At 63.3% G+C, this 230686-nt stretch carries 188 protein-coding genes, 15 tRNA genes and 1 pseudogene (2 of these 204 running past the window's edge); 93 read left to right on the forward strand and 111 right to left on the reverse strand.

Translation table 11 applies throughout. The features are described 5' to 3' along the window. The 10 genes from ACPJXG_RS17795 to ACPJXG_RS17840 all read left to right on the forward strand — a co-directional run. Positions 1-556, forward strand: the 3' end of a protein-coding gene (locus tag ACPJXG_RS17795; protein WP_425251865.1) for a maltoporin. The gene continues 665 nt to the left of window position 1, outside the view; the window shows 556 of its 1221 coding nt (coding positions 666-1221); its start codon lies off the left edge, out of view; its stop codon occupies positions 554-556. A 291-nt stretch (positions 557-847) separates the two neighbouring features. Continuing rightward, complete coding sequence (locus tag ACPJXG_RS17800; RefSeq protein WP_278318512.1) at positions 848-1861, forward strand: substrate-binding domain-containing protein; 1014 nt, start codon at positions 848-850, stop codon at positions 1859-1861. A 283-nt stretch (positions 1862-2144) separates the two neighbouring features. Then, positions 2145-3782, forward strand: coding sequence for an alpha-amylase family glycosyl hydrolase (locus ACPJXG_RS17805; RefSeq protein WP_425251866.1), 1638 nt, complete (start codon positions 2145-2147; stop codon positions 3780-3782). Between the two features lie 84 nt (positions 3783-3866). Continuing rightward, positions 3867-4952 (forward strand): ABC transporter ATP-binding protein, encoded by a 1086-nt coding sequence (locus ACPJXG_RS17810; RefSeq protein WP_225240784.1) that lies wholly within the window; start codon positions 3867-3869, stop codon positions 4950-4952. Positions 4953-5061: 109 nt separating this feature from the next. After that, positions 5062-6282, forward strand: a complete 1221-nt coding sequence (malE, locus tag ACPJXG_RS17815; protein WP_051991836.1) for a maltose/maltodextrin ABC transporter substrate-binding protein MalE — start codon at positions 5062-5064, stop codon at positions 6280-6282. Positions 6283-6410: 128 nt separating this feature from the next. Beyond that, positions 6411-7922: a maltose ABC transporter permease MalF gene (gene malF, locus ACPJXG_RS17820; RefSeq protein ID WP_099402470.1), complete on the forward strand. Its 1512-nt coding sequence runs from the start codon at positions 6411-6413 to the stop codon at positions 7920-7922. 9 nt (positions 7923-7931) lie between these two features. Beyond that, the gene (gene malG, locus ACPJXG_RS17825; RefSeq protein ID WP_034757081.1) at positions 7932-8822 is read left to right on the forward strand and encodes a maltose ABC transporter permease MalG; all 891 of its coding nucleotides are present in this window, start codon (positions 7932-7934) and stop codon (positions 8820-8822) included. Continuing rightward, entirely contained in the window at positions 8780-10459 is a 1680-nt protein-coding gene (locus ACPJXG_RS17830; RefSeq protein WP_425251867.1) for an alpha-amylase family glycosyl hydrolase, read from the forward strand. The genes malG and ACPJXG_RS17830 overlap by 43 nt, the downstream gene beginning before the upstream one ends. Beyond that, positions 10456-11367, forward strand: a complete 912-nt coding sequence (locus tag ACPJXG_RS17835) for a carbohydrate kinase family protein (RefSeq protein WP_425251868.1) — start codon at positions 10456-10458, stop codon at positions 11365-11367. Before ACPJXG_RS17830 ends, ACPJXG_RS17835 begins: the two co-directional genes overlap by 4 nt. Before the next feature lie 93 nt (positions 11368-11460). After that, positions 11461-12747: an O-acetylhomoserine aminocarboxypropyltransferase/cysteine synthase family protein gene (locus ACPJXG_RS17840; protein ID WP_035817551.1), complete on the forward strand. Its 1287-nt coding sequence runs from the start codon at positions 11461-11463 to the stop codon at positions 12745-12747. Here ACPJXG_RS17840 and ACPJXG_RS17845 read toward each other — a convergent pair. Next, positions 12744-13553: an SDR family NAD(P)-dependent oxidoreductase gene (locus ACPJXG_RS17845; protein WP_099402532.1), complete on the reverse strand. Its 810-nt coding sequence runs from the start codon at positions 13551-13553 to the stop codon at positions 12744-12746. The genes ACPJXG_RS17840 and ACPJXG_RS17845 overlap by 4 nt on opposite strands. Positions 13554-13716: 163 nt before the next feature. Here ACPJXG_RS17845 and ACPJXG_RS17850 point away from each other — a divergent pair, with 163 nt between their 5' ends. Then, on the forward strand, positions 13717-14274 hold the full coding sequence (locus ACPJXG_RS17850; RefSeq protein ID WP_099402474.1) for a TetR/AcrR family transcriptional regulator: 558 nt from the start codon (positions 13717-13719) through the stop codon (positions 14272-14274). 66 nt (positions 14275-14340) lie between these two features. Here the strand turns inward: ACPJXG_RS17850 and ACPJXG_RS17855 are convergent, their stop codons facing one another. The 15 genes from ACPJXG_RS17855 to aspT (ACPJXG_RS17925) all read right to left on the reverse strand — a co-directional run bounded on the left by ACPJXG_RS17855 (position 14341) and on the right by aspT (ACPJXG_RS17925) (position 32909). Further along, the gene (locus ACPJXG_RS17855) at positions 14341-15381 is read right to left on the reverse strand and encodes an AAA family ATPase (RefSeq protein ID WP_425251869.1); all 1041 of its coding nucleotides are present in this window, start codon (positions 15379-15381) and stop codon (positions 14341-14343) included. Then, positions 15378-16757 (reverse strand): capsule biosynthesis protein CapK, encoded by a 1380-nt coding sequence (locus ACPJXG_RS17860; RefSeq protein ID WP_425251870.1) that lies wholly within the window; start codon positions 16755-16757, stop codon positions 15378-15380. Before ACPJXG_RS17860 ends, ACPJXG_RS17855 begins: the two co-directional genes overlap by 4 nt. After that, on the reverse strand, positions 16754-17347 hold the full coding sequence (locus ACPJXG_RS17865) for a hypothetical protein (protein WP_425251871.1): 594 nt from the start codon (positions 17345-17347) through the stop codon (positions 16754-16756). The genes ACPJXG_RS17860 and ACPJXG_RS17865 overlap by 4 nt, the downstream gene beginning before the upstream one ends. 1 nt (position 17348) lies before the next feature. Next, positions 17349-19112: a vWA domain-containing protein gene (locus ACPJXG_RS17870; RefSeq protein ID WP_425251872.1), complete on the reverse strand. Its 1764-nt coding sequence runs from the start codon at positions 19110-19112 to the stop codon at positions 17349-17351. After that, positions 19109-20080 carry a hypothetical protein gene (locus tag ACPJXG_RS17875; RefSeq protein WP_425251873.1) on the reverse strand — a complete coding sequence of 324 codons (972 nt, stop codon included), beginning with the start codon at positions 20078-20080 and terminating at the stop codon, positions 19109-19111. The genes ACPJXG_RS17870 and ACPJXG_RS17875 overlap by 4 nt, the downstream gene beginning before the upstream one ends. 9 nt (positions 20081-20089) lie before the next feature. Continuing rightward, positions 20090-20557 (reverse strand): hypothetical protein, encoded by a 468-nt coding sequence (locus ACPJXG_RS17880; protein WP_425251874.1) that lies wholly within the window; start codon positions 20555-20557, stop codon positions 20090-20092. Next, complete coding sequence (locus ACPJXG_RS17885; RefSeq protein WP_402720882.1) at positions 20554-22131, reverse strand: AAA family ATPase; 1578 nt, start codon at positions 22129-22131, stop codon at positions 20554-20556. Before ACPJXG_RS17885 ends, ACPJXG_RS17880 begins: the two co-directional genes overlap by 4 nt. A 281-nt stretch (positions 22132-22412) precedes the next feature. Next, positions 22413-22931, reverse strand: a complete 519-nt coding sequence (locus ACPJXG_RS17890; protein WP_425251875.1) for a hypothetical protein — start codon at positions 22929-22931, stop codon at positions 22413-22415. A gap of 2 nt (positions 22932-22933) precedes the next feature. Beyond that, positions 22934-24082: an ABC transporter permease gene (locus tag ACPJXG_RS17895; RefSeq protein WP_425251876.1), complete on the reverse strand. Its 1149-nt coding sequence runs from the start codon at positions 24080-24082 to the stop codon at positions 22934-22936. Further along, positions 24079-25260, reverse strand: coding sequence for an ABC transporter permease (locus ACPJXG_RS17900; protein ID WP_425251877.1), 1182 nt, complete (start codon positions 25258-25260; stop codon positions 24079-24081). Before ACPJXG_RS17900 ends, ACPJXG_RS17895 begins: the two co-directional genes overlap by 4 nt. Before the next feature lie 6 nt (positions 25261-25266). Next, the gene (locus ACPJXG_RS17905) at positions 25267-26241 is read right to left on the reverse strand and encodes an HlyD family secretion protein (RefSeq protein ID WP_425251878.1); all 975 of its coding nucleotides are present in this window, start codon (positions 26239-26241) and stop codon (positions 25267-25269) included. Positions 26242-26243: 2 nt separating this feature from the next. Next, on the reverse strand, positions 26244-27653 hold the full coding sequence (locus ACPJXG_RS17910; RefSeq protein WP_425251879.1) for a TolC family protein: 1410 nt from the start codon (positions 27651-27653) through the stop codon (positions 26244-26246). Positions 27654-27830: 177 nt separating this feature from the next. Further along, positions 27831-29435, reverse strand: coding sequence for a bifunctional aspartate transaminase/aspartate 4-decarboxylase (locus ACPJXG_RS17915; RefSeq protein ID WP_425251880.1), 1605 nt, complete (start codon positions 29433-29435; stop codon positions 27831-27833). A 46-nt stretch (positions 29436-29481) separates the two neighbouring features. Beyond that, entirely contained in the window at positions 29482-31170 is a 1689-nt protein-coding gene (aspT, locus tag ACPJXG_RS17920; RefSeq protein ID WP_425251881.1) for an aspartate-alanine antiporter, read from the reverse strand. A 56-nt stretch (positions 31171-31226) separates the two neighbouring features. After that, positions 31227-32909 carry an aspartate-alanine antiporter gene (gene aspT / locus ACPJXG_RS17925; protein WP_425251882.1) on the reverse strand — a complete coding sequence of 561 codons (1683 nt, stop codon included), beginning with the start codon at positions 32907-32909 and terminating at the stop codon, positions 31227-31229. Between the two features lie 506 nt (positions 32910-33415). Between aspT (ACPJXG_RS17925) and ACPJXG_RS17930 the strand changes: the two genes are divergently transcribed. Further along, positions 33416-33679 carry a heavy-metal-associated domain-containing protein gene (locus ACPJXG_RS17930; RefSeq protein ID WP_425251883.1) on the forward strand — a complete coding sequence of 88 codons (264 nt, stop codon included), beginning with the start codon at positions 33416-33418 and terminating at the stop codon, positions 33677-33679. A 19-nt stretch (positions 33680-33698) separates the two neighbouring features. On the opposite strand, the gene ubiT is transcribed toward ACPJXG_RS17930, so the two are convergent. From ubiT to ubiU, 3 genes are read right to left on the reverse strand one after another with little or no spacing between them, the layout of a single operon-like run. Further along, positions 33699-34226, reverse strand: a complete 528-nt coding sequence (gene ubiT / locus ACPJXG_RS17935) for a ubiquinone anaerobic biosynthesis accessory factor UbiT (RefSeq protein WP_425251884.1) — start codon at positions 34224-34226, stop codon at positions 33699-33701. 20 nt (positions 34227-34246) lie between these two features. Further along, positions 34247-35143: a ubiquinone anaerobic biosynthesis protein UbiV gene (ubiV, locus tag ACPJXG_RS17940; RefSeq protein ID WP_099388543.1), complete on the reverse strand. Its 897-nt coding sequence runs from the start codon at positions 35141-35143 to the stop codon at positions 34247-34249. A gap of 9 nt (positions 35144-35152) precedes the next feature. Further along, entirely contained in the window at positions 35153-36190 is a 1038-nt protein-coding gene (ubiU, locus tag ACPJXG_RS17945; protein WP_425251885.1) for a ubiquinone anaerobic biosynthesis protein UbiU, read from the reverse strand. A 162-nt stretch (positions 36191-36352) separates the two neighbouring features. On the opposite strand from ubiU, the gene ACPJXG_RS17950 reads away from it, so the two are divergent. From ACPJXG_RS17950 to ACPJXG_RS17980, 7 genes are all read left to right on the forward strand, one after another. After that, entirely contained in the window at positions 36353-36769 is a 417-nt protein-coding gene (locus ACPJXG_RS17950; protein ID WP_425251887.1) for a hypothetical protein, read from the forward strand. A gap of 118 nt (positions 36770-36887) precedes the next feature. Then, on the forward strand, positions 36888-38636 hold the full coding sequence (locus ACPJXG_RS17955) for a ribonucleoside triphosphate reductase (protein ID WP_425251888.1): 1749 nt from the start codon (positions 36888-36890) through the stop codon (positions 38634-38636). Continuing rightward, positions 38633-38830, forward strand: a complete 198-nt coding sequence (nrdD, locus tag ACPJXG_RS17960) for an anaerobic ribonucleoside-triphosphate reductase (protein WP_035817515.1) — start codon at positions 38633-38635, stop codon at positions 38828-38830. The genes ACPJXG_RS17955 and nrdD overlap by 4 nt, the downstream gene beginning before the upstream one ends. Continuing rightward, entirely contained in the window at positions 38823-39527 is a 705-nt protein-coding gene (locus ACPJXG_RS17965) for an anaerobic ribonucleoside-triphosphate reductase activating protein (protein ID WP_425251889.1), read from the forward strand. The genes nrdD and ACPJXG_RS17965 overlap by 8 nt, the downstream gene beginning before the upstream one ends. Before the next feature lie 148 nt (positions 39528-39675). After that, entirely contained in the window at positions 39676-43731 is a 4056-nt protein-coding gene (locus ACPJXG_RS17970) for a Pls/PosA family non-ribosomal peptide synthetase (RefSeq protein ID WP_425251890.1), read from the forward strand. Then, complete coding sequence (locus tag ACPJXG_RS17975; protein WP_425251891.1) at positions 43731-44258, forward strand: 4'-phosphopantetheinyl transferase family protein; 528 nt, start codon at positions 43731-43733, stop codon at positions 44256-44258. Before ACPJXG_RS17970 ends, ACPJXG_RS17975 begins: the two co-directional genes overlap by 1 nt. Positions 44259-44462: 204 nt before the next feature. After that, the gene (locus tag ACPJXG_RS17980; RefSeq protein WP_425251892.1) at positions 44463-45359 is read left to right on the forward strand and encodes a LysR family transcriptional regulator; all 897 of its coding nucleotides are present in this window, start codon (positions 44463-44465) and stop codon (positions 45357-45359) included. Here the strand turns inward: ACPJXG_RS17980 and ACPJXG_RS17985 are convergent. After that, positions 45356-46033 carry a phosphoribosylanthranilate isomerase gene (locus tag ACPJXG_RS17985; RefSeq protein WP_425251893.1) on the reverse strand — a complete coding sequence of 226 codons (678 nt, stop codon included), beginning with the start codon at positions 46031-46033 and terminating at the stop codon, positions 45356-45358. The two genes, ACPJXG_RS17980 and ACPJXG_RS17985, sit on opposite strands and share 4 nt — an antisense overlap. A 221-nt stretch (positions 46034-46254) precedes the next feature. On the opposite strand from ACPJXG_RS17985, the gene ACPJXG_RS17990 reads away from it, so the two are divergent. Further along, on the forward strand, positions 46255-46659 hold the full coding sequence (locus ACPJXG_RS17990) for a hypothetical protein (RefSeq protein WP_425251894.1): 405 nt from the start codon (positions 46255-46257) through the stop codon (positions 46657-46659). A gap of 89 nt (positions 46660-46748) precedes the next feature. Here the strand turns inward: ACPJXG_RS17990 and ACPJXG_RS17995 are convergent, their stop codons facing one another. From ACPJXG_RS17995 to ACPJXG_RS18025, 7 genes are all read right to left on the reverse strand, one after another. Beyond that, the gene (locus ACPJXG_RS17995) at positions 46749-47783 is read right to left on the reverse strand and encodes an RNA methyltransferase (protein ID WP_425251895.1); all 1035 of its coding nucleotides are present in this window, start codon (positions 47781-47783) and stop codon (positions 46749-46751) included. A 63-nt stretch (positions 47784-47846) separates the two neighbouring features. Further along, entirely contained in the window at positions 47847-48188 is a 342-nt protein-coding gene (locus tag ACPJXG_RS18000; RefSeq protein ID WP_034756972.1) for a zinc ribbon domain-containing protein YjdM, read from the reverse strand. A gap of 91 nt (positions 48189-48279) precedes the next feature. Then, positions 48280-49251, reverse strand: coding sequence for a CDF family Co(II)/Ni(II) efflux transporter DmeF (dmeF, locus tag ACPJXG_RS18005; RefSeq protein ID WP_425251896.1), 972 nt, complete (start codon positions 49249-49251; stop codon positions 48280-48282). A 10-nt stretch (positions 49252-49261) separates the two neighbouring features. After that, positions 49262-49537, reverse strand: a complete 276-nt coding sequence (locus tag ACPJXG_RS18010; RefSeq protein WP_034756961.1) for a metal/formaldehyde-sensitive transcriptional repressor — start codon at positions 49535-49537, stop codon at positions 49262-49264. Positions 49538-49595: 58 nt separating this feature from the next. After that, positions 49596-50420, reverse strand: coding sequence for a redoxin family protein (locus ACPJXG_RS18015; RefSeq protein ID WP_425251897.1), 825 nt, complete (start codon positions 50418-50420; stop codon positions 49596-49598). Between the two features lie 74 nt (positions 50421-50494). Continuing rightward, entirely contained in the window at positions 50495-51031 is a 537-nt protein-coding gene (locus tag ACPJXG_RS18020; RefSeq protein WP_425254764.1) for a DUF2325 domain-containing protein, read from the reverse strand. A gap of 274 nt (positions 51032-51305) precedes the next feature. Next, a complete protein-coding gene (locus ACPJXG_RS18025) occupies positions 51306-51911 on the reverse strand; it encodes a hypothetical protein (protein ID WP_425251898.1) in 606 nt (201 codons plus the stop codon). 222 nt (positions 51912-52133) lie between these two features. Between ACPJXG_RS18025 and ACPJXG_RS18030 the strand changes: the two genes are divergently transcribed. From ACPJXG_RS18030 to ACPJXG_RS18095, 14 genes and pseudogenes are all read left to right on the forward strand, one after another. Beyond that, positions 52134-55481, forward strand: a complete 3348-nt coding sequence (locus ACPJXG_RS18030; protein WP_425251899.1) for a type VI secretion system Vgr family protein — start codon at positions 52134-52136, stop codon at positions 55479-55481. Further along, entirely contained in the window at positions 55478-57019 is a 1542-nt protein-coding gene (locus ACPJXG_RS18035) for a hypothetical protein (RefSeq protein ID WP_035817485.1), read from the forward strand. The genes ACPJXG_RS18030 and ACPJXG_RS18035 overlap by 4 nt, the downstream gene beginning before the upstream one ends. Positions 57020-57021: 2 nt before the next feature. Continuing rightward, positions 57022-58032, forward strand: a complete 1011-nt coding sequence (locus ACPJXG_RS18040; protein WP_081922354.1) for a PoNe immunity protein domain-containing protein — start codon at positions 57022-57024, stop codon at positions 58030-58032. Positions 58033-58118: 86 nt separating this feature from the next. Next, positions 58119-58538, forward strand: a complete 420-nt coding sequence (locus ACPJXG_RS18045) for a PoNe immunity protein domain-containing protein (RefSeq protein WP_425251900.1) — start codon at positions 58119-58121, stop codon at positions 58536-58538. Positions 58539-58645: 107 nt separating this feature from the next. Beyond that, positions 58646-59671 carry a PoNe immunity protein domain-containing protein gene (locus ACPJXG_RS18050; RefSeq protein WP_425251901.1) on the forward strand — a complete coding sequence of 342 codons (1026 nt, stop codon included), beginning with the start codon at positions 58646-58648 and terminating at the stop codon, positions 59669-59671. Continuing rightward, entirely contained in the window at positions 59658-60776 is a 1119-nt protein-coding gene (locus ACPJXG_RS18055) for a PoNe immunity protein domain-containing protein (RefSeq protein WP_425251902.1), read from the forward strand. The genes ACPJXG_RS18050 and ACPJXG_RS18055 overlap by 14 nt, the downstream gene beginning before the upstream one ends. Positions 60777-61009: 233 nt before the next feature. Then, complete coding sequence (locus ACPJXG_RS18060) at positions 61010-62086, forward strand: type VI immunity family protein (protein WP_099404140.1); 1077 nt, start codon at positions 61010-61012, stop codon at positions 62084-62086. Continuing rightward, a complete protein-coding gene (locus ACPJXG_RS18065) occupies positions 62083-63108 on the forward strand; it encodes a PoNe immunity protein domain-containing protein (RefSeq protein WP_425251903.1) in 1026 nt (341 codons plus the stop codon). Before ACPJXG_RS18060 ends, ACPJXG_RS18065 begins: the two co-directional genes overlap by 4 nt. Continuing rightward, positions 63108-63596, forward strand: a complete 489-nt coding sequence (locus ACPJXG_RS18070; RefSeq protein ID WP_425251904.1) for a hypothetical protein — start codon at positions 63108-63110, stop codon at positions 63594-63596. Before ACPJXG_RS18065 ends, ACPJXG_RS18070 begins: the two co-directional genes overlap by 1 nt. Further along, the gene (locus tag ACPJXG_RS18075) at positions 63514-64185 is read left to right on the forward strand and encodes a type VI immunity family protein (protein ID WP_425251905.1); all 672 of its coding nucleotides are present in this window, start codon (positions 63514-63516) and stop codon (positions 64183-64185) included. The genes ACPJXG_RS18070 and ACPJXG_RS18075 overlap by 83 nt, the downstream gene beginning before the upstream one ends. After that, positions 64182-65063, forward strand: coding sequence for a PoNe immunity protein domain-containing protein (locus tag ACPJXG_RS18080; protein ID WP_425251906.1), 882 nt, complete (start codon positions 64182-64184; stop codon positions 65061-65063). Before ACPJXG_RS18075 ends, ACPJXG_RS18080 begins: the two co-directional genes overlap by 4 nt. A gap of 1 nt (position 65064) precedes the next feature. Next, on the forward strand, positions 65065-65982 hold the full coding sequence (locus tag ACPJXG_RS18085; protein ID WP_425251907.1) for a PoNe immunity protein domain-containing protein: 918 nt from the start codon (positions 65065-65067) through the stop codon (positions 65980-65982). Positions 65983-66015: 33 nt separating this feature from the next. Beyond that, a pseudogene (locus ACPJXG_RS18090) lies at positions 66016-66368 on the forward strand (PoNe immunity protein domain-containing protein). Then, the gene (locus ACPJXG_RS18095; RefSeq protein WP_425251908.1) at positions 66365-67468 is read left to right on the forward strand and encodes a hypothetical protein; all 1104 of its coding nucleotides are present in this window, start codon (positions 66365-66367) and stop codon (positions 67466-67468) included. The pseudogene ACPJXG_RS18090 and the gene ACPJXG_RS18095 overlap by 4 nt, the downstream one beginning before the upstream one ends. Positions 67469-67486: 18 nt before the next feature. Here ACPJXG_RS18095 and ACPJXG_RS18100 read toward each other — a convergent pair whose 3' ends face one another. The 5 genes from ACPJXG_RS18100 to ACPJXG_RS18120 are packed head-to-tail and all read right to left on the reverse strand — an operon-like array spanning position 67487 to position 74398. Beyond that, positions 67487-69130: a T6SS phospholipase effector Tle1-like catalytic domain-containing protein gene (locus tag ACPJXG_RS18100; RefSeq protein WP_176390242.1), complete on the reverse strand. Its 1644-nt coding sequence runs from the start codon at positions 69128-69130 to the stop codon at positions 67487-67489. 3 nt (positions 69131-69133) lie between these two features. Continuing rightward, positions 69134-69796 (reverse strand): hypothetical protein, encoded by a 663-nt coding sequence (locus ACPJXG_RS18105; protein WP_176390243.1) that lies wholly within the window; start codon positions 69794-69796, stop codon positions 69134-69136. Next, positions 69793-70728: a DUF4123 domain-containing protein gene (locus ACPJXG_RS18110; RefSeq protein WP_425251909.1), complete on the reverse strand. Its 936-nt coding sequence runs from the start codon at positions 70726-70728 to the stop codon at positions 69793-69795. Before ACPJXG_RS18110 ends, ACPJXG_RS18105 begins: the two co-directional genes overlap by 4 nt. A gap of 2 nt (positions 70729-70730) precedes the next feature. Next, positions 70731-73628: a type VI secretion system Vgr family protein gene (locus ACPJXG_RS18115; RefSeq protein WP_425251910.1), complete on the reverse strand. Its 2898-nt coding sequence runs from the start codon at positions 73626-73628 to the stop codon at positions 70731-70733. Continuing rightward, positions 73625-74398: a hypothetical protein gene (locus ACPJXG_RS18120; protein WP_425251911.1), complete on the reverse strand. Its 774-nt coding sequence runs from the start codon at positions 74396-74398 to the stop codon at positions 73625-73627. Before ACPJXG_RS18120 ends, ACPJXG_RS18115 begins: the two co-directional genes overlap by 4 nt. 220 nt (positions 74399-74618) lie before the next feature. Between ACPJXG_RS18120 and ACPJXG_RS18125 the strand changes: the two genes are divergently transcribed. The 7 genes from ACPJXG_RS18125 to tssA are packed head-to-tail and all read left to right on the forward strand — an operon-like array spanning position 74619 to position 83914. Then, positions 74619-75461, forward strand: a complete 843-nt coding sequence (locus tag ACPJXG_RS18125) for a M15 family metallopeptidase (RefSeq protein ID WP_425251912.1) — start codon at positions 74619-74621, stop codon at positions 75459-75461. 11 nt (positions 75462-75472) lie between these two features. Further along, complete coding sequence (locus ACPJXG_RS18130) at positions 75473-75742, forward strand: PAAR domain-containing protein (RefSeq protein ID WP_035817470.1); 270 nt, start codon at positions 75473-75475, stop codon at positions 75740-75742. Between the two features lie 31 nt (positions 75743-75773). Then, on the forward strand, positions 75774-77213 hold the full coding sequence (locus tag ACPJXG_RS18135; RefSeq protein ID WP_425251913.1) for a hypothetical protein: 1440 nt from the start codon (positions 75774-75776) through the stop codon (positions 77211-77213). Between the two features lie 55 nt (positions 77214-77268). Further along, positions 77269-81033 (forward strand): type VI secretion system membrane subunit TssM, encoded by a 3765-nt coding sequence (tssM, locus tag ACPJXG_RS18140; RefSeq protein WP_425254765.1) that lies wholly within the window; start codon positions 77269-77271, stop codon positions 81031-81033. Then, the gene (tagF, locus tag ACPJXG_RS18145; protein WP_035817466.1) at positions 81030-82013 is read left to right on the forward strand and encodes a type VI secretion system-associated protein TagF; all 984 of its coding nucleotides are present in this window, start codon (positions 81030-81032) and stop codon (positions 82011-82013) included. Before tssM ends, tagF begins: the two co-directional genes overlap by 4 nt. A gap of 2 nt (positions 82014-82015) precedes the next feature. After that, positions 82016-82828 (forward strand): OmpA family protein, encoded by an 813-nt coding sequence (locus ACPJXG_RS18150; RefSeq protein WP_425251914.1) that lies wholly within the window; start codon positions 82016-82018, stop codon positions 82826-82828. 48 nt (positions 82829-82876) lie between these two features. Further along, entirely contained in the window at positions 82877-83914 is a 1038-nt protein-coding gene (gene tssA / locus ACPJXG_RS18155; protein WP_425251915.1) for a type VI secretion system protein TssA, read from the forward strand. Between the two features lie 13 nt (positions 83915-83927). Here tssA and tssH read toward each other — a convergent pair whose 3' ends face one another. From tssH to ACPJXG_RS18195, 8 genes are all read right to left on the reverse strand, one after another. After that, positions 83928-86585: a type VI secretion system ATPase TssH gene (gene tssH / locus ACPJXG_RS18160; protein WP_425251916.1), complete on the reverse strand. Its 2658-nt coding sequence runs from the start codon at positions 86583-86585 to the stop codon at positions 83928-83930. Between the two features lie 55 nt (positions 86586-86640). After that, positions 86641-87726 (reverse strand): type VI secretion system baseplate subunit TssG, encoded by a 1086-nt coding sequence (tssG, locus tag ACPJXG_RS18165; RefSeq protein ID WP_425251917.1) that lies wholly within the window; start codon positions 87724-87726, stop codon positions 86641-86643. Continuing rightward, positions 87690-89534 carry a type VI secretion system baseplate subunit TssF gene (gene tssF, locus ACPJXG_RS18170; RefSeq protein WP_035817455.1) on the reverse strand — a complete coding sequence of 615 codons (1845 nt, stop codon included), beginning with the start codon at positions 89532-89534 and terminating at the stop codon, positions 87690-87692. The genes tssG and tssF overlap by 37 nt, the downstream gene beginning before the upstream one ends. Positions 89535-89536: 2 nt before the next feature. Beyond that, entirely contained in the window at positions 89537-90028 is a 492-nt protein-coding gene (tssE, locus tag ACPJXG_RS18175) for a type VI secretion system baseplate subunit TssE (RefSeq protein WP_035817453.1), read from the reverse strand. A 95-nt stretch (positions 90029-90123) separates the two neighbouring features. Next, positions 90124-90615: an Hcp family type VI secretion system effector gene (locus tag ACPJXG_RS18180; protein ID WP_035817450.1), complete on the reverse strand. Its 492-nt coding sequence runs from the start codon at positions 90613-90615 to the stop codon at positions 90124-90126. A gap of 33 nt (positions 90616-90648) precedes the next feature. Continuing rightward, a complete protein-coding gene (tssC, locus tag ACPJXG_RS18185) occupies positions 90649-92133 on the reverse strand; it encodes a type VI secretion system contractile sheath large subunit (RefSeq protein ID WP_035817448.1) in 1485 nt (494 codons plus the stop codon). A 1-nt stretch (position 92134) separates the two neighbouring features. Continuing rightward, positions 92135-92644 carry a type VI secretion system contractile sheath small subunit gene (tssB, locus tag ACPJXG_RS18190; RefSeq protein ID WP_035817446.1) on the reverse strand — a complete coding sequence of 170 codons (510 nt, stop codon included), beginning with the start codon at positions 92642-92644 and terminating at the stop codon, positions 92135-92137. Positions 92645-92716: 72 nt separating this feature from the next. Further along, positions 92717-93292, reverse strand: coding sequence for a hypothetical protein (locus tag ACPJXG_RS18195; RefSeq protein WP_035817444.1), 576 nt, complete (start codon positions 93290-93292; stop codon positions 92717-92719). Positions 93293-93579: 287 nt separating this feature from the next. Between ACPJXG_RS18195 and tssK the strand changes: the two genes are divergently transcribed. The 4 genes from tssK to ACPJXG_RS18215 are packed head-to-tail and all read left to right on the forward strand — an operon-like array spanning position 93580 to position 100039. Next, positions 93580-94926, forward strand: a complete 1347-nt coding sequence (gene tssK / locus ACPJXG_RS18200; RefSeq protein WP_035817442.1) for a type VI secretion system baseplate subunit TssK — start codon at positions 93580-93582, stop codon at positions 94924-94926. A 9-nt stretch (positions 94927-94935) separates the two neighbouring features. Continuing rightward, on the forward strand, positions 94936-95718 hold the full coding sequence (gene icmH / locus ACPJXG_RS18205) for a type IVB secretion system protein IcmH/DotU (protein ID WP_425251918.1): 783 nt from the start codon (positions 94936-94938) through the stop codon (positions 95716-95718). Beyond that, positions 95718-99527 (forward strand): type VI secretion system tip protein TssI/VgrG, encoded by a 3810-nt coding sequence (gene tssI / locus ACPJXG_RS18210; protein WP_425251919.1) that lies wholly within the window; start codon positions 95718-95720, stop codon positions 99525-99527. The genes icmH and tssI overlap by 1 nt, the downstream gene beginning before the upstream one ends. Positions 99528-99568: 41 nt before the next feature. Continuing rightward, positions 99569-100039, forward strand: coding sequence for a hypothetical protein (locus tag ACPJXG_RS18215; protein WP_099402773.1), 471 nt, complete (start codon positions 99569-99571; stop codon positions 100037-100039). Between the two features lie 189 nt (positions 100040-100228). On the opposite strand, the gene ACPJXG_RS18220 is transcribed toward ACPJXG_RS18215, so the two are convergent. The 6 genes from ACPJXG_RS18220 to cysS (ACPJXG_RS18245) form a co-directional block, all read right to left on the reverse strand. After that, positions 100229-100321 (reverse strand) — tRNA-Ser (locus ACPJXG_RS18220). A 110-nt stretch (positions 100322-100431) separates the two neighbouring features. Continuing rightward, positions 100432-101679: an aspartate kinase gene (locus ACPJXG_RS18225; protein ID WP_035817435.1), complete on the reverse strand. Its 1248-nt coding sequence runs from the start codon at positions 101677-101679 to the stop codon at positions 100432-100434. Positions 101680-101875: 196 nt separating this feature from the next. Next, the gene (gene tilS, locus ACPJXG_RS18230; RefSeq protein WP_425251920.1) at positions 101876-103294 is read right to left on the reverse strand and encodes a tRNA lysidine(34) synthetase TilS; all 1419 of its coding nucleotides are present in this window, start codon (positions 103292-103294) and stop codon (positions 101876-101878) included. A 151-nt stretch (positions 103295-103445) separates the two neighbouring features. Beyond that, positions 103446-104420 carry an acetyl-CoA carboxylase carboxyltransferase subunit alpha gene (locus ACPJXG_RS18235; protein WP_034756951.1) on the reverse strand — a complete coding sequence of 325 codons (975 nt, stop codon included), beginning with the start codon at positions 104418-104420 and terminating at the stop codon, positions 103446-103448. 54 nt (positions 104421-104474) lie between these two features. Further along, positions 104475-105194 (reverse strand): DNA-3-methyladenine glycosylase family protein, encoded by a 720-nt coding sequence (locus ACPJXG_RS18240; protein WP_425254766.1) that lies wholly within the window; start codon positions 105192-105194, stop codon positions 104475-104477. Then, positions 105194-106591: a cysteine--tRNA ligase gene (cysS, locus tag ACPJXG_RS18245; RefSeq protein WP_425251921.1), complete on the reverse strand. Its 1398-nt coding sequence runs from the start codon at positions 106589-106591 to the stop codon at positions 105194-105196. The genes ACPJXG_RS18240 and cysS (ACPJXG_RS18245) overlap by 1 nt, the downstream gene beginning before the upstream one ends. 278 nt (positions 106592-106869) lie before the next feature. Between cysS (ACPJXG_RS18245) and ACPJXG_RS18250 the strand changes: the two genes are divergently transcribed. The 4 genes from ACPJXG_RS18250 (at position 106870) to ACPJXG_RS18265 (ending at position 109725) form a co-directional block, all read left to right on the forward strand. After that, positions 106870-107499 (forward strand): peptidylprolyl isomerase, encoded by a 630-nt coding sequence (locus ACPJXG_RS18250; RefSeq protein ID WP_425251922.1) that lies wholly within the window; start codon positions 106870-106872, stop codon positions 107497-107499. Between the two features lie 73 nt (positions 107500-107572). Then, positions 107573-108064, forward strand: coding sequence for a peptidylprolyl isomerase (locus ACPJXG_RS18255; RefSeq protein ID WP_332859076.1), 492 nt, complete (start codon positions 107573-107575; stop codon positions 108062-108064). An 86-nt stretch (positions 108065-108150) separates the two neighbouring features. After that, positions 108151-108906, forward strand: coding sequence for a UDP-2,3-diacylglucosamine diphosphatase (locus ACPJXG_RS18260; protein WP_425251923.1), 756 nt, complete (start codon positions 108151-108153; stop codon positions 108904-108906). 69 nt (positions 108907-108975) lie between these two features. Further along, on the forward strand, positions 108976-109725 hold the full coding sequence (locus ACPJXG_RS18265) for a DUF72 domain-containing protein (RefSeq protein WP_425251924.1): 750 nt from the start codon (positions 108976-108978) through the stop codon (positions 109723-109725). On the opposite strand, the gene ACPJXG_RS18270 is transcribed toward ACPJXG_RS18265, so the two are convergent. After that, positions 109722-111998 carry a hypothetical protein gene (locus ACPJXG_RS18270; protein ID WP_425251925.1) on the reverse strand — a complete coding sequence of 759 codons (2277 nt, stop codon included), beginning with the start codon at positions 111996-111998 and terminating at the stop codon, positions 109722-109724. The two genes, ACPJXG_RS18265 and ACPJXG_RS18270, sit on opposite strands and share 4 nt — an antisense overlap. Positions 111999-112223: 225 nt before the next feature. Here ACPJXG_RS18270 and ACPJXG_RS18275 point away from each other — a divergent pair, with 225 nt between their 5' ends. From ACPJXG_RS18275 to ACPJXG_RS18305, 7 genes are all read left to right on the forward strand, one after another. Next, a complete protein-coding gene (locus ACPJXG_RS18275) occupies positions 112224-112604 on the forward strand; it encodes a GntR family transcriptional regulator (protein WP_425251926.1) in 381 nt (126 codons plus the stop codon). Beyond that, positions 112601-113473 (forward strand): ABC transporter ATP-binding protein, encoded by an 873-nt coding sequence (locus ACPJXG_RS18280; RefSeq protein ID WP_425251927.1) that lies wholly within the window; start codon positions 112601-112603, stop codon positions 113471-113473. The genes ACPJXG_RS18275 and ACPJXG_RS18280 overlap by 4 nt, the downstream gene beginning before the upstream one ends. Then, positions 113470-114471, forward strand: a complete 1002-nt coding sequence (locus ACPJXG_RS18285) for a hypothetical protein (RefSeq protein WP_035817410.1) — start codon at positions 113470-113472, stop codon at positions 114469-114471. The genes ACPJXG_RS18280 and ACPJXG_RS18285 overlap by 4 nt, the downstream gene beginning before the upstream one ends. 759 nt (positions 114472-115230) lie before the next feature. Further along, positions 115231-122259, forward strand: a complete 7029-nt coding sequence (locus tag ACPJXG_RS18290; RefSeq protein ID WP_425251928.1) for a hypothetical protein — start codon at positions 115231-115233, stop codon at positions 122257-122259. Positions 122260-122399: 140 nt separating this feature from the next. Then, entirely contained in the window at positions 122400-123671 is a 1272-nt protein-coding gene (locus tag ACPJXG_RS18295; protein ID WP_425251929.1) for a TolC family protein, read from the forward strand. Between the two features lie 28 nt (positions 123672-123699). After that, positions 123700-125832: an ATP-binding cassette domain-containing protein gene (locus ACPJXG_RS18300; protein WP_425251930.1), complete on the forward strand. Its 2133-nt coding sequence runs from the start codon at positions 123700-123702 to the stop codon at positions 125830-125832. Continuing rightward, positions 125829-126998 (forward strand): HlyD family type I secretion periplasmic adaptor subunit, encoded by a 1170-nt coding sequence (locus ACPJXG_RS18305; RefSeq protein ID WP_425251931.1) that lies wholly within the window; start codon positions 125829-125831, stop codon positions 126996-126998. Before ACPJXG_RS18300 ends, ACPJXG_RS18305 begins: the two co-directional genes overlap by 4 nt. Before the next feature lie 12 nt (positions 126999-127010). Here ACPJXG_RS18305 and udk read toward each other — a convergent pair whose 3' ends face one another. The 6 genes from udk to rnr form a co-directional block, all read right to left on the reverse strand. Beyond that, positions 127011-127655, reverse strand: coding sequence for a uridine kinase (gene udk, locus ACPJXG_RS18310; protein WP_034756921.1), 645 nt, complete (start codon positions 127653-127655; stop codon positions 127011-127013). Positions 127656-127714: 59 nt separating this feature from the next. Next, entirely contained in the window at positions 127715-128218 is a 504-nt protein-coding gene (locus ACPJXG_RS18315) for a DUF2199 domain-containing protein (protein ID WP_425251932.1), read from the reverse strand. 13 nt (positions 128219-128231) lie between these two features. Next, on the reverse strand, positions 128232-128942 hold the full coding sequence (locus ACPJXG_RS18320) for a YceH family protein (protein WP_051958258.1): 711 nt from the start codon (positions 128940-128942) through the stop codon (positions 128232-128234). Between the two features lie 10 nt (positions 128943-128952). Then, complete coding sequence (gene cysE, locus ACPJXG_RS18325; protein ID WP_035817403.1) at positions 128953-129702, reverse strand: serine O-acetyltransferase; 750 nt, start codon at positions 129700-129702, stop codon at positions 128953-128955. Between the two features lie 132 nt (positions 129703-129834). Further along, positions 129835-130578 (reverse strand): 23S rRNA (guanosine(2251)-2'-O)-methyltransferase RlmB, encoded by a 744-nt coding sequence (gene rlmB, locus ACPJXG_RS18330; RefSeq protein WP_058048541.1) that lies wholly within the window; start codon positions 130576-130578, stop codon positions 129835-129837. Positions 130579-130593: 15 nt separating this feature from the next. Then, positions 130594-133128: a ribonuclease R gene (gene rnr / locus ACPJXG_RS18335; RefSeq protein ID WP_425251933.1), complete on the reverse strand. Its 2535-nt coding sequence runs from the start codon at positions 133126-133128 to the stop codon at positions 130594-130596. Between the two features lie 388 nt (positions 133129-133516). Between rnr and ACPJXG_RS18340 the strand changes: the two genes are divergently transcribed. Further along, positions 133517-133601 (forward strand) — tRNA-Leu (locus ACPJXG_RS18340). A gap of 30 nt (positions 133602-133631) precedes the next feature. Here the strand turns inward: ACPJXG_RS18340 and ACPJXG_RS18345 are convergent. Continuing rightward, positions 133632-133796, reverse strand: coding sequence for a hypothetical protein (locus tag ACPJXG_RS18345; protein WP_219313196.1), 165 nt, complete (start codon positions 133794-133796; stop codon positions 133632-133634). Between the two features lie 107 nt (positions 133797-133903). Here ACPJXG_RS18345 and ACPJXG_RS18350 point away from each other — a divergent pair. The 3 genes from ACPJXG_RS18350 (at position 133904) to ACPJXG_RS18360 (ending at position 134295) form a co-directional block, all read left to right on the forward strand. Then, positions 133904-133988: transfer RNA gene (locus ACPJXG_RS18350), tRNA-Leu, on the forward strand. Between the two features lie 69 nt (positions 133989-134057). Further along, positions 134058-134142, forward strand: a tRNA-Leu gene (locus tag ACPJXG_RS18355). A gap of 68 nt (positions 134143-134210) precedes the next feature. After that, positions 134211-134295: transfer RNA gene (locus ACPJXG_RS18360), tRNA-Leu, on the forward strand. A gap of 87 nt (positions 134296-134382) precedes the next feature. On the opposite strand, the gene ACPJXG_RS18365 is transcribed toward ACPJXG_RS18360, so the two are convergent. Next, entirely contained in the window at positions 134383-135234 is an 852-nt protein-coding gene (locus tag ACPJXG_RS18365) for an SDR family oxidoreductase (RefSeq protein WP_425251934.1), read from the reverse strand. A gap of 116 nt (positions 135235-135350) precedes the next feature. On the opposite strand from ACPJXG_RS18365, the gene ACPJXG_RS18370 reads away from it, so the two are divergent. From ACPJXG_RS18370 to phaP, 4 genes are all read left to right on the forward strand, one after another. Continuing rightward, positions 135351-135776: a winged helix-turn-helix transcriptional regulator gene (locus tag ACPJXG_RS18370; protein WP_035817393.1), complete on the forward strand. Its 426-nt coding sequence runs from the start codon at positions 135351-135353 to the stop codon at positions 135774-135776. A gap of 102 nt (positions 135777-135878) precedes the next feature. Then, the gene (locus tag ACPJXG_RS18375; protein WP_425251935.1) at positions 135879-138119 is read left to right on the forward strand and encodes an ATP-binding protein; all 2241 of its coding nucleotides are present in this window, start codon (positions 135879-135881) and stop codon (positions 138117-138119) included. A gap of 47 nt (positions 138120-138166) precedes the next feature. Next, complete coding sequence (locus tag ACPJXG_RS18380; RefSeq protein ID WP_099380120.1) at positions 138167-138361, forward strand: hypothetical protein; 195 nt, start codon at positions 138167-138169, stop codon at positions 138359-138361. A gap of 107 nt (positions 138362-138468) precedes the next feature. Beyond that, positions 138469-139068 (forward strand): TIGR01841 family phasin, encoded by a 600-nt coding sequence (phaP, locus tag ACPJXG_RS18385; RefSeq protein ID WP_425251936.1) that lies wholly within the window; start codon positions 138469-138471, stop codon positions 139066-139068. A 173-nt stretch (positions 139069-139241) separates the two neighbouring features. Here phaP and ACPJXG_RS18390 read toward each other — a convergent pair whose 3' ends face one another. Continuing rightward, positions 139242-140471: an MFS transporter gene (locus ACPJXG_RS18390; protein ID WP_425251937.1), complete on the reverse strand. Its 1230-nt coding sequence runs from the start codon at positions 140469-140471 to the stop codon at positions 139242-139244. A gap of 165 nt (positions 140472-140636) precedes the next feature. Between ACPJXG_RS18390 and ACPJXG_RS18395 the strand changes: the two genes are divergently transcribed. The 3 genes from ACPJXG_RS18395 to ACPJXG_RS18405 all read left to right on the forward strand — a co-directional run bounded on the left by ACPJXG_RS18395 (position 140637) and on the right by ACPJXG_RS18405 (position 145346). Next, positions 140637-141341: an SMI1/KNR4 family protein gene (locus ACPJXG_RS18395; protein ID WP_425251938.1), complete on the forward strand. Its 705-nt coding sequence runs from the start codon at positions 140637-140639 to the stop codon at positions 141339-141341. Between the two features lie 94 nt (positions 141342-141435). Continuing rightward, positions 141436-143088, forward strand: a complete 1653-nt coding sequence (locus tag ACPJXG_RS18400; protein WP_425251939.1) for a VRR-NUC domain-containing protein — start codon at positions 141436-141438, stop codon at positions 143086-143088. After that, positions 143085-145346 carry a helicase C-terminal domain-containing protein gene (locus tag ACPJXG_RS18405; RefSeq protein WP_425251940.1) on the forward strand — a complete coding sequence of 754 codons (2262 nt, stop codon included), beginning with the start codon at positions 143085-143087 and terminating at the stop codon, positions 145344-145346. The genes ACPJXG_RS18400 and ACPJXG_RS18405 overlap by 4 nt, the downstream gene beginning before the upstream one ends. Here the strand turns inward: ACPJXG_RS18405 and ACPJXG_RS18410 are convergent. The 14 genes from ACPJXG_RS18410 to pstS all read right to left on the reverse strand — a co-directional run bounded on the left by ACPJXG_RS18410 (position 145335) and on the right by pstS (position 159743). Further along, a complete protein-coding gene (locus ACPJXG_RS18410) occupies positions 145335-146072 on the reverse strand; it encodes a LytR/AlgR family response regulator transcription factor (RefSeq protein ID WP_425254767.1) in 738 nt (245 codons plus the stop codon). The genes ACPJXG_RS18405 and ACPJXG_RS18410 overlap by 12 nt on opposite strands. 11 nt (positions 146073-146083) lie before the next feature. After that, positions 146084-147160, reverse strand: a complete 1077-nt coding sequence (locus tag ACPJXG_RS18415) for a sensor histidine kinase (RefSeq protein ID WP_425251941.1) — start codon at positions 147158-147160, stop codon at positions 146084-146086. A gap of 6 nt (positions 147161-147166) precedes the next feature. Continuing rightward, positions 147167-147982 carry a LiaI-LiaF-like domain-containing protein gene (locus ACPJXG_RS18420; RefSeq protein ID WP_099402748.1) on the reverse strand — a complete coding sequence of 272 codons (816 nt, stop codon included), beginning with the start codon at positions 147980-147982 and terminating at the stop codon, positions 147167-147169. Then, positions 147972-148355, reverse strand: coding sequence for a LiaF transmembrane domain-containing protein (locus ACPJXG_RS18425; protein ID WP_278318439.1), 384 nt, complete (start codon positions 148353-148355; stop codon positions 147972-147974). The genes ACPJXG_RS18420 and ACPJXG_RS18425 overlap by 11 nt, the downstream gene beginning before the upstream one ends. A gap of 393 nt (positions 148356-148748) precedes the next feature. Beyond that, positions 148749-149663: an NAD-dependent epimerase/dehydratase family protein gene (locus ACPJXG_RS18430; protein WP_425251942.1), complete on the reverse strand. Its 915-nt coding sequence runs from the start codon at positions 149661-149663 to the stop codon at positions 148749-148751. Between the two features lie 95 nt (positions 149664-149758). After that, positions 149759-151705: a UvrD-helicase domain-containing protein gene (locus ACPJXG_RS18435; protein ID WP_425251943.1), complete on the reverse strand. Its 1947-nt coding sequence runs from the start codon at positions 151703-151705 to the stop codon at positions 149759-149761. A 33-nt stretch (positions 151706-151738) separates the two neighbouring features. Next, positions 151739-152935 (reverse strand): selenoneine synthase SenA, encoded by a 1197-nt coding sequence (gene senA / locus ACPJXG_RS18440; RefSeq protein ID WP_257626506.1) that lies wholly within the window; start codon positions 152933-152935, stop codon positions 151739-151741. A 76-nt stretch (positions 152936-153011) separates the two neighbouring features. Continuing rightward, positions 153012-154328 carry a phosphate regulon sensor histidine kinase PhoR gene (gene phoR / locus ACPJXG_RS18445; protein ID WP_425251944.1) on the reverse strand — a complete coding sequence of 439 codons (1317 nt, stop codon included), beginning with the start codon at positions 154326-154328 and terminating at the stop codon, positions 153012-153014. A gap of 11 nt (positions 154329-154339) precedes the next feature. Further along, entirely contained in the window at positions 154340-155029 is a 690-nt protein-coding gene (locus tag ACPJXG_RS18450; protein WP_034755074.1) for a response regulator, read from the reverse strand. A 5-nt stretch (positions 155030-155034) separates the two neighbouring features. After that, a complete protein-coding gene (gene phoU, locus ACPJXG_RS18455) occupies positions 155035-155745 on the reverse strand; it encodes a phosphate signaling complex protein PhoU (RefSeq protein WP_034755071.1) in 711 nt (236 codons plus the stop codon). 50 nt (positions 155746-155795) lie between these two features. Then, positions 155796-156578 carry a phosphate ABC transporter ATP-binding protein PstB gene (gene pstB / locus ACPJXG_RS18460; RefSeq protein WP_010396817.1) on the reverse strand — a complete coding sequence of 261 codons (783 nt, stop codon included), beginning with the start codon at positions 156576-156578 and terminating at the stop codon, positions 155796-155798. 38 nt (positions 156579-156616) lie between these two features. After that, positions 156617-157504: a phosphate ABC transporter permease PstA gene (gene pstA / locus ACPJXG_RS18465; RefSeq protein ID WP_099402744.1), complete on the reverse strand. Its 888-nt coding sequence runs from the start codon at positions 157502-157504 to the stop codon at positions 156617-156619. Continuing rightward, entirely contained in the window at positions 157501-158472 is a 972-nt protein-coding gene (gene pstC, locus ACPJXG_RS18470) for a phosphate ABC transporter permease subunit PstC (protein ID WP_225240714.1), read from the reverse strand. The genes pstA and pstC overlap by 4 nt, the downstream gene beginning before the upstream one ends. 221 nt (positions 158473-158693) lie before the next feature. Beyond that, positions 158694-159743 (reverse strand): phosphate ABC transporter substrate-binding protein PstS, encoded by a 1050-nt coding sequence (gene pstS / locus ACPJXG_RS18475; protein WP_035817350.1) that lies wholly within the window; start codon positions 159741-159743, stop codon positions 158694-158696. Positions 159744-160025: 282 nt separating this feature from the next. Here pstS and ppk1 point away from each other — a divergent pair, with 282 nt between their 5' ends. The 3 genes from ppk1 (at position 160026) to ACPJXG_RS18490 (ending at position 162901) form a co-directional block, all read left to right on the forward strand. Beyond that, positions 160026-162119, forward strand: a complete 2094-nt coding sequence (gene ppk1, locus ACPJXG_RS18480) for a polyphosphate kinase 1 (RefSeq protein ID WP_099402743.1) — start codon at positions 160026-160028, stop codon at positions 162117-162119. Positions 162120-162144: 25 nt separating this feature from the next. Continuing rightward, positions 162145-162603: a phosphohistidine phosphatase SixA gene (gene sixA, locus ACPJXG_RS18485; protein WP_035817346.1), complete on the forward strand. Its 459-nt coding sequence runs from the start codon at positions 162145-162147 to the stop codon at positions 162601-162603. A 172-nt stretch (positions 162604-162775) separates the two neighbouring features. Further along, positions 162776-162901 carry a hypothetical protein gene (locus tag ACPJXG_RS18490; RefSeq protein ID WP_255206302.1) on the forward strand — a complete coding sequence of 42 codons (126 nt, stop codon included), beginning with the start codon at positions 162776-162778 and terminating at the stop codon, positions 162899-162901. An 81-nt stretch (positions 162902-162982) separates the two neighbouring features. Here the strand turns inward: ACPJXG_RS18490 and ACPJXG_RS18495 are convergent, their stop codons facing one another. The 9 genes from ACPJXG_RS18495 to ACPJXG_RS18535 form a co-directional block, all read right to left on the reverse strand. Then, positions 162983-164104 (reverse strand): polyamine ABC transporter substrate-binding protein, encoded by a 1122-nt coding sequence (locus ACPJXG_RS18495; RefSeq protein ID WP_099402742.1) that lies wholly within the window; start codon positions 164102-164104, stop codon positions 162983-162985. Positions 164105-164274: 170 nt separating this feature from the next. Further along, positions 164275-166881 carry an ATP-dependent chaperone ClpB gene (gene clpB / locus ACPJXG_RS18500; protein WP_425251945.1) on the reverse strand — a complete coding sequence of 869 codons (2607 nt, stop codon included), beginning with the start codon at positions 166879-166881 and terminating at the stop codon, positions 164275-164277. Between the two features lie 121 nt (positions 166882-167002). Further along, positions 167003-167476 carry a molybdopterin synthase catalytic subunit MoaE gene (moaE, locus tag ACPJXG_RS18505; protein ID WP_425251946.1) on the reverse strand — a complete coding sequence of 158 codons (474 nt, stop codon included), beginning with the start codon at positions 167474-167476 and terminating at the stop codon, positions 167003-167005. Further along, positions 167473-170058: a DUF349 domain-containing protein gene (locus tag ACPJXG_RS18510; protein WP_425251947.1), complete on the reverse strand. Its 2586-nt coding sequence runs from the start codon at positions 170056-170058 to the stop codon at positions 167473-167475. Before ACPJXG_RS18510 ends, moaE begins: the two co-directional genes overlap by 4 nt. Positions 170059-170250: 192 nt before the next feature. Continuing rightward, the gene (locus ACPJXG_RS18515) at positions 170251-170919 is read right to left on the reverse strand and encodes a hypothetical protein (protein WP_158300184.1); all 669 of its coding nucleotides are present in this window, start codon (positions 170917-170919) and stop codon (positions 170251-170253) included. A gap of 116 nt (positions 170920-171035) precedes the next feature. Then, positions 171036-173702 (reverse strand): bifunctional acetate--CoA ligase family protein/GNAT family N-acetyltransferase, encoded by a 2667-nt coding sequence (locus tag ACPJXG_RS18520; protein ID WP_425251948.1) that lies wholly within the window; start codon positions 173700-173702, stop codon positions 171036-171038. 110 nt (positions 173703-173812) lie between these two features. Next, a complete protein-coding gene (locus ACPJXG_RS18525) occupies positions 173813-174805 on the reverse strand; it encodes a DUF2804 domain-containing protein (RefSeq protein ID WP_425251949.1) in 993 nt (330 codons plus the stop codon). After that, positions 174802-176085 (reverse strand): winged helix-turn-helix domain-containing protein, encoded by a 1284-nt coding sequence (locus tag ACPJXG_RS18530; RefSeq protein ID WP_425251950.1) that lies wholly within the window; start codon positions 176083-176085, stop codon positions 174802-174804. The genes ACPJXG_RS18525 and ACPJXG_RS18530 overlap by 4 nt, the downstream gene beginning before the upstream one ends. Before the next feature lie 73 nt (positions 176086-176158). Continuing rightward, a complete protein-coding gene (locus tag ACPJXG_RS18535) occupies positions 176159-177511 on the reverse strand; it encodes an ATP-binding protein (protein ID WP_425251951.1) in 1353 nt (450 codons plus the stop codon). A 170-nt stretch (positions 177512-177681) separates the two neighbouring features. Between ACPJXG_RS18535 and ACPJXG_RS18540 the strand changes: the two genes are divergently transcribed. Then, positions 177682-179835: a TonB-dependent receptor domain-containing protein gene (locus ACPJXG_RS18540; RefSeq protein WP_425251952.1), complete on the forward strand. Its 2154-nt coding sequence runs from the start codon at positions 177682-177684 to the stop codon at positions 179833-179835. 63 nt (positions 179836-179898) lie between these two features. Here the strand turns inward: ACPJXG_RS18540 and ACPJXG_RS18545 are convergent, their stop codons facing one another. Beyond that, positions 179899-180567, reverse strand: coding sequence for a response regulator (locus ACPJXG_RS18545; RefSeq protein WP_278318423.1), 669 nt, complete (start codon positions 180565-180567; stop codon positions 179899-179901). Positions 180568-180588: 21 nt separating this feature from the next. Then, positions 180589-180960, reverse strand: coding sequence for a YajD family HNH nuclease (locus ACPJXG_RS18550; protein WP_425251953.1), 372 nt, complete (start codon positions 180958-180960; stop codon positions 180589-180591). Positions 180961-181242: 282 nt separating this feature from the next. Between ACPJXG_RS18550 and ACPJXG_RS18555 the strand changes: the two genes are divergently transcribed. The 3 genes from ACPJXG_RS18555 (at position 181243) to ACPJXG_RS18565 (ending at position 189332) form a co-directional block, all read left to right on the forward strand. After that, entirely contained in the window at positions 181243-184263 is a 3021-nt protein-coding gene (locus tag ACPJXG_RS18555) for a PAS domain-containing protein (protein ID WP_425251954.1), read from the forward strand. A 67-nt stretch (positions 184264-184330) separates the two neighbouring features. Further along, positions 184331-185557, forward strand: coding sequence for an exonuclease SbcCD subunit D C-terminal domain-containing protein (locus ACPJXG_RS18560; RefSeq protein WP_425251955.1), 1227 nt, complete (start codon positions 184331-184333; stop codon positions 185555-185557). Between the two features lie 16 nt (positions 185558-185573). Further along, entirely contained in the window at positions 185574-189332 is a 3759-nt protein-coding gene (locus ACPJXG_RS18565; RefSeq protein WP_425251956.1) for an AAA family ATPase, read from the forward strand. A gap of 4 nt (positions 189333-189336) precedes the next feature. On the opposite strand, the gene ACPJXG_RS18570 is transcribed toward ACPJXG_RS18565, so the two are convergent. Further along, positions 189337-189504 carry a hypothetical protein gene (locus ACPJXG_RS18570; protein ID WP_166449232.1) on the reverse strand — a complete coding sequence of 56 codons (168 nt, stop codon included), beginning with the start codon at positions 189502-189504 and terminating at the stop codon, positions 189337-189339. A 178-nt stretch (positions 189505-189682) separates the two neighbouring features. On the opposite strand from ACPJXG_RS18570, the gene ACPJXG_RS18575 reads away from it, so the two are divergent. From ACPJXG_RS18575 to ACPJXG_RS18595, 5 genes are all read left to right on the forward strand, one after another. Continuing rightward, a complete protein-coding gene (locus ACPJXG_RS18575) occupies positions 189683-189892 on the forward strand; it encodes a hypothetical protein (protein ID WP_425251957.1) in 210 nt (69 codons plus the stop codon). Positions 189893-189953: 61 nt separating this feature from the next. After that, positions 189954-190796, forward strand: a complete 843-nt coding sequence (locus ACPJXG_RS18580) for a hypothetical protein (RefSeq protein ID WP_425251958.1) — start codon at positions 189954-189956, stop codon at positions 190794-190796. A gap of 58 nt (positions 190797-190854) precedes the next feature. After that, complete coding sequence (locus ACPJXG_RS18585; protein WP_425251959.1) at positions 190855-192033, forward strand: methyltransferase; 1179 nt, start codon at positions 190855-190857, stop codon at positions 192031-192033. A gap of 46 nt (positions 192034-192079) precedes the next feature. Next, a tRNA-Met gene (locus tag ACPJXG_RS18590) sits at positions 192080-192156 on the forward strand. Positions 192157-192300: 144 nt separating this feature from the next. Beyond that, positions 192301-192377 (forward strand) — tRNA-Met (locus ACPJXG_RS18595). Positions 192378-192454: 77 nt separating this feature from the next. Here ACPJXG_RS18595 and ACPJXG_RS18600 read toward each other — a convergent pair. After that, positions 192455-193063, reverse strand: coding sequence for a hypothetical protein (locus ACPJXG_RS18600; RefSeq protein WP_425251960.1), 609 nt, complete (start codon positions 193061-193063; stop codon positions 192455-192457). 275 nt (positions 193064-193338) lie between these two features. Here ACPJXG_RS18600 and ACPJXG_RS18605 point away from each other — a divergent pair, with 275 nt between their 5' ends. The 6 genes from ACPJXG_RS18605 to dbpA all read left to right on the forward strand — a co-directional run bounded on the left by ACPJXG_RS18605 (position 193339) and on the right by dbpA (position 201235). Beyond that, positions 193339-193857 carry a sigma-70 family RNA polymerase sigma factor gene (locus ACPJXG_RS18605; protein ID WP_099402728.1) on the forward strand — a complete coding sequence of 173 codons (519 nt, stop codon included), beginning with the start codon at positions 193339-193341 and terminating at the stop codon, positions 193855-193857. A gap of 1 nt (position 193858) precedes the next feature. Next, positions 193859-194869, forward strand: coding sequence for a FecR domain-containing protein (locus ACPJXG_RS18610; RefSeq protein ID WP_425251961.1), 1011 nt, complete (start codon positions 193859-193861; stop codon positions 194867-194869). Positions 194870-194970: 101 nt separating this feature from the next. Next, entirely contained in the window at positions 194971-197466 is a 2496-nt protein-coding gene (locus tag ACPJXG_RS18615; RefSeq protein WP_425251962.1) for a TonB-dependent siderophore receptor, read from the forward strand. Positions 197467-197582: 116 nt separating this feature from the next. Then, positions 197583-199247 (forward strand): acid phosphatase, encoded by a 1665-nt coding sequence (locus ACPJXG_RS18620; protein WP_425251963.1) that lies wholly within the window; start codon positions 197583-197585, stop codon positions 199245-199247. A gap of 217 nt (positions 199248-199464) precedes the next feature. After that, positions 199465-199701, forward strand: coding sequence for a hypothetical protein (locus ACPJXG_RS18625; protein ID WP_402720806.1), 237 nt, complete (start codon positions 199465-199467; stop codon positions 199699-199701). 109 nt (positions 199702-199810) lie between these two features. Further along, complete coding sequence (gene dbpA / locus ACPJXG_RS18630) at positions 199811-201235, forward strand: ATP-dependent RNA helicase DbpA (RefSeq protein WP_425251964.1); 1425 nt, start codon at positions 199811-199813, stop codon at positions 201233-201235. Here dbpA and ACPJXG_RS18635 read toward each other — a convergent pair. From ACPJXG_RS18635 to ACPJXG_RS18650, 4 genes are all read right to left on the reverse strand, one after another. Then, positions 201222-201764 (reverse strand): hypothetical protein, encoded by a 543-nt coding sequence (locus tag ACPJXG_RS18635; RefSeq protein ID WP_425251965.1) that lies wholly within the window; start codon positions 201762-201764, stop codon positions 201222-201224. The two genes, dbpA and ACPJXG_RS18635, sit on opposite strands and share 14 nt — an antisense overlap. Further along, complete coding sequence (locus tag ACPJXG_RS18640; RefSeq protein ID WP_425251966.1) at positions 201757-202326, reverse strand: hypothetical protein; 570 nt, start codon at positions 202324-202326, stop codon at positions 201757-201759. The genes ACPJXG_RS18635 and ACPJXG_RS18640 overlap by 8 nt, the downstream gene beginning before the upstream one ends. A gap of 42 nt (positions 202327-202368) precedes the next feature. Then, the gene (gene cysS / locus ACPJXG_RS18645; RefSeq protein ID WP_425251967.1) at positions 202369-203751 is read right to left on the reverse strand and encodes a cysteine--tRNA ligase; all 1383 of its coding nucleotides are present in this window, start codon (positions 203749-203751) and stop codon (positions 202369-202371) included. A 237-nt stretch (positions 203752-203988) separates the two neighbouring features. Further along, complete coding sequence (locus ACPJXG_RS18650) at positions 203989-205230, reverse strand: MFS transporter (protein ID WP_425251968.1); 1242 nt, start codon at positions 205228-205230, stop codon at positions 203989-203991. 127 nt (positions 205231-205357) lie between these two features. Between ACPJXG_RS18650 and ACPJXG_RS18655 the strand changes: the two genes are divergently transcribed. Beyond that, positions 205358-206188, forward strand: coding sequence for an AraC family transcriptional regulator (locus ACPJXG_RS18655; protein ID WP_425251969.1), 831 nt, complete (start codon positions 205358-205360; stop codon positions 206186-206188). Positions 206189-206398: 210 nt separating this feature from the next. On the opposite strand, the gene aqpZ is transcribed toward ACPJXG_RS18655, so the two are convergent. From aqpZ to ACPJXG_RS18740, 17 genes are all read right to left on the reverse strand, one after another. Continuing rightward, complete coding sequence (gene aqpZ / locus ACPJXG_RS18660) at positions 206399-207088, reverse strand: aquaporin Z (protein WP_035817302.1); 690 nt, start codon at positions 207086-207088, stop codon at positions 206399-206401. A gap of 228 nt (positions 207089-207316) precedes the next feature. Next, the gene (locus ACPJXG_RS18665; RefSeq protein ID WP_425251970.1) at positions 207317-207727 is read right to left on the reverse strand and encodes a GNAT family N-acetyltransferase; all 411 of its coding nucleotides are present in this window, start codon (positions 207725-207727) and stop codon (positions 207317-207319) included. Next, positions 207727-208185, reverse strand: a complete 459-nt coding sequence (locus ACPJXG_RS18670; protein WP_425251971.1) for an Ivy family c-type lysozyme inhibitor — start codon at positions 208183-208185, stop codon at positions 207727-207729. Before ACPJXG_RS18670 ends, ACPJXG_RS18665 begins: the two co-directional genes overlap by 1 nt. Before the next feature lie 65 nt (positions 208186-208250). Then, complete coding sequence (locus ACPJXG_RS18675) at positions 208251-208661, reverse strand: hypothetical protein (protein ID WP_035817293.1); 411 nt, start codon at positions 208659-208661, stop codon at positions 208251-208253. Between the two features lie 29 nt (positions 208662-208690). Further along, positions 208691-209827, reverse strand: a complete 1137-nt coding sequence (locus ACPJXG_RS18680) for an amidase family protein (protein WP_051958244.1) — start codon at positions 209825-209827, stop codon at positions 208691-208693. Positions 209828-209986: 159 nt separating this feature from the next. Further along, positions 209987-210562, reverse strand: coding sequence for an elongation factor P (locus ACPJXG_RS18685; protein ID WP_034758247.1), 576 nt, complete (start codon positions 210560-210562; stop codon positions 209987-209989). Positions 210563-210697: 135 nt separating this feature from the next. Then, entirely contained in the window at positions 210698-211867 is a 1170-nt protein-coding gene (gene earP / locus ACPJXG_RS18690; protein WP_425251972.1) for an elongation factor P maturation arginine rhamnosyltransferase EarP, read from the reverse strand. Positions 211868-211962: 95 nt separating this feature from the next. Next, a tRNA-Glu gene (locus tag ACPJXG_RS18695) sits at positions 211963-212038 on the reverse strand. Positions 212039-212094: 56 nt separating this feature from the next. After that, positions 212095-212170: transfer RNA gene (locus tag ACPJXG_RS18700), tRNA-Glu, on the reverse strand. A 124-nt stretch (positions 212171-212294) separates the two neighbouring features. Beyond that, positions 212295-212370, reverse strand: a tRNA-Glu gene (locus ACPJXG_RS18705). Between the two features lie 548 nt (positions 212371-212918). After that, positions 212919-212994, reverse strand: a tRNA-Ala gene (locus tag ACPJXG_RS18710). 47 nt (positions 212995-213041) lie between these two features. Continuing rightward, positions 213042-213117: transfer RNA gene (locus tag ACPJXG_RS18715), tRNA-Glu, on the reverse strand. Positions 213118-213154: 37 nt separating this feature from the next. After that, a tRNA-Ala gene (locus ACPJXG_RS18720) sits at positions 213155-213230 on the reverse strand. 134 nt (positions 213231-213364) lie between these two features. After that, positions 213365-213440 (reverse strand) — tRNA-Glu (locus ACPJXG_RS18725). 54 nt (positions 213441-213494) lie between these two features. Continuing rightward, positions 213495-213570 (reverse strand) — tRNA-Ala (locus ACPJXG_RS18730). A gap of 124 nt (positions 213571-213694) precedes the next feature. Further along, entirely contained in the window at positions 213695-215101 is a 1407-nt protein-coding gene (gltX, locus tag ACPJXG_RS18735) for a glutamate--tRNA ligase (RefSeq protein ID WP_425251973.1), read from the reverse strand. A 127-nt stretch (positions 215102-215228) separates the two neighbouring features. After that, the gene (locus ACPJXG_RS18740; protein ID WP_425251974.1) at positions 215229-216140 is read right to left on the reverse strand and encodes a LysR family transcriptional regulator; all 912 of its coding nucleotides are present in this window, start codon (positions 216138-216140) and stop codon (positions 215229-215231) included. A gap of 159 nt (positions 216141-216299) precedes the next feature. Here ACPJXG_RS18740 and lysA point away from each other — a divergent pair, with 159 nt between their 5' ends. Next, the gene (gene lysA, locus ACPJXG_RS18745; protein ID WP_425251975.1) at positions 216300-217538 is read left to right on the forward strand and encodes a diaminopimelate decarboxylase; all 1239 of its coding nucleotides are present in this window, start codon (positions 216300-216302) and stop codon (positions 217536-217538) included. Positions 217539-217600: 62 nt separating this feature from the next. Beyond that, entirely contained in the window at positions 217601-219172 is a 1572-nt protein-coding gene (locus ACPJXG_RS18750) for a phospholipase D family protein (RefSeq protein WP_425251976.1), read from the forward strand. Between the two features lie 139 nt (positions 219173-219311). On the opposite strand, the gene ACPJXG_RS18755 is transcribed toward ACPJXG_RS18750, so the two are convergent. From ACPJXG_RS18755 to apbC, 3 genes are all read right to left on the reverse strand, one after another. Then, positions 219312-220988, reverse strand: coding sequence for an alkaline phosphatase family protein (locus tag ACPJXG_RS18755; RefSeq protein WP_425251977.1), 1677 nt, complete (start codon positions 220986-220988; stop codon positions 219312-219314). 139 nt (positions 220989-221127) lie between these two features. Beyond that, positions 221128-221535 carry a DUF4399 domain-containing protein gene (locus ACPJXG_RS18760; protein WP_099402712.1) on the reverse strand — a complete coding sequence of 136 codons (408 nt, stop codon included), beginning with the start codon at positions 221533-221535 and terminating at the stop codon, positions 221128-221130. A 148-nt stretch (positions 221536-221683) separates the two neighbouring features. Next, positions 221684-222772 carry an iron-sulfur cluster carrier protein ApbC gene (gene apbC / locus ACPJXG_RS18765; RefSeq protein WP_278318404.1) on the reverse strand — a complete coding sequence of 363 codons (1089 nt, stop codon included), beginning with the start codon at positions 222770-222772 and terminating at the stop codon, positions 221684-221686. A 160-nt stretch (positions 222773-222932) separates the two neighbouring features. On the opposite strand from apbC, the gene metG reads away from it, so the two are divergent. The 5 genes from metG to panC all read left to right on the forward strand — a co-directional run bounded on the left by metG (position 222933) and on the right by panC (position 227752). Beyond that, the gene (gene metG, locus ACPJXG_RS18770; RefSeq protein WP_099402711.1) at positions 222933-225092 is read left to right on the forward strand and encodes a methionine--tRNA ligase; all 2160 of its coding nucleotides are present in this window, start codon (positions 222933-222935) and stop codon (positions 225090-225092) included. Positions 225093-225111: 19 nt separating this feature from the next. Continuing rightward, positions 225112-225591 (forward strand): GNAT family N-acetyltransferase, encoded by a 480-nt coding sequence (locus ACPJXG_RS18775; RefSeq protein WP_034778216.1) that lies wholly within the window; start codon positions 225112-225114, stop codon positions 225589-225591. A gap of 107 nt (positions 225592-225698) precedes the next feature. Beyond that, positions 225699-225908: a DUF3460 family protein gene (locus ACPJXG_RS18780; protein WP_034778041.1), complete on the forward strand. Its 210-nt coding sequence runs from the start codon at positions 225699-225701 to the stop codon at positions 225906-225908. A 17-nt stretch (positions 225909-225925) separates the two neighbouring features. Continuing rightward, positions 225926-226858, forward strand: coding sequence for a segregation and condensation protein A (locus ACPJXG_RS18785; RefSeq protein ID WP_099402710.1), 933 nt, complete (start codon positions 225926-225928; stop codon positions 226856-226858). 54 nt (positions 226859-226912) lie between these two features. Then, the gene (gene panC / locus ACPJXG_RS18790) at positions 226913-227752 is read left to right on the forward strand and encodes a pantoate--beta-alanine ligase (protein WP_035826607.1); all 840 of its coding nucleotides are present in this window, start codon (positions 226913-226915) and stop codon (positions 227750-227752) included. Positions 227753-227792: 40 nt separating this feature from the next. On the opposite strand, the gene ACPJXG_RS18795 is transcribed toward panC, so the two are convergent. From ACPJXG_RS18795 to ACPJXG_RS18810, 4 genes are all read right to left on the reverse strand, one after another. After that, the gene (locus ACPJXG_RS18795; protein WP_099402806.1) at positions 227793-228761 is read right to left on the reverse strand and encodes an IS1595 family transposase; all 969 of its coding nucleotides are present in this window, start codon (positions 228759-228761) and stop codon (positions 227793-227795) included. A gap of 97 nt (positions 228762-228858) precedes the next feature. Continuing rightward, positions 228859-229251 (reverse strand): hypothetical protein, encoded by a 393-nt coding sequence (locus ACPJXG_RS18800; protein ID WP_425251978.1) that lies wholly within the window; start codon positions 229249-229251, stop codon positions 228859-228861. A gap of 257 nt (positions 229252-229508) precedes the next feature. Beyond that, positions 229509-229907: a chemotaxis response regulator CheY gene (gene cheY / locus ACPJXG_RS18805; RefSeq protein ID WP_026132837.1), complete on the reverse strand. Its 399-nt coding sequence runs from the start codon at positions 229905-229907 to the stop codon at positions 229509-229511. Positions 229908-230054: 147 nt separating this feature from the next. Next, positions 230055-230686, reverse strand: the 3' portion of a protein-coding gene (locus tag ACPJXG_RS18810; protein ID WP_035826603.1) for a protein-glutamate methylesterase/protein-glutamine glutaminase. Its footprint extends 439 nt past the window's final position; the window shows 632 of its 1071 coding nt (coding positions 440-1071); its start codon lies beyond the right edge, outside the window; its stop codon occupies positions 230055-230057.

Consider the following 230686-nt stretch of genomic DNA (forward strand, 5'->3'; position numbering starts at 1 on the left):
CAGCGGCCACTTGCTGACCATCATGCATACGCAAGGCAATCTGCTGGGCGGCTTCAACAAGGTGGCATTGCAGTACGGCAAAGGTAGCGCCGCCAACACGGGCGGCTTTAGCCTGGGCGCCGGCAAGGATGACAAGGTCGTGCGCCTGACGGAACAGATCATGATCCAGCCCAAAGGCGCCTGGTCGGGCATGGGCACCTTCGTCTATGAAGACAAGGAAACGGCGGGCGTCAGCAGCAAGTGGACATCGATCGGCGCGCGCCCCGTCTACCACTTCACGGACAACTACAGCCTGGCCGTGGAACTGGGCCACGACATCGTCAAGCCGGAAGGCGGCGAGAGCCGCAACCTGACCAAGCTGACGATTGCCCCGCAACTGTCGGCCGGCAACAGCTTCTGGTCGCGCCCCGTGCTGCGCGCCTTCTACACCTACGCCAAATGGAACAAGGCAGCCCAGTCGGCCGCCGCGGCGGAAACCGCGCTGTCGTCGACGGGCGTGTTTGGTGGCAAGACCAACGGCAGCTCGGTTGGTTTCCAAGTGGAAAGCTGGTGGTAATCGCAGGCATCTAAAACATTGGCAAGCATCCGTAGATGCTTGCCACTGGCAGCAACACCGCCCGCCTTCCTGGGGGCATGCTTTAACCGGACCCACCATTTCGCCGCTGCACGCGATGGCCGGCAGCTTCAATGTAGTGATTCAGCAGTATCCTCTTTTAGCGCGGGCGCCCCTGGGTTTGCCCGCGTATTTTTTTGGGCGCTGCCGCCGCCGGTCATCCCCCTGATCATTCCGGCATTTATCAGATAAACTACTCTGCATCGCTCCCGATCCACCCCAGACGCAGCATCCATGAACCTCAAAAATCTCGCCAAAACGCTAGGAATATCCGAAACCACCGTCAGCCGCGCCTTGAATGGCTATCCGGAAGTGAGCGAACGCACTCGCGAGCGGGTGCTGGCCGCCGCGCAGGCGGCTGGCTACCGTCCCAATCCCATGGCGCGCAGTCTGGCCGTCGGGCGCACGAATATCGTCGGCATCATCTACCCGCTGATGCCGAACGACCTGGCCGACCCCATGTTCATCGAGATCGTCGGCGGCATGTCGGAAGCGCTGGAAGCGCAGCAGATGGACATGATGATCGCGCCCGCTTCCGCCACCAATGAATTCCACACGTATGAACGCATGGTCAAGGGCCGCCGCATCGATGGCCTGATCGTCGGCCGTACAAAGCCGTTCGACGAGCGCATCGCCTACCTGGCGCAACAGGGCATGCCGTTTGTCGCGCACGGCCGCACGCAGCTGAACCAGCCGCACGCGTGGTTCGACTATGACAACGAGGCCGGCATGCGCCTGGCCGTCGAGCGCCTGGCGCAGCTGGGCCACCAGCGCATTGGCCTCATCAGCGCCACGCCGGACCTGAACTTCGTGCGCCAGCGCGTCGACAGTTTCCAGCACGCCATGCAGGCGGGCGGACTGCCCGTCGACCCGGACAACCTGGTCGACAACGCCCATGACCGCCGCGCCGGCTACCAGGCCATGCAGCGCCTGCTGGCCCGCTCGCCCCGTCCCACTGCCGTCATCGTCGACAATCACATGTCGGGCGTGGGCGCCGTGCGCGCCCTGCTCGACGCGGGCATCGCCATCGGCAGCGAGATGTCGCTGATTGTCTGGGGCGTGATGGAAGATTCCCTGGCCGGCCACAACGTCACCACCGTCGTCCAGCCCGACCCGCGCGGCGCCGGCGCGAAGATGATCCATATGCTGCTGGCCCTGATGGACGGCACGCCCGTCACCGACCTGCAGGAACTGTGGCCGTGCGAACTGTTGCCGGGGGAGTCGGCGGGACCGGTAATACGCGCCTGATTTACCCCTAGAGCAAACTACTGGGGTCGGACCCTCAGGGTCCGACCCCAGCCTCCGCTTGGGGTTTCGTAAAACGCCCTCTTCCGCTCTGTTTTGCCCTCCTGAATCACCCTCATAAAAAAATCGTATGTCTGGCGCGTGTATCGCTTTACTTTTCAAAGCGCTTTGAACTATACTCATTTCATACCCAAAGCGCTTTGAATTTTAAAATAAGACGTTCGCCTACCAACCAGCAGCGCCGCCCTGATAGCCAAGGCTACAGGCAACTTTTAAGAAATCATTCATGCCGACCATCCAGAACAATCTCGCCCACCTGCCCGCCGACTGGTGGCGCAGCGCCGTCATCTACCAGGTGTATCCACGCAGCTTCCTCGACAGCAATGGCGACGGCATCGGCGACTTGCCCGGCATTACCTCCAAGCTCGCATACATCGCCGCCCTGGGCGCCGACATCGTGTGGATCTCGCCCTTCTTCACGTCGCCGATGAAAGACTTCGGCTATGACGTGGCCGATTTCTGCGACGTCGATCCCATGTTTGGTACTTTGGCCGACTTCGACCGCCTGGTGGCGCGCGCCCATGAACTGGGCTTGAAAGTAATGATCGACCAGGTGCTGTCGCACTCGTCCGACGTCCACCCATGGTTCGTGGAAAGCCGCTCCAGCCGCGACAATCCCAAGGCCGACTGGTATGTGTGGGCCGACCAGAAACCGGACGGCACGGCGCCAAACAACTGGCTGTCCGTGTTCGGCGGTTCGGCCTGGCAATGGGAGCCGCGCCGAGGCCAGTACTACCTGCATGATTTCCTCGTCAGCCAGCCCGACCTGAATTTCCACAATCCGGCCGTGCAGCAGGCGCAGCTGGACAATCTGCGTTTCTGGCTGGAACGCGGCGTCGACGGTTTCCGCTTCGATTCCTGCAACTTCCCGTATCACGATCAATTGCTGCGCGACAATCCGCCAGCCGCGCAACGCGATGCGAGCAGCGTGTCGGCCATCAACCCGTATGGCATGCAGGCCCACGTGTACGACAAGACGCAGCCGGAAAACATCGCCTACCTGCAGCGCGTGCGCGCCGTGCTCGATGAATACCAGGCCATTTCCATCGGCGAAGTGGGCGACGACAATGCGCTGGCCACCATGGCGGCCTACACGGGCGCCGACAAGCTGCACATGGCTTACAGTTTCAACTTGCTGACGGCAGAGTTTTCCGCCGCGCACATCCGCACGCAAGTGGAAGAATTCGAAGCGCAAGTGGCCGACGGCTGGGCTTCCTGGTCCGTGGGCAACCACGACAGCGTGCGCGTCATGACGCGCTGGGGCGGCGAAAACCCGTCGCCGTCGCTGGCCAAGGTGGTGCTGGCCGTGCAGGCCGCGCTGAAAGGCACGCCGTGCCTGTACCAGGGCGACGAGCTGGCCCTGACGGAAGCGGACATTCCTTTCGAAGCGCTGCAAGACCCGTACGGCATTCCGTTCTGGCCCCAGTTCAAGGGCCGCGACGGCTGCCGCACGCCGATGCCATGGGTATCTGACGCGCCGCACGGCGGCTTCAGTTCGGCAAAACCCTGGTTGCCCGTGGCGCCCGAGCATCTGGCGCGCGCTGTCGACGTGGAAGAACACGACAGTGCCTCGGCGCTGCGCTTTGCGCAGAACATCCTCGCCTGGCGCCGCACCCTGCCGCAATTGCTGCGCGGCGACATCAGTTTCTTCCATGCGCCCGAACCCGTGCTGGCCCTGCGCCGCGACCTGCCCGGCCAACCGTCCGTCCTGGCTGCCTTCAACCTGGGCACGCAAGCCGTCACCTTCGCCTGGCCAGACGCGGCGCCGGCGGCCGACCTGGCCGGTCACGGCTTGCCAGGTAGCAAAGATGGCCAGCAGATCACCCTGCCCGCGCATGGCGGCTGGTTCGGCACCCTGGCGTAAATCGCAGGCTTTGGCGGCCATGCCGCCAATTACAATAACGAGCCCCGCGCATCAGCGGGGCCAAATTGAGATGATGAGGACGACATGGCTGGACTGAAGTTAACAGGCCTGAAGAAGGCATATGGCGACGTGCAAACCTTGCACGGCATCGACCTGGAGATCGCCGACGGCGAATTCATGGTCTTCGTGGGCCCGTCGGGTTGCGGCAAATCTACCTTGCTGCGCAGCATCTGCGGCCTGGAAGAAATCAGCGGCGGCGACTTGTATATTGGCAAGACGCGCATGAACGACGTGCCGCCCGCCAAGCGGGGCATCGCCATGGTCTTCCAGAGCTACGCCCTGTACCCGCACATGAGCGTGGCGCAGAACATGGCCTTCGGCCTGAAACTGGCCGGCATGAACAAGGTGCAGATCGCCGACGCCGTGCAGCGCGCCGCGCAAATCCTGCGCATCGAACCTTTGCTGGAACGCAAACCAAAAGACTTGTCGGGCGGCCAGCGCCAGCGCGTGGCCATCGGCCGCGCCATCGTGCGCAAACCCGACGTTTTCCTGTTCGACGAACCGCTGTCCAACCTGGACGCCTCGCTGCGCGTGCAGATGCGCATCGAACTGGCGAATTTGCACCGCGAATTGCGCTCGACCATGATTTACGTCACGCATGACCAGGTCGAAGCGATGACCCTGGCCGACCGCATCGTCGTGCTCAACGCGGGCCGCATCGAACAGGTGGGTGCGCCGCTCGAGCTGTACCACCATCCGGCCAACCTGTTCGTGGCCGGCTTCCTTGGTTCGCCCCGCATGAACTTCCTTAAAGGCAAGATCCACAGCTATGCCGACGGCGTGGCCACCATCGCCACCAACGCGGGCGGCATGCTGCAGGCCGTGTTGACGCAGCCATTGGCCAGCGGTACCCCCGTCACCGTCGGCGCGCGTCCCGAGCATGTGCAAGCGTGCGCGCCCGGCGCCACAGCCGCCATCACGGCCACCGTGCAGGCGGTGGAAAAACTGGGCGACATCAGCTATCTGTATGTGCAGGTAGCAGGCGGCGACGAACCGCTGGTGGTGCGCGCCGATGCGGAAACGGACTGGGCAATTGGCCAGTCCGTGGCGCTGCAAGTGGCGCCCGCCCGCGTCCACGTGTTCGACGAGCACGGCCAGACCCGTACCTGATTCCAAATTTAAGGGGCCAGGCGCTACAGGCGCCGCCTGGCCTGGTTGCATCATTTCAGCCTAGATACTCAACATAAACTTAGCATAAAAAAAGATACTGGAGATTGACATGTCCTTCACGCACCCGAAACGCAGCTTCATCAAAACCACCCTGATCGCCGCCGCCCTGGCCGGCATCGGCAACCTGGCCGCCGTCAGCATGGCGAACGCGGCCGAAGCAGGCACCCTGCTGATCTGGATCAATGGCGACAAAGGCTACAAGGGCCTGGCCAAGGTCGGCGAAGAATTTACCAAGAAGACGGGCATCAAGGTCGTCGTCGAGCATCCTGAAGATGCGCCAAACAAATTCCAGCAAGCAGCGGCCGCAGGCAAGGGCCCGGACATCTGGATCTGGCCGCATGACCGCATCGGCACCTGGATTGACGCCGGCTTGCTGCAACCATTGACACCAAGCAAAGAAGCGCGCGCCGCCATCCTGCCGCTGGCCTGGAACGCCTTTACGGTGAGCGGCAAGACCTGGGGCTACCCGATCTCCATCGAAGCCGTCGCCCTCGTCTACAACAAGGACCTGGTGCCGACGCCGCCAAAAACCTTCGAGGAAATCGCCGCGCTGGACAAGAAACTGTCCGCGCAAGGCAAGAAAGCCATCCTGTGGGATTACACGAACACCTATTTCACGTGGCCATTGCTGGGCGCGGGCGGCGGCTTCCCGTTTGAAGTCAAGTCCGACGGCCGCTACGATGCAGCGAAAACGGGCGTAAACAATGCCGGCTCGCAGGCGGGCGTGAATGCGCTGATGACCCTGATCAACAGCGGCGCCATGCCGAAAGGCGCCGGCTACGCGGAAATGGAAGCTGGCTTCAACCAGGGCAAGATCGCCATGATGATCAACGGCCCATGGTCGTGGGACAACGCGCGCAAGTCGAAGATCAACTTCGGCGTGGCAACGATTCCTACCGTGGCAGGCAAGACGGCCACCCCATTCGTGGGCGTGCTGGGCGCGATGATTTCGAAAGCCAGCCCGAACAAGGACCTGGCGACGGAATTCCTGGAAAACCAGATGCTGCAGCTCAATGGCCTGAAAACCATCAACGCCGATGTCCCGCTGGGCACGCCAGCTAATAAAGTGCTGTTCGCGGAATTGAAAGCCAATCCGAACATCCAGGCGACGATGGAAAGCGCGCAAGCTGGCCGTCCAATGCCGAACAACCCGGAAATGGGCCGCTTCTGGTCGTCGATGCAATCGGCGCTTGAAAACATCACGCAAGGCCGCCAGACGACCAAGGATGGCCTGGATGCGGCGGCGAAGCGGATTACGACCGCCAATTAAGCCATATTTTGTTTGAGCGTAGGTCGGATTAGCGTGTAGCGCGTAATCCGACATGTGCCGCCAACAATGTTGTCGGATTACGGCCCTTTGGGCCTAATCCGACCTACGTATCATTACAGGTATCCATCGTGCGCAAGTTTATCGGCCCTACGGTATTGACCATCAGCATGGCGCTGGGTCTGTATCTGCTCTTCATGTTGTACATTTCCGGCCAGACCATGCTGGCCGCCGTCTTCCTCGGCTTGCTGACCCTGACGACGTTCGTCTTCACGTCGCCGCGCGCCTATGCCTACCGTTATCTGTTTCCCGGCATCACGGCGGTGATCGTCTTCGTGCTGCTGCCGATGGTGTACACGGTGTCGATCGGCTTTACCAATTTCAGTTCGCGCAACCTGCTCACCTATGAACGGGCCACGCAATATTTGCTGGACGAGACGCAGCGGGTGGAAAGCGCCGGCTATGCCATGACCGTGCATGCCGACAATAAAGAATACCGCTTGCGCCTGGAAAGCCCGGACACGGGCGAAGTGCTCTTGACGCAGCCGCTGGCCCTCAAGCGCGCCGTGCCCCTGAACGTGGAAGTGGCGCCGATCGATCCCGTGCAGGCGCCCGTGCTGGCCGCGCCGCTGGGCATCAAGGACATCATCGCCCTGCAAAAAGATTTGAAACTGCTCACCCTCGTGCTGCCGAACAAGATCGAGCTGCGCATGGTGGGCTTGCGCGAATTCGGTCCCGTCGCGCACGTCTACAAGCAACTGCCGGACAAGACCCTGAAGAAGATCGCCACGGGCGAACTGGTCACGCCGAACTTCAAGACGGGCTTTTATGAAATGCCGGACGGCACTAAACTGGAACCGGGCTTCAAGGTCAACGTCGGCTTCGCCAACTTCGTCAAGATTTTCTCCGATGAAGCGTTCCGCGGCCCCTTCCTGCGCATTTTCGTGTGGACCATCGTTTTCGCCCTGATCAGCGTGGCCACCACGACGGGCTTGGGCATGGTATTGGCTGTTCTGTTGAACTGGGATGCGCTGCGCTTCCGCGGCCTGTACCGTACCCTGCTGTTCCTGCCGTACGCCGTGCCGGGCTTCATTTCCATCCTCGTCTTCAAGGGCTTGTTCAACAATAACTTTGGCGAAATCAACCTCGTGCTAGACGCCCTGTTCGGCATCAAACCCGCCTGGTTCTCGGACACCACCCTGGCCAAGGCCATGATTTTGATCGTCAACACCTGGCTCGGCTACCCCTACATGATGGTGGTGTGCATGGGCTTGATCAAGGCTATCCCGTCAGACCTGTATGAAGCGTCGGCCCTGGCCGGCGCGGGACCGCTGACGAATTTCTTCAAGATCACCCTGCCCCTGATCATCAAGCCACTCACGCCGCTGATGGTAGCCAGCCTGGGTTTCAATTTCAACAATTTCGTGCTGATCAGCTTGCTGACGGGCGGGCGTCCCGATTTCCTCGACACCACCCTGCCGGCCGGCACGACGGACTTGCTTGTGTCCTACACCTACCGCATCGCGTTCGAGGATTCCGGCCAGAACTTTGGCCTGGCCGCCGCCATCTCGACCCTGATCTTCTTCCTCGTGGCCGCGATTTCGCTGGTCAACATGCGCCTGACGCGCATGAACAAAGCATAAAGGACAGCCATGGCTATCGTTGTCGACCGTTCCAACCGCTGGCGCATCCTGGCGGCCCACGTCGCCGTGATCGCGCTGATCGCGCTGGTGATGTTCCCCTTCCTGATGATCTTGTCGATCTCGCTGCGGCCCGGCAACTTCGCCTCGGGCAGTCTGATACCGCCCGAGATCAGCTTCGAGCACTGGCGTTTGGCGCTGGGCATGTCCTACCAGGCGCCCAACGGCGCCCTGGTCGAACCGGATTTCCCCGTGCTGCTGTGGCTATGGAATTCCATCAAGGTGGCCAGCATGAGCGCCACCGTCACCGTGCTGCTGTCGACCACCTGCGCCTATGCGTTCGCGCGCATGCAGTTCCGCTTCAAGTCGCAGACCCTGTCCGCACTGATGCTGCTGCAGATGTTCCCCGCCGTGCTGGCCCTGGTGGCCATCTACGCCATCTTCGACGTACTGGGCAGCTACGTGCCATGGCTGGGTATCGACCACCACGGCAGCCTGGTGCTGGCCTACACGGGCGGCATCGCCCTGCATATCTGGACCATCAAGGGCTACTATCAAACCATCCCCATCGAGATCGAGGAAGCGGCCAAGGTCGACGGCGCCACGCAATGGCAGGCCTTCGTCTACGTGCTGCTGCCGATGACGGTGCCCATCCTGATGGTGGTGTTTTTGTTGTCCTTCATCGGCGCCATCATCGAGTACCCGATCGCTTCCGTGCTGCTGCATGAACAGAACAACCTGACCCTGGCCGTCGGCTCCAAGCTGTTCCTGTACGAGCAAAAATACCTGTGGGGCGACTTCGCCGCGGCAGCCATCTTGTCCGGCTTGCCCATCACGGCCGTGTTCCTGCTGGCGCAAAAATGGATGATCTCCGGCCTGACGGCTGGCGGCGTGAAAGGCTGACCATGCGGCGCACCCTGACTACGCTGGCCGCCCTGCTGTTGTGCGCTTCGGCGCAGGCAGGGAGCTTTGCCGAGAATCCGATTGTCTACTTCGCCGTGACGGACCGTTTCGCCAACGGCAATCCCGGCAACGACCACAGTTATGGCCGCGCCGCCGACCCGCAAGGCGGCGATGTCGGCAGCTTTCACGGCGGCGACATCGCCGGCATCACGCAGCAACTGAAAGCCGGCTATTTTCAAGACCTGGGCGTCAACGCCCTGTGGATCACGGCGCCGTACGAGCAGATCCACGGCTGGGTAGTGGGCGGCAAGCAGCAATTCCAGCACTACGCCTACCACGGCTACTGGGCGCTCGACTACACGACGATGGACGCCAACATGGGCACGCGCGAAGAATTGCGCGAGATGATCAACACGGCCCACGCGCAAGGCATCCGCGTGCTGTTCGACGTGGTGCTCAATCACCCCGGCTACGCGGACGTGCGCACCCTGGCCGAGTACAAGGTGCCCGTGCTGTGGCCCGGCCATGAAAAGGCCAACCTGCGCGATTATCACAGCTTTATCGACTACAACAACTTCGCATTCGCGCAGTGGTGGGGCCCGGAGTGGGTGCGCGCGGGCTTGCCCGGCTACCCGGACGGCGGCAAGGACGATTTCACGATGCAGCTGGCCTACCTGCCCGACTTCCGCACGGAAAGCGGCAAGGCCGTGGGCTTGCCGCCCATCCTGCAACACAAAGCCGACACGCGCGCCGTGGCCCTGCCCGACACCACCGTGCGCGGCTACCTGGTGCACTGGCTGGCAGACTGGGTGCGCGAATTCGGCGTCGACGGTTTCAGGGCCGACACCGTCAAGCACGTGGAGCCTGCCAGCTGGCTGGCCCTGCGCGCGGCGGCCACCGATGCCTTGAAAGATTGGAAAACGCGTCATCCAGAACAGAAAATCGACGACGCACCGTTCTGGATGACGGGCGAAGCGTGGGGCCATGGCCCCGAGCGCAGCAGCTGGCATGACGCGGGCTTCGACTCGATGATCAATTTCGATTTCCAGCATCGCGCTGGCGGCGACTGGAAAAGCATCGATGGCGTGTACCGCCAGTACGCGGGCTTGCTGGGCAAGGGCCCGGGCCCCCGCTACGACATCCTGTCGTATATCTCGTCGCACGACACCAGCCTGTTCCCGCGCGAGCAACTGAAGCATGGCTTGTCCGCCCTGCTGCTGGCGCCGGGCGGCGTGCAGCTGTTTTATGGCGATGAAAGCGCGCGCCAGCCTGGCGCGGCGCCCGTCGGCGACGAACAGCAGGCGACGCGCTCCGACATGAACTGGAACACGCTCGATGCGGCCACCCTGGCCCATGCACGCAAGCTGGGCCAGTTCCGGCTGCGCCACCCTGCCCTGGCGCGCGGCGAACACCGGTTCATCAACGACAAGCCGTATGCGTTCGCCCGCGTGATGGATGGCGACGCCGTCATCGCCGTGCCCGAGGCGCAAGGCACACTCGAACTGAAAGTTCACGGTGTTTTCGCCGACGGCACCCTGCTACGCGACGCCTATACCAATCAAACCTGTATCGTCAAAGATGGTGCCGTCGCGGTGAACGCGGCCGGCACCGTCCTGTTAGAAAAGGCTGCACCATGAGTACCTATGACATCTTAGTGGTCGGCGGCGCCGGCATCGACACGATCGTGCGCGTCCCCGACCTGCAACTGCCCGTCGCCGATTCGCTGCACGTGCCGCCCATCCGCGACTACGTGGCGCACACGGGCAATGGCGTGGCGCTCGGTTGCCACGCGCTGGGCTTGCGCTGCAAGTTCATCGACTTCATCGGCGACGACGCGCAAGGCGCAGCCATCCTGCAGCGCTACAAGGAAGCCAGGCTCGATTTTTCGCACATCGTCGAACCCTCGGGCACGCGGCGCAGCGTCAACCTGGTCGACCCGCAAGGGCGCCGGCTGTCGTTGTACGACGGCCGTCATCCGGAAGACGTGCGCATGCCGGCCGCCTTCTATCTACCCTACCTGGGTCCGGCGCGCCACGCGCACTTTTCCATCATGGGCTGGGTGGCCGAACTGTTCGACGATGCGCTGGTGTGCGGCACGACGGTGTCGACCGATTTGCACGACTGGGATGGCGTCAACCCGCACCACAAGGTCTTTGCGCTGCGCGCCGACCTGGTGTTTCTCAGCACGGCGGCACTGGGCGAGCGCCGGGACGACGTCATGCGCGCGATTATCGCGGAAGGCCGCGCGCAAGCCGTCATCGCCATGGCGGGCGCGCACGGCGCCTACCTACTGGAACGGGACGGCGCGTCCGTGCATCACTATCCGACGGCAGGCTTGACGCTGCCCGTGGTGGATACGAACGGTGCCGGCGATTCCTTCGTGGCGGCGTTTTTGCGCGCCTGGCTCGATGGTTCGGGCATCGACGCGGCCATGCGCCGTGGCGCCATCGGCGGCGCGTTTGCCTGCGCGCAGAACGGCACGCATGAACGCTTCATCGGGCTGGCAGATCTGAATGACTTATATCAAGACCGCACTAGTTTATGACTTAATATTCTATCAAGCGTAGCATCGAGCTAAGGGGCGCATGGCACAATGGCTGCGGATTTCACCACGCAGACTATTGAAACCGGAGACCTCATGAGAATCGAAACCCTGGCCGTGCACGCCGGCTACACCCCCGACCCGACCACCAAGGCCGCCGCCGTCCCCATTTACCAGACGGTGGCCTACGCCTTCGACAATGCCCAGCATGGCGCCGACCTGTTCGACCTCAAGGTGGCAGGCAATATCTATACGCGCATCATGAACCCCACGCAGGACGTGCTGGAAAAGCGCGTCGCGGCGCTGGAAGGCGGCGTGGCCGCGCTGGCCGTGGCCTCGGGCATGGCGGCCATCACCTATGCGATCCAGACGATTGCCGAAGCGGGCGACAACTTCATCTCCGCCAGCCAGCTATATGGCGGCACCTACAACCTGTTTGCACACACCCTGCCGCAGATCGGCATCGAAGTGCGCTTCGCCGACGCGCGCCAGCCCGAGACCTTCGCAGCCCTGATCGATGCGCGCACCAAGGCCATCTTCTGCGAATCGATCGGCAACCCGCTGGGCAATGTCACCGATGTGGCGAAACTGGCCGAGATCGCGCATGCGCACGGCATCCCGCTGATCGTCGACAACACGGTACCCAGCCCCTATCTGTTCCGCCCGATCGAGCATGGCGCCGATATCGTCGTCCATTCGCTGACCAAATACCTGGGCGGCCACGGCACCACCGTGGGCGGCGCCATCGTCGACAGCGGCAAATTTCCGTGGTTTGATCACAAGGAGCGCTTCAAGCGCCTGAACGAACCGGACGTGTCGTATCACGGCGTCGTCTACACGGAAGCGTTCGGCCCCGCCGCCTTCATCGGCCGCGCGCGCGTCGTCCCGCTGCGCAACATGGGTGCGGCGATTTCGCCCCTCTCCGCCTTCCAGCTGATCCAGGGCATCGAGACCTTGGCCCTGCGCATGGACCGCATCTGCGACAACACGCTGGCCCTGGCAAAGCACCTGAAACAGCATCCGAAAGTCGCGTGGGTCAATTACGCGGGCCTGGAAGACCACCCGGACCACGCGCTGGTGAAAAAATACATGGGTGGCCGCGCCTCGGGCATCCTGTCCTTCGGCCTGAAGCTGGCGGCCGGCGAGGATCCGCGCGCGGCTGGCGCCCGCGTGCTCGACGCCTTGCAGCTGTTTACGCGCCTCGTCAACATCGGCGACGCCAAGTCGCTGGCCACGCATCCCGCGTCCACCACGCACCGCCAGCTCAATCCCGAGGAACTGGCCAAGGCGGGCGTGTCCGAAGACATGCTGCGCCTGTCCGTCGGCATCGAGCATATCGACGACTTGCGCGAAGACCTGGAACAGGCGCTCAACGCCGCTTAAGCGCTGGCTTTGACCCCATAGCGCGATGCCGGCTTGCCGCGCATCGCGCCCGCGAACAGGGCCAGGCGGGCCGCATCGAACTGCTCCCACAAGGCCTGGTCTTCCACCGAAGGCAAGGTCACCAGCTCGCCCTGGTCCAGGCCCGCCAGCGCCGCATCGACGCAATCTTCCGCGCGCATGATGGTGGCCTGGTCCAGCTGTGCCAGCGGCACGCCGCTCAATTCCCAGATCTCCGTCGCCGTCGACGCGGGCAGCACCAGCTGCACCGTGATGCCCGTGCCGGCCAGTTCCTGCTGCAAGCCCCGCGTGAAATTCATCACATAGCCCTTGGTGGCGCTGTAGATCGTGCTGACAGGCAGGATATGGAAGGACAGCACGGAACCGATGTTAATGATGGTGCCGCTGTTGCGCTGCTTGAATTGCGGCAGCACGGCGTACGTCAGTTGTGCCAGCGCCGCCACGTTGACCTGGTCCATCGCCGCAATGCCCTCGCGCGGCGCGTCCACGACGACGCCCAGGGTCGAGACACCCGCGTTATTGACCAGCATGGTGATGGCAGGGTTGCCGGCCAGTTCTTCGGCCACGCGCTGCAGATCGGCCGGTGCGGCCAGATCGGCCGCCATGGCGCGCACGGCCACGCCATATTTTTCCGCCAGCGAGGCAGCCAGGGTGCCCAGGCGCTCGACCCGGCGCGCCACGAGGATCAAATCGAAGCCGCGCGCGGCCAGGCGGTCCGCATACACGGCGCCCAGGCCGGACGAGGCACCGGTGATGAGGGCCGTGCCTTGGGTAGTAACTGCATTCATGATCATTCCTTCTTCAGTATGGGGTGGTTGAGGCCATCAAACATGACAGCCATCATGCTTCAACACATTAAATATGACGGTCATCATGTTTAATGTGTTGAAACATGACGAACATCATGTATGATGTCAACCATTATTTTTACACCGCGATCAAGAGCCTGTCATGCGTTATCCCGCCGAAGAAACCGCCGAAAAGCACCAGCGCATCCTGAAGCAGGCGGCGCGGCTGTTCCGTGAAAAAGGTTACGACGGCGTCAGCGTGGGGCAGATCATGCAGGCGACGGGACTCACGCACGGCCCCTTCTACAACCATTTCGCCTCGAAGGAAGCGCTGATGGCGGAAAGCACCCTGCACGGCTCGGAACATTCGCGCGTGGCGCTCGATGCGGCGACCATCAGCCCGGAAACGATGCGCCAGTACGTGCGCGATTACGTGAGCACGGCCCACCGTGATGCGCCGGGCGATGGCTGTCTGCTGGCGGCGCTGGCCGGCGACGCGCGCAAGCAACCGGCCGTGCGCCCTGCCTTCACCTTCCACCTGAAAGCCATCATCGGCAAGCTGGCAGTGCATTTTCCGTGGCAGAAAAAGCGCAACGCGCGCCAGGACGCCATCGTCATGCTATCGGCCATGGTGGGCGCCGTGGCGCTGGCGCGCGCCGTCGACGATGAAGCGTTTTCGGATGAGATTCTGGCAGCGGTTAAGACCGCATTCGCGGCGTAGGTCGGATTAGCGCGCGAGCGCGTAATCCGACATGGCACGCCAACAATGATGTCGGATTACGCTCCGCTAATCCGACCTACGCGCCAACAACTGGGCAACTTGTCCGACCCTGTCTGCAACCGTGCCTGACACATTGACATAGGCAATGCCCCGCCGCGCCAGCTCGTCCTGATACCACGCATGCTGGCGCGCGCGGAAATCCTCGTCCCGGCGCGTGCCATCCTGGATGAACGGGAAGTCGGGGGCGCACAGCAGCACCAGGTCGTAGCCGTGTTCGGCCAGCCGCGCCAGTTCCTGCTCGGCCTTGCCGAACATCTCGACGCAGTAAAAATACGTGGTCATGGGCGAGGTGTCGCAAAACAGCCAGCGCCGCGCCGCCAACAGCGCCTGCGCTTCGCGGCGCAGCTGCTCCCGGCCGATCTTGAGCAGATCGTCATAAACCAAAATCCCATCCTGGCTTTCCCACAGTTCGCGCCCATATTCAGCCACCCAGGCCGTCTCGAAATGCGCCGCCAGCGCGGCCGCCAGGGTCGTCTTGCCGCTCGATTCGCCGCCGAGCACGCACACGCGCGCGACAAAATCGGCGCGCACGATGGGCGACAGGAAGGCGCCGTGCGCATGCGGGTCTTGCCGCGCCACGGTACCGGACACGGGCACCAACGTTCTCGCCTGGTCCACACTCACGTGCGCCACCGGCCCGCTCGCATAGTGCCGTTCCAGCACCTGCGCAAAGCCGGGGCCATAGTCTTCGCTGGTAAAGACGGCATCGACGGGCCGCTCCAGCACCGTCCAGCACAGCCAGCCCATGAAGTGGCGATGCAGCTCGCCATCGTCGTCGTTGTGCGGCAGCGCGCGCGCCGGCACGCCGCGCGCGGCGCACAGGGCGGCCAGGCGCGCATCGTCCAGCACCACGATCTGCGCCTGCGGGAACTGCGCGCGCAGCCAGCGTTCACGGCGCGCCGACTCGCAGCCGGGAAATTCAGGCTTGGTGTAGCTAACCACCAGCAGTTCTTCGCTGGCGTCTTGCGCACGGTTGATCAACAGTTCGTGGCCCTGGTGCAGCGGGCAAAATTTGCCGACCACGAGACCGCGTTTATATAGGTTCATGCCACTGCTTCCTGCAAATCCGAGGTGTATTGAATGATCTTGTCTTCCGCCAGCAAAGTCTCGACCGTGATGGCGCCGAAAAAAGGCGCGAGCAAGGCGCGCGCCTGGTCGGCCTGCGGCATGGCGCCCGGCGCCAGACGCAGCGCGATGGCGCCGTCGCCGTGCTGGTGCACGCCGAACAGGGCGATGGCCAGCGGTTTCAGGGCGTGCGTGATGTCGATATTGTTGATCCACTCGCCCTTGACCGTGCGATAGCGCAAGGGGCTGCGGCCGGCCAGCCCCACCAGCACGGGACCATGCGGGCCATGCGCCAGCGAGGCGTAATCGCCCGTGCGGTAGCGCACCAGGGGCAGGCAGAAATTGAAGCCGCCCGTCACGGTGATCTCGCCGCGCGCGCCATCGGGCACGGGCTGGCCCGCGCCATCGAGAATTTCCACATACAGACGGTGCTGCAGCAGCACGTGGCCGCCCGCCCGTTCATCGTAGACGGCAACGGGCCCCACTTCATTGAGCGAATAGATGTCGAGCACGGGGCAACCGAAGCGCGCTTCGAGGCGCGCGCGCATGCCCGGCAACAGCATCATCGAGACGGACATCAGCGCGGCCGGCTTGTGCGCCATGGGCAAGGTCAGCAACTCGGCAAACGAGATGGGGTCGCCCGCGATCAGCTCGGGCGCCATGGCATCCAGGTAGCGCGCGCGGTCCTCCGGGTCGCGCCAGTCGTCCAGGTGCAGGTTGATCTTGGCCAGACCCGATTCATGCATCGTCGGCGTGACGGAGACATAGGTGAAGCAGCGGCGCTGGTGCCCCAGCAGCATCACGCCCACCTGGCCCGCGCCATGGCGCAGAGTCACGCCGAAACGGCGCAGCGCGCGCTTGTGGAAGGCCAGGTAACGGCCCGCCACCAGCGGGTGCGAGGCGATCAGCAGCGGGTGTCCCGTGGTGCCCGTCGTCTGGAAATTGATCATGCGGTCCAGGTCCGCATCATCGGGCACGAAGGCGGCGATGTCGTGCGCCAGTTCGGCGCGGCTGATAGGCGCCACGTCCTGCAAGCGCGCTGGCGGCGAGCCGCAGGCGCGGTAATGCGGCACCGTGGCGTAGGCCGTCCTGAGAAAACCGGTCAGCCAGGGCGGCGGCGCGTCTGTGCTCCAGCCTATCTCCGCCTGCATGACTTCCTGCTCGTAGGCGCGCAGCGCTTCCACTTCCGCGGCCAGCAGCTTGTTGCCGCTGCGGTTGCGGTAGACGGGCGCCGCCGGATGGCTGCGCAGTTTTTCCAGCATGCGCGCACCCGCCTGTGTCAGGGTGGGACAGTACTCGTGGTCCGATTCCCAGGCGCCACCCGGCAGATTGACGTCAGGTTTGCCAGCGAGCGTCATTCGCGCGACCACTTGTCGGCCGATTCCTCGGCCGCCTTTTTTGCCAGCGCCTCGCGGATTTCACGCGCGCGCTGCTCGGCCAAGCGGCTCGCTTCGAGCAGGCGGCGGCGTTCCGTGCCGCTGATGGCGGACAAGCGGTCCGTGGCCTGCGCCACGCTTTCGTCGCGGGGCCGAAAGCCCAGGCGCGCCAGCACGATGCGCGCCAGTTCCTCGCGCCGTTCGGGGTCTTGCGTGAACTGGTGGGCCGGCGTGGCAGCGGCCAGTTCGCGCGCCGCCTCGCCCAGCAACTGCAACAAATCGTGCTGCGGCAACTGCTGCCCGATGAACCACTCGTCGGCCAGCAGCCAGCACACGATCATGGCCAGAGCCAGCCGGTTGCGGTCCGCCTTCACCTGCGCGCCGATAAAACCCTGCAGGGACGCGGCCGGCGCGCGGGCGCAGTGCAGCAGCAAAATATCGCTGACGAGCGCGGCAACGGCCACGGCCTGCGCATTGGCGACGCCGGCGATGCGGGGCTCGGCGAGGAATTCGACAGGCGTGTCGGCCAGGCGGTGGGTCAGGGTTTCGAGGTGGGGACCGTGAGTATGCATGTCATTGTTGTATATAGTGGCGCCGGCTGAACGCCCGCGCAAAGTCCAGCAAGTCCTCGTAGCGCTCGACGGCGTGGATATCCCAGCCCTGCTCGCGGCGCGCGCGCTTCAAATCGTCGTAGGTTTTCTGCAGCCATGTGTGGCTGGCCGCGCCCTCCCAGTCGCGCTCCAGGTTCAGGGCCATGGTGCCACCCGCGCCCCCCTGCGCCAGCGCCTTGGCGGAAATATCCCAGCCGCTGTTGCCCAGTTCATCCTTGTCGAACATGGTGGTGATGCCATCATCGGAAATCATCAAAATGTGCGCGGGCCGCTCGCGCCTGGCCGCATAGGTCTGGCGCAGGCGGTGGATGGGGAAACAGGTGCCGCCGCCGAAAAATTCCGTCAGCACACCCAGGATCAGGTCTTCATCGCGCACGAAACCGGGCGTTTGCATCACTTCGTTCTTGCCGCTCCACAGGGTCACCTGCACTTTCGCGCCAGCGCGCAAGGCCGATAGCGCGATGACGGCGCCAGCCAGTGTCAAAAACGAGGTGTGCGCCTGCGGGTTCGGCATGGAACCGGAACTGTCCACGTACATGTCGAGGTCCACGGGCACGGCGTCGATGGCGCGCGCCGGTTCGCGGCCATACACGCGGCGCACGGTGGTCACACCAGGCACGGGGCGCGGCGATTGCATCACGGATTGCAGCCAGTCGATGTCTTCCAGCGGGTCGCCGATTTCCCACGGCTCCAGCCCTTCCATCTGCGGCTCCTGCGACTCGGGTGCGGGACGGCTGGGAAATGCGACCAGGTGCGGCAAGGCCCGCTCGCGGTAATAGCGGATGGCGATTTCATGGTCGCTCAGGTCCACGCCCGACGCCTTTAAAATATCGCCCAGCTCGAACGGTTCGCGCAGCTGGCCGCCGCCCTGCCTGGTCGCCGGCTCTGCAGGCGCTTCGTCCCCGTCTAGGCCCGAGATGCGCTTGTCGTGCACGGGATGGATGGCGCCGTCCTCCTCGTCATCCTCGATCTGCTGCGCGCCATACGTCTGGCAGCCACGGGCCGCATCGCGCGTGTCGAGCAGATAGCGGCTCGGGCTCAACGCGTCCGTGTCTTCCACCAGATAGGGCAGCAGCAAGGTGGCGAAGCGGCCCGCCGCCAGCATCCAGTCGTTCGCATAGACGCGGATCAGGCGCGCACCCAGCCAGGCATCCGTGTCCAGACGTTCGTCGGCCTGGCCGCCTCCCAATTCGCCCTTTTCCAGCTGCCACAGGTTTTCATAGATGCGCATGTACAGGGTCCATACGCCGCCGCTGGACTTGGCTTCCACAGAGCGTCCCTGTTCCAGCTTTCGGTAGATGTCGGCCATGCGCAGGTTCGCCTGGCGCTGCAGGCGGTCGTTGATGAACAGGTCCGTGTACAGGTTGGCCACCATGGGCGCATGCTGCTCCAGGGTGGGCAAGGCGCGGCGCATGCGGGCCAGCAGGCGGAACTGGTCGCTGGCGCTGCCCGGCGCGAGGATATGGTGGCCGATTTCATGGGCAAGCACTTCCAGCGCATAGTCGTCCAGGCCCAGCTCAGTCACCAGCGGCAAATCCACCACCACGCTCTGGTCCAGCAAGCGGATCATGGCAAAGCTGCCGGACAGTCCCTGCTTGCTGGCCTCGACGCGGCTGGCGCACAGGCTCGGGTCGCGCAGGCGCGTAAACTTGCTCCACACGGCCAGGGCCTCGGGCCAGGCGGCGCGCCAGGCGTCGATCAGCGCGGTGTCGGCGGTCGTCTTCATGCGAGCGGCAGCAGGCGGATCGCGTGCGTCCATGGCGACGTGATGGCCAGCGTATGCGCATTCGCGGCGATGGCGATGTCGCCGGCCGGCAGGTCGAGCGCGATGCTGCGCGCGCCGACGTGCACGGTGGCACCATCGAGGCGCACGGACGGCGGCATGCCGGTATTGGCCTGCTCGTACTCCTGCGCCGTGGCGCTGTGCAGCACGGCGCCATAGGCGTCGGCCACCAGCAGGTAGTGGCGCTCGGCGCTGCGCACGACAAAACCATCGTTTGTCGCGCGCACTTGCGGCGGCGTGCCGAAAGCGCCACCGAGGCCGCTGAAGCTGCCGAACTCCCGGCCATCGGCATTGCCGCGCCATGGATTCGCCATGAGCTGCGCATGCACCTGCGGCCATTGCGCACCCGGCTCGTCAAAGGCGGCCAGCGCCAGCGCGGGCGGCAAGGTGTCGGCGGCGGCCAGCGCGCCCAGGCGGAAATGCGCGACGCCGGCGCGCCACGCCAATACCTGGCCCACGGCGCGCAGCTGCACGACGCTGCCCACTTGCGGCGCCACGGCAGCCATCCCGGCCTGCCACTGCGCGGGCCGCGCTCCGGCCACGCTCCCCAGGTGTATGGCCGCGTTGCTGAGCATGCCCAATACATCCACGGGCGCCGTCGCCAGCAGCGGTGCAAACTGCGGCGCCAGTTCGCGCCACACGGTATTCAAGAACGGATTTTTCGCGGCCGGTCCGGCCAGGCCATGGCCCACCAGTTCCAGGGCCATGTCGTAGGCGGCCAGGGTCACGCCGCCCACGCGCTCGGGTGCGGCGGCGGCCACGGCCTGCACCAGCGGATCGACGCCGTCGTGCAAGAAGGCGCCAAAGGCGGCCATGTCGAGCGAGGCGAAACGCCGGCGCGCTTCCACAGCGCGCGCATTGAACTGGGCGCGGCCGCTGGCAAGTATCGAGGCGAAGGCAGGAGAAATCATCGCAGCCTTTCAGTCGCTGTGCGAAAAGTGCAGCAGATAGCGTTCGCCATCACGCTCGAACGCGATCTCGTCCCAGTGGATCGCGTACCACATTGGTGGCGTCATCGTCACGGCGTGCAGGGAAAATCCACCGAGCGCGTCGTCGAGCGACTCGAGGAAGGCGGCCACCAGCTGTGCGCGGAAGTGCCCCGGTGGCGCCGCCTGCATGTGCTGCGACGAGAAAAACCAGCGCTGGCATACCTGCTCCAGGTGCGCGCGCCCGCACGGCGCCACCTTGATGTGCCACAGCGGCGCCGGCAAGTCGCGCGCGGGTGCGATGACGTTCAAGGCGTAATCTTCCACGCGCAAGCCCAGCGCCGTGGTCAAATCGGGCGCAGCGGGCAAGCGCTGCAACTCGTAGCTCGCGCACAGATCGCTCGCTTCGCCATTGAGCAGGGCCAGCGCTTCCAGGAAGCCTTGACAGCGAAGGACGCTCATTGCGAACGCAGCCAGCTGCGGTAATTCGTATAGCGCTGGTGCAGGTACTTGAGTTTCAACAGGTCGTCGTACAGGGGACCGTACAGTTTTCTACCCTTCGTGCGTTCGCCGATCAGCTTTTCGATGCGGTTCAAACGCGCCAGGGTTTCGCGCTCGCTGACGCCATCGAGGCCCAGGTCGAATTCGGCCGACAGCACGCCGACAGGGTCATCGCGGTCCAGGTCCAGGCGGTTGAATTCATCGTTCGACAAATCGAACAAACGGCGCAACCAGCCCAGTCTGTCGCTGCGGTAGGCGGCGTTTTCCGGCAGCGCGAAAAATGGCGCGTCCGGGTCCGGCTGCAGCTTGTTATGCAGGACGAATGGCAGCACCTGGCGCAAGTCTTCCAGCTCCACCTCGCCATTGCCGCGGAAATACGCCATGGCCTTGGCGTAGATCATCAGCGCCATCAGGGTGCGCACGGAGATGCCGTTCAGGGTCTGGCAGCCCAGATCCTTCAGGCGGTCGCGCCCATTGTCGGCCGCCTGCGCCTGCCCCCGGTCGGCGCCGGCCAGGCGGGCCGTATCCTTGGTCATGTATTCGAACTGTCCGCCGGCCGTCTCGAACAGCTCGAACTGGCTGGCGAAGAATTCCAGGCGCCGGCGCACGGCGTCGGGGATACCCACCTGGCGGATCGCTTCGCCGATCTGGTCCACTTCCGCTTCCGTGAAGATGATATCGGGCGGTACCAGCTCTTCGGGGCGCACGTTTTCTTCCACGCGCAGCAGCAACTCGTTCAGAAAGCGCGGGTTGAAGGCCAGCGCCTGCACCGTCACGTCGACCCGGTCGCGCAGCGCTTCGATCACCTGGTAGGTGCCGCCGCCCTGGTCGTCGTTGGCCGTCAGATACCAAGCCGCTTCCGGGCATTCGTAAATATGGTTCAGCACTTCCGCGTAATTGTCGCCCATGACGGTGAGCAGCGCGCTTTGCGTGCGCGTGGGGATGCGGTTGTATTCATCGACGATCTTCACGCGCATGCCCAGCCAGGCGCGCCAGGCGATGCGGATATCGTCCATGCTTTGCGCGTTCACCAGATCGGCGGGCAGCGGATTGCCAAGCAAATCGGCCACCGTCATCTGCGGGTGGCCATGCTGCATGGCGCGTTTGACTTCCTTGACGGTGGAACCGGCCAGCACGCCCATCAGCAAGGCGCTGGCCGTCTTGCCCCGCCCCGGTCCGCCGACGAACAGACATTTGCGGCGCGTGGCGAACGTCAGCAGCGGCAGCAAAATGAAGCTCGAATAGCTTTGCGCCGACGGCAGATTCAGGGTGCGGCGGCTGTCGCCCACCGAATACGTCTGCGACGGGCCATCGTTGTATTCGATATCGTAATGGGGACTGATGATGGCGTGGTTGACGATCCAGAAATACGCCTGGCGCAGCTTTTCATCGAAAGGCCGCGCCTGCGTCTCGCCTTCCGCTCCCAGCGCGATGGGGCCCTGGTACAGGTCGGCCACGTCGAACTGCCGCGCAACGGGCGCGGACTTGGGTTTGGTGGGGGCCTGGGACAGGCGCTGGAAGAGGTTGAAAGCCATGGACAATTTTCAGAAAATCAGTAATTTCGAACCCAGCCATTTGCCGGGTTCACCTAAGTAAAATTATTACATAAAGTACCAGCTAGCATTGTTCAGTTCGCCAGCCGCGCGCGCCAGTGACAAGCTGCCCGATCCCGTGCGTGACGGTTTTTACCGGCTGCTGCTGGCAGCATTGCAGAAAAAGAACCAAGCGACCATGAGCCTGCCTTGCCCCACCACGACAGCACGCCACCGCCCTGGTGTGCCAAGCTTGCATGGTGTACACATGATGGATACCGTCGCTAGCGTTGCGGCCAGAGTGCATCAACCTTCTCTTCGTCGGTCAACCACAAGCGCTTTCCGTCCTTGTCCTTGTGCGCACCGAATATTTTCTTGTAGTTATAGCTCTTGCAGTGCAGCTTCAACCAGGCGTGGTAGTAGTCATCAAGAAAAGCGCTGAATATCTGCTGGAAGCCTGGTTCGCTTGCGTCTTTTTCGGACAGCTCGAAGCGGCCTATCCTGGCAACGATGTGTGCGATGTCCATCCTGCTGACATCGTCAAGTTTCACGGGGTCGGGCAAGGCGATCCTGAACGCCAGCACTTCCGCGCCCTCCTCTTCCCACCACTCGCGCAAATTGAAGCGGGAGATATCTTTTCCCGTTAGCGTCTGCAATTGATCCGCGAGTCTGTCGTATTCGGCATTGTCGTCGTCGCCATGTGCGTCACAGAACTGCGCAAAAGCCTGGATCGATGCCAAAATCATGGCATATCTTTCTTCCGCCACGGCCAGCTGGGGCTCCAACGCTTTCTCTGGTGTCATGTTCATCCTTGTTTGATGACGGGCGCTGGCGTCTCGGCGCGCCAGCGCCACCAGCCCAGCGCCACGCACGCTACCAGCAGGGCCAGCAAGCCCGCCACTTCATGGCGGATTTCATACAGCGAAGCGCCCATCTGGTTGAGCGCGACAAAGCCCTGGATGCCGGCCGTCGATGGCAGCAGCCAGCGCAGCCATTGCAGCACGACGGGCATGGACGACACGGGCCAGGTCAGGCCCGCGAGGAACAGCACGGGCATCGAGGTGGCGATCATCAGCTGCGTACCCCGTTCGCGCGTGCGGAACAGCATGCCCAGCAACATGCCGAAGGCCGCTTCCGCCAGCGAAAACAGCACCAGCAGCAAGAGCATGCCGCCGAAGTTGCCGCCACGCGGGTAATCCTGGAACCAGAAGACGAAGCCGAAGAAATAGCAGCAGTTGAGGAACGCCACGCAGGCAAACGCCAGCAGCATGCCGATGTAACCACCCGCCGTGCGCTTGCCGGCCACAGGGAAACTCTTGCGCTGGTACCAGGTGCCGAACAGCATGGTCATGCCGATCAGCAAGGTCTGCTGCACGATCAAGGTCGCCACGCCGGGCACGACATAGGCGCCATAGCCTTCCTTGACGTTAAACAGGGGCACGGCGTCGAAGGCGATGGGCGAGCGCTGCTGGTTGGCCTGCACGGTCGATGGCGTACCCGCCCCCAGACGTTTCAATTCGATACCGGCCGACACCGTGCCCACCACTTCGGCCAGGCCATTCAGGGCCACCTTGTTGAGCATCAGATACAAGCCATTGCCTGCCACCTGCGCGTGGGCAGCGCGTCCGGCCAGCACGTCCGTCTGCAAGCCGTCGGGAATGATCAAGACGCCCATGACTTCGTCGCGCCACAGCAGGTCCTGCGCGACGGGCAAGTCCGGCGTGACGGCGATCACTTGCAGCGATGGATGGGCCATGGCAAAGCGCGTCAACTGGCGCGACATGGCGCTGCGGTCCTGGTCGACGACGGCCACGGGCACGCGCTGGACGATTTCCGTCGAGTACGGCAGCGGATAAAAGAAGGAATAGATGATGCCGCCGATGAACAGCAAGGTCAGCGCGCCCTTGTCCGTCAGCATGGCGCGCCAGGTGGCGAGAAATGCCGGCCACATCATGCGCGTCCCCAGGCGGCAGGCGCATTCGCGCGGCGCGCCAGCAGGAGTATGCCCACGGCGCCGCAGCCGATGGCGATACCGGCCAGTATCAGCATTTCCTGTACGCCATAACGCCACGGCGCGCCGGCCAGCCAGTATTTCGTTTGCAGCTGCAGATAATGCGTGAGCGGCAAGGCTTGCGCCCAAGCGCGGGCCGGCGCCGGCATGGCCATCAGGGGAAAGGCCTGGCCCGCAAACGCGAAGGCCGGCGCCGTGATGAAGGCCGCGCCCGACAGGGCCAGCCGCAGGGAAAGAGTGGCGGCGATCAGCAAGGTGGCCAGGCCGCAATACGCGAGCACCAGCAGCAGCATGCTCAACAGCAAGGCCGGCAAGCTGCCCGCCACGGCCCAGCCTCGCGCCAGGCTGAAGAACAGCAAGTACAACAGCGCCAGCGCGCAATAGGCGACGAGGGGGAACAGCAGCTTGGCGCCGACGGCGCGCAGCCAGCTGCCATGGGCCGAGGCCAGCCATTGCGGCACCGTTCCGTCGCGCAACTCGCGTCCGATGGACGTGACGACGGCGACGACGATGAAGATCTGCAGCATGGCCGGCATCAGGGCCAACGTCAAGAACGCTTCATAGCTGATGTTTTCATTGTATAGACTGTTCAGTGTCGTGCGTATCGGTTCGAACTGGGCCGCCGCCTGCACGCCCGACATGCCTTTTTTCACGCGCGCCGTCATCTCGATGCCGGCCGACAAGGTCGTGCTGACCGTGCGCACGTCGCGCAGCAAGGCGCCCGCGTGCGAGGAAAACTGCGCGTTGTACAGCCATTGCACGGTGGCTTGGCGTCCGCCCAGCAGTTTCTGCTCGAAATCGTCGGGGATCAGCAGGTAGCCGAATGCCGTGCGTTCGCGCAAGCGATGCAAGGCTGCGTCGCTGGACGCCACTTTCGCCGCCACCTTGATGCCGGGCGACGCGTCGAGCCAGCGCGTCAGCTGGCGCGACAGGGTGGAGTTGTCGTTATCGATGACGACGATGGGCAAGTCGCGCGCGATGCCGGCGGAAAACACCAGCCACAACATGCCGCACAGCACAACCGGAATCCAGCTGAGCATGCCAAAGTCCCAGAAGTCGCCGCGCAAGCGCCGCCACTCGCGTGCCAGCGCCGAAACCAGCTCTTTATCCGCTTCGTTCATCTCGTATCAGAGCGGTGGAAACACGACCGACATGCCCGGGCGCAAGCCCTCGACCTTGATGGCGGGACGCAAGCGGATTTCAAACGTGCGCAAATCCGTGCCGCCCGGACGGGCCGCGCGCCACGTGGCGAAGTCCGGCAGCACGGCGACCGAACTGACCTTGAAGCTCAGCTGCTGTTTCAGCGCCGGCACATTGGCCGTATGCGTGCTGCCCATGGCAAACGCGGCCATTTCATCTTCGCGCACCTGCAGCACGGCCCAGGCGTCATCGAGGTTCACCAAGGTGATTACGGGAAAGCCTTGCGGCGCCAGTTCACCGGGCTGTATCTGGATCTTGCTGACCTGGCCCGCCACGGGCGCGGCGATCTTCGTTTCCGCCAGAGCGATCTGCGCTTCCGTCAGCACGGCCCCCACCTGGCGCGCCTGGGCGGCGGCGGCCGTCTTGTCTTCCTGACGAGCGCCCTTTTGCGCCATGTCATATTGCGCGCGGGCCGCCTGCGCCAGCTGGTCGGCGGCGCGCCATTGCGCTTGCACCTCGTCGCGTTTCTGCTGGGCGATCACGCCTTGTTCGTACATATTGTTGACGCGGGTGTACGTGGTTTTGGCGATGGTGGCGCCCGTTTGCGCCCGCTCCCAGTTGGCTTTGGCGGCGGCGACTTCTTCCGGACGCGCTCCCGCTTGCGCCTTTTGCGCCACGGCCTCGGCCGCTTGCGTGGCGGCCGTCGCCTGCGCGATCTTCGCATCCACTTCCGGACTCGTCAGCTGGAACAGCAGCTCACCTTTCGGCACCGTCTGGCCCAGTTTGACGTACAGCTCGCCCACCCGACCCGGCACTTTCGACGAGACATTGACTTCCTGCGCATCCATCTGCCCCTGCAAAGGCAGACGCTGCGGCTGGAACGCCTGGTACAGGCCCCAGCCGACGAAGGCCAGCACGATGACAGCGGCGACTATGGCCAACGGTTTTTTGGAGGTACTCATTATTATTTGTCCACAGGCAATTGGATATCGGCCGCGGCGGCCAGGCTGCCCAGGCGCTGCGTTTCGCCCGTCGCTTCCAGCAATTGCGCCAGCCCCATCACATAGTTATAGGCCGTCTGCGCCCGCTGGGTCTCGACCTTGGCCAGGTTCAGACGCGCGTCGACCACTTCCAGCGACGTCACTTGCCCTTGCTGGAAAGCCACCGTTTGCAAGCGGATATTTTCGCGCGCCAGCTCCACCGACGACGCCGTGGACAGGTACTGGATGCGGGCGTTTTCCAGCGCGCGCCAGTTCTTTTCGATCAGGGTGGGAATGTCGCGCTCGGCCTGGCGCGCCACCACTTCCACCCGCTCCTGGTCCAGCTTGGCGGCGGCGATCATCTTGCCCGTATTGATGCGGTGCACGAGCGGTACGGACACGACCAGGCCGATGGCCCAGTTCGAGCGCACGAGCTTTTCATTGCCGCGGTTCAAATTGTAATTACCGATGGCAAAGACGGTGGGCGCGTATTCCTTGCCGTGCAGCTTCAAGGCTTGCTCGGCCTGCACACGCTTGCTGTCGATCTTTTTCCAGTTCGCGTTTTCGCGCATGCCCGTGCTGATGAACGATTGCAAAGTACCGACCGGCAAGCTGTTGACGAACAGCGGCGTGCTGGGCAGCACTTGCGTGTTGACGGCAAGCAAGCGATCAAGCGCCACCTGGGCGATTTCCTCGTCGCTGCGCGCCTGCGCCTCGTCGCTGCGGGCGCTGTCCAGGGCCACGTCGGCGCGCAGGCGTTCCGCGCGCGAAATCAGGCCGCCCTTTTCCAGCCTGGCCGCGTCGCGCTGGTGCTGCGTCACGCCGGCCGTCACTTCGGACCGCACGGCCACCACTCTTTTGGCCAGCAGCAACTGGAAGTAGCGCTGCGCCACCAGGGTGGCCAGCTGCTCTTCCGCTTCCGTGCGCTCGGCTTGCGCGGCCAGAGTCAGGCTCGATGCGAGTCCCTTGACGGCATCCAGGCGCCCGCCCGTGTAGATGGGCCACATGCCCAGCAAGCCGAACGACGTCAAATCCGTCACCACTTCGCGGTTCAGGGAATTGGGAATGTGCGGCGTGGGCAAGCCGGGAATCGCCGGCAGCGCGGATTCGATGCCGCCCACCACGCCGGCCAGGCCGCTCGTATCGATACTCAAATCCGTCGACAACCGGCCGCGAAACGCCGTCAAGTCCACGGAAGGACCATCGATATTCGACAAGGCTTCGGCCTTCAGTGTTTTGGCCCGCACGTCGAGCGCGGCGCCCTGCACGGCGCCCGAAGCCCTGGCCGCTTGCTGCAGCGCTTCGTTAAAGGTCAGCGGTTCCGCCTGGGCGGGCATGGCCGCGCCCAGCGCGCCCGCCAGCAATAATGATAAGTGTCCTTGCAATCTGCCCATGTAGCGTCCAGTCAATGAATGAGGGGAAAGCACGGGGTTGCCATGTTTATACTTTCGCAATAGCAATTATATCCACGGATGTCCATTCCAGCCTGCACTATTGGTTACTGGAACTAAAACAAAAAAACGGGCGCCTCTTGCGGGGCGCCCGTTGCGGTCAAACCTCTGCCAAGCCAGTTATTTCTTGGCCTTCTTGCCGCCCTTCTCCTTTTCAAACACGGCAAAGAACTCGGACGCCATGTTGCGGATGGCGCGGCCGATGTTGGCGTAGTCGTATTCGTTCAGGTTGGCCAGCGACACGCGGCCGGACGGGTGCGTGGTGCCGAAGCCGCGGCCCGGCAACAGGATGACGCCCGTCTCCTCGGCCAGGCGGAACAGGGCTTCGTTCGGTTTCAGCTTTTTCAGCAGCCACTGCGAAAACTCCACGCCATGCATCTGCGCGGCCAGCGATTCCATGTCCAGCAAATGGTAGTAGCGCACGGAATTGGCGTCGTGCACCATTGGCAAGCCCAGTTCGCGATACAGCGCTTCCTTGCGGCGCAGCACGATGCGCTTCATCGACTGCTTGTACTTTTGCTCTTCATCCATCAGCGAGAACAGGGAGAACAAGGTCATCTGCGCCTGCACGGGGGTGGACAAGCCGGCCGTGTGGTTCAGCGCCACCGTGCGGCTGTCGGCCACCAGGCGGTCGATGAATTTCAGCTCGCGCGGCTCCGTCGTGATCGAGTGGTAGCGCGCATCGAGCTGCTTCTTGATGGTTTCCGGCAACTTGGCAATCTTGGCGTCAAGCACATTGTCTTCATGCGTGGCCACCACGCCCATGCGCCAGCCCGTCGCGCCGAAATATTTCGAGAACGAGTACACGAGGATGGTATTGAACGGGCAAATGGCGAACAGCGAAACGAAATTGTCGGCAAAAGTGCCATACACGTCATCGGTCAAAATGATCAGGTCCGGGCGCTTCTTGATGATCTTGGCGATGTATTCCAGGGTTTCGTCATCGATCTTGACGGATGGCGGATTGCTGGGGTTGACGAGGAAGAAAGCTTTGACTTTGGGGTCGAGCAGCTTGTCCAGCTCCTTCTTGGTGAATTGCCAGTTGTTCGATTGCGGCGCATCGATGTGCACGGTGTTCAGCTTGTAATCGTTCAGCTGGGGAATTTCAATGTAGGGCGTGAAGATCGGCATGCCCAGGGCGATCGTGTCGCCTTCCTGGATGATGTGGTTCGATTTCAGGCTGGCAAACAGATACGTCATGGCGGCAGTGCCGCCTTCGACGGCGTACATGTCGAAGTTGCCGACGAACGGGTGCTTGCCGATCATTTCGCGGTGGATATACTGGCCGACGATTTTCTCGGACAGGCGCAGCATGCGGTCCGGCACGGGATAGTTGCAGCCAAGGATGGCTTCGCACATCTCGTAGAGGAAATCGCCCGCGCTCAAGCCCAGCTGGTCGCGCACGTACGACACGGCCGCCTCGATGAAATGCACGCCGGGGTTGCCTTCGTGTTTACGCACGAAGATTTCAAAGCGCGCCTCGATGCCGTCGCGCGTGGGGAAACCACCCACGTCGTCCATGTACACATAGGAACGTTCCGCTTCCGTCATGGCGAACTGGCCGAACTGGAAGAAACCGTGGCGCGGCGTGGTCGCCAAGAAATTCGGGTTGCCGCGGCCCGCATTGAGCATCAAACGGTTGCTTTGTTTGGCCGTCTGGATCAGCGCATCCTTCAATTCGAAGGGGCTCAACAGGGCGAGTTTGCTTGGGTTACTGAAATCCATTTTTGCTACTCCTTATAGACAGACAATGTGCAGGGTTCTTGCAGACTCAGACGAAGGCCACGATCAGCGGCCCCAGCAAGGTCAGGAAAACGTTGGCCAAGGCATACGTGATGGCAAACGGTACGGTGGGAATCGAGTTTTGCGCCGCGTTCAACACTTCGCCGAACGCGGGATTGGCGCTGCGCGAGCCGGACAAGGCGCCCGCAAACACGGCCACGTTGTCATAACGCAAGATGTAACGGCCGATCAGCATGGTCAAAATCATCGGCAGAATGGTCACCACCACGCCCACGCCAAACAGGGTCAGGCCGTGTTCGCGCACGGTTTGCACGGCTTGCAGGCCGGACGTGAGGCCGACGACGGCAACGAAGCCGGCCAGGCCCAGGTCTTTCAAGATTTGCACGGCGCCGCTAGGCATGTAGCCGAAGGTCTGGCGCTTGGCCCGGAACCAGCCGAATACCAGACCCGACAGCAGAACGCCGCCGCCGCTGCCCAGGGTCAGCGGAATCGAGCCGATGCGCGCCACCAGCAAGCCCACCAGCAAACCGACGACGAGGCCGGCGCCCATGTAAACAAAATCCGTCTTGGCGCTTGGCACGATCATGTAGCCCACTTCGGCCGCCACGCGCTTGACGTCCTGCTCGGCGCCGTAGATGGTCACCACGTCGCCCGTCTGCACGATGGTTTCCGCCTGCATCGGCAGGATCTTGCCCATGCTGCTCAGTTGCACGACAAAGATGCCGTGACGCACGCCCGGCGCCGTGGCGCTGCGGATCTCGCCCACCGTCTTGTTGTGGTAAGCCTTGTTGGTCAGCACCATATCGCGGCGCTGCATCACCAGTTCCATGCCTTCGACGGCCAGCAATTCCTTGCCCAGCTGGGAAGACACGCTGAGCATGGCTTCGCGCCGGCCCACCAGCAGCACGATATCGTCGGCCGCCAGCACCAGGTCGGGGCTGACGTCGATGATCTGGCCATTGCGTTTCACGCGCTCGATGGTAATCGCCGTGTTCGGATGCGCGCTTTCGATCTCCTCCACGGAGCGTCCTGCGCCCGGGCCCACATCGTAGATGCGGCCGATCAGGTCGGGCGCGGCCGGCGTCTGGCCCGGCCCCAGCACCTGCACGCCTGCCTGCAGCGCCGTTTCCGCCTTGATCGCGTCTTCGCGGATGGTGCGTCCCATGAGCTTTGGCAAGATGTTGACGCAGACGATGATGGCGCCAAACGAGCCGAACACATACGTGACGGCATAGCCGACGGCCACGTTGCCCTGCAGGCGCGCCACTTCCTCGGCCGCCAGGCCCAGCTTGGTGATCGCGTCGCCGGCCGTGCCGATGATGGCCGACTGCGTCAAGCCGCCCGCCGCCACGCCGGCCGCCAGGCCCTTGTCCAGGCCAAAGAGCCTGGCCAGGATGACCACCGTCAGCAGCGACGTCACGGCCAGCACGACGGCCAGGATGATTTCGCGCACCGACTGGCGCCCCAGGGAATTGAAGAATTGCGGCCCGCTTTCATAGCCGACCGCGTAAATGAACAGGGCGAACAGCACCGACTTGACGCCAGGATCGATGGCGACGCCTACCTGGCTGACGAGTACCGCCACCAGCAGTGAACCGGCTACCCCGCCCAGCTGAAACGAGCCGAACTTGATCTTGCCGATGTAATAACCCGCTGCCAGGGAGAGAAACAAGGCAATTTCAGGCGACTTCTTGAATAACTCATGCAACCATTCCATGCGGACCGCCTTTCGTGTTGAAGGAATTCTTTACTACTTGTGCTCTTGCTGATTACTTATGCGTGCACCGACCCGGCCAGGGCCACGATGAGCGGCCCCAGCAGGGGCAGCACCACGTTCGAGATCGCATACGTGATCGTGTAGCCCAGCAAGGGCGTGGAGTTGCCGGCCGCGTTCTGCACGGCGGACAGGGCCGGCGTGCTGCACTGCTGCCCGGCGATGGCGCCCAGCAGCACGGGCGCTTCCAGCTTGAGGAAAAAGTGCCCCACCACCAGGGACAGCGAGGCGGGGACGACGGCGATCAACACGCCCATCAGCGGCAGCGACAGACCGTACTGGCGGATCAGATCGATCGCCTGCGGCCCCGACGCCAGGCCCACGCAGGCGATGAAGGTGGCCAGGCCGATATCTTTCATCATGTCGAGCGCGCTCGGGTGGATGCCCGGCATGCCCGGTTTTCTCGCCTGGTACCAGCCGAACACGAGGCCCGTCAGCAAAGCGCCGCCACCCGTGCCCAGCGAAAACGGGATGCCGCCCAGCTTGGCACTGAAGCCGCCGATATACACGCCCAGCACGATGCCGATGCTGGCGTAGACGATATTGCTGCGGTCGCCCGTGGGCACGCGCTTGCCGATGGCGGCCAGCGCCGTGTTCAGCTCGCGCCCTTCCGTCGTGCCGTACAGGCGCAGCACGTCGTCGCGCTGCAGTGTCAGGTCAGGCAGCGGCGGCATGCTGTGCTCGCCACGGACGACGGCCGCCACGTGCACGCCCGAAGGCAAGGCCAGCTGGCGCAAGGGCTGGCCCACCAGCGAAGCTTGTTGCAGCACCACTTCGACGGCCGAGACGGCCATGTTCAAGCCCGTCGTGTCGGCAAATTCCTCTCCCAGGATGGCTTCGGCCGCCACCAGCGCGGGACGGTGGCCGATGACCAGCACTTCGTCGTTGTTGCGCAGGCGCAGTTCCGGTTCCAAAGGCAATACCTTGCCGTGCCGGCGCACACGCGTGATGCTGGCGCGGCCCGCAAAAATATGCTGCAAGGCGTCGAGACGGCGTCCCGCGCCGCGGCTGATGCGGTAGGCGCGGCCCACCATGTCCGGCGTCGCCTGCACGCCATCGCCATCGGTCTGCGCGCCGCCCATCTTTTCCCACAACTTGTCGGCTTCCTCGCGCAGGTTGACGCGCAGCAGGAGCGGAAAAATCTGGCTGGTGGCGATGACGATGGCGATCAGGCCGAAGATATACGTGATGGAATACGCGGTGACCACGTTGGCTTGCAATTCGGCGATGCGGGCGGCCGGCAGCGCCAGCTTCGAGATGGCGTCCGTGGCTGTGCCGACGACGGCCGATTCCGTCGCCGCGCCCGCCATCATGCCGGCCGCCGTGCCCTGGTCCAGGCCGAGGAAACGCGTGGCCAGCAGCACCAGCGCCAGCACCACCACCACTTCGATCAGGCACAGCAAACCCAGGCGCAAGCCCTTGGCGTTGAGGTTGGCAAAGAACTGGGGACCGCCCGCATAGCCGAGGGCAAAGATGAACAGCATGAAGAAGACGTTCTTGACGCTGGCGTCCAGGGTGATGCCCAACTGGCCGATCAGCAGCGCGGCGATCAGGGTGCCACACACGCCGCCCAGCTGGATGGGGCCGAAGCGTATCTGCCCTACCGCATAGCCCAGCGCCAGCGCCAAAAACAGGGCCAGTTCCGGCACTTGATGCAATACCGACGTGATCGAATCGAACATGGGCAAACCTTCGAAAAGATAACGGATGGTTACAAGGGGACAGAGCGTTCGGCGGCTGGCGGCGGCTGGCTTTCGAACGGGCGCACGGGTCCCGCACGACACCTGCGGTAAACGCTTGTGCTGGGAGAGTCTTGCAAAATGTTGCAACGTGGAATTATGTTCGGTGAAAATTTTATAAGTGTCAACAGGTGTTCTGTTGAACTCGTCTTGCGTTTTATCAAACATCGTGCGCACGATTGAAGCGTCTGTTTGACACTGATCAATAAAACCATTAGTAATGTTTTGGACGATACCAAAGCGCCTGGCGCGCCAGCGGCGTTGCCTCCGGCAAACGGAAATAAGGCAGCCATGGATGGGGCAACAGCACTTCCAGGCTGGCCAGCAGGGTTGGGAATTAATCCAGATCAATAAAACCGCAAATACAAAATAAATCTTGCGTGCTGCTCTGGACGGCATGCGCGCCCCTCGCCTACGCTGTTTTTTTATTTGAAAAACAAGAGGAACCCATGCAGACAGCGCGCTTGAATATTATTGGAATGGATCACGAAGGCTGCGCCGACAGGCTGACGGGGGCGCTCGAAGCCGTCACGGGCGTGGCCACCGTGTGCGTCTCGCTGGCGCGCCACGGCGCAACGGTGCAATTCGACGAACGTCTGGCCACGCAGGAACGCCTGCTGGCCGCCGTCAACGACGCCGGCTTCATGGGCGAAGCCTCCAACGCAGAGCAACTGCCGTCGTGCAGCGGCGCCTGCGGCCACTGCCGCCACTGAACGCAGCCAACTCCCCCGCTCAGCCTTCCCGCGCGCCCCGGTCGCGCAAATGCGCCAGCACGCGGCGCGGTCCCAGCGCCTGCAAGTCGAACGGCGGCAATTCGATGGCGTCGAGCGTATTCTTGAACAACAAGCCCAGTTCCGTGTCGCCTTCCAGGCTCAAACGGCGGCTGAAGAACAGGGTATCCGGATCTTCCTGGCGCCGCGCCAGCAGCATCAGATCATGCACGCTGGCGGCGATGCACAGGTCCGGCACATCGACATAGCGCTCGGCCACGAACACCGTGCCCTGCCACTCGAAATCGAAGGCGATGCCCGCGTCCAGCAGGCGCAAGCGCAGGCTGCGCCCTTCCAGGCTGCGCCGCACATCGTCGGGCAATTGCGGCGCCAGCAGGCGGTTCAAGCCTTGCACGAACAGCCAGGAGGCGGGATACGGCGGCAGCTTGGACAGCAATTCGGCCAGCGGTTCGGGCAGACGGTATGACGCGGCGGGCTTGCTCATGGGTGGCTTGGCCGGGACGGGCAATCTTTCCAGTTGATCTTGCATGGTGCTTCCTTTCAATGCGTTCAATGGGCGGCGTGCTGTTCCATGCCGGGCTGGCCGTGCCAGTAACCGTCACAGGCGCCGGCCGGCTGGCAGGCCGCCAGCTGGGCCTGGGCGCCGATGCCGCTGACCTGGCCGCGGCGGGCGCGGTCAAAGATGGCGATCACCTGTTCCGTGTGCATGGCCTGCGGGCTGATACGCGCCACCGCCACGCCCATGTCGCGCATGGCGTCGAGTTCACGCACCAGGTTGTAGACCAGTGCCGACTGCGTCTGCGTGCCGTTCAACACGAGGAACGGCACTTCGTCGCGCGTGCGCAGCAGCAGGCCGTCCGGTTCTTCCAGGCAGCTGTAGCCGCAATCGTCCTTCGGCAGGTTGCGGTTGCGCGCCGTGAAGCAGCGCGCGGAAAACGCCAGAGGCATGCGACCGTAGGCGAACACTTCCGTCTCCAGCCCTTCCGGTTTCTGGCGCTGCATCTCGGCCAGCGCCGTCTGTCCCATTTCCAGCGGCATCACCCAGCGCCGCGCACCGAGGCGCGCCAGCAACTGCAAGCTGGGGCCATTGAACAGGTTCAAATGGGGACCGGCGACGAAGGGCGTACCCTTTTCCATGCAATGCACGGCGCCCATGTCGTTGGCCTCGACGCCGTAGCGGCCATTGCCCGTGATGCGGCGCAGGGTCGCCAGTTCCGCGCCCGCCTCGATCAGCGCCTGCGTCGACAGCACCACTTCCTTGCCGGCGGCGGCCAGCATGTCGGCGATATCGAGCCAGTCGGCCAGGCGCACTTCATGCCGGCGCGAACACACGGTTTCACCCAGGTAGACGATATCGACGGCCGTGCCGGCGATCTGCTGGTAAAACTCGAAAACGGTGGCGCGCGGCCAGTAGTACAGCAAGGGGCCCAAAGAAAGCTTCAGCATGTTCATCCTTTATTTCCAAGATCTATGGTAAGCGCCGAGGGTGTGCTGCTGGCCCTCGGCCAGCTTGTCCATGGCCGCCATCCAGCCCGGCTTGACGGCGTAGCGCGCATTGCCTTCGCGGCAGGCGTCGATCGCTTCGCGCCACACGCGCGTCACCTGGGCCACGTAGGCGGGGCTGCGCTGGCGTCCTTCGATTTTCACGGCGCGCACGCCCATGGCGATCAGCTGCGGCAGCAGCGCCAGCGTGTTCAGGCTGGCCGGCTCCTCGATGGCGTAATACTCTTCGTCGTTGACTTCGAAACGCCCCTTGCACAGGGTGGGATAGCTGGCGTTTTCGCCCGGTGCATAGCGGTCGATCAGCACGCCGTTCAGGCGCGATTCGAGGCCGTTCGGCGTTTCCAGCCAGCGCACGGATTTCGCCGGCGAGCACACGCCGTGCGTGTTCGGCGCCTCGCCCGTCGCATACGACGACAGCGCGCAGCGCCCTTCGACCATCACGCACAGGCTGCCGAAACCGAAGACTTCGATCTCGACTTCCGTCTTGCTGATCAACTGTTCCACCTGCGCCATCGACAACACGCGCGGCAGCACGGCGCGGGCGATGCCAAAGTGCTCATGGTAAAAATTGATGGCTTCGTAGTTGGTGGCCGAGCCTTGCACGGACAGGTGCAAACGCAGCTGCGGGTGGTGCTGGGCCGCATACGCCATCAGGCCCGGATCGGCCACGATCATGGCGTCGATGCCGGCTTGCGCGGCGCGGTCGATGGCGCTGCGCCACACGGCCCAGTTGTGCGGCTGCGGATAGGTATTCAGCGCCAGCAGCACCTTGCGTCCATATTGATGGGCGTAGCGCACGCCCTCGGCGATGGCCTTCTCGTCGAAATTAAGGCCGGCGAAATTGCGCGCATTGGTGGCGTCGCGAAAACCCAGGTAGACCGTGTCGGCGCCATTGTCGATGGCCGCTTTCAGGGCAGGCAGGCTGCCGGCGGGGCAGACCAGTTCCAGCGGTCCGGCCACGCGGGTGGCGGTGGTTGAATCAAGCATCATGATATTCACAGTCCTGTATCGGCTCAGGGTGCAGACTATAGCCCCGCCCATGCCGCCCAGTCCTTGACGCAGGTGAAGGAATGCATGCATGGCTGGCGCGCGTTCAACTTGCTTGACCTGGCTGTAAAATGCCCCATTTTTCACCCTCGTCGATTGACCGCCATGACCCGCAAACCGCTGCTGATTTTCCTGCTTACCTTGTTCCTCACCGCGCTGCAAGTGCAGTGGGCCGGCCCGGCCGATGGCTATGACGCAGGGACCATCTCCGTGCTGTCGCCGGAAGTGCTGGGCGCGTATCCGGGCGTGCTGCTGCTGTTCCTGCTGGCCGTGTTCGCGCGCCGCCAACTGCCGCTGCTGCGTCAGGCCGCCATCTGCACGGGCCTGCTGGCCGTCTACTGGCTGCTGGCGAACTACGTCACGTTCGACGCACGCGTGGCCAGCTGGAGCACCTACTCGCCGCTGGAAATCTGGGCGCATGTGCTGCCCGCCTCCGTCGCCAGCATCGCCGCCTGCGGCGTCGCATTCTTTTGCGCGAGCTGGCTGATCCTGCGCGAAACGCGCTGGAACAAAACCGGCTGAGGTGGTTTTTTCACCTGCATCAAGGATTCGTCACGCAACTGCACGCACCCTTTGACGCCACTATATTTAGTGATTAATCTCCATAAAAACACCGCATGTTGTGTTTATTGGAGGTTTCATGACGACAAATGCAGTTTCCCCCACACGCGGCCAGGTCGATGTCGCCGCGTCCATCAATGAATACCTGGACCGGCGCGACTGGCGTGTCAACGCCAACGCCAACCAGGGCTACTCGCTGGGCGGCCTGATACTCAACGTGTCGGGCAAGGTCATCGCCAACTACTGGCTGGACCAGGTGTATCCGCCGGAAGTGGGCGCGGCGCACCGCGAAGCGGCGCTGCACATCCACGACCTCGACATGCTGGCCGGCTATTGCGCCGGCTGGTCGCTGCGCACCTTGCTGCACGAAGGCTTGAATGGCGTGCCGGGCAAGATCGAATCGGGCCCGCCGAAGCACATGTCGAGCGCCATCGGCCAGATCGTCAACTTCCTCGGCACCCTGCAAAACGAGTGGGCCGGCGCGCAGGCGTTCAGCTCCTTCGACACCTACATGGCGCCCTACATCCGCAAGGACAGCCTGCGCTACGAAGACGTGCGCCAGTACATGCAGGAGCTGATCTTCAACCTCAACGTGCCATCACGCTGGGGCACGCAAACGCCGTTCACCAACCTCACGTTCGACTGGGTCTGCCCGGACGACTTGCGCGAGCAGATTCCCGTCATCGCCGGCCAAGAGATGGACTTCAGCTATGGCGAGCTGCAGGCCGAGATGGACATGATCAACCGCGCCTACATCGAGATCATGATGGCGGGCGACGCCAAGGGCCGGGTCTTCACCTTCCCCATCCCCACCTACAACATCACCGAGGATTTCGACTGGCATAGCGAAAACGCGGAACGCCTGTTCGAAATGACGGCCCGCTACGGCCTGCCCTACTTCCAGAACTTCATCAATTCGGAACTCAAGCCGAACATGATACGTTCCATGTGCTGCCGCTTGCAGCTGGACTTGCGCGAACTGCTCAAAAGGGGCAATGGCCTGTTCGGTTCCGCCGAGCAGACCGGTTCCCTGGGCGTGGTGACGATCAACTGCGCGCGCCTGGGCCACCTGTGGCGCGGCGACGAAGCGGCGCTGATGGCCGACCTGGACCGCCTGCTGGAGCTGGGCAAGACCAGTCTGGAAATCAAGCGCCGCACCATCGAGGAACTGATGCAGCAAGGCCTGTTCCCGTACACGAAACGCTACCTGGGCACCCTGCGCAATCACTTCTCCACCTTGGGCGTGAACGGCATCAACGAGATGATCCGCAATTTCAGCGGCGACGCTTACGACATCACGTCCGCCGAGGGCCATGCGCTGGCGATACGCCTGCTCGACCACGTGCGCGCCCGCATGGTGCAATTCCAGGAAGAGACGGGCCATATGTACAACCTGGAAGCGACGCCGGCCGAAGGCACGACGTACCGCTTCGCCCGCGAAGACCGCAAGCGCTATCCCGCCATCCTGCAGGCGGGAACAAGCGACAATCCGTATTACACGAATTCGTCGCAGCTGCCCGTGGGTCACACGGACGATCCGTTCGAGGCGCTGGAATTGCAGGACGCGCTGCAACGCAAGTACACGGGCGGCACGGTGCTGCACCTGTACATGACGGAAGCGCTGTCGGATGCGAACGCCTGCCGCGAGCTGGTCAAACGCGCGCTGAGCCGCTTCTCGCTGCCCTACATCACCGTCACGCCCACGTTTTCCATCTGCCCGCGCCACGGCTACCTGGCCGGCAAACATGAATTCTGTCCCACCTGCGACGCGGAACTGATCGCCCGCAAGCAGTCCGATCTCGCTCACCCACTCAAGGAAACGCCATGAACGCACGTCCCGACTTCACTCCCGCCATCACCCTGCTCGACACGGAACGCCAGCGCTGCGAAATCTGGACGCGCGTGATGGGCTACCACCGCCCCGTCGCCTCGTTCAACATCGGCAAGCAGGGCGAATTCCACGAGCGCCAGTATTTTACGGAAGCGAGCGCCAAGGTTGGCCAGCCCGCCTGCCATGGCTGAGTTGAAAGTGGGCGGCCTGACACCCTTTTCCGCCACCGACTACCCGGGCAAGCTGGCGGCCGTGGTGTTCGTGCAGGGCTGCCCCTGGCGTTGCGGCTATTGCCACAATCCGCATTTGCAGGCGCGCACGCCGGAAGGCGCCATGCCCTGGCAGGACGTCCTGACCTGGCTGCGCCGCCGCGTGGGCCTGGTCGACGCCGTCGTCTTCAGCGGCGGCGAAGCGTGCATGGACCCGGCGCTGGCGCGCGCCATGCAGGACGCCAGGGAACTGGGGTTCGGCATCGGCCTGCACACGGCCTGCATCTATCCGCAGCGCCTGCAGGAAGTGCTGCCCCTGGTCGATTGGGTCGGCTTCGACATCAAGGCGCCGTTTGCCGATTATCGTCATGTGACCCGCGTGGCCGGCAGCGGCGACCCGGCGCGCACCTGCCTGGACGCCATCCTCGCCAGCGGCGTGGCCTACGAATGCCGCACCACCACCCACCCGGACCTGCTGCCGGACGAGCAGTTGCTGGCCCTGGCCACCACCCTGGCCGCAAAAGGCGTCGACAACTACGTGCTGCAGCAGTTCCGCGCCGAAGGCTGCGCGGACGCGGCGCTGTCCGGCCGCCCCTTGCACGGCTATCCGGCGGCGACGACTGTGGCGCAAATCGGCGCCATGTTTCCGCGATTTACATTCCGTAATCATGGCGGTTGATCCTGCAGCCACATAATTGCTGAAAGCCTCACAAAATTCCCCGTTCTGCAACGCTGAAACGTCTTGCGTACTGTAATGTATCAACTGTGCCGCGCACGCTGCGCGGCCCGACAGATTCCTCACTCCGCATTACAGATAAGCGTCATCCATGAACGATTTCACCGCAGTCAGCCCAGGCATCCCTTCCACCCACGCCGACATCCTGTACGGCCCGCCGCGACCGGATCTGCTGCGCGAGGAAGTGCTGGCCGACCTGCTGGAAGCGACGGCCCGTCGCTGCCCGGAACAGATCGCCCTGATCGACGGCGCGCGCCGCATCACGTATGCGCAACTCGATGCGCGGGCGGGCCTGGCCGCATCGCGCCTGGTGGCGGCCGGCGTCAAGCCCGGCGACATCGTGGGACTGTGGCTGCCGCGCGGCGCCCATCTGCTGCTGATGCAGGCGGCCATTGCCAAGGCGGGCGCCGCCTGGCTGCCCGTCGATGAAGACACGCCCGTCGAACGCCTGCAGGTGTGCCTTGATGACGCGAATGGCTTTGGTGTCGTCAGCTGCGCGCAGTTCGCGCCGCGCCTGGCCGATGCCGGACTTGGGCGTCCCGTGTGGACGGCGGAAAGCCTGCTGGCCCCCGCCACGCCGGGCGAACTGCTGCCCGCGCGCGCCACCGTGCTGCCCGAACACCCGGCCTACGTGATCTATACGTCCGGCTCCACGGGCAAACCCAAGGGCATATTGATCAATCAGCGCAGCATCTGCCACTTCCTGCGCAGCGAAAACGCCGTGCTGGAAGTGACGCAAGCCGACACCGTCTACCAGGGCTTTTCCGTCGCCTTCGACATGTCGTTCGAGGAAATCTGGATCGCCTACCTGGTGGGCGCCACCCTGTGGCTGGGTCCCAAGGAGATTTCGGGCGACCCGGAAGCCTTGCCGCGCGCGCTGGCCGACAACAAGGTCACCGTTCTGCACGCCGTGCCGACCTTGCTGGCCCTGTTCGCCGAGGAAGTACCGAGCCTGCGCCTGATCAACCTGGGCGGCGAGATGTGCCCGGAATCGCTCGTCGAGCGCTGGTCGCGCCCGGGCCGCGCCATGTTCAACACCTATGGCCCCACGGAGGCGACCGTCTCGTGCAGCCTGGCGCGCCTGCGGCCCGGCGAACCGGTGACCATCGGTACGCCGCTGCCCAACTACGGCTTGCTGGTGCTGCAGGTGGCCGAGCCGGGAGAAAATCGTTCCTTGACTTTGCTGGCGCGCGGCGAGACGGGTGAGCTGTGCATCATCGGCCCCGGCCTGGCCGAGGGCTACCTGGGCCGGCCCGACCTGACGGTGGAAAAATTCCTGCCCAATCCCTGGAGCACGGGCCCCGACGATGCGCGCCTGTACCGCACGGGCGACCTGGCGCGCATCGATCTTGATGGCCAGGTGCTGTGCCTGGGCCGCGCCGACGACCAGGTCAAAATCCGCGGCTTCCGCGTGGAACTGGGCGAGATCGAAGCCGTGCTGGCGCAGCAACCGGGCGTGGGCACGGTGGCCGTCTTGCTGCGCAAGGATGACGGCATCGACCAGCTGGTGGCCTACATCGTCGACAGCGACGATGCGCCGGCCGATGCGCTGGGCACGAAAACCCTGCGCGCGGCCTTGAACCTGCACCTGCCGCCCTACATGGTGCCGGGCCGTTTTGAATTGCTGCCGCTGATGCCGCGCCTCACTTCCGGCAAGATCGACAGAAAAGCCTTGAAAGCCATGCCCCTGTCCGCACCGCCGGCCGGCGAGGCGGGCGAATCGGACGTGCCGGAAACGCCGGCCGAAGCGGCCCTGTTCGCGGCCCTGGCCAAGCTGTTCCCCGGCCAGGCGATCTTGCGCCAGCTGGACTTTTTCAGCGACCTCGGTGGCCATTCCTTCCTGGCCGCGCGCCTGGCGTCCGCCCTGCGCGCCGATCCGGCCTACGCCCACATGACGGTGCGCGACATTTACCAGAACCGCCAGATCGGCAAGATCGCCGCCGTACTGAATGAAGCGCCGGCGCTGGCCACGCCGGAAGCGGAGTGGACGCCGCCGTCGACCCTGAAACGCTGGCTGTGCGGCGCGGCGCAGGCGGCGGCCGTGCCGGGCCTGGTCACCCTGCGTATGGCGCAGTGGATGGCGCCGTTCTTTACGTACCACTTCTTCACGGGCGACACGGGCGACACCGTGCCGCGCGCCATCGCCGCCTCCATCGGCGTGTTTTTACTCGCGACCCTGGCCGAATTTGCCATCGCGATTGCCGGCAAGTGGCTGATCGCGGGGCGCTTGAAACCGGGCAGCTATCCGCTGTGGGGCGTTACCTATTACCGCTGGTGGCTGGCCGACCGCCTGGTCGAATCGGCGCCCGCCTACCTGCTCAGCGGCTCGTCGCTGAACAGCTGGTGGCTGCGCGCGCTGGGCGCCAAAGTGGGCAAGGAAGTCGTCATCGGCTCGATGACCCTGCGCGCGCCCGACCTGCTGTCCATCGGCGACAACGTCAGCGTGGGCAATGCCGTCAACTTTGAAAACGCCCGGGTCGAGCGGGGCCGTTTGCTGCTGGGCCGGATCAGCATCGGCGACGATGCCTGCATCAGTTCTTACGCGATCATGGAAGGCAATACCACAGTCGGCGCGTTTGGCCACCTGGAAGGTCAATCGGCGCTGGCCGATGGCGCGGCGGTGCCGGCTGGAAGAGTCTACACAGGTTCTCCCGCGCGCGACATTGGCGCGTTCGACCCTGCCAGCCAGCCGCCGCGCCCCGCCGTCTCCCGCCTGCGCCTGACGGGCGAAACCGCGTTCTTTTGCTTCGGCATGGTCCTCATCGCCGTGCTGTTCTTCATGCCCGTTTTCCCCAGCTTCGTGCTGATCGACTGGTTCGACGAGCGCGAAATGATGCCGTGGCTGCAGGGCCGCGACGTGACGACCCAGCTGGCCCGTTACTTCCTGCTGGCCTTCCCCGCCAGCGCCGTGCTGATCGTACTGACCGCCCTGCTGTCGGCCGCCATCCGCTGGGGCGCGCTGCCCCGATTAAAGCCGGGCAGCTCGCCCGTGCACAGCAATATCTATTGCGCCAAGTGGCTGGTCAGCCATATCCAGGAATCGAGCCTGAACGTCCTGCACGGCATTTACGCCACCGTGTACGCGCCGTATTGGTACCGCCTGCTGGGCGCCAAGGTGGGCAAGGGCGCCGAGATTTCCACGGCCCTGGGCGTGGTGCCCGACATGTTGACCCTGGGCGACGACACCTTCATCGCCGACGCCGTCATGCTGGGCGACGAGCAGATCGACGGCGGCTGGATGACCATGCGTCCCACCGTCGTCTCGCACCGCAGCTTCGTCGGCAACGGCAGCTACATCCCGGACGGCACGGTGCTGCCCGAGCACGTGCTGATCGGCGTGCACACGCATGCGCCGCGCAATGAGCAGATGCACAGCGGCGACACGTGGCTCGGCTCACCGCCCATGCATTTGCCCGCGCGCGAACAGGTCAGCGGCTTTGCCGAACACCTGACATTCAAGCCATCGCTGTTGCGCCGCCTGGGCCGCAGCCTGATCGAAGCGTTCCGCATCGTCGCGCCGCACGCCGTGGTGATCGCCGTCGGCTACACCCTGGTACTGGACGTGATGCCGATCGCGGGCGCGGGACGCTGGGGCGAAGTGGTGAGCGACCTGGCCATTGCCGGCCTGGCCTACGGCGTCGGCAATTTTTTGGTGGTCGTGCTGTTCAAGTGGCTGCTGCTGGGACGTTACCGCAAGCACGCGGCGCCCATGTGGACGCCGTTCGTGTGGATTTCGGAAGGCGTGACCAATCTGTACGAAGGCATCGCCGTGCCCAACTTCATGCGCTACCTGCGCGGCACGCCGTGGCTGCCGCTGGCCTTCCGACTGTTCGGCTGCAAGATCGGCCGCGGTGTCTACATGGACACGACGGACATCACGGAATTCGACTGCGTGCACATCGGCGACTACAGCGAATTGAACGCCCTCACCTGTCCGCAAACGCACTTGTTCGAGGACCGCGTGATGAAGATCGACCACGTGGAGATCGGCCAGCGCGTCTACATGGGGCCGCGCAGCTCCGTGCTGTACAGCGCCAAGGTGGGCGACAATGCGCGCCTGGGACCGTTGACCCTGGTGATGAAGGGCGAGCACATCCCCGCCGGCAGCAACTGGGCGGGCTGCCCGGCCGCGCCGCTGCGTAGCTGATGGATTCGACCGTGTTCTGGTCGACGGACGACGTACTAGTGATTGGCATTGTGCCGCCGCCGTCACGCATGGAAGCACGGGCGCAGCTTCGCCAGGCCGTACGCGAGGCGCTAGCCCAATGGCTGAAGCTGGACAGCGAAGCGATTTCGATGGAGTCAACGCCGGGCGCCCCTCCCCGCCTGCTGTTTCCCGGCGGCGTTGCGGGCCTGTCGTTCAGCCATGACGAGGGCATCTCGCTGGCCGCCATCGGCCTGCATGGCCCTGTCGGCATCGACGTGATGCGGGTACAGGACATCCCCGACTGGTTCAATCTGGCGCGCGATTATCTGGGGCCGCACGTGGCCGAAGCATTGAGCGCCTGCACCGATGCGCAGCGCCCATTGGCGCTGGCGCAAGCATGGACGGCGCGCGAGGCGGCGCTCAAGTGCGCGGGTTTACAATTGGCGGAGTGGGAGGGGGCAGCACCGGCTTGCCTCTCGCACGCCCTGCCCCTGCCTGCACCCTACGTCGCGACCCTGGCATATTAATCTTCTTTCCCTTTGCCGCTACCGCTACCGCCAATCTGGACGAAAATCAGTTTTACGATAATACTGACGAGCAATCCCAGCACCCCGATCAATTCCAGCATGGCCATTCCTTTGCAGTGACAGCAGACCAGGCCACTGTAACGCGAATGCCGGGGTCAGGCCAATATCAAATCAGGCAGTCTCCGATCTCGAAAAGGCATACGATTGATTTCCATCAGACAGTTCCGCTATTTTGTCGAAGTCGTCGATGCAGGCAGCTACTCGCGCGCGGCGGAAAAGCTGTACATCGCGCAGTCGGCCCTGAGCCGCCAGATCAAGGAGCTGGAAGGTGAAGTGCAGGCCCTGCTGCTGACGCGCGACTCTCGCCATATCGAACTCACGCCCGCGGGCCAGGTCTTTTATGAGCGGGCCAAGCGCATCCTCGACGACATCGAGGAAACCGTGCGCCAGACGCGCCACGTGGGACAAGGCGAGCAAGGCATCATCCGCCTGCTGCATTCGAGCTCCGTCACCCTCACGCCCGCCATTGGCGCCGTGCTGAACCGGCTGCTGGCGCAGTTCCCCGGCGTCTCGCTCGATGTATCGAAGGGATCGTCGGAAAACCAGGCTGCCGACATCGAGGAAGGCCGCGCCGACCTGGGCCTCGTGCGCCTACCCACCCTGCGCAAGCATGCCAATATCGTCGTGCGCGAACTGTTTGCGGAAAAGCTGGTGGTGGCCGTGTCAGCAATATCGCCGCTGGCCGCGCTGGAGCGTACGACGATAGCCGCGCTGCGCGACGAAGCCTTCGTCTCGATCCCGCACAAGGACAGGGGAGGCTTGAGCTACCTGGTGGCGGGCCTGTGCCTGGCGCAGGGCTTCTTTCCGAAGGCGGCGCGCGCCCTGTCGCGCAAGACCTCGCAACTGAACCTGATCGAGGCCAACATGGGCATCGCCATCGTCCCCGATAGCATGCGCCTGGTGGCGCCGCCCGGCGTGCATTTTATTGCGCTGCCGGACGAGGAATCGCATTCCGTCGTCGGCCTGATCTCGCCGCGCGCGGCCAGCGGCATGGTGGCCGCGTTTACGGAAGCGTTCGTGCGCGAGATGAATACACTCTAGCCTTCCGCATACAGCGCCGCGTCCACGTCGCGCACGGCAGCCATCAGCAAGGCCAGCTTCATGACATCGAGCTTGCCGTCCGTGCGCACGCGCGAGCACAGGTCGATGCCGTAGGGGCGCACCTGGCGCAACGCGTCGGCAACGTTGGTGTCGTCCAGCCCACCGGCGAGGAAAACGGGACGGGGACTGGCGCGCACGAAGCGCGCACTGATGGACCAGTCGTGCGTGCGGCCCGTGCCGCCCAGTTCCGGGACCAGCGCGCCAGGGCGGCCCGAATCGAGCAGGAAAGCGTGCACGTGGGGCGCGTAGGCGGGGATCAGGTCCAAAGCCTCGGGTCCTTCCACGTGGATCACCTGCACGCGCCGCACATGCGGCAGCATGTGCGCCAGTTCCTCGACTTCACGCGGGTCGATATGGCCGACGATCTGCACGGTGGACGGCTGCGTGGCGCGCACGTGTTCGGCGATGGCTTGCGCCGTCGTCTCGGACGTCAGCAGGAACGTGGCCACGGGCGGCGGCGTCCAGGCGGCGATCTGCGCGATGCGCGCGTCGGGAATCGGGCCGGGGCCGGACGGCATGGCCGCCACCAGGCCCAGCGCATCGGCGCCGGCGGCTATGGCCAGTTGCGCTTCGTCGATGGAAGCGATGCAGCAAATCTTGATGCGGGTTCTCATGGCCTTGCGTGTTCAAATGGGATGAGCAACATTACAACACAGGGCGGCGCGCGCGCCAAGACACGCGGTCAAGGCCGCGCCATGCCGCCGCAAACCCATCACCAGCACAGCAACGAGCAAGGGCAGACTCCTTGGCGTCTGATCGTCAGCCCGCGCCGATTGACAGGCGCCAGGTGGCGGACGATACTTGATTTATCCCGGATCGCCATTGGAAGCCGCACATGCGTATCGTCGACTTTGAAGTCCGCAAGGAGTGTCCGCCGCAGCTGTGCGACTGCGGGCGCGAGCGCCTGCTTGGCGATGCGCAGGCGGACCTGTCCATCCTGCGCCTGAACCTGACGGAAGAAAAGCGTTTGCTGGCGCACATCGAAGGCATCGCCACCCTTGCCCAGCTGCGGAAACTGCAACTGCTGTTGCAGAAAAACCTGGGTGTGGACCTGCAGATTGCACCGGGCAGCGGCGAAGTGCGCACCGTGCGCGGCTTCCAGATCCGCCTGCTGGAACGGCCCGGCCTGTGCCGCAAGACGCGCGCCGCCATTCCGGCCGCCGTGCGGCGCTGCCTGGCCGCGCATCCAGAGATCGCGTTTGCGATATTGAATGAAAACGATTTGCTCGGTGGGGTGTGAGCCGAGTAGGTCGGATTAGCGGGCACCGCGTAATCCGACACCATTGTTGGCGTATGTGCGAATGTCGGATTACGCTCCGCTAATCCGACCTACGCCGCCACGCTGGCGCGGATGGGAATGACCTTGCCCTTCGCTTCGCGCGCCCTTAACTGCCCGCAGCCGCCTTCCACGTCCTGCCCGGCCGAATCGCGCAATTTGGTCAGCACGCCGCGCGCGTGCAGGGCGGCGGCAATGGCGCGCGCCTTTTTCCAGCTGGGGCGCTTGAACGGCAAGTCGGCGATGGTGTTATACGGGATCATGTTCAGCACCGCGTACTTGCCCTGCAAGAGCGCGACGATGCCATCCATCTCGTCGTCGCCATCGTTGACGCCTTCCATCAGGGTCCACTGGTACTGCACCGGGTAGCCGGTCAGGCGCGCATATGATTCGCCGAAGTCCACCAGTTCGCGCGGAGTGAGCTTGGGCGCGCGCGGCAGCAGCTGTTCGCGCAACGCCGGCTTGGTCGTGTGCAAAGACAGGGCCAGCGCCGGCTTGACCCTGCCTTGCGGCAGGCGCTCGAAGGCGCGTGGGTCGCCCACGGTGGAAAACACGAGGTTCTTGTGGCCGATATTGCCCTCGGTGCCCAGCAGCTCGATCGCTTCCATCACATTGTTCAGGTTATGCGCCGGCTCGCCCATGCCCATGAAGACGACTTTTTTCACGGGACGCATGGTGCGCGCCAGTACCACCTGGGCGACAATTTCTCCGCTGGTGACTTGCCGGATCAAGCCGTCGCGGCCCGTCATGCAGAACTGGCAGCCGACGGCGCAACCGACCTGGCTCGATACGCACAAGCCGTCGCGCGGCAGCAGCACGCTTTCCACCGTCTGGCCATCGTGCAGGCCCACCAGCAGGCGCGCGGAACCGTCCGCGCCCGGGTGCGTGCTGAGCAATTTCAGCATGCCCTGCAACTCGAGGTCGAGCGCGGGCAAGGCCACGCGCACGGGCAGCGGCAAAAAGTCTTCGGCGCGGCGCCGGCCCTGGTCGTGCGGCTGGCCCTGGATCCAGTCGCGCAGCACGCGCTGTTCGTGCAGGGGCTTGGCGCCCAAGGCGCGCAGGCGCTGGCGGAGATGGTCGATTTGCATGGCGTCTGAATAAAAAAACGGCGCGCAGGAATGAAACCGGCGCGCCGTATGACAGGAATAGCGTTAGACTTTCTTGACGAATTCCGTCTTCAGGCTCATGGAACCGAAGCCGTCGATCTTGCAGTCGATATCGTGGTCGCTGTCGACCAGGCGGATGTTCTTGACCTTGGTGCCCATCTTGACGACACCGCCGCCGCCCTTCAATTTCAAGTCCTTGATGACGCTGACCGTGTCGCCGTCCTGCAGGATGTTGCCGGCCGAATCGCGGTACACCTTGGCGCCCTCTTCCACCGCTTCGCCGGCCGTGGCCGACCATTCATGCGCGCATTCAGGGCAGATCAACTGGCTGCCGTCTTCGTACGTGAATTCGGATTTGCATTGCGGGCATGGTGGTAATGTGCTCATTTTATTCTCTGTCTGGTGAACAGCGCGTGCTGTAAAAGCCGACATTATACTGCCTACGCCCCGCATCAGCGGGCTTGTTTCACCATCATTGTCAAGGCCGGCGAATAATCTCGATGGTGCTGTGGACGATTTCCTCGTGGATGCCGATGCGCGCGCGCAGCTCGGCGCCTGTCAGCGCGGGGTCGCGGCTGACGACGGACAGGGCGCACGAGTACAGCTGCTTGCCGACTCGCCACACGTGCAGGTCGACGATGCGCGGCGTGTCGCCGGCACTTGCCACTTCCACGGCCTCGCGGATTTCATCGACCACGGGGTGGTCCATCTCGCGGTCCAGCAAGACCTTGCCCGTTTCCTGCATCAGCTTTTTCGCCCACAGGGCCACCAGCACGGCGCCCGCGATGCCCATCACGGGATCGAGCCACTGCCAGCCGTAAGCCCAAGCGCCGCCCAGCGCGACGATGGCCAGCACGGACGTGGCGGCATCGGCCAGCACGTGGATGTACGCGGCCTTCATGTTCAGGTCTTCGCCATGGCCGTGGTGGTCGTGGTGACCGTGATGGTCATGGTGATCGTGGCCGTGGTCATGTTGGTGATCGTGATGCCCGCCGAGGATCAGCGCGCATACGAGGTTGACGGCCAGGCCGAAAGCCGCCACCGCCATCGCCTGCGGATAGTGGATGGGCTGCGGCGACAACAGGCGCTCGATCGAGGCCACGACCATCAGCACGGCCACGCCCAGCAGCAGGATGGCGCTCGTGTAGCCGGCCAGCACCTCGATCTTCCACGTGCCGAAGGCAAAGCGCGGGTCGCGCGCATAGCGACGTGCGGCCGCATACGCAAACGCGGCCAGGCCGATGGCCAGCGCGTGCGAGCTCATATGCCAGCCATCGGCCAGCAGGGCCATGGAGTTGTACCACCAGCCGGCGACAATTTCCAGCACCATGGTGGCCAGAGTGATCCACATGACGATGCGCGCACGGCGCTCGGCCTTGTCGCTGGCTGCGCCAAAGACGTGTTCGTGCTGCCAGGCGGAGAGGTCTTCCTTGATGAATGGCGTTTGCATGACGGTCTCCTTATTTGAGGTAGGTGCGCAGGATGCCCGCGATGTCGTCGGCGCCCCTGGCCCGCTCCTCGCCGGAGATATCGGGACTGGCCACGTGCTCGCGCAAGTGTTCTTCGATGACTTCGGCCATCAGACCATTGACGGCGCCGCGCACGGCGGCGATCAGCTGCAGCACCTCGCCGCAGTCGCGCCCCTCTTCCAGGCCCCGCTCCAGACCTTCCACCTGTCCCCGGATACGCTTTACGCGATTGAGCAGCTTAGTCTTGTTGTGCGCCGTGTGTCCCATGATTCACCCTCGATAAATACTATAGGGGGGTATACTATCAGAAACGGCTGTAGCCGCGTCAAGGCGCCGGCGCGATCTTTTGCAGCTTGCTGGCCAGCGAGGCGTCGGACAATTCGCCCAGGTGGGTGTCGATCAACCTCCCCTGCGCGTCGTAGAACAGGGTGGTGGGCAGGGCCGAGGAACCGGCCGCCTTGCCCAGCGCCGCCTCGCTGTCGAGCAGCACATTGCGCAGGGTTACGCCGCTCCGCTCCAGAAAAGCGCTGGCGGCAGCCGCATCCTCGCGCTGGTTCGCATACACGAAGACGATATCGTCGCGCGCCTGCTGCGCGGCGGCCAGCACGGGCATCTCGCGCCGGCATGGCGGGCACCAGCTGGCCCACAGGTTGACCACCATGGGCTTGCCGCCGGCCAGCGCCGCCAGGGTCACCGGCGCGCCGTCGAGCGCCTGCAACGCCACAGCCGGCAAGGCCGACGGCTTGTCGTACGCCAGCGAGATCCCTGCGCTCAGCACGCCCCAGGCCAGCGCGCCAGTAGCCACGCTGACAGCCAGCGGGCGGCGCATGGCCGCCATGGCGGGGCGCCGGCAGCGCCACGCGGCGATGGCCAGCGCGGCCGCGATGCCGGCCGGCGCGAGAAAACCGCCATCGCGGATATTGATGATGGACCAGGGCGCCACCAGATATTGTTCGTGCCAACGCAGGACGAACGCCAGGCGCGCCGCCAGCAGGCCGGCGATCAGCATGTCGGAAACGAGAGGACCGGCGTCCGGCTGTTGGCGATACCGCCTTAGCGACCACGCCACGCCATAGGCGACGCACAGGGAAATGATCAGCAGGACGAGGCCCGTGGGCAGGGCCAAGGGACCGATTTGCAGGGACAGCATGGGCGCTTTCAGGAACGTCGAGGGACGGCCATTGTGGCCCATGCGGATTAAGCAGGCGTTAAGCGGTGCGAAGGTCAGGTGAGCAGCGCTTCCTTGCGCACAAAATGCATGGCTTGCGGCTGGTCCACCAGCACGCACTGCTTGCCCGTGCGCTTGCAGTGGTCGTGCACGCGCCAGTAGGCGTCGTGGCTGACGCAGCCCGTCTGGCAAATCACCAGGTCGGCCGCCACCAGGCCCGCTTCCAGCGCCGCTACGTCGTCGGCGCCATCGTCACCGCCAGCATGGTGCAGGAAGCGCCCGCCGGCCTGCTCGATGGCTTGCTGCGCCACGTTGGCGCCGGCGGCCTGCTGGCCCGCATTCTGCTCCAGATAGCTGCCCACATACAGCACGGCTTTTTCGCGCACGTCGGCCTGCAATGCTGGCGCAGGCAGCCACTGCAGGCGCAGCAGCTCGCGCATCAGGTCCTGCACCCGCTCACCGAGCCACTCGACCCGGCGCGCCAGCCTTGCACGCGTCGGCAAGCCAGGCACGCTGGCCGCCAGTTCGGCCAGTGCATCGCGCGCCAGCGCCAGTTTTGTATCGCGGATCACGACCTGCGCCCGCGCGCGCATCAAGTCCGACTCCAGCTGCGCGATGCGGGCCGCCTGCGCAGCCAGCTGCGCACTGCAGCGCGCCTGCGCGCGGCCATATTCCCCCATCAGCACGCGATGCTCGCGCGCGATCATGTCCTCGTTGCCATACATGCTGCCCATCATGCCCTCCTTCACCGACCGTGGCGCCATGGCGCCAGCCCATCGCTACCCCATGGATCCGCATTATAAATGAGAATCATTATTATTTGTCCATGCGCGTGCGCGCAGTAGGGGTATGCGGTGGGCGCCAGCGTCACGCAGCCGGCGGGCAAGACAGCAGGCGCTTCCATACGTCGTCCTGCACCTCCCGCACATGCCGCAGGCCATCGGGGCCACGATAGATACCCAGCGTGTTCGGCCACGCCATATCGATGAACAACAGCCGCGCCGGATCGATCAGCAGGGACTGGCCCACATAGTTCCCCTTGATCTCGCCCTTGTTGACGGTCAGCAGGCGCGCGCCACCGGCAAGCACCCGCTCGTCCAGCGCCACGCCGCTGCGCTCGGCCACGTCGCGCAGCCAGCGTTCGCGCCAGCGCGCCTGCTCGCCGAACTGTCCCTTGGGCGGCCGGTCCAGCTTGACGATGGCCGCCACGGGCCCGTCTATCCCCGCCTGCAGCGAAAAGCCCAGGCGTTCCTGCAGTTCGACCGTGTAGGCCTCGCCCTTGACGTCGATCTGATAGCGCCCCACCCCGTCCTGTACCCGCAGGTCAGCCTGATGGTAGGAAGGTTTGACGCAATTGGCGTATTGACCGACGAGCACATCGAGAAACGGCGGCTCGACGGGGGATGTCGCCGCCATGGCGGGCGACAGGCTGGCACACAACATGGCGGCAGCCACGCATTGCATCGTATTCATTCTTGCTCCGGTTGTTGCACAATTTTTTCAATGGTGGAATTGGCAAGATCCGCACTCTACCTGATAGGGAGAAAACAGCCCACACGACATGGAAGGACAGGCCCCGGCGCACGATTCAATTGAATCGCGCTTGTTAAATCATTATTTCTGAGGTGTAATCTTATAAGTAAATCATTGAATTAATTGCAAGCACACTCATCTCGCCACACGGAGTTCCAGTCCATGTCCGAATTGGTCCAAACAAGCGCGTCGTCATCACCCGGTGCAGCACCCGTCGCCAATGGCTACAGCCAGGCCACGCGCCTGCTGAAGCTGAGCACGCCCCTGGGCCCGGACAAGCTGCTGGCCGAATGCGTGCGCGGCGAGGAAGGCCTGGGGCTGGGCTATACCTTCAACATCGCCGCCCTGTCGCTCGACGCGGCCATTCCCCTCAAGTCGCTGATCGGCCAGCCCATCCTGCTGGAATTGCTCATGGCCGATGGCGGCTGGCGCCCGTTCCATGGCCACGTCACCGCCGTCGAACTGGCGGGCGCGAACGGCGGCTTTGCCCGCTACAACCTGACCATGCAGCCGTGGACGGCCTTCCTGGCGCACGGCCGCGACAGCCGCGTCTTCCAGGACTTGGCGGTGCCCGACATCCTCGAAGTCGTCTTTGCCCGCTACCAGGGCCAGGGCATGCTGGCGCCGGCCTGGCGCTTCGACCTGCTCGACCGCGCAATCTATCCGAAACGCAGCATCTGCAGCCAATACCAGGAAAGCGACTGGGCCTTTGCCGAGCGGCTGATGAGCGAGGAAGGCCTGTTTTACTATGCCGAACACACGGGCGACGCGGGCAGCGCCAGCCTGGGCAGCCATACCCTCGTCATCGCCGACCACAACGGCAGCTTCAAGCCCAACACCCAGGCCAACATCGCCTACAGCCAGCCAGGCGCCGTCATGCCGCAAGACACGATGGATCGCTGGCGCATGCAGCTGCGCCAGCAAACCAACGGTATCGAACTGTCCAGCTGGGACTACCGCGCGCTGGGCCAGCGCCCCATCAGCGCCGCCAGCGCCCATGACGGAACGATGGCGCTGCTCAGCCGCGACGCGCCCGGCACCTATGCCTACCCGTCGCGCGAACACGGACAACGGCTGGCCGAGCGCCAGTTGCAGGCGCTGACGGCGTCCAGGGAAGTGTTTACGGGCGCCGGCACCGTGCGCACCCTGGCGCCCGGCACCACGTTTACCCTGAGCGGCCAGGCGCAAACGGATGCGGCGGGCGGTGGCGACGCTGCAAGCTTCCTCGTCACCCGCACGGTGCACCTGATGCATAACAACCTCGATGCGGAACTCGGCGGCGGCCTGCTGCAGCGCTTCGGCCAGGGCTTGCTCGACGCGCTGATCGGCGAAGAGGCGGCCGGCAGCCTGCATGCCGTCGGCGACACCATCAGCGAACGCCCGCCCTACCGCAACCGCATCGACGCCATCCGCAGCAAGGTCCCCTACCGCAGCACCTATGCCAACGACCACGGCCAGTTGCTGCATCCACGCCCCGTCATCATGGGCCAGCAGACGGCCATCGTCGTCGGCCCGGCCGGCGCCCAGCTGCATACGGACCGCGACCACCGCATCAAGGTGCAATTCCACTGGCAGCGGGGCGCGCAAAGCCATAGCCGGCTGGCGCATCCGGCCGCCGACGGCCATACGGGCGCGCCCGGCGACGACAGCGCCGGCACGTGGGTGCGGGTGGCCACGCCGCTGGCGCCCGTTGCCGGCGCCAACTGGGGCAGCAACGCCCTGCCCCGCGTGGGCCAGGAAGTGCTCGTCGATTTCCTTGAAGGCAATATCGACCGTCCCGTCGTCATCGGCACGCTGTACAACGGCCGCGGCCAGGCCGACGCGCAAAACAACCAGGTCAGCCAGGGCACGGGCGCGGCGACGGGCAACGCGCCGGCCTGGTTTCCCGGCCAGGCCGGCGCCCACGCTCACCCGGCGGCCTTGTCGGGCATCAAGACGCAGGCAATGCCAACGAGCCAGGGCGGCGGCGGCGCCTACAGCCAGCTGGTGTTCGACGACAGCCCGGGCCAGGGCCGCGTCGCCTTGCAGCGCCACGCCGGCCCCCACCAGGGCACGGCCGAACTGAACCTGGGCCATTTGCGCCACCAGAGCGACAACCAGCGGCTGGCGCCGGCCGGCTTTGGCGCCGAACTGAAAACGGAACACAGCGCCGCCCTGCGCGCGGGAGCGGGCATGCTGCTGTCGGCGCATGGCCGCGATGCTGGCGGCAGCCAGATGGATGCGCAGGAAGCGCTGGAACAGCTCAGGCAAAGCTTGCAACTGCAGACTTCGCTGGCCGAGCAGGCGCAGAAACATTTCGCGCTCGAAATGCCCAGCCCGGCCACAGCCGGTGCGGCCGCGCCAGCTTCCACTGCCACACCGGACCAGGCGGAGACGCCTTCGCCAGCCGCCCAGCTCCCCGCCCTCGCCCAGATGCAGCACAGCATCGAGGTCCTGGGCGCGACGGCCGAGGGCGCCGCCACGACGGGCCAGGGCCAGGGCCAGCAGGCGGCGGGCGGCGAAGGCCAGGCCAGCGCGTATGGCGACCCGCAGCTGCAATTGTCCAGTCCGTCCGGCATCGCCGCCACCACGCCGGCCAACGCCGTGCTGGTTGCTGGCGGCAATGGCAATCTGGCGGCGGGCGCGGATCTCAACTTTGCCGCGCAGGGCAACAGCCTGTACGCGCTGGGCAAGGGCATCAGCCTGTTCACCTACGGCAAGGCCAGCAGCAAGGACAAGCCCAACCAGGAAACCGGTATCCGCCTGCATGCGGCCAGCGGCAAGGTCAGCAGTCAAAGCCAGTCCGATGCGACACGGCTGACGGCGGACAAGGCCATCACCGTCAGCAGCACCGCCAAGAGCGTCACGGCGGCGGCCAAGCAGCACATTTTGATGACGGCCCAGGGCGCGTACATCCGCCTCGAAGGCGGCAACATCATGCTGCATGGACCGGGCAAGATCGATTTCAACGCCAGCATGAAGGAATTGACGGGGCCGGCGAGCAGCACCCCAAAATTACCTTTGTTGCCACAGGCTGGAGACGTAAGCAATTTCATGGAATTGAATTATCGCTGGGATGATTTACAGCCCATGGTGGGGGCGCCATACGCCTTGCTGTTCGACAATGGCACCCGCCTGGAAGGCAAGCTCGATGCAAACGGCTTTGCCCGTCTGGAAAACCTGCCTGATCGCAATGCCGTCGTGATCTACGGCGAAGACGAAAGGGAAGCGGTTCCCCGCCACAAGCAGAAACCGAACCAGCTGGCTGGCAGCAAGCCGAAAAGCGACGACGAGGCGCAATCGGTCCTCGAACGCTATCTGGCGCAAGAGGCCGCTTACTACAAAGACAACTTTTTTCCGGATGAGCTCGCTGAAATGGCTGAAGACTTTCCTGCAGGCGCCACCGTCAGCACACTTGAATATGATTTTCACTACGACGATTATCGCTACAAGGACGAGGACAGCATTGCAGACAAAGCCGCAAGCAAAAGCTACCGGGACTTGCACGATCAGGAAGGCGACGAGTCATGAGCGGCCTCACCCCTACCGTCCCGGCCAGCGCGATCCGTGGCGCCTCGCCTGCCAGCCGGGCGCTCAGGCAGGCCGATGACGGCATCGGTACTTGGCTGAGTGACCTCGTCACTGGTTCGGGCTCATCTCCCGCGCACATCATCATCACCGGTATTCTCGGTGTCGTCCCTGGTGTGGGACAGGCCATGGATGCGCGCGACTTGATCCTTGGCATCATTGTCATCAGCAAATCGCCGTCCGCCATCGGTGCCTGGGTGGAACTGGCCATCACCCTGGTCGGTTGCGTACCCGCCGTGGGCGATACGCTCAAGGTCGGCTTCAAGCTGATGAACAAGGGACACAATTTTGGCCGTGTGCTGGAAGCCGTCTCGCCCAAGCTGCGCGGCAACGTCGAAAAATTCATGCGCAAGATCGACTGGAACGTACTGGCCCGTGAAAGCAAGAGCTTGTTCAAGGGTGTAATCGATACGTTTATCGACGGCATCGATAGCTGGATCGTCAAAGCCGTGGCGGGAAAGTCGGAAGTCAAGCTGTTGATCCAGGAAATGCAGGCAATCCAGAAGCGCGGACCCAAAATGATCGAGGACGCCTTCGCCGAACTGAAAAAACTGCATGGCAAGATGATGGGCCATGACCTGCCGCACAACACGGCTGCGGTCGGCAACGCGACAGGAAAAGGCGTGCAGCATGCAGCACAGGAGGCGGGAAAGGACATTGCCGGCAAGGAAGCAAAAGCCGCCAGCAAGGCCGAAAAGAGACTTGCAGCGAAAAAGAACAAGGACGTCACCGGCAATCAGGCCAAGCCCAATTCCAGCAAGGTCAATACCAAGAAAAAAGGCGAAAAGAAAAAGCAGGGCTGGCACACCGGCGTACCGGCCGAGCACATCACGGATTACTTCGTGAAGAAAAGACATGCGCTGTTCAAGAAGGCGAACAATGCCGGCAAGCTGACCGAAGAGCATAGCCTGCCGCACGCAGGACTCGATCATCTGTGGTTCAAAGGCGCTGCACTTAGCCAGCCTTTCGTTGTCGGCGAAACCAAGTCGAGCCTGTTCGATTCCTTCCGCCTGATGGCGGCGCTACCGGCCGATCTGCAGGAAAAATTCAGTTCCCTGAGGGCGGACGAAGCGGCGAATCCCACGAAAAACAATAACAAACCGAATATTTTCGAAAATGCGGACCGCGATGCCCATGCAAATCAAGACGTAAAAATAGGGAACCAGGAAGCGGATGAAAAAGAACTGAGAAAGGGCTTGAACAAGGAAAATAAAGAAACGAAGCTGCCGACGCAAATGAGCCACGAATGGATCGCCCGCTCGATAAAATCGGAGAAACTGACGGCTACCGGAGTCACCATCAAGCCCTTGATGAAAAAATACGCGGCAGGCCAGCTGCTCAATCCCAAAGCCAGCCCCCCCTATCTGCGCTGGATTTCACTGGTCACCGGTCGTCAATTGACCAAGCATCGGCAGTCAAAGGGGCGCAATCATGAAATCCAGTTGATGCTGGATATTCCAGAAAATATATTAAGGAAATAAGCATGCAGACACTGGATGAAAAGACTTTTCTCGCATCCCGTAGGGAGTTGCTGTTGTCATACGCCATCTATGTTGAAAGCAAAGACAGCCAGGACGAGTGCTTCGACATGGTGGAGGCAGGCTTGCAACAGCCCGCGGAAGTACTGCAAAATATCCCGCCAGAAAACTTCATGACGGCGACGCGCCAGCGGGCCTGGGAAGGTATCGACCAGCTCACCCTGGCCTACAGCGCCGGCCATACGACAGCCGATCTGCGCGCGCTGTATCCCACGATACTGGAATATTGGGAAGAGTTTGCCAGATATGACACGGCTTTTGACCTGCAGGCCAGCGCCGCGGAACGGGGCTTTCCCCACTTCGCCCTGCCCGATGTCGCATACGAACAAGTCAACCGGATGATCTGCCTTGGCATTCTCCTGGGTTGGGGTAATTTGCTGCCCCGCTTGGCGCCTGTCATCGATTTCAACAACCATGAAAAAGATGGGCTGGTTGAACGCCTGCTGGCATTTTCCATCGATGGCAGGGATACCGACTGGCCGGAATGCACGCGCCACCTGCCCTATTTCAAGACACTCAAGATATTCGCGGCAGAAGAAAAAGATCGTCCGGCGTTGATGCAGGACTACCTGGAAGAATGGTATTACGCCAGCCGCCGTGAACCCTACTATGACAGTCACGAGCGCGATACGTCATTTTTAGGCTACTGGTCATGGGAAGCGGCAGCCATCACCTGCCTGCTCGATATCGACGACAGCAGCTATCGCGATGCCACATTCTATCCGGCAGACCTGACGGCCTTTTTCCGGCAGGCACGCGTGGACTATGAACCGGACGGCGGCGGTCCTGTGCCGGCAAACGAGTTGCGCGCCAAGGCTGGCGACCCCTGCCCCAAGGCGGGAACGTGGGAATCGCTCGATATTCCTCCGCGTGCCATGTCGTATGAGCGGGAACAGCCCATGCTCGACCTCGAATCAGGATATGGATTGACTGTCTGGCGATATCTGGAAAATTGAATATGCCCGCGGGGCGCCAGGCGCTCAAAAACATCCCAAGGCGGCAAGATGCCGGTTTTCGATGACTCCAACTATGGGAAAACAATTTGGTATTGGAGTACGGAACGGTATCCGGCCATGAAAATCATCCGCGCTGGTACGATGAGCATCTCAAAATCAGCGAGGAAGGCTATGCCGCCTTTTACGGCTACGTGACCTTCGAAGCGGCTGCGACCGTCTTTATGCTCGACCTGGACGACAGCCAGATCGAGCATCTCGTCTCCCCCAAAGACCTGGTCGATTATGCACGACAGTTATGGGAAGAAGGCCGCTACACCAGTCAGGAAACAGAACCACTGATACGCAAGGGACGCGTCGAGGGCGGCCAGTCCTGCCCTCAAACAGGCTTCTGGGAAACCCCAGCAAAGTTACACAGCCGCAGTCATTTTGAGCAAGGCCAAGTGATGCCTGTTTTTGATGACGCTGCATACGGTGAAACCATCTGGTATTGGAGTGAAGAACAATAGCCCATTTTCCATTTCGCACAACCAAGTATCTTAGGTATTTACATTGAACGCAAGTTCGACAACATCTTGCAGAAATCTGCGCCAAACAAGAAAAATGGTACTTCGCCATGAAAAATAGCGTCTTTCACGAACGGCGTCGGCAACAATTCCTTTACGAAGAGCTTTACAATAAAACACGGGAAAATCAACTTCTTCTCATTAAAGTAGGACATGATAATAAAAAAGTAGCCAGTACAACGCAAGGTGAAAATTCGATTTATCAGTTCTTGCATCTCGAACTATTTTGGATCTGGATGTTGGACTACACCGCAGGCATCCCCATCAATGAACTTGCCTCGCGCCTTGTCGCCATTGTCGATGCATTTGAAAAATGGAATGATGCATATCAATTATTCCAACAGGATGCTGCACTCGAATTTCCAGAATTTGGGCCTTACGAATATGTCGGCGCCCCGCAATTTCCCAATCTTTTTGAATACGAAAATACGCTTCAATTAATTAGCATTGCCATTTTGCTGCGCGACCAGCAATCGGTCATGCGCATCATTAATGTACTACGTAGTCACCGTGGGCAAGATGGACTATTCGAACAATTAATTGGAGGATATGTCGAAAAAGAAATAACTCTAGACAGTTGCGTTCTTGGGAAACCCTATGACACACTGCTGCAGGTATTTTATGAAGAAGATGAAGGTGCCACGCTCAATCTTTTGAAAAAATATCTGAAAATATGGTATCCCGCCATGAAGGATCATCCACGCTGGCATGATGAACACTTACATATCAACGAGGAAGGTTATTCCGGTTATTATGGTTACTGGGCATTCGAAGCAGGTGCGACAGTCTATCTTCTCGATCTAGATGACAGCAGCATCAATCATCTGGTCTACCCAAAAGACCTTGTGGACTATGGGAGAAAATTACGCAAAGAGAACCGTTACACCAGCTTGCATACGAAACAACTGCACAACATTCACCGTGTTGAAGGGGGAAGTCCATGTCCCCAAAGTGGTTTCTGGGAAACCCCTGCAAAATTACACAGCCGCAGTCATTTTGAGCAGGGCCAAATCATGCCTGTTTTTGATGATGCGGCATACGGTGAAACCATCTGGCATTGGATTGAAGAACAATAGCCAATTTTCCATCTGGCACAATCAGCAACTGGCCCACCGCCGAGCTGCGCCAGCGATCAGAAAAAACGACGGAAAAACAATGATGACAACCCCGTTCGACATGCGTCGCCGACAGCAATTTCTCTACGAAGATCTTTATAACAAAACGAGAGCAAATCAATTTGCGTTAATTAACGGGGGCATTGAAAACAAAAAAGTAGCCGACTCGACGCTGGAAAATTCTTCAGTGCATCAGTTTTTATATTTAGAAGCGTTCTGGATATGGATGCTCGACTATACGGCGGGCGAGCCGATCACTGCACTGGCGCCGCGCATCGCCGACATCGTGGATAAGTTTGAAGAGTGGAATAAGGTCGATCAATTCTGTCAGCAGGAAGCAGCGCTCGAGTTTCCAGAGTTTGGGCCGTACGAATATGAGGGAGCACCGGAGTTTCCCATCCTTTCCGACTATCAGGACACACTGCAACTACTCAGCATTGCCATCCTTCTGCGCGACCATCATTCGGTTAAACGCATTATCTACATGCTACGCAGTCACCGTGGCCGCGATGGCCTGTTCGAACAATTGATTGACGGGTATGTGGAGGATGGACAAGCCCTCGACACCTGTATCATCGGCAAGCCCTATAGCACGCTGTTGCAAGTGTTCTATGAGGAAGATGAGAAGGCCACGCTCGACCTGCTCCAAAAATACCTGAGACAGTGGTATCCAGCCATGAAAAATCATCCCCGCTGGTATGAAGGGCATCTAAGAATCCGGGACGAAGGCTACGCGCCCTATTACGGTTACTGGGCATTTGAAGCGGGTGCGACGGTTTTTTTACTCGACCTGGACGACAGCCAAATCGACCATCTTGTCTATCCCAAGGACTTGGTCGATTATGCACGTCAGCTGCGGAAAGATGGCCGCTACACTCGCCTGGGCACAGAACCTCTGATACGCAATGTGCGCGTCGAGGGCGGCCAACCCTGCCCCCAAACTGGCTTCTGGGAAACCCCAGCAAAATTACACAGCCGTAGCCATTTTGAGCAAGGCCAAGTCATGCCTGTTTTTGATGATGCGGCATACGGTGAAACCATCTGGCATTGGAGTGAAGAACAATAGCCCATTTTCCATCTGGCACAGCCAGCGACTGGCCCAGCGCCGGGCTGCCTCAGCGCATGAGCCTTTGGAATGGCGCGCCTACGCAGGCCGGTCAGCGGCAAGCACTGGACATTCGGCTGCCAACCCGCAGATTGGAACAGGGCGAGATCATGAGCAATCTGGATGCTGCCTGTGGCTTGACGGTGTGGCATTTTCTGAAGGTATAAAAAAACAACGACGTGAGAGGAGAAAAGATGAGCACAACGGAACGTTTTTTTACTGCCGAAGATGTAGAGGGAATGGTTGCTGACCTCAAGGAATGGCCAAACATGTCCTGTGACGATGGTAATCAAGATCTGGGAGTGTCTCCTTTTATTACTTTCTATTTCTTATATGATACCAATCACTCTTTGACAACATCGCTACTGATGGTAGACATCCACGAAGATTTTGAGCGTTTAACTGGAATGCCTTATCTTTTCGCCACGCATCCAGATTCAGAACGGCCACATCGTTACGGGTCCAAACGCCTACCTGATTTGCGGGAGTTTGCGCACAAGAGAAAACCCGGTCAATCATTCATTTTCGATTTTTCTGATCAAAAAAATCACAGATCATCTCCTTCCACAGCGGGATATTTTTGGAAGATGAAAGATTATATGAACGATAATTCAGAACCGTCAAACAAGGTTTACTCATCCATTCAATTCTACTATCGCTGGTCATGGTGGAAGGACAACAAGAATGCGTGGCGGCAGTTTGTTCTGGAAACCATGGGAAAACTAAAACCTGATCAGGTTTACAGCGGCTTTTCGATGGCCAATCCGCTTGCTTTCGGCACCCGCTCGGCAGTGACCGTGTGGGAACGCTCTCTGGCGCCGCGATTTTTTGGTTTGGACATTGATTATCCTTTTTCCATGAGCGGCTCACTGGCAGACGGCATCCGCCCGCCAACCTGGGGCTTTTTGCTATCGGATACGTGGCGTGAAAAATTGGACCTCAGCCGCGACCAGATAAAACTCAGCCTGCAGCATCCGCAAATCCGGATCGACGAGCTCGACTCCGGCCTATGGATCGAACTGGGCGAGGAGCCGGCGCTCTACCCGGTAGAGGACGGCGTGCCGGAATTGCCGGCGCTGCTCAACAAGCTGCTCAAGCCGATCCGCGACGATCACATGGCGCTGCTGGGCTTTGGCCAATGGGACGGCGATCCCAACGAACGCTTCAACGATGCCGACTCGCTGCGCTGGATGCGGCGCTTCGACGCCGACAGCGACTGGCCCAGCGTCGAACTGCGTCAGCGAGCAGCAAAAACGACGGGAAAACAATGATCACCGCCCCGTTCGACGTGCGGCGCCGGCAGAAATTTCTCTACGAAGATCTTTACCATAAAACGCGGGAAAATCAACTCGCAATAATAGATGTTGAACTCGAAAATAAAAGAATAACCGACTCAATGCAGGGAAATGCTTCCGTCCATCATTTTTTGTATTTAGAAGAATTCTGGATCTGGATGCTCGACTATACCGCTGGTGAACCAATCGAAGCACTGGCGCCGCGCATCGCGGGTATCGTGGATAAATTTGAAGAATGGAATGAAGTCGCTCAACTCTATCAGCAGGAAGCGGCGCTCGATTTTTCAGAAGATGGGCCATATGAATACGAGGGTGCGCCGCAGTTTTCCACCCTTTCCGACTATGAGGACACACTACAACTGCTCAGCATCGCCATCCTGCTGCGCGATCAGCGTTCGGTGCGACGTATTATTCACGTACTGCGCAGCCACCGTGGCCGCGATGGGCTGTTCGAGCAATTGTTTGGCGCATATGTCGAGGACGGTCAAGACCTGGACACCTGCATTATCGGCAAGCCCTACAACACCCTGCTGCAAGTATTCTATGAAGAAGACGACAACGCTGCCTTAGCCCTGCTCCAGAAGTATTTGAAACAGTGGTATCCGGCCATGAAAAATCATCCACGCTGGTACGATGAGCATCTCCACATCAACGAGGAAGGCTATGCCGCGTATTACGGTTACTGGGCCTTTGAAACGGGGGCGACCGTCTTTATACTCGACCTGGACGACAGCCAGATCGACCATCTGGTTTACCCCAAAGACCTGGTCGACTATGCGCGAACATTATGGGAAGAAGGCCGCTACACCAGTCAGGAAACAGAGCCACTGATACGCAAGGGGCGCGTCGAGGGCGGCCTGCCCTGCCCGCAAGCAGGCTTCTGGGAAAACCCAGCAAAGTTGCACAGCCGTAGCCATTTTGAGCAGGGCCAAATCATGCCTGTTTTTAACGATGCGGTACATGGCGAAACCATCTGGTACTGGAGTGAAGAACAATAATGAGTACAAGGGACAGTTTTCTTGGCAATGACGATATCGAAGGATTTGTTTCCGATCTCAAGGAGTGGCCGAATTCATCTTATGGAAATGACCAGATCACACATAATGTCAGCCCTTTCGTCAGCTTTTATTTTCTCTACGACAGCAAGCATCATCTTGATACGTCACTGCTGATGGTGGATATACATGAGCAATTTGAGCGTCTGACGGGAAACCCCTATCTTGTTGGCACGCACCCCGATTCGGAACGTCCTCACCCTTACGGCTCAAAGCGTTTGCCAGATTTGCGTGAATTTGCCCGAAAAACAAAAAAAGAAGACTATTTCGCCTTCAATTTTACCGATCAGAAAAATCATATTTCCTCACCTGCCACGGCAGGATATTTTTTGGAAAGTTCGGGACTATATGAACGACGACGCGGTGCCATCAAACAGAACCTATTCGTCGATTCAGTTTTACTATCGTTGGTCATGGTGGCTCGAAAATAAAGACGCCTGGAGACAATTTGTCCTTCAAACGGCTGAAATCCTTGATGCTGCGCAGGTATACAGCGGCTTTGCCATGGCGACGCCATTGGCGTATGGCTCCCGATCGGAAGTCTCAGTCTGGGAACGTTCTCTGACAACCCATTTTTACGGACTTGATATCGATGATTATCTCGGCATGCACGGTGAATTGGCGGTAGGTATCCGTCCCCCCACGTGGGGCTTTCTGCTGTCGGACACCTGGCGCGAGAAACTGGATATCAGCCGCGAGCAGGTCAAGCTCAGCCTCCATCATCCAAGCATCAAAATAGAAGAACTCAGCGTGGGGCTATGGATTGAATTGGGCGAAGAGCCGTCACTTTACCCGGTTGAAGATGGTGTCCCGGCGCTGCCGGTATTACTCAACAAATTGCTCAAGCCGATACGTCATGATCATATGGGCCTGCTAAGTGGCGCCCAATGGAATGACGATCCCAACGAACGCTTCAACGACGCCGACTCGCTGCGCTGGATGCGGCGCTTCGATGCCGACAGCGACTGGCCCAGCGCCGAACTGCGTCAGCGAGCAGCAAAAACGACGGGAAAACAATGATCACCGCCCCGTTCGACGTACGGCGCCGGCAGAAATTTCTCTACGAAGATCTTTACCATAAAACGCGGGAAAATCTGCTCGCATTAATTGAAGTCCGACTTGCAAATAAAAAGATAGTGGAATCAACGCTGGAAAACTCTGTGGCGCATCAATTTCTGTATTTGGAAGCGTTCTGGATCTGGATGCTGGACTACACAGCGGGTGAACCGATCGATGCACTGGCGCCGCGTATCCCCGGCATCGTGGACAGGTTTGAAGAATGGAATGAGATCGATCAATTCTGTCAACAGGAGGCGGCGCTCGAGTTTCCGGATTATGGGCCGTACGAATACAACGGAGCGCCGGACTTTTCCACCCTTGCAAATTACGAGAACACGCTACAACTACTCAGCATTGCGATATTATTGCGCGATCAACATTCGGTCTTACGCATCATCCATGTGCTACGCAGTCACCGTGGCCAGGATGGCTTATTTGAGCAATTGATAGACGCATATGTCGAAGATAAGCAAGATCTCGATTCGTGCATTCTCGAAAAGCCCTATGATACTTTGCTTCAGGTTTTCTATGAAAATAATGAGAGAGAGACACTCAAACTGGTCCAGAAATACCTGAAACAGTGGTATCCAGCCATGAAAGGTCATCCCCGCTGGTACGACGGGCATCTGAGAATCAGGGACGAGGGATACGCTCCCTATTACGGTTACTGGGCATTTGAAGCGGGTGCGACGGTTTTTTTACTTGACCTGGACGACAGCCAGATCGACCATCTGGTCTACCCCAAAGACCTGGTCGATTATGCGCGCCAGCTACGGAAAGAGAGCCGCCACAGCAGCGTGGAGATAAAACCATCGGCCAAACGAGAGCGCGGCGAATAAAATGAAAAATCCACCATTCGATGATCGCCGCCGCCAACAATTTCTTTGTCGGCAGTTATATGAAAAAACCCTGGAGAATTCACGTGCGCTGCTACAAGTTCAGCTAAGAAACAAGGAATCAGCTGAATGCGCTGGAGACACCAGTTTGGCTTGCCATTTCCTATATCTGGAAAATTTCTGGATCTGGATGCTGGATTACACCGCTGGCGTGCCAATCGAGGAACTTGCGCCACGGCTGTCCGATATCGTGGACAGGTTTTCGGAATGGAACGAAGCCGATCAGCATCAACAAAAGGAAATATTGTCGCAATACCCCGAGTATGGCCCATACAAATACAGGGCGGCGCCAAATTTCGGCGATCTTTCCGATTATGAAGATACGCTGCAATTACTAAGTGTCGCCATATTATTGCGCGATCAGCGCTCGGTCATGCGCATCATCCGCATATTTCGCAGTCACCGAGGACAGGACGGCCTGTTTGAACAGCTGATTGGCGCATATGTGGACGATGAGATGGCCCTCGATACCTGCATACTGGGCCAGCCCTACGAGACGTTGCTGCAGACGGTATATGAAAGCGATGAAGGTGCGGCACAAACTCTCATTAAAAAATATTTGAAGCAGTGGTACCCTGCCATGAAGGATCATCCCCGCTGGTACAACGGCCATCTGCGCATTAGCGACGAAGGCTACGCTCCCTATTACGGTTACTGGGCATTTGAAGCGGGTGCAATGGCCTTTGTGTTTGACCTCGATGACAGCGGTATCGATCATTTCGCCTACCCGACAGATCTCGTTGCGTATGGGCGTGCACTGCGCGAGGAAAACCGTTATACCAGCATAGATATGAATGCGGCGGGCGATGTCGGACATGTCGAAGGCAAACAGCCCTGCCATGACACGGATTTTCAGGAGTAAGCATGCAGACTCTGGACGAACACACTTTTTTGGCTGGTCGAACGCCTGTTGGCCTTTTCCGTCGATGGCAGGGACACCGCCTGGCCAACATGCACGCGCCGCCAGCCCTATGTCAAGACGCTCAAGATATTTGCGGCAGAAAAACAAGAGCGTCCGGCATTGATGCAGGACTACCTGGCAAAATGGTATGACGCCAGCCGCCGCGAACCCTACCATGACAGCCACGCGCGCGACACGTCACTTCAGGCTACTGGTCATGGGAAGCGGCAGCCATCACCTGCCTGCTCGATATCGACGACAGCAGCTATCGCGATGCCGCATTCTATCCCGCCGACCTGGTGGCATTCCAGCGTCAGCCACCCTCCATGCGATTGGATCCAGCATGAGCAACAAACCCGCCGTGATGGCAGCCTGTCTCATTTTCGCCATGCCCGCGCTTGCGCACGCCGCCGACGGCCCCTTCCCAGGGATTTACTCCGTCATCGATCCCGTCACGGGCATGACACAGGATGTGCTGAAGATCAAACCCTTCATCGATGGCGAATTCAACGTCTTTCCCCGTTTCGCGGGCGAACGGGCATGGGCCGGCGTGCTCTCCGCCAAGGTCATGGGCGCCAGGGATCGCTACCTGGCGGAAGCATTATTCCCTCAGGACGGCAAGGTGCGCGCCCTGGCGATAGAGGACATCGGCTACCTCTACTACACGCCCGGCGGAAGTTACTCGCGCGACGGCCGCTCGGATACAGGCTACCTGAGCCATATCTTTGCCATCGGCATCAAGTCCATGCAGCGCCGTCCGCTGCTGGCAGGCCATGCCGAACGGGGCGAGCGCGGCCAGCATGACTACCGGCCCGGGGCCGATGAGGCAAAGATAGCGGTCAGCACCTTGAACTACAGCGCCCGCTCCATCCAGGTCGGCGTCAGCGATGCCGGCAATCCGGCCAACGCCGTCGATACCGATCCCCTGAACCCTTACATGAGCAGCGCCGCCAATTGCTGTTTCTACCTGCCAGCCGCCCCACAGAAGCCGACACAGCTCAACATCGAGTACCGCTGGCTGCCGGACGGCAAGCCGGAAACGCGCACCTTGCCGCTGCCGGCCGGCACCGCCACCGAGGAACTGCTGGTCATCGTGCAGGCCGATGGCAAGCTGGCGCTGGAATTTCGCACCCCGCACGCGTCGCTGTCGATGACGGCCGATGGCAGTGTCGAGGCTGGCAATGGCCGGCTGTATCCGGCCCTGCCCGCCGCCGAGCGCAAGGCCGTGCTGGCCGCGGAACTGGCGCGTCAAAAAAATTCGCTACAAGACATCACCAGGAAACTGGAGAAAATGCCCGCGACGACAGCGATGCAGCTCACGCAGCAGGTGGCAGAACAGGTCGCAGAGCGGCAGAGCGCCGTGACCTATCTGGAAGCGTTTTCCGCATGCAAAGCCGCCGTGCGCGAGTGCGACAAGCAAGCCAGGGCGGCGGTCCGCGCCAGATAGCGGCAAAGCCCGTTTCTGCTAGGCTATCGCCGTATCGCCACCTGCCGACGCTTCTTTCGGCACCAGCATCGCCTCTTTTACGCCGCCCAATTCCGGTTTTGAACCCTCATATCGCCAATAAAGATATTTCTTGCCCCGTTTCCCCATGAAATACTGCCGGTTTCGGGACCAGCGACTGGCTTCAACAAAGCCGATACTGGCGTCAGTCATCTGATTCTTGAATCCCGCAACAGAATCATGCACATAACGATCGAAGAATTTGTCAAATAAAGTCCGCTCCGCAACCGACATCGATTTTCGGAGCTTGCCTTTCCAGGCATCGTAGATCGCGTCTTCCAGCGGTTCCGTCGCACTACGAAAAAAGCCTGTTTTCTTTTCTGCGATGTTCTGCACGTCGCGTTCCCATTCGCTGTCCGTCGTGGTCATGTATTTATCCGGCGTGGCATACATGACGGACTGCCCCTTTGCGATGATGGCTTCGCGTTCTTTGCGCGCCGCGCGCTGGCGTTCCGTGCGCCCCCAGCGCCAATGATAGTAATTGTTCATGTGGCTGATGACTTGTTTCTCGAGCCGCTTGTCTGCGCTGACGTGCTTCATGTAGGTGTCGAAGCATCCCTGCAATTCGCTGCTGATGTTAAACAGCGAGCCATAATCCTGAAGAACCTCTTCGGGAGACTTGAACGGCACCCCCGCCGCATATGCCGACAGATACATATTGCACAGCGGAATGCGCGACAACTCGTTTGAGCGTCCCTCCTGATTCATGTCGTCATAACCGCCGCCCACGTCGGAGTGTGCCCCGGGATAAAGGGTTTCCCGGCAGTTTGAATCAGTGGCCTGATCGATTCGAATAGAATCGGATGGGAATTTCTCCCGTACTTCATGCGCTGCGACATAATGTTCGCAGAAGCGCACGTATGGTGGAATACGCAGATCGGCGGCCCATTCCGCATGGCCGCCCTCGTCCGCCAAATACATCACGCCGCCCCACACAGGCCCCAGGTAATATTTGAGATCGGACTCAAGGCGACTGCCGCCAAACCCCACCGAGGCCACGGTATCAAAAATGCCGAGGAAGTAGATCACCAGACGCGGCTGAATAAATCCGCCACTTTTGGTCCAGATCAGCCCATCTCCTTGCTGATAACATTGTCCAGCCAACTGACGCACAAAAGCCCGCGCCTGGGCTGCCCCCCGGCTGAAGCCAAACACCGCAACATTGATTTGATTTACATGCGGCATGTGTTTGTCCACCCGCATCTTGAACTCCTTCAGCATCCAGCTGATCCGGGCCTGCCCTTTTGCAGCAGATGCCATGCCGAGCGCCCCATCGATTCCATCACCACTATCCTGAACCTCTGGAAACGGCGTGCCGACCCCTGGCGCATATATCGCGTAGGTCTTGTTTTTTTCATCTTCAGCCGTATGCGCAAATTTTCCCAATTTCGCAATATTGCTGTACTTTACCTTCGACGAAGCCAGCGAGCCATTGCCATCTTTTTTGAAATTATTTCCAGTTCCGTCAAAAAAACAACTGATCCAGACGGGCTTTCGGCAATCCGACTCCTTCGCACATTTTTCCAGTTCCTTGCGATAAATTCCTCGCGCAAGCCGCTCACTCTTCGTGACGTCGCTAAGCCGGCGTATCGTTGGATTGCTCATGGTCTATTCCCTGTGCGGTGTCCGCGGTATGCCATAAAAAGGATTCTCGATTTCCTGCTTGCAGAACTGGCCTTGGGGAAGGCGCGCCGAATGCAGTTTTACCTGCTCGGCAGCAAGCGGCGCCTGCGTCTTGAATGTGCCCAGATGTGCCTGAACCGTACCATCGGCAAGAAAGTGCAAAAGCACGATGGTTGGGCGCTCGGGCCCTTTGGCGGGCAGGATGTCAACAGTAGCCTGACACCAGCGGCTTCCAGGAGCACTCATCCTGGAAGTGCGTTCGTCATAGTCGACACTCGATTTTCCATCGTGGTAGGTCGTATCGAAAACCACGCTCCAGACCACGCGCACGCGCAGCGGTTTATCCACAGGACTATCCCAGATGAAACAGCAATTTCCACTGCTGAAACTGACTTTTTCACCATTGTCCATTTCCGCCTCGCTTGCGTCGCGAAAAAAAATGGAACCACCGCTGGGCGCTTCATCGACATTGAATGGCAGTGAAATGCCCTTGAATGCGATCGAATAAATATCGTACGGCGTGTAGTTATATGACGTCGTAGTGAAGGTTTTCTCGTTTAATTCCTGTTGCAAGCGTTCTTCCTTCGCCCTGGAATCGCAAGCGGCCAAAATAAATAGGCACAACACGATGGAGGTCAGTTTTTTCATGTCGGGATCGCATTCATATTAGAAGCGGAAACTTCTTCGAGCGCAGCCCATTGCCCAGGAGTCCAGGCCAGGATCCGGTCACTGAAGGACTGCGCCGTTCCTTCGGCCTGCAAAGCGATGGCGGCGAGTGGCGCCAGATGAAAATCGGCACCTAACATGAGCGACAACATGCAGTAACTTTTCAAGTCTGTGGGCGAACTTAATCCATATGCCTGCGCCCTGCCCAGTTGTTCAAAAAAAAAGTCGTAGCGCTGATCCGGAGGCAAACCATCTAGCGCCTGCGGATCATCGCTCTCCATTTGCTTCATCAGCATGTACGGCGATGCTCTATGCATCAGTTCGAGATATTGATGTTGCGTCAAAAGCATGCATTCACTGCCAGGCGGGGCAGGCGCCTCATTTTTCTCGCCAGGTACAATTTGTGGCACCCCACGCACGTCCTTGTACAACCAGCCCGTGATGCCTGCGAGTGCAATCTTGCGCTGCGCCGTTTCCAGCACGTCCAGCCAGTGCGGCAGGATAAGCGGATCGTAGTAGCGCATGATCCACTCGGTACCGTCATCGTGCACCACCTCTGTCAACCAGGTCAGCCGTTCTAACAATTGCTGCAGGGGCTGGCCAGAAACAATCAGCGACATAAAATGGGCGCTGCCGGCAGTGCACAGCAATTTGGCGAGCAAGGGACATTTCTCGCGCTGCATATGCCGCAACAATATCGGGCCAGCGTACAGGGCGTCCGGCTCAGCCAATTCACCCAACAGGGAATACAACTCAACGCTGTGATCGCCAGGCAAGCGGATACGGGCCACACCATCCAACTTGGCGCCATCAATCAAGCTGTAGAGGGACTCCCCCTTGTCGAGAGCAGGACTATCGAGCAGCGCAAGCAACTGCAAACCACACGCGGGGGTCCCGCCATCGTTTTCGCGCATGATCATTCCCCCTTCGCGGCAAAGGGCGAGCCGCTCCTGGCCGCATTTAACAGGCATTCCTTGCAAATACTGCGAGGCATTACCGGCAGTGGATAGCTTGCACGGGATGGCCCGTCAAAACTCTTCTTGCCGGCATGCACCGTGATCTTGCCCGGGCACTGCACGGTGATGTTGCCGCCCTCGATGGTGATGTTGGCGCCGCCCGCCGTCGACAGGCGGATGCTTTTCGCCGCCGCCCAGTCGATGTGCGCGGCGGCGCTGACGATATTGACTTCCTCGCGCGCCTGCACGTTGAGCACGTCGGCCTGCGCCTGCAGGTCGATGGCTTGTTTGGCGGCGATCAGTTGCAGGCCGATATTGTTCTCGCCCGCCTTGACCACGCCGGCCAGCGCGCCGATGGCCTGGCCGCTGTGCACGCGCAACTGGCCGCCGCCGACGAACTGGGTGTCCTGGCCGCTCATCAGGGAGGTGGTTTCGCCATTGACCAGCTGGATATCCTGGCCCGCCAGCACGCCCAGGCCGGCGCGGGCGGCGATGGCGATGATGGCGTCGCTGCTGTGCGGCAGCTTGTCGTCGCCGGGACTGGTCGGCTTGCCCGCCGCGTCGCGCCTGGCGGCGGCCGTATTTTCCTGGCTCAGCATGCCGGAGACGCTGGTCAGGAACGCCGGCAAGGGTGCCGCCTTTTCGTCGAGCACGCTGGCATTCGCCTTGGCCGGGCCCAGGTGGCTGGCATACGCGACCGTCTTGTGCGTGACGGCGGCGGCGCTGAAGGTTGCACCCAGCTTGGCGGCCTGCTTGAGCAAGACCATGCCGGGCGCATTGTCGCCGGCCGGATCGCGCGCCTGCGCGTCGTGGTTGACGAGGTAGCTGGAAATGAGCAGGCCGGCGCCGGCCCGCACGGCGCCGTAAGCGTCCGTGCGCAGCTCGGCGCCCGTGCCGCGCAGGCTGCCCCGGTAATTGTCGGCCGCATGGATCAGGTGGCCAAGATTGAGTTCGCTTGCCGCATGGCTGCTCTTGAGCTGGATGCGCCCCTGCTGGTCGGTATCGTCGAACAGCAACTGGTTATAGCCAGAGCCGGAGCCGGCGGCGCCGAATTCCTTGCTGCGGATGCCCCATTGCGCCGCGCCGTTGCGGTGACCGGCGCTGCCGCCAGCCGCACCATGCCAGAGCGGGCTGTTACCGCCGGCCACGTTGCCCTGCGCCGATGGCGCATGGTCGCGCGCCGGCTCGAAGACGCTGGCGTCCGCGGGCTTGTCCGTGATGCCGCCCGGCGTGGGCGCGACGCCGCCCTCGCCTTGCCCGTTGTACAGGGCGCCGACGATGATGGGCCGGTCGATATCGTTTTCCAGAAATTGCACCAGCACTTCCTGGCCGATGCGCGGCAGGAACTGGCTGCCCATGCCGCCGCCGGCCGAGCGCTGCGCCACGCGCACCCAGCAGGTGGCGCTGCCGTCAAGTTGCCAGTGGAAACGGATGCGCACCCGGCCCAGCTTGTCGCAATGGATCTCGCTGCCGCCGCTGGCGCTGGTGCCGCCGTCGGCGCCGACGACGATGGCGCTCTGGCTGCCGCAGGCCGTCGGTTTCGGGTGGTGGCGCGCGTCGCCGCCGTCATGCACGGGGCGCCATGGCGTATCGGCCGCGATCGCTTCAATATGGTTGGCATAGCCGCTCTCGGCCGCCTGCGCGATCACTTGCTGGCATTGCGCGATATCGCGCGGCGCCAGCGCCTGGCCAGCCAGGCTTTCCTGCAGCAATTCGGGGATGGGGCCGAACAGTTCAGCCAGGCCCTGCCGCGCGGGCGCCGGCAGATTATTCACGCCCACGCTGCACACGCGCAGCACCACCAGCGCCGGCGCCTCGGCGCCATCCTGCTGCAGCGGTCCCTGCGTCAGGGTAAAGCGCGTGCCGGCACGCAAGGTGCGCACGGTCGAACGCGCCTGCCAGCGCTCGCCGCGCGCTTCGATCGCCTGCATCTGCAGCAAGGCGTAGCGTTCGGCCTGGGCCGCACTGGCATAGAAATACTGGCCCGGCGTGTCATAGCTTTCCAGCGCGGGCGCGTTTTTTCCGCCCGGCGCCAGCCGCGTCGGCACGCTGGCGCTGACGGCTTTCTTGGCCTTGTAATCGTAGCTGAGCACGCTCGCGACCGCCGTGCGCAAGACGCGCGCCCGGCTGAGCGCCTGGATGGAATCGGCCTGTTCCATGGCCCGCGCGCCATGAAAACGGATGCCGCCGCCTTGCGCGCTGCTGGCGTCTTCCGGCACCGCGCTCAAGGCGCTGCTGTCGGCGAACAGCACCAGGCAATGGCCGCCCTCATGTTCTTCGAAACGCCAGGCCAGACCTTCTTCGCTCAGCAGGCGCGTGACGAAAGCCAGGTCCGACTCGCGGTACTGGCAGCAATAGCTGCGCGGCTGCGCCTCGGCCATGAACGGCCCCGTGTCGCCGCTCCAGCGCCAGTCGGCTTGCGGCGCGTACGCCTGGAACACGCTGTCGACGATCTCGATCACGCTCTTGTCTTGCCAGACGCGGCTGTTGCGTACCTGGCTCAACAGCCATAGCCACGGCGTCAGGCGCAGCCGGAAACGGGCCAGTCCGCCATCGCTGCCCAGCATGGCTGCAGCGCTGATATAGCCGGAAAACTGCGTGCGCGTGCCATCGGCCAGGCTGGCGTGCAGCGCGGCCGGCTTGCCCAGCAACGGCGCCAGCGCCACATTCGCCTGCGTGGACAGCACGATGATGTCGCGCGCGCCCACGGTCTGCAACTGCTCGTCGGCGACAAACGCTTCCACCAGCCACTGTGACGTCCCGCCCTCGCCGCCGTCCAGCGACAGCTCATACAGCCGCGTCACGCTGCTGAAACCAGCCAGGGAAGCGTTGACCTGATCGGCGCTGGCGGCACTCATTTTCCGCCTTTCGCGGCAACTTGCCCGGCCTTGCATTGCGCGTTGCCGGCATGGCCCTGGCAGGCGCGTGCGCGGCACGCCACGGCCGCGTCGCGCTTGAGCGCCGCGCATTGCTGCAACTGGGTCCGCAGGCCGGAAGCGGTTTTCTTCGGCACCGGCGCGGCCTGCGTGTGGGCCAGCAGGGCCGACAGCAGGGCGACATCGCTGTCTTCGGCGCGGCGCGCGGGCGTGGCAGCCGGCCCTTTCACCGGTGGCTTTTTGGCTGCAGGACGGGGCGCCTTGACCGCCGGTCTCACGGCAGCCGGTGGCGGCGATGGCGTTTCCAGCGCCTTGCTCAGCACATCGTCGGGATGCGCGGCACGCGCGTTCCCGGCAGCGGCCGTGGCGGCTGTTGCGGTCGCGCCGGCATCAAGCATCTCGCTCAGGCTCTGCTGCGGCGCCTCGTCATGGATGCTGGCGACGGCCGGCGGCGGCGCCACGGCGGCGGGTGCGGCAGTGGCGGCGGGCAAGGGAAGCGGCGCAGCGTCGTCGCCAGCCCTTTCTCCGCGCTGGCCCAGCCAGATGCCGGCGGCCAACAAGAGCAGCAGCGCGGCCACCGCGCCCATGCCCCCGCGCAGCGCCAGACTGCCGCGCCTGGCCTTGACGGGCGAGCCGGTATTGCCACCCTCGAGCGTGGTCAGGATGCGGTTACGGTCGGCCTCCGCCTGCTGCGCCTGGGTCAACAGGCTGGGCCGGGCCGGGAGCCGGGGGCTATCGTCATGAGTTCGCAAAATGTGCGCTCCTGTAATATTTGCAAGACTTTACGCTATTCAACAAAATCATGACGCGTGCCATAAAATCAACAGTGCGCACCCCCCGCACAATTGAAAAAAGCCCCCCTTAATTATCAGTTTTGTAAGATATACTTCCAGGCAATATCCATCGCGTCCCTGTTTTCCCTGATGGACAGCACCGTTCCCCGCAGCCAAACATTTATTGATTGAGGTTAGCGTGTTCCTACTCGCGGTAGCGCTGTATTTCATCCTGGCATGCCTGATCAGCTGGCTGATCCTGTTTCCTGCCGGGCGCGATTTCGTGCTGCACGCCGTCGATGGCGCGGAGCAGCGCCTCGCCGCCTGCCTGCAGCGCGTGGCCAGGCGCCGGCAGACGGGCATGGCCAGCCTGGGACTGCGCGGCGCCACGCTGTGGACCCGCACGGCCGACCTGCTGCGCCGTCATTACCTGCTGTGTCTCGCGGGCGTGGTCGCGATCAGCCTGCCGACCCTGCTGGCCCTGATGGCCGACAGCAAATCCATGCTGGGCGCCTACGATGTGTCGACGCGGGAAATGAATACGCAGGTGGCCAGCCTGCTGCAGGGCGAGCAGCTGGTGCCGCCCGTCGATCTGCCGCCGCTGGTGTTTGCCACCGAAGAAGTGCGCCAGGAGCGTCCGCTGCTGGTATCGGCCAGCCGCAACTGGACCTTGCTGAATGTGGAGTACGCCCAGCGCCTGCTGCTGGTCTTCAAGATCATGAAGGAAAAACATGGCTACGAGATGGCGCTGCTGGAAGGCTACCGCAGCCCCGAGCGGCAAGACATGCTGGCAGGCATGGGCCCCAACGTCAGCAACGCGGCCGCTTTTCAAAGCTGGCACCAGTACGGCCTGGCGGCCGACTGCGCCTTCCTGCGCAATGGCAAGCTGGTCATTTCCGAGAAGGATCCGTGGGCCATGCGCGGCTACCAGCTGTATGGCGAAGTGGCCGAATCGGTCGGCATGACCTGGGGCGGACGCTGGAAGATGATGGATTTCGGGCATACGGAACTGCGCCTGCCCGGCGTCATGAAAAAACACTGAAGGGAGCGCGTATGGCGGGTCCGGTAATCAGATTAGGCGACAAGACATCGCATGGCGGCACCGTGCTGGAAGCATCGGCGGTGAGCGACAGCGGCGGCATCGGCATGGCGCGGGTCGGCGACAAGGTCGCCTGTCCCCTGCCCGGCCATGGCGTGTGCCCCATCGTCAGCGGCGACTCCAGCCTCATCGTCGATGGCAAGCCCGTGGCGCGCCACGGCGACAAGACCAGCTGCGGGGCGCTGCTGATCGCCAGCCAGCAAGCCACCACCGACCAGGCATGACGACCCTGCCCATATGCGGAGGAGCCCGCTGATGCGCCCCTGGTTGCGACGCTGCCTGCTGACCGTGTCCGTCTTTGCGCTGAGCTGGACGGGCGCCATCGCCTACTGGCGCGACAGCACGCGCATGCCGACACCCGGCGAGCTGGCCGGCGCCATGCTGGCGCTGCCGCTGGCCCTGCTATTCATGCTGTGGCTGGGCAAAAAAGTGCTGGCCAGGCTGCTGGCCGGGCCAGCCCTGGCGGCGCCGGGCCCTGCCGCGCCCCTGCAGGCCGAGGCGGCGACACCTCCCGCGGCGGCGGCGCCGCTGCATATCGTGGCCGCCAGCCTGCGCATGCCGGGCGGCGCCACGCCGTCAGAATTGCTGGCTGCCATGCGCTCGCGCCAATGCCGTCCCGCGCTCGACAGCCAGTTGCTCGATGCGGACGGCTATCCCCTGCTGTGCGCCAGGGTGGACGGCATCGACGAAGAGCTGCAGCAGCAATTGCTGGCCACCTGGCTGCGCGAGCATCCGCAGGCCGGCCTGGCCAGCGAACCGTTTCCCTTCAATCCGGAAGACTTGCGCGCGCTGGCCCTGGGCGCCGTGGTGCTGGCCGAACTGGTGGACGAAGCCCTGCAGTATGCGCTGTCCGCAGGCGCACCGGCCTCGCCGGCCAGCGCGCGGCCCATGCTGCGGCTGCACCTGCTGACGCCGGCCTCGTGGAGCGCCGCCCAGCACCAGGCCGGCGACGCCTGGCTGCGCCATCTGGCGCGCGAACAGGGCTGGCCGGCGCAGCAATTGCTGCCACCCACCGAGCCGGCCACCCGGCAAGCGGCGCCGTTTGCCCTGTTGAACCAGCTTGCCGGCCACGCGGCCCCGCCGCAGCCGCCCTGCCTGTCCATCGTGCTGGCCTGCGATTCGCACCTGGGCGAGCTGCGCGTGCATGTCCTGGCGAGCCAGGAGCAGCTGTTCAGCGCCAGCCAGACGAATGGACAGATTCCCGGCGAAGGCGCGGCCGGCCTGCTGCTGCTGGACATCCCAGGCGCGGCGGCGCCGCTGGACGAGCCGGCGCCAGTCCTGCTGCACCGCGCCGCCACGGGCGAACTGCCGCAAGGCGCCAGCCAGCGGGGAGCGGCCGACAAGAACATGCTGGCGGACCTGGGCAGGCAGGCGCTGGCGGCGGCCGGCGACGAGGCCGCGGCCGGCATCGCGCTGGTCAGCGCCGATACCGACCAGCGCGCCAACCGCATGCTCGAACTGATGCAGTGCGCCGGCGCCCTCTTGCCCCAACTGGACCTGGGCGAACAGGTGCTGGGCGTCGGCGCCGCATGCGGCCAGTGCGGCGCCGTCACGACGCTGGCCGCCCTGGCCATGGCACGGCAAGCGGCGGCCGACGACGGCGCGCAAGTTTTATGTTTCAGCAATCTCGATCCACTCCAGCGCGGCGCCCTCGTCATTGGTCCGCCCGCGCAAAACAGTCACAGCACCACCTGATACACAGCGACGTCCCATTCACGCACCTTAACGGTTTGCACACGATAAAACTATGATGCAACGATTCTGGCACTTCCTGACTTCACGCACCAGCCTGCTCATCCTCGGCATCGCGGCCGCCATCCTGCTGCTGTTCGCCTGCGCCGTCATTTTCGACTGGCCAGCCATCCGGCTGCTGCCCTTCCTGGCCGCGGCGGCGCTGCTGGGCGCCATCGTGTGGTGGCTGCGCCGCCGCCGGCGCCGGCGCGAGGGCGCCAGTTTCAACAGCATGCTGGAGCAGCAGGCGGCCGGCGCCGCGCCCAAAGCCGGCCCGGTGCAGCGCGAGGAAACCGAAGCCATCCGCAAGCGCATGCTGGAAGCGATCAATACCATCAAGACATCGCGGCTGGGCCAGCTGTCGGGCGATGCCGCGCTGTATGAATTGCCGTGGTACATGATCATCGGCAATCCCGCCGCCGGCAAGAGCACGGCGATCGCCAATTCCGGCCTGCAGTTTCCTTTTGTCGACAGCAAGATCGTGCAAGGCATGGGCGGCACGCGCAACTGCGACTGGTTTTTCACCACCGACGGCATCCTGCTCGACACGGCCGGGCGCTACGCCATCAACGATGAAGACCGCGCCGAGTGGTTCGGCTTTCTCAACCTGCTGAAAAAACACCGCAAGCGCGCACCGATCAACGGCATCATCATCGCCGTCAGCATTGCCGAGCTGACCGGCAGCAAGCCTGAATTCGCCATCGAACTGGCCAAGAACCTGCGCCAGCGCGTGCAGGAACTGACGGAGAAGCTGGAAGTCCATGCGCCCGTGTACGTGGTATTCACCAAGGCCGACCTGATCACCGGCTTCAGCGAATTTTTCCACGATGCCGAGCGCGCCGAACGCGACAAGGTCTGGGGCGCCACCCTGCCCTACGGCGTCAACAACTCGAAGCAGGACGTGCTGGAACAGTTCGACCAGCGCTTCGACGAGCTGTACGATGGCTTGAAAGACCTCAGCCTGGCCAACATGTCGCTGCTGGGACGCGAGCGCATGCCGCCCGGCGTGTTCACCTTCCCGCTGGAATTCAGTTCCGTGAAAGGGCCGCTGCGCGCCTTCATCGCCACCCTGTTCGAGGAAAATCCGTTCCAGTTCAAGCCCGTCTTCCGCGGTTTCTATTTCACCAGCGCGCTGCAGGAAGGCGCTTCCGTCTCCGCCTCGTCGGAGCGGGTGGCGCAGCGCTTCGACCTCAAGCCGCAGCCGCAGGAACACCAGGCTGTCCAGGCCCAGGACCAGCACGGCTACTTCCTGCTGAACCTGTTCCGCAAGGTGATCTTCGCCGACCGGGAACTGGTGGCGCAATACGCCAGCCCGCGCAAGACGCGCTTGCGCTATGCCACGTTTTTCACCGCCATCACGCTGGCCGGCCTGGCGCTGGGCGGCTGGAGCTGGTCCTACCTGGCCAACCGCCAGCTGGCGGCCAACGTCCAGGCCGACCTGGAGCAAGCCATCAAGGTGCAGGACAAGCGCCTGGATCTGCAGTCGCGCTTCCAGGCCCTGGAAATCATGCAGGACCGCATTGAGCAGCTGGAAGCGTACCGCAGCAAGCGGCCGCTGGCGCTCAGCCTGGGCCTGTACCAGGGCGATTTGCTGGAGCGCAAGCTGCGCGAAGAGTATTTTTCCGGCCTCAAGGAAGTCATGCTCGCGCCGGTGGCGCAATCGCTGGAATCGTTCCTGGCGGAAGTAAACGCGGGCGCCGACCAGCTGCAGCCGCTGACGGCCGTGCCGGCCGGCACGACGGCCGCGACCACAGCCAATCCGCCAGCCAGTGCGCCAGTCAATGCGGCAAGCCAGCCCTTCAAGGATGCCGCGCCGACGAATGTCGAGGATGCCTACAATGCCCTGAAAACCTACCTGATGCTGGGCGACAAGTCGCGTGCCGAGGCCGGCCACCTGAACGACCAGCTGACCCGCTACTGGCGCGGCTGGCTCGACGCCAACCGGGGCAACATGCCGCGCGAACAGATGATCCGCAGCGCCGAGCGCCTGATCTCGTTCTATCTGACGCAGATCGACGATCCGTCCTGGCCGCAGATCGAGAACAAGCGGGCCCTGGCCGACCAGTCGCGCGACAGCCTGCGCCGCGTGGTGCGCGGCATGCCGGCGCGCGACCGCGTGTATGCGGACGTGAAGGCGCGCGCCGCCACGCGCTTCCCGTCGATGACGGTGGCGCGCATCGTTGGCGAGCAGGACAAGGAACTGGTGCTGGGCAGCTACGCCATCCCCGGCACCTTCACGCGCGACGCGTGGGAAAAATACATCCAGCAGGCGTTCCAGGAAGCGGCCAACCGCGAATTGCAAAGCGCCGACTGGGTGCTCAAGACGGCGTCGAAGGATGACCTGACCCTGGAAGGCAGCCCGGAACAGATCCAGAAGGCGCTGGTGGAACTGTACAAGACCGATTACGCCAGGGAGTGGCAGAAACTCCTCCAGGGCGTGAGCATCCGCGAATTGAACGGTTTCGACAACGCGGCGCAGGCGATGAACCGCCTCGGCGATCCGCAAGCGTCGCCCCTCAACAAGCTGATCGAGACGGTGTACCAGGAAACCTCGTGGGACAACCCTTCGCTGCTGGGCCAGGGCTTGCAGCGGGCCCAGCGCGGGGCGATGGACTGGTTCCGCGAAACGGTGCTGCGCCAGAAGCCCGCCGTCGCGGCGGCGGGCCAGGCCGGCGCCGCCATGCCGATGGGACCCGTCGGCCGCGAATTTTCCGGCGTGGCGCGCCTGGTGGTGGCGCGCGACAAGGAAGCCTCGCCCATGCGCGGCTACCTGGCGGCCCTGTCGAAGCTGCGCGTGCGCTTCAACCAGATCAAGAACCAGGGCGACACGGGCCCCGGCGCCAAGCAGCTGATGCAGCAGACGCTCGATGGCAACGGCTCGGAGCTGGCCGACGCGCTCAAGTACGTGGACGAGCAGATGCTGACCGGCATGAGCGACCAGCAAAAGCAGGCCATCCGCCCGCTGCTGGTGCGCCCGCTGATGCAGACCTTCGCCGTCATCGTCAAGCCGACCGAAACGGAGATCAACAAGGTCTGGCTGGCGCAGGTGCTCGAACCGTTCCAGAAAACCCTGGCGCCGAAATATCCGTTCGCGCCCGACTCGCGCATCGAGGCGAGCAATGCCGACATCGGCCAGGTCTTCGGCCCGGAAGGCGCCATCGCCAAGTTCTTCAACACCACCATCGGCCCGCTGGTCGTGCGGCGCGGCGACGCCATCAGCGCCAGGACCTGGGCCGCGATGGGCATCACCCTGGCGCCGCCGGTGGTGGCCAGCCTGCCCGGCTGGGTCGCCCCGCTCAGCGCCAACGGCGTGGCCACGGCGGCCGGCGCCGCCGAAGCGCAAACGCGCTTCGACCTGCAGGCACTGAATGCGCCCGGCGCCGCCGAATACACGATCGAGATCGATGGCCAGGCGCTGCGCTGGCGCGGCCAGCCGCAGCCCTGGGTGCACATGGTCTGGCCCAACCCGCAGGGCGTGCCCGGCTCGCGCATCAGCGCCATTACGCCGGAAGGGCGCACCGTGGTGCTGCTGAACGAACCGGGGCATTTCGGCCTGAAGAAGATGATCGACTCGGCCAGGCGCACGCGCAAGGAGGGCGGCGTATTCGAACTGAGCTGGGAAAACAGCGGCGTCACCGTGACGGCCAACCTGAAGATCGTGACCGCGCCCGCGCCGGCCGCCACCTCCGCTGGCAACCAGGGTTTCCGTGGCCTGAAACTGCCGGAATCGGTCGCCATCGGCGCGCCGGAAACGGCCACCGCCATCGCCGGGAACACGCCATGAGCCGCCCTACCGTTACCCAGATCGGCTATTTCGGCAAGATCCCCAGCCGCGGCGACTTCATCAAGCACGGCGACAATCCGCCCCTGCTGAAGATGCTCGATGACTGGCTCGCCAACGCCATGGAACTGATGACTGCCGATGCGCGCTGGAAGCTCACCTACGATGCGCTGCCGCCGCTGCATTTCGCCTTCATCGGCCCGCGCCGCGGCCGCGCCATCGCCGGGCATATCGCCGCCAGCAGCGATGCCTCGTCGCGCCGCTTTCCCTTCCTGATGATGGGCGCCATGGAAGTGGCGCAGCCGGCCGGCTTTGTACCGACCAGTCCGCTGGTGCTGTCGCGCCTGTGGAACCGCCTCGATGCCCTGAGCGCCGAGATGTGCGGCGCGGCGGCCGGCGCCGCGCTGCCGGCGGCCGCCGCGGGCGCCAGCATCGAACTGGACTTGCGCGGCAGCGCCTACGAGGCCGCCTTCGACGATTTTCTCGCCTTGCAGACGGTGGGCGCGCTCGACGCCCTGCTGGCGCCCACGGGTTTTGGCGGTTCCGTGCGCCAGGTGCTGCTGGCCCTGGGCATGCTGCTGCAACCCGTCATGGCCAGCAGCTCCAGCCGGCTGGAAAAAAGCCTGGAACTGCCGCTGCCGGCCGACCCGCTGTACCGCAACCTGGTGGCGGCCTTCTGGATGCACCTGATCTCCCCGTTCCTGGCGCGCGCCGACTTCGAACTGGCGCTGTTCATCACCCGCATCCGCGGCCGCCATGCGCTGGTGCTGGGCTTTTGCGGCGCCTCGGCGCAGACCCTGCACGCCATCATGGAACCGCAGGCGGCGCTGGAGCACCACATCGCCTTCGACGATCTGGCCTGGGTCGAGGAACACGCCGACAGCGACTACGCCATCAAGAAAGCCTCTAGCTACCTCGCGCAGGCCAATCTGTCACTCAAATCGGCGCACGACACGTTTCGTGCCGCCTTCATCGGGACCTGATCATGCGCCACATCCGCCTTGCCATCCTTCTCAGCCTGGTCTTCGCGCCGGCCGGCGCCGGCGCGCAAAGCGCCGCCGCGCCGGCGGCCACTGTCTCGGCGCCCGCCGCCGCCACGCCGCAGCCGGGCCAGGTCCTGGCCAGCGGCACGGTGCCGGACGAAGCGGCCAAGGCGGCGGTGCTGGTGCGCCTGCGCGAACTGTACGGCGCCGACAAGGTGGTCGACCAGATCGCCGTCGGCCAGGTCGCGCAGCCGGCCAACTGGAACGCCTATGTGCAAAAGCTGCTGACGGCGGACCTCAAGCAGATCCGCCGCGGCCAGCTGAAGATCGAAGGCAGCGTGGTCAGCGTGCGCGGCGAAGTGGCCAACGAGGCGCAGCGGCAAAAGATCGCCAGTGACTTCGCCACCAGCCTCAATCCCACGTACACCGTCAACAACGGCTTGCGCGTGTCCGCCTCCGAGCAGAACATCCTCGACGGCGCGCTGGCCAACCGCACCATCGAATTCGAGAGCGGCAAGACCACGCTGACGCCGTCGGGCCGCGCCATCCTCGACGAAATGAGCGCGGCGCTGCACAAGCTGGCGGGCCGCAAGGTGGACATCATCGGCCACACCGACAACCAAGGACTGCGCGCCAGCAACCAGAACCTGAGCCAGGCGCGCGCCGAGGCGGTCAAGACCTACCTGGCAGGCAAAGGCATCGACGGCGATCTGCTCAGCGCTTCCGGACAGGGCCCGGACCGCCCCATCGCCAGCAATGACAGCGCCGATGGCCGCGCGCGCAACCGCCGCATCGAATTTCGCATGGTCCAGTAAGGCCGCCATGCCGCCAGCAAGCCATCCGCCCCACTGCCGAGAACACACATGATTTCAGCCGACCAGCTTCTACTTCCCATCAGCGCCGAGCAGCCATGCGGCGTCGACCTGTCCTTCTCCACCGACTTCGACGCCATCGGCCAGGCGCGCAAGTTCGACGACCCCACGCTCGACCAGGGCGAGTGGGTCACCGACCTGAAGGAAGCCGACTGGGCCTTCGTCCAGCAGCGCTGCGCCGCCCTGCTGGGCACAAAGAGCAAGGACTTGCGGCTCGCCGCCTGGCTGGCCGAAGCCAGCGCCAGGCAAGACCATTTGCGCGGCCTGGGCGAAGGCTATCGCCTGCTGGCCGGCCTGCTGCGCCAGTACTGGGACCTGGGCCTGTACCCGCAGCCCGATGGCGACGACCACGAGCAGCGCATCGGCAACCTGAGCTGGATCCTGGCGCGCACGCCATCCCTGGTGCGCGCCATGGCGCTGACGGACAAGCAATCGGGCGGCTGGTCGACCATCGACTTCGAGACGGCGCGCAAGCGGGCCGCCAGCAACCAGGACGGCGTCAACGGCACCAAGCTGGTGGACATGGAGGCGGCGCGGCGCGCCACGTCGGCGCAGTTCCGCGCCGCCTTTGCCGCGGACGCCCAGTTCTGCCTGGACGCGCTGGCCGAGCTGGAACAGGCCGCCGATAGCCGCCTGGGCAAGGATAGTCCGGGCTTTTCGCTGGCGCGCGAGGCGCTGCAGGCGATGCAGCTGGCCCTGCCCGCCGCGGCCGTCGCCATCCCTGCCGCCAGCGTCGCCGCCGCACCGGTGGCGGCTGGCGGCCTGGCGGCACCGGCCGCCGTGCCGGCGCTGCCACCGGCGGCGCCCGGAGAGTTACAAAGCCGCGCCCAGGCGCTGGCGCAGCTGCGCCAGGTAGCGCAGTACTTCCGCCAGACGGAGCCGCACAGCCCCGTCTCGTACTTCGCCGACAAGGCCGCCAACGCGGGCGAACAGAATTTGCACGAATGGCTGCGCGGCGTGGTCAAGGACGGCGCCTCGCTGGCCCACATCGAGGAGCTGCTGGGCATCGCGCCCGGCAGCGGCCACTGAACAGGTTTGGCGCCTATTTGATCGTATACCGGAACTGTCCCTGCTTGCCGGCGCTGGCCTTGATCCGGCTGATGCCCTGCCCTTCCGCCATGCGCGCCAGCACGGCTTCGGCGATTTCCGGCAGCAGGCTGCCATTGAGGATATTGTCGACATTGCGCGCGCCCGAATCGACTTCGGTGCAGCGCGCCAGCACCGCCTCGACCAGCGCCTCGTCGTAGATAAACTCGGCCTGGTGATTGGCGGCGATGCGCGCGGCGATCCGGCCCAGCTTCAGGCCGATGATACGGGCCAGCACATCGTCGCCGAGCGGATAAAAGGGGATCACCTTCAGGCGCCCCAGGAACGCGGGCTTGAAGACCTTCAGCAACTGCGGGCGGATGGCCAGCTCCAGCTGCTCCGGCGTCGGCAGCTGCTCTTGCGGCAGGTTCAGGCACGCCTGCATCATGCTGGCCGACGCCACGTTCGAGGTCAGGATGATGATGGTATTCTTGAAATCGATCTCGCGTCCCTCGGCATCGTCCATCACGCCCTTGTCGAAGACCTGGAAGAACAGCTCCATGACATCGGGATGCGCCTTTTCCACCTCGTCGAGCAGCAGCACGCTGTACGGATTGCGGCGCACCGCTTCGGTCAGCACGCCGCCTTCGCCATAGCCGACATAGCCGGGCGGCGAACCCTTCAAGCCCGACACGCTGTGGGCTTCCTGATATTCGCTCATGTTGATGGAAATGAGCTTGCGCTCGCCGCCATACAGCACGTCGGCCAGCGCCAGCGCCGTTTCCGTCTTGCCGATGCCGGACGGGCCGACAAACAGGAACACGCCCTTCGGCTTGTCCGGGTCGTCCAGATTGGCGCGCGCCGTGCGCACGCGCTGCGCCACGGCTTCGATCGCGTGGGACTGGCCCAGCACGCGCTCCTGCAGCAAATCCTTCAGCCGCAGCACCGTCTTGAGTTCATCCTTGACCATCTTGCCCAGCGGGATGCCGGTCCAGCCGGCGACGATTTCCGCCACCACGTGGCCGTCGACCTGCACCGGCACAAGCGGCGTCTCGCCCTGCAGCGACGCCAACTCGGCCTGCAGCGCCAGCAGCTCGCGTCCCTGGCCCGCGTCGGCCGGCGTGCCCTCCTCGAGCTGGCGGCGGATCGCCTGGATCTGTTCCGACAGCGCCTTTTCGCTGTCCCAGCGCGCGGCCAGCTGCGCGTGTTCCTGCGTGGCGGCGCCGCGTTCGGCGTCGAGCAGCTGCAGCCGCGCGCCGTGGCGCGCGCCGCCGCTCTCCTCGCGCGCCAGGGCCGAGGCTTCCGCATCGATGCGCTCGCGCCGGCGCGCCACGCTGTCGAGCAGGGCCGGCGTGGCGCTCTGCCCCAGCGCCACCCTGGCGCAAGCCGTATCGAGCACGCTGATGGCCTTGTCCGGCAGCTGGCGGCCGGCGATGTAGCGGTGCGACAGGCGCACGGCCTCGGTGATCGCCTCGTCGAAGATGCGCACCTTGAAATGCTGTTCCATCAGCGGCGCCATGCCGCGCAACATGGCGCACGCCAGCTCTTCACTCGGTTCCTCGATCTTGACGACCTGGAAGCGGCGCGCCAGCGCGGCATCCTTTTCAAAATATTTTTTGTATTCGCCCCAAGTGGTGGCGGCGATGGTGCGCAGCTCGCCGCGCGCCAGCGCCGGTTTCAGCAGGTTCGCCGCATCGTTCTGGCCGGCGCTGCCGCCGGCGCCGATCATCGTGTGCGCCTCGTCGATGAAAAGGATGATGGCGTGCGCGCTCTTGCCCACTTCGGCAATGACGTTTTTCAGGCGGTTCTCGAACTCGCCCTTGACGCTGGCGCCGGCCTGCAGCAGGCCCATGTCCAGCGTGTGGATTTCCACGCCCTGCAAAATGTCGGGCACGTCGCCCTGCACGATGCGCAGCGCCAGGCCCTCCACCACGGCCGTCTTGCCGACGCCCGCCTCGCCCGTCAGGATGGGATTGTTCTGGCGCCGCCGCATCAGGATGTCGATCGCCTGGCGGATTTCCATGTCGCGCCCGATCACGGGATCGACCTTGCCGGCGCGCGCGCGGGCCGTCAGGTTGACGGTGAACTGATCCAGCGCCGGCGTTTTCGACGCCGCCGCACCGGCCAGTTCCCCCACGGGATCGCCGCCGGCGTCGCCCGCATCCTCCTGCCCCGTCGCCGCCTCGCCGGCTTCCTGCGACCCCTCGGTCAGCTTGTCGAGCCCGTGCTTGATCTCGTCGAGCTTGAATTCGTGGAACAGCGCCGAACCCCGGTAGGCCAGCTGCGCCAGTTCCGGCTCGGTCAGCAGCGCCTGCAGCAGGTGGCCGCTGCGGATGCTCACCTGCCGCCCGGCGCGCAAATCGAGCGAAGCGATCAGCCAGGCATGCTCGAACAGCTTGGGCAGGCGCACGGAAAACACGGGCGTGCGCGTGTTGCCCGTCTGCAGGCGCGCCACTTCGGCGCGCAAATCCGCTTCCAGCATGCTCACGCTGACGCCGCTCCTGCGCGCTATCAGCACGAAATCGCTGCGCGGCTGCTCCAGCAGCGCGAGGAAGACGTGCTCCAGGTCGACTTCATACTGCCCCAGGCCGACGCAAAGGCTGGCCGCCCGCGTGGCGGCCGTGCGGCAGGTGTCGTTCAACTTGCTGATCAGGGTTTTCAGGTTGATGCTCATGGGGCGGCGGTCCTTGTCGGGTGATGGTTAACGAAATCGGTGGAGAAGCGCGAGCTCAGGCCGGCGCATGCAATTCATAGCGGACATCGGCGCGGTCGCGCGCCTCGCCGCCGGTGATCAGGAAACTGTCCCAGCCCAGCCGCCCGCCGCTGCGCGGCACCGCCAGCGCTATGCCCTGCACGTCGGCGGCGCGCAGCACCAATTGCACTTCGTATTCCAGGCACAAGCCGGTGAACATGGCGAGCATCTTCTCGAGCGCGAGGGCGGCCGCGCCGCCAGGCAGGAAGGCGTCGAAGTGGCAGCGGGCCAGCGGGCCGATGGTCAGCCGCAGGCGCAGGTCGCGCTGCCAGACGCGCGCGCCGACCATGGCGGTGGCGCCCAGCAGGGCGTTGCTGCCACCCAGCGTGCTTTGCTGCTCGCGCGGCACGTCGTACCAGCAGCCGACAAACTGGCTGACGGCGATGCGCTGCCCGAAATACTCGGACAGCACCTGGCCGATCAGCACGGCCGACGGCGGCCGGTGGCGCATGGCGGCGGCAAAGTAGCCCACCGACTCATCGAGCACGCCGGCGCCGTCCCCCGCCAGGCGCTGGCGCAGCGAGGCGTTGCCCAGCCCCGCCAGCGACAGCAGCAGCGGCAGGAACTGGTCCTTGCCGTCGAGCTGGTATTTGAGTTCCAGCCGGTATTTGCGCCACGCTTCATAGAACAGGGCCAGGGCGCGGTTCGAAAACGTGTCGAGGAAGGCGCGCGGCCCCTCATCCTTTTCATATAGCTGGTGCGTGGCGATGCGTTCCGTATAGTGCAGCGGCAGCGCGCCGGCGACGCCGAGAAAGCCCATGAAGGCCGGCGTGACGCGCACGTATTTCAGCTGCCCGCCGCGCAGCGCCGCGCCCAGAGCGCTGGCGTCCGTGGCCAGTTCGCGCGGTTCCGGCGCCAGCGCTTCGATCTGGCTGGGGGCGAAGTCGAGCGAGACGGAATTCTGGAAGCGCAGGAAACTGGCCACCGCATCGTCGTGCGGCAAGCCGTTGCGCCTGAGCCAAAGCTCCAGCATGCGTACCGCTTGGAAGTACTGAAAGCGGCAAGGCTGGGCAAACAGGCGCTCGATTACACTAGGCTCGAATCGCCGCTGCGTGGTTTGCATCGCCACAGCTCCTCTCCTGATTTTTTGGCCAGCACCACCAGTTGCGTGAAGCTGTTCGCATGCACATACAAGCCCAGGAAGCACTCGATCACATGCGCAAAGGCGTGGATGCCGCTGCCGACGAAGGCCTCTTCGTCTATCGTCAGCCGCACTTCGACGCCGCGCACCAGGCAGGCGAAGGGATTGCCCGGCAGCCAGGCATTGACGGCCTGGTGGGCGATGGCCGTGATGCCGCGGATTTGCCGCTGCGAAGTGGCCGAGCGCGGCAAGTCGTACAGGGTCAGCATTTCCTGGAACGCTTCCAGGCCGCTGCCGGCCAGCGACAGGTGATTCAGCGCCAGATGCGAAATCAAGCGCCAGTGGGCGCCCCGTCCCCGTTCGAAACGGTGCGACTCGCTGGGTTTGCGCAGCAGGCTGATGCTGCGCACGCTGGAGCCGCCTTCGAGGAACAGGTCGCCACCGTGCAAGCCGTAGGTCAGCTGCGCCGGCAAATCGCGGTTGGTGCAGCTCAGCTCCAGGCTGAGCGTGTCCGTTTCCACCGCGGCCGGATCGAAATCGATGTCGACGATCGAGATCTGCGTCTCGTAGCCGGGACTCTTGCCAGCGAGGATCTCGTCGCGCCGCATGACCCAGTAATGGCCATCCCTGGCCGGGGTCTCGCCATGGCGCAGCGAATAGAAGGGACGAAATTCCACCACGGATTCGCCCTGCGGCGTCTGCCGCACCAGCTTGACCGAGTCGATCGACTGCACCTCGAACGCATAGGCGCGGCGCGCATCGGCCAGCACGGGATAGCTGGCGGCCGTGTGCGTGAGCCGGATAGGCTCGCCGCGCTGGCGGAACAGGTTGACCACCGGCGTGCATCCCAGCAGCAGGTTGTGCGTATTCATCGTCCCCAGCAGGCGCGCCGTGTTCGAATCGGTGCGCAGGCCGCTCAGCGCCAGATGCAAGGTGATGCGGCGGCAGCCGGACGGCAGCGCGGCGCACAGCGCGCCCAGGTCGATGTCGAAGAAATTGAATTTTTCGGGAAAGCAGAAATACTCGGTCAGCAGCCGGTAGGCCGGATGCGAGCGGGCGGAAAACGGGATCAGCGCATCGTCCTCGGCAAAGCCGGCGCTGCGCACCGGAATGCCGTCGAGCGCGACCCAGCTGCCGCTGCCGTCCGCCTCGGCGTAGGCCTTCACGGTGCGCATGAACAGGGCGTCGCGCAGCGCCGCGCAAAACGAGGGCTGGCCATCGATGAACACGCGCAGCGACGCCAGTCCCAGCTGGCCCGGCGACAGCTGCGCGGCGCTCGACTCGATGGTGATGCGCACGCCCGAGGTGGCATTCGCCGGCAGCAGCACCTGTTCCGGCGCCTCGATGATGGCGGAAAAAGCCGCGTGCGTGAGCGCCAGCGGCGCCACCGTCACGGGGTAGGCCGTGCGGAAGGTGCAGGCCACGCCCTTCACGGGGCGCGTCGTCAGCTCCGTGCCGCGGGCGATTTCCGCCGGCGCCGTCAGCTGCGCCGCGGCGGCGGCGTAATCCATGCGCGCGATCGAGCACGACGGAAACGGCCGCAGGTAATGCGGATACAGCACTTCGAACAGCGCTTCGGTAAATTCGGGATAATCGTCGTCGATACGCTTCGAGATGCGCGAATTGAGCAGCGCGAACGACTGGATCATGCGCTCGATGTGCGGGTCTTCGCACACTTCGCCGCCCATCAGCAGGCGGCCGGCGATCTTCGGGTAGCGCTCGGAAAACTCGCGCGAATAGCGGCGCAGGAAACCCAGTTCGCGCTCGTAATAAGGCAGCAATTCGTCCAAGCTCAGGCTCCCGTGGACGCGGCGCGGCGTCCCTTGCTGATCGTGTAATGCAGGCTGGAAGGCTGCAGGATGGCGTCGAAGCTGACCGGTTCGTGCGCCGCATGCACCACCAGCAGCGCGCTGATGGCGAAATTGAGGCGGTTGATCGAGCCTTCCTCGATTTCCAGCGATGCGCGTACCTGGCGCAAGCGCGGCTCGTGGCGGGCGATGGCCTTTTCCAGGCACTGGCAGATATAGGCGCGGTCGTCCGTGCTCGACAGGCTAAGCCCGGCGAAATCGTTCAAGCCGTACGTGATGATCGACTTGCCGCATTCGGGAAAGGGTTTGAGCAGCGCCTCGGGCAGCACGGCGCGCGTGTTGAGCAGCGCTTCGAGATCGCGCGCCACGGTGTCTTTCAAGTCCTCGAGCGAAAGGCGCGAGACGGTGCCGCTGGAGGCGCCGTGCACGGGCGTATCCATCAGGCGGTCGAACAGGCCCGGCGTAAAACCTTTCATGGGTTTCCCGTTTCATGGCTGGCATGGACGCCGCTGCCGGCGGCCAGGAAAGCCAGCGGCGGCAGCGCGCCGCTGGCGTACGCGGTCAGGTACGATCAGGCCGTCTTGTTGGCCGACAGGTCCCAGCCGCCCGAGGTGTTGCCGCCCGAACCGCCACCCACTTTTTGCTGGGTGTATTTCCACTTGACCTTGGAATACTTGAGCGCCAGGTCTTCGCCGAGTATGTCGCCCGCGGCCACCGATGGCGCCACGCTGCTGATCATCACGTTCTCGAGTTCGATTTCGAAGTACTTGATGCGCTCGCCCTGGCCATCGGCGCGCAGGAACTCGAGCTTGGCTTTCGGGATGGTCTTGCCCGAGGAGCACGTCTGCAGCAGCAAGGGACTGGCGAGATCGGCCATCTTGGCGATGACGATATCCTTGTGCTCGGTACGTTCGGCGGTATGGCCGCCGCCTGTCGAGGCGGTCGCCGATTTGGGTTGCAACACCTGCCACTGGACCGACTTGCACTCGATCCAATCTTTGTGGCTGTTATCCGTGGATTCGCCTTTGATGCCATCAATTTGCAAGTATACGTCGATTGCCATGTCATTCCTTTCAAGGGTGTGAAGAAAAATACATTACGATTTGGTCGACTGCGGAAGCTCCGCGACCAAACGGAGTGAAACGGACAATTCGTCCAGCTGGAAATGCGGACGCAAAAAGGACACGGCGCGGTACACGCCGGGCCGGCCCGGCACTTCCGCCACCTGCACCGAGGCTTCGCGCAGCGGAAACTGGGCTTTCTGTTCCTGGCTGGCGTTATCGTCGAGCAGCACGTACTGCGTCAGCCAGCGGTTGAGGAAATCTTCCACGTTGGAGGCGGCGGCAAAGCTGCCGATCTTGTCGCGCATCATGGCCTTCATGTAGTGGGCGATGCGCGACACGGCGAAGATGTATTGCAGCTGCGCCGACAGCACGGCGTTCGCGTTGGCGGCGTCGGTATTGTATTTTTTCGCCTTCTGCGCCGACTGGGCGCCGAAAAACGCGGCATAGTCCGTGTTCTTGCAGTGCACGAGAGAGATGAAGCCCAGGTCGCTCAATTCCTTTTCGCGGCGGTCCGTGATGGCGATCTCGGTCGGGCATTTCAGCGCCACCTCGCCCTCGTCCGTCTTGAAGGTATGCGTCGGCAAGTCTTCCACCAGGCCGCCACCCTCCACGCCGCGGATCGCCGCGCACCAGCCGTAATCCTCGAAGGCGGCCGTCAGCTTGGTGCCGAACGCGTAGGCGGCATTGCACCACAGGTATTTCTGGTGGTCGGTGCCGTCGACGTCCTCGACGAAATTGAAGCCGTCGACGGTGGCGCCATCGAGCGGATTGAACGGCAGCCGGCCCAGGAAGCGGGGCAAGGTCAGGCCCACGTAGCGCGAGTCTTCCGATTCGCGCAGGGATTTCCACTTCGCATACTCGACCGTGTCGAATACCTTGGCCAGGTCGCGCGGCTTGCCCAGGTCGCTGTAGCTTTCCAGGCCAAACAGTTCCGGCGACGCGGACGAGATGAACGGCGCGTGCGCGGCGGCGGCCACATGCGACATCTGTTCGATGAAATACATGTCTTCCGGCTGGCGGCTGAATTCGAAGTCGCCCAGCAAGGTGCCGAACGGCGCCCCGCCGAAGGTGCCGAATTCCTCTTCGTAGACCTTCTTGAACATGGTCGACTGGTCGAACTCCAGCGCGCTCTGGAAATCCTTGACCAGTTCGCGCTTGGTCGCGTTCATCAGCTTGATTTTCAGGTTCGTGCCGGTGGCCGTGTTCTTCACCAGGTAATGCAGGCCCGTCCAGCTGCTTTCCAGCTTCTGGAATTCGGGCGCGTGCATGATGGCGCTGAGCTGCGCGGAAATGAGCTGGTCCAGTTCGGCCACGCGGGCATCGATGGTGGCGGCCAGGTTGTTCGATACCACCACCGTGCCATCCATGACCTGGCTCACCAGTTCGGAAATCAGATCCTTGGCGCGGGCGTGTTCGACGCTGGACTTGGCCACCTTGCTCTGCTCGACGATCTGGTCGAGCAAATCGATTTCGGCGGCGCCGGCGGCGCTCAATGCGGGGGTCAGTTGTGCGGACATATCAATCTTTCCTGACGTGCGAATGTTGTTCCAGCTGGGCCAGTTTTTCCGTGCTGTTGAGCACGTCATTGAGGATGTCTTCCAGCTTGTCGTTGCCGGCCAGCTTGTTGCGCAGGTCGGCCAGCTTGGTGCGCGCTTCGAGCAGCTTGCGCAGCGGCTCGACCTGCCCGACCACCGCTTCCGGGCGGAAATCGGCGATCGAGCGGAATTTCAGTTCAACGCCAAACTGGTCGCCTCCGGCGCCCAGTTCATTCGGCACGCGGAAGGTGGCGCGCGGCTCGATGCCCTTCATCACTTCATCGAAATTATCGCGGTCGATATCGACGAACTTGCGGTCCTTCAGGCGCTTCTGTTCGAGTTCGGAATTGCCGCCGAAATCGCCGACCACGCCGACCACGAAGGGCAGCTCCTTGTTTTCGATGGCGTCGCCGATCTCGACGTCATACGTCATCTGCACGCGTGGCGGGCGTACCTTTTGCAAGCGCTTCTGCACACTATCTTTCTTCGACATGACATCCCCTTCCAAATATTGGCGGCATCGGCGATGCGCCTGTTGAACTGCGGCGTAGCTGTGCCTGGCTGACTACTTCAGGGCATTGAATGGATTGGCGCTGCCCTCGTCGGCAGTGCGCTTGCTTGGCTGCTTGCGCGACGCGCGCACGGGCGGCTTGTCCGGCGGCGGCACCAGCACGGTTTCGCCGAGGCTCTCGCGCAGCAGCTTGGCCAGATCCTGCGATTCCGCGCGCAGCGGACCGGACAGGTTGTTCTGACGGCTCAGGTCAGCCAGCGCCCGCGTCGACAGGCGCAGTCCGCTGATGGCGATCACGCTGTTGGCCAGCTTGTCGGCAGGATCGCGCACCAGCACTTCCTGGGCGTTGAGGATGGCTTCGCCATACTGGCCGGCATCGTAGCGGCTTTGCGCCATGCGCACCCAGGGCTGCTTGTCGGCGGGCGCGGCGGCTGCGGCCTCCTGCCACAGCGCCAGCGCCGCCGCCTTGTTGCCCGTGTCCACGGCCTGCGTGGCCTTGGCCATCAGCTCCTCCAGCGTCGGCGGCGCCGCGGCGGGCGGCGCTTTGGCCACCGGCGCCGTACTGCAGGCGCTGAGGGCAAAAGCACAGGCGATTACTGCAAGCGTGCGTAGCGAAACCGAGCGTGTCATGTTGGGCTTTCCTTCAAAAAAGAAGACTGTTTGGTGGACTGAAAAGTTGCTTTTTATAGTTGCTAATTATCTATTTTTCGGAGCGTAGCATGATTTGAAAAAATACTGCGTTCAATAGAAAATACGCGAAAACTCACACTACTCACGCCAAAAACGTACAGTACGCGCCATTATTCAAGATAATGTTAAGGTTCTTGCAGTTGCGAAAAAAGCACCACCTTGCGCGATGCGAAGCATGATTTTCAGTCGCTGCCGCGCCTCACTGTGTCTGGCATAGAGGGCAATCCATGAGCATGGCAAACAAATTGTTATGGGGCGAAGGGCTGTTCCTGCGGCCCCAGCATTTCCAGCAGCAAGACCAGTACCACGAGCAGCGCCTGCACGAAAGCGTCAAGGCGCTGCATCCGTATGCGTGGGGCGTGAACCAGTTGCAGATCGACCGCGATGCGCTGGCCAACAACAGCTTGCGCCTGCTGGAACTGTCGCTGGTCTTCCAGGACGGCGAAATCTACAACGCCGCCGGGAGCGATGAACTGCCCGACGCGCTCGACCTGGGCAACGTGCCGTCGTCCTTGCAATCGGTGACCTTTCACGCCGCCTTGCCGGCGTTCAAGCCATTCGGCGGCAACTTCGCCGCCAGCGGCCAGCCCAACAACGCGGCGCGCTACGCCCAGGCCAATCTGAGCACGCCGGACCTGTACACCCAGGCCGCGCAGGCCGAACTGACCTACCTGAAAAAAACCCTGCGCCTGGTCGCCGATGCCGAACCGCGCGATTCCTACGTCAGCTTCCCGCTGCTGCGCCTGCGGCGCCTGTCGACGGGCGGCTTCGAGCAGGATCCGGCCTTCGTGCCGCCCAGCCTGTCCATCCGCAGCGCGCCCCTGCTGTTCCTGCAGCTGCGCCGCCTGATCGACGCGCTGCAGGCCAAGGTCAACGCGCTGTATGGGCATCACCGCGAGCCGAGCAAGAGCGTGATCGAGTTCCGCTCCGGCGACATGTCCTCGTTCTGGCTGCTGCATACGGCCAGCGCGGCCTACGCCTCGCTCAGCCATTATTTCCATCATCCGGCCCTGCATCCGGAGCGGCTGTACGAACAGCTGCTGGGCCTGGCGGGCGGCTTGATGACCTTTTCAAGAAGCCATGCGCTGGCCGACCTGCCGCCGTACCGGCATGCCGATCCCGGTCCCGCGTTCGCCCAGCTGCACGCCATGATCCGCGAATTGCTCGACACCGTGATCTCGTCGAAATACTTCGCCATCGCGCTGACGGAAACCAAACCGTCCTACCATCACGGCAAGCTCGACTCGGAAAAGATCGATGCCAAGACGGCGTTCTACCTGGGCGTGTCGGCCGACATGGCCGGCGTGGAACTGGTCGACGTGGTGCCGCTGCGCTTCAAGGTGGGCGCGCCGGACGATGTGGAAAAATTCGTGCTCTCCGCCCTGCCCGGAGTGCGCCTGCAGCATGCGCCGCAGGTGCCGGCCGCCGTGCCGGTGCGCCCCGACATGTTTTACTTCACCATCGAGGCCAAGGGGCAGATGTACGAACGCATGCTGCAGGCGCAGTCGCTGCTGGTGTATGTCCCTTCCGGCATGCGTGAACTGAAACTCGAACTTGTCGCCGTCACTTCCTGAGGTCCAACGATGCACTCCAGCGCTACCCCTTCCCTGATGTCCGGCGGCCAGGCCGCCTATGCCTCCAGCATGGCTGCCGGTCCCGGCACCGAACACACCTTGATGGACTTGATGTACGACGGCTTTTACGCCCTCTTCATGCTGAAGAACGGCAGCGGGCCGCAAGACAATGCCGATTTCATCAGCAAGATGACGCACTTCCTCGATGAGTTCAGCCGCGGCGCGAAAAAACAGGGCGCGTCGGCGGACGACATCGACGCCGCAAAATATGCGTTCTGCGCGGCCGTCGATGAAATCATCCTGCGCTCGCCCTACAGCATCCGCGACGAATGGGCGCGCCGGCCCTTGCAGCTGGTGCTGTTCGGTGACCAGCTGGCCGGCGAAAACTTCTTCATCCGTCTCGAAGCGCTGCGCGCGCGCGGCAGCGAGCACCTGCAGGCGCTCGAAGTCTTCCACATATGCCTGCTGCTGGGTTTCCAGGGCCGCTACATCCTCGAAGGCCCGGAAAAACTCAACTACCTGACGGCGCGCCTGGGCGACGAAATCGCCCAGATGAAGGGCAAGAAAACCGGCTTCGCCCCGCATGCGGAGCGGCCCGACCAGATCATCCACAAGCTGCGCAACAACGTGCCGGTCTGGGTGCTGTGTTCGGTGTTCGCCCTGATCTGCGCCATGGGCTACCTGGGGCTGCGCACCATGCTGGCCAAACAGACGCAAGCGCAGATCAATGCCTACAACGACATCGTCAAGCTGGCGCCGCGCGTGGCTAACCTGAGCATTACCCTGCCGTGATGAGCGACGCACAAGCAAGCCCCGCAGCGACGGGTCAGTTCGGCACAGGCCTGAGCCAGCATGCGCGGCTCATCACCCTGGCCACGGCGCAGCAGTCCGGGCAGCCGGAATCGCTGATGGCGGAACAGTTCGAGGGCCGCGAGGCCGTCAATGAACTGTTCCGCTTCGAGGTCGACGCGCTGAGCACCGCGGCCAGCCTGGACCTGGCTTCCTTCATCGGCGAGGAAATGACGCTGTGCCTGCTGCAGCCCGACGGCAGCCAGCGCGCCTGGCACGGCATCTGCACCGATTGCGCCTGGATCGGCGCCGACGGCGGCGTGGCGCGCTACCGGCTGCGCCTCGAGCCGGCCCTGGCGCTGCTGCAGCTGCGCCGCGACAGCTATATTTTCCAGGACAAGAACGCACGCGACATCGTCACCGAGCTGCTTGCCGACTACCCGCAGCTGCGCTTCGAATTCGACGTCAGCCAGGCCTTGGCCACGCGCGCCATCTGTACCCAGTACCGCGAAAGCGACTTCGAATTCTTCGCGCGCCTGCTGGCGGCGGAAGGCCTGAGCTGGCGCTTCGAGCACGACCAGCCCGGCGGCGCGCAGGAAGGCGGCGATGGCGACGCGCAGGCCAGGCACAAACTGGTGATCTTCGACAGCAAGGCCGCCGCGCCGCAGACGCCGGGCGGCGCCGACATGCGCTTTCACGGCGTGCGCGCCACCGATACGGACGACGCCATCGACCGCTTCGGCGCGCGCCGCCAGGTGCGGTCGAATGCCGTCAGCATCAGCAGCTGGCATCCGGAACAGGTGACGGCGCCCGCCGCCGAGCAGGTTTCCAGCCTGGAGGCGGGGCAATTGCCGCAGCTGGCCTTGTATGACGGCGCCGGCGAACGCCGGCACGCCGACCGCGCGGCGGCCGGGCCGCACAGCGAGCGCATGCTGCAAGCGCTGGAACTGGACAACAAGCAGTTCGACGGCGCCGGCGCCGTGCGCCGCCTGGCCGCCGGCCACGCCATGCGCCTGCTGCAGCACGAACAGCATGCCGATGGCGCCAACGCCTTCACCGTGCTGTGGGCCGAACACCAGGCGCGCAACAATGCGGGAACAGCCGGCGCCAGTCTGGGCGGCATGCTGTCGACGCTGGCCAAGAAGGCCGGCCTGGGCGGCGTGGCCGACTGGATCGCCGGCCAGATCGAACCGGGCACCTACCGCAACCGCTTCGGCTGCGTGCGCACCAGCGTGGCCATCGTGCCACGCGCCACCGCCGCGCGCGCGCCGGCCGTGGCGCTGGGCCCGCAGACGGCGCTGGTGGTGGGGCTGGCCGACAGCGTGGCCACCACGGGCCGCGACCACCAGGTGCGCATCCAGTTCGCCTGGCAGCGCGGCAGCGCCGCCAATCCGGGCGGCCTGGCGCACAATACCGACGCGCAGGGCAACGCGCCCGGCAACGAGGCCTCCGGCGCCTGGGTGCGCGTGGCCGAAGCGCTGGCCGGCCCGAACTGGGGTTCGCAATTCACGCCGCGCCTCGGCACGGAAGTGCTGGTCGACTTCATCGAAGGCGACATGGACCGCCCGCTGGTCGTCGCCCAGCTCTACACGGGCAGCGACACGCCGCCATATGCGGCCGGCGAGGATTCGGGCGTCAACCACGCGGGCGTCCTGTCGGGCATGCACAGCCACAATTTCGACGGCGCCGGCTACAACCAGTGGGTACTCGACGATACCCAGGGCCAGCTGCGCACCCGGCTCGCTTCGAGCAGCGCCGCCACCGAGCTCAATCTGGGCTACCTGGTGCAGCAAGGCGCCAGCTCGGCGCAACGGGGCAGCTACCGCGGCAGCGGCTTTGAATTGCGCACCGATGCCTGGGCCATGCTGCGCGCCGGCGAAGGCATGCTGATCTCGACCACGGCGCGCGCGCGCCAGGGGGCCGGCGTGACCTCGAGCCAGCTCGACACGAAAGAAGCGCTGGCCCTGTTGCGCGGCGCCTGTGAACTGAGCAAGACGGTGGCGACGTCGGCAAGCCAGCAAAACGCCCTCGTCAGCAAGGATGCGAACCAGGCACAGCTGGACATGGCGACGCAGATCGACCCGCAACAGGATGGCAAGTACCAGGCCGCTGTCGGCGGCCAGGAAGCCAGCAAGGCGGGCAGCGGCACGCGCGCGCCCGATGCGGCGCAGCCCGTGGAACGCTACGCCCAGCCGCTGGTGGTGATGGAGTCGCCCAGCAGCATCAACTGGGCCACGCCCGCGTCGACCGTGCTGTTCGCGGGCCAGCAGCTGCACTGGACGGCGCAGGCCGACCTGCACATGACGGCTGGCCAGACGGTCGCCTCGGTGGCGGCCAACGCGGCCACGCTGTTCAGCCAGGAAGGCGGCATCAAGGCCGTCGCGGGCAACGGCCCCGTCTCGCTCGAAGCGCATACCGACCAGTTGGAAATCCTCGCCGATCAAGCCGTCACGGTGATCTCCGTGAGCGACAGCATCGACATCAAGGCCAATCAGAAAATCGTCCTGCAGGCGGGACAATCGTCGATCACGCTCGAAGGCGGCGACATCACCTTCCGCTGCCCCGGTCATTTCACGGTCAAGGGCGGGCAGCATGTCTTCAACGGCGGCGCCAGCGTCGCCGCCGGCCTGCCGCCGCTGCCCGACAGCCGCTTGAAACTGTTCGACGAAGGCTTCGTGCTGAAAGACCGCGACACGGGCGAACTGATGCCGCGCCAGCCGTACCGCGTCAAGCGCGCCGACGGCAGCATCGAAACGGGCATGACGGACGCCAGGGGCTTGACCCACATCGTGGCGGCTGCCGCCGTCGAGCTACTGGTGATCGAACTGCTCAAATCGCCGGGCGAGTTGCCCGAGACACCGGACAGCCCCGCACCCGCGCCAGATACGCGCGCCAAGGCGCCCGCGCCCGGCACGACGGCCAAGGCGCCGCCCAAGCCCGAGCCGAAATTCAAGGAAACGGGTACGTCGAGCACCAGCCCCGTCGACAACAAGCAGCGCAAGGAAGTGCTGATCAAGCGCCCCGCCTGCTGGATCGCCGACTACGAAAAGGAGATCGATGTCTCCAGCGTGCCGCGCTACAACAATACTTTCGGCACCAATGGCGCGCCGCATAATTATTTCGACACCGTGCGCTACAAGATCTACGTGCCCGTCAAGTCGAATACCAGCATCATCGCCGAATTGCGCGTCAAGGTGGTGACGGTGCTGTCGGCCGAAGACCAGGCGCTGGAAGCGCGCGAGAAGGGTACCCCACAGGCCGCCACGCGGGCCAAGCAGCGCGCCGCCGTCATCAAGTACGTCAAGGAAGTCGCCAGGACGGGCCTGGAACAACACTGGAACAATAAATTCCGCATGGAGATCGTCGATCCGGAATGCGGCACGCGCATCCTGCCCATCGTCTACCGCGTGGAGTACGTGGAAAGCAGGGAGCACTACACCATGCAGATCCACAAACGCTACGACCGCGAAGGCGTGACCGGCACCGTGATCGACGTATCGATGGCCACCAATGGGCAAACCCATGCGCATGAATTCGGCCATTGCTATGGCATACCGGACGAATATTCCTATGTCGACGGCGATGACGAAACCGTCAAGTACATGAAGCCCGACGGCAGCTGGGATGCGCCCGTGCCGGCCCTGGCGGACGGCGCGGAACCGGACCCGGCAGTTGCCAACATCATGAGTGCCTACGGCTCCGTGATTGTCCTCAAGCGGCACGGCTGGCAAATCGCCATCGAAGTACAAGAATTGCTGCGGGCGAAAATAGGACGGAAAATCAAATGCGATATCATCCTCAATGGCTCGTAACCGGGCTGTTTGCAACCTCCCTACACCTCACAGGACACGCCATGCCGAACGACGTACTTTCCGTTAGCGCCCATTGCCTCGACAATCCGGCCTGCATTTTCACGGGCAGCGACATGCGCATCGAGGTCGTCATCAAAAATACCGGCAGCGCGGCCGTCGGCTATCCGCTCGACTACATCCAGCAGCGCGGCCCCAACCTGCGCCTGGTCGACAACGTGAGCGAACAAAGCCAGGTCCTGAAGACGGGCCTGGCGAACCATGCGCTCAAGCGCGCCTTTACCACCATCGCGCCGGGCCAGTCGATTGCGCTGCAAAGCATCATCAAGCATACGGAGCTGCTGCTGTTCCGCAAGGAATTCGTCGACGTGACGGCCGAAATCGGCGTCTCGGCGGGGATCCGGATCGGCGGCGGCGCCGCATCTGACGCTGGCGAGGAAACGTTGCCGTTCAAGGGCGGGACGAGCTTGAAGATTATTGGCAGGGATACGCTGGAGCGGGAGGCGAAGCGGTGATTTTGGCCGCTACGGCTTGAGATGAGGGGACGGCGCTGGCCGCTGCGCGGCCAGCGGGGCCGCGCGGGGCGCGGCAGAATGGCGATTCGGATAGCCTCGCGCCCCTCAGGGCGCTGCGTCTTCGAATCCCACCGTTCCGTCCAGACAAACAAAAAAGCCTCCCGCAGGGGAGGCTTTTTTGTTTGATTCTGGCGGAGACGGTGGGATTCGAACCCACGATACAGGTATAAGCCGTATGCATCCTTAGCAGGGATGTGCCTTCGGCCACTCGGCCACGTCTCCTAGCTGATTACTCAACTATGTCTCTGTAGCTAACTGCGCTGCAGCGACGAACGTCATAATATCGATTGCCCCCCCTTTGGTCAAGGGCGTGGGGCAATTTTTTTGGATATTTAAGCTTTTTCCAGCTCGAACGCCTTATGCAGCGCGCGCACGGCCAGTTCCATGTACTTTTCATCGATCAGCACGGAGATCTTGATCTCGGAAGTGGAGATCATCATGATGTTGATGCCCTCTTCCGACAGGGTGCGGAACATTTGCGAGGCGACGCCCACGTGGCTGCGCATGCCCACGCCGACGACGGACAGTTTCGACACTTTCGCGTCGCCCGTGATGCTGGCCGCGCCCAGCGATTCGCGGTTCGCTTCCAGCACGGCCAGCGCACGCGTGTATTCGCCGCGCGAGACGGTGAAGGTGAAGTCCGTTTTACCGTCGACCGACTGATTCTGTATGATCATGTCGACCTCGATGTTCGCGTCCGCCACCGGCCCCAGGATGTGGTACGCCACGCCTGGGCGGTCGGGCACGCCGAGCACGGTGATTTTGGCTTCATCGCGGTTGAAGGCGATGCCGGAGATGACTGCTTGTTCCATGTTTGTATCTTCCTCAAACGAAATCAGGGTGCCTGAATTGGCTTCTATTTCCAGCGGCAACATCGGGTCGGTCAGCGACGATAGCACGCGCGTAGGCACGCGGTAGTTGCCGGCGAATTCCACCGAACGCGTTTGCAGCACTTTGGAACCCAGCGAAGCCAGTTCCAGCATTTCTTCAAAGGTGATGGTCTTCAGGCGGCGCGCCTCGGAGACCACGCGCGGGTCGGTCGTGTAGACGCCGTCGACGTCCGTGAAGATCAGGCATTCGGCCGCCTTCATGGCGGCGGCGATCGCCACTGCCGAGGTATCCGAACCGCCGCGGCCCAGGGTCGCGATGTTGTCGTGTTCGTCAACGCCCTGGAAACCGGTAATGATGACAATCTTGCCCGCATCGAGGTCGCGTTTGACTTTTTCGTCATCGATCGACTGGATGCGTGCCTTGGTAAAGGCGGAATCGGTCTTGATCGCGACTTGCCAGCCAGCATAGGATACGGCTTGTTTGCCGATCGCCAGCAGTGCCATCGACAATAGGCCGACGGACACTTGTTCGCCTGTCGAGGCGATCATGTCAAGTTCACGGGGATCGGGTTGATCCATGATTTCCTTGGCCAGTCCAATCAGGCGGTTCGTTTCGCCCGACATGGCGGATGGCACCACCACGATTTGATGCCCAGCGTCGTGCCACTTGGCAACGCGCTTGGCGACATTCTTGATACGGTCAGTCGAGCCCATCGACGTACCGCCATATTTGTGGACGATTAAAGCCATAAGAGTGAAGTTTCCGCTCAAGAAGAATAAAAAAGGAGGGCTTTACTCTACATGCCGCAATGCAAAATAACAAGCTAAAAAGCGCATTAGCTCATACCGATTGCGCATATGGAAATAACCAATCCATGCAGTCCAGCTGGCTTGGACAGCCGCTTGGCGGCCACCCCGAGAGTGGCCGTGGCGGCTGGCCCTACGCTCAGCAGGAGACCCAGCGCAAGGCGACACGGGGACGGTCAAGCAGACTCAGGCAATGGCAATCGAGGCCGATACCGGCCGCGAACAGCAATTGTTGCGCCGCACAGACAAGGGGCAGGCGTTCGCGCTCCCAGGCGGGCACGTCGAACGCCTGGTAGTGGTATTTCAAGCTCTTGGTGGGACGGTTCAAGGCCAGTTTCAAGCGCTCGCCACCCTGGCGGAAGTCTATCGTCAAGGTTTGAGATTGCAACCAGGCAATATCGATACCCTGGCCGCCCTCTTCCACCGCATCGAAATGCAGCACGCCGCCATACGCGGGAAAGGCCAGGCTGGCTTCGCCTTGCCAGCTAAATTGCTGGCTGGCCTTTTCCAGGCCGGGAATGCCCGCGTCGTCACGCTCGCGCATGCCGGCAAGGTCATCGAGCTTCGGCGTCAGATATAAACGGTCGCGGTGGCGCCGCACATGGCATTCGGGGTGCGTCACCAGCAATTGCGCATCGGGCCGCGCTTCCAGCAACTGCGCCAGCATTTCCGCCAGCCACGCCGTCGACGGCATGCGCAAGCCGCGCGTGCCGAACCAGTGGCGCAGCAGGTTGTAGCAGCGGTCCGCGCTCAACTCGCGCAATTTCGCCAGCTCGATGCAATCGCCATCGAGGCACGCCGCCAGATCCTGCGTCGCCAGTTCCGTCAACAGGCGCTGCGCCGATTGCGCATGCTGGGCGCTGCGGGCGAAGCGTTCCTGGAAACCAGGAAAGGCCTGCGCCAGCACGGGCATGACCTGATGCCGCAAGGCATTGCGGGCAAAACGGGGATCGTCGTTCGATTCATCATGGATGTGCGCGATCGCATGTTTTTCCACGTAGCTTTCCAGCTGTTTGCGCGATGCGGGCAGCAAGGGGCGCGCCATCACCAGGTCAGGGTTGCCCAGCAACTCGGGCGCGCTGTTGGCGCCATCCATGCCGGACAAGCCCGCCGTGCCCGAGCCGCGCAGCAATTGCAGCAGCACCGTTTCGGCCTGGTCATCCTGGTGATGGGCCGTGAGCAGCAGGCGCACGCCGTGCGCGGCGCACAGTTCGCCCAGGGCCGCATAACGGCGCTTGCGGGCCGCCTCTTCCGTGCCCGTCTTCGCGTTTTTCTCCAGGGTGACCTTGCGCGCCTCGAAGGCAATCCCCATGCCGGCGCACAATTGCGCGCAGTGGACCAGCCAGGCATCCGCGTTCGGACTCAGGCCGTGGTGCACGTGGAAGGCGTGCAAGGCCACGCCATGCTCTTGCGCCCAGGCATGCGCCAGGTGCAGCAGGGCCGAGGAATCGAGGCCGCCGCTGAGGGCGATGCCGACCGTCTCGCCGGCTTGGGGTGCGCAGGTTGCCAGCGCGCTGGCGAAGATATCGGCGACGGTGGCGGTTTGTTGCTTTTTCAATCAGGACTCCGGGAATGCAAAGAGGGACAGGCTGCTAAACGGATGATGTCGTTTAGCGGACTGTCCCTGGTGTCGTTTTAACCCAAGACCTTGAAAAGCCGGGGTCAGACCCTGAGGGTCTGACCCCGGACTCTGCCGTTGGGTTTAAATATTACTCGCTCGGCGTCGTTTCCTTGAACTTGCCGTAGCTCAGCAGTTTTTCATGGCGCGCGGCCAGCAGGTCCTTGGTTTTCATGCCGTGGAACTGGCGCAGGGTGTCGGCCAGTGCGCGCTTGAGCAAGGTGGCCATCTGTTTCGGATCGCGGTGGGCGCCGCCCAGCGGTTCGTTGATGATCTTGTCGATCAGGCCCATGGCTTTCAGGCGGTGCGCCGTCAAACCCAGTGCTTCGGCCGCGTCGGAGGCGCGCTCGGCGCTCTTCCACAGGATCGAGGCGCAGCCTTCCGGCGAGATCACGGCGTAGGTCGAGTATTGCAGCATCAGCACGGCGTCGCCCACGGCAATCGCCAGCGCGCCGCCGGAACCGCCTTCACCGATGATGGTGGCGATCAGCGGCACTTTCAGTTCGGCCATCACGTACAGGTTGTGGCCGATGGCTTCCGACTGGCCGCGCTCTTCCGCGTCGATGCCGGGGAAGGCGCCTGGCGTGTCAACAAAAGTAAAGATCGGCAGGTTGAACTTTTCAGCCACTTTCATCAGGCGCATGGCCTTGCGGTAGCCTTCCGGCTTCGGCATGCCGAAATTGCGCATGGCGCGCTCTTTCGTGTCGCGGCCCTTCTGGTGACCGATGACCATGCACGGCTGGCCATTGAAGCGGGCCAGGCCGCCGACGACGGACAGATCGTCCGCGTAGCTGCGGTCGCCATGCAGTTCGTGGAAATCGGTAAAGATTTCATTCACGTAATCCATGGTGTAGGGGCGCTGTGGGTGGCGCGCGATCTGCGCCACTTGCCAAGGGGTCAGCTTGGCGTAGATATCCTTGGTCAGCTGCTGGCTCTTTTTGGCCAGGCGGTCGATCTCTTCCGAGATGTCGACGGCCGAATCGTCTTGCACGAAGCGCAACTCTTCGATCTTGGAATCGAGTTCCGCGATCGGCTGTTCAAAATTGAGGAAAGTCGTTTTAGTCATTGTACCTCCAGGTTTTACCGGCCACGGCGCCAGGGCGCGCGGCGTCATCTATGTTTATTTTACCGTACCGGCTGCTGCGCCGGGGGCTGCATCGGGTGCGGCAGGGGTGGCTGCAGGGTCGAGACTGCGCCACAAATACCACGTCGCCACGGTGCGCCACGGTTCCCAATTGGCGGAAACCTCGCGCGCATCGCTGCGGGAAACTGGTTCGCCGGAGAAGTAATTGACGCTGATGCCCTGGATCAAACCGGGGTCGTCGAGCGGCAAGACATTCGGCCGGAGCAGATTAAATATCAAAAACATCTCGGCTGTCCAGCGGCCGATGCCGCGGATTTGCACCAGTTCGGCGATGACGGCTTCGTCATCCATCTGGTCCCACTGGCTCGCGTGCACGCGCTTGGCCTTGAAATGGTCAGCCAGGTCGAGGATGTATTCGGTCTTGCGTTTGGACAAACCACAGGCGGACAGTTGCTCGGCGCCGGCCTTCAAGACTTGTGACGGCGTGCATTTCGGGCAAGCCAGCAGCAGCTTTTTCCAGGCGGCATCTGCCGCCTTGGGCGTGATCTGCTGCCCCACCAGCGAACGGGCCAGGGTGGTAAACGGGTCGCTATGGCCGACCAGGTGCAGGTCGCCAAATTGCGGGATGAGCTTTTTCATGATGCGGTCGCGCTTCATCAGCTCGATCTTCGCCTCTTCCCAGTAGTGCGGCACCTGGATCACTTGCGCCAAGTCCGTCACCTTGGGGGCTTCCCCGTTTTCCCTGGACGTAGGCATCATGCGCGGCGCCAGTTGGTCGAGCCGTCAGGCTTGTCTTCAAGAATGATGCCTGCCGCCAGCAGCTCGGCGCGGATCTTGTCGGACTGCGCAAAGTCGCGCGCCTTTTTCGCCGCGCTGCGCGCCGCGATGGCCGCTTCGATGCCCGCTGCCTCATCCTGGCCGCCGGCGGCAGCGCCGACGGTTGCTTGCAGGAATTGCTGCGGCGTGCGTTCCAGCAAGCCGAATACGCCCGCCAGGCCCTTCAATTGACGCGCCAGGGCTGGCGACTTGCTCTTGTTCACTTCCGTTGCCAGGTCGAACAGGGCGGCCACGGCCAGCGGCGTGTTGAAATCGTCGTCCATCGCTTCGCGCACGCGCACGGCGTGGGCTTCGCTCCAGTCGATGGCGCCCTCTTCCACCGCCACGTCGGCCAGCGCCGTGTACAAGCGGGTCAGCGACAGGCGCGCGTCATCGAGGTGCACGTCCGAGTAATTCAGGGGGCTGCGGTAGTGCGCGCGCAGGATGAAGAAGCGGATCACTTCGGCATCGAATTTTTGCAGCACTTCGCGGATGGTAAAGAAGTTGCCGAGCGACTTGGACATTTTTTCATTGTCCAGGCGCACGAAACCGTTATGTATCCAGTAATTCACGCTGGTGTGGCCAAACGCGCCTTCGGATTGGGCGATCTCGTTTTCGTGGTGCGGGAATTGCAAGTCCGCGCCGCCGCCATGGATGTCGAACTGTTCACCAAGCAAGGCGCACGACATGGCCGAGCACTCGATATGCCAGCCCGGGCGGCCGCGGCCCCACTTCGAATCCCATTTGACTTCTTCCGGCTCGGATTCCTTCGACGACTTCCACAGCACGAAGTCGAGCGGATCGCGCTTGCCCGTGTTCACGTCGACACGTTCGCCAGCGCGCAGATCGTCGAGCGACTTGCCCGACAGCTTGCCGTAGTGGGGGAAATTGCGCACGGCATAGTTCACATCGCCATCGGCGCCCTGGTAAGCCAGGTCCTTCGCTTCCAGCTGCTCAATCAGGCGCAGCATCTGCGGCACGTATTCGGTGGCGCGCGGCGTGTGGTCGGGCGTCAAAATGCCCAGCGCGGCCGTGTCTTCATCCATGTACTGGGTGAAACGCGTCGTCAGCTGGGAAATCGTCTCGCCGTTTTCCACGGCGCGGCGGATGATCTTGTCATCGATGTCCGTAATGTTGCGCACATAGGTGACGTCGAAACCGGACGCCTTCAGCCAGCGGTAGATGACGTCGAACGCCATCATCATGCGCGCATGGCCGATATGGCAATAATCGTAGATGGTCATGCCGCACACGTACATGCGTACCTTGCCCGCTTCCATCGGGACGAATACCTGCTTTTCGCGCGCCAGGGTGTTGTAAATCTTTAGATTGCTCATCGTGCTTTGCAAGTGGAGCGGCCGCCAGCCTGGCAAAACGACAGACAGGCGCGGACACCGGGGGTGCCGCGCCACTGAACTGCCGTGTGCGCCGAGACGGGACGACCCGCTGTATTGTTGTTCTTGTTTGTTAGAATTAGGGCGTTAGCGGTCAAGTATAACATTGATAAAAACCATACTGGCCCGATATGAATCAGGTTTTTACGATGTTCAACCGAATTTTCATTTCTTTACAATTAAAGCAAGTTTAGAGAAAAATAACGATCAAGGACGCCTTCATGCAAGAAATCAAATCGAAACGCCTGTCTTTCCTGGCCCGCTTTTGCACCGTGTTTGCCGGCCTGACCCTGGGCAGCGCCGTCGTGGCAGCCGCTCCGGCGACCGCCCTCGACCCGACGCCGCACGTGGCCCTGAAAACCAGCATGGGCGAAATCGTGCTGGAACTGGATCAGGAAAAAGCGCCGAAAAGCGTGGCCAACTTCCTGCAGTACGTCAACAGCGGTTACTACAAGGGCACCGTGTTTCACCGCGTCATCGACGGCTTCATGATACAGGGCGGCGGCTTCGACAAGAACATGAAACAGAAAGCCACCAAGGCGCCGATCAAGAATGAAGCGCAAAACGGCTTGCAAAACGTCACCTACAGCATCGCCATGGCGCGCACGGGCGACCCGCATTCGGCCACCGCGCAATTCTTTATCAACGTCAACGACAATGGCGCGCTCGACTATCCTGGTCGCGACGGCTTCGGCTACACGGTGTTCGGCAAAGTCGTCAGTGGCATGGAAGTGGTCGACAAGATCAAGGCCGTGCCGGTAGCCGACAAGGGCCCGCACCAGAACGTGCCGGTCACCCCCGTGGTGATCGAATCGGCGACTTTACTCAAGACAGCGCCCGCAAAACTGTAAAATAGCGTTTTTGCGGCGCCGGCCTGCCTGGCGCCGCTGAATCAATTATTCATCCAATTTATTAAGGATCATCATGACCTCCGTCATCATCACCACCAATCTGGGCAAGATCACCGCTGAACTGGACGCCGAGAAAGCGCCGAAAACGGTTGCCAACTTCCTGGCCTACATGCAAGCCGGTCACTACGACAACACGATTTTCCACCGCGTCATCGACGGCTTCATGATCCAGGGCGGCGGTTTCGAGCCAGGCATGAAACAAAAGCCAGCCGACACCACCGTCGAAAACGAAGCCAAGAACGGCCTGAAAAACGACACGTACACGCTGGCCATGGCCCGCACGTCGGACCCGCACTCGGCATCGGCCCAGTTCTTCATCAACATCAAGAACAACAGCTTCCTCGACTATCCAGGCCAGGACGGCTGGGGCTATGCCGTCTTCGGTAAAGTCACCGAAGGCAAGGAAGTCGTCGACGCCATCCGCGCCGTGAAAACCTCGCGCGCCGGCATGTTCGCCGACGTGCCAGTGACGGACGTTGTCATCGAGAAAGTAGAAGCCGCGTAATCAGGCTTTCGCATCATGAAAAACAGGCATTGCCGCGTTTGCGCTTTTCCATGCACATCACTTTTTGGGAGCGTTGAACGATGACAATGCCTGCCGCACTCTTTATTTCCGACCTGCATCTGCAGAGCTCGCACCCGCGCACCAGCGCGGCGTTTCTTTCTTTCCTCGAACACCATGCGCAATATGCGCAAGCGCTGTATCTATTAGGCGACCTGTTCGAATACTGGGCCGGCGACGATGACCTGGAAGACCCGTTCAATGCGCGCATGACGGCCGCCATCCGCGCCGTCAGCGATGCGGGCGTGCACGTCTACTGGATCGCCGGCAACCGCGACTTTCTGGTCGGCTCCGGCTTTGCGGCCGCCGCCGGCGCTACCCTGCTCAGCGAACCGCATGTGGCCACGCTTGCCGGCCGGCGCATCGTCTTGCTGCATGGCGACGCCGAATGCACGAAAGACATGCAATACATGGAGTTTCGCGCCATGGTGCGCCAGCCCGCCTGGCAAAAACAGTTCCTGTCCATGCCGCTGGCGCAGCGCAAGGCCATCATCGACGGTTTGCGCAAGAGCAGCCGCGAGCACAATGGCGAAAAGGCCATGGACATCATGGATGTCACGCCCGATGCTGTCGCGCAAGTATTTGCCGAACATGCGAGCACCGTGATGATCCACGGCCACACGCACCGCCCCGCCCTGCATAAAGTCGACGATACCTTGCGCTATGTCTTGCCCGACTGGGAATGCGACGTGACACCGCCGCAACAGCCGCGCGGCGGCTGGATCGCCATCGATACGCGCGGCAACATCACGCGCCACGACCTGAATGGCGACTTCATCGACTAGACGGTCGCTGACCGCGACACGGGCGTTTGTCCGATAGCCGCGCCCGCCTGGCCCTGCTGTAATGGCGCCATGCACCCTGTTTACATCGGCACGGCCGGCTGGAGTATTTCCAGCGCCGCCGCCAGCCACTTCCCCCTCGATGGCAGCCACCTGCAGCGCTATGCCCAAGTGCTCAGCTGCGTGGAAATCAACAGCTCCTTCTACCGTTCGCACCAGAGCGCCACCTATGCGCGCTGGGCCGCCAGCGTACCCGACCACTTCCGCTTCAGCGTGAAATTGCCGCGCAGCATCACGCACGAACGGCGCTTGCGCGACTGTGCAGCCGAACTCGATCGTTTTGCGGGAGAAGTGATGCAACTGGGGAATAAACTGGGCTGCGTGCTGGTGCAGATGCCGCCCAGCCTGCGATTCGAAGCGGACGTGGCCTTTGACTTCCTGACTGCGCTACGGCAACGTTTCGACGGCATGCTCGCGTGCGAGGCGCGCCACCCCAGCTGGTTCGAGGCAGGCGCCACCGAGCTGTTAGCGATGCAGCGCATCACCCGCGTGCGCGCCGATCCGCCAGCCGGGCAGCCGGGGCCGCACGTGCCGACGACCAGCGTGGCCTATCTGCGCCTGCACGGCAGCCCGAGAATATATTATTCGGACTATCCGGCCGAGTACCTGGCAGCGCTGGCGACCGAATTGCGCGCATCGGCGCAGGCGGACAGCTGGTGCATCTTCGACAATACGGCGGCCGGGGCCGCCCTGTTCAATGCGCTGGACTTGCAGGCGCGGCTGTCGGACTCATTAGCCGCGCCTGCGCATCGCTCCATTTAAGGCAAGGGCATCTGGACGATGGCGCGGGCGGTATAGCCATACAAGGTACCGTTGCCAAAAGCCAGAACCTCCACGATGGGATTGCCCCATGCCAGTTGCGGTGAGGAAATGACCCCGGCCGTATCGATCTTGCGTACGCCATCCTGGCCGCTCAGGTACAGGTTGTCAGCCTTGTCGACGGCCAGACTGGGCATGCCGGCAAAGGACAGGCTGCCCACGCCAGGCCCACCATCGGCATTTTTAGTCGAGTACAAGGTGCCGGCAAACACCGTCACGGTGCCGGAACGATCCGCCTTGAAGATCACTTGATGATAAAAGTCATCAAAATACAAATCACCTTTGCTGTCAAACACCATGCTGTAAGGCAAAACATCTTGCAAGCCGAGATCGCTATCGCCGAAGGAGCGCGTGAGCGTTTCAAAGGACACAAACAAGGAAAATACGCCACCAGGCGGGCGCCGATAAATCCCCCCGCTCAAAGCCTCCGTCCAGGTGACATAGCCATCCTTGTCCACCGCCAGAATATACTGCTGAAGGCCAAAACCGCCTGCTGGCAATGGCTCGACGGTGGACATGATCCCGTCAGCATTGATCTTGCGCAAATTAAAGGAAGGGGAATTCAGCGCCTTGTCCGCCACATACACGGCGCCATCCGCACCACAAGCGATCGCCACGGGGCCGGCCATGGTCGCGCTGAGCCGCGCCCCATCGTCGATGCCGGCGCGGCCGGCAATCCCCGCATAGACTTCCAGCTTGCCGTTCGGCGCCAGCCGGCGCAGCACTTTGCTGGCCGCATCGAGCAGATAGACATTCCCGGCTGGGTCGCTGCACATGTCCGAGGCCCTGACATTGCCCACGCGGGCGGCGGCGCCCACGCCGTCCGCCGGCCCCATACTGCTCAGCATGAGAGGAATAGTCGCGATCCCGTTGCCGGCATCCACCCTGCTCAAGCGCAGCAGGCTGGCATCGAAGACCAGCATGTTGCCTGCATCCCCGATCGATATCTGGGTCAGGCTTTTCCAGTCGAGATATTTTCCTCCCGCGTCAGGCACCAAGCGCCCCACCACCGTCGTCACCTCGCCAGCGGGCGTCATGCGGCGGATGGCATCGCGGTCGGCCAGCAACAAATTGCCGCTACGCTCAAACACCATGCCGCGCACGCCCCTGAAGCTGGCATTGACGCCCTTGCCGTCATAGCCGGTCGTCATCGCATTTCCGGCAACCAGGGAGGCCACGCCATTATTATCAAGGCGATATATCTTGCTGCCGTTAGTGTTGCTCAAGTAAATGACACCGTTGGCATCGACTGCCATCTGGCCCACTCGTCCTGCGCGCGGCAGGCCATTCGGCTCGGCCAACATGACAATGTAGGAACTGACTACGCCAGCTGGCGTCACACGGCGAACCTGGAGCTGTCCATCGTCGACGAGCAGCAAGTCACCGTTCGGATCCATGACCATGCTGGCGATCACGCCAAACCGGGCTTGCGTCCCCGGCCCATCGGCATGCACAGGCACGCCATCCGGCTCTGCCGGTGTCGCACTGCAATTGGCACGGCGCTTGCCGGCCAGTGTACTGACCACGCCAGCCGGCGTAATTTTCCTTATCTGACCATTGCAGGTGTCGGCCACATACAGGTTCCCCTTGCCGTCGATCACCAGCGGTGCACGGCCCCCCATGTAAAAAGTCGCGCTGGCGGCAGGCCCATCAACGGCGCCAGCCTTGCCTGGCATACCGGCATAGATACTCAGGCTGCCGTCAGGGGCCAGCTTGTGAATCACCTGCGTGGAAGCATCGGCGAAGTAATAATTGCCCGCGCCATCCTGCGCCATGCCATCGACACGCTGGATCCGCTCCTGCACGCCGGCCAGCAGAGTCGGCAGGCAACGCACGGCAAGGCTGCTGACGTCCGCGCTGCCCATGGTGGCCGCGCCTTGCGCGATGCTGCAAGCGAGGCCTGCGGAAGCGCTGTCAACCTTGCCTTCATAACTGGCGCCCGCCGCCAGCTTGCCGGCAAAGCTGAAGGGGCCGTTGGCCGTGACGGTCACTTTATCCGTGCCGTTCGCCAGCACGACACTGGCGCCAGGCAGCAGGCCGCTGACCGTGCCGCCCAGCAAATAGCGCGACGTCTCGACCGGCGCCACGGGTGTCGGTGGCGGCGTGGACGTGCCGCCACCGGAACCTCCGCCACAGGCGCTCAGCAGCGCCAACAGGACGACGCCGCCACCGGCACGCCTGAACAGTTTTTGTACTTCCCCAAAGCAATTTATCATTTCTGCTTTCATGGTTGCGGCGACATGCACGCCAAAAGTTATCAAGTAAGATTTTCAAACACGCAATATTATAGTTTCCTTGTGGATAGAAAAACATGAATATGTTGACATTTTGATTTTCACTGTTATAGTTAACTACAACACCAACTCAATACATCACGGAGCTTCGATGCCTACAGCATTTTTCATGCGCCGCACCGCCCCGCCCTTGTCGGAGCGCATCCCATGAGCGCGGAATGGAATGACAATAGCCCCATCTACCGCCAGCTCAAGGCCAGAGTGGTGGGCATGATGCTCGATGGCGTGCTGCAATCCGGCGACGCCTTGCCTTCGGTGCGCCAGGTGGCGGCCGATTATCAATTGAATCCCATCACGGTCTCGCGCGCCTACCAGGAACTGGTCGACGATGCCCTGGTGGAAAAACGCAGAGGACTCGGCATGTATGTACTGGAAGGCGTCCGCGACAAATTGCTGGCCAGTGAACGCGAACGCTTCCTGCGCGAAGAATGGCCAGCCTTGCTGGAACACATCACGCGCCTGGGCCTCGACCTCGATCAACTGCTGCAAGCGAGCCGCGACGCCGGCGCACACGGAGAGAACGCATGAATGCATTGAACAAGGACAGCGTCATCAGCGCGCGCGGCCTGCGCAAGCAGTATGGCAAGCAGGTGGCCATCAATGGCATCAGCTTCGATATCGCGCCGGGCCGCATCGTCGGCTTGATCGGGCCTAATGGCTCCGGCAAGACCACCACCCTGAAAGCCATCCTGGGCCTGACGGGCTTCGATGGCGACTTGTCGGTGCTGGGGCGCGATCCCCGCGTGCAGCGCGACGCGCTGATGGAAGACGTGTGCTTCATCGCCGACGTGGCCATCCTGCCGGGCTGGCTGCGCGTGGCCGACGCCATCGATTTCGTTGCCGGCGTGCATCCACGTTTCGACCGCAGCAAGGCTGAACGCTACCTGGCCCACACCAAACTGTCGCCGAAAATGAAGGTCAAGGCCATGTCGAAGGGCATGGTGGTGCAGCTGCACCTGGCGCTGGTGATGGCCATCGACGCCAAACTGCTGGTGCTCGACGAGCCGACCCTGGGCCTGGACATTCTTTACCGCAAGCAGTTCTACCAGAACTTGCTGGAAGACTATTTCGATGAAAACAAAACCATCGTCATCACCACGCACCAGATCGAGGAAGTGGAACACATCCTCAGCGACCTGATGTTCATTCGCGACGGCCAGATCGTGCTGGCGTCGAGCATGGAAGAAGTAGGCGAGCGCTACATCGAGGTGATGGTGGGTCCGCAGCACGTCAATCCGGCGCGCGCCCTGCAGCCGATCAGCGAACGCAGCGTGTTCGGCAAGTCGGTGATGCTGTTCGATGGCGTCGCCCGCACCCAGCTGGCGGCCCTCGGCGAAGTACGCACGCCAAGCCTGGCTGACCTGTTTGTCGCGACCATGAAAGGATCGTACCAATGAGTATTTCCCCTGTAAACAAGATGCAATGGCTGCTCCGGCGCGAGTTGTGGGAACACAAGGGCATGCTGGTGTGGACGCCTGCCCTGATCGGCGTCGTCATGACGGTGCTGGGCTCCCTGATGGCGATAGGCACCATCGCCAAGACCAAGATGCGCACGGCACTCATCGTCAACGGCGAGGAAATTTCCTGGAGTACCGTCTTCAATACGCGCTCCTTCGGTCCGCGCCGCACGGAAATCATCGACGCCGTCGCCAACAACTATACGTACGCGGCCGCGCCCCTGTTCCTGGCGCTGGGTTTCCTCGTGTTTTTCTATTGCCTGAGCGCCCTGCACGACGACCGCCGCGACCGCAGCGTGCTGTTCTGGAAGTCGCTGCCCATCTCGGATGCGCAGACGGTGCTGTCGAAAGCGGCCGTCGCCCTGCTGGTCGCGCCGCTGATCGTGACCGCCGCCGCCAGCCTGACGTCGCTGGCCCTGATCCTGATCCTCAGCGGCGTGCTGGCGGCCAACGGCATCCACGTGTTTGCCGAACTGCTGGCCACCCCGGGCCTGTACCTGGGACCGCTGCGCGTGTTCGGCTTGCTGCCCGTGTATTGCCTGTGGGCCTTGCCGACCGTCGGCTGGCTGCTGATGGTGTCGAGCTGGGCCAGGTCGAAAGTCTTCCTGTGGGCCGTCGGCGTGCCGCTGCTGCTGCTCATCCTGACAGTCTGGGCAGGCAAGCTGACGCAGACGGAAAGCGGCGTCGAGTGGATACAGATGAATGTCATCGGGCGCGCCCTGCTGGGCACCCTCCCCGGCAGCTGGTATCTGTTCGAACCGGAACTGCTGCCGCGCATGCACGCCCTGGCGGAAGGGAGTTCGCACATGACACGCATCGATGTATTCAGCAATTCCTGGTCGAGCCTGGCCTTGCCTGCCGTCTGGCTGGGCGCGGCGGCAGGCGCGGCGCTGATTTACGCCGCCATCCGCCTGCGCCGCTGGCGCGAGGAAGGCTGACAGCGCACTGTCTCATCCCCTGAAAAACGCCCCGCCCGTCGGGGCGTTTTGCATTTTCCGCCCCATTCAAGTCAATAAAACAATAACTACTTTACTGATAGTTATTATGAAAAATCCTCTTCATTCAATACCGGCTATCCGATCGATAGCAATAAATCGATATGATAATTACAAATAATTATTTCTATCGTATTTTATTCCCAATCACATTTGATAATCACCACACAAAAAAGCAACAACTAGCAATTCGATAGCGATATGTTTTTTGAATAAAAGACGCAGAAACACTGGCGCATGTTGGCGGATTCAGCCGGAAAGTTCCATTTCGTGACAATTCGTGATGATTGGTGAAAGCAAAGCTTGACAGAATAGAGTCATGAAAAATGATCAAAATGAAATTGAAAGTTTCAGAATTGAAACTATCATCAGAGTGGGAGCAGATAGGCATCGCCTGTAAATACTGCATTCCGCGAGTGAATATCAGCTGGCAATCCAGTTGCAATAGAAACAAAAGACAAAAAAATGATGCCGCATGAAACAACTATAAAAATGGCATTTTTATAGTTTCTAAATAAATGTTCTGTTGTGCCAGCGTTTTTTTGCCAGTTATGTTTTACTTGCCACTATCGACATCGGTAACACCCAAGTTCGACCACGGCCCAAGCCTCGCCGGAGCAAGCAAGGAATCGAATCAGATTATTGATTTTTTATTATTTTAGAAAATTGAACGAGTACATAACCTTTTCCGGAGACTTCCAAATGGCCACCACCCAAAATCCAGCCCAAGTTCCCGTCAATGCCGAAGGCGCAGCCGCCAGGATCACGACGCCGGCAAAAAAAGCCGTCACTCCAAAAGACGGCGAGCGCAAGCAGTATGACGAAGACGAACTGATCAAAGGGGCCGATGCCAGCGCGACCATGCCGCCTGAAAATGTCGTGGAAGTCACGGGAAGCGCCGAGAGCGGCAATGCCGCCGCCCTGGGCACGGCCGCGGCGCTGGCTGCGGCAGCCGCCCTGGCAGCCGGCGGCAGTGGTGCGGCGGCCGGCCAGGCGGGCAACGGCGGCGCCGATTCCGGCACGCCGCAAAGCGACAACAACGGTGGCGCCGCTGGCGCCGGCGCCGGGGCGGCCGGCATCCCCAGCGGCAGTGTGGTCGATGTCGCCGGGGCTTCGGCTGGTGCCGGTGCGGGTGCCGGCGCTACAGGCGGTCTGGGCGGACTTGGCGTGCTGGGCGCGCTCGGCGGCCTTGGCCTGGTTGCCGCCGCGGCAGGCGGTGGCGGAGGCGGTGGCGCTGCGGCCGGCGGCTCCGGCACCGGTGGCACGGGCGGTACCGGTGGTGGCACGGGCACCGGCGGCACCGGCGGCGGTACGGGCACTGGCGGTACCGGCGGTGGCACGGGGACAGGAGGTTCGACCGGCGGTGGCACGGGCAATCAATCCACCACCACCGTCGTCACCGACGCAGCCATCCTGGCCGCCGCCGCGGCTGTCGCCGCCGCCAACAATGCTTTGGCCGATGACGCCGCCGCCGCCGCGGCAGCGGCCACGGCAGCCGCTTCGCTGGCCGCGGCGAATGCGGCCGCCCTGGCCGACCAACTGGCGGCGCAGGCCGCCGCTGCGGCGGCGGCAGCGTTGCTCGCCGCCAATACCGCCACCAGCGACGACACGCTGGCGGCCAGCACGGCGGCCGTCGTCCCCGGCGCGCAAGCGGCCGCTGGCGCCGCCACGGATGACGACAGCGCGGCCGCCGCCGCTGCCGCCACCGCCGCCATATCCCTGGCCGCCACCACCTCGGCGCAAAATGCCGATGCGGCCGCCGCCACGGCCGCCGCCAATGCCGCCGCCGCGCACGCCGCTGCCGATGCGGCGCAAACGCAAGCGGACCAGACCAACGCCCCGGCGCTGCAAGCCGTCGCCGATGCCGCCGACGTGGTCGCCGCCGCGGCCAACACCCAGGCAGCGCTGACCGATGCGGCAGCCCTTGGCGTCATCGCGGCCAATGATGCCGCCGCCGCTGCCGCCGCCACGGCGCTGGCCAATGCCACGGATGCCGCCGCGCTGGACCTGGCGGCAACGGCCGCCGCCAACGCCGCCGTCGCCGCAGGCATCCAGGCCAGCTTTACCGATGCCGACGCCCTGGCCCTCATCTCGGATGCGGATGCCGCCGCGTCTGCCGCCGCGACCGAACTGGCCGATGTGACCGATGCCGCCGCCCTGGCCGCCGCCGCCAGCGCCGCCGCCACGGCCGCCGCCGATGCGGCGACAGCGGCCAATGCCAGCGACGCCACGGCACTGGGCATCGCCGCCACCGCCGCCGCGAACGCAGCCACCGCCGCCGCCACGCAGGCGGGGCTGACCGACGCCGTCACCTTGAGCATGGCAGCCGATGCCGCCGCCGGCGTTGCCGCCCAGGACGCCACCATCGCCAACGCCACCGACGCCGTCGCCCTGCAAGCGGCAGCCAATGCCGCCGCGACAAACGCCGCCAATGCCCAGACGCAAGCGAACATGACGGACGCGCCCACCCTGGGCCTGATCGCCGATGCCGCCACCCTGGCATCGGACGCCGCGCAACTCCAGGCCGGCCTGACGGATGCGGCCGCGCTGGCCCTGATTTCCGATGCCGATGCCGCCACGGCGGCCGCCGCCGCCCTGGCAGCCAGTAGCGACGCCGCCGCGCTCGACGCGGCCGCTGCCCTTGCCGCCACGGTGGCGGCGAATGCCGTCGTCACGGCCAGCCTGAGCGACGCGGCCGCCCTGCAAATCACGGCCGATGCAGCCGCCAGCACGGCCGCCAGCGCCGCCACGCAAGCGGCATTGACGGACGCGGCCGCCCTGCAAGTGATTTCCGACGCCGATGCCGCCGCCGCGCTGACGGCGCAAACGACGGCCAACCAGACGGATGCGGCCGCCCTGGCCGCTGCCGACGCAGCCGCCGCCAGCGATGCGGCGAATGCGCAAACAGTGGCCGACCAGACCGATGTCGTCGCCCTGCAGCAAGCGGCCGACCAGGCCGATGCCGATGCCGATGCCGCGAATGCGCAAGCCAGCCTGCTGGACGTCAATGTCGCGCTCAATGCCTTCAATCTCGCCAACCTCGCCGCCCTGGCCGCCAACGTCACGGCTGGCCAAACCAGCGTGCTCGACCTGACGGCCACCGTCAATAGCTTGCAGCTCGGCGCCGATAACGCCGATATCACTGCCGCCCTGTTCGATGCCACCATTCTTGCCGGCATCTCCACCGCCGATGCGCTGACGGCCACCGGCCTGCAAGCCATCGCCGCCGCGACCGATGCCGATGCACTCATCGCCACGGCGGCATCTGCCGTCTCGGCGGCGGAAATAGCCGCCGGGCTGGGCGGGGTCGACATCTCGGCCGTCAGCGCGGCTGCCGCGGCGCAGGCCACCGCCACTGCCGCAGCCGCCACTGCCGCATTGACCGATGCCGGCGCGCTGGGCCTCGTTTCCACCACCGACGCCGCCGCTGAACTTGCCGCCCAGACCGCCGTCAACACGCTGAGCGCTGCCAATACCTTGGCACAAGCGGCAGCCACGGCTGCGCAAAACACGGCCAACCTGACCGACGCCGTGGCCCTGGGCCTCGTCTCGACGGCCGCCGACGCGGCCGCGGGCCTGGCCTTGACGACGGCTGGCCAGACCGATGCCACCGCGCTGAGCCTCATCTCGAATGCCGATGCGCTGGTCGCCTCCTCGGCAGCCAGCCTGGCGGCGCTGACGGACGCCACGGCGCTGGGCCTGATCTCGACCGCCGATGCCACCGTGGCCGCCACCCTGCAGACAACGGCCAACCTGACGGATGCCGCCGCACTGGGCCTGCTCGCCACGGCCGCCGCAGCCGCCGCCAATACGGCGACGAATGTTGCCAACCTGACCGATGCGGTGGCCCTGGGCACGCTCTCGACCGCTGCCACCACGGCCGCCAATACGGCTGCCGCCACCGCCGCGCTGACCGACGCCACGGCCCTGGGCCTGGTCGCCACGGCCGACGCGGCTGCCGCTGCCGCCCTGCAAACGACGGCCAACCTGACCGACGCCGTTGCGCTGGGCCTCGTGTCGACGGCCGCCAACACGGCCGCCAGCACCGCTGCCGCCGTTGCCAGCCTGACCGATGCCGTGGCGCTGGGCACCGTCTCGACAGCCGCCACGGCCGCCGCCAACACGGCAGCGGCCACGGCCGCCCTGACCGATGCCGTCGCCCTGGGCCTGGTAGCGACCGTCGATGCGGCCGCCGCCACCGCAGCGCAAACGACGGCCAACCTGACGGACGCCGTCGCCCTGGGCCTGGCAGCGACCGTCAACGCCACCGCCTCCACGGCCGCGGCCGCCGTCGCCGGCCTCACCGACGCCGTCCTGCTGGGGACTGCCCACACGCTCAACGTCACGGCCGCCACCGTGGCGGCCACCAAGGCCGCCTTGACGGATGCCGCCGCCCTGACCACCGTCGCCAACAACGATGCCGCGAATGCCGCCGCCCTGGCCGCCTATTCGGCCGCCCATCCATTCGACCTGGTGGCGGCACTGGCCTCCACCGTCGCCGCCACCACGGCATCCTTGTCGCTCGCCGCCGCGCAATCGGCGCAGGCCGATGACGCGGCGGCCGCCTCGACAGCAGCCACGGCGGCAGCGTCCCTGACCGCCCTGAACAATGCGCTGGCGGCCGACAGTGCCGCCACCGCCGCCGCCACGCTGGCCCTGACCTCGCAAGCTGCGGCCACCGCGGCGGCGCTGGACGACACGCTCGCCGCCACTGCCGCCGGCGTGGCCGCCACCTCGCTGGCAGCGGCCCAGGCCGCGCAAGCGGCCGATGCCGCCGCCGCCGCGACAGCCGCAACGGCCGCCAATGCCCTGGCCGCCCTGAATGCGGCCCTGCAAGCGGACGCGAATGCGGCCGCCACGGCCGCTGCCGCCATCACGGCGAGTGCGGCCACCGCTGCCGCCGTCGCCGACGATCTGGCCGCTGCGACGGCCGCCACTGTCGCCAACGTCTCGCAAGCTGCCGCGCAAGCGGCGCAACTGGCCGACAATGCCGCCGCCAGCGCCGCCACCATCGCCGCCAACGCGCTGGCCTCCCTGAATGCAGCCCTGGCCGACGACGCGGCGGCCGCCGCAGCTGTGCTCAACTCCACCAATGCAACGGCCGCCGCGGTTGCCGCTGCCACCGCCGATACGGCTGCCGCGGCGGCCGCCGCCGTGGCCGCCATCTCGGCCGCCGCCACGCAGCATGCGCAGGCGGACGATATCGCCGCTGCCACCGCCGCCCTCACGGCGTCCATCTCGCTGGCCGCCACGCAGGCTGCGCAAGCGGCCGATCTCGCCGTCGGCACGACCGCGGCAACGGCAGCGAGCGCGCTGGCCGCATTGACCCAGGCCCTGAACGACGACAGCCTCGCCGCGGCGGCAGCCACGGCGGCGGCCAACGCGCAAACGGCCCTGAATAACGCCACGACGGCACTCAACGCGGCGATATTGACGGCCAGCGCCTCGCTCGCCGCCGCCAATGCCGCCGCGGCCGACGACGCCACGGCGGCAAGCACGGCGGCGGCCGCCGCAGCGGCACAGCTCCTTGCCAATGCGGCCTTGCAGGCCGATAGCGACCTGGCCTTGCTCGCCACGGCGGCCAACAACGCATTGAAAGCCGCCAGCGCGGCCCTGGCCGCCGACGATGCCGCCGCCAATGCCGCGCACACGGCCGCCCTCTCGGCGGCCGCCACTCTGGCGGCGCAACTGGCCGATACGGCAGCGCTGAACGCCCATGCCGCACTCAACGCGGCCATCGCCAACCTGACCGCCGCCGTGACGGCCGATGTCAACGCCACGGATGCCGACGATGACAAGACGCTGAAACTGAACCTCCTGCTCGCCGCCCAAGGTGCGGCCGATGACGCGGCCCAGGCCAATGCCAATGCGGCTGCCGCCCATGCGGCGCTGGCGGCAGCCCAGGCCGACGACACGGCGGCCGCCACCGCTGCCGCCAATGCGGTTGCCGCGCATGCGGCGGCCGTCGCCGCGCAAAACGCCGATGCCGCCGCGGCAGCGGCAGCGGCGCAAGCGGCCACCTCGATGGCCAACACGCTCAATGCCCAGGCCGACGACGCCACGGCGGCAGCGGCCGCCACGGCCGCCGCCAATGCGCAACTGGCGCTGGACGCCGCCATCGCCGCCGACGCCAACGTCGCCGCCACCGCGGCCGCAGCCGCAGCCGCCCAGCTGGCGGCGCAAAACGCGCACGACGCCGATGTCGCGGCAGCGGCAGCGGCCGTTGCCGCCGCCATCACCCTGGCAGCCACGCAGGCGGCGCAGGCCGACGACGCGGCAGCCGCACTGGCAGCGGCCAATGCCGCCAACGCCCAGGCGGCGCATAACGCCGCCGTCGCCGACGACCAGGCCGCCGCCGATGCCGCCGCCGCAGCAGCGCTGGCGCAAGCGGCTGCCACCGCAGCGGCAGCGGCCGATGCCGCCGCCACCGCCAGCGCCGCCGCAGCGGCGGCATCGCTGCTCGCCGCACAGGCGGCGCAGGCCGACGACACGGCCGCCAACCAGGCAGCGGCCAATGCCGCCGCCGCCGCCGCCGCGCATACGGCCGCCATCGCCGCCGATGCCCTGGCCGTCAGTACGGCAACCGCGGCAGCGAGCGCACTGGCTGCCGCCACGGCAGCGCAGAACGACGACGACGCTGCCGCGGCCGCAGCCGCCCAGGCAGCCTCCTCGCTGGCCGACACGCAGCAGGCACAGGCTGACGATGCGGCGGCGGCAGCCGCCACGGTCAATGCCAATACTGCGATAGCAGCGGCAGCGGCGGCCCATGCGGCCGATGCGGCCGCGCCGCTGGCACAGGCGCAGGCCGCAGCCTCTCTGGCGGCCCTGCAAGCGGCGCAAGCCGACGATGCGGCCGCCGCAAGCGCGGCAGCGGCAGCGGCGCAAGCGCACGCCAATGCAAACGCGGCGTATGCGGACGACGCGGCAGCGGCCCAGGCCAATGCCGACGCGCAGGCTGCCGACACGGCCTTGGCACAAGCGAACGCCCTCGCCGCGCAGACCGACGCCAGCGCCCTGGCCGTCGTGTCGAATGCGGACGCCGCCGCTGCTGCCGCCGCGCAAGCGCTGGCCGACCAGACAGACGCCGTGGCCCTCACCCAGGCTGCCGATGCGGCAGCGGCAGCGGCGCTGGCGGCGGCGCAGACGGCCGCCCTGACGGACGCCAATGCCCTGCACCTGGCAGCCGATGCGGCCGCCGTCGCCGCCGTGCAGGCCCAGGCGCAGGCAGACCTGACGGATGCCAGCTCGCTGACGGTGGCGGCGAATGCCGATGCCGCCGCGGCGGCGGCGGCGCAGGCGCAAGCGGACCTGACGGACGCGAGCCAGCTGTTCGTGCTGAGCCAGAATGCCCTGCACAACCCGCTGACGGTCGCCGACTTCAGCACCGGTCTGCCGGCCGCCGGCGGCGACGTGATCGACATGTCGGCCATCGCCGACCTGACGGCTGCCGTGGCCGTGGGCGTCAATCTGAGCACGGACTTTGGCAACGACAACCTGTTCATCTTCGACGGTACGTCCGTGTCGATCGGCGCGGCGGCCAGCGCCATCGCGGCCGACAGCAGCGTCTTGTCGGGCCAGGGCTACATCGTCATCGCCGATGCGCAAAACAGCGGCGCCGTGACGGTGTATCACTCGAGTGACCTGAGCAACGCCAACGCCATCGACACGGCGCTGGTGCTGCTCAGCGGGGTGAACATCACGCAACTGACGGCGGCCAACTTCGTCGTCTGAAGCAGGGCACCCACGCCAGGCGCCGCGCCTGGCACGGCGGCGGGAGCGCAACGCAAAACGGCGCGCTCCCGCCAATACCTAGAAATGCGTCAGGCCTGGTGCCGGAAAAATACGGGATGAGATTACGCGGTTTCCCAGCATTGTCTTCACTGCCACGCATCGCGGCCCTGCTGGCTGCCGTGGCCATGGCATCGATATCGTCTTTCGCCGGCGCCCAGGGCGCCACCGCCTGGAGCTTCGACCAGGTCTTGCAGCAGGCGCTGCAAAACCATCCCGCCGTGCAGGGCAGGCGCTCGGCGCAGGCGGCCGCGCGCGCCGAACTCGATGGCGCGCAATGGCAGCGCTATCCCAGCCTGTCGGCGGAAGTGCCCACCGGTTCGCAGGAAACGGGCGGCGTGGTGCGCATCGAGCAGCCGCTGTGGAGCGGCGGGCGCATCGACGCCGGCATCGATGCGGCCGGCAGCCGGGTCGACGCGGCCGGCGCCGCCATCGAGGAAGAACGCCTGAGCCTCTCGCTGCGCGTGATCGCCGCCTACACGGAAGCGCTGCGCCAGACGGCGCGCGTGCGCTCGGCGGAAGGGGGACTGGCCGAGCACCAGCGCCTGCTGGACATGATCAAGCGCCGCGTGGCGCAGTCGGTCAGCTCGCAAACGGACCAGCGCCTGGCCGAATCGCGCGCCTACCAGGCGGCCAACGATGTATCGAATGCGCGCCAGGCGCTGGAAAACGCGCTGGCGCAGCTGTCGCAACTGGCCGGCAAACCCGTGCGCCTCGTCAGCGCCGCAGGCATCGGCGTGGGCGAACCGCTGCCCGACGCCAGCCTGGATCGGGTCATGCGCCAAGCCATCGACTACTCCCCTACCCTGCACCGCCTCGAGTTCGAGGCGCAGGCAGCCGATTCCGACATCACCCTGCAGCGCTCGGCCTACATGCCGAAAGTGGTGCTGCGCATGGAAAAGCCCACGGGCGGCGGCATCAATGCCGACAACCGCACGCGCGCCATGCTGGTGCTGCAGGCGCAGCCGGGCGCAGGCCTGTCGGCCAAGGCCGGCGTGGACGCCGCCGTGGCCCGGCGCGAAGGCGCGCGCGCCGCGCACGACGTGGCCGAACGCGAGGTACGCGAGCGTTTCACCCTGGACTGGAACGAGGCCGAGGCGAGCCGCCAGCGCCTGGGCAACGCGGGCGAGGCCAGCACCACCTCGACGCAGGTATTCGAATCGTATGCGCGCCAGTACGTGATCGGCCGCAAGAGCTGGAACGACGTGCTCAATGCCGTGCGCGAAGCGACCCAGGCGCAGTTTTCGCTGGAAGACACGCGCGCGCAGGCGATTGCCGCCAGCCTGCGCCTGGCAGCGCAAACGGGCACCCTGGCCGGGCGCACTGCGCCGGCCGGCATGATGCGCGCGAATTGACACCGACATGATGCACACAGGAGACAGCGTGGATACCTCCATCAAACATGGCTTGCTGACACTCGTCGAGCGCGCCGCCCGCCTGACGGGCCAGCACGTGCCTGCCGCGCGCTTGGCCGACCTGCAGCGCCAGCTCGATGACGCCGACGGCAATGGTGCGCCCAGCGCGGTAGTGACCAGCATCTGGCAGGCGGCCGGCCTGGAAGGCGCGGCGCGCATGCTGCACGAGCCGACGCCGGGCGAGCTGCCGTTCGCCGTCTACAGCGCCAGCACGGGCTGGGGCTTGCTGCAGTCGCGCGGCGCCGACGGCGCCTGGCGCGGCGAAGGCGTCGATGGGTGCGCCTTGCAACTGGCGACACTGGCCGGCCTGGCTTGCGTGGGCCTGCCGCGCCGCAGCGAAAAAAGCGGCGCCCGCCCCGGCGCCCTGGGGCTGGTGCGCAACGCCCTGTGGCTGAAGAAAAGCGTGTTTGTCGACGCCGTGCTGGCCACCGCGCTGGTGACCCTGCTGACCATGGCCACCTCGCTGTTTTCCATGCAGGTGTACGACCGCGTGATCCCGAACCAGAGCTTCAGCACCCTGTGGGTGCTGGTGGTGGGCGTGGCCCTGTCGATCGGCCTGGAATTCATCCTCAAGCAGGTGCGCAGCCGCATCGTCGACCACTCGTGCAATGACGTCGACCATGAATTGTCCGAGTGGTTTTTCCAGCGCATGCTGGGCATCCGCATGGAGGCGCGTCCCGCTTCCGTCGGCACCCTGGCGGCGCAGGTCAAAGGTTTTGAAATGGTGCGCGGCGTGCTGACGTCGACCTCGCTGTTCGTGCTCACGGACGTGCCCTTCGCGGTGATTTTTCTCGCCATGATCACCATCATCGGCGGCTGGCTCGTGGTGGTGCCGCTGGTGGCCCTGCCGCTGGCCCTCGTGTGCGGCCTGATGTTCCAGCGCGCCATCGAGAGCCATACGCGCAAGAACCTCAACGCCAGCAACCGCAAGGCGGGCCTGCTGGTGGAAGCCGTCGATGGCGTGGAAACGCTCAAGGGCAGCAGCGCAGAATGGATGATGCAGGCGCGCTGGGCCGAACTGGTGGCCGAGAGCAGCCACGCGGAGCAGAATATCCGCGACTATGCGGCCCTGTCGCAAAACATCACGGCCGCCTTCCAGCAGCTGACCAACGTGGCGCTGATCTCCATGGGCGCGTGGTTCGTGGCGGAAAACCAGATGACCATGGGCGCCCTGATGGCGTGCACCATCATCAGCAACCGCGCGCTGATGCCCATCGTGCAGCTGCCCGCCGTGATGGTGCAGTGGGCGCATGCGCGCGCCTCGATCGACGGCCTGGAACAGGTCATCAGTCTGCCCAATGAAGCGGACAACGCGCAGTTCGCGCTGACGCCGCGCAGCCTCGATACGGGCTTGCGCTTCGAACGCATCCGCTTTACGTATGGCGGCGCGCAAAAGGTGGCGCTGGAAGTGGAAAGCCTGGCCATCCGCCCCGGCGAACGGGTCGGCCTGGTGGGTGCCATCGGTTCGGGCAAGAGCACCCTGCTGAAACTGGCCTCGGGCCTGTACCAGCCGGCCGAGGGCAAGGCCTACCTGGGCGACGTCGACATGGCCCTGCTGGCGCCGGCCGTGGTGCGTGAAATGGTCGGCTACCTGCCGCAGGAAACGCGGCTGTTCAGCGGCACCCTGCGCGACAACCTGCTGTTGGGACTGGCCGACCCGGGCGAGGAAGCGATCCTGGCGGCGGCCAAGCGCACGGGATTGATCGAACTGATACTGGGCCAGCCACGGGGGCTGGCGCTGGGCATCACCGAGGGCGGGCGCGGCGTGTCGGGCGGCCAGCGGCAATTGATCGCCGTCACGCGTTTGCTGCTGGCCAAGCCGCGCATCTGGCTGCTCGATGAACCGACGGGCGCCATGGATGCGAAGACGGAAGCGCGCATCGTCGGCCTGCTGGGCGAACTGGCGGCCGAAGGCGTGACCATGGTCGCCACCACGCACAAGAACGCCCTCTTGCCCCTGCTCGACCGCCTGGTGGTGCTGCAGGCGGGAAGAGTACTGCTCGACGGTCCGCGCGATGCCGTGCTGGCCAAGCTGTCGGGCAAGCCGCAGGCCGTGCCCAGTTCCGCAACCGCGCCGGTGGCGCAAGGAGCCGTCGCATGAAGCTGGCCAGGGTCGAAGCGAAAGAGGAAGCGAAACGGGGCCGCGTGCTGATCTGGAGCTGCACGGCGGCGCTGGCCGGTGTCATCGCCTGGGCTTCGTGGGCGGAGCTGGACCAGGTCACGCGCGCCAACGGCCAGGTGATCGCCAGTTCGCGCAACCAGGTCATCCAGGTGGCCGATGGCGGCGTGCTGGCCGAGCTGCGCGTGCATGAAGGCAGCGTCGTGAAAAAGGGCGAATTGCTGGCGCGCTTCGACCGCACACGGGCCGAAACGAGCTACCTGGAAAGCACGGCCAAGGCGGCCGGCCTTAAGGCGGCCGTGGCGCGCCTGCAAGCCGAGGTGTTTGGCGGCGCGCCGAAGTTCCCGCCCGAACTGCAGGCGTTCCCGGAATTTCGCGCCAACCAGCTGGCCCTGTTCAGCAAGCGCCAGGGCGCCGTGCAGGCGGAAGTGAGCTCGCTGGAAAGCGCCATGAAGCTGATCAAGGAAGAGCTGGAAATGAATTTGCCGCTGCTGGAAACGGGAGATGTCAGCCGCGCCGAGGTGCTGAAACTGCGGCGGCAAGTGGTCGACATCCAGGCGCAGATCACCAACCGGCGCAACAAATACCTGCAGGACAGCCAGACGGACCTGGTGAAAGCCCAGGAAGACCTGGCCGGCGTGCTGCAGACGGTGACGCAGCGCAAGGAGCAGCTGGGATCGACGGATATTTACGCGCCCACAGACGGCATCGTGCGCAACGTGCGCCTCACCACCCTGGGCGGCGTGGCCAAGCCGGGCGAGGAAATCCTGCAGATCGTGCCGACGGACGATGACCTGATCATCGAGGCGAAAGTCAAACCGGCCGACATCGCCTTCATCAAGCCGGGCCTGCCCACGGCCGTGAAACTCGACGCCTACGACTACGGCATTTACGGGCGTTTGCGCGGCACCGTCAGCTACATCAGCGCGGACACCTTAAGTGAGGACAACAAGGGCAACGAGCAGCCCTACTACCGCGTGCAGATCAAGACCAGCGGGCGCAATCTGATGGGCAAGAATGGCGAGCCGATCCTGATCCAGCCCGGCATGACGGCCACGGTGGAAATCAACACGGGGCGCAAGACGGTCTTGCGCTACCTGACGAAACCGATCACCAAGACGTTTTCGGAATCGATGGGGGAGCGCTGACGCAGCGTGCTTTTAGCCGGCAGGCTTCAGGCGGCCAATGACGCTGGCCACCTTGGCCGTGATCATGTCGACCGCGGGGCCATTCGCGCCATGCGGCAAGATGACGTCGGCATTGCGCTTGGTCGGTTCGATGAATTGCTTGTGCATCGGGCGCACGGTTTCCAGATACTGCTCGATGACGCTTTCCACCGAGCGGCCGCGCTCCGTGATGTCGCGTTGCATGCGGCGGATGAAGCGCACGTCGGAGGCCGTGTCGACAAAGATCTTCAGCGACATCATGTCGCGCAAGTTCTCGTCATACAGGGCAAACAGGCCTTCGATGACGATCACCGGCGCCGGCTTGACGGGTATGGTCCGGCTGGAGCGATTGTGCAGCGTGAAATCGTACTCGGGCATCTCGATCGCTTCGCCATTGCGCAAGGCCTGGATGTGCTGCACCAGCAATGGCCACTCGAACGCCTGCGGATGGTCGTAATTCTGCTGGCGCCGGACTTCAGGGGAAAGATGGGTTTGGTCGCAGTAGTAGTCGTCCTGCATCACGACCGAGACCATGTCGGCGCCAAAGGACGCCAGCACTTGTTGGGATACGGTGGACTTGCCACTGCCGCTTCCGCCAGCGACACCAATAACAAACGGTTGGAAGGAAATAGTATTCATGCCGAATGATACCGGAAACGCGAGCGGACTGACAGGGAGCGGCTGCAAAGCCGGGCCTGTCACGCGCCATGCACCAGCCGCGCATACAGCTCGGCCACCCGCTCTGCCGTGATGCCGTCGCGCTGTTCGATGGCCAGCGGATGCTCCGTCGGCTCCAGCTCGATGGATGGGCGCATGCCATCGTCGCGCAGGTGGACGCGGGTTTTCAGGTTCAGGGTATCCGGGTACACGGGCAGCTGCGTGCTGAGCCAGCCGAAGAAGGGGCCGATGTGCGCCCGCTGCGCGTCATTGAAGCAGGCATCCCAGGAGTCGAAGCTCTCGCCGCTCAAGGACACCCACACGCCCCAGCTGAACGGCTCGTCCGAGCCATGCACGGGGATGTCGATGGTGGCGCGCACGAAACAGTGCGCTTCATCGACGATGCAGGCGTCGCTGTCGAGCTGGCAGCGCGCTTCGCGCTCGGCGGGCGCCATCTGCTCATACAGCCACGGCGCATCGGCGCCGAAGCTGGGCATGCCCGTGTGGGTCTCGCCGCAGGAGCGGCACAGAAAGGAAAAAGTCATGCGGGCAGTGACGTTATTCGAACTGCTTGCGGAATGCCTCGAACTGCGCCGCCAGGCCATCGAAGTCGCTGCGCAATTGCAGCACTTCCTGTTCCAGCTGAGCGACACGGCTGCCCTGCTGCGGCGCGCTGACGGCACCCGCAAAACCGGCCGCCGTCTCGATCTGCGCCAGCGCCTCTTCACCGCCCAGCAAGTGTCCGTAGCGCGGTTCCTTGGCGCCAGGAGCGACGGCCAGCTTGGCCACCAGCGGCGGGTATTTGTCGATCAAAAATTGCAGGCCGGATTCCACTTCCGCCACGGACTTGAATTCATGTACGCGGCCGCTGCGGCTGCGGATCTCGCCCGCCGTCTGCAAGCCGCGCAGCATCAATATCGTCAGGATGGCCAGCTTGTCCTGTTCCAGCGACCACTTGATGCGCATGCGGTGTTCATACTTGGCGACCCGCGCGCCCGCCTGCGTGATGCCGTTGACGAACTTGCGCTGCATCAGCCGCTGCAGCACGTCGTAGACGGTTTCCTCGGACAGGGCCATGACGGGGTCGCGGCTCGATAGCTGGTTGCAGCCGTTCGTCAGCGCGTTGAGCGACAGCGGATAGCTGTCCGGCGTCAGCGCTTCCTTTTCGGCCAGCACGGCCAGCACGCGGATCTCGAAGGGGTCGAGCAGATTCGGATTGTCAGTGCTTTTTTCTGCTGCGTTTTCAGCTATGTTTGCGTCTGTAGTCATGCCTGTATCCTTAATCAACCAGCTTGTTCATTTGCTCGGAATCGAATTTATCACACTCGGGCACAGCCTGGCAGCAGATACCGGCCGCCTTCAGCGTGGCGAGGATGGTTTCGATGCGCTGTTCCTGCGCCACGGCATGCGTGATCAAGCCTTGCAGGGCTTTCGACAGCGGATCGTCGCCGTTGGGCGTGACGCCATACGCGGCGAACAGGTGGGCCGTGCTGCCCTCGCGCAGGGCGCTGACATCCTTTTGCACGATGTGCGCGGGGTTGCCGACGGCCGTCGCGCCGGACGGCACGGGTTTCAACAGCACGGCGTTCGAACCCACCTTGGCGTACTCGCCCACCGTGAAGCTGCCCAGCACCTGCGCGCCGGCGCCGACGATGACGCCGCGCTCCAGGGTCGGATGGCGCTTGGCGCCGCTGTGCAGCGAGGTGCCGCCCAAAGTAACGCCCTGGTAGATGGTGCAGTCGTCGCCGACGACGGCCGTCTCGCCGATCACCACGCCGAAGCCGTGGTCGATGAAGACGCGCCGGCCGATGACGGCACCCGGATGGATCTCGATGCCCGTGATGATGCGGGCGATATACGAAATGAAGCGCCCCACCCACTTCATGCGCCGCGTCCAGCACCAGTGCGCCCAGCCATGCATGACGATGGCGTGCAAGCCCGGATAACAGGTCAGCACCTCCCAGCCATTGCGGGCGGCCGGGTCACGTTCGATGATGCTGTTGATGTCTTCGCGCAGGTGGTGGAACATAATGACAATGGATAAGGTGGAACGCAAATGGTAGCGTATTCGGAGGGGGAGTGCTGGAGGGGAAAGCAAATCGGCCGCCAGCACCAAGGCGGCGGCCGATCATGGAAGCGCTACAAAACGTGCAGGACGTTCTTATGCTTCTAAAGCAATCCGCTGACGGCGGGCTTCGTAGAGACACACGCCCGATGCCACGGACACGTTCAGACTCTCGACGGAGCCGAACATCGGGATGCTGACGAGGATGTCGCAGGTGTCGCGCGTCAAGCGGCGCATGCCTTCGCCTTCGGAACCCATGACGAGAGCCGTCGGGCCCGTGAAATCGGCTTCGTACAAGCCTTTTTCGCCGTCGTCCGAGGTGCCGATCAGCCAGATGCCGCGATCCTTCAATTCACGCATGGTGCGCGCCAGGTTCGTCACGGTGATGTACGGGACGGTTTCGGCGGCGCCGCTGGCGACCTTGGCTGCCGTGGCATTCAAGCCCACGGCGCGGTCCTTCGGCACGATGACGGCATGTGCGCCGACGCCGTCGGCCACGCGCAGGCAGGCGCCCAGGTTGTGCGGGTCGGTGATGCCGTCGAGAATCAACAGCAGCGGCGGGCCATCGATGGCGTCCAGCAGCTCATCGAGATTGCGCGCCAGCGACAGTTGCGAGGCAAACGCGATCACGCCTTGGTGGCGGCGCGTGCCGACGATCTTGTCCAGACGCGACGAATCGACGGGCATGACGCGCACGTTGGCAGCCTTGGCGGCGGCGATCATGTCCTTCATGCGGCCGTCGACGCGGCTGGCATCGACGAAAATTTCTTCCACGGACGACGCTTCATGACGCAGACGCGAGGTGACGGCGTGGAAGCCGAAAATCATTTTATTCTTCATTTGTTATCGTTTCTTTTATCGCTTGTTCTTGCTTGATTTTGATACAGTTTTTGCTGCACGTGGTGCCGCCGCAGCGGGTGCCACGGCTGGTTTCTTGCTGCGCTTCGGCGCGGCGGCCTTGGGGGCTTCCTTCAGCGCTGCCTTGGCTGCAGGCTTGGCTTGCGCCTTGGCGCCATTGGAACGTCCGCCGGAACCCTTGCCGCCATTGACGCTGGCCTTGATCTCGTGGCGCTGCTCGGTCGCGGGACCGGGCTTGACCATCGATTTCTTTTCGCCCTTGCGCTTGCCGCCAGCTTGCTTGGCTGGCGCTTCTTCGCCCGCCAGTTCCGCATCGGTGACCAGACGCAGGTCGATCTTGCGCGTTTCCAGGTCGACACGCGCCACTTGCACCGTCAGACGGTCGGTCAGCTGGTAGCGCTTGCCCGTGCGTTCGCCGCGCAATTCATGGCGCGCATCGTCGTACTGGAAGTAGTCGGTGCCCAGCTCGGTGACATGCACCAGGCCTTCGACAAACAGGGTGTCCAGTTGCACGAAGACGCCAAACGTGGTCACGCCGGTGATGGTGCCGGTGAATTCTTCGCCCAGCTTGTCTTGCATGAAGTAGCACTTCAGCCATGCCTCGACGTCGCGCGACGCTTCGTCGGCGCGGCGCTCGTTGGCCGAGCAATGCACGCCGAGCGCATCCCAGATCGTCAGATCCGTCTTTTTCGGCTTGCCGTCGGCCTTGTCCTTGGCCTGCTGCTTGCGCGTGGCGTTCGACACGTTGGTGTTCAACACGACTTTATCGGACAGCTTCGGCTCGTATTTCTTGCCTTGCAGAATGGCCTTGATGGCGCGGTGCGTCAGCAGGTCGGGATAGCGGCGGATCGGGCTGGTGAAGTGGGCATACGCCTCGTACGCCAGGCCGAAGTGGCCGATATTGTCCGGGCTGTAGACGGCTTGCTGCATCGAACGCAGCAGCATCGTTTGCAGCAGAGCCGCGTCGGGACGCTGCTTGATCTGCTGCATCAGGGTCTGGTAATCGGATGCCGATGGCGTGTCGCCGCCCGTCAGGTTCAGGCCAACCTGTTTCAGGAAGGTGCGCACTTGCGTGAGCTTTTCCTTGGTCGGGCTGGCATGGATGCGGTACGTGCCTGGGTGCTTGTTACGCAGCAACAGATCGGCCGCGCAAACGTTGGCCGCCAGCATGCACTCTTCGATGATCTTGTGCGCTTCGTTGCGCGTGCGGGGGATGATCTTTTCGATCTTGCCAGCCGTATTGCAGACGATATAGGTTTCCGTCGTCTCGAAATCGATGGCGCCCCGCTCCGTGCGCGCTTTCAGCAAGGCGCGGTAGACGGCTTCCAGATTCTGCAGGTGCGGCAGGATGTCCGCGCGGCGTGCCGCTTCGGGTCCCTTGGTATTGCCCAGCACGGCAGCGACTTCGTCATACGTGAGGCGCGCGGCAGAGTGGATCACGGCCGGGTAGAACTGGTAAGCCTTCAGCTCGCCCTTGTCGCTGACGACGGCGTCGCAGACGAGGGTCAAACGGTCGACGGCCGGGTTCAGCGAGCACAGGCCATTCGACAGTTTTTCCGGCAGCATCGGGATGACGCGGCGCGGGAAGTAGACGGACGTGCTGCGCTCCAACGCGTCGATATCGAGCGCGTCGTTCGGTTTCACGTAATGGCTGACGTCGGCAATCGCCACGATCAGGCGGAAGCAGTTGGCGCGGCCGATCTTGACGGGTTCGCAATACACGGCATCGTCGAAATCGCGCGCATCTTCGCCATCGATGGTCACCAAAGGCACGTCGCGCAGGTCGACACGGTCTTTCAGGTCGGCGGCGCGCACTTCGAACGGCAGCTTTTCAGCTTGCTTGAGGGCGGCGGCGGAAAAGATGTGCGGCACGTTGAATTTGCGCACGGCAATTTCAATTTCCATGCCGGGGTCATCGAGCGCACCGAGCACTTCGACGATCTTGCCGACCGGCTGCTTGAAGCGCATCGGTTGCTCGGTCAGTTCGACGCTGACGATCTGGCCGGCTTTTGCCTTGCCGACCGAACCGGTGACGAGGATGTCCTGGCCGATGCGCTGGTCTTCCGGCGCCACGACCCAGGTGCCGTTTTCATGAATCAAACGGCCGATGACGTGGGTATTGGCGCGGTAGGTGACTTCGACGATCGTGCCTTCCGGGCGGCCGCGGCGGTCCGTGCCGACGATGCGGGCCATGACCTTGTCGCCATGCAGTACTTTCTGCATTTCTTTCTCGGGCAGGAACAGGTCGGCGCTGGCGTCGTCGGGAATGACGAAGCCGAAGCCATCGCGGTGGCTGGTGACGCGACCGGCGACAAGCGCGCTCTGGTCGGCCAGGCTGAAAACACCGCTGGCGTCAGACTTGAGCTGGCCGTCGCGCTCCATCGCCTTCAGGCGACGGACCAGGACATCCATGGAATCGGCATGCACTTGCAGCGTTTTCCCGAGAGACTGCGGGTCGAGAGGCGCGTTGACGCTGCGGAATATGCCGAGAATGTCCTCCCGGCTGGGGATGGTGTGGGTATTTTGGCTCAAAAGTATTTCTATAGTTGTTATTGACAGTGATCAAACGGAAGACAAAGACCGATGACATCACCGTCAATATTGACACGGTGATGTCCGGTAGTGTACCGGAGGACGCCTTGGTTTGCCTAACGGACAGCGTAGCGGAAACCGAACAAGTGCCCCGCCGATGAAAAAAAGGAGAAAAGCTGCGCAATGCATTTGACTTCGGCAAATATTGCTCTATAATCTCGGTCTCTTGCAGCGACAAACCTTCACGGGAATGCAGTTGCAGGAAAGCGGTACAGGGTTGATGTGCAGTATGGAGCGAAAGCTCATCTGGCGCAAAACTCTTCAAGTCGCTATAATAGCAGAATTGTTGTGAAGTTATTTTTCAACAAGTAGTAATAGCAGCATCAGTGCCCACGTGGCGGAATTGGTAGACGCGCATGGTTCAGGTCCATGTGCCTTCGGGTGTAGGGGTTCGAGTCCCTTCGTGGGCACCATTACCTAATTCGCAAAAAGGCCGCAAACTTTCACGAGTTTGCGGCTTTTTTCATTTCCGCAGCAAAAAGCACTCCCCTCCAGGCAGCCGGATCACCTGACACGCGTACGGACGGAAAGCTGCGGAAAAGCGCTGAAAAAAGAGGCAGATCCAGCCATTTTTCATAGGGAACAGCCCTTTTCAGACGAAAAAACATGTTTCTTGAAGAAAAGTGCAAAATGTTGATTGACCGAATGCGCGCCAGCCCTTATGATTTTGTCCTCGCTGCAGAACACGCAGCGACAAGCAGCAAGCAGTAACAATGCCCACGTGGCGGAATTGGTAGACGCGCATGGTTCAGGTCCATGTGCCTTCGGGTGTAGGGGTTCGAGTCCCTTCGTGGGCACCACCAGCAACAAGTTGTTCATTGTTGTGATCCGCAGTACAGTAGTAAGATAGCAGCAACAAGCAGCACAATGCCCACGTGGCGGAATTGGTAGACGCGCATGGTTCAGGTCCATGTGCCTTCGGGTGTAGGGGTTCGAGTCCCTTCGTGGGCACCACCAGCAACGAGTTGTTTTCGTTGTAGTCCGCAGTACAGTAGTGAGATATCGTTGTAAGCAGCATCAGTGCCCACGTGGCGGAATTGGTAGACGCGCATGGTTCAGGTCCATGTGCCTTCGGGTGTAGGGGTTCGAGTCCCTTCGTGGGCACCATTACCTAATTCGCAAAAAAGCCGCAAACTTTCACGAGTTTGCGGCTTTTTTCATTCCAGAATGCCGCATCCCTGCGGCACCCTCCCCTTATTTGGCCAGCGCCGCCTTCACGGCGTCAAGCAGGCTCGTCGTCGGACGGCCGATCAGCGCGCTCAATTGCTTGCCATGGTCTTCCAGGCCGCCCTTGGCCGTGCCCGCATCGGAATCGGCCAGCAGGTCGGCAAAGCCTTCCGGCACACCTACGCCCACCAGCGCCGCCCTGAAGTCCGCCTGCGGCAAATCTTTATACACAATCGGCTTGCCCGACTGGCGCGCCACTTCGGCCGCATATTCCGCCAGGGTAAAGCCCTGGTCGCCCGCCAGTTCATAGATGGCTTGCGGTTTATCCGCTGTCAAGACGGCAGCGGCCGCCGCTGCGTAGTCGGCGCGCGCGGCCGACGAGAAACGCCCGTCTTGCGCCGCGCCCAGCACGACGCCATGCTCGAGCACGGGCGCCAGGTGTTCCGTATGGTTTTCCAGGTACCAGCCGTTGCGAAGGAAACTGTAAGGCAGGCCGGATGCGCGGATCGCCGCTTCCGTGATCACGTGCTCGGCGGCCAGGCCCAGCGGCGACGTGTCCGCGCGCAAGACGCTGGTGTAGGCCAGCAGGGCCACGCCGGCCCGCTTGGCGGCATCGATGACGTTCTGGTGCTGCTGTGCGCGCTGGCCCACTTCGCTCGACGAAATCAGCAGGATTTTCGTTGCGCCCTTGAATGCCGCATCGAGGCTGGCGCCATCGTTGTAATCGGCCTGGCGCACTTGCACGCCCTGCGCGGCCAGATTGCCGGCCTTGGCCGGGTTGCGCACGGCGGCGATGATGCCGGCTGCGGGGACGGACTTGAGCAGGCTGGCGATGACGTGCTGGCCCAGATTGCCTGTGGCGCCGGTGATGACGATCATGATTTCTCCTTGGTACGTGGGTGGTAAAACCCTATAATAGGACTATTACTTACTTATTGTAAGTACGTACCTTTTGGTAAGTATGAGTAAAATCTCAATTAACAAGGCCAACTATCATGTCCACAGACACTCCCGGCGCCAGCCTGCGCGCCGCCCTCGCCCGGCAAACCCAGGGCGCGCACCTGCTGGCGGCCGCCTGCCCGTCGCGCGCCGTGCTCAGCCACCTGACCAGCCGCTGGGCCGTGCTGGTGCTGGTGCTACTGCTGAGCGGCACCCGGCGCTTCAGCGAACTGCGCCGCGAAGTGGGCGGCGTCAGCGAAAAAATGCTGGCGCAAACCCTGGAAGCGCTGGCCGGCGACGGCTTCGTGCTGCGCCAGGCGTATCTGGTGATCCCGCCCAAGGTGGAATACAGCCTCACGCCGCTGGGACGCGAGGCGGCCGAACGCCTGGCCGTGCTGGTCGACTGGATCGAGGATAATTACCCGCGCATCGAACAGGCGCGCGCCGATCTGGCGCCGCAAGCCGCACAAAACGCCGCCTGAACGAGTGCTGCGACCCTTGCTTTTGGTCATCAAGAATTATCGTTTACTCCTACTTGCCTTGATGTAATACTAGGCCCATGAAACGCGTAAGGGCGCGATACCATGAATCAGTTGATTTCTTCCATCACCGACCGGGCCAATGTGCTGCTGGTCAGCAATTCGCCGAACGAAGTGCGCGAACTGCTGTATGTGCTGGACCGGCATAACCTGGGCACGGGACTGGCGGGCGATATCGACGAAGGCGTGGAACTGGCGGCCGGCGGCACGGACCTGATCCTGCTTGACGCGGCCCTGGCGGGCTCGAATATCGGCGCCACCTGCATGCGCCTGCGCAATGCGGGTGGACGCCACAGCGTGCCCCTGCTGCTGATGTCGGCCACCCCCAGCGCCGAGGAGCAGGGCCGCAGCGTGGGCGCCGGCGCCAGCGACTACATCAAGATGCCCTTCAATGCACGCGACGTGGCGGAAAAAATCCTCATGGAACTGGCGCTGCACAGGGCCGAGGCGCCCGCGCCGCATGCCGTCACACCGCCGCGCCCCCTGCATCCGCAAACGCTGGAAGTCAATTACCACTCCATCCTGGCCGGTTCGCCCGACGCCGTGCTGCTGTTCGATATCGACAACGGCCTGCTGATCGACGCCAACCACCTGGCCGAGGAACTGTTCGGCATGCCGCTGGCCGAGCTGCTGCAAGGCGGCATGGAACCGCTGTTCCCCAAGCATCAGGGCGATGGCCGCGCCTCGCCGCAACTGCTGGAAGAAAAGATCCGCGATACCTTGCAAGGCAAGATCGTCGTCTTCCGCGCCAGCTGCTGCCACCGCGACAGCCACCCGATCGCCTGCGAAATCCGCCTGATGCGATTGTCCGTGCCGGGCCGCCAGCTGGTGCATGCGCGCATCATCGACTTGACCGAACGCAACCTCGCCGAAGCGATGCGCTCGGGCCAGAGCGCCCTGCTGGAAATGGTCGCCAAGGGCGCGCCTTTGACCCCCACCCTGAACCACTTGCTGCTCTTGATCGAAGGCCAGTCGCGCGGCGTGCTCTGTTCCATCATGCTGCTCGACGACGACGGCGTCCACATGCACAGCGCGGCCGGCCCCAGCCTGCCGCCCGAGTACATGGCCCTGCTCGAAGGCGTGGCCATCGGCGACGGCGTGGGTTCCTGCGGCACGGCCATGTTCCTGCGCGAACCGGTGGTCGTCACCGACATCATGCACGACCCGCTGTGGGCGCCCTACCGCGAGCTGGCCGCGCCGTTCGGCTTGCGCGCCTGCTGGTCGCGTCCCATCTTCAGCCAGGATGGCGCCGTGCTCGGCTCGTTTGCCATGTACTACCGCGAAGTGCGCAAGCCAGACGCGCGCGACCTGGAACTGATCGACACGGCGACCGACCTGGCCGGCATCGCGATTGGCCGCATGCGACACGAACGCGAACTGCAGCGCCACCGCGCCCACCTGGAAGACCTGGTGGCCGAACGCACGGCAGCGCTGACGCTGGCCAAGGAACACTCGGAGCAAACGAACCTGGAACTGGCCGCCGCGCTGGAAAACCTGTCCATCACGCAGGAAGAACTGGTGCGCCGCGACAAGCTGGCCGCGCTCGGCGCGCTGGTGGCCGGCATCGCGCATGAACTCAATACGCCGATCGGCAACGGCCTGGTGGTGGCCACCACCATGGCCGAACGCACGCGTGAAATCCAGGCCAGCTTCCTCGACGGCTTGCGCCGCTCCGAACTGGGGGCCTACCTGACGCAAGCCAGCGAGGCGGACGCCATCATGCTGCGCAACCTGCAGCGCGCCGCCGACCTCGTGTCGAGCTTCAAGCAGATCGCCGTCGACCGCGCCAGCTCGCAGCGCCGCCACTTCCTGCTGCGCCAGTTCGTCGCCGAGCTGATGCTGCCCCTGTGCACGCAGCTCAAGGCCGCCGGCTTGACGCTGACGCAGGACGTGCCCGAGGGCCTGGCCATGGACAGCTATCCCGGTCCGCTGGGCCAGGTGCTGAGCAACCTGCTGGAAAACTGCCTGCGCCACGCCTTCGAGGGCCGCAGCGGCGGCACCATTCACATCAGGGCGCGTGGCAGCGACGACGGCAAGACGATCACCATGTCCATCGCCGACACGGGCGTGGGCATCGCCGCCGACGACCTCGTGCACGTCTACGACCCCTTCTTCACGACCAAGCTCGGTTCCGGCGGTTCGGGCCTGGGCCTGCATGTGGCGCACAACATCGTCACGGGCGTGCTGGGCGGCCATATCGACGCCACCAGCAGCACCGGCGATGGCAGCGGCACCACCTTCACCCTGCAGCTGCCCGCCGCCGCGCCGCAAGCGCCCGCCCCCTGAATGACAAGCGCGCTACAATGCCCGCAAGCATTTCTTTCGGAGCACCCATGAAATACCTGACCGCCGCCGCCCTGCTGGCAGTTTGCGCCTGCGCATTGGCCGGACCCGCCCCCTGGTACAAATGGCGCAGCAAGATCGACGGCACCCTGTCGTGCGCCCAATCGACCCTGGGATTTGGCTGGGAACTGGCCTCGGGACCGTACAAAGATAGCCGTTGCGAAAAACCGGCGCTTGTTAAATAATGGGGCCATGACCACACGGGGCACCGGCTTGAGATCAAGCGATGGCATTGCGGCGTCGAAAGAGTATGGAACGATAAGAACGTATCTATTCAAACCGAGGAGACCACATGTTTACGAATCCCGAACAATTCGCAACGGCCACCAAGGCCCTGTTTGAATTCCAGCTGATGACCTTCAACACCCTCACCTCGAAGGCCGTGCAAGGCGTGGAACAGGTATTGGCGCTGAACATGGCCACCGCCAGGTCCGGCATCGAAGATGGCCTTGCCGCCGGCAAGGAAATCAGCCAGGCCAAGGATCCGAAAGCCGCCATGGCCGCCGCCGCCGCCCAGCTGCAACCGGGCGTGGCTGGCGCCAAAGCATATAAACAGCAACTCGACGACATCATCAAGGAAATCCACACGGAATTCACCACGGCCGCCGAAGCCCATGTGGCCGAAGCGAAAAGCAATCTGAGCGCCCTGATCTACGACGTCACGAAAAACGTGCCGCCAGGCTCGGAAAATGCCGTCGCCATCGTCAAGGCCGCCATCGACAACGCCTTCCTCGGCTACGAACAAGTCACCAAGGCCACGAAACAGGCCGTGAAAACCGTGGAAGAGCAGATCGCCAAGGCCAGCGCGCAAGTAGCGCAGGCAACGGAAAAAGCCACGGCCGCACCTGAAAAAGCAGCGCCGGCAGCCAAGCCGAAAGCAGCCAAGAAGTAAGCCGCAGGTCGGATTAGCGCGGCAAGACCGCGCGTAATCCGACGCATTGTTGGCGCTCATGGTGATGTCGGATTACGCGCTTGCGCGCTAATCCGACCTGCCCGACCTACAATGAATCTACCGGCAGGGTCCGGTATTCGCCCCCTCCCATACCCCCGAAAGATAGCCAACTCCTAGCCGCATAAATCCTGGCATGCCTTCGCCTCGACGGCGCCGTCCAGCTGGCGCCGCCAGGCCACCATGCGCCACGCGGCCCAGGCGGCGGACAAGGCGCCCGCGACGAGTATCAGCCGCGTATCGATCAGGGTCAGCACGGAGCCGCTAAGGGCGACGACGATGTTGGCGATGCAAAAGGTGGTGGCCAGCAAGCCCATCACGGCGCCCTGCCCGTGCGCGCTGAAGCGTTCGGCGCACCAGCCCTGTATCACCGTGTTGTACAGCGCATTCGGAATGCCGAACAGCACGATGGCCGCGATGCCCACCCAGATATTACCCAGCGCTAAGATTCCTACGGCCAGCGCCACGCCGCACGCATACCAGCTGGCCCGCAGCAAGGGCGCATGGCGGCTGGGACCGCCCGCCAGCAAGGACGTGACCGTCATCGTGCCGCACAGTCCCACATTCACCCAGGCAATCTCCTGTGCGTGGTAATTGGCCGTTTCGACCAGCCACAGCGGATAGAACTCGTAAAAGCTGGCCACGCCGCACGTAAATGCCAGTTGCACGATGAACAGCGTGCGCAACTCCTCATGACGCAGCAAATTGAGCGAATGGCGGTCGCGCGCCACTTGCCACCACGACGTCGTCAAGAGCGAGGGCGTTTCGCGCGGCAAGCCCACGGCCACCAGCACGGCGACCAACATCAGGGCGGCGGCGGCGATCCAGAACGGCACCGTCACGCCCCAATGCAAGGTCGCGCCCGCCAGGATCGGCCCGACCAGCCAGCCCAGGTAAAACGCGCCGTTCAGCCATGACATGGCGCGCAGGCGCAGCGGCCCCGTCAGCTGGTCGGCCAGCATGGCGCGCGCCACGGCGCCGTTACCTTCCAGCAAACCCGTGATGAAACGGGCGACGATGAACAGCGGGTAGGACTGGATCACCAGCGCCCAGGCCGTGATGGCGTGGCCGATGGCGGCGCCCACGGCAGTGCGCATCAGCAAGGGACGGCGGCCATAACGGTCGGACAAGGGACCCAGCAAGGCCGAACCGATCAGCAAGCCCAGCGGGTTGATGGTCAGCGCCAGGCCGAACAGCAATTTCGACGGCAAGCCCAGAAAATTGTTGAAGGCATTCGGCGCCTCTGCGGCGAACAGGGGCGGCAGGATAGGATATGGCAGCGAGGCGCCGATGGTCGACAGCAGCGCCAGCAGGCAGGCGGCGGAAATCAGGATGATGTTTTTCATGCGGGTTCGGCGAATTTTAGTCTGGCTTAGTCTGGCAAGCATACGTGGCCATGCCACATAAGCAAATGTAAATGTTTATTAATGGCGCCCTCCTTGCTGCGGTGAAGCGTGCCAGGCACGGCCTCGGCTATCATGCCCACACGAATCACGTTTAACGGGGCAAACATGACACTGTCAGAAATTGAACAACAACACGGCTTCACCTATCCCGCATTGTATCGGCAACTGGAGCGCGACGGCATGCTGGCCGTGGGCGAATATGGGCCCGACTGGCATAAGCTGGTCTATCCCACCTTGACGGACCGGCCCACCCTGCTATTGCATGCGGACGATTTCGAATTGCTCAACATCGAGGCCGTTGCCGCGGAAGTGGACGCGCTGCTGGATACGGACGATTACCGGCAGATCGACCCCGCCTTCCAGTTCATCCCGTTCGCGCAAACGGGCGCGGGCGACCACTACTGCTTTTTCGCGTCAAGCGAGCAAGACGGCGAGATGCCCATCGTGCTGCTGTGGCATGACGACAATGAAGCCCAGTACCTGGCGAAAAACCTGCAAGATTTCATGGTTCACATGTTGTTGAACAGCATGGCCGACCAGGATACGTACAACGACGTCAGCGACGAGGCATTCAAGGATCAACTGACGAAAACCCTGGGCACGCATGCGCGCTACCTGACGGCGCGGCAAGCCGACGTGCTGCAGGGCCTGCTGGCCAGGGACATCATCGATTACGACGTGGCGTTGCCGAAAGGACGCACGGAAGCGCACCGGGGCTTGCTGACCGACATCGAACTGGCCAGCCGGCGCGCGGAATTGATTCCCTACGAAAAGTTCGACAGCGGTTTTGCCTACAGCACGGCTGACTGAACATAATTCGCTGGGCAAGCGGCGGCTGAAGGTTTAAACTGTATATAAACACAGTAAAACCCATCACCTTGCATCTTGCCCTATTGCCATCCCCATGTTGAGAGTCCTGGAAAATCCCCTGTACTATCTGGATAATTTCCAGGATGTGCTGAACTGGATAGCCGCGCGTTACGCCGATCTGCTGAGTCCTGAAGAAACGCAATTCATCGCCGCCTTCGGTGCCCTGCCGCAACCGTCGCGCGCCCTGTTCGTGCGCCTCGTCATGCGCAAGGGCTGCCTGTTTCGCGCCAGCAAACTCAATTACCCGGAAATCGGCGACACGCGCGCCGCCGCCCTGCCCTTGCTGGCAACTAGCTGGGTGGAAGCCGATCCTGCCATTGCGCTCGATGAACTGTTCGACCTGCTGCTGAAAGCGGAAATCGCCCAGGCCTTCGGCCTCGACGCGCCCCTGAAGGCGGCGCGCAAGGCGGAACAACTGGACGCCTTGCGCGAGCAGCATGGGGAAAGTAAACCGTTTTCCGCCTGGCATCCGGCTTCCAGTGACGTACTGTACCGCATCGGCCTGCAAGCGCTGTGCGACCGCCTGCGCCTGATTTACTTTGGTAATTATCACCAGGACTGGTCGGAATTCGTGCTGTCCGACCTCGGCGTGTATCAATATGAAAAAGTGGAATTCTCGCCGCAGTCGCGCGGTTTTCGCACGCGCCAGGATATCGAGCACTATGAAGTGCTGCACCAGTGCCGCGAACGCTACAACGACAGCGCGCCGGCCGACGAGGTGCTGCAGGAACTGGCTGCGCTGCCCTTGTCCGAGGACAACACCTGGCTGGCCAGCCGGCGCGACAAGCTGCGCTTCCAGATCGCCCAGCACCTGGAAAAATGCCAGGACTGGCCGGCCGCCTACCGCGCCTACGCCGATTGCCGCTATCCGGGCGCGCGTGGCCGCGCCATCCGCGTGCTGGAGAAAGATGAGCAGCCGCAAGCTGCCTACGAGCGCCTGATGATCGCCCTGGCCGCGCCGGAAAGCGAAGCGGAACAGCAATTGCTGCTGCGCATGGCGCCCCGTTTGCGGCGCAAACTGGGCCATGCGAAGCAGGCGGCCAACGCGGCCGCCGCCGTGGAACGCATCGATCTGCTGCTGCCCTGCCCGGAACAGGCGTGCTACGTGGAAGGGGTGGTACAGCAACATCTGATGCAGGATGACGCCCCCGTGTATTACGTGGAAAACACCCTGATCAATTCGCTGTTCGGCCTGCTGTGCTGGCCCGCCATCTTCAAGCCCATGCCGGGCGCCTTCTTCCACCCGTTTCACAGGGGCCCAGCCGACTTGCACAGCGCCGATTTTTACCAGCGCCGCTGCCTGGACTTTGCCGCTTGCCTGGCGCAACTGGACGATGGCAGCTACCCCGCCGCCATCCGCGCCACGCTTGCCGCCAAGCACGGCATCGTCTCGCCCTTCGTCAGCTGGGGCATACTCGACGACGGCTTGCTGGACCTGGCGCTGGACTGCATCCCGGCCGCGCACCTGAAGAAGTCGTTCGAGCGCATCTTGCTCGACATCAAAAGCAACCGCAGCGGCTTTCCCGACCTGATCCAGTTCTGGCCTGCGGAACGGCGCTACCGCATGATCGAAGTCAAGGGTCCGGGCGACCGCCTGCAAGACAACCAGCTGCGCTGGATCGCGTATTGCGCCGAGCACGCCATGCCCGTCAGCGTGTGCTACCTGCAATGGCAGGCGGCAGCATGAGCCGCAACACTTACACCATCGCCGTGCGCGCCCTGTGCGAATTCACGGCCAAGGTGGGCGACCTGGACCTGCGTTTCACACCGTCCCCCACGGCGCAGGAAGGCATGGCCGGCCACGCCACCGTGACGGGCCGGCGCGATGACGATTACCAGCGCGAAATCAGCTTGTGCGGCGACTTCGGCCCCCTGCACGTGCGCGGCCGTGCCGATGGCTACGACCCGGCGCGGCGCCAGCTGGAAGAGATCAAGACCTACCGGGGCGAACTCGACGCGATGCCCGCCAACCACCGCCAGCTGCATTGGGCGCAGGCGCGCATCTACGGCCATTTACTGTGCCAGCAACTGAACCTGCCCATGCTGCGCGTGGCGCTCGTGTATTTCGATATCGTGAGCCAGAAGGAAACCGTCATGCACGAGGAATGCACGGCCGAGGCACTGCGTTTGTTCTTCGAGCAGCATTGCACGCTGTTTCTCGACTGGGCCGAGCAGGAAATGGCGCACCGGGCCAGCCGCGACGCGCAACTGACAGCCATGGCCTTTCCCCATGCCGATTTTCGTCCGGGCCAGCGCCAGCTGGCCGAAGCCATGTACAAGGCCAGCAGCCGTGGCTGCGGCTTGCTGGCGCAGGCGCCGACGGGCATCGGCAAGACGGTAGGCAGCCTGTTTCCCATGTTGAAAGCGACGGCCGCGCATGGCCTCGATAAACTGTTTTTTCTGGCCGCCAAGGTGCCGGGCCGGCAAATGGCGCTCGACGCCTGCGCCATCCTCAAGGACAGCGCCCCGTTGCTGCCGCTGCGCGTGCTGGAACTGAGCGCCAAGAGCAGCGCCTGCGAGCATCCGGACAAGGCGTGCCATGGCGAATCGTGTCCGCTGGCCAAGGGTTTTTACGACCGCCTGCCGCTGGCGCGCGAAGTGGCGCTGGCCAGCGGCTTGATCCTCGACAAGGAAGCCGTGCGCGCCATCGCCTTGCAGCAGGGTATCTGTCCGTATTACCTGGGCATGGAGCTGGCGCGCTGGAGCGACGTCGTCATCGGCGACTACAATTATTACTTCGACCTCAGCGCCATGCTATACGGCATGACCCTGGCCCACGACTGGAAAGTCAATGTGCTGGTCGACGAAGCGCACAATATGGTGTCGCGCGCACGCAGCATGTATACCGCCGAGCTGGCGCAGATCAACCTGAAAATGCTGCGCAAGTTCGCGCCCGAGGCGCTGAAAAAGCCGCTGGACCGCCTCTCGCGCCAGTGGACAGCTTTGCTGAAAGAGCAGGATGGCGACTACCACGTGCATCCCGCCTTGCCCGAGAAATTCTTTGGCGCCCTGCAAGGCGTGGCCACGGCCATCGGCGACTACATGGCCGAACACGCGGCGGCCCTGGACGAAGACTTGCAGCGCTTTTATTTCGACGTGCTGCTGATCAACCGTCTGGCAGAGAGTTTCGGCGCGCATTCGCTGTTCGACGTCAGCAAAACGGACACGGGTTCCACCGTCTGCATCCGCAACATCGTGCCGGCGCCGTTTCTCAAGGAACGCTTCGCCGCCAGCCACAGCACGGCCCTGTTTTCCGCCACCCTGAGTCCGTGGAATTACTACAGCGACACCCTGGGCATGCCAGCCAACACGGCCTGGGTCGATGTGGAATCGCCGTTCCAGGCGGAACAATTGTCCGTGCGCGTGGCCGACACGATTTCCACGCGCTACCAGCACCGCGCCGCCTCCTTGCTACCCATCGCCCAGCTGATGGCGAAGCAATACGCTGAAACGCCGGGCAACTACCTGGCCTTCTTCAGCAGCTTCGATTACATGGAAAAGACGGCCCACTTGTTTGCCCAGCATTACCCTGACGTGCCCATCTGGCAGCAGCCGCGCCGCATGGACGACACTGCCCGCGCGCAATTTTTGGGCCGCTTCGGCCTGGACACGCGCGGCATCGGCTTTGCCGTGCTCGGTGGCGCCTTCGGCGAAGGCATCGACCTGCCCGGCGCGCGCCTGATCGGCGCCTTCATCGCCACCCTCGGTTTGCCGCAGATCAACCCCGTCAACGAGCAGATCCGCCAGCGCATGGGCGACATCTTCGGCGCCGGCTACGACTATACATATTTGTATCCGGGCATGCAAAAAGTGGTGCAGGCGGCCGGCAGGGTCATCCGCACGCAGTCGGACAAGGGCGTCGTCTACCTGATCGACGACCGTTTTTCACGGCCGGAAATCCGCCAGCTCTTGCCGACGTGGTGGGATGTGCAGCTAGCCAACTAATATCTTAAGCTTCTGGTAGCCCGCCTTGCTGACGGGTATCCTCGTGTCATCGCGCAGGATGGCCACGTGGCTGTCTTTCGTCGCCGCCTCGATGCGGCGAATGCCGTCGATATTGAGCAGGTACGACCGGTGCACGCGCAGGAACTTGGCGGGGTCGAGCTGGGTCTCCAGTTCCGCCAGCGTCTGGCTTTTCAGGTAGGACTTGCCCTCGGAACGGATGCTGATGTAGTCATCTTGCGCCTCGATGTAGTCGATGCGCGCGCTGGCGATCACGTGGACTTTGGCGCCGTCGCGTATCAGCACGCGATCGAGGGGCGCGGCGCGCGTGGCCGCTTCGCGTGCCAGAGTCAGCACAGCAGTGGACGCGGCGGGCGTGCTGCGGTTGGCGCGCGCATGGGCCAGCGCCTGGTCGAAGCGCTGTTCGCTGAATGGTTTGAGCAGATAGTCGAGGGCATGGCATTCGAACGCTTTCAAGGCGTACTGGTCGTAGGCCGTGACAAAGATCAGCTTTGTCTTCGCGCCGATCAATTCGGCCACTTCGAAGCCGTCCAGGCGCGGCATCTGTATGTCGAGAAACACCAGTTCCGGTTCCAGGTCCGCGATGGCCTTGACGGCTTCGAAGCCGTTGGCGCACTCGGCCACGATATCGATATCGTCGTGGCGCGCCAGGTATTCGCGCAACACGCTGCGCGCCAGCAATTCGTCATCGACGATGGCCACCCGCATTCTTGCCTGCATCATGCTTCCTCCGTGTCGCCGGTCTGCGCCGGCATGGAAATCATCACTTCGAAATGGCCGTCGCGCCGGCCCCAGTGCACGCTGGCCTCATGGCCATACGCGCCGGCCAGGCGCTGGCGCACGTTCTCCAGGCCGACGCCATTGCCGCGCTCTGGCCCTTGATCCGCATCCACCGGATTGCGCACGGCGAGCTGCAGCAGGCTGCCCACGCGGCGGGCCTCGATGGCGATCAGGCCGCCCTCCGTCAAGCCGCAGATACCATGCTTGACGGCATTTTCCACCAGCGGCTGTATCAGCATGGGTGGCAGCAGACACGCCAGTGCGGCAGTGTCGAGGCTTTCCGTCACTTGCAGGCGTGCGCCGAAACGCACGTGCTCGATGGCGAGAAAGTGGCGGATCAGCACCAGTTCCTGCTCCACGGTAATGTGCTTGTGCGCTTCCAGGCTCAGGCTCTGGCGAAAGAAACTGGCCAGCTGCACCGTCATCTGGCGGGCACCCTTCGCATCGATAGACGTCAGGGCGCTGATGGAGTTCAGGCTGTTGAACAGGAAATGCGGATCGATCTGCGTGCGCAGCATGCGCAACTGCGCTTCCTGCGCCGTCAGTTGCGCTTCCAGCCCCCGCTGCTCGGCCATCCTGGCGCGCACGAATTCCAGCAACAAATAATGTACGGCGGCAGCCAGGCAATACAGCAGCGCACCGAGGCCGAAGAACAGGGCCAGCAGCGATTGCGTCAGGTTCACGCCCAGCCAGCGCAGCTCCAGCAACAGGCTGACGCTGTTCAAAAATTGCAGCAGGGTGGCCCACAGCAAGCCCGCGAACAGGGCCGCCACGCCCATCACGCTGGCGATGGCGAATGGATGACGGGCGTGCAAGGGATAGGCGCGGCACAGGTAGTAAGCGGAAAAACCCGAACCGATCGCATACACGAGCGTGGCGGGCACCACCAGCACGACGGCATTGAGCCAAGGCGCGTGCGCCACCCTGGCCAGGATGGAAGCCAGGGCCAGGCCCAGCGCGATGCAGACCAGGAACACCACCACGGCGCCGCGCCGCTTCGACAAGGGCCCCGACATGCGCGCCTAGTTGCGGATTTCCAGGCCGCCCATGATGGCGTAGCCCGTCACGTACAGGCGCTTGGCCTGGTTCGGCGGCACGATGGTCTTTTCCTCGAAGCCGCCGAGGATGGGCGTGCCCTGCAGCACGACGCTCCAGTCAGGCGGAATCTTGATGGTGACGCCGCCGCACAGGGCAAATACGTTGAGCACGGCTTCGCCTTCGATCGACGCCTGGCGCAAGTCGATTTCGCAGCCGGCCATGATGACATTGATATCGCCGCCCTTGAAGCGCTGCGACGACACGCGCCGCACGTAGCCGCCGAGGATGGCCGTCACTTCGATGATGCTGTCATCGTCCGCTTGTCCACTGGCGCCGGGCGCCGCTGTGGCATCGGCGGCGTCCTTGTCGAGCGACACGGCGCCATTTCTGGCCTGGCCGAACGAGTCAGGCGCTGCGGGGCCATCCTGCTGCGCGCCAAAGCGCCGGCGGCGCTGGCGCTGCTGCGCGCCGGGCAAGGATTTCGACACGACGGCCACGCCCAGGCCGATGATCAGCAAGGGCCACAGCAAGTCCCAGTTCATGTAGAAGATGCCCATGTGCTTGAGGGTCCATGCCACGCCCAGCAGCACCAGCATGCCGCCCAATAAATAACCGTTCGCGCTGCGGCTTTGCGACAGTTTCAGCAGACCGAACACGATCAGCGCCGTGGGCCAGAAGCGGAAGGTATAGCGCACATCGATGAAACCGAGGTTATCGAGCAGAAACAGCAGCCCCAGGCCGATGACGATGACGCCCAGCACGATCTGCGATGGCGAGTGCAACGGCGGTTTATTTTTCATGCTCGGACTCCCGGTAGGCAATAAAATGTTTGTTCAACAGCGGTTCCAGCACGAGACCCACGCCCCAGGCGATCAGCAAGGCGGGCCAGCTATTGTAAAAATGCAAGTTCCACAGTTCTTCATACGAGACATACCACCACGCGGCGAAAAAGATCAGCCACAGGCCGCTCAGTACCTGCTTGGCGGAAACGGGCGTCAGCAGCTTGTTCAGGCCGAAGACGGCCAGTATCACCGGCCAATAATGCCATAGTGAATAGTAATCGTGGAGATAGATCACATCGAGCCGGTCCAGCAGGACGATGGCGCCGATGGCGATCAGCAGCACGCCCCACAGCAGCTGGGTACGGCGGCAATAGGCTGGTTCAGGTTTCACGGTCACCCCTTGAAGTTGGTTAATCGTAAAGATACGCGGATTTCGGGGAGGAGAAAACAACGCTTCGGCGAATGGCGGAAAGACAGCGGTGAATGGCGCAACGGTGGAAATGACGGGAAAAAACAGGCAAAAAAAAGACCGGCTAGGCCGGCCTTGAAGGGGTTCGCAGTCCACACCGCGACCTGGAGTTGCAGTGCACAGCCGCGTGGCGCAGGGCGCAAACGCGAACAGAAATCTGGTGCCGATCCTCGAGGCGACCGGCTGACCTGCTGGAAGATCGAACATGCCGCCAACTTCACGGCAGTGCGTCTCAACCAAGCAGAGACATCATACTCCCGATCGTCAGACAGCACCGTTCGCTAGCGCACACTGATGGAGTTTTGCTGAGCTGCATCAACCCGTGATGGCGTGCGGCGGTTTGAGCATGTCGTTCCCGATCCATGCCAGCACGGACGGCCCCTGCGGCTGCCAGCCCAGCAGCTTGCGCGCCCGCTCGCCGCGCACGCGGCTGTTGGAGCCGAGGCCATACGACGCCATCTCGTAACCCCATTCGGCAATCGCCTCGGGCAGCGGCCAGTCCTGCGCGGGGCTCAGCTCCAGCGCGGCGGCGATGGCGGCCGTCATGTCGCGGAAAGCCGCTTCGCCCGATTCGACAAAGTAAAACGTGCCGGCCGGCGACTTTTCCAGCGCCAGCAGATACAGGCTGACGACATCGTCGATATGCACATTGGACCAGATGTTACGGCCCGGCCCCACGTGGCGCACGATACCGCTCTTGCGCGCCTGTTTCAGCAGGCGTGGCAACTGCACGCTGTCGCGCGGCAAGGCGCCATGGCCATAGATCAGGGTATTGCACAAGACGCTCGCGCGCACGCCCTGGCTTGCGCTGGCCAGGACCAGGTCGTCGATGGCGACGCGGGCCGCCTTGTCGGCCGTGGGCGCCGGCAGCTTGTCTTCGTAATAGATCTGTTCCGTGCCCTCACCGCCCGAGGCGTCGCCCACGATGGACGAGCCGCTGGTGTGCAAAAACACTTTGTTGGTGCCGGCCAGCGCTTCAAGGATGGCTTCGACGGCGCCACGGTGGTCGCTGCTGGCCGCATTGATGACGGCGTCCGCCGCCCTCGCCTGCTCGATGAGCAATGCGCGGTCGTTCAAATCGCCGTGTACGCCCAACACGCCAACCTTGGCCAGCTCTGCCACCTGCTCCGGCTTGCGCACGAGGCCCGTGACCTGATGGCCGGCCCGCACGAGGCCCGCCGCGATGGAACTACCGATAAATCCCGCTGCGCCCGTAACAAATACCTTCATGTCTTGCTCCTTTGTTGGTTCAGATTGCAATCAATCACACCAACAAAGTATGCCCGCTTTCGTCTTTCGCAAAAAGCAGCCAGGCAGCAAAAGATCTATGACTTGGACGCAACAGTCTTCTGTTTCAGCTGCAGGGCGGAAATGTAGCGGCTTTGGTAAGCAGGATCTTCCGGCGTCAGCAAGGTGAGCCTGTCGCGCGCGCGGGTGGCGGCCACATAGAAACGGTTTTCCTCTTCCAGCGGGTCGGTCTTGCTGCGCGGGAATTCATCGACCGCCAGGTAAGGCAAGATCACGTGGTTGTATTCGAGACCCTTGATCTGGTCGATGCAGGCGATGACCAGTTTTGCCTTGCCGGTCGAGACCATCACGGCTTCTTCCATCTCGCCCAGCCAGCCGGCAAAGCCGCCCAGCGCCACGCCCGCTTCGCGGCACACGGCAATAAAACCGTGCAGGGAACGGGCGACAACCCGCGCCTGGGCCGGGTCGACATAGATGCGGCGCGCCGTCTGTTCCAGCTGCATCAGGCCAAAGATGTGCTGCAGGGCGTCACCGGCCAGGGCGTCGGGGGGCAGCGCGCGCAGGTAATCGACGGCGGCCAGGGTCAGCGCCGCCTTGTCCTGGTTCTGCGACTTGGCCAGCTGGTTCGTCAAAAAGCCTTCCAGCAAGTCGGGATAGTTGGCCACGTCAGCCTTGGCTTGCTGCAATTCCGCGCGCGTAAAAGGGATTTCCGCGAAAGCCACCAGGGCTTCGAGGATTTCACCGCGGCGCGGGCCGCTCTTGATCGCGTGCAAATCCTTGCGGGCGATGGCGACCATGCCGCGCAACATCAGCACTTCCAGGCTCAGCAGATAGCTGTTCATGTCCACCAGCCCATACGCGATGCCGCTCTGGAACAGCGCCGTTTCCACGCGGATGGCCTGGTCGCGGTCGCGCAGCAAGATCGCCGTCGTGCCCGCATGCGCATGTTCGAGCGCGGCGATCAGCTGGGCGCTGCACGCTTGCGGCTGCGTATGCTCGTATTGCAACACTTCGATGTGGGTGGCGCGCGACAGGGCCGACACGCTGGCCTTGTTTTTCAGCACGCCGACAGCCTGCGCCAGCTGCGGACCGTAGCGGTAGGACGCCGTCAACGGCAAGCGCTGCAAGGTGGGAAATTCCTGCTCGAAGCGCTGACGCAGGAAGCGGTGGTCGGCGCCCGACCACGTGTAGATGACTTGATCCTTGTCGCCGGCGCCGCAGAAAAATGCGTTGCCGCGGCGTATCAGCATGGTCAGCAATCGGAACGACGCTTCGTTCAAGTCGTGCAATTCATCGGCCACGATGATCTGGAAGGCCGGCAATTGCTGGCGCAGCGGCTCGTCGCCGTCGAGCATGCGCACGAGGTCGTAGGTGGCGTCGAACGGCGCGCGGAACTGGATATCGCCCGTGTCGGCGCCGCGCAAGCCTTCGTATTCGCGCAGCCACAGATAGTGCGTGCGCGACATGCCCAGCAGCTCCAGGTTGTCGTCCAGGGAATTGCTCTCGAAGTCGGGATTCTGGAAATCCAGGCGCGCCTTGGTGCGCAACTGCAATTTCAAGAACTCGGCAATCGCCCCGTTGGTCGTATTGATTTCCAGCGGGTAGCGGTGGGCATACTTTTCCGACACGACTTCCAGCGCTTCCCAGGCTACCGGGCGCAGCTCTTCATCGCTGCGCATGGATGCCACCTGCATGTTTTCCAGCTGCAGCAGCACCTTGCCGGCAAACGCGTCGAAGGTGTCGACCGTCAGGCGCTTGACGACGCCGAGCGGCACGCCCACTTCCAGCAAGCGCTGGCGCAGGGCCACGCGCGCCGCTTCCGTGAACACGAGGGCCAGCATGCGTTCGGGCGCCCGCCCGCGGTGCAGCGCCTCGGCCAGACGCAGGGCCAGGGTCGTCGTCTTGGCCGCACCGGCATTGGCGTCGATCAAGACCACTTTCTTTTGCGCCGTCTGGATGGCGATCTGCTCCGGCGTGGGCGTGATGCGTTTGGGAATGAACTGCGGGGCGTTATCTGTACTCAAGGGTATCCTGAAATGATGTCTGTTCTCGGCGCGCTACCAGGCGCAGGTGCGCAGGCCGGCAAAGATGTCGCCCCGTTCGGGCGCATGGAAGGCGCGCATGCGGGGCGAATGCAGGCGCGCTGGCGTGGCGAAGGCGGCGCCGCGCAGCACCTGGTGCTGCATGAAATACGGCGCGGAATATTCGCGCCAGGCGTCCACCGCAAAGCCCGGATACGGTTCGAACGGCGTCGCCGTCCACTCCCACACCTGGCCCCAGTGAAAGCGCGGATGGCCGGACAGCGCAGCATACTCCCATTCCGCCTCGGTCGCCAGGCGGCGCCCCGCCCAGGCGCAGTACGCCTGCGCCTCATACAGGTTGATGTGGCGCACGGCTTCATTCGGCGGCAAGGTCGTGCGCTGGCCGAAACGCATGGTGCGCCACTGCGTTGCTTCACGCAGCCAGTACAAGGGCGACGAGCGCTCCTGCCGCATCAGCCAGGCACTGCCGGCCGCACTCCAGAACTGGCGGTTCTGGTAGCCGCCGTCGGCGACAAAATCGGCAAACTGGGCGTTCGATACGGCGCAGGCATCGATGGAGAACGGCGCCACATAACAGCTGTAGGGCGGCGATTCATTGTCGAAGGCAAACCCGGCCCCGCGCGGCGAGCCCAGTTCGATGCTGCCGCCAGGAAAAGCGATCTCGCCCGCGCCTGGCGGCAAGGCCGGGCTGGCGGCGAGGGATTCCGGCGCTTCCAGGCCCAGCCATTGCAAGCCGGCCAGCATTTCTTCGCCGCACAAGTCCTCATGCGCCAAAGCCAGGCGGTATGGCGCCAGAGCATTGTCGACATTGGCTTCGCGCGAGAGTTTATCGAGCACCCGGTCGAGTACTTCGCGGCAATACGTTTTCACGGCGCCCGGGCTGGGCAATTCCAGCTTCCAGCGCGCGCGATGCTCGACCATGTTGGCGTCGAACAAGTCGTCGCCGCGCGTCAGCAGGGAGTTATAAATGGCGTCGGCCGGATGGCTGGTAGCGGCTTCGCGCAGGATGAACCACTCGGCAAACCAGGCGATCTGCGCCAGTTGCCACAAGGGCGGAACGAGGCGCGGATGGCGCGGCAAGCCGGCCACCACGTCCAGGCCGGCAGTGACGTAACAGTCGAACAGGGAAAGCGTATTCTGGCGCGCGGCCTGCAGCGACTGGGCCAGTTGCTGCGCGCCGGCATGGCGAAAAGAGGCGTTAATTAAAGTCATGGCCTGATTGTAACGACTTATGCCAACCTTACACCAGTCGCCAGGGAAACAAGGGGGAAACTATCCCCCTTGCGGCTTACTTGACCAGCAGCTCGCCCTGTAGCGGCGTGACAACGGATTTGGGCATGCTGACGATGAAGCTGCTGCCCTTGTCGGCCACGGACTGGATGGCCAGGGTCCCTCCGTGGCGCAGCAGCACGTGCTTGACGATGGCCAGGCCCAGGCCCGTGCCCTGGGTTTCGCGCGAACGGCTCTTGTCGACGCGGTAGAAACGCTCCGTCAGGCGCGAGATATGTTCCTGGCTGATGCCGATGCCCGTATCTTGCGCGATGAATTGCGGTCCGGCCGGGCCATCCTGCCAGCGCAGGGTGATGGTGCCGCCCGCTGGCGTGTAGCGCACGGCGTTCGACGCCAGGTTGCCGAAGGCGCTATACAGCTCGTCGTAGCTGCCCAGCACGTCGGGACCGTTGCATTCCATGGTCACTTCATGCTTGCCGGCCGACAGTCCCTTGGCGTCGCGCAAGACTTGCTGCATGAGCTTTTTGATATCCACGGGCTCGGGGCGCAGCGGGTAGTCGACCGATTCCAGGCGCGACAACGTCAGCATGTCCTCGATCAGATGCTGCATGCGGTGGCCCTGCTCCGTCATCAGCTTGAGGTGGGAGGCGCGCGTGGTGGCGTCCAGGTCCAGTTCGGCGGAAGCGATTTCCAGGAAGCCGACGATGACGGTGAGCGGCGTGCGCAATTCGTGCGAGGCATTGGCGATGAAGTCGCGGCGCATCATTTCGATGCGTTCCGTCTCCGTCACATCGTGCGTGACGAGGATCTGGCGGCGGTTTTCAAATGGAATGATCTGCACGATCAGCTTGCGGTTGCGGAAAGTGATCGTCAGCGGCTGGTCGTAGCGGCCCAGGATGATGTAATCCATGAACTCGGGGCTGCGGATCAGGTTGGTCACGCGCATGCCCTTGTCGCGCTCGTGCGTGAGGCCCAGGTGTTTCTCGGCGGCCGGGTTGCACCATTCGAGGAACAGCACGTCGTCCATGATGACGACGCCGTCCGGCAACAGGTGCATGGCCTGGCGGAAACGCGCCAGCCATTCCGTCAGCTCGGCCTGGTTTTTCTCGTCGTCGCGGCGCATGCGGTACAGGCGCGCGAAAATGCTGGTCCAGGCGCCCCAGCCGTCGGGCAGCTTGGCGCTTTGCGGATTGTCCAGCCAGTTACTCAGCTGGAACAGATACGACAGCTGCACGAACACCATCATGGCCATCAGCACGAAAGCGATGCCCAGCGCATACGTGGTGCCAAACAGATACCAGACGACGGCCACGCCCAGCAGCGCCAGCACCATGCGCAAGGCGGCCGGTACCCAGAACAGCAATTTCGGATTCATAGAGTCAAACTTTACTTTTCAGACAACATGTAGCCGACGCTGCGCACCGTCTTGATCAGGCTTTCCGCCTCTTTCAAGGCTTTGCGCAAGCGCAATACGTGGACATCGACCGTGCGCTCCTCGATCACCACATGGTCGCCCCACACCTTGTCGAGCAGCTGGCTGCGCGAAAACACGCGTTCCGGATGGGCCAGCAGGAATTTCAGCAGCTTGTATTCGGCATGGCCGATATCGATCTTCTGTTCATCCATCATCACCGTGCAGCTGACGGGATCCAGCGCCACATTGCCGGCGCGCATGGGCGCCTGCGCGTGTTCCGGACTCTTGCGTCGCAAGAGAGCTTTGGCGCGGGCCAGCAGCTCGCGCGGCGAGAACGGCTTGGTGACGTAGTCGTCGGCTCCGCTGTTCAGGCCAGCCAGCTTGTCTTCTTCCATGCTCTTGGCGGTGAGCATGATGACGGGGATGGCGGCGAAATTGCGGTCGGCGCGGATGCGCGACAGCAGGCGCAAGCCCGTTTGGTCCGGCAGCATCCAGTCCAGCAGGATCAGGTGCGGCGTGCGGTGCTGGATGAATTCCCAGGCATCGGCAACGTTTTGTACGGAACAGCAATTCCAGCCGGATTCGCGCAGCGAATAGGTGACCAGTTCAACGATGGCCGGCTCATCTTCAACAATCAATACCGTGGTTTTATCAGATGCCATAAAGCTTACTCAGGGAGCTCCTCGGAAATGGCGGGAGCAGCCACCTTGGTGTGGCGGATGTCCTTGCCTTCAACCACGTAAATCACGTATTCGGCGATGTTTTTCGCATGGTCGCCGATCCGTTCGATGGCCTTGGCCACCCACAGGGTATCGAGCGCCGCCGAAATCGTGCGCGGGTCTTCCATCATAAAGGTAATCAAGTTGCGCATGATAGACCGAAACTCATGGTCGATGATGGCATCTTGTGCAATTAATTGTAAGGCTTGCTTGCCATCGTTGCGCGCGAACGCGTCGAGCGCGTCGTGCAGCATGTCGGTGGCCGTGTTGGCGATGCCGCGCACCATCTCGTAATGGTTGACGACGCCGTTGCCGCGCTTGTGCAGATTCTTCGCCACGCGGGCGATTTTCGTCGCCTCGTCGCCTACGCGCTCGAGGTCGGTAATCACCTTGATGGTGGCCATGATGGTGCGCAAATCGTTGGCGGCCGGCTGGCGGCGCACGATCAGGTGGCTGCACGCATCGTCGAGCGACACTTCGAGCTGGTTGACGACGTCGTCTTCGCGCATCACGCGGTCGGCGCGCTCGGCATTGCCGATGCGGAAGCACGTCATCGCATCGAGGAACTGGGTTTCAACGATGCCGCCCATCAGGAGCACTTTCGAGCGGATCGCTTCGAGTTCGTTGTCGTATTGCTTGGATGAATGTTCGCCTATCATGCCGTCTCTCCGTATTCAGTTGTCTTGTATGTATAGCTATGCGGGATGGATCAGCCGAAGCGGCCCGTGATGTAATCCTGCGTTTCCTTGCGGGCCGGATTCATGAAGATCTGGTCCGTTTCGCCGAATTCCACCAGCTCGCCCAGGTACATATAGGCCGTGTAGTCGGAGCAGCGCGCCGCCTGCTGCATATTGTGCGTCACGATGGCGATCGTGTAATCCTGTTTCAGTTCGCTGATCAGCTCTTCCACTTTCGAGGTCGAGATCGGGTCCAGCGCCGAGGTCGGCTCGTCTAACAGCAAGACGTCCGGCTTGACGGCCACGCCGCGCGCGATGCACAAACGCTGCTGCTGGCCGCCCGACAGCGACAGGCCGCTCTTCGACAGTTTATCCTTGACCTCGCCCCACAGCGCGGCCTTTTTCAGGGCCCACTCGACGCGCTCGTCCATTTCGCCCTTCGACAGGTCTTCATACAGGCGCACGCCGAAGGCGATGTTGTCGTACACGGACATGGGGAACGGCGTCGGCTTCTGGAACACCATGCCAACCTTGGCGCGCAGCATGTTGACGTCCTGGTCCGCGTCAAGCACGTTGCGGCCGCGGTACAGGATCGAGCCTTCCGCGCGCTGGCCCGGATACAGGTCGTACATGCGGTTCAGCGTGCGCAGCAGGGTCGACTTGCCGCAACCGGACGGGCCGATGAAGGCCGTGACCTTTTTCTCGTGGATATCCAGGTTGACGTTATGCAAGCTTTGCGTTTTGCCGTAAAAAAAGTTCAGGCCCGAAATCTCGATGGTTTTTTTCTTTGGTGCCAGGTCTTGTGCTGGATTCATTTGCGTATTCATAGGGGTTCGCTTCGCTCGGTATCTGTTTAATTAGGGACTTTTTGGCTGAACACGGTGCGCGACAGGATATTCAAGGCAAGCACGCTGAAGGTGATCAGCAGTGCGCCGCCCCAGGCCAGCGAGCGCCAGTTGTCGTACGGGCTCATCGCAAACGATGCGATGACGGACGGCAAGTTGGCCATCGGCGCATTCATGTTGAAGCTTTGGAACTGGTTATTCAGGGCCGTGAACAGCAGCGGCGCCGTTTCGCCGGCGATGCGGGCCAGGGCCAGCAGAACACCGGTGATGACGCCCGCCTTGACGGCGCGCAAGCGCACCAGGGTGGCGACCTTCCAGCGCGGCGCGCCGAGAGCAAACGCGGCTTCGAGCAGGCTGTTCGGTACCAAACGCAGCATATTGTCCGTCGTGCGCACCACCACCGGCACGGCGATCAGGGACAGCGCGATGGCACCGGCATAACCGGAGAAGTGTTTGACGTGTGCCACGTACAGCGCATACACGAACAGGCCGATGACGATCGATGGCGCCGACAGCATGATGTCGGTAACAAAACGCGTCACTTGCGCCAGCTTGTTTTCTTCGCCGTATTCGGCCAGGTAGATGCCGGCCAGGATGCCGATCGGGGTGCTGACGACAGTCGCCAGGCCCACCATCAGGGCGCTGCCGACGATGGCATTGATCAAGCCGCCGCCTTCGCTGCCGGGCGCCGGCGTCGTTTGCGTGAACAGGTCGACGGACAGGGCGCCGAAGCCCTTGATCACCAGGGTGAACAGGATCCACACGAGCACGGCCAGGCCCAGGGCCATGGCGGCCACCGACAGAGCGATGCCGATGCGGTGCATCAGCAGGCGCTTGCGGTAGACGGGATTCATGGCCGGCTTGGCCGGAGCGTCGAGAGTGCTTACTTGGCTCATTTCGTGCCTTCCTTGCGGGACATGCCTGCCAGCATCAGCTTGGCGGCGGATAAGACGATAAAGGTGATGACAAACAGGATCAGGGCCAGCGAGAACAGCGAGGCCACGTGCAGCTCGGATTGCGCTTCGCCAAATTCATTCGCCAGCAAAGAGGTGATGCTGTTACCGGCGGCGAACAGCGACCACGACAGCTTATTCGCGTTACCGATGACGAAGGTCACGGCCATGGTCTCGCCCAGCGCGCGGCCCAGGCCCAGCATGACGCCGCCGACGACGCCGGTCTTGGTGTAAGGCAAGACGATCTTGCGCACGACTTCCCAGCGCGTGCAGCCCAGGCCGTATGCGGACTCTTTCAGCACGGCAGGAACGATTTCGAACACGTCGCGCATCACGGAAGCGATAAAAGGAATGATCATGATGGCCAGCACCAGACCGGCCGTCAGCAGGCCGATGCCCATCATGGGGCCGCTGAACAGCTGGCCGATGACGGGCACGTTGCCGAGGGTGGCTTTCAGGATGGGCTGGACGTGGTCGGCAAACAGGGGCGCGAAGACGAACAGGCCCCAGATGCCGTAGATGATCGACGGCACGCCGGCCAGCAGTTCGACAGCCGTGCCCAGCGGACGGCGCAGCCAGGCCGGGCAGATTTCCGTGAGGAACAGGGCGATGCCGAAGCTGACGGGAAAGGCGATCAGCAAGGCGATAACGGAGGTCACCAGGGTGCCGATGATGGGGATCAGGGCGCCGTACTGGTCATTGACGGGATCCCATTCCGCGGACACGATGAAATGCAGGCCGAAGGTCTTGAAGGCCGGTATCGATTCCATGATCAGCGAAATGATGATGCCGACCAGGACGATCAGCACCGACAGGGCGAACAGCATCGTCACCTTGTGGAACATGAAATCCTGGAAGCGCTGCTTGCGCATGGTGGAAAGCATTTGCGCGTGACTGATGGAATCGGTCATGGTGCCGCCTGGCATGGGGATCGTGGAAGAGGTAGATTGTGCGCTCATATTGTGCCAGATGTGGGTGGTACTGCCGGTATTGCTGTTTTGAACTCTTGTTTTATCTTGCTTTTTTAGCCAGGACCGTCTGCAAGGGCTTGCGGGCGGTCCTGGCTAACTCCCTGCCCCGCCGTGCTGCTGGCGGGGACAAGGATGGGTACTTATCTGGTCAAGCTATCAAATTAATAGATCGCTTTGCCCGATGCATCTTTCAAATTGGCTTTCCACGACTCTTGCACCAGTTTCACGACCGATGCCGGCATCGGCACGTAGTCCAGTTCAACAGCAGCGGCGCCGCCGTTCTTGTAGGCCCAGTCGAAGAATTTCAGGACTTCTTTGGCCTTGGCTGCGTCAGCCTGGACTTTGTGCATCAGGATGAACGACACGCCGGTGATAGGCCAGCTGTTCTTGCCAGCCTGGTCGGTCAGGACCACGCCGAAGCCTGGGGTTTGCGTCCAGGGTGCCGAAGCGGCTGCTGCCTTGAAGTTTTCGTCGTCAGGCTGCAGGAAGTTGCCGTCCTTGTTTTGCAACTGGGTGTGCGACATCTTGTTTTTCTTGGCGTAAGCCCACTCGACGTAGCCGATCGAACCCTTGATACGCTGCACGTTGGCGGCGACGCCTTCGTTACCCTTGCCGCCCACGCCCACGGCCCATTTCACAGCCGAGCCAGCGCCGATTTTCGATTTGAATTCCGGGTTGGTTTTCGACAGGAAGTCGGTGAACAGGAAGGACGTGCCCGAACCGTCGGCGCGGTGCACCACGGTGATTTCCGTGTCCGGCAGCTTGACGCCACTGTTCAGTGCGGCGATTTCAGGCGCGCTCCACTTGGTGATCTTGCCCAGGTAGATGTCGCCAACGACTTTACCCGTCATTTTCAGCTGGCCTGGGGTTACGCCGTCCAGGTTGACGATGGTGACCACGCCGCCCATGATGGCAGGGAACTGCATCAGGCCCGCTTCTTCCAGCTCTTCCGCCTTCAAAGGCATGTCGGAGGCGCCGAATTCAACAGTCTTGGCCTTGATTTGCTTGATGCCAGCGCCGGAACCGACGGACTGGTAGTTCAGGCCGTTGCCCGTATTGGCTTTGTACGTCTCGGCCCATTTGGCGTAGATCGGGTACGGGAAGGTTGCGCCAGCACCTGTCATATCTGCCGCCATGACGGAAGCGGAAGAAAATGCCATCGCTGCCGAAGCACCCACGACGATAAATTTGAACATTTGCTTCATTTGCATATCAAGTCCTCAGGGTTGTTAGGGCTCAAAGTCCCGGTTGAATGCTGCGCAGTCTAGCAAGCGAATATGACAGCTTTATGACATGGGTAAAAAATCCTGAAATAATTGCCTACGCCCCGAGGGTGGCCATTTTCGGCATGAAAAATGACAGGACGGGCGACGCTTTATGACAGCTTATGTCACGCTTACGTCATATTTCATGATTACACTCACAACGCGTCATACATGATGAAATACGGATGAAATACGGCTAGAATTAACTATCTGCAAAGACAAAAGAATATGAAACCTGAACTGCACACGGAAGTGACCAAATCGGGCATCCTGCTTGACCGCGAGCTGTCGCAACTGACTTTCAACCGGCGCGTGATGGCCCAGGCGGAAGACCCGAACATTCCGCTGCTCGAGCGCCTGCGCTACCTGTGCATCGTCAGCAGTAACATGGATGAGTTTTTCGAGGTGCGCGTGGCCAGCCTGCTGGCGGCCGGCAGCATCGGCGGTTCGCTGGCCGGCCACCCTGCCCTGGCGGCCAACCTGGAGCGCATCGGCAAGGAGTGCCATGCGCTGGTGGAACGCCAGTACGAGATATTAAATAGCGACGTCTTGCCGGCCCTGCGCGAAGCGGGCGTGCATTTGCTGCGCGACAGCGACCGCAACGAAGCGCAGCGCGCGTGGGTCAAGCAATACTTCGACCGCGAAGTGCGCCCCCTGCTGACACCGATCGGCCTCGACCCGGCCCACCCGTTCCCGCAAGTGGTGAATAAAAGTCTCAATTTCATCGTCTCGCTGAGCGGCAAGGATGCGTTTGGCCGCGGCACGGCGATCGCCATCGTCAAGGCGCCCCGCGTCTTGCCACGCGTCATCAAGCTGCCGGACGAGATTTCCGGCGATGGCGTGTCCTTCTGTTTATTGTCGTCGGTCATCCATGCGCACATTTCCGACCTGTTCGCCGGGCGCGAAGTGATTGCCTATTCGCAGTTCCGCGTCACGCGCGACAGCGACCTGTGGGTGGACGAGGATGAAGTCAAGAATCTGCGCCAGGCCCTGAAAGGCGAGCTGGTCGGGCGCCAGTTCGGCACCTCGGTGCGCCTGGAAGTGGCGCGCAATTGCCCGCCAGAATTGTCGCAATTCCTGCTCGACCAGTTCAGCCTGGATCAAAGCCGGCTGTACCGCGTCAACGGCCCCGTGAACCTGGTGCGCCTGTCGGAAATGATCGACCACGTCAAGCAGCCGGAGCTGCGCTTCCCGCCGTTCTTCCCCGGCCTCGCGCACAAAGCCATCGGCAACGACATCTTTGCCGCGCTGACCAAACACGACATCCTGCTGCACCACCCATATCAATCGTTCCAGACGGTGATCGACTTCATCCGCAGCGCCGCCTACGATCCCTCCGTCGTCGCCATCAAGCAGACGATCTACCGCACGGGAATGAATTCGGACTTGATGGAGTCGCTGATCACGGCGGCGAAGATGGGCAAGGAAGTGACCGTCATCGTGGAATTGATGGCGCGTTTCGACGAGGAAGCCAATATCAACTGGGCCGACAAGCTCGAACAAGCCGGTGCGCAAGTCGTGTACGGCGTGGTGGGATTGAAAACCCATGCCAAGGTAGCGCTCGTCATCCGCCGCGAGGAAGGCGCACTGCGCTTCTACGCCCACTTGGGCACCGGCAACTATCACCCCACGACCACCAAGCTGTACACGGATTTTGGCTTGCTGACGGCCAACCAGGACCTGGCCGTGGAAGTCAATGAAGTCTTCATCCACCTGACCAGCCTGACCAAGCCGCATAACCTGAACCATTTGTGGCTGGCGCCGTTCGGCCTGCAAAGCGAGATCATCAAGGCCATCCGCAACGAGGCGAAGATCGCCCGCTCGGGCCGGCGCGGGCGCATCATCGTGAAAGTCAACGCGCTGGTCGACGAATCCGTGATCCGCGCCCTGTATGCGGCCTCGACCGATGGCGTGAAGATCGACCTGATCGTGCGCGGCGCCTGCACCCTGAAGCCGGGCGTGCCTGGCCTGTCGGAAAACATCAAGGTGCGCTCCGTGATCGGCCGCTTCCTCGAACACAGCCGCATCTACTACTTCCGCAACGACCTGGCGCACGATGTCTACCTGGCCAGCGCCGACTGGATGAGCCGCAACCTGTTCCGCAGGGTGGAAGTGGCTTTCCCGGTACTTGACCGTGCGCTGAAACGGCGCGTGATCGCCGAGGGCCTGAACCCGTATTTGAAGGATAATACCAATGCATGGGAACTGGAGCCGACGGGCCATTACGCGCGCCGCAAGCCGCGCGGCAAGCAAACGCCATTCAGCGCCCAGCAATACCTGATGCATACACTGGGCACGCCGGGCGCGGAGGTCGGCGAATAGGCAATTCTACACAGAGGAGTACAGCATGGATCTCATCTTGTGGCGACACGCAGAAGCCGAGCCGGGCGTTCCCGACCTCGAACGCGCCCTGACCGTCAAAGGCCAGAAACAGGCGCGCCGCATGGGCGAATGGCTCGCTTCGCAATTACCGGAAAATTGCCGCATCCTCGTCAGCCCCGCCCTGCGCACCCTGCAAACGGCGGAAGCGCTGGGGCGCAAGTTCAAGCTGATGCCGGAACTGGCGCCCGGCGCCGAGGCGGAAGACATCCTCAAGGCGGCCAACTGGCCCGGCGGCAAGGAAACCGTGCTCATCGTCGGCCACCAGCCCACGCTGGGCCAGGCGGCCGCCCTGCTATTGACGGGCGAGGAGCAGGAATGGGAAATGCGCAAGGCCAGCGCGTGGTGGTTTTCGCAGCGCGAGCCGGGCGACCCGATCAGCGTCTACTTAAAAGCCGTGATGGCGCATGACCTTGTGGTGAAATAAGGGAAATGCGCAAAAAGTGCGCTGGGACAAATACTGGCAGAAATTACAACACGGCAGCCTTGTAAAGCGCTGCCGATCTGCTAGAGTTTAATTGCATCAACTACGTGCTGGAGCACCGCTCTGGCACATTGAGCAACCCAGCGGACAGCCGTCCAACGGCGGCTGAAAGACCATGTTAACCTTCCTCGTTTTTCTCTTCATCGCCATCTTCGCCGCCATCATCGGCTTCGTCGCCTTTGAACTGGTCGAAGAAATGCGCGGCAGTCACCACAAGCTGATGGACCGCTACCACGAGTAGTGTTCACCTCGGCAATATCGCATGGCGCCAGCGACGGCATATCTCCGTCCCTCGCGCCATCCTTGTATTTACACTCCCGTCTTACACTCCCGTTTTGAACTTCGTATAGATGCGCGTCATCAATCGGCGAATATCGGCCGTGGTCGCTTCCGGTGCGGCCATGCGCTGCTTGTCGGCGTCCGACAGGAAGATGGCCTTGTTCTCGCCGATATCCTTGCGCACATACTTGATGCTGGCCGGATTCGGATTCGCGTAGAACACCTTGTTGCTCAGGCTGGCATGCACTTGCGGGCGCAAAATGTAGTTGATGAACAGGTGTGCATTGTTCGGATGCGGGGCGTCGGCCGGGATGGCCATGGTGTCGAACATCAGGGCGGCCGTCTTCGGCACCAGCACCTGGATCACGTTGCCGTTCTTCGCGTCGATGGCGCGCTGGCGGGCGATATTGATGTCGCCCGACCAGCCCAGCGCCACGCAGACGGAACCGTTGGCCATGTCATTGATGTAGCCGGACGAGCTGAACAGGGTCACGTAGGGACGGATCGCCTGCAGCACCTTGCCCGCTTCCTGGTAATCGGCGGCCGTTTTTGAGTAGGCGGGCTTGCCCAGGTACTGCAGCGCGGCCGGCAGCACTTCGGACGGCGAGTCGAGGAAGGACACGCCGCACGATTTCAGCTTGGCCGCATATTTCGGGTCGAAGATCAGATCCCACGCGTTGTCGGGCATGGCCATGCCGCCCAGCGCGGCCTTGACCTTGTTGACGTTGATGCCCACCGTCGTGTAGCCCCACAGCCAGTCGACCAGGTAATCGTTGTTCGGGTCGATCTTCGACAGCTTGGCCTGCAGGTTCTGGTCCAGGTTGCCCAGGTTCGTCAGCTTGCTCTTGTCGAGTTTACGCAGCAAGCCCGCATCGATCTGCAGGCGCGCCCACTGGGCCGTCGGCACGACGATGTCGTAACCGGACTTGCCCGCCACCAGTTTCGCATTGAGGATTTCGTTATTGTCGAAAACGTCGTAGCGCACCTTGATGCCCGTTTCCTTCTCAAAATTCTTGATCGTATCGTCGCCGATATAGTCCGACCAGTTATAGATGTTCAGGACTTTCTCTTCCTGAGCCTGAGCTTGCGCAGACAAGGCCAGTGCGGCCGCCGCCAAGGCCAGTCCCACTCCAATGCGCCGCCCTGCTTGCCATGTGTTTGCCATCGTACCGCCTCCGGAATTAGTCAGAAAATAGTGACGATGATAGCAAGAAGGGCGCGATCAGGTCTAGCCTGATCGCGCCCTGCTTTCACCGCTGGGGTCAGACCCTCAACACCGCCAACGCAAAATTCAGCGCTGACAATGACGGGGGTCTGACCCCGGCCTTTGCGACATTACACCTTATCCAGCCCCACCTGCGCGCCCGTAAACACCAGGTTGCCGTTCTGGGCGTCGATGCGGATCTCGTCTTTCGGGCCAAACTTGCCTTCCAGGATCAGCTTCGACAGCGGATTTTCGATCTGCTGCTGGATCGCCCGTTTCAAGGGACGGGCGCCATACACCGGGTCGTAGCCCGCTTCGGCGATTTGCTGCAAGGCCGCGTCCGTCAAGCTCAGCTGCATATCCATGCGCGCCAGGCGTTCTTCGAGAATTTTCAGCTGGATCTTCGCGATCGCACCGATGTTTTTCTCGTCGAGGCCGTGGAACACGACGATTTCGTCGATGCGATTGACGAACTCGGGACGGAAGTGCGAGCGTACCTCGGCCATCACGGCCAGCTTCACGACGCCGGGATCATCGCTATCCATCGCCTGGATCTTATGCGAACCCAGGTTCGAGGTCATGATGATGACGGTATTCTTGAAGTCCACCGTGCGGCCCTGGCCATCCGTCATGCGTCCATCGTCGAGCACTTGCAGCAGCACGTTGAAGACGTCGGCATGCGCCTTTTCCACTTCGTCGAGCAGGATCACGCTGTACGGCTTGCGGCGCACGGCTTCCGTCAGGTAGCCGCCCTCGTCGTAGCCCACGTAGCCCGGTGGCGCACCGATCAATCGGGCCACGGAATGCTTCTCCATAAACTCGCTCATGTCGATGCGTATCATCGATTCTTCCGTATCGAACAGGAAAGTGGCCAGCGCCTTGCTCAATTCCGTCTTGCCGACGCCCGTCGGTCCCAGGAACATGAAGGAACCATATGGACGGTTCGGATCGCTCAAGCCAGCGCGCGAGCGGCGGATGGCGTCCGCCACGGCCGTGATCGCTTCATCCTGGCCCACGACGCGCTCGTGCAGCTTCTCTTCGATGTGCAGCAGCTTGTCGCGCTCGCCCTGCATCATGCGCGACACGGGGATGCCCGTCGCGCGCGACACCACTTCGGCGATTTCCTCGGCGCCCACTTCCGTGCGCAGCAGCTTCGGCTGGTCAGGATCGAGTTTCGGGATGCCGCTGTCAGCCTGCTTGAGCTGGGCTTCCAGCTGCGGCAGCCTGCCATACTGCAGCTCCGACACTTTCTGCCAGTTGCTCTCGCGCGTGGCCTGCTCCATCTGCAGCTTGACGTTCTCGATCTCTTCCTTGATGTGCGTACTGCCTTGCACCACGGCTTTTTCCGCCTTCAGGATTTCCTCGAAGTCATTGTATTCGCGCTGCAGCTTGACGATCTCTTCCTCGATCAGGCCCAGGCGGCGCAACGATGCCTCGTCTTTTTCCTTCTTGACGGCTTCGCGCTCGATTTTCAGCTGGATCAGACGGCGTTCCAGCTTGTCCATCACCTCCGGCTTCGAGTCGATCTCGATCTTGATCTTCGCCGCCGCTTCATCGATCAGGTCGATCGCCTTGTCCGGCAAAAAACGGTCCGTGATGTAGCGGTGCGACAGCTCGGCGGCGGCGATGATGGCCGCGTCCGTGATTTCCACCTTGTGGTGCAGCGCGTATTTATCCTGCAAGCCGCGCAGGATGGCGATCGTCGCCTCCACGGTCGGCTCGTCGACGAGCACTTTCTGGAAGCGGCGCTCCAGCGCGGCATCCTTCTCGATGTACTTGCGGTACTCGTCGAGCGTGGTGGCGCCCACGCAGTGCAGCTCGCCGCGCGCCAGCGCAGGTTTGAGCATATTGCCCGCGTCCATCGCGCCGTCGGCCTTGCCCGCGCCCACCATGGTGTGCATCTCGTCGATGAAGACGATGGTTTGCCCTTCATCCATGGCCAGTTCCTTCAGCACGGACTTCAGGCGCTCTTCGAACTCGCCGCGGAACTTGGCACCGGCAACCAGGGCGGCCATATCCAGCGCCAGCACGCGCTTGCCTTTCAGGGACTCGGGCACTTCGCCATTGACGATGCGCTGCGCCAGGCCTTCGACGATGGCCGTCTTGCCCACGCCCGGTTCGCCGATCAGCACGGGATTGTTCTTGCTGCGGCGCTGCAGGATCTGGATGGTGCGGCGGATTTCATCGTCGCGGCCGATGACAGGGTCGAGCTTGCCCTTGCGCGCCCGCTCCGTCAGGTCCAGGGTGTATTTTTTCAGGGCTTCGCGCTGGCCTTCGGCTTCTTGCGAGTCGACCTTGTTGCCGCCGCGCACAGCCTCGATGGCCGCTTCCAGGGCCTTGCGGGTCAGGCCGTTTTCACGCGCCAGCTTGCCGCAGTCGGACTTGTCTTCCGTCATGGCCAGCAAGACCATTTCGCTGGACACGAACTGGTCGCCCGCCTTTTGCGCTTCCTTGTCGGCCAGGTTCAGCAAGGCCACGAATTCGCGGCTGACCTGCACATCGCCGCCCGTACCCGATACTTTGGGCAAGCGTTCGATCGACGCGCCCAAAGCCTTGGACAGGCCGCCCACGTTGACGCCGGCCCGCTGCAGAAGCGAGCGGGCGCCGCCGTCGTCCTGGTTCAACAGGGCCGTCAGCAAATGGACTGGTTCGATATAGGGATTGTCGTTGCCCACGGCCAAGCTTTGCGCATCGGCCAGGGCTTCCTGTAATTTGGTAGTGAGTTTGTCTTGTCGCATGAAAAGCGCTCCCGGTTAATTAGTTGTTAACCAAATTGGGGTGAGGCAGTACTTTTCAAGCATACACAAAGCAGAAATCCGCTGCACATAGGCAAATACTAGCGTGCGCGGCAACCAGACGTCAGACGGGGACGGCTTTCGACGCCCATTTGTCCAGCGCCGTTTCGTCGCTATCGCGTGCATCGACCCAGCGCGCCCCTTCGGGCGTGTCTTCCTTCTTCCAGAATGGCGCTTCCGTCTTCAGGTAGTCGATGATGAACTCGCAGGCGGCAAACGCCTCGCCCCGGTGGGCGGACGAGACCGCCACCAGCACGATCTGCTCCTGTGGCAGCAGCGGCCCCACGCGGTGAATCACCAGTGCGCCAGACAAGGGCCAGCGTTCCCGCGCCTGCTCGACGATGGCGACGATGGACTTTTCCGTCATGCCCGGATAGTGCTCGAGTTCCATGGCGGCCACGTCCAGCCCTTCGTTCATGTCGCGCACCGTGCCGACGAAGCCGACGATGGCGCCCACCTTGGGGTTGCCTGCACGCAATTGTGCGATTTCTTGACTCAAGTCAAAATCAGCTTGCTGGATGCGGACGCTGGTACTCATTTGGCATGGCCTCCAATGCGGCGCAGCAAGGTTTCGATGCGGCTGGCCGTACGCGCATCGGTGGCGGCGGCAATCGCGCACAACTGCATCAGCTGCGACGCTTGCGTGAGCGGCTTCTGGCCTGATTTGAGCGACGATTGCAGCACTTCCACCTGCATTTTCAGGCGGTCGCGGGCAAATTCGGCGCCGCTATCGACACCGGCGACGATTTCCAGGCGCAAGACTTCCTCGAGCAAGCGCTCCTGGTTCGATTGCAATTGTTGCACGTAGGCGGCGCTGCCTTCGCCCAGCGCGGCCTGGGCCGCGGCAAAGCGCTGCTGCAGGCCGCGTTCGTACTGGGCGTCGAGCGGCGGCAAGGCGCTCCAGCGCTCGCTCCACGCTTGCGCGTCGATGGCCGCACCGGCGTCAAGCAGCGCCGCTTCCAGCGATTGCACCAGGCGCAGCTTGTCGCGCAGGGCATTGGCCTGGGCCGCACCGGCCCGTTCGGCGATGGCGTCCGCCTGCGCTTGCACGCCAGCCACGGCCGCCTGGTAGCGCTGCTCGATCTTCGCTTCGCTGGCGCGCGGCACGGGGCCCGTGGCGTTCCAGGCGGCGCGCGTGTCGCGTAGCAAGTGGTTGATGAAGGATGTGCGGCTCTTGTCGTCGCCCTCGGGCACGATGGCCGTTTCCAGCGCGGCGCACAGCGCTTCGCGCGCATGCAGGTGTTCGCGGCGCTCGTGGTCGGCCGCGTGGGCCGTTTCCTTGCGCTTGGCGAAGATGTCGTCGCAGGCGGCGCGGAAACGCTGCCACAGCGCCTGTTCCGCGCGGCGTTCGAGCGGCAAGGCTTTCGCCAGTTCCTGCCATTTATCCTGCAAGGCTTTCAGCATGTCGACCGTGTTGCGCTCTGACGGCTTGAGCAAGCCCACTTCGACGATCAATTGTTCGCGGCGCGCCGTCTCGATCTGGCGCTGCGTATCGAGCGGCTTCGACAGGGCATCCAGCGCGGCGCCAAATTCCGCGTCCAGGCGTTTCTTTTCCTTGCGGTCGATGGTGCCCAGTCGCGTCCACGCCTGGCGCAAGCGCTGCGAGGCGGAGGCGACGTGTTTCCAGTCGGTACTCTCTTCGGCCGCCAGGGCCGCCGTTTCCGCGATCAATTCCTGGGCCTTGGCCGCATTGCCGTGGCGCTCTTCGGCCAGTTGCTTGAAATGCTGGGCCGCTGGCGCATAGGCTACGCTGCATGCCGCGTCGAAACGTTCCCACAAAGACTTCGGTGCGGGACCGGACAGGGTGTCGAGCGACTTCCAGCGCTCACGCAGGCTGCCCACTTTCTTGGCCAGCTCGGCCATTGGGAGTTGCTGCGCCGGCAATTCCTCGCCCGCCTTGACCAGTTCCTCGCGCGAGACGTTGCCGCCCCAGCGCGCCCAGTCGGCCAGGCGCTTGAATTCGCCGCGCACATGGGCCAGGCGGTCCGCTTGCGCCGGCGTCAGACGTCCGTGCTTGGTGTCGCGCAAGGTCTTGTCGTGTTCGGAAGCCACGTGCAGCAAGCCATCCTGCAGGGCCGCTTCCATGGCGTCGAGCACCTTGAAGAATTGCTCCGTCGCTTCTTTCGACACGGGCGCGTGTTCCTGGCGCGGCTTGCGCAGCACAGGTACAGGCTCGGCGTGGACCGATGCGGACTCTGGCGCTGCCGACTGCACGGGCACCGGCGCGCTGGCCAGCAGGGCCGCGAATTGCTGCTGCAGGCTGTCGGACAATGGCGATTCGGGCAGACGCGGCAGGGCTTGCCACGTGCGTTTCAAGACATCCACGTCGAGGCTGGCGGCGTCTTGCGCCTGCCATTCGGCCAGCGCGGCCTGGCGCGCGTCGAACACGGCCTGGTGTTGCTGCAGCGCCTGCAGGGCGGACTGCGCCTGCTCGCGCGCCTGGCTGAAATCGCTTTCCAGGTGTTTCGGCAAGGAAGCGCGCTCAGGCGATTGCGCATGCCGCGCATGGTCAGCATCGAGACGGGCCAGCGCCTGCGCCAGCTCGCCGGCGGACTGGCCATTGCTGGCCAGCGCGCGCATGGCACCCACGGCGTCGATCACGGCGCGCTGCAGCAACACTTGCGCTTCCAGGCGGGCGGCCAGCGCGGCGCGCGCGGCGGCAAAGGCGGTCGCCAGTTCCGGCGTAGCCTTGATGACTTGCCATTGGCGGTCCAGCTCGGCTACCTGGTTCGGGCTCAGTTTTTCATCGTTCAACAGGCGCTGGGCCGTGTCGATGCTGGCCTGGGCGCGCTGCGTCTCGGCCGCCTGGTGGCGGATCAGGTCGATGCGGCCCTGCATCAGCTTGGCCACGCGGCGGTCCGTGTTGCGCATGGCGTGGTGGACTTTTTCCAGCAAAGGCAAGGCATGAACGTGTTCGGCCGCGATCAGACGGGCATCGGCAAATTCGCTGGACAGGATGAAATCGGCAGCTGCGGCTTCGTCGCCGGCCACGGCATGGGCACGCGCAACCTGTTCAGCGCGGCGCGATGCGCTCTGCGCCGAGGCGGCGGCCTGTTCTGCCACGACAGGATCGGGTGCGGCAGTCTTGCTGGCAGAACGCTTGAAGAGAAATTCGAACATGACGGGTTTCGCGTGGATCAAAACCACCATCATAACAAAGCCCCGGGTATTGCATCGGACAGGACTGAACAAGTTATCAAATGAATAAAGCGAATCTTTCCCTATATCTTTTCCCTATGACGGTGCGCCAGTCACCATCATAAAAACGCTCCCGGCAGATAGCACCTGGCGGGGTGTGCGCTTGCTACCCATTCAAGCCTGCGCACGCAGCGGCTGTGGCGGCACGGGCGGCGTGAAAGCGGCGCCATCCACTGCCGTTTCAGCGCTGCCGCCGGCTGCCTGCAAGGGCGTTGACAAAGGCGCTGGCAAGGGCGCCGGCAAAACAAAGGGCAGCACTTGCGCCTTGCCACGGCGCGCTTCCTGCGCGCGCGCATCGTGGGCGAGGAACTGGTAGGCGATGGCGAACCACGCTTCGCCGACGATGACCTTGCGCGCCAGCGCGAACAGCTCGCGCTCTTCCTTTTCCAGGCGCTGCAGCAAGGCCGCGCAAAAGGCGTCGATGGCGGCGCACAGCTGCCCGGCCTGCAATTCGGAATGGTCGATGGCGGCGCCCGCGCGCTGCTGCACCACGTTGATGCTTTCCAGCGCCGCATGGTTCAAGCCATTGAGCTCATTGAGCAAGCCGTCGGCATGCGGCGCGGCCTGGCGGATGGCGGGGATCAGATACATCTCCACCTTGCGCCAGTAGCCCCCCTGGTACAGCCGGCTCAGCCAGTCGCCCGCATATTGCAGTTGCGCCAGGCTGAGCTGACTCTGATGGCGCAACTGCACATGCATGTACTTCTGAAAAGCCAGCAAGCTCAAGCGGATGCTGGCCTGTTCCACCGACAGGGAAACCAATATATATGTTGCCGTAAGCATGCACTCACTCCCGAAAACGCGCTGGATGTCTCATCCTGGAAGTGAAAGTGTAAAGACTACCGACAGGGGTGGGCTTGATCCTGCACAAACCCGCAGCGGGCCAGCCGCGCTTTCTTTTACGGCGCGCGCAAGCCGATATGCAGGTTCACGACGCCAGGCTCTTCCGACGGCGTGACTTGGCCGCCAAAGCTTTTCACCAGCCGCTGCATGCCCTTGTTGCGCGCCATGGCCTCGCCCACGAGCGCTTCCGTGCCGCGGCTGCGGAAGTAGTCGACCAGCTTTTCAAACAGGATGTGTCCCAGCCCCTTGCCCTTCAGGGCCGAGCGCACGGCGATGGCGAAATCGGCGTGAATGTTATCCGGGTCGGCCACGGCGCGCACCACGCCCAGGGTTTCCGGCTTGCCGTCCGGGCCCGTGTGCGTGGCGATGAAGGCCATGGCGCGGTCGTAATCGATCTGCGTCAGGCGCGCCAGCTGCGACACGGGCAGCTCGCGCATGGACGTGAAAAAGCGCAGGCGCACGTCGTCCGGGTCCAGCGCGTGGAACAGGTCCATGTGCTGCGGCGCGTCTTCCGGACGGATGGGGCGCAGCAGAATCGGCTGGTCCATCCACGTCACCTGCTCTTCCAGTTCCTGCGGGTACGGGCGGATGGCCAGGCGGTCGCGCTGCTGGCCCGGCTGCAAACGGATGCGCGCGTCGAGGGCGATCACGCCGTCCGCGTCGGCCACCAGCGGGTTGATGTCGAGTTCGGCCAGCTCGCCGATGTCGGCCACCAGTTCGGCCACCTGGATCAGGGTGTAGCAGATGGCGTCGATGTCGGCCGGCGGCTGGTTGCGGTAACCGGCCAGCAGTTTCGACACGCGCGTGCGCGCCAGCATGTCGCGCGCCAGCACCATGTTCAGCGGCGGCAGGCCGATGGCGTGATCGGCCGTCACCTCCACGGCGATGCCGCCCTGCCCCACCAATATGACGGGGCCAAAGGCGGCGTCCGTCGTCACGCCGACGATCAATTCATGCGATTGCGGCCGGCGCGCCATCTGCTGCACGGTAAAACCGTCGATCAGCGCGTCGGGACGCATGCGCCGCACGCGCTTGAGCATGGCGGCGGCGGCCGTGCGCAGGATGTCGGGCGTGTCGAGGTCGAGCGCCACGCCGCCCACGTCGGATTTGTGCGCGATGTCGGGCGAATGGATTTTCAGCGCGACGGGATAGCCGATATCGGCCGCCACGGCCAGCGCTTCTTCCACGTCGGCCGCCATGCGCGTGGTGGCGACGGGAATGCCGTAGGCGGCCAAAATCTCCTTCGAACGGCATTCGCCGAGCACCGTCTGCCCGGCGGCCAGCGCGGCGGCGACGATTTCGCGCACCCTGGCGCGGCGCGGCGTGGCCGACATGGGCAGCTGCGCCGGCACCTGCATCAGGGTTTCCTGGTTGCGCCGGTACTGCACGATCTGCATGAAACCATGCACGGCCTTTTCCGGCGTGTCGTAGGTGGGAATCCCGGCCCGGTTGAAGACCTGGCGCGCGGGCGCCACGGTGGTGCCACCCAGCAGGCAAGACAGCACCGTGCGCGAGGTCGCCTTGATCAGCGGCGTGACGGCTTCGGCGATGTCGATCGACGACACCATGGCCGTGGGCGCGTGCAGCAGCAGCAAGGCGTCCGCCTGCGGCTCGTCGAGCAAGGGCTTGATGGCGTCGGCATAGCGCTGCACGGCCGCGTCGCCAGGCAAGCCGACGGGGTTGTCGTGCGACCAGCCCCGTGGCAGCGCCTTTTCCAGCGCGATGACGGTATCGGGCGACAGTTCGGCCAGCTTGCCGCCGCTGCTCACCAGCGCGTCGGTGGCCATCACGCCCAGGCCGCCGCCGTTGCACAGAATCGCCAGGCGCTCGCCGCGCTGCGAGCGGATGTGCGTGAGCGTTTCCACGGCGTCGAACAGTTCTTCGGCCGAATACACGCGCAGCATGCCGGCGCGGCGGATGGCCGCGTCGTACACGGCGTCGGAACCGGCCAGCGCGCCCGTATGCCAGGCCGCCATGGCCGCGCCTTCCGCCTCGCGCCCCGCTTTCAGGACGATGACGGGTTTGCTGCGCGCGGCCGCCCGCGCCGCCGACATGAATTTGCGCGCCGCCTGGATGTCTTCCATGTACAGCAGGATGGCGGCCGTGTCGATGTCGCCGGCCAGGTAATCGAGCAGGTCGCCGAAATCGATGTCGTAGCTGGCGCCGAGCGAAATGAACTTGGAAAAGCCCACGCCGTGCGCATTGGCCCAATCGAGCACGCCCGACACCAGCGCGCCCGATTGCGAGACGAAGGCGATCTTGCCGCTCGTCGCGCCAACATGGGCGAAGCTGGCGTTCAAGCCCAGTTTCGGCACCAGCAACCCCATGCTGTTGGGGCCGAGGATGCGCAGCAAATGCGGCTTGGCCGCCTTCAGCATGGCCAGGCGCAGCGATTGCTCGCGCACGGGGTCGAGGCCCGACGTCATGACGATGGCCGCGCGCGTGCCCAGCGCGCCCAGTTCGCGGATCAGCGCCGTGATGGTGGCAGGCGGCGTACAGATGATGGCCAGGTCCGGCGCCTTGGGCAAGTGCGCCAGCTTGCGGTAGCATTTCAGGCCCATCAGCTCGTCGTACTTGGGATTCACGGGCCAAATGTCACCTTGGTAGCCGCCTCCCAGCAGGTTGTACAGGGCGATGGCGCCCAGCTTGCGCTCGCGCGCCGTGGCGCCGATCAGGGCCACCGAGGCCGGCTTGAACAGCTTGTCGAGATTACGGATGCTCATGTTCTGGCCTCATGGATTGCCGGAGTGGCTTGCTTGGTAACGCCCCAGTGTAAAGGATGCGTTGCCAAAAAAATTTGACCTTGCGATGCGTTTCACAAAAAACCATGCGCCTACCAGCGCGAGCGGTGGCTTTCCGTCACCCCGGCCAATTGCGCCACGATGCGCTTGGGCGACTCCGCGCTGGCGCGCACCCAGCCGCTGAACGTGCCGATCGGCTGGATGTAGCGGCTGGCGGCGATCCACAGGTTTTTATCCTCGCGCCGCGCGCCTTCCGGCTTGAAGTGCAGGTCCAGCAAATCGTCGTCCGTCCACACATGCCATGGCGCCAGCGGATTGTCGGGATTGAAATCGAAATGCGCGCGGCCCAGCGGATACAGCTGGCCATCGAGCCACAGCGCGTTTTCATGCGCGCCGAAATAGCCGGCCTGCAGATTGAAACCCAGGTCCAGGCTGTGCGCCGAGGCCCAGCGCCATTCCGTCTCGCGCGCCAGCAAGCCGTTCGAATAATCGAAGCTGGCCACGCCGTCATCGAGGCTGTAGCCCATGGCGCCGCAGCGCACGGTGCCCCACAAGGGCAAGCCGCCCGACTTTTGCGTCGCATGCACGCTGCCGCCCTCGCCCACGGGACCCACGGCCAGCAAGGTGGGCGCCACGGGCGGGCCGCATTCCGCGTCGATGCCGAAATGGCCGCAATCGAGCCGCAATCGGTAGCGCTGCTGCGGCAGGGCCTCAATGGAGATCACTTGCGAAAGGAAACGGAAACGGCTGCTGGCGCCCGCGTGCGGCGCGACAGTAGCGGACAGGCCCGGCACGCCATCCTGCGAAAAGGCCGCCACGATCTTGCCCTTGTGGCGGTCGAAGGCATACGCGAAGGCCGTGCTGGTCCAGCCCAGGTCGACGATGGCCACGCCGCAGAACAGGGTGGGCGTGGACAGGGCCACGTAATGCCAGCGCTTGTGGTGGAACAGCCGCCAGAGGACGCCGCGCGCATAGGGCGGCGCCAGCGCGGCCCAGTCGAAGGCGTCCAGCTGGCCCGTGTAGCGGCCAAAGCGGGGCTGGCCGTCGGCGTCGAGCAGATGGGAAGGAGCAGCTGGCAGCGTCATGCGGCCTGCCTTGCGGCAGCGCCGCCGTCGTGCAGGGCCTCGGCCAGCTGGGCGCCGAAGGCTGCCGGCTGTGTCTGCGCAATATCAATATCGGGACAGGCATGCCAGAGCGCCAGCCGCTGCACGGCGCCTGCCACGTCCTGCACCAGGCGGGCACTGAGGCGCACGCCCACTTCCAGCGCCAGCGACTTGATCTCGAAGCGCCCCTGCGCGCGATGCGCCTTGGCGTCCAGCCGTCCCACGAGCGCGCCGCGCCGCAAGACCGGCAAGGTGAAATAGCCATAGCGGCGTTTTTCAGCGGGCGTATAGCATTCGAGCCGGTAGTCAAAGCCGAACAGTTCCAGCGCGCGGCGCCGGTCCCACACGACAGGATCGAACGGAGATAAAATCGTCGTCAGGGTGGGGGCCAGCTTGCCGGCCGCCGCGTCGCGCAGCAACTCCCCATGGTCCGCATGCACGTACACGGCGTCCATCCAGCCATCGACCGTGCAGCGCAGCAGCGCGCCCTCGTCCACCAGCGCCTGCAAATCGTGCGCCAGGCTGGCGCGCGACTGCTTGGTGCGGAAGTAGTCGCTGATCCAGCTGGCGCGCGCCAGGCCCAGCGCCTTCACGCTGGCCAGCAGCAGGCGCCGGCGCACCTGTTCTTCCGGCGGCAGCAAGCCGTCGTGCCAGTCTGGCAGCACCCGTTCGGCCAGGTCGTAGTAGCGCTGGAACTGATGGCGTTTGGCGATCATCAGCACGCCCGAGGTAAACAAGACTTCGAGCGAGCGCTTTTCCGGCTTCCAGCTCCACCAGCCGCCCGCCTTGCCATCCGTGCGCTCGAAGTCGGCCGAGCGCGCGGCGCCGTTGGCGCGGATATGCTCGAGCACCGAAGCGACGGCGTCCCCCTGCTCGGCCATCCATTTGACGGAATACTTCCATCCCATGGCGGCCGGATCGAGCATGCGGTGACGGTACAAGCCATAGTCTTCGATGGGCACGAAGCACGCTTCATGCGCCCAGTACTCGAACAGCGCGCCCTCGGCCAGCAATTGCTCGAGCCACGGCTGCGGATAGTCGCCCAGCCGGCTCCACAGCACCAGGTAAGGGCTGCGCGCGACCACGTGAATGGTGTCGATCTGCAGCACGCCCATCTGGCGGATGGCGGCCAGCACGTCGGCCTTGACGGCCTTCTTGCGCCGCGCCTGCAGCAAGCCCTGCGCGGCCAGGTGCAAGGCGCGCGCGGCGGGCAGCGACAAGGAGGGGACTTCGGAAGGAATGGGCTGGTGGGGGCTGTGCATAACAGAAAGATACCGCATTCTGCCCGTCGCTTGTGCGTTTTATCGCTATCGGATCGCGCGGCCGCTGGCCACGCTAGGCTGCGGGAAACATGACCGTCACCGCCAGCCCCCTGCCCTGCAAGCCGGCGCCGAGGATGATGTCCGCGCCATGCCGCTCGGCGATGCGGCGCACGATGGACAATCCCAGGCCGCTGCCGGGCAGCTGTCCGCCGCCCAGGCGCACGAAACGTTCGAACACGCGCTCATGCAATTCCTCGGCGACGCCCGGCCCCGTATCGGCCACGCGCAGGTAGCTGCGCCCCGCTTCCACACCGCAGCTGACGGCCACAAAGCCCGGTGCCGGCGTATAGCGCAGCGCATTCTCGACCAGGTTGCGCAGCAATATCTGCAGGCTGTCGGCATCCAGCGCGCACGGCGCCGGCGCAAGGTTCACGGCCAGCGACAGCCCGTATGGCGCGGCCAGCGCCTGCCACTGCGCGGCCTGCCGAGACAGAAGCTCGGCCAGGTCGCCCGGCGCCAGCGCTGTCTCGGCATGCGACTGCGGATCGAGCCGCGCCAGCGCCAGCAACTGGTTGACGAGGCGCGTGGCCCGCTCCACGCTGGCGCCCAGGGCGGCGATGAATTCCTCGCGCTCGTCCGCGCTGCGGGCCCGCTGCAGCACTTGCAGATTGGTCTTGATGGCGGCCAGCGGCGTGCGCAGCTCGTGCGCCGCATCGGCCGTGAAGCGCTGCTCGTTGTCGCGGCTTTGCCGCACCCTGCCGAACAGGCGGTTAATTTCCAGCAGCAGCGGGTGCAGCTCGGCGGGCGCGCCAGCGAGCCTGACGTCGGCCAGTTCATCAGGCGTGCGCGCCGACACTTCATCGGCGGACGCCTGCAGCACGCGAAACACGCGGTGGATGCTCCACCAGATGGCAATCGTGGCCAGCACCACCAGCAGCAGGCCGAACACGGCGATGCGGTAAAAGAAGCCGCGGCTGATGTCGTCGCGGTGGCTGGTCGGCTCGGCCACCAGCAGTTGCAGGCTGCGCTGCGGGTCCCACAGCGAAAACAACCGCCAGCGCTGGCCGGCTATGCTGGTCCACGACAAGCCGTCCGGCGCGCTGCGCGACAGGGCGATGTCGGTCGCCGCGTCATTGCGGTACAGCACGCGCTGTTGCGCGTCGCGCACCTTGAACAGCAAATACTGGTGGGGATTCGGATGGCCGCGCAGCGGCAGGTCGATCGGTCCCGTCAAGCCGTGTTGGCGCGCATCCTTTTCCACCAGCGACAGCAGCAAATGGCCCGTCTCGATCAGCGACTGGTCGAACAACTCCTGGCTTTCGCGGCGCGCTTCCACGTAGACGATGGCGGCGCTGCCCACCCACAGGGCCAGGGTCAGTCCCAGCAGCACGGCCAGCAGGGTGCGCCGCAGCGACCATGTTTTCACCTTGCCGCCAGCCGTTAAGAATCTCTTAAGAACTTCTGCGCAAGATCCGGAGCGAAATATTTTTTGGGTAGCCATGGGCGCAATTGTAAATGATTCTTATTGTGTCAATGATTCCCATTAGCTTGCAGCAGCAACATCAACCGATAACTCATCCACCATCAGGAGTTTGCATGTCCAACAGCACCCGCCGCGCGCGCCTGCCGCGTCCCACCACCCTGGCCCTGGCCTTGGCCGCCCTGTCCTGCCTGCCGGCGCACGCCCAGACGGGCGCGCCGGCCAGCATGCCAGAAGTGGTGGTTTCCGCTTCCGGTTTCGAGCAGGACATCAAGCAGGCGCCGGCCTCGATCACGGTGCTGACGCGCCAGGAACTGTCGAAGGAGCGCTTCGGCAACCTGACGCAGGCGCTGGAAAGCGTGGAAGGCATCGACGTGGGCGCGGCGGGCGACAAGACGGGCGGCATGAACATCAGCATCCGCGGCATGCCCAGCGACTACACCCTGGTGCTGATCGACGGACGCCGCCAGAACGCGGCCGGCAACGTCACACCGAACGGTTTCGGCGGCACGCAGACGAGCTTCATGCCGCCGCTGGCCGCCATTGAGCGCATCGAGATCATCCGCGGCCCCATGTCGACCCTGTACGGCTCGGACGCCATGGGTGGCGTGATCAACATCATCACGCGCAAGGTGGGCAAGCAGTGGATGGGTTCTATCTCGGCTGACTACACCGTGCAGGAAGAATCCGATTTCGGCGACGTGAAAAACGGCCGCTTCTACCTGAGCGGCCCCATTGCCACCGACCTGCTGGGCCTGTCGCTGCGCGGCAGCAAGCAGCGCCGCGATGCGGCCAACATCCGCTACAACGACGCGGCCGGAGGGGAAAATGTGCCGAGCATGGGCGCCAACCCCGTGCGCGCGGACATTGACAACTTTGGCGCGCGCCTGGCCTTCACGCCAAACCGCTATCACACCGTCATCCTCGACGCGGACGCGGGCCGCCAGACCTACGACAATTCGAAGAAGCAACTGGGCACCCTGGGCTTGCAGGGCGGCTACGGTCCCGAGCAGAAATACAACCGCGACCAGTGGACCCTGTCGCACACGGGCCGCTTCGGCTTCGGCACGCTGGATAGCAGCTACATGGTGAACAAGACGGAAACCCTGGGCCGCACGATTCCGCCAGGCACGCCCGGCGCCGTCGCCGGCAGCGCGCGCACCCTGGAAGTGGAAAGCCAGGTGTTCGACACCAAGCTGGTCATGCCTTTGGGCAAGCACATGGCGACCATCGGCGCGCAGTGGTGGAAAGCGGAAATGACGGACGGCGTGGCGCCGAAAAAATTCGAATTCACGCAAAAAGCCCTGTTCGTGGAAGACGAATGGCAAGTGCTGGAGAACGTCGCGCTGACCTTCGGCGCCCGCTATGACGATCACAGCATCTTCGGCGGCCAGACCAGCCCCCGCGCGTATGCCGTGTGGAACGCGACGCCGAGCTGGACCGTCAAAGGCGGCATCAGCAAGGGCTACAAGACGCCGCGCGTGGAGCAACTGTCGCCAGGCATCAACGGTTTCGGCGGCCAGGGCACGATCCCCCTCGTCGGCAGCCCGGACTTGAAGCCGGAAACGAGCACGACGACGGAAATCGGCGCCTACTTCGACAACCTGGCCGGCTGGACGGCCAGCGGCTCCCTGTTCAACAATGAGTTCAAGGACAAGATCACGACGGGTACGGGCCTCGTCAATTGCGATTATCGCCCTTCGCCGAACCGTCCCGGCTGCGTCAGCTTCGGCAACTGGCCCAACGTCGATGCGTTTGGCCAGTCCGTCAACGTGGATGAGGCAGTCACGCGCGGCGTCGAGCTGAACACGCGCTTCCCGCTGGGCAAGACCTTGTCGGCCAGCGCCAACTACACGTACACGGAAAGTGAACAGAAGAGCGGCAGCAACGCGGGCAAGCCCCTGAGCGACACGCCCAAGCACGCCGTCAACGCACGCTTGAGCTGGGATATCTCGCGCGAATGGAACGGCTGGCTGCGCGCCGAGTACCGCAGCGAGCGCTTCCGCGATCCGGGCACCTCGGCTTCCACGCGCGCCGCCAAGGCCGCGCTGGGCGACTACAAGGGCTACACCATGCTGCACCTGGGCACCAGCTACCAGTTGAACAAACGCGTCACCCTGAACGCGGCCGTGTACAACTTGCTCAACAAGGACTTCATCGACTACCAGCCATACCGTGGTTCATCGGCGCCGACCTTGACCTACGCCAACCGCTATGTCAACAGCCTGGACGGACGCCGCCTGTGGTTGTCGGCCACCGTCGATTTCTGATGCGTTGATGGCTGACCAGCCATAGAGCACAAGGGGCTGCCTCAGGGCGGCCCGTTTTTTTCGTCAAGCCGCTTTGGGCTTGTCGATGCAATAACCGATCGCATGCACGGTGCGTATCAGGTCCCGCCCCAGCTTCTTGCGCAGGTGGTGGATGTGCACTTGCACGGCATTGCTTTCCACCTCGCCGCCCCAGCTGTACAGGTTTTTCTCCAGCTGTTCCCGGCTCAGCACCCGGCCGCCGTGTTCCAGCAGCAGTTGCAGGATGCGAAATTCCTTCACCGTCAGCAGCACGGGCAAGCCCCCTTGCGTCACCTGCCGGTCGGCGATATCGAGCACCAGGTCGCCGTGCACGAGATTTTCGCGCAGGCGGCCGGCGGCGCGGCGGCAGGCGCTGCGGATGCGCGCGGCCAGTTCGTCGAGGTCGAACGGTTTCACGATGAAGTCGTCGGCGCCCGCGTCGAGGCCGGCGATGCGCTCGCCCACCGTGTCGCGCGCCGTGACGACCAGCACGGCGCCGCTGTAGCCGTTATCGCGCAGCACGCCCAGCGCCTGCATGCCGTCCTGCCCCGGCAAGCCCAGGTCGAGCAAAATGCAGCCATAGTCGTGCAGGCGCACGGCCGTGTGCGCGTGTTCGGCGCTGGTGACCCAGTCGACGGCATAGCCGCCCTGTTCCAGGCCGATTTGCGTGGCGCGGCCCAGCTGCGGGTCGTCTTCGGTCAGCAAGATGCGCATGGGGAAAGCGGCGCGGCCCGCTCAGTCCTTTTTCTTGATCAGGCCCGCCAGCGCGGCAAACGGATTGTGCGTGGCGGGCGCCACCTCGGCCGACAGCAGGCTGGTGCCACGGTCCGCTTCCAGGTAGCGCGAGTGCTCATTGTCGTGGCAATACAGGCACAGCAGTTCCCAGTTGCTGCCGTCCGGCGGATTGTTGTCGTGGTTGTGGTCGCGGTGATGCACGGTCAGCTGCTGCACGTTGGCGCGCGTAAATTCGCGCATGCAGCGGCCGCACACCCACGGATACATCTTCAGCGAGCGCTCGCGGTAGCCGCTCTCGCGCTGGTCGGCGGCGCGGCGCGCTTCGGCCACGATCTTGTCCAGCCGTGCCGCATCGGGCTTTTTACTCTGCATGACAACTTTCGATATGGGAGGTAGAAGCGTCCATTTTAATGAGGATGCGGGCGCAATTGTACTTTTTCTGCCACGCCGCCAGCCCGTGTCGCCGCCGGCGTGCTTTTTTTAGCGTGCGCGGCACCACAATTACTTGATTTAACGCAAAATAAGCCCAGCGACAGACCGCGAACAGACGATGGGCGTGGCGGCGACGGGCTTATGCGCAAGGCAGCCGATTTCGGCTATCATGCGCGCCACGCCGCCCCTCCCTTTTTCCATGAATCTAGCCTGCAAGCGCCCGTGATAGCGATAACGAGACCCCTGCAACGCCTTGCCCGCCGCCTGTACCGCATCAGTCTGGTGCCCCTGTTCGCGCTCATCCTGCTGCTGGCGCTGTGGGCGGCCGTCTACTATCAGGTGGGCCAGGAGCGGGCCAGCGCCGTGCGCGACGCCGTCGCCGTCAGCCAGTCGCTGGCGCGCACCCTGGCCGACCATACCAGTTTCACCCTGCGCCAGACGGACCACGCCACACAGCTGTTCAAGCTCAAATACGAGGAAACGGGCGGCGGCCTGCGCCTGAATGAATTCACGCGCCGCCAGGGCCTGCTCGACAGCGTGCTGCCATCGAAGCTGGAACTGCCGATCGCCCTCATCGACGCGCACGGCAATGTGCTCGACAGCGCCCACGCCTATCTGCCGGAAAACCTGGCCACGCAGCCTTTTTTCAGGGCGCTGGCCGCCAATGCCTCCGACACGGCCCTGGTCGACACCCCCATGCTCGACGCGGACGGCAAGCGCTGGACCATCCGCCTGGCGCGCCGCCTGAACGATGCGCGGGGCCGCTTCGCCGGCGCCATCGTCATCCTCGTCGACCCCACGTATTTCGTCGACGACTACGACCGCCTGAACCTCGACGAGCATGGCGCGCTGATGCTGGTAGCGCGCGACAGCGGCCTGACGGTGGGGCGCATCGGCGAGCAATTGATACACAGCGACCGCATCGACTTCCGCATGCCGGGACCGCCGCAGCACGCCGCCGAGGAACTGCTGATCGAACCGCCCGTCGACGCGACGCCGCGCATCTACAGCTACCACGAGCTGCCGCGCTACCCGCTGCTGGCCGTGGTGGGCGTGAGCCGCGCCGTCGCCCTGGCGCGCTTCGAACACCGCCGCCTCGTGTATGTCGGCGCGCTGCTCGCCGCCAGCGTGCTCATTGCAGGCTTTACGGCCCTGCTGATGCGCCAGAGCGCGCGCCTGCGCCGCAGCATCCGCCAGGCCACGGAAACGCAGGCGCTGCTGCGCGCGGCGCATCACGGCAGCCTCGACTCCGTGCTGCTGCTGAAAGCCTGGCGCCCCGCGCCGGGCAAGCCGGCGGAAGATTTCATTTTCGCCGACGTCAACGAGCGGGCCGCCGACATGCTGGGCAAGCCGCGCTCCGAACTGCTGGGCCAGCGCGTGCTGCAGCAGATGCCGCTGCTGCGCGGCGAGCGTTTCTTCAAGCGCTTCGTGCTGGTGATGGAAACGGGCCAGCCGCTGGAAGATGAATTCGAGCTGCCGCTGGCCTCGGGCGGCACGCGCTGGCTGCGCCACCAAGTGGTGCCGATCACCGACGGCGTGGCCGTCACCTCGCGCGACATCAGCGCGCGCAAACACGACGAACTGGCGCTGCAGGACAACCGCAGCTTCCTGCAATCGCTGATCGACCATTTGCCCGTGCTGGTCTACGTGAAAAGCGCGCGCCCGGAAAACTTCGGCCAGATGGAAGTGTGGAACAAGGCGGCCGAGGACATCACCGGCCACCTGGCCGCCGACGTCATCGGCAAGACCGATTGCCAGGCCTTCCCGCCCGACTTCGGCCTGCACGATGCCGAGGACGACCGCGCCATCCTGGCCGAGCGCGGCGTCATCGACCATACGGAAAAGCCGCTGCGCCTGCCCGATGGCAGCCTGCGCTACCTGCACGCCGTCTCCGTGCCCGTGTTCGACGAGCGCCAGCAGATCGAACATATCCTCGGCATCGCCGAAGACATCTCGCAGCGCCGCCAGCAGGAGCTGGAACTGCGGCAGAAACAGGCCGAGCTGGCCGCCGTCAACGACGCCTCGCCGCTCGGGCTGGTGCGCCTGGACCGCCAGCGCCGCTGCACCTACGTCAACCGCACCTTCGAATCGATCACGGGCTTGCCGCGCGCGGCCGCCCTGGGCGCCGGCTGGACCAGCGCCCTGCACCCGGACGACTATCCGTTGATGCACGTGGCGCTGGAACAGCTCACGCGCAGCCATGCGCCGTTCCAGTCCACCCTGCGCTGCCTGCAGCGCGACGGCAGGCTGGTGTGGGTATCCGTCAAAATCGCGCCCATCCTCATCGACGGCCAGATCGAAGGCTACGTGGGGACCCTGGACGACATCACCACCTTGCGCGAATCGGAAGTGGCGCTGCTGGAAAGCGAAGCGCGCCTGCGTACCATCGCCGACACCTTGCCGGCCATGATCGCGTACATCGACGCAGACCAGGTCTACCGCTTCCTGAACATCGCCTACGAACGCGAATTCGGCCTGACGGGACGGCTGGTGCTGGGCAAGAGCGTGCGCGACACGGTGGGCGAAGCGCGCTACGGCACGGTGGCGCCGTATATCGAAAGAGTGCTGGCCGGCGAAACGTTGAGCTTCGAGGAAGAAGACGAGAAGGAAGGCATCGAGCGCTGCATGGAAGTGATCTACATCCCGCAGATCGGCGAAGACAAGCTGCAGGTGGTGGGCTTTCACGTGATGCGCCAGGATATCACCGTGCAAAAGCGCGAAAAACAGCGCCTGCTGAAACTGGCCCAGGTCGATGCGCTGACGGGCTTGTCGAACCGCGCCGGCTTCCAGCAAAAACTCAGCGACGCCATGCACGCGAGCCGCCAGCAGCAGCACCTGATGGCCGTCATGTACATGGATATCGACCGCTTCAAGCCCGTCAACGACACGCACGGCCACGGCACCGGCGACGCCCTGCTGCGCGCCTTCGCCCAGCGCCTGACGCACACCATGCGCGCCACCGACATCATCGCCCGCCTGGGCGGCGACGAATTCACCATCATCATGGAACAGATCACCCGGCCCGACGACGCGGCCGTGCTGGCGGAAAAAATCGTCGCCGCCATGCAGCAGCCGTTCGAACTCGATGGCATCACCGTGCGCATTTCCGCCAGCATCGGCCTGGCCTTCTACCGCGACGAAGACATTTCGCCCGCCGTACTGCTGCAGCGGGCCGACGTACTGCTGTACAAGGCCAAGCAGGATGGCAGGAATACCTATCGCGCCGGCGCGTTGACGGCTTGATATAGCCACTGGCGCATGCCGTCATTCCTGCTATATTGGCGCCTGTCTCCCCTACCCTTGCCACACCATGCGCCTGCTGCACACTTCCGACTGGCATCTGGGCCAGACCCTGCACAATTATGAAAGGGGCTACGAACACCAGCGCTTCCTCGACTGGCTGCTCGACACGCTCGTCGCCGAACAGGCCGACGTGCTGCTGGTGGCGGGCGATGTGTTCGACAACGCCAACCCGTCGGCCGCCTCGCAAAAGCAGTTATATGTCTTCCTGCAGCAGGCGCGCGCGCGCCTGCCCGCGCTGCAGCTGGTCGTCGTCGCCGGCAACCACGATTCGGCGGGGCGGCTGGAAGCGCCCGGCCCCCTGCTGGCTGCGCATGGCACTCACGTGATTGGCCATCTGCTGCGCGACGAGGCAGGCAATATCGACCTGGAACGCCTGCTGCTGCCGCTCGCCGGCAGCGACGGGCAAGTGCAGGCCTGGTGCCTGGCCGTGCCCTTTTTGCGCCCCGGCGACGTGCCGAAACTGCCGGCCGGCGATACGCAGGACGCCTACCTGGGCGGCATCGCCCTGCTGTACCGGCAATTGACGGACCTGGCGCTGGCGCGCCGCCAGCCCGGCCAAGCCATCATCGCCATGGGCCACTGCCACATGGTGGGCGGCGAAATGTCGAACGATTCGGAGCGCCGCATCGTCATCGGCGGCACGGAAATGCTGCCGTCGGGGATTTTTGATACCGCCATCGCGTATGCGGCGCTGGGCCATTTGCACAAGGCGCAAGCCGTGGGCGGCCAGGAGCGCATCCGCTACTGCGGCAGCCCGATTCCCCTGTCCTTCGCGGAAGTGAACTACCGCCACCAGGTGCTGTGCCTCGACATCGATGGCGAGCAATTACGCGAGGTACGCGTCATCGAAGTGCCGCGCGCCGTGCCCCTGCTGCGCGTGCCTGCCACGCCGGCGCCCATCAACGAAGTGCTGGCGCAGCTGGCCGCCCTCGACGTACCCGCCGCGCCACCGGAAGCGCAGCCCTTCCTGGAAGTGCGCGTGCGCCTCGATGCGCCGGAACCGGGCCTGCGCACGCGCATCGAAACGGCGCTCGACGGCAAGCACGTGCGCCTGGCGAAGATCGAAACCTCGAGCGCCGCGCGCAGCAGCGCACCCGAGAACATGACGCTAGACCAATTGGGCCAGCTGCAGCCCGACGACATCTTCCGCCGCCTGTACCTGCAAAAATACGGCAAGGAAGCGCCGCCCGAACAACTGTCCGCCCTGGCCGAACTGCTGCTGCCCGGCGCGTGAGCGCAACTGAAGAACCATGAAAATCCTGAAAATCAGCGGCAAGAACCTGGCCTCGCTGGCCGGCGAATTTGAAGTCGACTTCCAGCAGGAACCGCTGGCGTCATCCGGCCTGTTCGCCATCAGCGGTCCCACGGGCGCGGGCAAGAGCACCCTGCTCGACGCCCTGTGCCTGGCCCTGTACGACGCCACGCCGCGTTTGCTGAAAGTGCTGGGACGGGGCAGCGCCCTGCCCGACGTGGGCAAGGAAACCGTCAACGCCCAGGATACGCGCACCCTGCTGCGCCGCGGCACGCCGGACGGCTACGCGCAGGTCGACTTCGTCGGCAACGACGGCGCAAGCTACCGCGCGCGCTGGAGCGTGCGCCGCTCGCGCACCAAGGCGGAAGGCGCGCTGCAGGCCACCGCCATGAGCTTGCACCAGCTGCCCGCGCTGCAGCCCATCGGCGGCACCAAGACGGAAGTCAAGGAAGAGATCGAAAAGCGCATCGGCCTGTCGTTCGACCAGTTTACGCGCGCCGTGCTGCTGGCGCAAAACGAGTTTTCCACCTTCCTCAAGACGGAAGACAATGAGCGGGGCGAATTGCTGGAAACCCTGACGGGCAGCAGCATCTATACCGACATTTCCATGCGCGCCTTCGAGCGGGCGAAAAAGGAAAAACAGGTCCTCGAACGCCTGGGCGAAAAGCTGGCCGACCAGCGGCCATTGTCGCCGGAAGAACGGGCCGATACCGAAGCGTCAAGCGGTGCAGCCGAGACCACCCTGCACACCATCGACTTGCGCAAGGCCGTACTGGAACTGCAGCAGCGCTGGCACCAGGAGACGCACAAGCTGCAAAGCCAGATAACAGTGGCGCAGGAAGTGCTCGATGGCGCGGATGCCGAACGGGCCGCAGCCGAAGAGCGCCGCGCGGCGCTGGCGCAGTGGGAATTGCTGCAGCCGGCGCGGCCCCTGATCGACGATGTCGCGCGCCTGGCCGGCGAGATCGCCAGCACCGGCGCCGCGCTGGAAGCGTCGCGCCTGCAGGCCGCGCAAGCCGTTGCCAGCGAGACGCAGCTGGCGCAGGCCGTGCAGCTGGCGGCAGCGGCCTTGCAGGCCCGAGAAGCGGCGCAGCACGATGCGGCGCCCCTGCTCGACCAGGCAAAAGCGCTTGACGCGGGCATTGCGGCCCACTTGCCGGCGCACCGCCAGGCCAGGGAAGGGGCAGTGGCGGCAGACCATGCCAACGAGACGGCGCGCGCTACCTTGCACGATCTGCGGCAGGGCCAGCACGCCATGCAGGCGGAGCAGGAAACGGGCCGCCTGTGGCTGGCATCGCACCAGCACTGGCAAGCGCTGGCCACGTCGTGGCAATTGTCGGACCAGCTATTCGCCCAGGCCGGCCAGGCCGCCGCGCAAACCGATGCGGCCGAGGCCAAAGTGGCCGAAGCGGCGCAGCTGGAGCGCGCGGCAGGCAGCGCGGGCCACGCGGCGCAAGCCGCATTGACGGCCGCCGCCGCCACACTCGCCGCGCACGATGCGCAGCGGCGCGAGGCGCTGTCCGCCGTGCAAGCCTTCGACGGACAACTGCTGCAGGAACAGCGCGGCCAGCTGGAAGACCATGCGCGCCAGTTGAATATGGCGGAAAAAACGTGGACGGAGCTAGCGCGCCAGCGGCAGGCGCTGGCGCACGGGCAAGCGAGAGCCGCGCAACTGGCGCAGGCCGCGCAAACGGAAAGCACGGCTCTGGCGACGCAAGTGGCACAAACGGCGCTGCTGGAAGCGCGCCTGGCACAGGCGGAAAAATCCTTGAAAGGCGCGGAAGCGGCATGCGCGGCCAGCGTCGAACAGCTGCGGGCCAATTTGCAGGACGAGCATCCCTGCCCCGTCTGCGGCGCACTGGAACACCCGTACAGCCACGCGGATGACGCCTTGCAGGCGATGCTAGCCAGCTTGCAGAATGAAGTACTGGCCTGCCGCGCGCAAGCGCGCGGCAATCTGGAGCAACTGGCCACGCACAGGGCGGCACTGGCCACGACGGCGCGCGAACAAGCGCAAACGGATGCCGAACTGGCAGCACTGCCGCCCGTCATCGACAGCTTGCATGCACAATGGCAGCCGCATGCCGATACCCTGCATCTGCCGCCGGAAAACCAGCGCGCGGACTGGTTCGCACAGCAACTGGCAACCAATGCGGCAGCCCTGCAAGCGCTGGCGCAGCAGGAAACGGCGCTGCGCCAGGCCAGCGCACGGCGTGAGCAAGCGCAGGCGGCGCACGAACTGGCCAGCGCGGAACACGCGCGTCTGGCGGCCGCCGTCGCCGAAACGCAGACACGGCTGGCACAGTTGCAGGCGCAGCAGGCGGCCAGTCTGGACAAGGCGGAAACGTCGCGCAGCACGCTTGACGGCTTGCTGGCGCAGCTCGATGCCGCGTTTGCCGACGTGGAAGGCGCCGAGGGCTGGAAAGACAACTGGCGCGCCGGCCCCGCCACCTTCCGCGCGGCGCGTGAATCGGAAAGCCGGCAATGGCTGAAACAGCAGGCGGACCAGGACCAGCGCAGCCACGCGCTGGCGACCCTGGCAGCACAGCTGGAAGCGGAGCTGCTGGCCGCTGGCAAGGCGCAGCAAACGGCGCAGGAGGCCCACGCCGCCTTTGCCGCCGCCGACAAACAGCTCACGGCACTGCAGGCGCAGCGCCACGCGCTATGGCAGGGCCAGAGCGTGGCCGAGGTGGAACGCAGCCTGGCAACGGCCGTCGCGCAGGCCAAGGAGCGGCTGGCGCAGCAGCAAACGGCGGCACAGTCGGCCAGCCAGCAACGCACGCGCCTCGACGAAGCGTGCGCGCAGCTGTCGCAGCGCCTGGCCGCCTTGCGTGAACAGGAACACGGCGCCACCGTCGCCCTGCACGACTGGCTGCAGCAGTTCCGGCAGCTTCACGCCGGCCACGCGCCCGCCACGCTCGACGAGTTGCGTGCGCGCCTGGCCATCGCGCCGGAAGCGATGCGCGCCGAACGCGACGCCCTGCAAGTGATCGCCGACCGCCACACGGCGGCCCTCTCCGTGCTGGCCGAACGGCGGCAGCAGCTGGCGATGCACGTGCAACAGCCGCCGCAGGCGCTGGAAATGGACGTGGCCGTGCTGCAGGCCGCGCTCGACGCGCTGCTGCAGGAACGCCAGGCGGTCAACCAGGAAGCGACGCGCTTGCGCCTGGCCATCGCGCAGGACGACGCACGGCGCCACAGCGCGCAAGCGATGCTGGCGCAGATCGAGGCGCAAGCCGTCATCGAGCGGCGCTGGGCCAGCCTGAATGAATTGATCGGCTCGGCCGACGGCAAGAAATTCCGTAACTATGCGCAGCAATTCACCCTGGAAGTACTGCTCGGCTATGCCAACGCGCACCTGAACCACCTGGCGCGCCGCTACCAGCTGGAACGCATCGACAACCCGAACAATCCATCGCTGGGCCTGATGGTGCGCGACCAGGACATGGGCGGCGAGCTGCGCTCCGTGCACTCGCTGTCGGGCGGCGAATCGTTCCTCGTTTCGCTGGCCCTGGCGCTGGGCCTGGCCTCGCTGTCATCGAACCGGGTGCGCGTGGAATCGCTGTTCATCGACGAAGGCTTCGGCAGCCTGGACACGGAAACCCTGCGCGTGGCCATGGATGCGCTCGACGGCCTGCAAGCGATGGGCCGCAAGGTGGGCGTCATCTCGCACGTACAGGAAATGACGGAGCGCATCGCCACCCGCATCCTCGTGCAGCCGGGATCCGGCGGCAAGAGCGTGGTGACGGTGCGCTAGGCCGCTAACGGCTGGCCGGCTCCCGGCACAGCCTGAGCATATCCCAGCCAAGTTCGCGGCGGATCTGCTCGGGGTCGGGCGGCGGCCGGCGCTGTTCCAGCTCCGCTTTCAGCCACTTCCTGACCAGCTCCTTGGCGGGCTGTGCAGGCTTTTCCTTGTCATGCTTGTCCATGGTGCTACCTCTTCAATGGCGGTCAGACGACCTCCTATATACGCTCAACGTCATGACGCGGATTCAGTTGACGTACGCGTGGCGCAGATGCAACAACGTGTAACGATGACCGGAGTGCGTTAAAATCGCCGCCTTCGCGCAGATGAACTCTACGCCCCGCAACAGTTCAAGGAACCCCATGAAAGCCGCCCGCAGCCTCACCTTCAAGTGCGTAAAATGTCACAAATCCATGCAGGTCTACCTGCAAAAAGTCTCCGCCTGCTCGCATATCCAGCCGTATCAGGGCATTTGCACATGCGGCGAACTCAAGCGTCACGCCACGGGCCAGGCCGATGCCGTCAAGTCTTACCTGGAGTCGGCAGACGGTAGCTGGTCGCACCACCACTAATGGTTAAAGAATGGGCGTAGAACGCCGTTAATAACGGTACTTCGCTCATTGAGAAACCGCCATGTCCCAGCTACCCGCCCTCGCCAGCCGTCAACCCGCCTCGAATACGCTGGCTGGCCAGCAGCCGTCCCGCACGGGCAGCGGCGCCACGGGCCTGGCCGCTTCGCCCCTGATGCAGCGCACGGCGCAAGACGTGGTGGCGCTGTCGAAAAATGGCCTGGACCTGTCGGCCAGGGGACTGTCGGCCAGGGGACTGTCGCAACGCACCGATGCGCTGGGCAACGCCACCGTCGACGTGGCGCAGGATTTTCTGAACAACATGACACGCCAGCTGTTTGGCGACGGCGCCACTGTCGCCTTCGATTCGGTCGACCTGCAAGCCGGATCCAGCTTCAGCAGCGGCAGCGCCAGCGTTTCGGGCGCGGGCGGCAGCAGCCGCGCGGCCGCCTTCAGCCTCGATGAAAACGCCCATTTCATCGGCAAGGGCAAGATCACGACGGCCGATGGCCAGACCTTCGACTTCGAAGTGGAAGTGCAATATCAATCGAACATCAGCGCGGGCGTCCTTGAGCAAACGCAGAATGCCGCCGAGGAAGCAGGCTCCGCCGATGACACAAACCTGCCCGCGAAAGAGTTGCCGGCCACGCATTTCGGCGGCAATCTGCACGACCTGTTCAAGCTGCTGGGCCAGCAATTGCAAAGCAACATTTTTAACAGCAACGCCGATGGCGCCAGCGCCAGCGGCAAGGATGGCGACCTGGCGGGCAGCCTGAGCTTGCGTTTGCTCAAGCTGGTGCAGCCGGATACAGCGGTCGACGCCGCCAAGGAAGAGCAGGCGCGCGCCCGTGCGCTGGCGCTGGCCTATGGCACGGACACGGCAAACAGCACGGCCAGCAACGTATAATGGAAGACGGCCTGCGCGGCGACCATGCCGCGCGCCCACCTTCTATCGATTGAATCCCATGTCCGACACTTCTTCCCCTACCGTTCATCCGCAGATCCACTGGAGCGAAAACGGCGCCGAGCATTCGGCCCGCTGGCGCTCGGAAAGCGGCATGCCGCCGCCCAAGCGCGTCGTCATCGCCGATGACCGCACGACGGCCGACCAGGCTTACCGCCTGGCCTGCGAAGGCACGGCCATGCTGTGGCGCGGCGACTTCCAGAACGCGCGCCAGCTGCTGCAGGCGCTGGCGCGGCGCGCCGACCACAAGAACGACAAGCCGAGCAAAAAGGCCAAGGCCGCCAAACTGGCCAAGCCGGAACCGTCCGCCACGGAAGCGTTTCACTTGCACCGCCAGGCCCAGTCGCAGCGCGCCCGCACCTTGGCCATGCTGCTGCTGCCTTTTGATGCCGACTACACGATTCCGCTGCGCCGCGCGCCGGACGTGAAACTGGCGTGCAATGAAGCGTATGGCCGCGGCGAAGAGCCATTCGTCGCCTCGCTGCGCGAACTGCTGGGCCTGATCGGCGCGCACGAATGGCGCCGCACTGGCGTGGAACTGCCGGCCCTGGGCCAGCGCATCCACCCGCATTACGGCGTGTTCGCGCCGATCCGCGGCGAATACGTGGGTCTGGTGATGGAAGCGCCGCTGCCCGCGCGCGCCAAGCTGGCCTTCGACATCGGCACCGGCACGGGCGTGCTGGCCGCCGTGCTGGCGCAGCGCGGCGTCCAGCGCATCGTCGCCACCGACCAGGACCCGCGCGCCCTGTCCTGCGCGCGCGAAAACCTGGCCCGCCTCGATGTGATCGACAAGGTCGAGGTGGTGCAGGCCGACCTGTTCCCTGCCGGCCGCGCCCCGCTCGTCGTGTGCAATCCGCCATGGCTGCCGGCCCGCCCAAGCTCGCCGATCGAATACGCCGTCTACGATCCGGACAGCCGCATGCTGCGCGGCTTCCTCGCCGGTCTGGTCGACCACCTGGAGCCGGGCGGCGAAGGCTGGCTGATTTTGTCGGACCTGGCCGAGCACCTGGGCCTGCGCCCGCGCGCGCAATTACTGGAATGGATCACGCAAGCGGGCTTGAAAGTCATCGACCGCCTGGACGTGAAACCCACGCACCCGCGCGCGCAGGACGCGACGGACAGCCTGCATGCGGCCCGCTCGCAGGAAATCACCTCGCTGTGGCGCCTGGCGGCGGCGTAATCCAGCCAGCCATTGCGCATTGCAGCAAACCCCGCTATAATTCGCCTGCGGGGTGGAGCAGTCTGGCAGCTCGTCGGGCTCATAACCCGAAGGTCACAGGTTCAAATCCTGTCCCCGCAACCAGATACATGAAAGCCGCTGATTCCTGCAAGGGGATCGGCGGCTTTTTCCATTGCGGCGCAGCATGCCCATGCCCCTCCTGCACACCAAATGCCCCCGCTTGCATTGCGCTCTTTCGCAATGCAACAAACTGGTATATAATTCGCCTGCGGGGTGGAGCAGTCTGGCAGCTCGTCGGGCTCATAACCCGAAGGTCACAGGTTCAAATCCTGTCCCCGCAACCAATACATAAAAACCGCTGACTCCTGCAAGGGATTCAGCGGTTTTTTCATTTCAGGCCGGGCCAATACTGTCAGTACTTTTATGCGGTAACGCTGGCCCTGATCTGCCTGGCCGCCGCATGCAGGCTGGCCGCCACCCGTTCCAGCTTGTCGGCGCCCGCCGTTTCAGCCAGCGCGGCAAAGGCGCTGATATGGAACGTGGCCACCATCGCCGGCGACACTTCCAGCTCCAGCGCCGTCTTGCTCAATTCCGTCGACGCTTCAAGATAGGGCTCGCTGCCCGCCTCGAACGCCTGTTTGGTTTCCAGCAACTCCTGGCCGCCCTCGGCCTTAGCAAGGCAAGCGTCGACCTTTTGCTGGAAGGCGGGCAAGGTGTCGCGCACGGGGCCGGGTTCAGGCGCCGCCTCGGGTTCCTCTGGCGCAGGCGCGGCTGCGGCAGGCTTGTCCGCCGCCGGCATGTCGCGCATAGTCAGCCAGCGCTCGACGGCGAGAAAATCGGCAAACGGCTCGGCCACCTTGGGATTCATCAGCCAGACTTCGCCCGTGCGCCAGTCGATCCGGGCGCCGCGCTCGTTTCGCGCCAACAGGATATCCTTGCCGCCATCGGGATTCGACACCCGGCCGATGTCGAGCCAGTTCATCAGTTCCGCCTGGCGCGACATCGCGTTGACCCGGTGAAAAAAGGCCAACCATAAGAATCTGGCGACCAGGAGAACCAGGGCACCGCCAACCATCCACATCATTTTTCGCTCCGCACCACATCGACAAGCCGCATTTTCTCACATGAAAGCTTGCGCCAAGGAAACTTTTACATCTGCCGTGCGCAGGCGTAAATCCGGCGCCGCACACGTGCCGGGCGCGCAGTCGCATTTCAGCAACGCCGCGTTTTCCTGATTGCCTGGCGCGCGCCGCTGCGCTATCATGAGAACAATTCTCATTTAGATTAAGCTGTATTCCACTCGCCATGTTGTCCGCCCCTTCCCCGTCGTCCGATTTCCAGGCCCTGTATGCCGAGCACCATTCCTGGCTGCTGCACTGGCTGAAGCGCCGCCTGCACGATGCGGGGCTGGCCGGCGACCTGGCGCAAGATACCTTCATCAAGATTTTCGTCGCGCGCAGCAGCGCCGGGATCGCGCAGCCGCGCCCCTTCCTGGCCACCATCGCCAAGCGCCTGCTGGCCAACCACTGCCGGCGCGAAGCGCTCGAACGCGCCTACCTCGACGCCCTGCTGCACCAGCCGCAAGCGTGCACGCCGTCGCCGGAAGCGATGTCCCTGCTGCTCGAATCGCTGCAACTGGTCGACCGCGCGCTGGAGCAGCTGTCCGCCAAGGCCAGGGCCGCTTTCCTGCTGGCCCACCTCGATGGCATGACCTACGCCGAGATTGCCGCCGAACTGGGCACCACCACGCATTCCGTCAAAAAATACCTGAGCAAGGCCAACCTGCTGTGCTTTTTTGCCGTACCCGATTTTGCCGCATCCTGACATGCGCGGCGCCACCGTCTACGCACAGGGCCAGCCCATCGACCTGGCCATCGCCATGCAGGCGGCCGAATGGCTGGCCACCCTGATGAGCGGAGCAACGACGCCGGCGGAAAAAGCGGCCTGGCACGAGTGGCGCCAGGCGCACCCCGACCATGAGCGGGCGTGGCAACACATCGAAAGCGCCAGCGGCGGCTTGCGCGAACTCGATGCGCAGGCCAGCCGCAAGGCGTTGACACAGCGCTCCCGTCCTGCCTCGACCATCTCACGCCGCCGCAGCCTGCAATTGCTGGCGTGGACAGCCACCATCGGCCTCACGGGCTGGTTCGGCGCGCGCTCGGACTATGCACCCGGCCTTGCCCGCGCCGCGCTGGCCGACCTGTCCACGGGCGTAGGCGAACGCCGCGAACTGACCCTGCCCGACGGCAGCCGTCTGCACCTGAACAGCGGCAGCGCCGTCAACATCCGCTACACGGGCACGCAGCGCCTGCTGCAACTGGTGCAGGGCGAAGTCTTCATCGCCACGGCCCGCGAAACGGGCCGCCCTTACCGCCCCTTCCTCGTCGAAACGGCGCAAGGCCAGGCGCAGGCGCTGGGCACGCGCTACTCGGTGCGCCAGGCCAATGGCAGCACGCTGGTCGCCGTCGAAGAAGGCGCCGTCCAGCTGATGCCGCGCCATGGCGACGCCAGTCCGGTGATCCGCGCGGGCCAGGGCGGCGGCATGACGGCACACGATGCCCTGCCCGTGCACGCCGTCTCGCCCGACATCTGGGCCTGGCGCCAGGGCCTGCTGCTGGCCGACGCCACGCCGCTGCGCGACTTCCTGCATGAACTGAGCCGCTACCGCCACGGCTTGCTGGGCTGCGACGACGCCGTCGCCGGCCTGCGCATCTCCGGCGTCTTCCCCCTGGCCGACCTGGACGCCGTGCTGCTGTCGCTGCCCGATTCCCTGCCGGTGGACGTGCGCCTGCGCACCCGCTACTGGGTGCAGGTCGACGCGCGCCAGCCGCGCTGAAAATATATTTTGACGCTGGCGCAAAAAAAAGTACCCGCTTTCGATTCTCGCGTGACCTGTGTAGGCAACGTTCTTTTTGACGACTACACCACAAGGTAACCATGTCTCTTGCCATTCATTCCAAGCCGCGCATCAAGCGCATGGCGCATGCCATTCAACTCGTCTTCATCGGTTCGGCCCTGCTGCTGAACGTCCAGGCGCCAGCCCTGGCGCAGGAAAGCGCGGCCGCCGCTGCGGCCAGCCTCGACTTTCAGGTGCCGGCCGGCGACCTGGCCACGGCGCTGCGCCAGGTCGCCAGCCAGTCACGTGTCATCCTCAGCTTCACGCCGGAGCAGACGCGCGGCAAGACGTCGGCCGGCTTGAGCGGCCGCCACGACGTGCTGGCCGCTCTGAACGGCGTGCTGCGCGGCACGGGCCTGAAGGCCGAGCGCAGCGCCAACGGCAGCTTTGTCCTGCGTCCGGCCGATGCGGCGGCGGGTGGCGAAGCGCTGTCGATGATGCCGGAAGTATCGGTCAAGGCGCAGCAGGATGCGACGGAAGGCTCGGGCGCGTATGTCTCCCCCCTGCCGATCGCCACGGCCACGCCGCTGGGCCTGTCCGTGAAGGAAACGCCGCAATCGGTCAGCGTCATCACGCAGCAGCGCATGCAGGACCAGGGCTTGAGCACGATCGCGCAAGTGATGGCGCAAACGCCGGGCATCACGCTGTATTCGCTGGGCAGCGAACGCACGGGCTTTACTTCGCGCGGCTATTCGATCACCAATTACCAGCTCGATGGCGTCAGCACGCACTCGGAAACCATGGGCCTCAATGCGATACCGTCGCAAAGCCTGGCCGACATGGCGCTGTACGACCGCATCGAAGTGCTGCGCGGCGCCTCGGGTCTGATGACGGGCGCGGGCGATGCCTCGGGCGCCATCAACATGGTGCGCAAAAAGCCGACGGCGCAGTTCCAGGCGTCCGTCGAAGGCGAGCTGGCTTCCCACGATGAGCGGCGCGCCATGGCCGACATCGCGGGTCCGCTGAACGAGGCAGGCACCGTGCGCGGCCGCCTGGTGACGGTGTACGAGGAAGGCGACAGCATCGTCGACGGCTACAACCGCGACAAGAAAGTGGTCTACGGCGTGGTCGAGGCGGATCTGTCCGCCGACACGAAGCTGACGGCCGGCGTCACGCACCAGCGCAAGCGCACGAATGGATCGTTGTCCTACCTGGGCTTTCCCCTGTTCTACAGCAACGGCGCCATGACGGACCTGCCGCGCTCCTTCAGCCCGGCGGCCAAATCGAACCGCTTCGACACCAATTCGACCGACCTCTTCGCCACTGTGGAACACGCGCTGGCAAACGACTGGAAGCTGAAAATATCGGCCAACCGCGTGCAGTCGTCGCAGGAAGAGCGCGCCGTCTACCTGAACGTCAGTGGCGGCTTGCCCGATCAGGCCACGGGCGATGGTCTGCGCTTGAACGCCGACTACCGCGACTACCAGCTCCAGATCAACAGCGTGGATGTCAATGTGCGCGGACCGTTCCGCGCATTCGGCCGCCAGCACGAACTGGTGCTGGGCATGGACTACAGCGAATTTCAAAGCACGACGGATGCCCGTTTCGACAAAAGCATCGAGCGCACGCCCGCCAACCTGTACCGCTGGAATCGCACGGCGACGCCCGTGTTTGGCGGCACCTATGGCACCAACGACAGCACGCGCCGCCAGGCCAGCGTGTATGCCGCCACGCGCCTCCATCTCTCCGAGCGCCTGAAATTGATCGCCGGGGCAAAAGTGCTGCGCTACGACGAAAATTACATCTCGAACACGCCTGCCGAGTCCTATTACAACGCGGCGCCAGCCTCGGACAGCCGCGTCGTCACGCCGTATGGCGGCCTGGTGTTCGACATCGACGGCACGCACAGCGCCTACGCCAGCTACTCCACCATCCATCAGCCGCAAGCATCGCAAGACCGCTACGGCAAGCTGCTGGCGCCGCGCGAAGGCAAGACCCTGGAAGCGGGCGTCAAGAGCGGCTGGTTCGATGGCCGCCTGAACACGGCCGCCGCGCTGTACCATATCCGCCAGAACAACCTGGCCGAGTCGGATCCAGGTTACTACGTGCCAGGCACCCAAAATTTCGCCAGCCGCGCCATCAAGGGCGCCAAGACCCAGGGCGTGGACCTGGAAGCGACGGGTGCCCTGACGCCGGACTGGAACATCTCGGCCTCGTGGTCGTACAGCCAGACCGAAAACAATGAAGGCAAGGCCATCCTGGGCACCTTCCCGCGCCACCTGGTGAAACTGTGGACGACTTACCGCCTGCCCGGCGAGCTGCATCGCCTGACGGTGGGCGGCGGCATGAACTGGCAGAGCCGCGTGTATTCCGACATCGACGCATGGCAGATCAAGAGTACCCTGCACTGGGAACAGAAGGCATACTCGGTGGCCAGCCTGATGGCGCGCTATGACGTCAACGACAAGCTGTCGGCCACCGTCAACGTGGCCAACCTGTTCGACAAGCAGTACACGGCCTCGATCTCGGACTGGTGGTACTCGGGCATGTATGGCCCGGCGCGCAAGGTGGCATTAAGCGTGCGCTATCAATTCTAGGCCGGGCTGAATATTTCACATTGGCGCAGGGCCGGTGATACAATTTTCCCGCTTCACGGGCGTTGCCGGCCATTGCCGTCAACGCCCGTGCCCATAGAGACACCCAAGGAGAATGTGTGAAGGACCTCGCCCCCGCCCTGCCAGCCGATCCGGCCGACCAACCCGCCAATCCCTCGCGCCGGCGCATTTTCCAGGCCGCTTCCGCAGTCGGCCTGGCCGCCAGCCTGCCAGCGCTGGCCGACGCCGCGCCAGCAAAAAAGACCATCGCCAAGGGTTCGCTCGACGCGAAACTCAAGGCGCACGTCAAGAACGTGGTCGTGATCTACCTGGAAAACCGCAGCTTCAACAACCTGTTCGCCAACTTCCCCGGCACCAGTGCGCCCCTGTCCGCCGTCACGGCAGAACAGGCGCAGCAGCTGGACCGCGACGGCAAGCCGCTGGCCACCCTGCCGAAGATCTGGGGCGGCCTCGTGCCGAACCAGCAAAATATCGGCGGCACCGATTACCTGATCAAGGAAGAGCAGATTTCCGGCCTGCCGAACGCGCCCTACAAATTGAGCGACGCAGCCGGCAAGCCCCTGCCCGAGAGCATCATCACGCGCGACCTCGTGCACCGCTTCTATAACAACCAGATGCAGATCAACGGCGGCAAGAACGACGGCTTTGCCGCGTGGGCCGACAGCGGCGGCCTGGTGATGGGCCACTACGGCGAAACGTCGAAAAACCTGAACCTGTGGCAGATCGCCGAGCAGTACACCCTGTGCGACAACTTCTTCATGGCGGCCTTCGGCGGCTCCTACATGAACCACCAGTTCCTGGTGACGGGGCGCGCCAACGAATACTTCAACGCTTCCGAGACGGCGGCGAAGAAAAAGATCGCCGTGCTGTCCGACGGCCCGCAAGGCGTGCGCCTGGCGATCTCGCCCGAGTGCCCCGCCTCGGCACTGGACGGCAAACCGAAATACATGAACGACGGCGCCCTGACGCCGGACGGCTATGCCGTCAACACCATGGCGCCGCCCTACCAGCCAAGCTACATCCGGCCCGCGTTTGACGGCGACCCGCTGCATGCCGATCCGGCTGACGCGAATACCCTGCCGCCGCAAACCTACGACACCATCGGCGACCTGCTGTCGCGCAAGGGCGTCAGCTGGGCGTGGTATGGCGGCGGCTGGCAAGCGGCGCTCGACCACAAGGGCGGCGGCAGCAAGCCGAACTTCCAGTTCCACCACCAGCCGCTGAACTACTTCAAGCAGTTCGCGCCCGGCACGGCGGCGCGCGCCGAGCACCTGCGCGACGGCGGCACGGGCGACAGCCCCATCTCGAACAAATTCCTCGCCGCCGCCGTGGCGGGCAAGCTGCCGGCCGTGACCTTCTACAAGCCGCAGGGTAATCTGAACCTGCACGCCGGGTACTCGGATATCGAATCGGGCGACCAGCACGTGGCCAACGTCATCCAGCATCTGAAGGAATCGCCGCAGTGGAAGGACATGATCGTGGTGATCACGTTCGATGAAAACGGCGGCTGGTGGGATCACGTGGCGCCGCCAAAAGGCGACCGCTGGGGTCCGGGCACGCGCATTCCCGCCATCGTCGTCTCGCCGTACGCGAAGAAAGGCGCCGTCGACCACAGTTTTTATGACACGACGTCGATCCTGCGCCTGATCACGCGTCTGCACGACCTGCCGCTACTCGAAGGCCTGAAAGTGCGCAATGACGCATTCGCGTCGCGCGGTGCGCTGCCGCCGGGCGACCTGACGGGCGCCCTGAGCTTCCGCTGATTGCATAGCGGCCCTTCCCACAATGCGGCACGCCTGTGATACACTGCGTGCCGCACTTAAATCCGCAGGACAAGTTTTCCTGCAGCTTGTCCCAACAATGAGCCCGACTCCAGTAGCCGGGCTTTTGTTTTGTGGATGAAGTTAAAGCGTATGGACATAGGCGGGCAGCACCTTGCCCGCCCCCTGGCTTTCGCAGGCCAGGGACTGAGGTTAGCAAATGAGAGATAAAAAAGACAACGCCACCATCGACTTGCCCGGCTTCGGCCCGCCGCCAGCGCACGAGGCCCAAGAGCCGGCGCCGGAGCCGCAGCGCCGCGCGCGCGCGCGCAAGGTGGCTTTGAAGCAGGTGCAGCTCGAATTGCTGGAGCCGACCGACGCCACGGGCTTGCCCGTCTGGACGCGCGACGCCGGACTCGATCTCACCGGTTTGCCCATCTGGGCCCCCGATACCTGATTTCCCAACGCGGGCGGCCGTTTGCCGCCGGCTTCATCACCATCCGCACAAGGGCGTAGAACGCCTGTAGACTGTGCCCATCCACCCGCTTTTTACCGGCTCCGCCCTTATGAACACCACCTCCGCCACCACTTCTTTTTCCAGCCTGGCGCTGACGCCCGCCTTTTTGGCCAATCTGGACTCGCTCGGCTACCACGAGATGACCACCATCCAGGCGCAAAGCCTGCCGGCGGTGCTCGATGGCCGTGACCTGATCGCCCAGGCGAAAACGGGCAGCGGCAAGACGGCCGCCTTCGGCATCGGCATCCTGCACAAGCTCAATCCGGCCTGGTTTGCCGTGCAGGGACTGGTGCTGTGCCCCACGCGCGAACTGGCCGACCAGGTGGCCAATGAGCTGCGCCGCCTGGCCCGCGCGGCCGGCAACATCAAGATCCTGACCCTGACGGGCGGCGCGCCGATGCGCCCGCAAATCGCTTCGCTGGAACACGGCGCGCACATCGTCGTCGGCACGCCGGGCCGTTTGCGCGACCACCTGGGCCGCGGCACCATCAACCTGAATCACGTGCAGACGCTGGTGCTCGATGAAGCGGACCGCATGACGGACATGGGCTTTTACGAGGAAATCGCCGGCATCGTCAGCGCCTGCCCGGCGCGCCGCCAGACCTTGCTGTTCTCGGCCACGTATCCGGAAGACATCCGCCGCGCCACGGCGTCGTTCCTCGTCAATCCGCTGGAAGTGACGGTCGAGGCGCAGCACGACAACGACAAGATCGAGCAGCGCTTCTATGAAATCGGCTTCGACGAGCGCAATAGCGCCGTCGGCAAACTGCTCAAACACTTCAAGCCGGAATCCACGCTGGCCTTCTGCAACACCAAGGTGCATTGCCGCGAACTGGCCGACGAGCTGCGCCAGCAAGGCTTTTCCGCGCTGGCCCTGTACGGCGAGCTGGAACAGCGCGAGCGCGATGAAATCCTCGTGCTGTTCGCCAACCGCAGCTGCTCCGTGCTGGTGGCCACCGACGTGGCCGCGCGCGGCCTCGATATTTCCGACCTGGGCGCCGTGATCAACGTCGACGTATCGAAGGACACGGAAGTGCACATCCACCGCATCGGCCGCACGGGCCGCGGCAGCAAGAAGGGCCTGGCCCTGTCGCTGTGCGCGCCGAACGAGAAAAAATGGGTCAAGCTGATCGAGCAATACCAGAACAGCGCCGCCGAATGGCACGACCTGAAGGAACTGGCGGAAGATGACGGCATGGAGGCGCTGCCGGCGCCGATGGTCACCCTGTGCATCATGGGCGGCAAGAAGGACAAGCTGCGCCCGGGCGACTTGCTGGGCGCGCTGACGGGCGATGCCGGTCTGACCAAGGAACAAGTGGGCAAGATCAACGTGTTCGAGTTCATGACCTACGTGGCGCTGGACCGCAAGGTGGCCGAAGCGGCCTTCAAGCGCCTGAACGCGGGCAATACCCTGGGGCGCGACTTCGGCAACATCAAGGGCCGCAGCTTCAAGATGCGCTTTATCGAGGCGTAAGCGCCTGCAAGGCACGCAGGGCCGCCATGGCCCTGCGTCCCGGATAGTCTTCCCACACGGGATACTGCCGGCGGTAGTAGCAATTCCAGTAGCTGATGGCGCGCCGCTCCAGGGTGGCCACATAGGTGGGATTGTCCCGCAGGTAGCGCGTCAGCGCATCGGCATTCCAGGCCGGCAGCGCCGCGCCAATTGCCTCGACAATCTCCAGCACGTATTCGCCGCACAGGTGCACGACGAAGGGCACCGTCCACGCCCGCTCCTGCAGCAGCAACTGCCTTGCACACGCTTCGCGCACATGGCCGTCATGGTGGCGCGTGCCCAGGCACAGGGCGAGCACGCCCGCGTCGCCGGGCAGCCGCGTGCAGGCCAGCAAGCGCTCGCTGTCGTAATACGTGCGCGTCGGGATCCGCAAGGCCTGTCCATCCTGGCGCACGGCAAATGGCGGGTGCGCGTGGCTGCTCCCCAGCGCGGGCAGCAGCTGCGCCACCGCGCCGGCCAATGCGGCCGGAAAGGCATCCGCTTCAGCCATCGCGATCTTCCCTGCACACCTTGCGCACGCCCAGCGCAGGCTTGTCGACCTTTTCAAAGATCACATTCGAATACCATTCAGCAGGATCGCCTTCGGTGGGCTTGCCCAGCGAGATATAAAAGCCGCCATGCGTGAACAGCGCCGTGGTTTCCTTGCCGGGCTTGGCCGCCTGCAGGAAGATCGGCCAGGCCGCCCTGTCGACTGGCGTAAAACGCGCGGCCAGCAGCGCCAGCAAACGCGCATGCGTGGCCGGCGCATACGGGAACAGGTACAGGTATTCGACCAGTTCGCCGCCGTCGGCCAGGCGCGTGACGGCGGATGTCGCCGCATCCACTTCACTGCCAAAACGACAGAGCACCCCGCCGCTGTAGGCGAAATCGATGACGGTCGCCGGCGCGCACGCCTGCCGTTCGCGGTCGATGCCGACGGGCGGCAGCGCGCGCACTTGCGCCAGCAGCGCCTCGCCCGACGTGGCCAGCGCGGGAAAGCCCGGACATTCGCTGGCCGCCTGCGCGGCAGAGAAGACCAGGCAACAACTCAGTAGCAGCAAACGGCCTTTCACGGCACCTCCAGTGTCATCGGGCGCCCATTATGCCGGACATCCTCACAAAGGCCGCGCCTGTTGCCCCTGCGGCGTATCGTCGATGTCATAGCCGGCCGCGCGCGCCAGTGCACGCAAACGGTCCGCCTCGGCCCACTGGCGCTGCGCGCGGGCGATGGCCCGTTCCGCCATCCATTCCTGCACGGGCTGCGGCACTTCCACCTGCGCCGGCTGCCAGGCCAGCAGATCGAGCCCCAGGGCCGCATCGAAGCGGGCCATGGTGGCCTGTTTGACGGCATCCGGCAGCTCGCTTCTCAACAACTCCCAGGCCACGGCCAGGGCGCGTGGAAAGTTCAGGTCATCGTTGACCTGCGCCGCGAAGCGCGCCAGCCATGCAGGATCAGGGGCGGCCTCACTGTCCGCCTGGCCCAGCCCATGCACGCTGACACGCAAGCGCGCCAGGCCGCTGCTGGCGGCGCGCAGGGCTTCGTCCGTGAAATTGAGGCTGCTGCGGTAATGGGCGCCCAGGCACAGGTAGCGGTAGGCCAGCGGATCGACGCCCTGCTCCACCAGGCTTTGCAAACGCAAAAATTCGCCCGAAGATTTCGACATTTTCGCATCCTGTGTTTTCAGGAAGGCGCCGTGCAGCCAGAAGTTGGCTAGGCGCGTACCGTGGCGCGCTTCCGTTTGCGCGATCTCGTTGCTGTGGTGGACGGCCACGTGGTCTTCGCCGCCGCAATGGATGTCGAAATACGCGCCCAGGTGCTTTTCCGCCATGGCCGAGCATTCGATATGCCAGCCCGGAAAACCCAGGCCCCACGGACTGTCCCACTCCATTTGCCGCTGCCCCGGCACGCCGCTGAACTTCCACAGCGCGAAGTCGCAGATGTCGCGTTTTTCTCCCAGGTCCACCCTTTTCCCCGCCTGCAGGCCGTCGCGGTTCAGGCGTGCCAGTTTTCCATAGCTGTCCTGGCGCGTCGTGTCGAAATAGATGCCGTCGTCCGTGCGGTAAGTGTAGCCCTTCGCTTCCAAGTCGAGGATGAAGGCAATCTGCTCGGCGATGTGGTCGGTGGCGCGGCACCAGACGGTAGGCGGCAGGATATTCAGCGCGTGCAGGTCATCCTCAAACGCGCGCGTGAATTCAGCGGCGATATCCCAGGCCGACTTGCCGCTGCGGGCGCTGCGCGCCTCGATCTTGTCGTCGCCGCTGTCGGCATCCGACGTCAGATGGCCCACGTCCGTGATGTTCATCACGTGGCGCACCTGCAGGCCGTTGAATTCGAGCGCGCGGCGCAAGCCGTCGACGAACAGATAGGTGCGCAGGTTGCCGATGTGCGCGTAATCGTAGACGGTGGGACCGCAGGCATACAGGCCCGCCTGGCCAGGGGCGATGGTCTCGAAGGGCCGCAGGCTGCGGCTATACGTGTCGTACAAATGTAGTGTCATGCGGGACTTTCATGCGCGTTGCGGAAAAAGAAAATGGCCACAGGTTTTTCAACGCTGTGGCCATCGGAATGAGGAGTAAAAATTTAACGGCGCCGGGCCGCATCCTCGCGAAGCCAGGTACACGGACACAGCGCAGCGGCGGCGCGGTATGCAGGGACTGGATGGAGGATGGAAGAGATCATGGTGAGAATATCGCATGCGCGCGGGCGGGCCGTCAAGCCCTCCCGCGACGCGGGCCTACTTTTTCGCCTGCTCGATATGCGGCAGCAGCACCGTCAACATGCCCAGCAGCGGCAGGTAGGAACAGATTTTATACACATAGGCGATGCCCGACACGTCGGCCAGGTGGCCCATGGCGGCGGCCGCGATGCCGGACACGCCGAACATCAGGCCAAAGAAAATCCCCGCGATCATGCCCACCTTGCCCGGCACCAGTTCCTGCGCGAAGACGACGATGGCGGAAAAGGCGGACGAAATCACGAAGCCGATGATCACCGTCAGCACGGCCGTCCAGAACAGGTCGACATACGGCAGCAGCAGGGTAAAGGGCGCGGCGCCCAGGATGGAAATCCAGATCACGCGCTTGCGGCCGATGCGGTCGCCGATGGGGCCGCCCATGAAGGTGCCGGCCGCCACGGCGGCGAGGAACAGGAACAAATACAGCTGGGCATCGCTGAGCGACAGGTGAAACTTGTCGATCAGGTAAAACGTGTAATAACTCGACAGGCTGGCCATGTAGATGTACTTCGAAAACACCAGCAGGGCCAGCACGCCCAGCGCGCCAATCACCTTGTTGCGCGACAAGTTAGGGCCATGGCCGCCCGTCTTCGGCTTGAAGCTGGCCAGGTGGCCGCTGTACCAGTGGCTGACCTTGTACAGCACGCCGATGGCCAGCACGGCCAGCAAGCTGAACCAAGCGACATTGCCATGGCCACGGTTGACGATGACAGCGGCCGCCAGCAGCGGTCCCAGGGCGGAACCGACATTGCCACCCACCTGGAACAGCGACTGGGCAAAGCCGTAGCGTCCGCCCGAGGCCATGCGCGCCACGCGCGACGCTTCCGGGTGGAAGGTCGACGAACCGACGCCAATCAGGCCAGCGGCGAGCAGCAAGGTCGGAAAGGTCGACACGACGGACAGCATCAACACGCCGGCCAAGGTAAAGCACATGCCGACGGGCAACAGGAATGGCAGCGGACGGCGGTCCGTGTACAAGCCGATCCAGGGCTGCAACAGCGATGCCGTGCACTGGAACGTCAGGGTAATGAGGCCGACCTGGGTAAAACTGAGTGAAAACTCGGCTTTCAGCATCGGATAAATCGACGGCAATAATGCCTGGATCAAGTCATTGAGCAAATGCACGAAGGCGACGGCGCCCAGGATGTGCATGGCCAGACCGGATTGTTGTTGGGAACTATGAAGCGAAGGAGCCGCCGGCACGGACTTGGCCAATGCTGGGGCAGTTGTGGTTGTGTGCATGTGTCATCCGCAATAATCGGGCACGGCGGGCGGCCCGGCAAAGAAGCCAGTATAGTATGGTCACTGAACTGATAACTTCCAATAATCGTCGCCCAAGTGACAACTAGGTGACAAGCCAACGACCAGCATGTACACCCAACCACTCGTCCAGACCCATCCCGACGGCGTGCCGTTCAGCCGCAGCACCAGCTCGCACGATTACCAGCACGTGCCGCGTCCCGTGACGGCCATGTCCAGGCAATACGTGTCGGGCGACTACACGGCGCCGCACAGCCACGTGCGGGCGCAACTGCTGTATGCGACGGAAGGCGTGATGCGCGTGTCCACCGAACACGGCGTGTGGATCTTGCCGCCGCGGCGCGCCCTGCTGATCCCCGTGGGCGTCGTGCATGAAGTCCACATCTTGAGCGAACTGAGCATGCGCACCGTGTACATCGATGCGCAAGTGGCGGCCCAATATGGCGACGATTGCAAGGTGCTGGAAGTGAGCCGGCTGTTGCGCGAGCTGATCCTGGCCCTGCTGGCCGAACCGGTCGAATATGCGCTGGCGGGGCGCGGCGACTGGCTGGCGCACCTGATCCTGTCGGAACTGGCGGCGGCCGATACCGTACCCCTCGCCATCCCCTGGCCGCGCGACCGTCGCCTGGTGGCCGTCTGCTCGGCCATCATGGACGCGCCCGGCAGCCGGCGCAGCATCGAGGAGTGGGCGCAGGACGCGGGCGCCAGCGCGCGCACTTTGATCCGTTTATTCCCCAAGGAAACGGGCTTGCATTATCGCCAATGGCTGCAGCAAGTCCACCTGGCCGAGGCCTTCTGCCGCCTGGACCGGGGCGAAGGCGTGGCGGCCATCGCCTATGCGCTGGGCTACGCCAGCCCCAGCGCCTTCAGCGCCATGTTCCGCCGCATCCTGGGCCGCACGCCGCAACACTACCTGAGCGAGTGGCGCGCCGCCGACTAAACGAAAAAAGCAGCCCGTGGGCTGCTTTCGTCAAGTGCTTTGCCGGCAATTGTCGGCTTACGCCCTGCGGGCTAAGCCGACCTACTCTTTTTCGCCGGCAATCAGGCGGTAGGCCAGCCGCGTAGGTCGGCTTAGCGTGGCAAAGCCGCGCGTAAGCCGACAAGCTGCGTTGCCGGCATTGTCGGCTTACGCCCTGCGGTCTAAACCGGCCTACTCTTTTTCGCCAGCGATCAGGCGGTAAGCCAGCGCGCCCAGCAAGGCCCCGATGATCGGTGCCAGCCAGAACAGCCACAGCTGGCTGGTGGCCCAGTCGCCCACGTACAGGGCCACGCCCGTGCTGCGGGCCGGGTTGACGGAGGTATTGGTGACGGGAATGCTGATCAAATGGATCAGCGTCAGCGCCAGGCCGATCGGCAGCGGGGCGAAGCCGGCCGGCGCGCGCTTGTCGGTGGCGCCCAGGATGACGATCAGGAAGAACATCGTCAGCACGATTTCAATGACCAGGGCCGACAGCATCGAATAGCCGCCCGGCGAATGGGCGCCGAAGCCGTTCGAGGCAAAGCCCTTGCTGACATCGAAGCCGGCCTGGCCGCTGGCGATCACGTACAGCACGCCGCCGGCCACGATGGCGCCCAGCACTTGCGCGATGATGTACGGCAAAAGTTTATTGGCGGGAAAACGGCCGCCAGCCCACAGGCCGATCGAGACGGCGGGATTCAGGTGACAGCCCGAGATGTGGCCGATGGCGTAAGCCATGGTCAGCACCGTCAGGCCAAACGCCAGCGCCACGCCGACAAAGCCGATGCCGAGGCCGGGAAAGGCGGCGGCCAGCACGGCGCTGCCGCAACCGCCCAGGACCAGCCAGAACGTGCCGAGAAATTCGGCGCCATATTGTTTCATGATGTATTCCTTTAAATAGTCGAGAAAACGTACCAGGGGACGACCAGACAGACCGCTCATTGAGCTCGCCCTCACCGCATGGCGATGGCAAGGCAAAACACCAGCAAAGTACGGCTACGCAATCGCAGCACAGCGCGCATAATGACATGTTGTCATTATCAAGGCAACATTAATCTCATGCAACAATATTAATGGTTATCCTGGAATCAACTATTAATTTAATAACCATTATGGCGCGGGGCGGCGCATGTATTTGTGCGGCGCCTCGAGTGGCGCAAAACCAAAGCCCGCATACAGGCCATGCGCATCATCGGTCCCCAGCATCCAGGCGACCTCGCGCAAGCGCTCGTCGCCGAGCACGGCGGCCACCATCTGCTTGCCATAGCCCCGCCCCTGGTATGGCGGCAGCACGAACACGTCGCGCAGGTAGGCAAAATCCGTGTAGTCGGTGATGACCCTGGCGAACGCCACTTGCTGGCCGTCCACGTAGCCGCCGAAGCACAGGGCGTTGGCGATCCCCTTGCGCACGGTTTCAATCGCCACGCCGCGCTTCCAGTACGATTGCTCGCTCAGGTAGCGGTGGATCATGGGCACGTCCAGTTCGCCGCGCTCGCTGGAAATGTGTAGTGGCGCGTGCATCAGTTCTTGTACAGCAAGTCGGCCTCAGCGATGCTGGGCTCGCCGAAATACACGGTGCGCGGTTCGCCCTTGGCATCGCTGCCCACGTACACGCCCGTCATGCTGCGCTGGGCCGGATCGTACAAAATAGAATAGCGGTGGCCGCAATTGTGCGGCTCGCAGACACTGCTCAGCAGACGCGCCTTGCCGTCGATCTCGACGGGCTTGAGCGGACTGGCCACGCCATCGGGCACCCAGCGCTGCCGCTTCAGGCCGGCCTTTTTCAGGCCGATATTGAAGGCCTGGCGAAAGGCGTAGTCAGACTTGTAGACGTCGGGGAAATACGGGCAGGCAGGGCCGCCATCGCAGCTTTGCGCCTGCTCGATCAGCGACAGTTTGGGCGTACGCGCTTGCGCCGGCATGGTGGCCAGCGTCACGGCGGCGCCAAGGAACAGGGGTAAGAGCAAACGTGCGGACATGCAATCTCCTAAAAGCATCCAATAATGGGTGCAGCATAGCAGAATGGCATGCTTGCGCAGCGGCCTCAGGGAGAACAGCGGATGCCGACGACCCCGTTGACCTTGCCTTCCGCCCAGCCCGTCTCGCGCCAGCGGTACACGCCAGGCGCGACAATGATCAACTGCCATTCCACCAGCTTGCCAGCGGCATTGACACGGGTTTCATTGTCATAGCGCAACGTCAAGCTATGCTCCGTTTCCGCCACCACGGTCGCGGCAAAGCGGTTGGTTTCACCCAGCTTGCTTTTCCACGTCCGGTCATTGAAGATCGCCAGCCGCTGATGATCGTCAGACAGCTGCATGCGCGTAAAGTGCCGCGCTTCTTCGCACACACTATTCGTATTCACGCTGTCGGACCAGCTGCCAGACAATTGCGTGGCGTCGAAAGGAGTCGGGGTGGCGGCCACGGCCGCGCTCAGCAGCAAGATTGCAAGCATAATTTATCGCAAGAAAACGAAAAGAATCATCATGGCAGGCGCAGCGCCAGGGTAATGCTCGACGGCAGCGCCGGCGTGCGCCGGTGCAAGGTCGCCTGCTCGTAGGCGTACGCCATCGCAATGAGCTGCATGTCACCGTGAGCAGGACCGATGAAGGACAAGCCGACCGGCGCGCCGCCGGCCACGCCGGCCGGCACCGTGATATGCGGCAAGGCCGACGGCGCCTGCGCCACGCCATGACAGGTAGGCCCCACCAGCGCATCGAAACCATGCGAGCACAGCAACGCTTCGATGCCGCCAGGCACGGGCGCGGCCGGGATCTCGATCAGTTGCGCGCCCTGTTCGCGCAACGCCAGCAGCGCCTGCCCGATCACGGCATCGGTCCCGGCACACTGGCCGAACAGGCTGCGCGCCACGCCGATGCGGCGCCCATGCAAGCCGGCAGTATCGAGCACCACACCATCGGCCAGGCGCTCGCCGCTCAAGGCTGCAAGCAGCCAGGCCGCCTCACGCACGCTGGGCGCCATCGGTCCGGCCGTGGCTGGCTCACCGCCCTGCCCCGCGGCAGTCCTGCCCGTGGGCTTGATGGCGACCAGGCCGCAGTTTGAAGCAGGCGCGACGATGGAGCCGTCCGCCGCGCTGTCGACGGCCAGGATGGTCAGTCCGGCCCAGCTGGCAGTGGCATGCGGCACGCTGACGGCGGCCCACTGGCGCAAATTGCTTTTGCCGATGATGACGGCGCCGGCCGCGCGCAGGCGCGCCGCCACGAAGGAATCGCAGCCGGCATGCGTGGCCAGCGGTGACTGCGTGCGCGTCTTCATGCGGTCGCCCGTGGCGATATTGTCGCGCAGGACGACGGGAATGCCATGCAAGGGACCGCGCACCTTGTGCACTTGCCGTTCGCGGTCCATTTCCAGGGCAATTTTCAGCGCATCGGGATTGATTTCAATGCCGGGATAGGCGCGCGCGCCGATGCTGCACAGGGAGCGGATGCGCCCCAGGTACTGCGACGTCAGCGCATGCGAACTGAGTTTGCCTGCCTGCATCATCTGCTGTTGCGGCAAGACGCCCGCATCGAGCAGATGGGCCATGGGACTGGCGGGCGCCGTGGCACGGGCCAATACGGGACGCGACGCGCCACCGCGTAACATCTGACTGCGCTGCATGGTATCTCCAGGAAACTTCAATGTTTCTGCCGCAATAATGTTCTAGCCATAGCATAGCAGTCCTTGCAACACAATTGTTGTCAACGGGAATTATTTTTTAAGCAAAAAAAAAACGCTGCCCGAAGGCAGCGTTTCTTGATGATTTGGCACTGGGGAAAATCAGTTGCGTACGACACGCTTGTATTCGTTGGTACGGGTGTCGATTTCGATGACGTCGTCCTGCGCCACGAACAGCGGCACTTGCACGGTGTGGCGATGTGCGTCGATGGCGTTTTCGATCTTGGCTTCTTTCAGGACGTTGCCCGAGGTGTTGCCCTTGACCGCTGGCTCCGAGTACACCACTTGACGGGCGATGGTCGTAGGCAGTTCAACGGAGATCGCTTTGCCGTCGTAGAAAATGGCTTCGCATTCCATGCCATCTTTCAGGTAGTTCAGCGCTTCGCCCAGGTTTTCTTCTTCGATTTCGTACTGGTTGTACTCGGTGTCCATGAACACGAACAGCGGGTCGGCGAAGTACGAATACGTCACTGGCTTTTTATCCAGAACAACAACGTCGAACTTGTCGTCGCCGCGGAACACGTTTTCCATCGGGGTGTTCGTCAGAAGATTTTTCATCTTCCATTTGTAGGTGAAGCCCGTGCGGCTCGAACCGTTGACATCAGAACGCAACACGATCATTGGCTTGCTGTCGACCATGATGATATTGCCAACACGAATTTCTTTTGCGGGTTTCATAGGAATGTACGTAAAAAGTGGGTTGCATGAAGACCATCTGCCGCCTGTGCGCCATCAGCGCCGCAAGCTTGCGTTTGATCGGTTAAAAATACGTTAGAAATAACCGGGCATTTTACCTTAATTTTTGGCAAGCGCCTATCTCGTCGCGCCAGCGAACGCCAGCAGCTTACTTGCCAGATCGCCATTAGCCTGCATCTGCCGCTGCCAGGCCTGCGCGCGCGCCCGGATGCGCGGCAGATCGGCCTGCAATGCGGGCCACAGCTGCGCCCACGGCAAGGCATCCGCGCTGGCGCCATTCCAGGCCAGCGCCGCTTGCACCAGGCTGTCGATGGCGCCGTCCGCGTCCATCGCATAGCGCTGCAGGAAGGCTCGCAATTTCACGTGATGCAAGTTTTCATCCTGCACATAGATATGCCAGAGAAACGGCTGGCCGGCCCATTGCGCGCGCACGAAGGAATCTTCGCCGCGCACGAGATTGACGTCGCAAGCCCACAGCAGACGGTCGTAATCGTCTTGCGGCACGAACGGCAGCACGCGCACGGTGAGCGCGCCGCGCGTGCGCGCCGCACCGGCCACCGCCGCATCATCGCCGATAAAGGCCTGAACGGCATCGAACGCGACGCCTTCCGGCACCAGGCACGTCACGGGTTCGCTGCCCGCCTGCCACACGCCAAACAGCTCGGCGACGGAAGCGGACGGGTAGCAGAACAGCGATACCTTCAAGGCAGACATTTCCGCCGGACTCACGCCGAATTGCCCCAGGAATGCCGCCATGACGCCGGCATCAGCCTGGAATGCCAGCCTTTTTTCATCGAGCGCCGCCTCGCGCAGCAAGCCGCCCGTTTTATTGGTAAAACCGGGGAAGAAGAAATGCTTGATCATGCCGTGGCGCGGCGACGTCAGCGCATGGCAGCCTTCGACCCACTCTTCCGCCGTCAAGCCTTCCAGGTTCAGCCACACGGGCTGCGGCGCGCACTGCGCCATGGCGGCAATATAGCCGGGCGGAATGTCGCAGGCAAAAAACTCGATGACGATGTCGGCGATATCGGCGGGCGCAAACACGCCATCCTGGCCGCGCCAATGGCGGATCATGACGCCCGAGATGCGCTGCGCTTCGGCCGCCGCATCGACTTCAGGACAGATGCGCTGGAAACTCGGTAAATCATCGACCCACAGGGTAACGACCACGCCGTGCTCGCCGCTCAACTGCCGCGCGAGGCGCCAGCAAATGCCGATATCGCCATAGTTGTCGACGACTTTGCAGAAGATGGCCAGAGATGCTGCTCGATCGGTGGGTAATGGCATATGCAAGGGAAAGAGAAAAACGTTGGCATGGCGGCCCATAACAAAAAAGCCGCGCTGTTACCAGGCGGCTTTTTTGTTGGCTGATTCAGCCGGTCTGGCGTCCCCAAGGGGATTCGAACCCCTGTACTCACCGTGAAAGGGTGATGTCCTAGGCCTCTAGACGATGGGGACAGAAAATCTGTCCTGGATGCGCTGCTTTGCATCCCGACCTTATTACTACGCGAATCTGGCGTCCCCAAGGGGATTCGAACCCCTGTACTCACCGTGAAAGGGTGATGTCCTAGGCCTCTAGACGATGGGGACAGAAATCTGTCCTGAATGCGCTACTTTGCATCCTGACCCGGTACTGCAGCAATATGACAGAAACAAAAAAAGCCTGACTTGTCAGGCCCGTTCAGCACTGCTCTCTTACTTTACAACTAAATCCTGGCGTCCCCAAGGGGATTCGAACCCCTGTACTCACCGTGAAAGGGTGATGTCCTAGGCCTCTAGACGATGGGGACCTGTGCTGGCTTTACTCTCAGCGGACTCTTCGTTGAAGGCTTTGCTTAGCCCCTCAAAAAAGCGTGCGCGAAGTTTAACACGAAGCGATTCACGAAATCAACTGCCGGGGGTTTTATTTTCCATCTTATTTGCACAGATCTCCCTATGGGGCAGAAGATGCGCGTGCGATATGGAAATACTGCGTTATTGTAATTTCAGCAGGCGTAAAAAAAAGCCGCATAAGCGGCTCGGCATGAATATCGATGTTGATTTAGGTCGACGGTGTTGTCGGATTACGCTGCGCTAATCCGACCTACGCCCTGAGCCGAGGGATATGACGATTAATAAACGGACGAAAAAAAAGCCGCTCGAGGCGACTTTGACTACTGTGTGATTTCTGCGCTGTTGGCAGAGGTTTGCGGGAGCCAATCGCTGACCTCTTGCATGCCATGCAAGCGCGCTAACAGCTTAGCCATATTCCCCCAAGGGTATGGCGGAAATACTTCGCCAAAATAAAAAAAGCCGCTCTAGGCGACTTTGATTTATTCACTACCTGTTTCTGCGCTGTTGGTGGAGGTAAGCGGGATCGAACCGCTGACCTCTTGCATGCCATGCAAGCGCTCTCCCAGCTGAGCTATACCCCCCGGGCGCAGAAACACTGCTACTTCTTTACTACAACACCAGTCTGAACTGGCGTCCCCAAGGGGATTCGAACCCCTGTACTCACCGTGAAAGGGTGATGTCCTAGGCCTCTAGACGATGGGGACCTCGGCACTACAGTTTGCTACTTTACTTCTGCGCTGTTGGTGGAGGTAAGCGGGATCGAACCGCTGACCTCTTGCATGCCATGCAAGCGCTCTCCCAGCTGAGCTATACCCCCCGGGCGCAGAAATAATAAAAGCCGCACTTGGCGACTTTGTTCCACTACTTGCTTTCCATCCAGATTCCGTTTTTTACGGGCCTGAACTTACAACAATCAGTACAAACAACTGCCACTACTATACCACAACTACCTGGCGTCCCCAAGGGGATTCGAACCCCTGTACTCACCGTGAAAGGGTGATGTCCTAGGCCTCTAGACGATGGGGACCGCGGAACTTCCAAACAACATCTGCACCACTTCAACAAGCAACATCATTGCTGCTGGTGGAGGTAAGCGGGATCGAACCGCTGACCTCTTGCATGCCATGCAAGCGCTCTCCCAGCTGAGCTATACCCCCGTTGGTGCAGAAACAAGAGTATAGCAAAGAAGTTTCACTCTGCAAATACCCTTTTTCGTCTATGAGCAACTTTTCATAGGGGCGGTTTCCGCACCGTATTTTTACGCGTATTTCATCGCGGCGATTACAGCCACTTTGCCAGGCGCGCCAGCACGGTTTCACGGCCGAAGATCACCACTACCTGGTCGATGGCAGGCGTCTGCAGCTGGCCCGTCAAAATCAAACGCAAAGGCATGGCCAGCAGCGGCATCTTGATGGTGTTGGCGGCCAGCACTTCCTTGATCATGGCGGCGACGGCTTCCTTGCTCCACTCCACCGTGGCGATACGCTCGGCAAACTGCGCCAGCACGGGCTTGATGGCATCCGTGATGTGCTGCGTCGCCAGTTCCGCTTCCGGCTGCGGCGCGCGGAAGAACAGCATCGAGGCGGCAGCCAGTTCATTGATGGTATTGGCGCGCTCTTTCATCATGCCCAGCACTTGCGCCAGGTCCGGCGCGCCTTCGAAGACGGCGCCGGCGGCGGCCATTTGCGGACGCGCCAGGTCGGCCAGGCGCGTGTTATCGGCTTGCTTGATATAGTGGTTGTTCAGCCAGGCCAGTTTTTCATTGTTGAACTGGGCCGCCGATTTCGACAGGTGGTTCAGGTTGAACCACTCGCAGAACTGCTCGGTCGAGAACACTTCATCGTCGCCATGGCTCCAGCCCAGGCGCGCCAGGTAGTTCAGCATCGCTTCCGGCAGGAAGCCCTGCGCCGGGTAATCCATCACGCTGACGGCGCCGTGGCGCTTCGACAGTTTCTCGCCGTCCGCACCCAAAATCATCGGCAGGTGGCCGTACAGCGGCAGCGGTGCGCCGATGGCGCGCAGGATATTGATCTGGCGCGGGGTGTTGTTGACATGGTCGTCGCCGCGGATCACGTGGGTGATCTGCATGTCCCAGTCATCGACGGCCACGCAGAAGTTGTACGTTGGCGTGCCGTCAGGGCGGGCGATCACCAGGTCGTCCAGCTCGCGGTTCGAAATCGTGATCGTGCCCTTGACCACGTCGTCCCACGTCACGTCGCCATCGAGCGGATTCTTGAAGCGCACGACGGGCTTGCGGTCGGCAGGAATGGCCGGCAGGGTCTTGCCCGGCTCCGGGCGCCAGGTGCCGTCGTAGCGGGGCTTTTCGCCGGCGGCGCGCATGCGTTCGCGCATCGCTTCGACTTCTTCCGGCGACGAGTAGCAGTGATATGCCGTGCCCTCAAGCAGCATCTGCGCCACCACTTCGCGGTAGCGGTCCATGCGCTGCATCTGGTAGAACGGGCCTTCGTCGTGGTCCAGGCCCAGCCACTTCATGCCTTCGATGATGGCTTGCACGGCTTCCGGCGTGGAACGCTCCACGTCCGTGTCTTCGATGCGCAGCACGAAAGTGCCGCCGAAGTGGCGGGCATACGCCCAGCTATATAAAGCGGTGCGGGCGCCGCCCAGGTGCAGATAGCCGGTCGGGCTGGGAGCGAAACGGGTACGGACGGGAGTAGCGGTTGTGGTCATCGAAGTAGTCAGGCTTGAATAAGTAAAACGCCATTTTACTACCTAAGCAAAGCCCTAAGGCAAACCCCACCACGAACGCTGGGGTCAGACCCTGAGGGTCTGACCCCGGTCCTTCAAGGGGCTTGTCTTATAGTGCCAGCAGCCGCCTTTTTACTTCTTCCGCCTGCGCATGCAGCGCCTGCTCGAACAGGGCGACCAGTTGCGACAGGGGCCGGTGCAAAGGTTTCACGAGATTCACCGTGAACGGCAAGGACACGGCAAAGCGGCGGATCTGCAAGCCCTGCCTCGCATAATCGAGGGCCGTGAGCGGATTGACGATGGCCAGCCCCACGCCTTCGCGCACCATCGCGCAGACGGAGGCGGCGCTGTGGGTGTCGAGCGCCATGCGCCGCTCCACGCAGGCCTGCGCGAAAATGGCGTCGATCTGCTGGCGGTAAGGGTCCACGGCGGCCAGGCTAATGAAAGGCTGGCCCGCGAAGTCCGCCGGCTGGAGCACGGTTTTACTTGCGAGCGCATGGCCATCGGGCAGCACGCACACTTCATCGACGGACATCAAGGTATCGAGCGCGGTGCCCGGCGGCGCATTGCCCACTTCCGTCAGGCCGATGTCGTGGCGCTGCGCCGACAGCCACTCTTCCAGCAGCGGCGACTCCTGCGGCGTGATGCTGATGCTCACCTTGGGAAAATCGGCGACGAAGCGTTTGCACGCCTGCGGCAGCAGGGACTGGGAAAACACGGGCAGGCAGGCGATCGACAACTGGCCCTGGTCGAACTGGCGCAAGGCTGCCGCCGTGCTGACGATGCGCTCCAGGCCGAAATACGCGCGCTGCACTTCCTCGAACAGTTGCAGCGCCTGGGCCGTCGGACGCAAACGCCCCCGCTCGCGCTCGAACAGGGTGAGGCCCGTCAAGTGCTCGAGGCGCGCCAGCTCGCGGCTGACGGTGGGCTGCGACGTGTGCAGCATGGGGGCGGCGGCCGTCACGCTGCCCGTCGTCATGATGGCGCGGAAGACTTCGATATGGCGCAAGGAGATAGTCATGTCCATATCATAAATGAATAAGGTCAGCGTAAATGGATATTTTATGTTTAGCCTAAAAAGCGGCATCATGGCCAGCATCGTAGGTCGGATTAGCGGGCAAAGCCCGCGCAATCCGACACCACCTCGGACGCCACCCATCACATGACAAAGACAACCACCATGAAACCAGTGCCAGACGCCACCCTCGCCCAACTCGCCCAGGAACACGGCACGCCATTGTGGGTGTATGACGCGGCCACCATCCGCGCACGCGTGGCCCAACTGGCGCAGTTCGACACCGTGCGCTTCGCGCAAAAGGCCAATTCGAACATCCATCTGCTCACCCTGATGCGCGAAGCGGGCGTGCACGTGGATGCCGTCTCGCTGGGCGAGATCGAGCGCGCGCTGCAGGCAGGCTTTACGCCGGCGCAAACGAATGGCGCCGCCGGCGTGGTGTTTACGTGCGACCTGTTCGACCGCGCCACCCTCGCGCGCGTGGCGGCGGCAAAGATCGAAGTCAATTGCGGCTCCGTCGACATGCTGCGCCAGCTGGGCCCTGTGTCGCCCGGCCACCGCGTCTGGCTGCGCATCAATCCCGGCTATGGCCATGGCCACAGCAACAAGACCAATACGGGCGGCGAAAACAGCAAGCACGGTATCTGGCATGAAGAGCTGCCGGAGGCGCTGGCCGTCATCCGCGCGCATGGCCTGCACCTGGTGGGCCTGCACATGCACATCGGCTCGGGCGTCGACTACAGCCACCTGGAAACCGTCTGCGGCACCATGGTCGACCTGGTCAAGAACATGGGCCACGACATCGAAGCCATTTCCACGGGCGGCGGCCTGTCCGTGCCTTACCGCGAAGGCGAGCAGCCCGTCGACACGGACCACTACTTCCAGCTGTGGGACGCGGCGCGCAAGCAGATCGAGGCGCACCTGGGCCATCGCGTGCACCTGGAAATCGAACCGGGCCGCTTCCTCGTGGCCGACGCGGGCCTGCTGGTGGCCGAAGTGCGCGCCACCAAGCAAATGGGCGGCAACCATTTCACCTTGCTCGATACAGGTTTCAATGAACTGATGCGCCCCGCCATGTACGGCAGCTACCATGAAATGTCGGTCATCGCGCATGACGGCCGGGCACTGGACACGCAGCACGCCACCGTGGTCGGCGGCCCCCTGTGCGAATCGGGCGACGTGTTTACCCAGCGCGATGGCGGCGTGGTGGAAACACGCCTTCTGCCTGCAGCGCAGGTGGGCGACTACGTCGTCTTCGAAGGCGCGGGCGCGTATGGCGCGTCGATGTCGTCGAACTACAACAGCCGTCCGCATGCGGCCGAATACCTGGTCGATGGCGAGCAGTCCCGCTTGATCCGCCGCCGCCAGACGGTGGCCGAGCTGATCGCACTGGAACAACTCTAAAACCGCGCCGCGTGCGGGCATGCGCATCTGCTAACATCGGGGCAACTCGATGAAAGCCCGCCATGCCCGCCACCACCCTTGTCCGCCGCAGCGGCGTTTTTCTACTGCCTCTGCTGCCCCTGCTGCTGTCCGCCATCCTCGCCGGCTGCGCTTCGCTGCCGTCGCTGGAAAGCCGCATTCCCTCCACCGTCATTGACGACACAAAGCACACCCAACTGGCCACGGCCATTGCCCCCATGGTGGCGCAGCATCCGGGCGTGTCCGGCATTTATCCGCTGGTGGACGGACGCGACGCCTTTGCCGCGCGCGCCCTGTTGGCCGCCGCCGCCCAGCGCAGCCTGGACGTGCAGTACTACATCTGGCACAAGGACATCACGGGTACCCTGCTGTTCGACGCCCTGCGCCAGGCGGCAGAACGGGGCGTGCGCGTGCGCCTGCTGCTCGACGATAACAACACGGCGGGGCTGGACCAGACCCTGACGATGCTGGGCAAGCAGCAGAATCTGGAAATCCGCCTGTTCAATCCCTTCGTGCCCCGCACTCCGCGCGCGCTGGCCTTTGCCACGGACTTTTCCCGCCTCAACCGGCGCATGCACAATAAATCGTTCACGGCCGATAACCAGGCCACCATCGTCGGCGGGCGCAATGTGGGCGATGAATATTTTGGCGCGGCCGGCGACGTGCTGTTCGCCGACCTGGACGTGCTGGCCATCGGCCCCGTCGTCGACGATGTCTCGCACGATTTCGACCGCTACTGGAACAGCGCCTCGGCCTACCCGGCCAGGCTGCTGCTGACCAGCCCTGTCGAGGGCGACGCGGCCACCATCGCCGCCGAGGCGGACCGCATCGACGACACCAAGGCAGCCGAGGAATACGTGCAGGCGCTGCGCACCTCGCCCTTCGTCAAGCAGATGATGGAACGCACCCTGCCCTTCGAATGGGCCAGGACGCGCATGGTCAGCGACGACCCGGCCAAGGTGCTGGACCAGGCCAGGCCCGGCACGGGCGTGGCGGACAAGCTGCAAAACCTGCTCGGTGTGCCGGAAAAGGAAGTGGACCTGGTGTCGCCGTATTTCGTGCCCGGCAAAGCCGGCACGCAAGCCTTTGCCGACCTGGCAAGAAAAGGCGTGGGCGTGCGCATCCTGACGAATGCGCTGGAAGCGACCGACGTGGCGGCCGTGCATGCGGGCTATGCGAAGTGGAGGAAACCGCTGCTGGAAGCGGGCGTGCTGCTGTACGAGTCGCGCCGCTCGTGGGAACGCGGCGATGCGCGCGAACAGACGGGCCGCTTCGGCAGCTCCGCATCGAGCCTGCATGCGAAAACCTTTGCCGTCGATGACCAGCGCGTCTTCGTCGGCTCGTTCAACTTCGATCCGCGCTCGATCGAATTGAACACGGAAATGGGCCTCGTCATCGACAGCCCCGCGCTGGCCAGCCAGCTGGGTCTAGCCATGCGAACCACGATCCCGCAGCGCGCCTACCAGGTGCTGCTGGGCGACGACGGCGCGCTGTACTGGATCGCCCGCGACGCCAGCGGCGCCACCACGCGCTACGACACGGAACCGGGCACCAGCGTGTGGAAGCGCATGGGGGTGGCGATTTTGTCGGTGCTGCCGATAGACTGGCTGCTGTAAGCTGTTTTGCCAACACTGTTGTCGGATTACGCGGGGCTTTGCCCCGCTAATCCGACCTACGCTCTATGCCCACCACAAGGCCAATGTAGGTCGGCTTAGCGCGCAGCGCGTAAGCCGACAACACCACAAGCCAACATCGTTAGCGCACCGCCTCCGTCAACACCCGCCCTTCCGACGCCGACGGCTGGCGTATGCGCAGCAGGTGGGCCAAGGTCGGCGCGATATCGACCACTTCCGCATACTGGCCGTAGGCGCCCGGCTTGATCCAGCGGGGGCCGAAGACCATCAGCGGGACGTTGGTGTCATACGTGTACGGCGTGCCGTGCGACGTGCCGCCGCTGCCCTTGCCGAAGTACCAGGCCGGTTTTGTCACCAGCATCAGGTCGCCCGACAGCTGGCGGTTCCAGGCGCGGCGCATCAGGGTGTCCATGCGCGTGGCGACGGCCCCCGTTTCCATCTGCGTGCGCGTGTAGACTTGCGCCATGCCGTCCTGCTGCAGCAGGAAGCGGGCCGCCGCGTCTTCCAGCGCGGCGCGATGGATGCCGTTCTTTTCCGCCAGCGCGTAATCGAGGTAGATATTCGGCAGCGATGACGTCGTCACCAGCTTGTCGATGCCCAGGCTTGTCGCCAGGTGCTGGTTCAAAGCATCGACCAGTTTGGCGCCATCGATGCGCTTGGCGGAGAAGCCGCGCGTTTCGGCAAATTCCGGCACGTTGGCAAAGCCATGGTCGGCCGTCAGCACCACGAGCACGTTGTCCATGCCGACTTTTTTATCGAGATCAAGAAAGAAACCGGCCAGCATGCGGTCCAGGCGCTGCAGGTGGTCGTGCGACATCTTGCTTTCCGGGCCGTAGGCGTGATTCACATAGTCGTGCGCGGACAAGCTCACGCCGAGGATATCGGGCACGCCGGCCGGGTTGCGGCCCAGGCTCTCGCCATCGATGGCGGCGCGGGCGAATTCCAGGGTCAGCTCGTCGAGGAAGGGGCCGGATTTCAGGCGGCTGTAGTACTCGCCATCGAGCTTGCCGCTGTCGCTGTAATAGGCGAACGGGAAGGTGTTGCGCGTGCCCGGCTTGGCCGCCACGATGTCATCGCGGGCATCATTGACATAGGCCGAATCGGCCAGCAGCGGCGTCCAGCTCTTGCCATAGTAGCGGTCCTGCGGCTTGGCGGCCTGGTAGCGCTGCACCCATTGCGGATGCTGCTGCATATAGTAGGTGCTGCTGGCGAAATTGCCCGTCTTTTCCATGTACATGTACGCCGTGCCCGTTTTCCCGGCCAGCAGGATGGCGCCGCGGTCCTTGCCCGACACCGTGACGACCTTGGACTTGTCGCCCGTGGAATAGCGCAGCTCGTCGCCCAGGGTGCTCACGCGCAGTTTCGTCGGCGCCGTGCCGTCATCTGGCTGCGTCTCTTCGCCGATGTAATGGAAATTGCCATCCTCGGTGCAGTACACGGATTTTTTCGTGACGGGGTCGATCCAGTTATTGCCGATCACGCCATGCTGGTAAGGATAGGCGCCCGACAGCACGGCCGAATGGCCGATGGCCGTGACCGTGATGCCATGCGCCTGGTGCGCATCGCTGAACCACGCGCCCTGCTCCAGCAGGCGGCGGAAACCGCCCTGGCCGAACTGGTCGCGGTAGCGCGTCACCTGTTCCTGCGGCAAGCCGTCCACTACCAGCACGACGACCAGCTTCGGCTGCGTCGCAGCATTGGGAACTGCCTTGGCCGCATGCGCCTGGCACGCCGCCACGCCAGCGACCAGCAACAGCGCCTGCGCCAGTTGCCGGGAAAGGGAGAAATGTTTCGTCATATCCGCTCATCAAAAGTTAGGCCACCGGTCAGCATACGCCGACTATATGACACAATAATGACAAGAGGCAACAATATAAAAAAGGCCAGGTTCCATCGCTGGAACCCGGCCTTATGCCGCAACAGACAATCTGCCTGACTTACTTGACCGTCACCTTGATGCTTTTGCTCAACTCCGGCCCATACGACTGGTGCGCGCCATTGGCAAACTGCATGGTGAGCGTGTACTGGCCCGGCGGCAAGGTGACGTCCGTTTCCGTTTGTCCTTTGCCGAAATGCAAGTGCTTGTCATCCATGGGTATCATCTCGCCCGTCTTCATCGGCCCCATATTGATGAGCAGATGATGGTGGCCCGTCTTGACCGTCATGTCGCCGGCCGGCTTGACGTCCATGCCGCTAACGGCAAATTTCACTTTGAACGGGCTCGTCACCGTCGCGCCATCGACTGGCTCGACGAACGAGACGGATTGGGCGAAAGCGCTGGCGGCCAGCAGGCTGCCGGCGACCAGGACTGCGGCCTGGCGCAGGAATACGGTGGTCAATTGCATGATGTCTCCTCTTGTTTGATAACAACACAGACTGCATGAAACCATATTCCTGGCGACCATGGCGCAGGATTGTTAACCCATGAAGAGCCGGGGTCGAACCCTGAGGGTTCGACCCCAGTCTTTGCCTTGGCCTTAAGCTGGCTATCGATCAATCGTTCTTGATCACGATACTCGGGAACTTGCTGGTCATGTCCTTCGCTTTTTCCGCCACCTTGATGGCGATGGTGCGGGCGATCTGCTTGTAGATGACGGCGACGGGACCTTCCGGCTCGGCCACGACGGTCGGCGTGCCCGAATCCGTCTGCTGGCGAATCGCCATGGTCAGCGGCAAGGCGCCGAGGAATTCCACGCCAAAGTCCGCGCACATCTTCGAGCCGCCGCCGGCGCCGAAGATTTCTTCCGCATGGCCGCAGTTCGAGCAGATGTGCGTGCTCATGTTTTCCACCACGCCCAGGATAGGAATGCCGACCTTCTCGAACATTTTCAAGCCCTTGCGCGCGTCCAGCAGCGCGATATCCTGCGGCGTCGTGACGATGACGGCGCCCGTGACGGGCACTTTCTGCGACAGGGTCAACTGGATGTCGCCCGTGCCTGGCGGCATGTCGACGATCAGGTAATCGAGGTCGCGCCAGTTGGTCTGGTCCAGCAATTGCTGCAAGGCTTGCGTGACCATCGGGCCGCGCCACACCATCGGCTCGTCCGGATCGATCATGAAGCCGATCGACGACACTTGCAGGCCGTGGTTTTCCATCGGCTCCATGCTCTTGCCGTCGAGCGTTTTTGGCTGGCCGCTGATGCCCAGCATCATCGGTTGCGACGGGCCATAGATGTCGGCGTCCAGCATGCCGACGGTGGCGCCTTCAGCCGCCAGAGCCAGGGCCAGGTTGACGGCCGTGGTCGATTTACCCACGCCGCCCTTGCCGGAAGCGACGGCGATGATGTTTTTCACGTTGCTCATCGGCTTCAAGCCGCGCTGCACCGTGTGCGAAATGATTTTCGACGACACGCCAACGCTGACGTTGCCCACGCCCGGCAGCACGCGCAGGGCGGCCAGCACGGATTTGCGGATCAGGTCGATCTGGCTTTTGGCGGGGTAGCCCAGTTCGATGTCGAGGGAAATATCATCGCCATCGACCTTCAGATTCTTGACGGTTTTGCTGGAAACGAAATCTTTATGTGTATTTGGATCAATAACCTGGGCCAGCGCGGCCTTGACGTCTTCTACTGTGATGCTCATGTAAATCTCCGTGTGTACTACATATGTGCAATACGCGCAGTCTAGCGCAAATTTGCATGGCGCGATGGCGGCAAAAGCATCACTTGCCGGCGCTGCATCTGCTCATATTGGCTTTCCGCTGTTAAAATGTCCTATTATCCATCCCAAAAGTGCATCAATCATGACTCGCAAGCTGTTCGTCACCACTGCCCTGCCTTACGCAAACGCCGCTTTTCACATTGGCCACATCATGGAATACATCCAGGCTGATATCTGGGTCCGGTTCCAGCGAATGCAACGCGATGGCGCAGCCGGCCGTGAAGTGCACTTTGTGGGCGCCGACGATACGCATGGCACACCCATCATGATCGCCGCCGAAAAGGAAGGCATCACGCCGCAGCAATTCGTCGCCAACATCGCCGCCGGCCGCGCCCAGTACCTCGACGGGTTCCATATCGCCTTCGACAACTGGTATTCGACCGATTCGCCGGAAAACGTCGACCTGTCGCAATCGATCTACCGCAAGCTGCGCGATACGGGCCTGATCGTCACGAAAACCGTCGACCGCTTCTTCGACCCGGTGAAAGGCATGTTCCTGGCCGACCGCAACATCAAGGGCGAATGCCCGAAATGCGGCGCCAAGAACCAGTACGGCGACAATTGCGAAGTGTGCGGCGCGGCCTACCAGCCGACCGACCTGGTCAATCCATTCTCCGTGTTTACCAACGCGACGCCCGTGATGAAGCCGTCGGAACAGTATTTCTTCAAGCTGTCCGACCCGCGCTGCTTCGAATTCTTGAAAAGCTGGCTGAATACGCCAGGCCGCCTGCAGCCGGAAATGGTCAACAAGGTCAGCGAATGGCTGGGCGAAGCCGGTGAAAAGCTGGCCGACTGGGATATTTCGCGCGATGCGCCCTACTTCGGCATCCCGATTCCTGATGCACCGGGTAAATTCTTCTATGTGTGGATGGATGCGCCCGTCGGTTACCTGGCCAGCCTGAAAAACTATTGCGACAAGAAAGGCATCGATTTCGACGCCTTCCTGAACGACCCGTCGACGGAACAGATCCACTTCATCGGCAAGGACATCGTTTCCTTCCATTTGCTGTTCTGGCCCGCCATGCTGAAGTTCGCCAATCACCCGGTGATCGACAAACTGAAAGTCAATGTGCACGGCTTCCTGACGGTCAACAACGAAAAGATGTCGAAGTCGCGCGGCACGGGCATCTCGCCGCTGCGCTACCTGGATCTGGGCATGAACCCGGAATGGCTGCGCTACTACATCGCCTTCAAGCTGAACTCGAAAGTGGAAGACCTGGACTTCAACGGCGAAGATTTTGTTGCCCGCGTGAACAGCGACCTGATCGGAAAGTACGTGAACATCGCCAGCCGCTGCGCCGGCTTCATCGCCAAGCGTTTCGACGGCAAGCTGGCGTCGACGCTGTCGGAAGGCGCGCAAAGCTGGATCAACCGCGCGCTGACGGTGGACGTCAACGGCGTCATCGTCGAGCGCCAGGCCAGCATCGCCGCGCACTTTGAAAACCGCGAATTCGGCAAGGCCTTGCGCGAAATCATGGAAATCGCCGACATCACCAACCAGTATGTCGATGAAAACAAGCCGTGGATTTTGGCCAAGGATGCGGAAAAAACAGCCGAACTGCACGACGTGTGCACCACGGCCCTGATCCTGTTCCGTCAGCTGACGATTTTGCTGTCTCCGGTACTGCCGGGCGTGGCCAAGAACGTGGCCTCGTTCCTCAACGACGCAGAATTTACTTGGGCCGACACGCAAGTGTTCGGCGACGCCGTCTCGAACAGCATGCTGGGCCGCACCATCGGCGCCTACAGCCACTTGATGACGCGCATGGATGCGAAGATGATCGAAGCGCTGTTTGACGCGCCACAAGCTGCCGCCGCCATTGCCGCGCCGGCCGGCGACGCCGCGAATGACGCCGCAGCGCCTGCAGCTGCCGCCGCTACCGCCATCGAGGAACTGGCGCCCGAGATCAAGATCGATGACTTCCTCAAGGTCGACTTGCGCATCGCGAAAATCGTCAATTGCGAACTGGTCGACGGTTCCGACAAGCTGCTGCGCCTGACCCTCGATGCGGGCGAAGGCCGTTTGCGTAACGTATTCTCGGGCATCCGCTCGGCTTACCAGCCGGAAGAACTGGTCGGCAAGCTGACGGTGCTGGTGGCCAATCTGGCGCCGCGCAAGATGAAGTTCGGCATTTCGGAAGGCATGGTCATGGCCGCATCGAGCGCCGACGAGAAGGCCAATCCAGGCATCTACATCCTGAACCCGTGGCCGGGCGCCGAACCTGGCATGCGCATCCGTTAAGCCAGCACAAGGACCGATGATGAATATCGTGGTGCGCGAAGCAACGAATGCCGATGCACAGCTGATGGCCGAGCTGACCCGCGCCGCGTGGGCCGGCAAGGTGGCTGCCTCGTCCAGTGGACACCACGAGACGGCGCAGCAAGTGGAAGAGCAATTGCGCCACGGCGGCGGTTTTCTGTTGCTGATCGACGACATTCCAGCCGGTTCGCTGCGCTGGATGCCACTCGACAGCGACCCCGCCATCTGGAAGATTTCACGCATGGGCGTGCTGCCCGCCTACCGGGGCAGCCACGTTTCGCAGCATTTGCTCGAAGCCATCATTCATCACGGCCTGTCGTGCCAGGCCGAGGAATTGCGCCTGGCCGTGCGGCGCGACCAGCGCAAGCTGATCGATTTTTATGCGGCCTTCGAATTCGATCTGGCCGAAGAACTGGAATATTCGCACGCCAACCCCGCCGAACCGGCGCCGATGGTGATGCGGCGTTTGCTGCGTTATTGATTTTTAGCAATTTCGCCCCGGACTTGCCGATACAACAACCCGCTAAGCCGCACGGCGCGGTAAAATACGGCCGGCTGACCTTACCCATAAGACACTCAGAAGAGAATATGAAACTGCCTGCAAAACACAACAACTACGTATCCGACCACACCTTGTTCATCGCCGAACTGAAGGCCAAGAACCCTGGCATGGAAGCGGGCCAGCAAGCGGGCCGCGCCCTGCTGTGGGACAAGCCAGCCGTCAGCATCGATGAGCAGGAACGCCAGCTGGCGTCGGCCGTCAAGCAACAGGCTTACGTTTACCAGAACAAGAACTAAGATCTGGAACCGGCACGATGTTGCCTGAAGAGTCTGCAGTCACGCCGGAAGCCGACGCTTCCAGTGCCGGCGCAGTCATCGAGTCGCCCGAACCTGTCGCTGAAGGCGACGGCAGCGGCGACCCTGCAGCATCTGCAACAACGGTAACGGACGCGGCGCCGGCCGCCGACCCGCTGGGCATCGCCCGCCTGTATGGCGAGCCGCTGATGCGCATGCCGACGGATTTGTACATTCCGCCGGACGCGCTGGAAATCTTCCTCGAAGCCTTCGAAGGCCCGCTCGACTTGCTGCTCTACCTGATCCGCAAGCAAAATTTCAACATTCTCGATATTCCGATGGCGCAGGTCACCCTGCAATATCTGAAATATGTCGACCAGATCCGCGTGCGCAACCTGGAACTGGCCGCCGAGTACCTGCTGATGGCGGCCATGCTGATCGAGATCAAGTCGCGCATGCTCTTGCCTTCGCGCAAGAGCGACGTCGAGGAAGATGGCGGCGACCCCCGTGCCGAACTGGTGCGCCGCCTGCTCGAATACGAGCAGATCAAGCTGGCCGCCTACGACCTGAACGCCATCCCCCAGTTCGAGCGCGATTTCGTGCGCACGCAGATTTTCATCGAGCAAAGCCTGACGCCCACCTGGCCCGACGTGGAACCGGTGGACTTGCAGCAGGCGTGGCTCGACGTGCTGAAACGCGCCAAGCTGACCCAGCATCACCGCATCAGCCGCCAGGAACTGTCCGTGCGCGAGCACATGTCGAGCATCCTGCGCCACTTGCAATCGTCGCGCTTCGTCGAGTTCAGCGAGCTGTTCGACATTGCCGGCGGCGTGCCCGTAGTGGTGGTCAACTTCGTGGCCCTGCTGGAACTGGCCAAGGAAACCCTGATCGAGATCACGCAGGCAGAACCGTTTGCCCCCATCTACGTCCGGCTGGCCTATTCGCCCGCCTGACTCCCTCCCTTTGTCACTGACCACCGTACAACGGGGTTTTAGCGAAAGCAATCCATGAAAATTATTTCCGACATCGAAGAATTGCGCGACCAGCTCAGCGGACAGCTGCGCACGGCGTTCGTCCCTACCATGGGCAACCTGCATGAAGGCCATCTGTCGCTGATGCGTCTGGCGCGCAAGCATGGCGACCCCGTCGTCGCCTCGATCTTCGTGAACCGCCTGCAATTCGGCCCGAACGAAGACTTCGAAAAATATCCGCGCACCATGGCCGCCGACATCGCCAAGCTGGAAAAGGAAGGCGTGTACGTGCTGTTCGCGCCGACGGAAAAGGAACTGTACCCGGAACCGCAGGAATACCGCGTGCGCCCGCCCGATGACCTGGGCAATACGCTGGAAGGCGAATTCCGCCCCGGCTTCTTTGAAGGCGTGTGCACGGTCGTCACCAAGCTGTTTTCGTGCGTGGGTCCGCGCGTGGCCGTGTTCGGCAAGAAGGATTACCAGCAGCTGATGATCATCCGCAACATGGCGCGCCAGTTCGCGCTGCCAACGGAAATCATCGCCGCAGAAACGTACCGCGCGGACGATGGCCTGGCCTTATCGTCGCGCAATATGTATCTGTCGGAAAGCGAACGCGCGGAAGCGCCGGAACTGTACAAGGGACTTAATTTCGTGGCCGAAGAAGTGCGCAAGGGTAACCTGGCCGTCGGCGAACTGGAACAGGCAGCCATGCAGTTGCTGGACGGCCGCGGCTGGAAATCGGACTACATCGCCGTGCGCAAGCGCGCCAACCTGCAAGCGCCTAGCGCTGCGGAACTGGCCGCCGGCGAACCGCTGGTGGTGCTGGCTGCGGCCAAACTGGGACAAACCAGACTCATCGACAACCTGGAAATTTAAGCATTGTCACAACGGGGCCATTCGGCCCCGTTTCTTTTGGCTATGTCACCGTCAAGTGTGGGAATGCGCCCAACGTTGCTTTCAATAACGTTTCCGATGAACGGATGCGCCTGGCGTCGAGTATCCAGCGCCAGCCCAGGTAGTTCGGCAGGTAGCGCGTCGCCACGCCGTGAAAGGGCCGTAGCCATGCGCGCAAGCGGCTGTGATAGGCATTGACGTTCTGCACGTGGGCGGCCCCTCGCACACGGATGCCAGCGCGCAAGTTGACTGCTTGGTGGCTGATGCCCGCTTCCTTCGCAAAAGCCAGATAGGCGGCATGACCGTCGGTCACCAGCAGCACGTCCTTGTCGATAACGGGTAGCAGCGAATGATGCAGCTGTGCCTTCGTCAACGCTCCTTTGCCCGTGACGAAATCGAGGGTCTGCCCAGTACGGTCGCGCGCCACCAGGATGCAAACCTGTTCATTGGAAATGCCGCGCTGATGGGCATGGCCGCCACGGCGGCGCGCCGGACGCGTCATTTGCCTGGATCCCTTTTCTGATTCCAGCACGTAGAGTTCATCGGCCTCGGCAATGCCATGCAGACAATGCGGCCGGTCCGTCTTTGCTACGCTGAGAAAACGGTGTCGCCAGCGAAACGTGGTGTTGCGGTGCAGTCCCAACTGCTGAGCGGCCTGGCGTACCGACCTGGAATCAAGCAGGCAATCCGCATAGTCGAGCCACAGCGATTTATGGCGCAAGTGCGCCAGCGGCGTGCCCGTCAAGGCATTGAATGTGCGCCCACAGGATACACAGCGGTAGCGCTGCAGGCCGTGCGCATGGCCATGCCGGTGCAGGTGACACGATTGGCAGGCGGGACACCCCAGGCGTGCTTGCGTAGCGTTTTCAAGCAGCGTGACGGTCACATCGTGTGGCCCATTGCCACACAGCAAGGCTATTCCTGCCTGCCGCTGGCGTCGGTTCAACTGCGCAAACTGCGCGATAAAGCGTATCCATTCGGCTGGCTGCATGATCGGCTCCTGCATGGTGGGTATGCAGAGTCAGACAGCACAGCCAAGGAAAGATTCAGGCAGATCCCCTATTTATCGATGACAGAGCCTTTCTTTTTTACTTCTCCATCCCTACCAGCTTGAGTTCGGCAAACAGCGGTTTGTTGCTGCCGCGTGCCGCTTGCAACATGTCATAGCTGGCCGCATCGAGCACGATTTCCTCTCCCGCCCACAGCTTGCGCTGGTTTGCAGGCAGCCTCAGGCTGCGCAGGATGGCCCTTGCCTGGGCCGGATCGGCTGCCAGCAGGCGAATGGCGTGCGCATGGCGCTGTGTGCCCGTAAGGATCGGCAAGCCGCCTTCCGGGCCGTTCTGGCTCAGGCTGACATAGTCATGGCCGCCCACGCGGTGCAGATAAGCATGCCGCCCATCGGCTTCGGCAGGCGGCTGCGCGGCCAGCTCCTGCATCTCGACCGACGCGACAGGCGCAGCGGTGGTTTGTTCAAGGCTCACGCCACAGCCCGCCAACATGGCTGTGCTCAGGGCGAAAAATAATACGGGTGCTCGGCGCATCGCGCGCTCCTTCTTGTCGGGGTCGGGGACAAAGGGAAATACTGCAGCGATCATGGGCCAAATTATTTGACGTGTAAAGTTAACTTTAGGAAATATTTAATTCCTTTGCGCAATCTCATGTGATCGGCGCAGGCGGACGAAAAAAAACGCTGCCGGTTTGCACGGGCAGCGTTTTCTTGATAACGGTCAAGCCTGAATCAGGCGCCGGCTTTTTCCAGCTTCTCGAAAATCTTGTTCAGCTTTTCATCGAGGGTCGCGGCCGTGAACGGCTTGACGACATAACCGCTGGCGCCAGCCTGGGCCGCGGCGATGATGTTTTCTTTTTTCGCTTCGGCGGTGACCATCAGCACGGGCAGCTTGGCCAGTGCGGGATCGGCGCGGATATGCTGCAGCATCGTCAGGCCATCCATGTTGGGCATGTTCCAGTCCGACACGACGAAATCGAACGATTCCGCGCGCAGCTTGGCCAGGCCCATCACGCCGTCTTCCGCCTCATCGACGTTGGCATAACCCAGTTCCTTCAACAGATTCCGGACAATGCGGCGCATCGTCGAAAAATCGTCAACGACTAAAAATTTCATCTTTGGATCAGCCATGAATAACTCCGTTGTTTCTGTAGCGGTTTGTTAATAATATCGACATGAATGCCGACATTATGGTCGACACTACGGCAGCAAGTTGTAGGATAGCATTTTCGTTGCTTTTAGGCGAACAAACTTGCCTCAGATCATATAAAACGTGGCTTACACGCGCAAAGCACGCATGCCATGCGCCGCCAGGTGTCCCAGCACCATGCCAGGCAAGGCCGTCAGAGCGCCAACCTCATGCGTAGCACCAACGGCGATCGCCTCGCGCGGCATGCCGAACACCACGCAACTGGCTTCATCCTGCGCAAAATTATACGCTCCTGCGGCCTTCATCTCCAACATGCCTTGTGCGCCATCCTTGCCCATGCCGGTGAGGATCACGCCGACGGCATTTTTACCGGCCGATTGCGCGGCCGAACGGAACAGCACATCGACGGACGGGCGGTGGCGGTTCACCGGTTCGCCCTGGTCGATCTTGGTCATGTAGTTGGCGCCGCTGCGCGTCAGGGTCAGGTGCGAATGGCCGGGCGCGATGTAGGCGTGGCCGGGCAGCACCCGTTCGCCGCCTGCCGCTTCCTGCACCGAGATCTTGCACAGCGAATCGAGGCGGCGCGCGAACGAGCGCGTAAAGCCTTCCGGCATGTGCTGCGTGATCAGGATGCCGGGGCAGTCGGACGGCATCTGCATGAGAAATTCGCGGATCGCTTCCGTGCCGCCCGTCGAGGCGCCCACGATGATCAGCTTTTCGCTCGACGTCAATGGGCTGCGCAGCGCAGGCAGCGGTGCGG

Origin of the sequence: Janthinobacterium sp. NFX145, from assembly GCF_049810325.1 — a bacterium.
Taxonomy (GTDB): Bacteria; Pseudomonadota; Gammaproteobacteria; order Burkholderiales; family Burkholderiaceae_D; genus Janthinobacterium; species Janthinobacterium rivuli.

Excerpts from the sequence above, each read along its gene's own strand:
- ACPJXG_RS17800 (WP_278318512.1), top strand. The coding sequence starts at position 848 with ATGAACCTCAAAAATCTCGCCAAAACGCTAGGAATATCCGAAACCACC.
- ACPJXG_RS17805 (WP_425251866.1), top strand. The coding sequence starts at position 2,145 with ATGCCGACCATCCAGAACAATCTCGCCCACCTGCCCGCCGACTGGTGG.
- ACPJXG_RS17810 (WP_225240784.1), top strand. The coding sequence starts at position 3,867 with ATGGCTGGACTGAAGTTAACAGGCCTGAAGAAGGCATATGGCGACGTG.
- malE (WP_051991836.1), top strand. The coding sequence starts at position 5,062 with ATGTCCTTCACGCACCCGAAACGCAGCTTCATCAAAACCACCCTGATC.
- malG (WP_034757081.1), top strand. The coding sequence starts at position 7,932 with ATGGCTATCGTTGTCGACCGTTCCAACCGCTGGCGCATCCTGGCGGCC.
- ACPJXG_RS17830 (WP_425251867.1), top strand. The coding sequence starts at position 8,780 with ATGGATGATCTCCGGCCTGACGGCTGGCGGCGTGAAAGGCTGACCATG.
- ACPJXG_RS17835 (WP_425251868.1), top strand. The coding sequence starts at position 10,456 with ATGAGTACCTATGACATCTTAGTGGTCGGCGGCGCCGGCATCGACACG.
- ACPJXG_RS17840 (WP_035817551.1), top strand. The coding sequence starts at position 11,461 with ATGAGAATCGAAACCCTGGCCGTGCACGCCGGCTACACCCCCGACCCG.
- ACPJXG_RS17845 (WP_099402532.1), bottom strand. The coding sequence starts at position 13,553 with ATGAATGCAGTTACTACCCAAGGCACGGCCCTCATCACCGGTGCCTCG.
- ACPJXG_RS17850 (WP_099402474.1), top strand. The coding sequence starts at position 13,717 with ATGCGTTATCCCGCCGAAGAAACCGCCGAAAAGCACCAGCGCATCCTG.
- ACPJXG_RS17855 (WP_425251869.1), bottom strand. The coding sequence starts at position 15,381 with ATGAACCTATATAAACGCGGTCTCGTGGTCGGCAAATTTTGCCCGCTG.
- ACPJXG_RS17860 (WP_425251870.1), bottom strand. The coding sequence starts at position 16,757 with ATGACGCTCGCTGGCAAACCTGACGTCAATCTGCCGGGTGGCGCCTGG.
- ACPJXG_RS17865 (WP_425251871.1), bottom strand. The coding sequence starts at position 17,347 with ATGCATACTCACGGTCCCCACCTCGAAACCCTGACCCACCGCCTGGCC.
- ACPJXG_RS17870 (WP_425251872.1), bottom strand. The coding sequence starts at position 19,112 with ATGAAGACGACCGCCGACACCGCGCTGATCGACGCCTGGCGCGCCGCC.
- ACPJXG_RS17875 (WP_425251873.1), bottom strand. The coding sequence starts at position 20,080 with ATGATTTCTCCTGCCTTCGCCTCGATACTTGCCAGCGGCCGCGCCCAG.
- ACPJXG_RS17880 (WP_425251874.1), bottom strand. The coding sequence starts at position 20,557 with ATGAGCGTCCTTCGCTGTCAAGGCTTCCTGGAAGCGCTGGCCCTGCTC.
- ACPJXG_RS17885 (WP_402720882.1), bottom strand. The coding sequence starts at position 22,131 with ATGGCTTTCAACCTCTTCCAGCGCCTGTCCCAGGCCCCCACCAAACCC.
- ACPJXG_RS17890 (WP_425251875.1), bottom strand. The coding sequence starts at position 22,931 with ATGACACCAGAGAAAGCGTTGGAGCCCCAGCTGGCCGTGGCGGAAGAA.
- ACPJXG_RS17895 (WP_425251876.1), bottom strand. The coding sequence starts at position 24,082 with ATGATGTGGCCGGCATTTCTCGCCACCTGGCGCGCCATGCTGACGGAC.
- ACPJXG_RS17900 (WP_425251877.1), bottom strand. The coding sequence starts at position 25,260 with ATGAACGAAGCGGATAAAGAGCTGGTTTCGGCGCTGGCACGCGAGTGG.
- ACPJXG_RS17905 (WP_425251878.1), bottom strand. The coding sequence starts at position 26,241 with ATGAGTACCTCCAAAAAACCGTTGGCCATAGTCGCCGCTGTCATCGTG.
- ACPJXG_RS17910 (WP_425251879.1), bottom strand. The coding sequence starts at position 27,653 with ATGGGCAGATTGCAAGGACACTTATCATTATTGCTGGCGGGCGCGCTG.
- ACPJXG_RS17915 (WP_425251880.1), bottom strand. The coding sequence starts at position 29,435 with ATGGATTTCAGTAACCCAAGCAAACTCGCCCTGTTGAGCCCCTTCGAA.
- aspT (WP_425251881.1), bottom strand. The coding sequence starts at position 31,170 with ATGGAATGGTTGCATGAGTTATTCAAGAAGTCGCCTGAAATTGCCTTG.
- aspT (WP_425251882.1), bottom strand. The coding sequence starts at position 32,909 with ATGTTCGATTCGATCACGTCGGTATTGCATCAAGTGCCGGAACTGGCC.
- ACPJXG_RS17930 (WP_425251883.1), top strand. The coding sequence starts at position 33,416 with ATGCAGACAGCGCGCTTGAATATTATTGGAATGGATCACGAAGGCTGC.
- ubiT (WP_425251884.1), bottom strand. The coding sequence starts at position 34,226 with ATGCAAGATCAACTGGAAAGATTGCCCGTCCCGGCCAAGCCACCCATG.
- ubiV (WP_099388543.1), bottom strand. The coding sequence starts at position 35,143 with ATGCTGAAGCTTTCTTTGGGCCCCTTGCTGTACTACTGGCCGCGCGCC.
- ubiU (WP_425251885.1), bottom strand. The coding sequence starts at position 36,190 with ATGATGCTTGATTCAACCACCGCCACCCGCGTGGCCGGACCGCTGGAA.
- ACPJXG_RS17950 (WP_425251887.1), top strand. The coding sequence starts at position 36,353 with ATGACCCGCAAACCGCTGCTGATTTTCCTGCTTACCTTGTTCCTCACC.
- ACPJXG_RS17955 (WP_425251888.1), top strand. The coding sequence starts at position 36,888 with ATGACGACAAATGCAGTTTCCCCCACACGCGGCCAGGTCGATGTCGCC.
- nrdD (WP_035817515.1), top strand. The coding sequence starts at position 38,633 with ATGAACGCACGTCCCGACTTCACTCCCGCCATCACCCTGCTCGACACG.
- ACPJXG_RS17965 (WP_425251889.1), top strand. The coding sequence starts at position 38,823 with ATGGCTGAGTTGAAAGTGGGCGGCCTGACACCCTTTTCCGCCACCGAC.
- ACPJXG_RS17970 (WP_425251890.1), top strand. The coding sequence starts at position 39,676 with ATGAACGATTTCACCGCAGTCAGCCCAGGCATCCCTTCCACCCACGCC.
- ACPJXG_RS17975 (WP_425251891.1), top strand. The coding sequence starts at position 43,731 with ATGGATTCGACCGTGTTCTGGTCGACGGACGACGTACTAGTGATTGGC.
- ACPJXG_RS17985 (WP_425251893.1), bottom strand. The coding sequence starts at position 46,033 with ATGAGAACCCGCATCAAGATTTGCTGCATCGCTTCCATCGACGAAGCG.
- ACPJXG_RS17990 (WP_425251894.1), top strand. The coding sequence starts at position 46,255 with ATGCGTATCGTCGACTTTGAAGTCCGCAAGGAGTGTCCGCCGCAGCTG.
- ACPJXG_RS17995 (WP_425251895.1), bottom strand. The coding sequence starts at position 47,783 with ATGCAAATCGACCATCTCCGCCAGCGCCTGCGCGCCTTGGGCGCCAAG.
- ACPJXG_RS18000 (WP_034756972.1), bottom strand. The coding sequence starts at position 48,188 with ATGAGCACATTACCACCATGCCCGCAATGCAAATCCGAATTCACGTAC.
- dmeF (WP_425251896.1), bottom strand. The coding sequence starts at position 49,251 with ATGCAAACGCCATTCATCAAGGAAGACCTCTCCGCCTGGCAGCACGAA.
- ACPJXG_RS18010 (WP_034756961.1), bottom strand. The coding sequence starts at position 49,537 with ATGGGACACACGGCGCACAACAAGACTAAGCTGCTCAATCGCGTAAAG.
- ACPJXG_RS18015 (WP_425251897.1), bottom strand. The coding sequence starts at position 50,420 with ATGCTGTCCCTGCAAATCGGTCCCTTGGCCCTGCCCACGGGCCTCGTC.
- ACPJXG_RS18020 (WP_425254764.1), bottom strand. The coding sequence starts at position 51,031 with ATGCGCGCGCGGGCGCAGGTCGTGATCCGCGATACAAAACTGGCGCTG.
- ACPJXG_RS18025 (WP_425251898.1), bottom strand. The coding sequence starts at position 51,911 with ATGAATACGATGCAATGCGTGGCTGCCGCCATGTTGTGTGCCAGCCTG.
- ACPJXG_RS18030 (WP_425251899.1), top strand. The coding sequence starts at position 52,134 with ATGTCCGAATTGGTCCAAACAAGCGCGTCGTCATCACCCGGTGCAGCA.
- ACPJXG_RS18035 (WP_035817485.1), top strand. The coding sequence starts at position 55,478 with ATGAGCGGCCTCACCCCTACCGTCCCGGCCAGCGCGATCCGTGGCGCC.
- ACPJXG_RS18040 (WP_081922354.1), top strand. The coding sequence starts at position 57,022 with ATGCAGACACTGGATGAAAAGACTTTTCTCGCATCCCGTAGGGAGTTG.
- ACPJXG_RS18050 (WP_425251901.1), top strand. The coding sequence starts at position 58,646 with ATGAAAAATAGCGTCTTTCACGAACGGCGTCGGCAACAATTCCTTTAC.
- ACPJXG_RS18060 (WP_099404140.1), top strand. The coding sequence starts at position 61,010 with ATGAGCACAACGGAACGTTTTTTTACTGCCGAAGATGTAGAGGGAATG.
- ACPJXG_RS18065 (WP_425251903.1), top strand. The coding sequence starts at position 62,083 with ATGATCACCGCCCCGTTCGACGTGCGGCGCCGGCAGAAATTTCTCTAC.
- ACPJXG_RS18070 (WP_425251904.1), top strand. The coding sequence starts at position 63,108 with ATGAGTACAAGGGACAGTTTTCTTGGCAATGACGATATCGAAGGATTT.
- ACPJXG_RS18075 (WP_425251905.1), top strand. The coding sequence starts at position 63,514 with ATGAACGACGACGCGGTGCCATCAAACAGAACCTATTCGTCGATTCAG.
- ACPJXG_RS18080 (WP_425251906.1), top strand. The coding sequence starts at position 64,182 with ATGATCACCGCCCCGTTCGACGTACGGCGCCGGCAGAAATTTCTCTAC.
- ACPJXG_RS18085 (WP_425251907.1), top strand. The coding sequence starts at position 65,065 with ATGAAAAATCCACCATTCGATGATCGCCGCCGCCAACAATTTCTTTGT.
- ACPJXG_RS18095 (WP_425251908.1), top strand. The coding sequence starts at position 66,365 with ATGAGCAACAAACCCGCCGTGATGGCAGCCTGTCTCATTTTCGCCATG.
- ACPJXG_RS18100 (WP_176390242.1), bottom strand. The coding sequence starts at position 69,130 with ATGAGCAATCCAACGATACGCCGGCTTAGCGACGTCACGAAGAGTGAG.
- ACPJXG_RS18105 (WP_176390243.1), bottom strand. The coding sequence starts at position 69,796 with ATGAAAAAACTGACCTCCATCGTGTTGTGCCTATTTATTTTGGCCGCT.
- ACPJXG_RS18110 (WP_425251909.1), bottom strand. The coding sequence starts at position 70,728 with ATGCGCGAAAACGATGGCGGGACCCCCGCGTGTGGTTTGCAGTTGCTT.
- ACPJXG_RS18115 (WP_425251910.1), bottom strand. The coding sequence starts at position 73,628 with ATGAGTGCCGCCAGCGCCGATCAGGTCAACGCTTCCCTGGCTGGTTTC.
- ACPJXG_RS18130 (WP_035817470.1), top strand. The coding sequence starts at position 75,473 with ATGGCGGGTCCGGTAATCAGATTAGGCGACAAGACATCGCATGGCGGC.
- ACPJXG_RS18135 (WP_425251913.1), top strand. The coding sequence starts at position 75,774 with ATGCGCCCCTGGTTGCGACGCTGCCTGCTGACCGTGTCCGTCTTTGCG.
- tssM (WP_425254765.1), top strand. The coding sequence starts at position 77,269 with ATGCAACGATTCTGGCACTTCCTGACTTCACGCACCAGCCTGCTCATC.
- tagF (WP_035817466.1), top strand. The coding sequence starts at position 81,030 with ATGAGCCGCCCTACCGTTACCCAGATCGGCTATTTCGGCAAGATCCCC.
- ACPJXG_RS18150 (WP_425251914.1), top strand. The coding sequence starts at position 82,016 with ATGCGCCACATCCGCCTTGCCATCCTTCTCAGCCTGGTCTTCGCGCCG.
- tssA (WP_425251915.1), top strand. The coding sequence starts at position 82,877 with ATGATTTCAGCCGACCAGCTTCTACTTCCCATCAGCGCCGAGCAGCCA.
- tssH (WP_425251916.1), bottom strand. The coding sequence starts at position 86,585 with ATGAGCATCAACCTGAAAACCCTGATCAGCAAGTTGAACGACACCTGC.
- tssG (WP_425251917.1), bottom strand. The coding sequence starts at position 87,726 with ATGCAAACCACGCAGCGGCGATTCGAGCCTAGTGTAATCGAGCGCCTG.
- tssE (WP_035817453.1), bottom strand. The coding sequence starts at position 90,028 with ATGAAAGGTTTTACGCCGGGCCTGTTCGACCGCCTGATGGATACGCCC.
- ACPJXG_RS18180 (WP_035817450.1), bottom strand. The coding sequence starts at position 90,615 with ATGGCAATCGACGTATACTTGCAAATTGATGGCATCAAAGGCGAATCC.
- tssC (WP_035817448.1), bottom strand. The coding sequence starts at position 92,133 with ATGTCCGCACAACTGACCCCCGCATTGAGCGCCGCCGGCGCCGCCGAA.
- tssB (WP_035817446.1), bottom strand. The coding sequence starts at position 92,644 with ATGTCGAAGAAAGATAGTGTGCAGAAGCGCTTGCAAAAGGTACGCCCG.
- ACPJXG_RS18195 (WP_035817444.1), bottom strand. The coding sequence starts at position 93,292 with ATGACACGCTCGGTTTCGCTACGCACGCTTGCAGTAATCGCCTGTGCT.
- tssK (WP_035817442.1), top strand. The coding sequence starts at position 93,580 with ATGAGCATGGCAAACAAATTGTTATGGGGCGAAGGGCTGTTCCTGCGG.
- icmH (WP_425251918.1), top strand. The coding sequence starts at position 94,936 with ATGCACTCCAGCGCTACCCCTTCCCTGATGTCCGGCGGCCAGGCCGCC.
- tssI (WP_425251919.1), top strand. The coding sequence starts at position 95,718 with ATGAGCGACGCACAAGCAAGCCCCGCAGCGACGGGTCAGTTCGGCACA.
- ACPJXG_RS18215 (WP_099402773.1), top strand. The coding sequence starts at position 99,569 with ATGCCGAACGACGTACTTTCCGTTAGCGCCCATTGCCTCGACAATCCG.
- ACPJXG_RS18225 (WP_035817435.1), bottom strand. The coding sequence starts at position 101,679 with ATGGCTTTAATCGTCCACAAATATGGCGGTACGTCGATGGGCTCGACT.
- ACPJXG_RS18235 (WP_034756951.1), bottom strand. The coding sequence starts at position 104,420 with ATGACTAAAACGACTTTCCTCAATTTTGAACAGCCGATCGCGGAACTC.
- ACPJXG_RS18240 (WP_425254766.1), bottom strand. The coding sequence starts at position 105,194 with ATGCCTACGTCCAGGGAAAACGGGGAAGCCCCCAAGGTGACGGACTTG.
- cysS (WP_425251921.1), bottom strand. The coding sequence starts at position 106,591 with ATGAGCAATCTAAAGATTTACAACACCCTGGCGCGCGAAAAGCAGGTA.
- ACPJXG_RS18250 (WP_425251922.1), top strand. The coding sequence starts at position 106,870 with ATGCAAGAAATCAAATCGAAACGCCTGTCTTTCCTGGCCCGCTTTTGC.
- ACPJXG_RS18255 (WP_332859076.1), top strand. The coding sequence starts at position 107,573 with ATGACCTCCGTCATCATCACCACCAATCTGGGCAAGATCACCGCTGAA.
- ACPJXG_RS18260 (WP_425251923.1), top strand. The coding sequence starts at position 108,151 with ATGCCTGCCGCACTCTTTATTTCCGACCTGCATCTGCAGAGCTCGCAC.
- ACPJXG_RS18265 (WP_425251924.1), top strand. The coding sequence starts at position 108,976 with ATGCACCCTGTTTACATCGGCACGGCCGGCTGGAGTATTTCCAGCGCC.
- ACPJXG_RS18270 (WP_425251925.1), bottom strand. The coding sequence starts at position 111,998 with ATGATAAATTGCTTTGGGGAAGTACAAAAACTGTTCAGGCGTGCCGGT.
- ACPJXG_RS18275 (WP_425251926.1), top strand. The coding sequence starts at position 112,224 with ATGAGCGCGGAATGGAATGACAATAGCCCCATCTACCGCCAGCTCAAG.
- ACPJXG_RS18280 (WP_425251927.1), top strand. The coding sequence starts at position 112,601 with ATGAATGCATTGAACAAGGACAGCGTCATCAGCGCGCGCGGCCTGCGC.
- ACPJXG_RS18285 (WP_035817410.1), top strand. The coding sequence starts at position 113,470 with ATGAGTATTTCCCCTGTAAACAAGATGCAATGGCTGCTCCGGCGCGAG.
- ACPJXG_RS18290 (WP_425251928.1), top strand. The coding sequence starts at position 115,231 with ATGGCCACCACCCAAAATCCAGCCCAAGTTCCCGTCAATGCCGAAGGC.
- ACPJXG_RS18305 (WP_425251931.1), top strand. The coding sequence starts at position 125,829 with ATGAAGCTGGCCAGGGTCGAAGCGAAAGAGGAAGCGAAACGGGGCCGC.
- udk (WP_034756921.1), bottom strand. The coding sequence starts at position 127,655 with ATGAATACTATTTCCTTCCAACCGTTTGTTATTGGTGTCGCTGGCGGA.
- ACPJXG_RS18315 (WP_425251932.1), bottom strand. The coding sequence starts at position 128,218 with ATGACTTTTTCCTTTCTGTGCCGCTCCTGCGGCGAGACCCACACGGGC.
- ACPJXG_RS18320 (WP_051958258.1), bottom strand. The coding sequence starts at position 128,942 with ATGACTACAGACGCAAACATAGCTGAAAACGCAGCAGAAAAAAGCACT.
- cysE (WP_035817403.1), bottom strand. The coding sequence starts at position 129,702 with ATGTTCCACCACCTGCGCGAAGACATCAACAGCATCATCGAACGTGAC.
- rlmB (WP_058048541.1), bottom strand. The coding sequence starts at position 130,578 with ATGAAGAATAAAATGATTTTCGGCTTCCACGCCGTCACCTCGCGTCTG.
- ACPJXG_RS18345 (WP_219313196.1), bottom strand. The coding sequence starts at position 133,796 with ATGTTTTTTCGTCTGAAAAGGGCTGTTCCCTATGAAAAATGGCTGGAT.
- ACPJXG_RS18365 (WP_425251934.1), bottom strand. The coding sequence starts at position 135,234 with ATGATCGTCATCACCGGCGCCACAGGCAATCTGGGCCAGCACGTCATC.
- ACPJXG_RS18370 (WP_035817393.1), top strand. The coding sequence starts at position 135,351 with ATGTCCACAGACACTCCCGGCGCCAGCCTGCGCGCCGCCCTCGCCCGG.
- ACPJXG_RS18375 (WP_425251935.1), top strand. The coding sequence starts at position 135,879 with ATGAATCAGTTGATTTCTTCCATCACCGACCGGGCCAATGTGCTGCTG.
- ACPJXG_RS18380 (WP_099380120.1), top strand. The coding sequence starts at position 138,167 with ATGAAATACCTGACCGCCGCCGCCCTGCTGGCAGTTTGCGCCTGCGCA.
- phaP (WP_425251936.1), top strand. The coding sequence starts at position 138,469 with ATGTTTACGAATCCCGAACAATTCGCAACGGCCACCAAGGCCCTGTTT.
- ACPJXG_RS18390 (WP_425251937.1), bottom strand. The coding sequence starts at position 140,471 with ATGAAAAACATCATCCTGATTTCCGCCGCCTGCCTGCTGGCGCTGCTG.
- ACPJXG_RS18395 (WP_425251938.1), top strand. The coding sequence starts at position 140,637 with ATGACACTGTCAGAAATTGAACAACAACACGGCTTCACCTATCCCGCA.
- ACPJXG_RS18400 (WP_425251939.1), top strand. The coding sequence starts at position 141,436 with ATGTTGAGAGTCCTGGAAAATCCCCTGTACTATCTGGATAATTTCCAG.
- ACPJXG_RS18405 (WP_425251940.1), top strand. The coding sequence starts at position 143,085 with ATGAGCCGCAACACTTACACCATCGCCGTGCGCGCCCTGTGCGAATTC.
- ACPJXG_RS18410 (WP_425254767.1), bottom strand. The coding sequence starts at position 146,072 with ATGCGGGTGGCCATCGTCGATGACGAATTGCTGGCGCGCAGCGTGTTG.
- ACPJXG_RS18415 (WP_425251941.1), bottom strand. The coding sequence starts at position 147,160 with ATGTCGGGGCCCTTGTCGAAGCGGCGCGGCGCCGTGGTGGTGTTCCTG.
- ACPJXG_RS18420 (WP_099402748.1), bottom strand. The coding sequence starts at position 147,982 with ATGAAAAATAAACCGCCGTTGCACTCGCCATCGCAGATCGTGCTGGGC.
- ACPJXG_RS18430 (WP_425251942.1), bottom strand. The coding sequence starts at position 149,663 with ATGAAGGTATTTGTTACGGGCGCAGCGGGATTTATCGGTAGTTCCATC.
- senA (WP_257626506.1), bottom strand. The coding sequence starts at position 152,935 with ATGACTTTAATTAACGCCTCTTTTCGCCATGCCGGCGCGCAGCAACTG.
- phoR (WP_425251944.1), bottom strand. The coding sequence starts at position 154,328 with ATGAATCCGAAATTGCTGTTCTGGGTACCGGCCGCCTTGCGCATGGTG.
- ACPJXG_RS18450 (WP_034755074.1), bottom strand. The coding sequence starts at position 155,029 with ATGGCATCTGATAAAACCACGGTATTGATTGTTGAAGATGAGCCGGCC.
- phoU (WP_034755071.1), bottom strand. The coding sequence starts at position 155,745 with ATGATAGGCGAACATTCATCCAAGCAATACGACAACGAACTCGAAGCG.
- pstB (WP_010396817.1), bottom strand. The coding sequence starts at position 156,578 with ATGAATCCAGCACAAGACCTGGCACCAAAGAAAAAAACCATCGAGATT.
- pstA (WP_099402744.1), bottom strand. The coding sequence starts at position 157,504 with ATGAGCCAAGTAAGCACTCTCGACGCTCCGGCCAAGCCGGCCATGAAT.
- pstC (WP_225240714.1), bottom strand. The coding sequence starts at position 158,472 with ATGACCGATTCCATCAGTCACGCGCAAATGCTTTCCACCATGCGCAAG.
- pstS (WP_035817350.1), bottom strand. The coding sequence starts at position 159,743 with ATGCAAATGAAGCAAATGTTCAAATTTATCGTCGTGGGTGCTTCGGCA.
- ppk1 (WP_099402743.1), top strand. The coding sequence starts at position 160,026 with ATGAAACCTGAACTGCACACGGAAGTGACCAAATCGGGCATCCTGCTT.
- sixA (WP_035817346.1), top strand. The coding sequence starts at position 162,145 with ATGGATCTCATCTTGTGGCGACACGCAGAAGCCGAGCCGGGCGTTCCC.
- ACPJXG_RS18490 (WP_255206302.1), top strand. The coding sequence starts at position 162,776 with ATGTTAACCTTCCTCGTTTTTCTCTTCATCGCCATCTTCGCCGCCATC.
- ACPJXG_RS18495 (WP_099402742.1), bottom strand. The coding sequence starts at position 164,104 with ATGGCAAACACATGGCAAGCAGGGCGGCGCATTGGAGTGGGACTGGCC.
- clpB (WP_425251945.1), bottom strand. The coding sequence starts at position 166,881 with ATGCGACAAGACAAACTCACTACCAAATTACAGGAAGCCCTGGCCGAT.
- moaE (WP_425251946.1), bottom strand. The coding sequence starts at position 167,476 with ATGAGTACCAGCGTCCGCATCCAGCAAGCTGATTTTGACTTGAGTCAA.
- ACPJXG_RS18510 (WP_425251947.1), bottom strand. The coding sequence starts at position 170,058 with ATGTTCGAATTTCTCTTCAAGCGTTCTGCCAGCAAGACTGCCGCACCC.
- ACPJXG_RS18515 (WP_158300184.1), bottom strand. The coding sequence starts at position 170,919 with ATGCTTACGGCAACATATATATTGGTTTCCCTGTCGGTGGAACAGGCC.
- ACPJXG_RS18520 (WP_425251948.1), bottom strand. The coding sequence starts at position 173,702 with ATGAGCATCCGTAATCTCGACAAGCTGTTCAAGCCGGCCTCGGTGGCC.
- ACPJXG_RS18525 (WP_425251949.1), bottom strand. The coding sequence starts at position 174,805 with ATGACGCTGCCAGCTGCTCCTTCCCATCTGCTCGACGCCGACGGCCAG.
- ACPJXG_RS18530 (WP_425251950.1), bottom strand. The coding sequence starts at position 176,085 with ATGCACAGCCCCCACCAGCCCATTCCTTCCGAAGTCCCCTCCTTGTCG.
- ACPJXG_RS18540 (WP_425251952.1), top strand. The coding sequence starts at position 177,682 with ATGTCCAACAGCACCCGCCGCGCGCGCCTGCCGCGTCCCACCACCCTG.
- ACPJXG_RS18545 (WP_278318423.1), bottom strand. The coding sequence starts at position 180,567 with ATGCGCATCTTGCTGACCGAAGACGACCCGCAGCTGGGCCGCGCCACG.
- ACPJXG_RS18550 (WP_425251953.1), bottom strand. The coding sequence starts at position 180,960 with ATGCAGAGTAAAAAGCCCGATGCGGCACGGCTGGACAAGATCGTGGCC.
- ACPJXG_RS18560 (WP_425251955.1), top strand. The coding sequence starts at position 184,331 with ATGCGCCTGCTGCACACTTCCGACTGGCATCTGGGCCAGACCCTGCAC.
- ACPJXG_RS18565 (WP_425251956.1), top strand. The coding sequence starts at position 185,574 with ATGAAAATCCTGAAAATCAGCGGCAAGAACCTGGCCTCGCTGGCCGGC.
- ACPJXG_RS18570 (WP_166449232.1), bottom strand. The coding sequence starts at position 189,504 with ATGGACAAGCATGACAAGGAAAAGCCTGCACAGCCCGCCAAGGAGCTG.
- ACPJXG_RS18575 (WP_425251957.1), top strand. The coding sequence starts at position 189,683 with ATGAAAGCCGCCCGCAGCCTCACCTTCAAGTGCGTAAAATGTCACAAA.
- ACPJXG_RS18580 (WP_425251958.1), top strand. The coding sequence starts at position 189,954 with ATGTCCCAGCTACCCGCCCTCGCCAGCCGTCAACCCGCCTCGAATACG.
- ACPJXG_RS18585 (WP_425251959.1), top strand. The coding sequence starts at position 190,855 with ATGTCCGACACTTCTTCCCCTACCGTTCATCCGCAGATCCACTGGAGC.
- ACPJXG_RS18605 (WP_099402728.1), top strand. The coding sequence starts at position 193,339 with ATGTTGTCCGCCCCTTCCCCGTCGTCCGATTTCCAGGCCCTGTATGCC.
- ACPJXG_RS18610 (WP_425251961.1), top strand. The coding sequence starts at position 193,859 with ATGCGCGGCGCCACCGTCTACGCACAGGGCCAGCCCATCGACCTGGCC.
- ACPJXG_RS18615 (WP_425251962.1), top strand. The coding sequence starts at position 194,971 with ATGTCTCTTGCCATTCATTCCAAGCCGCGCATCAAGCGCATGGCGCAT.
- ACPJXG_RS18625 (WP_402720806.1), top strand. The coding sequence starts at position 199,465 with ATGAGAGATAAAAAAGACAACGCCACCATCGACTTGCCCGGCTTCGGC.
- dbpA (WP_425251964.1), top strand. The coding sequence starts at position 199,811 with ATGAACACCACCTCCGCCACCACTTCTTTTTCCAGCCTGGCGCTGACG.
- ACPJXG_RS18635 (WP_425251965.1), bottom strand. The coding sequence starts at position 201,764 with ATGGCTGAAGCGGATGCCTTTCCGGCCGCATTGGCCGGCGCGGTGGCG.
- cysS (WP_425251967.1), bottom strand. The coding sequence starts at position 203,751 with ATGACACTACATTTGTACGACACGTATAGCCGCAGCCTGCGGCCCTTC.
- ACPJXG_RS18650 (WP_425251968.1), bottom strand. The coding sequence starts at position 205,230 with ATGCACACAACCACAACTGCCCCAGCATTGGCCAAGTCCGTGCCGGCG.
- ACPJXG_RS18655 (WP_425251969.1), top strand. The coding sequence starts at position 205,358 with ATGTACACCCAACCACTCGTCCAGACCCATCCCGACGGCGTGCCGTTC.
- aqpZ (WP_035817302.1), bottom strand. The coding sequence starts at position 207,088 with ATGAAACAATATGGCGCCGAATTTCTCGGCACGTTCTGGCTGGTCCTG.
- ACPJXG_RS18665 (WP_425251970.1), bottom strand. The coding sequence starts at position 207,727 with ATGCACGCGCCACTACACATTTCCAGCGAGCGCGGCGAACTGGACGTG.
- ACPJXG_RS18670 (WP_425251971.1), bottom strand. The coding sequence starts at position 208,185 with ATGTCCGCACGTTTGCTCTTACCCCTGTTCCTTGGCGCCGCCGTGACG.
- ACPJXG_RS18675 (WP_035817293.1), bottom strand. The coding sequence starts at position 208,661 with ATGCTTGCAATCTTGCTGCTGAGCGCGGCCGTGGCCGCCACCCCGACT.
- ACPJXG_RS18680 (WP_051958244.1), bottom strand. The coding sequence starts at position 209,827 with ATGCAGCGCAGTCAGATGTTACGCGGTGGCGCGTCGCGTCCCGTATTG.
- ACPJXG_RS18685 (WP_034758247.1), bottom strand. The coding sequence starts at position 210,562 with ATGAAACCCGCAAAAGAAATTCGTGTTGGCAATATCATCATGGTCGAC.
- earP (WP_425251972.1), bottom strand. The coding sequence starts at position 211,867 with ATGCCATTACCCACCGATCGAGCAGCATCTCTGGCCATCTTCTGCAAA.
- gltX (WP_425251973.1), bottom strand. The coding sequence starts at position 215,101 with ATGACCACAACCGCTACTCCCGTCCGTACCCGTTTCGCTCCCAGCCCG.
- ACPJXG_RS18740 (WP_425251974.1), bottom strand. The coding sequence starts at position 216,140 with ATGACTATCTCCTTGCGCCATATCGAAGTCTTCCGCGCCATCATGACG.
- lysA (WP_425251975.1), top strand. The coding sequence starts at position 216,300 with ATGAAACCAGTGCCAGACGCCACCCTCGCCCAACTCGCCCAGGAACAC.
- ACPJXG_RS18750 (WP_425251976.1), top strand. The coding sequence starts at position 217,601 with ATGCCCGCCACCACCCTTGTCCGCCGCAGCGGCGTTTTTCTACTGCCT.
- ACPJXG_RS18755 (WP_425251977.1), bottom strand. The coding sequence starts at position 220,988 with ATGACGAAACATTTCTCCCTTTCCCGGCAACTGGCGCAGGCGCTGTTG.
- ACPJXG_RS18760 (WP_099402712.1), bottom strand. The coding sequence starts at position 221,535 with ATGCAATTGACCACCGTATTCCTGCGCCAGGCCGCAGTCCTGGTCGCC.
- apbC (WP_278318404.1), bottom strand. The coding sequence starts at position 222,772 with ATGAGCATCACAGTAGAAGACGTCAAGGCCGCGCTGGCCCAGGTTATT.
- metG (WP_099402711.1), top strand. The coding sequence starts at position 222,933 with ATGACTCGCAAGCTGTTCGTCACCACTGCCCTGCCTTACGCAAACGCC.
- ACPJXG_RS18775 (WP_034778216.1), top strand. The coding sequence starts at position 225,112 with ATGAATATCGTGGTGCGCGAAGCAACGAATGCCGATGCACAGCTGATG.
- ACPJXG_RS18780 (WP_034778041.1), top strand. The coding sequence starts at position 225,699 with ATGAAACTGCCTGCAAAACACAACAACTACGTATCCGACCACACCTTG.
- ACPJXG_RS18785 (WP_099402710.1), top strand. The coding sequence starts at position 225,926 with ATGTTGCCTGAAGAGTCTGCAGTCACGCCGGAAGCCGACGCTTCCAGT.
- panC (WP_035826607.1), top strand. The coding sequence starts at position 226,913 with ATGAAAATTATTTCCGACATCGAAGAATTGCGCGACCAGCTCAGCGGA.
- ACPJXG_RS18795 (WP_099402806.1), bottom strand. The coding sequence starts at position 228,761 with ATGCAGCCAGCCGAATGGATACGCTTTATCGCGCAGTTTGCGCAGTTG.
- cheY (WP_026132837.1), bottom strand. The coding sequence starts at position 229,907 with ATGGCTGATCCAAAGATGAAATTTTTAGTCGTTGACGATTTTTCGACG.